We start from the raw sequence: 230,686 nt of genomic DNA on the forward strand, positions 1-230,686 counted from the left end.
ACGTGATTCGGGCTTCGACCGTCTGTAGGCTGTAAATCGGCCTTCTGCACCCAATCGTGGATTGCTTTCCGAGATCGCTCGACACCCAACTCTTCGAGAACCGAGACGGTACTCGATAGCGACAGCCCCGCTAATCAAGATAGTCCCCGTTGTGGTTACCCGACGGAGAATGTCGCTGTATGTCTCGTGTGGCGACTGCACTCATAAAGAACGCGTTGAACACGAGTTGGACGCCGAGGACGATTGCGGTGAATGCAACGACGTCGCCGGTAACCATCGGGAGTTGTGTAAACCCGGTTTGTGCCCATTGGATGATGAGCCAGCTGGCATATAGGGCGCCGCTGAGAAAGATTATGAGTCCAAGCGAGGCTATCCGTTCAAGCGACAGGTGCTCCATAATACCTTCTGTGATGGTGTCGGTCGGGCGTTTGATCGGGTCACTAGCGATCGTTGCAAACGTACCCATACTTCCGACTTGAAAGCCGACGAGGATCAATAGTGATCCGGCGATGGCAGTATGGATTCCGAATGTGGCACCACCAAGTGTGATGTCGGTGATAGCGAGCGTGAGGACGAGTATCCCGAGAAGACCCATAATTGTTCCAGGGATTGTGAATAGGTACCGTGGGGCATTTAATAGCATAAATCGGACGTGACGCCAGCCATCACGGAAGCTTTCGAGGGTTGCATCACCTTCACGTTCGTGGTAGGTGATCGGGATTTCTTCGATGGTCATATCACGAGCGCCGGCATCCATAATCATCTCGGAGGCGAATTCCATCCCGGTTGTTTCGAGGTTAAGTTCGTCAAGAACGTCAGCACGGAAGGCGCGGTAACCGGAGTGAGCGTCACTGACACCAGCGTCGTAGAAGGTGTTCAGAAATTTGGTGAGTAAAGGATTCCCGATGTACTGGTGGAGTGCCGGCATTGCGCCAGGTTTGATTTCGCCGTTGAGACGGCTACCCATAACGATGTCGGCGTCGCCGTTCACAACTGGATCTAATAATGTTGGGAATTGCTCAAAGTCGTAGGTCGTGTCTGCGTCGCCAATGACGATGTAGTCGCCCCGGCAGCGTTCGAATGCATACCGGTATGCGTAGCCGTAGCCGGGCTGGTCGGGTTCGACGACGATCGCGCCGAGTTCACGCGCTATCTCGGGTGTCCGGTCAGTTGAGTCGTCGCTGATGATAACTTCGGTGTGGTAGCCGGATGCTTGCACCGCGGTTCGGACGCGTTCAATGCATTCTCGAATCCCGGCTTCTTCGTTCATCGTCGGCATAACGATGCTGACTGTCGGTGAGATGTCACTGTCAGCATCGAGGAGGGGCCTACTATCAGTATCCTCTATCGGTTTATCCGTTGATGGCGCTATACTCCGCGGCTTGCTGTGTTCTTGAACTTTCGTTGATCCCATATGTGCCAACCCCACCCACGGGCGGCGGTTAGGTATTATTCGAAGGCGATCCGCTTCTTTCAACTGCGGGAATGTGCCGTATCAACCCCCACACTCGGATGATCACATCATTTCGGAGGTGAGTGATCTGTGTAATCAGCCCCACTCAAGTCATATCAATACAATAGACAATACAGCTATCACATAAAATTGTTTCTCTCACGAAGTCTTCTCATATATGATGTTTTTTCACCTCAGCGAGGGGTCAGCCGAGCAGACTGGAGAAGTTCACTGATTTCGAAGGATTCGAATGGAATCCAGCCCGACTAATCGTGATCCAGCAATCAGTCCGCTTAAGAGACTCATCGTCGCAGCCACGCCGATACCAAGTAGCAAGATTTGAGGGGAAATACGAACGACATTCTCGAACCCAGTGATGGTAGTAGCGAGGTGGTCAATGCCGTTTGCCATCGGTATGACCAAACCAAGGCTTACAACACAGCCAAGTATTCCGACGATGATCGCTTGAGTAATAACGACGCCAGTAACGGTGATACTAGAGTTTCCAAGTGCTTTTAATGCGGCATATTGGGGAAGTTGTTGGTAGACCATTGACAGTAGTATGTTGAGTGTCAATGTGAGTCCGGCGACTACTGCGAGGACGATGAGACTTGCACCGCCGGCCAGGACGACAGCTTGTCGTTCTAACGTTGCTTGAAACTGCTCCTGGTTTGTTCTAATCGTCAGTTCAGGATATGCAGTTTGCAAGTCTTGGGCAACGGCCTGTGGATTACTGTCGTTTGTCGTGGTGACTGCAACAATTGTCGCCGGATCGGTTCCGGTTTTCCCCGTTATTTCTTGCAGTTCACTGAGCGGCATCGTCACTGTCGGCGTACCGAGGAACTGATTGCCGGTGCTAGAGACACCGACGATCGTAAATTCATTATTGCGTGCTGATGTGATCGTGCCCCCGACGTGGATACGATCACCAACGTCGACGTCAAGGAGTGTTGCCGTGCGCTCGTCGATTAGGATTTCGTGAGTCATCGGGCCGTTATAGCTCCCGTTCGCGTAATGCGAATCTCCCTGAAACCCACGTCCTTCGGAAATCGAGACACCGGCACTGCTAGGGACACCCATTGAGGCGATCGTTTGGAACTCCTCACCATCCGAGCTCACATATACTGTTTGAAATAGGAGTGGACCGACAGTCCGGATTGAATCACGTTGCCGTAACTCATCGGCGAACGTGTGGGCATCGTAAATCGAGTTTTGTACTCCGCCAACCTGTGACGGCGTGAATTGAACGGACCCGCCAGTAATCCACAGATCCCGGCCGGCATTCTCAAACTTCTCTTGCCCGGTTTCGACGACGCCAAGCCCAGTCCCGGCAAGCAGCATCGTGGACAAGATCGCCAGTGTGACGCCGATCACCGCGAGGAGAGTACGTGTCCGATCGTGTCGTAACTGGGCGACGGCAACCGAAGCAATAGCCGTGAGGCGACTCACGAGGATCATTGCCGCATCACCTCAAGTGGTTCTGCTCGCCGCGAGAGCCAGATCGGGTATGGGGCGGCAACGATCCCGATGCACAGTGCGACGCTGAATCCATACCCGAAGAGAGCGGGATGCAGGACAGCAAGTGATGGGACGTCAAGCGTGGCGGCGACGGCAGCGTTCGTAATGAGGATTCCAGCGACTCCAAGCCCAACGCCGAGAAGCCCACCGAGGACAGCAAGACTCATCGTTTCCGTGACGACGAGCACAGCAAGCGATCGTTCAGAGTAGCCGAGTGCGGTCAACGTGGCTAACGCTGATCGATCGTGTGTGACTTCGAGTCCCATCATCGTCGCTGTGAACAGTACGCCAATGAGAACAGCGATGACCAGCGCTGCGACGGCCATTGCGACGGGTAAGCTTGAGGTTGAGACCTGTTGGGTTGCAATCCCAGTTCGTGTGACAACAGTCGTGTTCGGGTACAATGATGCTAACTCGTTGCGGACGCTGGGATCATTCGTGCTCACAAGAAGTTGGTCGGCGGCGTCATCGGTTGTGGAACCGCTCATTGCTTGGAGTTCACTGAGATGTACAAGTGCAATCGGGGCGACGCCGACACCAGTTTGAAATTCTTCGTCGGAGACAGACTGGACGTGAAGTGACTCTGGTGTCGATTCAACTGGTTCGATCGGATCAGCGGCTGATACGTTCAACACGTCTGCAGCCGCAGGATTGATCACTGCTTCACCAGTCCAGGTCCCGTTATAGGTGCCGTTTGCGAAGTACGGATCACCGGCTTGCAAGGCATCTGTTGGTTGCCCGGCAATGACTGGCTGGCTTGTTTCTGGAACGATAACGCCGATAAAGAGGACGTACTCCGGGTCGTTACGTGTGGATGACTGGACTGGAACAACCTGCAAGAGGACGGGCGTGGCATACTCAACCCGTGTATCAGACTGTAACCGGTCTGTCAACCTGTGCGTGTCTCCGAGTTGCGGGCCACCTGTTGACACCGCGATCGTGTTTAAATTCCCGCCTTCTGGAACGACCCAGTAATCAACGTCGTCGCTTTGCACGGCGTTTTGTGATGCCATCCCGAGTGCAACGCCTGATACAGTGATTAACAGCATAATAGCGACCGCAACGCCGGTAATACTTAACAGAAGTCTGTTGGAGCCACCGCCGGTTGCTTTCCCAAGTGTCCGTCGGAATCCGAGTCCCGCAATCGACACGGTGCGTCGACCGAGGGCACGAAGATTATGTAGTTTCATCGACCTTCTGACGATGACCGTCGCGCAGTCTGATCACACGGTCAACGCGGTCAAGCACTTGCGGGTCGTGTGAGGCAACGATAACGGCGCGATCAGTTGCGACGGCCGCGAGGACGTCAAGTACGCGCTTCCCTGTCGTGGTATCGAGTTCACCAGTTGGTTCATCTGCGATGACGAGGTCCGGATCGGTGGCGAGTGCCCGGGCGACGGCAACGCGTTGTTGTTCGCCACCGCTGAGTTCACCGGGTGTGTGGTGAACACGATCGTCCAGCCCGACGTTTGCGAGGAGCTCCGTAGCACGTTGTCGCCGTTGGCGTCGAGAGTAGCCGAGTTCAATAAGAGGCGTAGCCACGTTTGCACGTGCTGAAAGGGATGGGAGCAGATGGAAGTGCTGAAACACGATCCCGACGTGATCCAGTCGGAGTTTAGTGCGTTGGCGCGTTGAGAGAGTATTCGTCTGGCGGCCTGCAAGAGCGACGCTGCCGGTTGAAGGTGTATCGAGTGCGGCGAGTAGGTGCAGTAATGTTGATTTGCCGCTACCGCTTGGCCCGGCGAGCCCAACGAATTCACCACGGGTTACTGACAGCGAGATGTTAGAGAGAGCTGTGACTATCTCGGCACTCTGTGAGGATCGAGAGAACCATCCGCTGTGACTGCTCCCACGTGTGAAGTGACGGGAGACGTCGGTACACGTAACGACTGGGTCTACCTCAGTAGATGTGTTTGTGGATGATGAAGAGTGGTATATAGTCGACCGAGGAACCATTAGTTGGACACTCGACCATTCGACAAGATGCTATATAAAGAGTTGTGGATAGTGACTCGTTCGCAGGACGTGTTCACCGGGGGTAGCTGAGGATTTCAACAAAGCCAAGAAATTCGCCATTGACAGTACATAGTCGCGGATTTCGATGTCAAAAAACTGATTACACCCAGTGCTGTCGGTAGTTGTAACGAATGTTCAAGTGGGCACAGCGGCGAGCGCACGCCGCCTACGAACGACTTCTCAAACGCGAGATATCCGGCGTGCCAGCGCACGTCGCCGTCATTCAGGACGGCAATCGCCGGTACGCGAGCAAACAGGGCACGGGGCCTTCCGACGGTTACCAGGCAGGTGCGCAGACGACCGAAAAAATTCTAAATTGGTGCAAGGAGATGGGCGTCGAGGAGCTGACGCTGTACACCTTTTCAACCGAAAACTTCGATCGGCCCGACCACGAACGGGAGACAGTATTCGACCTGCTGGAGGAGAAGCTCTACGAGTTCGGCGACGATGACCGTGTCCACAACGGCAGGGTCTGCATCCGTGCCATCGGCGAGATCGAGCGACTCCCCGAACGGGTCCGCGAAGCGGTCGAATACGCCGAGCACCGGACCGCTCACTACGACGAGTTCACGCTCAATATCGCGCTGGCTTACGGCGGCCGGAACGAACTTCTTGGCGCGGCCCGCGAGGTGGTTCGCGCGGTCGAACGCGACGAGTTGGATCCCACGAACATCGACGTCTCGGAGATTGAGAGTCGCCTCTACGATCGCCCGCTGCGGGACGTTGACCTCATTATCCGGTCTGGCGGCGATGAACGCACCTCGAACTTCCTACCGTGGTACGCCAACGGTAACGAGGCGGCGGTCTTCTTCTGCACGCCCTACTGGCCAGAGTTCTCGCGGGTGGACTTCCTCCGGGCGATCCGGACCTACGAGTCCCGCGAGGAGTCGTGGCGGCGCACGAGGGCCAAACGTGCATTGACGCTAGTGAAGGCGCTAGGCGATGTGGAACTGACTGAGGCCCGCGCCACTGTCGAACGATTCCAAAATCGGATGCCAGAGGAGTCGAACGCCGACGAACTGACTATTGAGGAAATAAACATCACGGACGGTGCTACCGGGTTGAGAGGTAGAGAGGATTTACTCGAGAAGCGTTTCGATTGATTCAAGCAGTGCAGCGAGCTCCGTATCTGCGGGAAGATCATCTTGGTCTGTATAGACTGCTTGCTCAAAGGCTGTTGTCATCGTAAACAGGATTTCTGCTTCACTAGTGTCGAGATCATCGTGTATCGAGTTATACAGCTCCCAGTATGTGAGCGCAGAAGAGAGATCGTATGAGTCAAGGTAGTTCCAGCGAAGGGCGGCATACCCGAGTCGGATCGCAGCCTCGGTGTCATTCCGATCGAGGTGGTCCTGTGCCCGGTCGAGCAGTGCCGTAGGCGAAATCGCAGTAGTTTCCAACTGCTGTGGGGCAGATGTTTCGTCTGACTGGGTGGTCTCGCCAGATGTACGAGTGATCCCAGCAAACGTCTCTCGACGTCGCCAGACGACAACTGTCCCACCGATCAGAAGTACTACGCCGACACCGTATGCAGTGCGCCGCAACGAGGGAGAGGCCGGCGGTGAATACTCGAGAGTCGTGGTTGTCGAGGTGTTTTGAAGATTCAACCCGGTCGGTGTGAAAGAGGCGGTTATTGAGAGCTGCTGATCTGTGTTTGGCAGATTAAGCAGCGTCTCATCGCGCGGGACCTGAATGACCGTGGTAAACTCGCCAGTATCATTTGTTCGAACTGTCTGTGACTGTGTATCGGCGGCAGACACGTCGATTAGTCGGTTGGGTAGTTCCGTTCCGGTTTCGGTCAGCAATTGTCCTGTAATGGAGATCGTCGACTGATTCTGTTGTGTCGCAGTGAGAGTGAGTTGTGTTGCGGTCGGTGTGATTGTGATCGGTCGTTCGACTGTGGTTTGCTCAACAGCCATTGTAGCGTCTGCAACGGTAATCTCAATCGTTCGGGTCCCTGGTGGGAGTGTGTCAGGGAGTCGTATACGGTGTTTAAACTCACCGTTACGGTTCGTACGGGTTTGCGTGAACGACTGGGTGCCGATCGTGGTTTCAACCGGGACGGTGTGGAGACCAGTTTCGTTTGCGGTGACTTGTCCGTGAATCGTTACGATATCGTTGAACTGACCGCGTGTCCGGTTAACCGTCGTTGTCACCGTAGGTGTAGATGTGTTAATAGAGACTGCTGTTTGGTTCTGTGCTCCTTCATATGCAGAGACCGGATCAGGGCGATACTCTACAGTGAGAGTGTTAACTCCTGGCTCGGTTGTTATCGGTCGATACGTCGCTGTGAAATTCCCATCTGCTGTTGTTTCTGTCCGGATCGACTGCCCATCAAGCGTCACAATGATGGACTGATTTGAAATCCCAGTTTCGTTCGCCTGAAGTTGTCCGTGTACTTGGAGCGGATCTGCTGGTGAGGCGTGCGTTGACACAGAGGTGATCGTGAGATTTGTCTCGACGAATGTATCGTTTTGAACTGTTTCTTCTAATTGCGCCAGACGGGTTTGCGCGGTAGTGAGCTGCTCAAGTTCCTCTGTCGCGTTAATTGCCGTTGTATTATCAAGCTGCTCGTACTGTTCAATGAGTTCCGACGCCGTCTGATTCCCGGTTGCCGTCTGATTGAGTAATTCTCTCGCAAGTCGGCGAGCTTCAGTATCATTTCCAGTCGCACGAGCAGCTTGATACTGACTGTAGAGAGCACGTGAATTACGAGCTGCTTCAACGAGTTCTCGTTGTTGCTGAACCGTGAGATTGAGGTTCTCTGCAGTTTCAACAGACGCAGATGAGGAGTTAGCAGCCAGGTATTCATACTGCTTAACCAGCTGTGTCATATTTCCACGGAGTTCAGCTTCCGCAAGATCGAACTGTCGAGCTGAGGTTGCTTCCAGACTCGCTTCAAGCCGGGCACCGATCTCGACTTCAAATTGTGAAAGCACTACAGTTCGTGGTTCGTCAGATTCGGGGAGTTCCGGACCGATATGTCGAGTAGAATTGTTCGTCTCGTTTGATGACTCGGCCGCCGCATATACCGGGTTCTCACTACTTGTCGTGGCTGCGACTGGCTGCATCTGATCAGGTGTTGCAGAGACAAGAGGTGTCCCGCAAGTCACCAGCAGCAGTAGACAGATAATGAGTGGTCCAGGTCGAGTCGCAGCCATTCGTTAACTCTGAGATACAGGTCAACTGGCAAAACCGCTTCGACAGACGAATGTTCTATGAGCGAGCACTCAAAAGATATGAGTAGATAGGTGCCGAGGAGATGAGTAGACAGGGATGATCTCACCGTAACTCACGGGTGGACTATGAATATATTGGGTACTGAGTGGGATATCCCTCGTGTGATATTATGGTGTTTTATTATAGTTATTGCAGTCACACTGTCTCTTGCAGCACTGACATCAACGACTGCCTTCGGGGCGTATAATGCAGAATGGGATGGGACAAGTGAACTTCGCAACTCAGCAGCTGATTCAGCAAGTGCCACGCCGGTTCTCATTGATTCAACGGAGTACGATCAACTTGAGGGGAGTGGAACACTTGTCATTCTTCTAGCGCCGCAGACTGCATACTCGCCTGCGGAACAAGCCCGGGTAGACGCTTTCCTTGACCGTGGTGGGACCCTTCTTATTGCAGATGATCGGCGTGGAGAGACGAATCAACTCCTTGCGGAACTCGGTGTCTCGACACGAATTGATGGCCGGCAGCTCCGTGATCCAAACCAATTTCATCGGAATCCGGCACTACCAATTATAACAAACACATCGAACACATCAATCACGCAGGGCGTCGATCAATTCACGTTTAACCGAGGGAGTACGCTCACCACAGGAAACGCAACAGTACTAGCGTACTCCTCGGACTTCTCCTATCTCGATGAAAATGAAAACGAGCAGCGTGACCAAACCGAACCACTCCAGTCGTACCCAGTACTCACGACAGAACAGGTAGGTAATGGACGTGTGTTCGTGCTGAGTGATCCGAGTATCTTCATTAATCAAATGCTGGACCGTCCCGGGAACCGTAACCTGGCTAACGGACTAACATCATCCTACGATCGAGTCGTCCTTGATTCATCCCACGGCGGTAAAATTCCTCTCACGATACAGTTCTGGGTATGGCTCAAGCAAACTCCTTGGGCACAAGCAGTACTAGCAGGTCTCGGACCGCTTCTGCTTGGACTGGCAGTCCACCCTCGTGTTCGGTCAGTGATTACTATAGTGCGGGAGGAGTTCTTTGAAAGAGATACCTCGCTCGACGCAGTCACATTTGATGCCGAAGAGCGTACAGAATATCTCCGTCATCAGCATCCAGACTGGGATGCGACTCGTGTTGAACGAATCACAAAGAGTATGGAGCAACTCGACACAGACACAATATCTGATGACGATGAATAACGCGACCTCTCAACTGACGCCCGAAACGTTGTACGAGTCCCTCCAAGAGGAAGTTGGCCGTGTGATCGTCGGGAACGAGGAAGTCGTCGAACGGTTAACGCTTGCACTACTGACTGGTGGGCATGTGCTTTTCGAGGGTGTGCCTGGGATCTCGAAAACAGTTACAGCTGAATCATTTGCTCGTGCGAGCGGGCTGTCGTTTAACCGGATTCAAATGACGCCGGACATCTTACCTGCGGACATAACTGGTACAACGATTTACCGTGAGGCAACAGGTGAATTTGAAACGCAGCGAGGACCGGTGTTTGCGAACATTGTCGTTGCTGACGAGATCAACAGAGCAACCCCGAAAACGCAGAGTGCATTGCTAGAAGCGATGGCGGAGCAACAGGTGACAATTGAAGCTGACACTTTGGAACTTCCAGACCCATTCATAGTGATTGCCACTCAGAACCCCCTCGAAATGGAGGGAGTGTATGAACTCCCAGAGGCTCAACGGGATCGTTTCCAGTTCAAACTCCGGTTAGGATACCCATCGCGTGAGAACGAACAAGCGATTCTCGATCGGTTCGATAACGCCCCGGGTCTTGGACCGGAATCAATCGAGCAAGTGATCGATACAGACGATATTATTGCCGCACGCAATGACTGTCAAGCAGTTTTCGTCGCTGAACCGATAAAAGACTATATTTTGAATCTTGCCGAAGCTACACGTGAGAGCCCAGATACGGAAGTTGGGGCATCACCACGAGCAGCAATCGATCTTCAACGCGCTGCGAAGGCATCTGCTGCAGTGTCCGGCCGTGCTTATGTTCTGCCTGATGACGTCAAGCAGCTCGCTGTTGAGGTCTTAGCGCATCGGATCGTCCTGAGTACCGAGGCAGAACTCAGCGATCTCACTCAGTCCACCGTCATTGAGAACGTTCTTGATACGGTTGATGCGCCTAGTGAAGAGCTGATCGAAGACGAGAGATAAATCGCCTCGCACCGAATAGCAGAAACTATTATTTTTGTTCACTCGGAAATGGGGATGTGGTCGAGTGGTGTTAAGTTCCCCCGCCATCCATCCCATTGCTCGACCACTCCCCACTTTGAGAAATCTCTGTTGTGAGATCAGCAGGAAGTTGGGAACAGCGACGTGAGACTACTGTTTTGAGTTGTCGGGGTTGTCCCACCGACATTCGAGAATGACGTCTGTACCATCGGCATCGTACACTGTGATGCGTGCCGGTGTCCCGAGTGTGGTTGCGATTCCAACTCCAAAGAATGATGCTATCGGGTGGTCTATTCCATCAACATATTGGTAGGAACTGTCAGTTACTGCAATCACACTGTGGTGATCGTCTTCGACGGATGTCACGATCCGGTCCGCAATCTCAAATTGCTCAACAAGCGCATCGGCTAGCTGGGTGAATAGTTGTTCTGGTGAGTTCGTTTCGGAGGGAGTAAGATCGACTGCTGTTTGTAATTCCTCAAATAATGCAGCTCCCGTTGGATAGAGCGCAACACCACGCTGACTCGGATCATCGGTGACGACAAACATTTCATCGAGATCAGCATCTTCCGGTAGCGTATAGTCTTGATGCTGTGGGAGAAACAGTCGAGTATCCGACGGAGTTCGTTCCTCCCGCGGAACATAAATCTCGGTTCCGGCTAAATCAAGCGCTGAGATGAGTTCAGTGTAGTTTGTTTGTTGCGTGCGATATAACGCATCACCAGTTGTTGTCGTCACGAAATCAGCAGGTGTGAGATAATACGTGAGGACACCGGCAGTAATTGCAGTCCCCCCGAGAGCAATGAGTACTTGTTGTGCCGTTGCTACAGCGAAACTCCCGGCAACTGCAATTACCCCGACCGTTAGTAAGCCAAAAGCAGTCCGTCGATAGTTCGTCTGCTGTGACCGTGTATACTCTTCTCGGAGTCGTTGATTCTCCGCTTGCAATATTTCGAGTTTTCCATACAATTCTGCAATACTTTCCTCGTCAGTCGTTTCCTGATCCGTCGCAGTACTCCCTAGTTCGTCATCGGTACCTACAGCGCCGGTGTCGTTTGTACTCATAGCGTATCGGGATAGAACCCGTTGAACGGTAACCTGGATCCAGTCAATTGATAGTTTCTCATCATATGCTCATCGTTCGTGGGTATTTGTACGTACCTGTGTGGATACGGATACCTGTTGCCAGAATACCCCAGCAAGGTACAGGAGACAGATCCCCGCCACGATATGAATTGGTGGCCACGTGAGCCAACCGCCAATCACAGCGAGCGCAAGAAGCAGTGTAAGAAACACAGTCGAAATTCCAGAGACTGTACGCGTTTGCATAGTCGCCCAGCCTTCAAACACGATCGGGAGAGCGAAGAGAAGCTCCGTCACACCGAGTGCCCACAGCGTTTCAGGCGTGATCTGGAAACCGATCAACGCTAGGTTTCCACCAATCAGGACAGTGATTGCGGGAGCAAACACCCAGCAGCAAATCAAGCTCGCAGCAATGATTAACTCGATAACCCGTCCAGTCGTACTAAACCAGAGACATACGACTACACACCATCCAAGCTCATACCATTGCCATTCAGGTTCGACAGTGATTGCGCTATTCGGTCCCGCACGAAGACGATCCACCACGCGTTCACGAGTGTCCGCCACCCCTTGCTGTGTGTCTGTCATTCTGCCTGTGTCCGCTCGCTTGCAAGAACCGCTTGCAGTTTCTCTCCCGGAGCTATTTCAAAGGCGGTACTGTGTTCAATCTGCTCGACTTGCTGTCGGAACCGTTCAAATTCAGCGTACCGACTATAAATGGTCTCAATATCGGTGAGATCACTGGGTTCGAATAGGACACTTGGTGTGAGAAATGACAGTACTGTCGGGCTTTGTTGCCCAGCAAACTTGATCGTGTCATATAACTCCTCACGACGGCTGTCATCTGTGAGAATAGCGACGCGAACATCACGGCTGTGCTGATTCAGATACGTTTGTACCGTCTGCATAAGTGGATCGTGCTCAATTCGCTGGAAACGTTCCGACCGTGCAGTGATAAATGGGTATAATTGCTTACTGAACACCGACGTATCAGACTGCAGTCGTTCAGCAGATACTGTCGACGTCGCTACTGAACGCGAACGATAGGATGTGCTTTCAGTCGTACCGTTCGAGGTCATTCCTGATTCAATACGGTTGAGTCGATCGCGGATCCTGAGATACTGTTCTGGATCAGCACTTACCCGTGAAGATGCATCAACACCATCCGCAGTGATATGGTACAACCCGACTGGATCACCGTGGGTCTCAGCATCCGCAACGAGAAGAGCAGCAACGTGACGCAAGTACCCCAGCTGTGATTCGACACCCTCGGCACTGCTAGTAGCAACCCTGCCATCAAAGAAAATCATCAATGGGCGTGTTGTTTCAAGCTCAAATTCTCGAACGTATACCTCAGCAAGCCGTGCCGTTACTTTCCAGTTAATCCGTGACACCGGATCGCCCGGGGTATACGCACGCATCCCTGCAGGCACGATCCCTGACCCAGTATCTCCAGATCCATACTCACCGTATGTGACCGTGAATTGTTCTCCGGCTTGACCTACGTGGATCGAATCTGTATCACGCGGCGTCACCGTGACCGTTGTACCTGCTTGAAACGGGATTGTCATTTCGAAAAAACCATACGGACTGGTGACTGTTGCTGTCGCCGGGCCAATATCATAATTACCTGCAAATGGGAACCGAAGCTGACACTCCGTAGCTGCATTCAGTACCGTAGGCGGAAGCGATAGTTGTTCGTTAGCAGGTTGTCCGTCAGCCACGTCTGGATAATTCGGATCGATTGCGACCGTGATTGGAAGTGGCTGTGTCGTTACTGCCGCGACTGAAACCGTAAGGGGTTCGTCTGGATGAATCTTCGTCTGGGGTGTCTGGTATGAAACGGAGACTGCAGTTTCAACAGTTTGAACGTGGCGGCGAAAACTCCCCTCGAGAACCAGTAACCACCCGAGAATTCCGGCAGTCGTGACTAAGAATAGAACGTCTGTGAATACAAGAGTCAACAAGCTAAAAAAGACCACCAGTCCGAGGACCCACCAGTACCGCTCGGTTCGACGCACCGATGCCATCTACTTGCCCGGACACTCTCCCTCCCCTAAAGCATAGGGATTCCAAGAATATCGTATCGTATTGTGTGATTGGGAAGAAGCCGGACAGACTACTCAAAGCGCAACAAGAGGATTTTTATCAATTAGATATCTGTTTCCGTGTATGGAATATAGGGCGGTCCCTGCATTGGTGATCACGTGCTTGGTTGCCACTTCCCTCCTTCTCGGTGGAGTGACACACACCGCTAGCGCGGATTCAGAGTACGATATTACAATTGATGGTAGCGTAGATACTCCGACTCGTGAAATTGCTCTGGAAGGAGCAACATATGAAGTCTCAGCGATTGGGAAAGCAGCAATAGGATCGTCCGTCAATGTAAACGTTCAAGCACCAGCGCCGGATCAGGAATATCACGTTTATCTCTATAATTCTGACCGGCAGATCATTGATCAGAATCGTGGGAATGGAAGTGGCACGGCAACATTCGATCTCAGCGGACTGAGCGCCGGGACATACGTATTTGCAGTGCAAGAACGAGGCGCAACTCAAGTACTACATCCGCTTGTTATTGAGGGCTACGACACTTCAATTCAAGCTCCAGAATCAGCTTCCATCGGTGAGAACCTGACAGTTGAAGTTACTACCCAACAACTGCAATCAGATGTCGCTAAAGATAGTATTGACGTCGTAATTGCAAACGATAATCAACAAATCCGATCTACTTCAACCGGCACTAGCGGAACGCAGGACATATCGATCAATACAGAGAATCTGAATACAGGCTCATACGAAGTCTATGCGAATGTTCGCGGACAAAATGTGGTCTTTGACCAGAAAGAGATTCTAGGTATCAGTAACGGCCACTCAGTTGAACTTGAGGCTGCTGAAACGTCTACACCGTCATCTGGAGACGGTAGTAGCGGCGGTGGCGGGGGCGGCGGTGGGAGTGAAGCCTCTGCTACACCGACAGCAACAGAGGCGGTAGAAACACCGGAATCGACAGAGACAACGCCAACTGACGTTTCGTCCCCGTCTCATACTGAAACAGACTCGGCCCCTAGCACGGATACTAACTCGCCGTCCAACACAGCTACCGACGCAAATGATGAATCGGACACGACCACATCATCAGTCGACACACCTCACGATGAGACGACGGAAGCAGTAACTCCAAATGAAGTCTCAACATCAACCCCAGATACGAATACATCCATCCCTGGATTCTCGTTCATCACCGTGGGCGTTCTACTTGTCCTGACGACGATCTTCTTGAAATCTTCCCGATCGCGCTAGAGTATCATTTGAGTAAAATTTAACAAGTAGCGTATATCATAGCAATGTAATATGCGTCAACTGGGTACCATATTCATAGTGGTGTGCGTGGTTTTAAGTGTGGTAACCGCCGCACCCGCGTCAGCTGCGAGTTCGGATCCCTTACCGAACGATCAAGTTTTCGAAGCATCAGATCAAGTTAATGTATGGGAACGAGCTGTATTTCCACTTCGTGTAGATGGTGGAAATGCTGCAGAAACCGTTTCGAATCCATATTTATTTGCGAACACTGGATCCGACGAAACATCGCTTGCAAAAGATAATACAGTCGTATATAACCCCAATACGGAGATAACACTCACATACGACTCACTACGGGCACAAAGTGGGTCAATGGATGGAGAGGATGTCCAGATCGTCGCGGCACGAGTAACCGGCGATGGAAACGCTGAAGTCCCGAATACGTTCTCGGATGCTATTGATATGTTGACTACCGAGAACGCAAACCAGAATGCAACATATGAATTCGTCGAAAACGGGTCTCTCAATTCAAATGGATATCAAACCTTTAGTTACACGCCATCTCAGCCCGGCCACTACCTATTTTTCGCTATTACTAGTAACGGGAATGATGCGGTGAATATTGACTCCGGGGAGATCGAAGTTACCGATGAGATTACTGTGGTTGGTACTGATGCAGTTCCCGTACAGCGCGGAGAACCATCCGAGGTAACCCGAACCACAGATAGTCCGGCACCAGGAGACGATATTACATTCGATGTAGATGTTACTAATCAACTCGGGAGTACTGGTGTCACACACGTCTTAGCAGTCTATAAGCAGGACCAGTTAACCGAATCAAGACATACAGTTATCGTTGATCCGAATGAACTAGATAGGGATTTTGACATTCAGAAGGACAGTACATTTGAGCATTCGATAGCCACTGTCAGTGGGGTAGGCGATGTCGAAGAGGGAGCGACTATTAATGGTGTTGAGCTCGCTGACGGGCGTGTCTCGCGTGCAGTTGGATCTGGAGCAGTAATTGATTTCATCTCGGAAGAATTACAGCAAGATCCGCCGAATACGAGAAGTGTCTCGCCGAATTCAACGCTCAATGCATCGATTGATGCGGATGTTGCCGAATCGGGCGATCACACGCTAACAATCGAGACGAACGATAGTTGGGAGCAAGGCACCTACCAGTACGTCTACCTTAGTACGCTCGAAAACGACAAAAACGCGATCAGTACGGACAGTGGAACGTTCAGTATCCAAGAACCTGCTCCATACTTTGACGTTGCGATCACGGATACGAACGCACCAATCGAGGAAGGCGAAACCCTCTCCGTCAATGCCACGATCACCAATACGGGTGGGAGCGAAGATACCCAGCAGATCCAATTAAACAACTTCGATGGGGAAACCGTTGACTCAATTACTGACCCAGAATTGACACTTGGAGCTGGGGAGAGTTCAGAAGTAACACTCGAATGGAATACCGAAGACGGCGACGCTGCTACCGATAATATTAGCGTTCAAAGCGATAATACCACCGTGACCCAACAAATCGAGATCACTGCTGCAGGCGGTGGTGGCGGCGGTGGCGGCGGTGGGGGCGGCGGTGGCGGCGGTGCTCCCTCATTCGGCGATGAGGAAGAAGTACCGGAAACCGTACCTGATGATGTTGGAGTCGTTGCCTCAGAGAGAGCGCAAGTCGAAGTTGATGAAGAGACTGGTGAAACCGTCGCAACCACCCAAGAAACGTCTGTCCAAGAAATTCGGATTCAAAGCGATCAAGTTGAGGGTGACATCACCGTTACGGACCTCGAGAGTGAACCAGACGAAACCGGTCCGTCACCCGGTGCCTCCGTCTCAGTTACTCAGATTACGGTTCCGGATGAGGCCGCAAATACACCTGGAACGATCCGCGCCAGCGTACCGCAGTCGAGAGTCGAAGCCGTCAACGCTGAACCTGAAGATCTCCGTATGAATCGATTCGCGGACGGGGAATGGCAAGGTCTCACTACTGAAGTCGTCGATCAGACTGAAGATAGTATCATCCTTCGGGCAGAAACACCTGGATTCTCGTACTTCTCCGTAAGTGCCGTCGCTGAACCAACTGCATCCATCGAGCCATCCGCAACGACGATCGACGTCGGAGAATCCATCGACCTTGACGCCAGCGGATCCGACGACCGATACGGAGAAGTGGTCTCCTACGAGTGGTCCGTTGCTGGAGAAACACTGACCGGAGAAACGGTCTCAACGACGTTCGATGAACCAGGTGAGTACGATGTCGAACTGACTGTGACGAACGATGCTGGCGAAACGGATACTACCACGACATCGATTACGGTCAACGCCATTGAGACACCGGAGCAAACGGAGCCGTCGCCGACCGAGACTGAGGTGAGTCCGGAGCAAACTGAGGAAGGGATCCCTGGCTTCACCAGTGTAATTGCGGTTCTCGCACTGCTCAGCAGTGCACTACTCGCCCGCCGCTACTCAAGGTGACGTCTCCACCTTTATGAACGGTGGGTGACTCGTCTCCGAGACAGCAGTCAGAACGCGGTACGTTCTGACGGGGTGTTGAGACGCAGTTCAGCAGTTTCGAGACGGAGCCTCTGGCCTCAAGGAGCGAGGGCTTCTGACACGCAGTCGGAAGCACGACGCGAGTAGGCCGGAGAGAAAGCCGACATAGTGGGAAACAAGTAACGTGGCTGATGCTGACTGACTCGTCACCCGATATATTTTCAGGGATCCACCGTACCATTATTCAGTGATACGTCGCACAAGTCGCCGGTATCACGGGCTGCAGTAGCCCGGCCCTCGAATGGTGGGGACGCCGACCCCGAAGGTCGTTCCATACGGGCGATAACTGACGGCGAGTCCCACATCAAAGCCCCCATCACCAGAAATCTCCGATTTCTGGGTAGCAGTCAGAAGCTCCGCTTCTGACGACGCCCTCAACGAGCGAACCCGTCAGGGTGAGCGAAGTAGGGTGGGGTCGGTTACTCAAGGACTACTGCCTCGGGCGTGTGTGCGTCCGAGGCCGCGTCTGTGCACGAGCGCAGGTGTTCCTTGCGCTGTGCCTTCGCCTCGTCGCCATAATTGCCAACTACGAACGCGAAGACAATCCGGGAAGTACCGTGATCACAGTGTGAGAAGAGTTCTATGATATCCTCACTGAGGCTAGCTTCTAAGATTGGCTCATTACCTAATACTGCGAATCGGACTTGCCGACCGGGCAACCAGCTGGGTATTTTATATACTCCCAGATCAATACTATCGCTATAGCAGGCCAAAATCCGATATAGAAGGATCCAATCGCGGATCTCAGCGAGGCCGTCTGTGTGGAGCCTGTCGGCCTCTCGAGGCGATGACCTGGGTTCGAATCCCAGTCGGAGCATTCCATTCCCGATTCCGGTTCCAACGTTTGATAGTTGGCCGGCGGAGCGGTCTGCTGCCGGGGCTTCCCGTTAGCCGAGCAGGTACCGCATCCACGGGTATCGATCGATCAGCGTCTCGCCGCCGACGTCGTAGTTCTCGACGTACGCGTCGAGCCCGAGGATCCGTCCGGCACCGAAGGCGGCGACGGAGAGAAACACGAGCATATACGCGAAGTCGCCGTTGATGTAGCCGTGGGAGATCTCCCAGTTCCCGAGGTAGAACAGGAGCATCATAAACGCTCCCCAGAAGGCGGCAAGCCGGGTCAGGAGGCCGACGATCAGCCCGAGCCCGATCAGGACTTCACCCCAGGGAACGGCGACGTCCACGAACGCCACGAACGACGGCGAGTTCCCCATCGCGACAAACAGATCCGCGACCGGGCTCCCGTTCGACGGCGGCGCGTTCTGCAGGTAGCCGGCCGCGCCGAAGCTCCCGGAAAGCACCTTATCGACGCCGCTTTGGAGGAACGCGAGCCCCATCATCAATCGAAGCGCGAGGATGAACCAGACGCTTAACGTGTGTAACTGTCCCTGGGCGGTGAACCCGCCGATCGTGCTTTCGAGCGTGACCTCTCGTGATGCCATACGTGTACGATATCCCGATGACACCTTAAAATCACCCGCCGATAGTAAACTTGAAGAATATCCATATGATATACGCCTTGGATTCTATATAAATTGTTATTCCGCATTTACCAGATCATTCATAAATATATTCCAGTTATAAATCCGAAATATGGGTTCGTTGAAAGACCGGAGGTATGAGGCAGTACCGAAACCTCTCTGAGGGATTTCCGAGACGTCGGCGGTGCATCCACGACGACGTCGCCGAGTCGACGCCGGGGCAGGACGCGTCCTCACCACCAGCGGTTCTCGACGATCCGGTCGATCGCCTCCCGGAGCGTCGGCTCGTTGCGGGAGAACGTGAACCGGATCCAGTCGGCGTCGGCCTCGGGATCGGTGTAGAAGCTTCCGCCGGGGACCGCGGCAACGCCGGCCTCGCGGATCAGGCGGCGACAGAACTCGATGTCGGATTCGTCGGTCGGATACCGCGTCATCACGTAGTAGGCCCCGTCCGGGCGAACGGGATCGAGACCGGCGCGCTCGAGGCCCTCACACAGCAGGTCTCGGCGGCGTTCGTAGGAGTCGGAAAGCTCCGTGTAGTAGTCGTCGGAGAGCGACAGCGCCTCGACGCCGGCCCGTTGGAAGGGCGTCGGCGCACAGATGGTTGTGTAGTCGTGGACCTTCCGCAGCTCCGCGGAGAGGTACTCGGGGGCCAGACAGAACCCGACGCGCCAGCCCGTGACGCTGAACGTCTTCGACATTCCGGTACAGACGACGGTGCGGTCCGCCAGATCGCCGACCTCGACCGGACTGACGTAGTCGTCGGTGTAAACGATGTGTTCGTAGATCTCGTCCGTCAGAACGATCAGGTCGTGTTCGAAGACGATCTCCTCGATCCGCGCGAGTTCCTCCCGGGAGAAGACCTTCCCGGTCGGGTTCATCGGCGTGTTCAACACGAGCACGGTCGCGCGCTCGGCCGCAGCCTCGAGAGCGTCGAAATCGACCGTCAGATCGTCGGTGATGTCCAGCGGGATCGCCTCGGCGCCGGCGAACTGGCTCGCCGGGATGTAGCTCTCGTAGACCGGCTCGAAGTAGATCACGGCGTCGTCGCCGTCGACGAGCGAGAGCAGCGTCGACATCAACGCTTCGCTCGTCCCGGTGGTGATCGTCACCTCGGTCTCCGGGTCGTATCGAACGCCCTTCCAGTCGGCGTACCGGTCGGAGACGACCTCCCGAAGCTCCGGGAGTCCCCACGTGATCGTGTACTGGCTGTCGGTGTCGACCGCCTCCTTCGCCGCGGCCTTGATCGCGGGCGGGGTCTCGTCCTCGTCGGGGATGCCCTGCGAGAGGTTGATCGCGTCGTGGGCCAACGCCTCGCGAGTCATCTCCCGGATCACCGACTCGGCGACCGCGTCGGTGCGGTCGGTCCCGACGTCGACGTCGGGCGTCCGCCGGTCGGTCATACGGGACCCACCGCCCGGACGATGGCACCGGCTCGACTCGTGACCGATCGGTCGATCGCGGACCGATCGGCGAACCGTTCGGCGAACTGTTCAGCGGGTGATCCGGAACCGGCGGTGATCGCCGCCGGATCGAGCGGACGGGGTAGGTCGATTCGTGACATCGGTGGTGATCGGAGCGGCCGGCCGGTCCGACCGGTCGTGTTCGGGTACGGATACTCGGCGGGGACGGGTCAAAACGGTTGCGAGAGTCGAGCGATCGATGAACCACTGGTCCGAGCGGCGATCGGTTCGGCGAAACGCTATTGACCGGTGCGCGCGTCCGGACGGTAATGGCACGGCTCGAGCGGATCCGGGTGTTTCCGGTGAAGGGATTGGACGGGATCAACGTGGAGACCTCGGCGATCCGGGAGGGCGGCACGTTGGCGTACGACCGCGAGTTCGGGCTCGTCGACGAGGACGGCGAGGTCAGCAACGGAAAGGACTTCGAGACGATACACGATCTCCGGGCCGACTTCGACCCCGGAACGGGTGAGCTCCACGTCGAGGCGCCCGACGGCGACCGGCGGCGGTTCGCGCTCGACGAGGCGGACGAACGGTCGCGCGCGGGCGAGTGGTTCAGCAGCGTGTTCGACGCGGCGTTGACCCTGGAGCGGAACTCCTCGGTCGGGTTCGTCGACCGGCCGGACATGGGGCCATCGGTCATCAGTACGGAGACGCTGGAGACGGTCGCCGGCTGGTTCGACGACCTGACCGTCGAGGGGGCCCGCCGCCGGCTTCGGGCGAACGTCGAGGTGTCGGGCGTCGAGCCCTTCTGGGAGGACCGGTTCGTCGGCGACGACGCGCCGACGTTCACGGTCGGCGACCTCCGGTTCGAGGGCGTCACCCCGTGTGCGCGATGTGTGGTTCCCAGCCGGGACCCCGATACCGGGGAGCCGCTCCCGGAGTTCCGCACGCGATTCGTCGAGAAACGGCGCGAGACGTTCCCCGAGTGGGCCGACCCGGACGCGTTCGACCACCACTACACGCTGATGATCATCGCCAGGATCCCCGAGGGGAGCCGAGACGGGTCGATCAGCGTCGGGGACGAGGTCCGCGTCGTCGATCGGTGACCCGGGGGTCGACCGATCATCGTGCCGATCGTGGAGTCAGCAAGGTTGCAGACATAATTTCCGCTATCTGTGACGGCGTATGTGTGAGATATCGCTTGATACAGCCACCAAGGATCGGTTCTACGGCGGTTGAATCGTCCCCATCGGTGTCGTCGTACCCGCGAGAATCGCCGGCGGCGACGACCGAATGCCTGCGGGTCCCGAACCCGGGTGTATGAACGGACCGACGACATCGACGCGGCGCGGGTTCCTCTCGGCCGCCGGCGGATCGGCGGCGGTCGGGCTCGCCGGCTGTCTGGGCGGATCGGGGGGCGGGCTCGACGAGGTGACCGTGGCACATATGCCGATCTATCCGGACTTGCAGTGGTACGTGATGGAGGGTGAAGGGTTCCTCGCGGACGTGGACGCCGAGATCGTGGGCCAGGAGTTCACCGACGGCCCGGCCATCATTCAGGCGCTCGGCGGCGGCGACATCGACGTCGCGATGTTCGGCATCGTGCCGTCGATCATCGCGATCGATCGCGGACTGCCGGTGAAGGTGACGGCCGCCAACATCCACGAGATGCTGGGGATCATGGCCGACGAGGAGTTCCAGTCACTGTGGGAGGAACACGGCGCCGAGGCCTTTGCCGTCTGGGAGGAACAAACCGGATCCCCCTTCGAGTTCGGGACGTTCCCGCAGGGATCGACGCCGGACGTCTTCCTGCGCCACTGGCTCTCGGACGGGCTCGGACTCGATCCCGACTCGGACGTGACGATCACCGAGATCAACGGCGCGAGCGCGGTCTGGCAGGCGATCGCCAACGGAGAGGTCGACGGCACCTCGATCATGGAGCCGGTACCGACGATCGCCAGCGAGGAGGGGGCCGACGTCTCGCTGTTCAAGACCGCCGCCGAGATCATGCCCGGACAGCCGGGCGCGGTCGTGACGATGAGCGACACGGTTCGTGAAAGCGACCTCGCGGGACAGTTCCTCTCCGCGCACGTGCGGGCGACGGAGTTCATCCAGGAGAACCCAGACGAGACCGCCGGCCACGTCGAGGAGGGGATCGGAATGCCCGAGGACCGCGCACGAACGGCGCTGGAGTCGCCGCTGTCGAACTTCATCACCGATCCCCGCGAGATCGAAAGCGGGACCGAGGTGTTCGCCCGCTTCGCCGAGGCGAACGGCCAGACCGACGAGCAACGGACGATCGACGAGATATTCGACTACAGCGTCTACGAGGGACTGTAAGGGGGACGGACGAGGAATGGGAACCGATACGACATCGACGGCGGCCGAGACGGAGGCCACCGGCGACCGAGTCACGCCGAAGGGTGCCGCCGAGACGCCGGAATCCACCGATCGAATGGCCGTCCTCGAGCGGCTCACGTCGCGGCGTGCGCGCTACGGGACCGGCGGGATCGCGGCGTTCGTCATCGGCTGGTTCCTCGTCTCGTTGACCCAGCCGTCCTACGTCCTCCCGACACCGGCGGCGGTCGCGACGACGTTCATCGAGGAGGCCAGTTCGGGCGGTCTCCTCGTCGCGATCGGACAGAGCGTGCTCCACTGGATACCGGGAACCATCGTCGGGACGGCCCTCGGCGTGGCGTGTGGGGTCGTCGCCGGCTGGAACCCGACGATCGACGAGGTTACCTCCCCCGTGGTTCGCCTGTTGCGTCCGGTGCCGCCGCTGGCGCTCATCGGGTTCGCGATCGCCTGGTTCGGGATCAACCACGCCGGGGCGGCGTTCATCATCGCGATCGGCGCGTTCTGGATCAACTTCTATGCGGCCTACGGCGGCGTCGAGGGCGTCTCCGAGGATCTGGTCGACGTCGGCCGGTCGCTTGGCGTCGACGGCGATCGTGAACTCCTGCAGCACGTCGTTATTCCGGCGGCTTCCCCCGAGATACTCACCGGAATTCGCACCGGGATCGGTCGCTGTTGGATGCTGGTCGTCGCGGCCGAGATCTTCGGCGTTCCGGGGATCGGCCGCCGGATCCTCAGGGCCTCGAACAATCTGCAGGTCGACGTCGTGATCGCCTACATCCTCGTGTTGAGCCTGCTGTTCCTGATCGTCGACACCGCCTTCAGGGCGACGCAGCGTCGCCTGCTCGTCTGGCGGGGTGAGACGCGATGACCGGGCCGGATCCCGGAGAGGGATCGGCGGCGTCAGCCGACGACGGGTCGGCGGCGTTCCCCGAGAAGTCGCTGACCGCGGACGCCGCGTCCGTCTCCGGCGATCCGCGTGTAGAGGCGCGCGGCCTGAGCAAGCGCTACGACACGCCGAACGGGACGGTGCGCGCGCTCGAGGACGTCTCCTTCGAGGTCGCCGACGGCGAGTTCGTCTGCGTCATCGGTCCCTCCGGGAGCGGTAAAACCACGCTGTTCCGGCTGATCGCCGGGCTCGAGGAGCCGAGCGAGGGAGCCGTCTATCTCGGGGGCGACCGGGTCACGGATCCGGGACCCGATATGGGCGTCGTCTTCCAGGAGTATCACCTGTTCCCGTGGCGGACCGTCGCCGGAAACGTCCGGTTCGGCCTCGAACACACCGACGCGAGCGACGCTGAACGACGGGACCGCGTGCAGCGGATGATCGACCTCGTCGGACTCACGGGGTTCGAGGACAGCTATCCGACCGAGCTGAGCGGCGGGATGAAACAGCGTGTGGCGATCGCCCGCGCACTCGCGGTCGATCCCGACCTCCTGTTGCTGGATGAGCCCTTTGGGGCAGTCGACGCACAGACGAAGGAGATGCTCCAGCGCGAGCTGCTCGATATCTGGAGTGAGACCGGCAAGACGGCGCTGTTCATCACCCACGACGTCGCGGAGGCGGTGACGCTCGCCGACCGCGTACTCGTGTTGGGATCCGATCCGGGACACCTCCAGGACGTGATCCGGATCGACCTGGACCGACCGCGCGATCGGGGCGACCCGGAATTCGGGGAGTACATCTCGCTGCTTCGCCATCGGATCGGCGCTGACGGGGATCGGTGACCGATCGCCGTTCACCCCGTTCGCGCACCGTTCATCCCGTTCACTCCGGACACCCCGTTCATCCGTTGAACCGGATCTCGAACCGAACGCCGTCGAGGACCGCCGCGTCGTCGATCGTGATCGTCCAGCCGTGTGCGTCGACGATCTGCTCGACGCTCGCCATCCCCATTCCCGTCCCGTTCTCGTCGGTCTTCGTCGTGAACCCGGGTTCGAAGACGTCGTCACGATCCTCGGGCGGAATGCCCGGGCCCGAGTCCTCGAGAAAGAATCCGCGGGGTTCGGGAGCGGCGCCCACAGATGCGCCGTCATCGCCGGATGTGTCGGCCGACGCGTCCCCACCGGACAGCGCGCCGATCCGAACCCGAACGTCCGACCCCCCGTGTTCGACCGAGTTCCCGATCAGGTTCTGGAGCAGCCGGAGGAGCGCGTTCTCGTCGCCCACGACCCGAATCGCCTCGTCGACCACCGCGACGCGGTCGCCATCGATGCCCTCGATCGTTTCGGAGACGGTTCCGACGAGCGGCGCGAGGTCGACGGTCCCGGTCTCGGAGACGATCTCCCGGGACCGGAGCACCGACACGAGGTCCTCCCGAAGGTCGTCGACCCGGTCGAGCGCACGGACCGCCGCCTCGATGTGATCCGCGTCGCCGTCCTCAAGCGCGAGTTCCAACCGCCCGCGAACCGTCGAGATCGGCGTCTGCAGGTCGTGGGAAACGACGCTCGCGAGTTCCTCGAACTGTTCGGTCTGTCGCTCGAGGCGGCGTTCACGGTGTTTTCGCTCGGTCACGTCGCGGAACATCCACAGCCGACCGTAGTGAGTCCCGTCCTCGCCGGTGACGGGCGTCGTGTATCGGTCGTAGACTCGGCCGTCGGCGAGGTCGATCTCGTCCCGGCTGGTCGTCGTCGGGTCATCATACAGCCGATCGACGAGATCGCGAAACGCCTCGGGGTCGGCGACCTGTCGGGCGACCTGGTCGAGCACGACCGTATCGTCGCCGTCCTCGAGGACGTCGAGCGGGACGTCCCAGAGCTCCGCGAACCGGTCGTTGTACGAGACGATGCGGCGGTTCTCGTCGACGACGATGAGCCCGTCGAGGATGGCGTCCTGCTGGGCGTGAAGCAGCGAGCGTTGGAACTCGAGTTCCGCCTGCTGCTCGCGGCGGTCCCGGTTGCGGAGCGCGCGGTGAACGATCTCGGCGACGTCGGTCGCGAACTGGACCTCGTCGTCGGTCCACTCGCGTGTCTCCTCGCGTTCCTCGTGACAGACGACGCCGACGACCTCGCCCTCCGACCGCAGGGTGGCATCAAGCAACGCGGACACGTCGTTCGGGTCGAGATAGTCGTTCGTCAACCCCGACGTTCGGTCGTCCGCGCGGGCGTCGGTGGCAGCGATCGCGCGGTTGTCCTCGATGGCTGACACGTACTCGGCGTACTCCTCGGCGAGGAGTTCCTGCCCGTTCCGATGCGTATCGGCCTCGCGGTCGTAGTGGTCGACACACCGCAGGGCCGTCCCGTGTTGATCAAACAGCCACACGTTAGCAACAGGGACCTCGAGCACGTCGGTTGCGGTCTCGGTAACCTGGCGGATCGCGCGGTCGAACGATCCCGAGATCACCGCCTCGTGGGTCACCAGGTCCAGCAGCGCCTCCCGTTGTCGCTGTTGGCGTTGCCGGCGCCGTCGCTGCTCAGAGATGTCCTGTACCACACAGACGTGGCCGCCAGTGTCGAGTTGTGCGAGCGAGAGCCGCTCGGGGATCGTCGTTCCGTCGGCGTGACGGCCGTAACTCTGCCCGGTCCAGCGGCCCTCCTCGGCAAGCCGGGGAAGGATCTCCTCGTTGAACCGCTTCGTCTCCTCCTCGGGGTACAACATCTCCCAGTGCTCGCCGAGGAGGTCCGCCGGTTCGTAACCGTAGAGGTTCGCGTACGCCTCGTTCAGGTAGATGTAGTGGCCGTCCTCGTCGATGAGTCCGATCGCCTGTGTGGCGGTTTCGAGGGCCTGGTAGACGCGGTTCCGTTCGGCCTCGTAGCGGTACTGCTCGACGGCGTTGCCGATCCGGTTGGCGAGGAGTTCGTACTGTTCGGTGCCGCCCCGCTTCTGGAGGTAGTCGGTCGCGCCGGCGGCGATCGCCTCGCTTGCGACCTCCTCGGATCCCTTGCCCGTAAAGAGGATGAACGGGAGCGCCGGATACTCCTCCCGGACGGTCTCCAGGAACGCGATGCCGTTCATCCCGGGCATATCGTAGTCGCTAACGATACAGTCGATCCGGTCCGCCTCCGCGTCGAGTCGATCGCGGCCGGCGTCGACGCTGGTCTCGGAAACGACCGTTATCCGGTCGTTTACACGTTCCAGGAACGTGGCGACCAGCTCCCCGAACTCCGGCTGATCGTCGACGTGAAGCACCCGGATCCCGTCGGACATACCTGTTTCATCGTTCGCAGTGCGTAAAAATCGATCGGGGAACGGTCCGATCGGAACGTCGAGTAACGCGTCTCCGGATCAGCGCGTGTCGATGCCCAACACCGCGTAGAGTCCACACGTACTCAGGTAGCCCGTCGCAAGCAGGACGATCGCCGCGATCCCCAACACGAGCGCGACCACCGACGGTGCGGCGAGGGCGTTCGTGAGGATCGCCACCGAAACGATCCCGGCGACGGCACCGAGTCCGATCCGGATCGCCCGATCGATCTCACCGACGTTTGTGTCCATAGTCAGGGATACGACCCCGTTCGACTTTACTATTGTGCTGTTTCCACCAGATCACACACGTTGATTTCGGAGCACGAGCGCTGATTTCGGAGCACAGGAACGCACGTGTTCGGGGGTACATCCACCCGATCGAAATCGGGATGTGGCTGCCGACCGCACGACGAGATATGCCAACGAGATTCACTCCCGGACCCACGACGGTTCCGGAGGCGGTGCGGGACGCGATGGCCGCCGAACAGCCGAATCCCGACATCGAGGCCGCGTTCGCCGACCGGTACGCCGACGTGTGTGAAAAGCTCGCGACCGTCTACGGAACCGATCACGACGTCGTCGTGCCGGGCGGCGAGGGGATCCTGGGGCTCGAGGCGGCGATCGCGTCGCTCATGGCTCCCGGCGATCGCGTGCTGTGCGTCTCGAACGGGCTCTACGGCGACGGGTTCGCCGACTTCGTCGAGTCGTACGGCGGCGAAGCGATCGTCGTCTCCGCCCCCTATGACGAGGGATACGACCTGGCGGCAGTCGAGGAGGCGCTCGAGGCGGCCGCGGCGGAGGGAGATCCCATCGAGGTAGCTACGCTGGTCCACTGTGAGACGCCGACGGGGACGCTCAACGACATTGGGCCGGTCCTCGATCGCCTCGAGAACCATGACGTGGTCAGCGTCGTCGACGCCGTCTCCGCGCTCGGCGGCACGCCGGTCCCGACCGATCGGATCGACGTCTGTCTCGGAGCCTCCCAGAAGTGTTTCAGCGCACCACCCGGGCTCACGACGGCCGCGATCAGCGATCGCGCCTGGGACCGGATGGAGGAGCGTGACCCGGCGTCGTTGTACACGAACTTCCTGCCGTGGCGCGACGTCGACGAGGGGTTCCCGTACACCCACCTGAGCGCGAACGTCGCCGCGCTCGACGTCGCGCTCGACCTGATCCTCGATGAGGGACTCGACGACGTCTTCCAGCGCCACGAACGAGCCGCCGAACGCTGTCGAACGCGCGGACGCGAACGCGGCCTCGATCTCTATCCAGACCCCGAACGGGCCTCGCCGACCGTGACCGCGTTCCACCTGCCGGGCGAGGCGACGGCAGTCCGGGACCGTGTCGAGGCGGAACACGACATCGTGCTCGCCACCGGGCTCGGCGATCTGGCCGACGACATTCTGCGGATCGGCCATATGGGGTACAACGCGGACGTCGAGGCGGTCGATCGCGTAATGGACGCCGTGGGCGCCGTCGTGGAGTAGTCAGCGGTCGTCGAGGAACCGACGCGTCCGGGCGGCAACGACCGCACGGAATGCATCCAGATCGACCGGCCGTGGGTGCGCATACAACCGGTGGTGCTGCCGGCGGGCGACGTCCTCGAGGACGCGGTCGTAGAGGGCGTCGAAGGTGACCTCCCGATCCGTCTCCGCGAGCCGGGTCGCGATCGTCTCGAACCGCCGGTGGGTCACGAACCGGTCAACCGCGGCATCGGCGTCGAGACGGTCCGATACGGGACCACCGGGGGCGGAGTCGGAAACGGAATCGGGAGCGGACCCGGAGTCCGACCCCGTACGGAATTCGGGATGCTGAATCATACCGCGGTGGCCGGCTTTATCCAGTATCACGACCCCTTCCGCCGGTCCGTCGTAGTAGGCCGACCCGGGGATGGCGTACGAGTCGGGATCGAAATCGCGAGCTCGAACCTCACGATCGACGGCGTGGACGGCGTCGAGCCCGAGCTTCTCGAGGATCGTCTCGACCGAGTCGGGCGGAAGGAACCCGTCCGCCGCGGCGGACCACACGTCGAACCCGAGAAACGACGGCGTCCGGTCCCAGTCGTAGTCGATCGTGTGCCGGTGTGTCGCCTCACCGAAGAAGACCACGTCCTCGACGTCCGACGCCGCGTTTCGAAGCGCCTCCCGGTCGAGTCGCTCACGGACGTGCCGCACCGCGTGACGGTACGGCTCGGGGATCTCGGCGGGGTCCATATAGACCCGGTCCCGGTCACCGAACCGAATGACGCCGGTATCCCGGAGCTGAAACCGGAGGTGTGCGCCGTCGACCTTCTCGAGGATCCACAGGTGACCGTCCTGCAGGAGGGCGTCCGGCGCGTTCTCGACTCGCGGGAGGGATGGATAGGTGTGCATCGAGTGGATGAGACCGTGATCCGGACGGTGGTCGATGGTCGTCGACGGGAACGGACGGTGGTCGATGGTCGTCGCTGAGTGTCGGCGGGGATCCCCTGGGTCCGACCGTCTCAGATCCAGCCGTCCTCGACGAGGAGCTCCCCGTTGAGGATGGACGCGCCCGCGGCGCCGCGGATGGTGTTGTGCGCGAGACAGTTGTACTTCACGCCGTCGGTCGTCGTCTGAACCCCGCCGGCGACGATCCCCATCCCGTTCGCGTAGGTCCGATCGAGGCGGGGCTGTGGACGCTCGGGCTCCGAATCATCGAAGACCTTGATCAGCTGGTCCGGGGAGCTGTGGAGGTCAGCAGAGGGCTGATCGTGCATCGCCTCGCGAACCGCCTCGGCCGAAGGGTCCTCCGAGAGCTCGGCAAAGACGTTCTCGAGGTGGCCATCGAGCGTCGGGATCCGGTTACAGGAGGCGGAAACGTCGGCGCCGTGCAGCGAGAGTTCGGCGCCGTCGAAGGAGCCGAGCAGCTTCCGGGACTCGGTCTCCATCTTCTCCTCCTCGCCGCCGATGTGGGGGATCGCGTTGTCGATGATCTCCATCGAGGTGACGCCGGAGTAGCCGGCGCCGGAGACGGCCTGCAGCGTCGCGATGTGTGCACGTTCGAGTCCGAAGCGGTCGAGGGCCGCGAGGGTCGGGACCATCGTGATCGTCGAGCAGTTTGGGTTCTTCACGAGCGCGCCGTCCCAGCCGCGCTCGTCGCGCTGGACGTCGATCAGTCCGAGGTGGTCCGGGTTGATCTCGGGGATCGTCAGGGGGACGTCCTCGGCCATTCGGTCGTTCGAGGAGTTCGAAGAGACGACGTAGCCGGCCTCGAGGAACGGCGGCTCGACCGCCGCGGCGACGTCGGAGGGCAGCGACGAGAAGAGCAGGTCGACATCGTCGGGCACCGCTGACGGGTCGGTTTCGACGACCTCCATCTCGGCGACGTCGTCGGGGATTGGTGTGTCAACACGCCACTTGGCGGCTTCGCGGTACGTCTTCCCGGCGCTGGCCTCGCTCGCGGTGACCGCGGCGAGTTCGAAGGTCGGGTGGTCGTCGAGCAGTTGGATGAATCGCTGTCCGACGGCGCCGGTGGCGCCGAGAATGCCGACTCGTACAGTCATTGCTGGGTGTGGGTCGTTCCCGCATAAGTGCGTTCGGATTCGTGGTGACGGTTCGGATCGACGGGTGCCGTTCGAAGCCGAGACGATGGATCATCGGGATATTCGATCTGTGGCCGGGTTCATCCCTCGTTGGTCAGCCGGAGTCGTCCATCCGTTGGTCGGAGCGCTGCAGTCCGCTGGGGCACTGCCGTCTGCTGGATCGATGCAGCCAATTGGGTGGTACAGCCTGTCGGGGTGGTACAGCCTGTCGGGTGATGGATGGCTGTGTCGGACAGATGGTGGTTCGACCGTGGCCGAATCGCCGATCTGGATAGGTTTTTAAGTACTTCCCGGTCGAATCGATCGGAATATGGTTGAATTCGGTGCCGCATCACTGATCCCACCCGTACTCGCGATCGCCTTGGCGATCGTGACTCGCAAGGCGGTACTGTCGCTGTTCTTGGGCATCTGGTCCGGGGGCGTGATTCAGGCCGGGGGACCGACCCTCCTCGGGGACCCCGTCGGGTGGGTCTCCGGGGTCGTCGCGGCCGGGTTCGGCTTCTTCCCGGCGTTCGACTGGATCATCGCGGCGATCGCCGGGGAGTTCCACGCGACGATCATCGTCTTCACGCTGCTTTTGGGATCGGGCGTGGCGATGGTCTGGAACCTCGGGGGGTCGTACGCGATCCGGGACTGGGCCCTCAAACGGCTCACGACCCAGCGAAAGGCCGGCGTCTCGATCGCCGTCCTCGGCGTGATCCTCTTTTTCGACGACTACGCCAACACCGCGATCGTCGGGAGTTCGATGAAAGACGTGTCGGATCGGTTGCGGATCTCCCGGGAGAAACTCTCCTATCTCGTCGACTCGACGGCGGCGCCGGTCGCGACGCTGGGGATCTCCTCGTGGGTCGCCTTTCAGCTATCGCTCATCAGTGACGGCTACGAGGCCGCGGGCGTGAGCGACCATCCCCCGGTGTTCGAGGTGTTCGTGAACTCGATCCCGTTCAACATGTACGCGATCCTCGCGATCGTGATGGTGTTCGTCATCGTCCTCTCGGGACGGGACTACGGCGAGATGCTCACCGCCGAACACCGGTCGTGGTCCACCGGGAAGGTCAACCGCGAGGAGGCGCGGCCGATGCAGGACGTCGCCGCCGAACTGGGCGATCCGTCCGCGGCGAACCCGCGACTCATCAACTTCTTCGGTCCCGTCGCGGTGCTCATCGTCGTCACGCTCATCGGCGCGTTGTGGACCGGCGGGTTCACGCTCGGCGGGTTCCTTGCGGACCCGACCGGGGCCCTCTGGGACGGCGTCACCAATGCCGCCTACGACAAGGCGCTGTTGTACGGATCCTTCGCGATGGTCGTCACCGGGTTCGTCCTCGGGAAGGTGTACGGGATCTTCGGGCTCGGCGAGGCCACGGACACGACGATCGACGGGTTCGGCATCATGTTGACCGCGGTCTCCATCCTCTCGCTCGCGTGGGGGATCGGCGAGGTGGTGAGCGCGCTCGGCACCGGCGAGTACGTCGCCGGCGTCGCCGAGGGCGTGGTGAACCCGGCCATCCTGCCCGCGCTCGTGCTGGTCATCGCGGCGTTCATGGCCTTCTCGACGGGGACCTCCTGGGGAACGATGGGCATTCTCACGCCGATCGTCATTCCCGTCGCGTGGTCGATCACCGGCGGCGGCGCCGCGGGCCACACCCTCGTCGCCGTGATGGTCGGAACGATCTTCTCCGGATCGATCTTCGGCGACCACACCTCGCCGATCTCCGATACGACCGTTCTCTCCGCGACGTTCACCGGTGCCGACCTCATCGACCACGTCCGGACGCAGCTGTACTACGCCGGAACCGTCGGGATCGTGGCGATCGTCCTCCTGCTCGTGTGGGGATACGTCGGCATCTCGCCGCTCGTGCTGCTCCCGATCGGCGCGGTCGTCCTCGTGGGTCTCGTCTACGGGCTCTCAGAGTTCGATGCACGTCGTCGCGGCATCTCGCCGATCGCCGCGAACACGCCACGCGAGGACGTTGAGGAAATGGATGCAGACGCGGACGCCGGAGCGGAGTGAACGGTCGGCGGAGACCAAACCGTTGGAGCGCTCGGGATATGGGGGGTCGGACGGCTTAAGGGCGTGTGGTCGTTATGAGGCGTACGCGCCTTCAGTCCCCGCCGGAGTATTCCCGACTGGGAGCGATGACCGAGCGGCGAACCCGGGCGCGGTACATCCCCGTCCGAGCGCGTTCGATCGCGTTCGGACCGTCCGCCGGAACGTCTCCGGCCGCCCGGCACGAGGGTTTCCCGGTCGACACGGCACGCCGCCGGAGATGAGACCGGTCGTTAGTGTTCCGGGCGAACATCCTTTCGATTGTATCGGTTCCAGGCTGAACTGATGTGCAGTAGTCCACCGAGAATCGCTCATTCGGAGAGGGAAAACGATAGGATGGTCGGATGTGAACCCCCGATAATGACCGACTCACTTTGGTATCCGTCGGTCGAAGACGTACTCGACATCCACGAAGATATTGTCTCAGAGTACTCAGACACCAACTCAGGCGTCCAGAGTCGCGGAGATATTGAATTCGCACTGGAGTACGTCAGCGAGGGGAGCTTCGGGTCAGTTCCGGAGACAATTCACGAGAAGGCGTTTCATCTGCTTCGGCTCCTCGTCGCCAACCACCCGTTCGTGGACGGTAACAAGCGCACCGCACTCAACACGACAACGGTGTTCTATCTACTCAACGGTCGCCAGTTCGAATACGACAACGAAATCAGAGGAATACTGGCGAAGTTCGGCACCGACGAGAAGGCTGTCGATGAGGACGACGTACTCGAATATCTCCGAGCGCACACGTCCGAAGTCGATTTGAACGAAGTGGTCAAGCGATGGCGAGGCGACCTCGTTGAGTATGGACTTGAGCAGCTGTCCGATGAATCATCGGACCCGAACGATTAACCGGATTCGTGGTCAAGAGCGAGATATGGCGACGGAAGAGAAGACAGGCGAACGAACACCACTCGACGACGTGATGGATGACATTCGTCGAAAACTCGTGTTGCGCGTCGCCAAGGCTGATCGGGACGAACATCGTGATATTTACGATGCCCTCGAAAACGAATAGCGTTCGTACGTCCGTCCCTTCTTGATTTGCAGAAACGTGAGTTTCACTTCCACCGAGCCTACTAGTAGTTTTTCGCCCGGTAGTGTTCCGGGCGTACATCTCGAACTACTGTAGATACGTCTCCAGCGCGGTAACGACATCCCTTACGAACTCGTCAGTGACACGTCCCTGCCACGCAACCAGGTCTTCGATACGGGGTGAATGAACCGCCCACGGAGAAATAAACGACTGTTGCGGTACGCCACCAACCGTCCATACATCCGGTCCCAATTCGATTGAGTCCTCATATTCCTTCGTCGAGATGGCGACCGCGACGAATTGTTCGTCACTGAACGGATGCAAATCGTTGTTGACGATTAGCCACGGTCGTTGGTTATCGTCGCCCAGTTTGAATGGGTCCACGCTTCGAACCACGTCACCTTGCTCCGGCTGCATTTATTTGTCTCGCTCGCTGGGATGGGGTTCGTCGGGGGCAACGGCGTCCCACTCGTCCGGATTGATCCCCTCGTCTTCCCCATCCAGCCGTTCCGTGATGGCGTGAAGATCATAGGCGTCCCTCACCCGATCTAGATCCTCTGCTATCGCCCAGTACTCTCCTTTGTGTCTGATGAGGTTACGCTGCTTCAGTCGAGAGAGTGCAGTTCCGACTGTGTTCGGATCTTCGTTGATTCCGGTCGCAATCTCGGAACGAGTGAATGCGTTGTCTCTGTTCGTGTACAAATAGGTGAGCACCTGCTCGGGAACGCTCGGGCCGTTGGGCAGCGCACCAATTTCGAACTCTTCGATACGTACTGGCATACACTGTACTTAGTGTACTGACGTAAAGAATGTACTGCTGTACTGGATCTGTCGTCGTGGCCGAATTCGACCGTAAAGAGTCGCGTTTCACTTCCACCGAGCCTACTAGTAGAAACTCGCCCGGTAGTGTTCCGGGCGTACATTTCACATATTCTATGAAAGTAGTCTCTATAGCCAGTTCCGACTCACGTATTCGAGCGCCACCTCGGACTGGTCTATGTACTCTGAGAGTTCGTGTACGATGTCTCCTACCTCTTGGGCCGAAAGTGTCTGGTCCTTCTGGAAGAGAACGCCAGCAGTATCTCCAATATCCAGCTGGGTAAAGAAGTCGTCATCTTGGGTGAGAATGAGGCGGTTTGTCTCGCGTCCGTACGCAGCGATCAACCCATCGCCAGCACCAAGGCCGAGTTCTTCGACATCTCCGATCCATTCGACATCGTGACCGAGTTTCCGCAGGTAGTTGATCGTCGCCTGCTCGACGTTTTCGTCAGCGAGGATACGATACCCCATTAGTCACGTACATCGTCAGGATCGGTCGTCAAGTGGTCGTGTTTCTCGATTGCGGATTGCTGCTGGCGTTCGATCGTACGCATCTCTTCGGGATGGTCGTGATAGTACGTGAGCGCCCGATAGACATCGGCCACGTCTAAATCGTGGCGATCAGCGACCGTCCTCGGATCAAGCCCCCGTTCTTCGACCTGTTCTTTGATGAACTGAACAGTAATCCGGCGGCCTTCGAGATGTGGCTCGTCGTGGAGTTCCCGCACGATACGTCTCGTTACTTGGCTCATATCGCACGCTACGCCGCCATCGTACTTGAACGTCTGGACTGGATTTCTGCCCCGATTTCACGTTCACTGAGCCTACTAGTAGAAACTCGCCCGGTAGTGTTCCGGGCGTACATCGACCTTTTGCGGGGCTCGCTCCGCTCGCTATGTGACCGCGAACACGGGCCAGATTGTGGCCAGGGCGCACAGGTGTGCCCACGCAGCGGATTATGTGGATTCGTCGGCGAGCCACCGCTGTAGCTCGGCTTCTTTCTCGTCGTAGACGCTCTCCGGGTGCCGGTCTTTTCCCTGACGTACGATGGCTTTGGTTTCCTTGAACAGCTGTTCGCAAAGCGATTCCAACTTCTCAGAATCGGGTCGGGAATTGTCGTTCATTATCGGAAAGTTACTCCGTTCGGATCGGGACAGTTTCTGATAGAGCCCCCGGCTGAGCGGCTCGTAGAGATTGGCGACCCGCTTCCAGTCTGCCGTTTCTTCCAATGACCGCTGTCGGAATTCTTCGTCGCTACAGACCTTCTCGGCGAAGTCCCATATGTACGCCTCAGTTTGCTCGTCGAAGTAGAACCACCGGTTTATCAGCCAGTCGTCGGTATCGACTGGCTTGACGATCAGCAAATGATCGCTACCAACCGGTCCACCCGTGTCAAACACTAACGTCGCCTTACACCCGCTTATCGTTCGCTCATCTATCGTTTCACGCACAGAGGTGTTCCCCGCGCTATCACCCAAATACGTCCGGAATAACGGTTGCTCACGCCGACTCGATCAACGAAAGGCTACCCTTTCGTCGATACACTACCAGTATGTTTTTTTGCGAGAGTGGCAGCAATGTGTGAGGGTATCATAGAATACCTCACAGAATATTGTTTTCACTATTTTCTATCCGAATCACCAGGTACAACCAACCTGCTTAGCGACCGGACGATTCAACCAGATATCAATGAAACAATCACCGTGAGAATGTTTCTATGATAGACTCTCTGAATTGAAACTATTATTACACTCCCCAGATTCTATAGTTATGTGTATTGGCGACAGACGTTATTGAGTTCCCTGTTTGCAGTTGTTGTCGGCTATCTCGTCTCTACTCAACAGGGAAATCTCTTCGTCGGGATCGGTAGTGGGGTTGCAGTCTATATCGCTCTCAGAGTGATGATTGCAACCTTCTTCAGGACACGGTATTGGCTCTCGCGGGGGGGCCACAAGAGCCAATCCCGGAGTTGTCCAAACTGTGGGCAGTATATCCGACGGCAGTCTGGTAATTGGATACTTCGCTGTAAACGGTGTGGATGGACAGCTGGCTTTCCTATTCTCAGATGGTTCTACCACAGCGTTCCGGTAGTACAATTCCGACGTAGTCTCGGTGGGAAACGCCTCCTTCTCCTTGTTCTTGGACTTGTTTTGATGGTAAGCGCCCCCACAATGGGTACCTTCAATTTTGACACCGATCTTGGTGGACCAACTGATACTGATGGGGACGGGTCGACGGATGAAGTCGATCTTGGTGGACCAACTGATACTGATGGGGACGGATTGACGGATGAAGTCGAATCTACGGGGAATGTTGACGGGTATCCCCTGCCGGAGGCTGACCAAGACCACAAAGACCTCTATATCCGGGTGTACGTCGGTAATGGGATCGAACCTTTGACAGATCAAGAGAAGGCTGATCTCCGAGAAATTTGGGCGGATATGCCAGTGTCGAACCAAAACGATGCAGAGGGAATTGACCTACATATTACTCAGGTACAACTCTCACAGACAATCACGGCTAAGCTCAGTAACGAGTCGTTGCGAGATCAAGAAGAGCAAATCTACAAACAGCGGGTTCCAGAGACTGCACAATGTTCTGTTTATGCTGTGGTATTGGTAGACGCCACTGGTGACCCAGTGATTAGTGGCCGGGGCGCTTCCCCAGGATACGTCTCAATTGTGGACGGACACGCGACTCAACGGTACAATACCGAATATACCGTCCGGACAACGATAATCACACATGAGCTACTACACAACGTCGTTGGCAGATTCGAGGACGGGTCATATCATACATCGGAAGGGTGGCTGACCAGGACTCCAGGAGAACACGGAACACAATTCTATATGAGTGATAAGACAGCTTCACACCTTTCCGAAAACGGATTTTCCGAATCGGAATACTTTGAGAATGAAGTTTGTGGTTGAATGATCATTCCCGACACAGTACTAATCAATCCGCTAATATTCTAAATACACCGTCACACCGAGTGCTACCCAGCCCAGACCAAATGGGACGAAGAGTGTGTTTGTACTGACGACGATCCGTCCGAGTGCGATTGGAAGGTCAAAAACGAGGTTGCTCACGATCACACCCAGTGGGAGAATTGGTGCAAGAAGGAGCAGCCACGCCGTCGCAGCGGGACAGTTCTCAATCCGGCGAAGTGCAAAACCGATGCAGCCTGCTCCGACGACAGTGAACACCAATCCAGAGACGGTGGCCATCGAAAGGACGAGCTCTGCGGGATCCGCTCCAGATGCGGGAACCGATCGGAACCCACTCGCAACGAACAGCACACCACGTCGAATCAGTAATCCAGTGATGAGAAGCATCCCCACCGCAGTCATCCCGACGGCGGCGCGACCGAACCGGCTGAACTGCTCTTTGAACGTCGTGTAGACGCCGACTAGACTCACGAGCAACAGGACCCATCCAGCGAGTGACCTCACGTCAAAGACGCTCGTGGCGTACGGTCGCGTTCCCAGAACGGCAGTCCGTATCCACGGGATTCCGAGTACACCAATTGTGCCGATTACGCCAGTGATCCCACTCCACGGAAGCCATCGATGAACCCGGTCAGCAGTCTGTTGTTGCGGGAGTAGCAGCAACGTGTCGGTATGTCCGAGGGAGAAACCCGGCGGATCGAACACGAACTGATGCGCGAGCCCACACCCGTGGCCGCCGAATCGGCGTCCGTCAGGTGTACGCCCTTGTCGAAGGACGCGGTGAATAACGAAGCAGATGTCCTTCCGTACGCCCGAGACCACGAATTGATCGTCGTGACGAGCGACCTGAAAGACTTCGATGGGTTACTTCCGATTCTATCGTCTATGTTCGTAGAACTATCAGACTAAAAACACCGTGAAAATTGTATCCGACCACGCCTTTATTGGAGTGTATCTCTTTTTCGCGGACACACGTGAACGACCGCCCAATCGTCGCTGATTCGTTGTTCGTCTCGGAGTTCGATGTTGCGGGATCGGGTGCCCGGAAGTGCCGTGCAGGCGTCGAGACACGGTAATGGGGAAACAACTGGAACGTGACCTCGGTCTCCCGGCGGTGACGGCCATCAGTATCGGCGCGATGGTCGGGAGCGGCATCTTCATTCTGCCGGGATTGGCGATGGAGATGGCCGGACCAGCGGTCGTGTTCGCATATGCTCTCGCCGGCGTGTTGGTGTTGCCGGCGGCGCTGAGCAAGTCCGAGATGGCGACGGCGATGCCCGAAGCCGGCGGGACCTACCTCTACATCGAACGGGCGATGGGTCCCCTGTTCGGGACGATCGCCGGCGTCGGAACGTGGTTCTCGCTGACGTTCAAAGGGGCGCTCGCGCTCGTCGGCGGCGCGCCGTATCTGGTGTTGTTGTTCGACCTGCCGGTGACCCCCGTCGCGCTGGCGGTGGCGGCCCTGCTGATCGTCTTGAACGTCGTCGGCGCGAAACAGACCGGTCGGATGCAGGTCGCCATCGTCGCGGTGATGCTGGCCGTGATGGTCTGGTTCATCGTCGTCGGCGCGCCAAGCGTTGATGGTGCACGCTTCGAGGGATTCTTCGGAAGCGGGTTCGAGGGAATCATCAGCGCGACCGGGTTCGTGTTCGTCTCGTACGCCGGCGTCACCAAGATCGCCAGCGTCGCCGAGGAGGTGGAGAACCCGGATCGGAACCTCCCGTTGGGGATTCTCGGATCGCTGGTCATCACTGCGGGCATCTACGTCGCCATCGTGACCGTGATGGTCGGCGTGGCGGATGCGGCCGCGCTCACGAACACGGAGACGCCGATGCAGGTGGCAGCAAGCAACGCGCTGCCGGCGATCGGCGTTGCGGCCGTCGTCGTCGCGGCGCTGCTCGCGTTGATCAGTACCGCCAACGCGGGTATTCTCTCCTCGTCTCGATACCCGTTCGCGATGAGTCGCGACGGACTTGCTCCGGACCTGTTTGCGGACGTCAGCGACCGGTTCGAGACGCCGATCAACGCGATCACGATCACCGGCGGGGTGTTGCTCGTTCTCATCGCGTTCGTGCCCATCGACGACATCGCCAAGCTCGCCAGCGCGTTTAAGATCCTGGTGTTCGTCCTGATCAACGTCGCGCTGATCGCCTTCCGACAGGGGTCGATCGAGGCGTACGATCCCAGCTTCGAGTCGCCGCTGTATCCCGTTCCCCAGCTCGTCGGCATCGTGGGGGGAATCGTGCTCCTGCGGTACATCGGATTCGTTCCGCTGGTCGGAGCCATCGTCATCACCGTCGGATCCGTGGCGTGGTACTACCTCTTCGTCGTCCGCCGCGGGGGCGTCGCCCGCGAGGGCGCGATGACGGACGCCCTTCGTCGGAGCGTCGGCCGGGACGTCGTCGAGAAGACGGCCTCGGAGGTCGAGACCGACGGCGACGAGGTTCTCGTGGCCGTGACTGAGCGGACGCCGCCGGCGGTCGAACGATCCCTGATCGATCTGGCGGTGGACGTGGCACGAACCCGAGAGGGCGGCGTCCGCGTCGCCCGGTTCGATACGGTCCCCGATCAGACGCCGCTTCCGCAGTCGGCCTCGACGCTCACGGAGGCCGACCAGGCGTTCGAGGCCAGAATGGCCGACCGGGCAACCGATTCGAGGATCCCGATCCGGTACGGCGAGGTTGTCAGCCACGACACGCGGCACGCCATCGTCAACTACGCCGATCACATCGGTGCCGATACGCTGCTCATCGAACGCTCGGCCGGCGTGGAAACGCTGTTGGGAAGCGATGCGCAGTGGATCGAGGACCACGCACCCTGTGACGTCGTCGAGGTCTCGAACCTCGATCACGGCTCGATCACACACGTCGGGGTCGTCACCGACGGGGGCCCGTTCGATCCCGCGAAGGTCGCGATCGCGGACGCGCTTGCTACGGCGGTCGGCGCGACCGTCGCGTTCTACCTCCCCATCGGCGACGAACATCCCGTGAGTCGGCGAAATACCACCGACGACTACCTCTCCGAACTCGTCGCGCTCTGTGCGGCACCGGTCGAAACCCATATCGTCGAATCGGGCGTCGACGAGGCGGTCGAACGGGCGGCGACCGACTCCGACGTCCTGGTCGTCAGCGGGATCCAGCGCGATCTCACTGACCGGCTCCTCGGCCACGGGCAGGATCCGGTCACGGCCGGAACGGAACACGGGACGCTGGTCGTCTACGGGGCGAGCCAACCGGGTTGGATCCGCCGAGCGATCGAGCGGCGGCTGTTCTAGCCGCAATTCTCGACGGCGTGTCCGTCGGCGGCGCGTCTGTCGGAACCGAGAGTGATCCGTGGACCTTCATACCTTCCCGTCGAACGGGTGGAGTATGGTGTTGCGTACGCGACGAACGGCGTTTTATCTCGGGTTGGTGGTGGCGACGACCGTCCTGTTTACCCTCGTGTACAACACCGGGATGGCGGTCTGGGAGGGGCGTCCCCAGCCCCTGTATCGATCGCTCGAAGTGGTCGTGCAGAGCTTCACGACGACCGGATACGGGGAGGACGCGGGCTGGCAGTCGCCGCAGATGAACGCGGTCGTTATCACGATGCAGCTGGCCGGAATCGGGCTGATCCTGACGGGCGTCGACGTCTTCGCGGTGCCGTGGCTGCGGGAGGCTGTGACGCCGAGTCCGCCCGAGTCGATCGACGTCGGGCCCGGCCACGTGGTGATCTGTGCGTATACGCCGCGAACGGAGGCGTTCATCACTGAACTCAAGGCTCGCGAGCGCGCGTACGCACTCGTCGAACCCGACGCGGAGACGGCACGCGAACTTCACGACGAGGGCTACCGAGTGGTTCACGGCGATCCGGAATCGACGGCGGCGCTCGAGAACGTGCGGGTCGGGACCGCACGGACGGTCGTCGCGGATTCGACTGACGACGCGAACGCCAGCATCGTGCTCGCGGCCCGCGACGCGAACCCGGACGTCCGCGCGATAACGCTCGTGACCGATACCGATCTGGCTCGGTATCACCGCGCTGCCGGCGCGGACGAGGTGCTCTCACCGCGACAGCTTCTGGGCCGAAGCCTGATCGGCGAGATTCCGACCGCGGTCGCGACCGACGTCGACGACGGCGTGACGCTTGGTGAGGATTTCCAACTCGTGGAGATGGCCATCGCCGAGGACAGCACCGTCTCTGGGCGACGGTTCGATGAGATACACGTTCGCGAGCGGTTCGGCGTGAACGTGATCGGGGTGTGGACCAACGGGGACTTTCAGACGCCGGTCGACCCGAGCGCTCGGCTCGATGCGGGAACGCGGGTGCTCGTCGTCGGCGATCCGGAACGGATCGAGACGTTTCGCGAGGCGACCGAGGCGACGGTTCGAACCTTCCCCTCCCAGCGAATCGTCCTCGCCGGGTACGGCGATTCGGGGCGGGCGGCCTACGAGGCACTCGCGCGAACGCGGTCCCGCGTGACGGTTCTCGATGTCGTCGCGGCCGGAAGAAGCGGCCGGATCGCGAGCACGGGAGACGGTGGAGGACCGTCCTCCCGGGATGAGGGGGACGAGTCCGTTGGTGGGTTGGATCCCGAGATGGACATGCTCGATTCACGACCGGACGTGTCGTCACCCTGGGGGAATGATGGACCGACCGGGGAAGCCGACGCACCGGGATCGGGGGTGGATGAGGCGGCCGACGTGGTGGACGTCGTTGGGGACGCACGGGACCCGGCGGTCCTCGATGCGGCCGGGATCACGGAGGCGTCGGTGTTGGTCCTCACGATCGGCAACGATACGACGACGATTTTCACGACGCTGATCGCTCGAGAGCTGAATCCCGATCTCGACATCGTGGCCCGAGCCAACGACGACGCGAACGTGGAGAAGCTGTATCGGGCGGGTGCCGATTACGTCCAGTCCTTGACGACCATCAGCGGTCGGATGTTGGTCTCCACGGTGTTCGAGAACGAGGAGGTTCTCGCCTACGACAAGCGGATCAACGTGGTGCGGCTCCCCGCCGGCTCGCTCGCGGGATCGACGATCGCGGGCGCGGACGTCCGGGGACAAACCGGCTGTACGATCGTCGCCGTCGAGCGTGGTGGATCGACGATACACGGGTTCGATCCCCACACGTTCGAGGTTGGAGACGATGACGAGTTGGTCATCGTCGGGACCGACGACGACGTGAAGCGGTTCGAGCGCGAGTTCGGAAAGTGAGTCGGGATTGGGGAGTGAATCGGTGGTGGGGGTGTAGAGAGAGAGTACATTTCGTGTGCTTTTGGCTGAGGGGGTGGGGGTGGGTTGAAATGGGGTGTTCGAGAAGTGAGGATCGAGAAGGGATCCGCGAGAGTCGTGGTGAGAAGAACGCCACGTTCGCGGGAGTGAGAGAGTACGTTTCGTGTGCTTTTCGGAGATACGTGTTGGTGGCGGTGAGGAGCGATCGGGGGTTGTCACGCGGTCTCACCCGGAAAGAACCGGTGTCACGGCGATCTGTCGGCGACTGTCACCAAGCAGACGAAACAAACGAAGGCAGGTTTTAAGTACGTAAGAGTGGTGCGGTCGACTATGCACCAGCACCGCCGCGACGATCGAGATGCGGAACCGGAGACGGGGAGAGTACGGGTCTGACCGATGGGCGGGCCGTTCAGCGATCTCACGGAGACGATCTTCGCCGACAAGTCGGTGCTCAACGAGAGCTATCAGCCGGAGGAGATCCTCGAACGTGACGAGGAGATCGACTCGTTCAGTCACGCGCTGCAGGACGTGTTGTTCGGTCGCGAACCGGAGAACGTCTTTCTGTATGGAAAGGCCGGACTCGGGAAGACGGCGGTGACGAAGTACATGATGGACGAGTTGCAGTCCGAAGTCGCCGTTCGCGAGGAGGCGAACGACCTCCACGTGCATCAGGTCAACTGCAACGGCAAGACGCTGTTTATGGTCGTCCGTCGGCTGGTCAACGACCTGCTTCCGGACGACGCGAGCGAGTTCCCGAAACGCGGGCTGGGAACCGGCGACGCCTTCGACGAACTCTATGCCCAGCTGGATAGACTCGGCGGCACCCACCTCATCGTCTTCGACGAGATCGACCACCTCGACGACGTGAACACGTTGTTGTACGAGCTGCCGCGGGCACGATCGAACGGCCATCTCACCGACTCGCTCGTCGGTATCATCGGCATCAGCAACAACTACACGTTCCGCCAGTCGCTGTCGGCGAAGGTCAAGGACACGCTGATGGAGACGGAGATCTCCTTCAGCCCGTACGACGCCGGCGAGTTACGACGGATCCTCCACGATCGCGCCGATCGCGCCTTCATCGACGGCGCGTGTGACGACTCCGCGATCGCCAAGGCCGCCGCACTGTCGGCGCAGGACATGGGGAACGCTCGCCAGGCGATCGACCTGCTTCGGGTCGGTGCCGAAGTCGCCGAGCGTGACGGCGACAACGTCGTCTCCGACGACCACATCGAGGAGGCACGGACGCTCGTTCAGCGCGGACGCCTCCGGAACAAGATACGCGATCAGACCGAACACGCCCAGTACATCCTCGAGACGATCGCGAAACTCGACAAGCGCGGCGACGTTCCCGCACGGTCAAAGACCATCCAGGACGGGTACGAACGGGTCGCCGAGGCGTATGGCGCCTCTCCGCTGACCACGTTGAAGAGCATCCAGGACCACCTGTCGGATCTCCATATGCTCGGGTTCCTCCTCCGCCACGAACGGAACTATGGATTGAAGGGCGGCCAATACTACGAATACGAACTCGATCTCGATCCCGACATCGTTCTCGAAACACGTGAGGAAATAATCGACGCGGCCGATTGAGCCATCAAACGACGATAACTGCTCACACAAATAATCGTATCTATATAACATATAATTTATTTGTATATATATAAAATATAAATAATAAGTTGTTTCACATCATTTATATTATAATGTGAATAAGTACATTTAAATTAATATAAATGTTTTGGTGGAGGAGATATTTAGTGCGTTTGGATAGATACCGGGTGAGGACCGGATCTCTGCCACCCCACCAACTCGATCGAAAGCACACGAAACGTACTCTCTCACCCACTTCGGTGGTCCCCTACCGCTTCCGTCATCATCCGTCCTTATCTCACCCTACTTCACCCCCACCCACCCCACCCCATCCCACCCCACCCCTCCCGCTCAGCCAAAAGCACACGAAACGTACTCTCTCTCTCTTCATAGTCACAGTCGAACGCCGAGCCGATCGACCCCCCGAGATCGCTCAATCCGCCGACGTCGACGACGTCGACGCCCCGACCTCCTCGTCGGTGAGGTAACACTGTGGATCCGGCGCGAACAGGTCCTTGTGAACCGTCATCGCCCGCAACCGCGACCCGCCACGGCACACGTCCTGATACTGACACTCGCTACACCGACCGCGTAAGCGATCCTCCCGATTTCGAAGCGCGTTCAAAAGCGGGTTCACCTCGTCACGCCAGATCGCGCCGAAGGGTCGATCGCGGACGTTCCCCGGGCTGTACCCCTGCCAGAACTGCGTGAGGTGGACGTTTCCGACGGGATCGACGTCGGCGATCCGCTCGCCGGCAGGGTCGCCGCCGTTTCGCTCGAGGGCCGTCCGGATCCGGTCGGCCGTCTCCGGTCCGAGTTCACGCCGTGCGTACTCGACGAGGTAGCCGGCGTCGGCGTAGTTGCCCACGAGCAGCGTCTCGATCTCCTCGCCGGCGGCGTGATACTCGCGGGTGAGGTCACACAGCCGCCGGACAGCGTCCCGTTTCTCCGCCGGCGAGAGGTCGGCATCGACGATCTCCTTGCCGCGACCGCCGTAATCGAGGTGGTAAAAGCAGAACCGGTCCACCCCGACGTCGGTCAGCAGGTCGATCACGCCCTCGAGGTCCGCCGCGTTCCGGTCGGTGATCGTGTACCGGAGCCCCGTCTTGAGTCCGACCTCGAGACATGCCTCTATCCCCCGGATCGCGGCGTCGAAGGCACCCTCCTTCCCGCGGAACGCGTCGTTCCGCTCGGGGAGCCCGTCGACGGACACGCCGGCGTACTGCAGACCGGCATCCTTCAACTCGGCCGCCGCCGCCTCGGTCAACAGCGTTCCGTTCGTCGACAGGACCGGTCGGATCCCGGCGTCGACGGCGTGCGCCACCAGCTCGGGCAGGTCCTCACGCACCAGGGGCTCGCCGCCCGAGAACAGCACGACCGGCACGCCGAAGTCGGCGAGCTGATCGAGCAGCGCCTTCCCCTCCGCCGTCGACAGCTCGCCGGGCACACCCTCGGTGTCCGCGGCGGCGTAACAGTGGTCACAGTAGAGGTTACACCGCTTCGTCGTGTTCCAGACGACGACCGGCCGTTGCTGTTTGCGCTCGGTGATCTGCTCGACGCTCGAGTCCGCCGCGGCGTCGTACCGCAGCCCGTCGCTTTCGGCGTCGAGGCCACACAGCAGCTTGCTGATCGAGATCATTCCGACGAGACCCCCGACAGCGACGATGCATCCGATCCAGATGACGTCTCCGACGTTGACGACGATACCGTCGATTCCCACTGGTTCCGCGGTACGCCCTCCGTCTCCTCGTACACCCGTGGTTCGATCGCCTCCTCTCCATCACCCTCGTCACCGCCAGCGTCGCCGTCGGTCGCCTCGTCACCGCCAGCGTCGCCGTCGGTCGCCTCGTCACCGCCAGCGTCGCCGTCGGTCGCCTCGTCACCGCCAGCGTCGCCTGCCGCTCCATCGTCCACGTCGTCCTCGTACGCCTCACCGAGCGTCGACGTCGAGTACCGATAGGTTTCGTCCGCGGGCGTCACCCAGACGTCGCGTGCGTACCACGCGAACAGTTTGCCGGCCTCCTCGTGAGCGACGTCGGGGGTCGGCGCGGCGATCGTGCCGACGTGTGTCATCTGGCCGTCGACGTCTTCACGAACGAACACCTCCCACCGCGGGTCGGCCGTCGAGCGCGGGCTCCCCTCGGTGGATCGCGTCGCGGTTTCGACCGCGTTGTCGGACATACCGGACGCTTGGGTCGGATCGATAAACCACCGTCCGACCGTTATCAGCGCGTGGGAACCCCACACGAACGCGTTCGGTCGAGGGTCCAAGCCGGTCGGGGCGCTATCTGGGCCGAGTGATGTTCGACCACATCGACACCGACCGGCGACCGGTCGTGCTCATCTGGGAGGTGACGCAGGCGTGTGAACTTGCCTGTCGGCACTGCCGGGCGAACGCCCAACCCGCCCGCCATCCCGACGAGCTCACCACGGCGGAGGGAAAGCGCCTGCTCGAGGACGCCGCCGAATTCGGCGAGAACCAGCTCGTCGTGCTCTCGGGCGGCGATCCGCTGACGCGTCCGGACCTCCTCGAGTTGGTGGAGCACGGGGACGATTTGGGGCTCCGAATGACGATCACGCCGAGCGGAACCCGGTCGCTGTCGCCCGACCGCGTCGCCGACCTCGCGGACGCCGGGGTTCGACGGATGGCGCTCAGCCTCGACGGCGCCACCGCGGTGACCCACGACGCCTTCCGCGGCGAGGAGAGTTTCGCCGACACGATCGCCGCGGCGGCGGCGACCGCCGACGAGGAGCTTCCCCTCCAAATAAACACCACCGTCTGTGCCGACACGGTCGAGGAACTCCCCGCGATCCGCGACCGCGTCCGGGACCTCGGCGCCGTCCTCTGGAGCGTCTTCTTCCTCGTCCCGGTCGGTCGGGGCCGCGTCCTCGATCCGATTGCCCCGGACCGCGCCGAAGCCGTGATGGAGTGGCTCCAGACGGTCTCCGAGAGCGAACCATTCGGCGTCAAGACCACCGAGGCCCCCTTCTACCGCCGCGTCGGACTCCAACTGGCGGTCGACACCGACGAAGCGAACGCCGACGAAGCGAACGCCGAGGCGTCCTCCCGACGTACCGGCATCACGGCCGGTCGCGGGTTCGCGTTCGTGAGTCACACCGGCGAGGTGTTCCCCTCGGGCTTCCTCCCCGAGTCCGCCGGGAACGTCCGTGACCGGTCGGTCGTCGACGTCTACCGGAACGCGGACCTCTTCGAGAACCTCCGGGATCCGGACGCCTACCGCGGCAAGTGTGGCGCCTGCGAGTTCCGACACGTCTGTGGCGGGAGCCGATCACGTGCGTACGCGACCACCGGCGATCCCCTCGCAAGCGATCCCCTCTGTCCGTACGTCCCCGAGGGGTACGATGGGCCACTGCCGGAGACGATCGCGACCCCGTCCGATCCGTCTGATCCATCCGATCCGTCCGACTCCGAGTCCGCATCCGGTTCCGCCCGGTCCGACTGACGCGTTCGCCATCGCCCGCTTCGACTGAGGCGTTCCGTCGATCACTTCGGATTCCGCCGTGAGGTCACTCCGAGTCGACGAATCGGAGCCGGTACGTGAAGTACTCGCCGTCGTACCGGAGGTGTCGTCGTTTGGAGGGATCGACGCCGGCGTCCTTCCGGACGTTCCCATCGAGATACGCTCGCCGGTGAAGCGCGCGAAGCACCGCCTCGTACGCCGACGAGTACGGATGCGACTCCCCGTATCTGCCGTGTCTCGCCTCCAGGATCACGTTGCGCGCGTCGTTGGAGAGGTCCTCCCGCGAGACGACCGCATCCAGGTGGACGCCGCGAAGGACGGCCTCGATGCCCTCAGGTGACTCGGCGACCGGTTCCGCCCGTGCCCGGTATACCGGTTCATGAAACCGTTCGCGGGAGACCGAGACCGAATACCCGCGGTCTTGATAGCTGACTCGGTCGGGGCCGTCGGCCGCCAGCAGTCGGCTCGCCGCGATGGCGTCCTCGCTCCGGTAGACGTAGCCACCTCGCCGTACCAGTCCCCACGGCACGCCGCCGCGATTCCCGCGAGCACGGGCGGCCATCCAGGCGATCTCCACGGCACGCTGGTCGCCGGGGGGCAGGCGCTCCGCCGAGGCCGGATCGCCGACAGCTTCCGTCGTGCTGTCCTCGCCGGACGAACCGATCTCTCCCGCCGCGTCGGCGTCGACTGCGAACAGCCGGAGTACGGGGTGCGTCGAGACCGATTCGTCGACGACGATCGAATCGAGGCGATAGTACGTGCCGTCCCGTTCGGCGTAGACGGGATCCTCGGGAGTCGAGTGAAACGGCGGCCGCCCGGTCACCGTATACGCCTCTCCGGCGAGAGCAGCGTCGAACGCTGCCTCGTCGACGTCGTCACGCGTCTCCGAAAGGTCGCGCACGTGGCTCTCGCGGAGCGTCGATCCACGGTCTGACAGCGTCAGCTCGAGCCGTCGGTCGCCCGTCCCCGAACCCGTTCCAGCCCCGAATCCACCGTCATCACCGCCGCCGATGCCCGGAACGCGATCGAGGCACCCGCTCGTTGCCACGAGCGTCGAGAGTCCGGCCACGGCGGCCATGTACGTGCGTCTGTTCACGACGGACGATCGTCGTCCGGGCTAATACGTGTTGCAGAAGCACAAAGGAACGTTTGAGCGATCGGGTGGACGGTGGGTCGCCGGGAAATCGATCGCTCGGAGCGAGGGATCCGGGTACTCGGGACGAGCCGGAACGAGCGAAGACGGACGGGAATCGGAACGGTCCGGAACGAGCGAAGACGGACGGGAATCGGAACGGTCCGGAACGAGCGAAGACGGACGGGAATCGGAACGGTCCGGAACGAGCGAAGACGGACGGGAATCGGAACGGTCAGGGACGGCCGACCTCACGTGTGTCAGCCTCCCGGCTTACGGGTCCGGGTTGAAGATCTCGGGCTCCTCCTCGCCCTCGACCTGGATGACCCCGAGCATCCCCTTGCGGGCGACCCGTGAGAGCGCGTGGTCGACCAGCTTGATCGGGCCGGGGACCGGCGTGTCGATCTCGGCCGCCGCGACCGTCCCCGGTGCGACCGGGGCCGTCTCGACGTACCGATCCGGGTCCGAGACCAGGTCGCCGTCGCGGTAGAACGTCTCCCAGACGTTCCCGATCCCGTGCCAGGAGCTCATCAGGTTCGGACCGCCCACGGAGTGGAAGATCCGGACGCGCTCGCCCTTCTGGACCGTGACCGGCCCGTATCCGTCGCCGGTGAAGGCGTACGCTTCGCCGTTCAGACAGACGTAGGTGGGCTCCTCGGCGGCCATTGCGTCCATATCGAACGCGTGGTGGCCCTTCTCGCCGGTGTCTCCGGTCGTGTAAAGCTCGTGCTGGCCGAAGTAGAGCTCGCGGTCGACCTCCGGCAGGCCGTCCTCGGGCTCGACGAGGATCGCGCCGAACATCCCGGCGCTGATGTGGTGGTCCATATTCGGGACCGCACAGTGGTAGATGAACACGCCGGGGTAGGTCGCCTTGAACTGGATCTCGGCGCTTTCACCGGGCGCGATCGTCGTGTCGTCGGCGCCGCCGCCCGGTCCGTAGACCGCGTGGAAGTCGATGTTGTGCGGGAGGCTGTTCCCCTCGTCGCTCGTCAACCGCAGCGTCACGGTGTCGCCGCGCCGCACGCGGACCATCGGTCCCGGGACGCGGTCGTTGAACGTCATATAGTCGAACGTGACGCCCGGCTCGATCTCCGCGACACGCTCCGTCGTCTCGAGTTCGATCTCGTGGTGGCGCGGCTCGGTCCAGTCGACCGGGTCCGGAACGTCGGTCGGATCCGCCGCGATCCGGTCGAGATCGACGGACTTGGCCGGATCGAGGCCGCCGTCCGCCGCCTCCGTCGTCGTTTGGGCCTGGGCCCCCGCATCCGCACGGGGGGCACCGAGACAGCCCGCGGTCAACACCGCTGCACCGGCACCGGCCGCCTTCATGAACGTCCGCCGTGGGATACTGTGTGATTGGGACATTGGGGTTCCCTCCATTTGAGCATATGTGGAGTATATACTTCAAAGAGTACTGGAGTTCCAATATTTTGGCGACGGTGATCGAACATGTAGGTACCATACTATATAAACGCCCCTCGAGGTCAACGTACCCGGACTCTCAACGTGGCCTCGCGACACGATCCGACGCACCAGGTCGCCGGTCAGAACTCGATCGTCACGTCGTCGTCAGGACTCGATCGTCACGTCGTCGTCAGGACTCGATCGTCACGTCACCGATCTCGAAGCGGGCGCCCCCATCGGCGCCGTCAGTTATTCCGAGCGCCCACCCGTGGGCGTCGACGATCTCCGAGACGATCGCGAGTCCGAAGCCGATGCCGTCGTCGTCGGTCGTGTACGCCCACTCGGTAACGACGTCGCGTTCCGACGCCGGGATCCCGGGGCCGTCGTCGGCCACGAAGAAGCCCTCGTTGTCGGAAAGATCACCGACGGTGACGGTGACGCCGTCATCCTGGTGCTCGATCGGACCCCGGTGAGCCTGCGGGTGGGAGCTCGTGGAGCCGTGCTCAACGGCATCCTCGCGAGCGTGCGAGCGGGGGTTCGTCGAACCGTGTTCGGCGACGTCCTCACGAGCGTGCGAGGGAGGGTTCGTTGAGCCGTGCTCAACGGCATTCGCGAAGAGGTTCTCGAGGAGCTGTCGGAGCTTCACTGGGTCGGCGCGGATCCGACGTGCGGTCTCGACGCGTAACTCCGCATCTCCGGTCTCGATCATCCCCCAACTGTTCACGGCGGCCTCGGCCAGACTCACCGACTGCACGTCGACGGCGGATCGTCCCTCACGGGCGACCGTCAACAGGTCGTCGATGAGGTCCTCCATCCGCGTCACCGCCCGTTCACACCGGTCGATGTGGACCGGATCGCCGGTTTCAGCGGCCAGATCAAGGGATCCGCCGATGATCGACAGCGGATTCCGAAGGTCGTGGCTGACGATGCTGGCGAACTCCTCGAGCCGGTCGGCCTGCGCGGCGACCTGTCGTTCCCGCCGTTTGCGCTCCGAGACGTCCCAGGCGACGCCGATCATCCGGTCCGGTCGTCCGTCGGAGTCGTATTCGACCGTTCCTTCGTCGGCGATCCAGCGATCCTCGTCCGCCGCCAGTCGGAACTCCGCGGCGTACGTGCCCGTTTCCGTCAGGGCGGTCTCGATCGCGGCGGCAACCTCGTCCCGGTCCGCCGGGTGAACGATCGAGAGGAAGTCGTCCCGGTTTTCGTTCGGTTGATCGTAGATCGTCCGCGCGGACGGGTAATACGTCAGTACGTCATCGTCGACGTCCCACACCCACGTCGTCGAGTCCGTCGCCTCGAGGGCGAACTCCATATGCTCGACCGCGAGCGCGAGCTCCCGTTCGCGCTCGGTCTCGTACGCGTTCGTGGGATCCATCACCGCTGATACGCTCGATGACTGGATAGGCATATCGATCGCGGGAAGCGGAGAGATCGGCCGATCCGTCATCGCCCCGAGCGCGGGGCACGATCGTTCGGTACGGAATCACCACCGAAATCGCCCAGCAGGCCGACCACGGCTCCATCCCCCGGTTAACCCGATTTAATCGGGCTTAATCGTCGATAAATCGTGCCGAAACCGGATCGACGGTCGTCCATTTATATACCCTTCCCCGACCATCCGTCGAACGCAATGAACCGACCCGCAACACTGTTGATCGCGATCGCACTCGTCGTCTCGGTCGTGGGGGCTGCCCCCGCGGCAGCGGCCGGCGTCGAGGGCGATGCGAGCCCGAACGCGAACGCGATCGACGCACCGCTCGACGACGATCGAACGCAGGTGGAAACGGATACGAACACGACTGACGACACCAACACGACTGACGACACCAACACCACCGACGACACCAACACCACCGACGATACGGCGAACGAGACCGACTCCACCGCCGACAACGAGTCGGACGAGGACGACGTGAGTCCGGGCGCACGACTCTCGGGCGTCGTCGGCGTGCAGGAAGCCGAGATCGACGGTGAGGTCGAGCAACGAGCGCTCGGCCTCCGCATCGCCAGCGCGGTCTCGAACGGCTCGAAGGCGAACCTCGTCGCGTCGGAGTACGAGAACTCGTCCGAACGCATCGACGCGCTCGAGACGCGACAGGCGGAGCTCGAGGCACAGTACGAGAACGGCACGATCTCGACGGGTGAATACCGGTCGCGAACGGCCCGGATAGCCGCCGAACTCCGAACGCTTGAACGAACGTCGAACCAGACCGCCGAGGTCGCTTCGGGACTCCCGGCCGGCCTCCTCGAGGAACGGGGCATCAACGCGTCCGCGATCGAGGAGCTTCGACGAAACGCGAGCCAGCTCCGCGGCAACGCCTCGGCCGTCGCCGGTGACATCGCCGGACCGCCCGAGGACGTGGGTCGTCCCGCACACGCGGGCGGTCCTGACGATGACGCCGATGACGCGGGCGGTCCCGATCGCGACGACGTCGGTCCGGATGCCGATACCGGTCGCCCGGACGACGTAGGGCAACCCAGTGATGCAGACGGGAGCGAGGACGCCGATCGACCAGACGACGCGGGCGGACCCGATGACGCCGGCCGTCCCGACGACGCCGGACAGGCCGGCGGTCCCGATCGCGAGGACGACCAGAGCGCAACCGAACAGCCCGAGGACACCGAGACCGACGACTCGGGAACGGATGACACGGAAACCGACGACGGATCCGCAAGCACGGACGACGCTAACGGGTCCACCGACGCCGACACCGACGCTGACGCTGATGCCGACGGAGACGACTCCACGAACGGCGGCTCCGGCGGAAACGCGGGACAAGGCGGTTCCTCCCAGGGTGGATCCTCCCAAGCAGGGAGTGCCGGTAGCAACCGATGACGGATACGTGGACAGCCACATCTGGCTCCCGAACGCGCCTCCGTGGGGGGATCCTCGCGCTCCTCGTCGTCTGTAGCCTCTTAGTCGGAGCATCCGGACCTGCCGCGGCCGCCGACCACACCGGGTCCGAGTCGGCGTTCATCGTCGATCTCGAGGACGATGGGGACGCGACGGTGACGCTGCGTCTGACGTACGACCTCGATGACGACGCGGAACGATCCGCGTTCGCGTCGCTTCGAAACGACTCGACGACACGGGCCGACCTCCGTGACCGGTTCGCCTCACGGATGCGGTCGGTCGCGAACGACACGGCCGCAACGGTCGAGCGCGACCAGTCGATCGACGCCTCGTCGATCGACATCACTACGACGTCCGGGACTAACGCGGACGCCACGGCGGCCGACGGCGACACGAACGGAACCGGCGTCGCGGCCCTGTCGGTCCGCTGGGCCGGGCTCGCTGCGACGAACGAGGGGACGCTGACGCTCACCGAGCCGTTCGCGAGCGGCTTCACGACCGACCACCGGTTCGTCGTGACGGGCCCCGACGGATACGCGGCGACCGCCGTGACGCCCGACGGAAGCACCGTCGAGAACGAGACCTACGTCTGGGACGGCGGCACGAACCTCGAGGGATTCGAGATGGTTCTCGAACCGACCGACGGGTCGGACGCCGACACGACGGCCGACGAGGTGACCGACGATGACGCCACCGTCGGCTCGGCTCCCGGATTCGGGACCGGCGCCGCCGTCGCCGCCCTGGCGGCGCTCACGGTCGTGCTCCGCGCCCGTCGCGCACGCGATCAAAAATAGGAATATCTGCCGTTTTTCGAAGGCGTCACCGAGTCATCAGCTATGGGATACAGGGTTTCATACGGCGTTCCGTTCACGTCGTTCCGTATGGAGACGAATCGGTTCGTCGAATGCCCCCCGATCGGCGTCTATCGAACGACCGTGGACGGGCTGATCCTCGACGCGAACGCGGCGTTCACAACCCTCCTAGGCGCCGATGCCGCAGCGGACGTGATCGGGTCGAAGATAACGACCCACGTGGTGCACGTTTCCGGATCAAACTTCGACGCGCCGATTGATGGAGGTTCTCGTAGCCACCCGTGTGTGGTGATTTTTGGCTTGGGTACGTCTCTCAGTCCGGTGTTCGGACCCGATGAACGTCTACGATGATCCCTCCGAATCCATCGGCCGATCCCACGAGCCGCGATCGATCGACGGTCCCGTTCCCCGGGTATTTTGCGGTCAGGTCGTGTATCGGACCCATCACGATGTCACAGAACGCTGCCCCGAGCGACACGATGGCGGAACGGAGTGCGGGCTCGACCTGGAAGCAACGGGTGCTGCTCGAGACGGACCGGCGCATAGTCGCGACGGGATTGATGGGGGCGGTGTTTCTCGCGATCCTGACCGCAAACGCCGCGACGCCGACGCCGTTCCGCACCGTGATGCAGTCGACCGACGTCATCCACACGCTGTTTCAGGGATTGACGACGGCGCTCATCACCGGCGTCACCCTGGTCGTGTCGATCAACTCGCTCGTCTTGTCCCAGGAACTCGGTGCGGTCGATGACCAGCGTGAGCGTCTCGACGGCGCGTTGTCGTTCCGAGAATCAGTCGCGGACGTCATCGACGAGCCGGTGAGCCCCGCGGATCCCGGATCGTTCATCGCGGCGCTCGTCGACGCGTGTGCGAACCGGGCGACCGCGTTCCAGGCGGCCATCGACCGCTCATCGGGGGACATCCACGGCGACGGTGCTCCATCAACCGACGCCGACGACCCGTCCGGAGACGCTGACGACCTGTCCGGAGACGTCGACGACTTTGTCACCGAACTCACACGCCACGCGGAGCGTGTGCGCACCGATCTCACGGACGCCCAGTTCGGAACCTACGCCGTGATCGGCCCCGCATTGGACTTCAACTACTCCTGGAAGGTGTTTCAGGCGCGCCGGATCGGGGCCGTCCACGCGGACGAAATCTCCGAGTCGGCTCGGGAGACACACGAGGACCTCATCGACGCTCTCGAGGGGTTCGGACTGGCTCGCGAGCACTTCAAGACGCTCTACTTCCAGTGGGAACTGATCGCGCTCTCGCGGGCGATGCTGTACACTGCGGTTCCCGCGCTGATCGTGACGATCTCGATGTTGCTCTTCTTCGATACCGCCGTCGCCCAGGGATCGATATTCGGCGTCGACGTTCTCGTGGTGGCGGTGGCTGCGGCGACGACGATCGCCGTCACGCCGTTTCTCCTGCTCGTCTCCTTCCTCCTCCGGATCGCGACGATGGCCCAACGCACGCTCGCGATCGGGCCGTTCGTGCTCCGCCGATCGAGCCGGACGACCGCAGTGGACGGGGACGAGTGAGAACCGTTTTCACGACGATCGCGGCGTGTCCAACATCTCCGATCCTCCCGACCCCCGTCGGCAGTACCCCGGTTCAGGCCGATTCGACGGCGTCGAGAACCGCCTCGTAGTCGGGCTCGTTCGTCGGATCGTCGGCAACCCAGTCGTAGACGACCGTGCCGTCGGCGTCGAGGACGTAGACGGCCCGGTTCGCGATTCCGTGCAGGCCGAGATCAGCGATGTCGATCGTCAGGTCGTAGGCGTCGATCGCGTCGCCGGCCATATCGCTCACGAGGTCGAACGCGATGCCGTGTTCCTCGCGGAAGGCTCCGAGCGAGAACGGCGAATCGGCGCTGAGACCGAGGACGGTCGCCCCGGCGTCCTCGAAGTCGTCGAGTCGCTCCTGGAAGGCGATCATCTCGTTCGTACACGGGGGCGTGAACGCGCCCGGGAAGAACGCCAGTACGACCGGGCCGTCCCCGAGGACGTCATCGAGCGCGAACGGTTCGTGGTCGCTCGTGCCGATCGTCGCGGTGAAACGCGGTGCGGAGTCTCCTGTCGAAACCATCGCCTCAACGTACGGCCTCCGGTCGTATAAAGGTCGACACGAGAATGTTCCCGTCAGTGGCCCCGACCGCTCGCGCGAGCCGGACGACGTGGCCCCGCTTACGCCGGCGCCGGCTTCGTGAACGCCGGGCGATCGCCGCCCTCGAACTCCTTGACGATCCGCTCCTCGGCGCGGTGGAGGATCTCACAGCACGTCGACTTCGCGAGCCCGAGTTCGTCGGCGAGTTCGCCCTGGGTACATCCCCGCGGCGAGTCGTAGTAGCCCAGATCGATCGCCGTCTCGACGACCTCGCTTTGCCGGTCCGTCAGCACGCGATCGAACCGGGGACTGTCCCAGACGTGCTCGACGATGAACCGCACCTCCGACCGGTCCAGCTCGTCGGCGAGCGAGGAGAGCCGGTTCCGGGTCGTCGTCAGCTCCCAATCGACCTCGCCGTCGACGATCTCGAAGGGCATCTCGACCGGGACGCCGGTCCGGTCGAGGATGCGCAACAGCAGCGGCTCGTCGGTCTCGAACTGAACGAGTGCACGGTCAGTGCCACGCTGAAAGATCTCGAGCTCGTGGACGGCGTCGTACGCCCGCATTCGATCGAGAACGCGATCGGGTTCGGGAGCCAGGATCTCGACGAACCCGACGCCGACGCCGTCACACGACTGCGCCGACCGCACGCGAACGGTCGTCTCGGGAAACTCTCGGGAGAGCTCGCCGATCCAGACGCGTTCGGGTACCGACAGGGTGAGTGATACTGAAACCATTTAGGTACCCCTAAACGACGGACCACCCTGAATGCACGCACGAACACGTTCGGATCGGCCGTCGTTCGGATCGCTCACTCGCCCCAGATCGCGGTGACGACGACGCCGTCGACGTCCTCGCCGTCGATCCGTATCGAGCCGCCCGCCTCGGCCGCATCGATCGTCTCGTACCGGTATCCACGGTCCTCGAGCTTCGGATAGAGGTGTTGAGGCGCGCGGTCGTTGTACTGAACCAGGACGACGTCGTCGTCGATCGCCACGAGCCGCTCGAGAGTGTCCTTCAGGGGTCGTGGCGGGGGGAGATCGCGTGCGTCCAGCGTCTCCACCGGCCGATCGGTCGGCGCGTCCGTCGTCGAGAGCACGATCTGTGCCTCCATACACGCCTATCGGTGCCCGATGGCCCTCCCGGTTTCCCCGAAAGTGTTCGGTCAGGGTGGGGAGCAATGATCGATCCCATAGGTCCTTCAGTCTGCACGCCGGACCCACGAACGATGCGATCAGTCACGCTCACGCGGTCGTTCGACGCGGATCCGGGGTCGATCGCCGACGCGATGACCGACGTGGAGCCGTTCATAGCTGCGGCGGGGTTCGACGAGGTGTCGGTGGACGGGGACCGGATCGCGGTGGCCAACCGGGTCGGGATCGCGACGATCGAGTTGACGCTCGAACGGACGGACGAGTTGGGGGACGGTATGGCCGACGACGATCCCCCGTACGTCCTCGAGTACGTGCAGCGTGAGGGGATCTTCGAGGCGATGACGACGACCTACACTGTCACGCCGACCGCTGCCGGAAGCGAGGTCACGGCGACCACCGAGTTCGCGCTCGACGTGGCGATCGTCGGCGACGTCCTCGACGCGACGGTCATCAAGCGGCAACGGCGCCGCGAACTGAACGCGCAGTTCGACTGGCTGGAGACGCAGGGAGTGCAGGGGACGTGACGAACGTGTTCGGCTCGGAGTTTATCCGTTCATAGCCCCGATTTCGAGGTGAATGACGAACACCACTCACGACGCCGACCACGACACCGACCACGATCACGACGCGGTTCCCGTAACCGACCACGTCCACCACAACTCCTGGTCGGCCAACCTCGAACGGGCCGAACACGCGGACTCCCGGGACCTCGTCGTCGACCAGGCGATCGACGCGATCGAACACACCGCGGCTGGCAACCACGTCAACCTCGTCACGCACGGCGACCACGGCCACCCCGCCGAGTACCTCTTCGACGAGCTCGAGGCGGCCTTCGACGGGAGGGATCTCGCGTGGGAGTACATCGAACAGTGTGGCTGTGGCGGACACGTCGTCCGCGTGCAGGTCCCTGCCGGCGCCAACCACGCCTAGACCACCGGAACGGGATATCGATCGACTCACGATGACCGAGACACCACCCGAGGGCGACGCGAGCGCCGACCTCGTGTCGCATCCCGTTCCCGACGCAGTCCTCGAAGCCGTCGGCGGGTCGGGGGAGCAGTCCGCCGATCCGACCGCGGGGTGGACGCTCCGGATCACGACGCCGGCGGACGCCGGGGAGTCCGTACCCCTCACACACGATGACCTGACGGGTCTCCCTCAGGAAACCTTCACCGGCGACTTCTCGTGTCTCGAGGGCTGGACCGCGACCGATCTGACCTGGCGCGGCGTTCGAGTGGACCGACTCCTGGAGGCGACCGTCGGCGGCGTCGACGGCGCGGACCACGCGCTCGTCCGCGCGATGGACGGGGAATACGCCTGCGCGTTCCCGATCGACCGGTTGACCGAGGCGGTACTCGCGCTCGAACTCGACGGCGACCCGCTTCCGGTCGAACACGGCGGTCCCGCGCGGCTGGTCCCGCCCGGCGAGGACGCCGACTGTTGGCGCAGCGTCAAGTGGGTCGCGTCGATCGAGCTGACGGCGGACCGGCCGACCGAGGCCGACACGGCCCGGGAGATCGCGCTCTCGCGGATCGATGACTGACGCGCTCTTGCGGATCGACGGCTAACGCGAGTCGATCCGGTTCGCCGTCGCCACGCCGGCGCCGGACTCGACGACGGCGAACCGGGCGAACATATCCGGGAGCAGCCATAGGCCCGACGCGCCCCGATCGACGCGTATGGCCGGCTTCCCCTCACCGTTCGGCGGCGATGACGACGATCTCTTCGACGACGAGGACGCGTTCGTCCCGGACCACGTCCCGAAACCCGGGACGTTCCTCCAGGGACACGACGTGTTGACCGACGACGAGCACGTCGCGTTCCATCGGATCACCCACGACTGCTTCGAGGAGCGGAAAGTCTACGATATGACCTTCAACTACAACCTCGCGCGGTTGAACCTCGACACGCGCCATACGGGCGCGGGTTACCGGTACGCCGAGGAGGCCGACGATCCCGACGTCCTCCGCGCGGAGTTCACCCCGACGACGCCGTTCTGTCCGCAGACGCACACCCTGACGATGGGCTCGTTCCGCGCCTGGAACGGGCTGAGCGATCGACACGACTACGACCTCGTGCGCGTGCGCGCCGACCGGATGCACCACCAGAGCGAGGCGATCAACGACCAATTGGCCGAGCTCGAAGAGCGATACCTCGAGACGGGCGACGAAACCGTGGTCCCCGAGGCGGCCGACGAGATCGGATCGAACCCGATGGAGCGGTCGATGCAGCAGGAGGGCCCGAGTCGCGGGTCGGCCGGGAACTCCGAAGCGCCCTTCTGAGGCAGGGGTCACCCCTCCGAACGACGCGTTCCGAACAGGATCGCCCGGACCGAGTGCGGACTGTGGGTACGCAGCACGGAGACGACGTTGAGGCAGAACACGACGACGCCGACGAGGATCGCCGCGCCGCCCAGGCCGGCACCGGTCGTGACGAGGCGAGCGACGTCGACGCCACTTCCGATCCCGATCCCGGCCCCGAGCGCCGACTCGGGGAGGGTCGCAAGCAGGTCCGAGACGACGAGCAGCAGCGTGCCGCCGAGGAAGCACGCGAAGTCGATCCGAGCCAGCCGGTCGCTGTAGAGGTCGTCGATCATCGGGACGTCCTCGAAGCCGAGCCGGTCGCTGTAGCGGTGCACCCAGACGATGAAGGGGACGACGTGATAGACGGTCCCGAGCACGACGAACCCGATCACGCCCAGCCCGAGGAGGTGAACCGTTCCCGGCGCGCCGAACCGCGTCTCGGCCGCAAGCGGCGCCCGCAGCCACCGCGGCAGCGTGAGCAGGGCCCACAGCGCCATCGCCGGCGCGAGCACGGCGTACCGCGAGAGCATCGGCGTCCAGGGGACCTGGGCCTCGAACAGCCGTCGGGCGAGGATCACGCTCATCGCGAGCACGCCGGCGATCACGAGCCCGCCGCCGACGACGCCGAGGAGTCGCCCGCCCGCGATGTCCGGGCCGAGGAGCCGCCCGCTCGCGAGCGCGATCACGCCGACGGGATATCCCACCGACACGATCCGCCGCAGGGGATGGTCGATCCCGTGGAGGTCGGTCTGGGTGAACATCGTCGCGAGCTGGAAGAGCGCGCCGAGGACGGTCGTGAGTATCGCGCCGAAGACCGCAAGGGTCGCGTGTGCCCCGACCAGGTCGGCCCGGTCGATCGGCGTCGCGCGGAGGATCGGGACGACGAGATCGACCGCCAACACGAGCCCCGCCGCCGTCAACAGGAGGAAGAACCCGACCGCGATCAGGAAGTGCCGCTCGGTCACGTCGAGCGTCGCAAGCTGGCCGACGCCCCGGATCGTCGCGGCGATGTTGTACGCGAAAACCCAGAACCCGACGACCATCAGCGCCCCGAAGACGGGAATGAGCGCCAGCCGGCCGGCCAGCAGCCCACCCACGAACCCCACGAGACCGACCGCGACGAGCTGTAGCTGTCGGGTCGCGAGTCGCCGCGAGTAAAGCTCGACCCCGGACCAGACCGGCACGAACTGCGTCATCGCGCCCATGATCGTCACGCAGACCCATCCCGCAAGCAGGAGGTGGACGTGTGCGAGCGACGACAAGCCGGGCGCCGTGATGGGCCCGATCCCCCCGAGGACCGAGACGCCCCCGACGACGCCGCCGGCGAGCAGGAATCCCAATGCGACCAGGAAGTGCCGCAGCGGCACCGTCATCGGTGGCTGCTGCTCGGTGTCCACGGTTCCGGGAACGACGCTCATGGATCGACGAACGGGACCGCGTCACCTCGGCCTGTTCGCGAACATATTCGACCGGTTGTCGGCCGATCACCGTCAGCAGATGCAGGGCTTTTGCCGTCGACGACCGAGACGGGACGTATGGGCGACTCATCGCGATCGATGCGGCTGACCGTGCTCGGGTCCGGAAGCGCGATGGCGGTCCCCGACCGCGCACAGACGGGACTCCTCCTGGAGACCGGCAACCGGGCGCTGCTCGTGGACTGTGGAAGCGGCGTTCTCGGGCGGCTCGCGGGAACCGACGTCGGGTACGAGGGCGTCGGCACCGTCCTGTTGACACACCACCACCTCGATCACGTCTCGGACCTGCTCGCGCTGCTCAAGGCGCGCTGGCTCGCCGACGAGGACCACCTTGAGGTCCTCGGCCCGCCGGGCACGAAGTCGCTGCTCGACGGGCTCCTCGACGTCCACGACTACCTCGACGGGCGCGTCGACCTGGGGGTTCGGGAGGTGACCGCCGGTGACGAGTTCTCGGCCGGCGGATTCGACGTGACCGCAACCGAAACCCGCCACTCGATGCCCGGCCACGCGTACCGGTTCGCGCCGACTGACTCCGCAGTTACCGCTCGGAACGGCCCGGTGGCGTTCTCGGGAGATACGGAGGCGTTCGCCGGGGTCGCACGCTTCGCCGACGGCGCCACGGTCCTCCTCCACGACTGCTCGTTCACCGACGACGTCGACGACGAGACCGGGAACCATCCGACGCCGACCCGGCTCGGGGAGACGCTCGCCGACGTCGACGTCGGCCGACTCTATCTCACACACCTCTATCCGCAGACGCGCGGCCACGAGGACGAGATGACCGCCGCCGTCGCCGCAGCCGGGTTCGACGGCGCGGTCGAAACCGCCCGTGACGGCCTTCGACTCGACGTTCCGGTGGAGGCGGCTGGCGACGCGGCTGGTGGCACGGACGGCGACGCCGACGGCGACGCGAACGGCAGCTCGAAGTGAGAAGCCGGTGTAACCACGAACGGTTACTGAACCGCGGTTTCGACCCCGATATTTAAGCACGTATGGCGGCACCGATCGTGTATGGACGAACCGCTCTCGGACGATTTCGGACGGGAGGTCACCGGCGTCCGGATCTCGTTGACGGACCGGTGTAACTTCGACTGCGTCTACTGCCACAACGAGGGCCTCGGCGACACGCGCGGACCGATGGAACCGAGCGAGAACGAGATGAGTGCCGACGAGATCGTCCGGTTCCTGGAGGTCGTGGAGGGATACGGCGTCGACTCGGTGAAGTTCACCGGCGGCGAGCCGATGCTCCGGGAGGACCTCGAGGAGATCATCCGCCGGACGCCCGACTCGATGGAGGTCTCGATGACGACGAACGGGACGTTCCTGCCGGGTCGTGCCGAGGACCTGAACGCGGCCGGCCTCGATCGGGTCAACGTCTCCCAGGATGCCCTCGATCCGGAGGCGTTCGCGGCGATCACCGAATCCGGCGCCTACGAGCGCGTGATCGAGGGCGTCGAGGCGGCCCTCGATGCCGGACTCGCGCCGGTGAAGCTCAACATGGTCGTCTTCGAGCACACGGCCGGCTACGTCGAGGGAATGGTCGACCACGTCGCGAAAAACGACGGACTCCAGCTCCAGCTCATCGAGTATATGCCCGAGCTGACCGGCAAGCCGGAGTGGAACATCGACATCGGCCGCGTCCATGACTGGCTGGCCGACATTGCCGACCGCGTCGAGCACCGCGAGATGCACGACCGCAAGCGCTACTTCATCAGCGACGACGGGACCGTACCCGAGGTCGATCTCGCGGACGACGCCGTGGACTCGGACCACCCGGACGCCGATGGCGTCGGGATGGTCGAGATCGTCGACCCCGTCGAGAACGAGACGTTCTGTGCCAACTGCGGTCGCGTCCGTGTCACCCACGAGGGGTACCTCAAGGGCTGTCTCAACCGGAACGACGACCTCCGTTCGATGGGCGAGATGACTCGCGAGGAGATCGCCGAAACGTTCGAGGCGGTCGTCGCGAACCGGGTGCCCTACTACGGCGAATACCTGATCGAGGGCGAGGACGGCGAGTACGAGTTCAACGAGAAGTACCTGTCGCCGGCGTCGGCGGCCGACTGAACGACGCGCCGTCGATCTGGTACGATCCCGCGGTCACCCGTCGATCGGTGCGATCCCGAGCAGATCGAGCAGCCCGCGGAGAGTGAGTCCGACCACGAGTAGCCCGCCGGCGAGGAGGAACGGCGCCGAGAGGCCCATCGCGACGTCGTAGCCGACGACGAGCCGGCTCAGACCGCGGATAACGAACGAGACGACGATCAACGCCACCGCGATCAGCGCGAGCCAGACGAAGCGGCTCGGCGTCAGCCACGATCCGGTTCGGTCGCTGATATCCGCATCCGTCGTCGCCGCTTCGTCGGTCATTCCTCACTCCTCGGGCGCGAACTCGACGAGCGTCAGATCGCGGTCGAGCATACAGTAGTCGTGTGGCGGCTCGCCGAGCACCTGTTGGATCGTTCGTTCCTCCTCGAACTCGACCCCGTCCGGCACGCAGTATTGGTGGCTCGGACAGTCGGTGTGCGGGCAGTCACCGGCCAGCGAGGCGCGGCTGCCGGCGTAGGCCTGCTTGGAGAGGACGGTCGCGGGAACCGAAGCGGGCTCGACCTCGACCGCGCGAACGCCGTCGTCGTGGACGGCACACTCGAGCGTCTGCGCGTTCTCGCGGACGTCGGTGATCCGGTAACGGGTCCCCTCCGAGAGGTTGAGACACTGGTCCCGGTAGGGACAGCCCTCGCAGTCGGCTGATTCGCCGCGGTAGACGAACTCCCGGCCGACGTCGGCGAGCCGCGTTCCGACGAGCGTGACGGTCGACATGGTACGGGAAAGGGGCTCCGGCGCGTTAAGCCTCCCGACTGGGTCACCCGGAGATCGTGCCGATCCATCGGCTCGAAAGCCACATACGGCCGCCGAGCGAACCGACACGCAATGACCACCGACGCGGTGACGGGGGGGTCCGAAATCGCGGACGTCGCCGAGCTTGCCTGCCGGCTCCGCGCCGAAGCGATCCGGAGCAACGAGCGGCGTGGGCTCGTGATCGCTGGCGACCGTGATGCCGGGATCGACGCCGCCTACACCGCCGTCGACGCGATCGAGGACGACACCGCGCCCGCCGACCGGGCGACCCTCGCGGACCACGACGACCTGGCGGGGAACGGGACGCGAGCCGCAGCGACCGACGACGCCGGCCTCGACGTCTCCATCGTCTCCACACGTGAGGGGTTCCGGTTCGACCGCGTGGCGCCGGTCCACGCCGACGACCTGCTCGGGACCACGCGCGACGTGGTGATCCTCGACTGTCACGACCGGTTTCGGCCGAACGCGCTCGGCCAGGTCGTCGGCGCCGTCGACGGCGGCGGCCTCCTCGTGCTCGTGACGCCGGCGCTTGCGGACTGGCCCGCGATCCGGGACGGCTTCGACGAGGGACTCGCGGTCCCGCCGTTCGACATCGACGACGTCACCGGCCGGTTCCGCGAGCGACTCGTCTCGACGATCCGGGACCACGAGGGGATCGCGATCGTCGAGGCAACCGCAGCGGACCACGAGACCGATGGCGGGGATGGCCCCGTCATCCGGAAACCGGGACTCACCGATCCACCGGATCGGACCGATCCCCCCGATCGAACCGTTCCCCCCAATCAAACCGACCCGCGATCGCGAGCCGGAGCGCACCCACAGGACGGACCACACCCACACGCCGCTCCCGGCGGCGCCGCGTTTCCCGACGCGGTCTACGAGGCCTGTCGAACGCGGGACCAGGTCCGCGCGGTCAGTGCGTTCGAGTCGCTTCGCGACCCCGACCGTGCGGCGGTCGTCGTCGAATCCGATCGGGGGCGCGGCAAGTCGAGCGCGGCGGGGTTGGCCGCGGCAGCGTTCGCGCTGGAGGGAGTCGACGTCCGCGTGACCGCGCCGTCGATGGACGCCGTCGACGCGCTCTTCGACCGGGTTCGAGAGGTGCTCTCGGCGCGGAACGCGATCCGGGCCGTCGGAACCGTTCCCGACACCGGAACCGCATCCGAATCCGGAACCACATCCGAGCCCGGAATCGCATCCGAGCCCGGAATCGCATCCGAGCCCGGAACCGACGGCCGCCGGATCGAAACCGGATCCGGCGGGTCGGTCGAGTACGTCTCGCCGACCGTCGCCGCGGAGCGTGCCGGCGGCGACGGGGGCGCCGACGTCCGCATCGTCGACGAGGCCGCGGCGCTCCCGGTCGCGACGTTGCAGGCGTTTCTCGCGGCCGAGTCGGTCGCGTTCTGCACCACGATCCACGGCTACGAGGGCGCTGGACGTGGGTTCTCGGTTCGGTTCCTGGACCGACTCCGGGCCGACGCGAGCGAAACCGGCCGGACGGTGCGGGAGATCCGACTTGACCAGCCGATCCGGTACGCGCGCGACGATCCGATCGAGCGCTGGACGTTTCACGCGCTGTTGCTCGATGCCACCCCGGTCGTCCCGGAGGCGGTCGACGACGTGTGGGCCGACCGGTCCCCCACAGGCGGGGACGCCGAGTCGAACCCGGCGGTCACCTATCGGCGGCTGTCCACGGACGACCTGCTCGCGGACGAGCGACTGCTGGCCGAGGCGTTCGGGCTGCTCGTGTTCGCACACTACCGGACCGAGCCGAACGACCTGGCGCGACTGCTCGACGCGCCGAACCTCTCGGTGCGCGCGCTGACGGCGCGGGGACACGTGGTCGCCGTCGCACTCGTCGCTCGGGAGGGGGGGCTCTCAGCGGACCGACGGGCGGGGATGTACGAGGGCGACCGCGTCCGGGGGAACATGGTCCCCGACGTGCTCACGAGTCAGCTTCGCGACGAGGCCGCCGGAACGCCGGTCGGGATCCGCACGATGCGGATCGCGACCCACCCCGCCCTCCGACGGCGAGGACTCGGAAGCCACCTCCTCGACCGGATCCACGACGAGTTTGCGGGGGGTGACGGCGACGTCCGAAAGCGCGTCGACGGCGACGACCACGGCGATACCGACGATGAGGACGACGGCGGCGTCGACGACCACGGTCCTGGGATCGACTACTTCAGCGTCAGCTTCGGCGCGACGCCGGATCTCGTCCGGTTCTGGCAGCGGGCGGGGTACGGAACGGTCCACGTTTCAACGACGCGAAACGATGCGTCCGGGGAGCGATCGGCGGTGCTGATCCGACCCGTAACCGACGCGGGGATGCGACTCCGTGACCGACACGCGACCGCGCTCCGTGATCGACTGCGGGACGGACTCTCGGACGCTCTTCGCGATCTTGACCCCGACGTGGCCGCAGCGACGATCGCGGCGTGTCCCGTCGACGGCGGCGCGTGGCTGTCGCTTTCGGACCGGGACTGGCGGGCGCTCGTCGCGGCCGCGGACGGTCCCGGTGGCTACGAGGTGGTTCCGGGGGCGGCCCGGGATCTCGCGTTCGCCGCCCTGCTCGACCGGGACACGCCTGCGGATGGGAACACCCACGGCGACGAGGACCACGACCTCACGGACCGGGAGGTTCGGCTGCTGATCCGGGCGGTGCTTCAGAGCCATCCTCGTGCGGACGTCGCCGCCGATCTCGGCTACGAATCGACGAGACAGTGTCTGCGTGCGTTGGGATCGGCGATCGGGACGTTGCTTGACGACTACGGCGGCGCCGTCGTGGACGAGGAGCGGAAACGGTTCGAGACGTGAGACTCCTCGGTGCGTTCGGATCGGCCTTCCGATCATCCTCCCGATCGGTCCATCGATCGCTCCACCGATCGCTCCACCGATGGACCTCCTCCGGTCCGGAGTCGCTGCCGCGAGCCGGACACTTATCCGATCGGTCGCGGAACGAAGGCGTATGTCCGAACCAGACGTCGTCGTGCTTCGGCAGAAGCTCCACGGACAGGACGGGTCCGACTATGCCGAGGTCCTTCGGGACCGCCTCCCCGATCGGGAGATCGGCCATCCGGACACGCCCGCCGAGCAACGCGAACAGCTGCGAACGGCTCGCGTTGCGACCGGGTTCGAGCTCGACCGCGAAGCGATCGCGGCCGCCGAGAACCTGGAGCTGTTCGCCGGGGTCTACGCCGGGACGGGCCACCTCGACCTCGAGGCGTTCGAGGACCACGGCGTCGCAGTCACGAACGCCTCGGGCGTCCACGGGCCGAACATCGCCGAGTACGTGATCGGCAGTCTGATCGCACACGCGAGGCAGTTCCCGACGGCGTGGGACAACGCCGACCGCGGCGTCTGGCAGGCGCAGCCGGTCCTCGAACTGCACGGATCGACGGTGGCGATCGTCGGTCTCGGCGCGATCGGTACGGCGATCGCCGAGCGGCTCGATGCCTTCGGCGTTGACACCGTCGGCGTCCGGTATACGCCCGAAAAGGGCGGGCCAACCGACGAGGTGTACGGGTTCGAGGACGTCCACACCGCCGTCGCGGCGGCCGACCACCTGGTGCTTGCGTGTCCGCTCACCGAGACGACCGCGGAGCTCGTCGACGACGAGCTGTTGACGACGATGCCGACACACGGGATCCTCGTCAACATCGCGCGTGGGAAGGTCGTCGAGACGGACGCCTTGCTCGAGTCGCTCCAGCACGGCGAGATCCGCGCCGCGGCGCTCGACGTGACCGACCCGGAGCCGCTCCCGAGCGACCATCCCCTCTGGGATCTCGACAACGTGACGATCACGCCCCACAACGCGGGCAACACGCCGAACTACTTCGACCGCTGTGCGGACCTCCTGATCGAGAACCTCGATCGACTCGACGCGGGCGCGGATCTCACGAACCAGGTCGTCTAGGGCCACTCGCCAGACTGCTCCGGATCACCCACCAGACCGTCTCCGGATCAGTCCCACCAGCTAGGGGAACTCGCCGTCGACGACGGTGTTCTCAAGCGTGCCGACGCCCTCGTAGGTGATCGAGACCGTGTCGCCGGACTCGATCAGGCCGGGGTTCGCCGGACTGCCGAACGCGACGCAGTCGCCCGGTCGCAGCGTGAACCGCTCGGAGAGGTGGGCGACGATCTCGAAGGGATCGAACAGCATCTGCGCCGTCGTCGCCGACTGGCGCCGTTCGCCGGAGACGATCGTCTCCATCTCGACGTCGGTCGGGTCGTCGAGGTCGGTCTCGATCCACGGACCCAGCGGCGCGGACCCGTCGAAGGCCTTTCGCGCCGTCCGTCCGACCTGGTCGAGCGCGTCGACGTCGTTGAGGATCGTGTAGCCACGGACGACGTCGGGGACGTCGGCAGGATCGAGGCCACGACACCGCCGGCCGATGACCGCGACGAGCTCGCCGGCATAGGTGAGTTCGTCCGTCCACGCGGGCTCGGGGATCGCCTCACCGTGGGCGATCAGGCTCGTCGGCGGCTTGATGAAGAAATCCGGCGCCGCCGGCCGCTCGTAGTCCATCTGGTCGATCGTCTCCGCGTAGTTTCGGCCCACACAATAGAGGGCCGTTGGATCACACGGCGGGAGCAGTCGTCCGTCGACGCCGACCTCGTAGGTCCCGTCGGCGGCGTGTATCGTCCCGTTCTCGTACCGTCCCGAAACCGGTCCCTCCGGCGTGAGAATGCGTGCCTGGCGCATACCGAACCTCGTGCAGATCGGTATTTAAACGCGACGAGCGAGGACACTCCCCGTCGATCGAGGCCATCGTGTTCCTCCCGCGACGTTCTTCGGGACGATCGACGGCCTGCGGGAGGTTCGCTTCCCCTCCGGTTACGGCACGGAGGACGTCATTTATCCGCGAGTCGGCCGGGCGTCCACTCGCCGTCGAAGGCCTCGTGAGTGAACGGCGTGGCGTCTTCACCCGCGTAGGTGGCCACGAGCTGGCCGTCGCCCTCGAGGTAGTACTTGTAGGTCGTCAATCCCGCCAGCCCGACCGGGCCACGAGCGTGGATCTTCCCCGTCGAGATGCCGACCTCCGCGCCGAGACCGTAGCGATAGCCGTCGGCAAAGCGCGTCGAGGCGTTGTGGAAGACGCTCGCGGCGTCGATGCCGGTCATAAACAGCTCGGCGGTCTCGGCGTCTTCGGCGACGATCGACTCGGTGTGCTTCGAGCCGTGGGCGTTGACGTGTTCGACGGCCTCGTACACGTCCGAGACGATCTTGATCGACAGTTCGAGGTCCCCGTACTCGCTGTCCCAATCGTCGTCGGTCGCTTCGCCCACGTCGACGATTTCGCGAGTCACCTCGTCCCCGCGGAGCTCGACGCCGGCAGCCTCGTAGCGCTCGACCATAGGCGGTAGGAACGTCTCGGCGATGCGTTCGTTGACCAGCAGCGTCTCGACGGCGTTGCAGACTGCCGGATACTGGACCTTGGCGTCGAAGGCGATCTCCTCGGCCTGTTCGAGATCGGCGCTCTCGTCGACGTAGACGTGGCAAACCCCTTCCGTATGACCCAGTACGGGAATTTGGGTGTTGTTCTGGATGTAGGAGACGAACTCCGAGGAGCCACGGGGCATCAGCAGATCCACTTCGTCGTCCATCTCCAGCAGGCGGTCGACCTCCTCGTGCGCTTCGATGAGCTGGACCCAGCCGTCGGGCAGCTCGGCGGTCGCCTCGCGGATGATCTCATAGAGGACGCGGTTGGACTCGCTCGCTTCACTGCCGCCTTTGAGGATGACGGCGTTGCCGGATTTGAGTGCGAGGGCAGCGATCTGGACCAGTGCGTCCGGCCGCGACTCAAAGATGGTGCCGACGACGCCGATCGGGACGGCGACCTTGTACAGTTCGAGATCCTCGTCCAGTTCCCGGGCCTCCAGCGTCTCGCCGAGCGGATCGTCCTGTTCCGCGACGCTCTCGACCATCTCGGCGATGCTCTCCAGTTTCGCGTCGTCGAGTTTCAGCCGGTCGACGAGCGCCTGGGTGTACTCGCCCCGTTTGAGCATGGCCTCCGCCTCCTCCACGTCGATCGCGTTGGCCTCGCGGATCTCCGTCTCGTGGCCGCGGATGGCGTCAGCGATCGATTCGAGCGCCGCGTTGCGCGTCGCTTCGTCAACGTTTGCCAACTGCAGCGCGGCGTGCTGTGCGTCGGTCACCTGGGATTCCGTGTCGTACTCAGTCATCTGTGGCTCCGGTTATCGGGATGAATAGCGTTCCCACCGGTTTGGCAGTAGCGATCCGTTCCAGCACGTCCCGGTCCGCCGAGTTCGCGATGATCGCGGGCGTGCCGTGCTCGCTCACGTCGCGTGCGCCCTCGACTTTGGTCAGGATGCCGCCGAATTCGTCGGTCGTGCTGTCGTCGACGAACGACTGGACGGCGTCGTAGTTCGTGCCGACTGCCTCGATCAGTTCCGCATCGTCGTCGTCCTTCGGATTGCCGGTGTAGACGCCACCGACGTCGGTCAGGGTCACCAGCAGATCGACGTCGACGCCGATAGCGACCGATGCCGAGAGCATATCGTTGTCGCCGATCTGGATCTCCTCGGTCGCGATCGCGTCATTCTCGTTGATGATCGGTACGATTCCCCAGTCGAACAGCGTCTCGATGGTGTTACGAACGTTCGTGAACCGCTCGGGGTTGGCCAGATCGTGCTCGGTCAGTAGAATCTGTGCGACCGTCTGGTCGTAGCGGTCGAAACTCTGTGTGTAGTGGCGCATCAGGTGGCTCTGTCCGACGGTCGACAGCGCCTGGCTCTCCTCGACCGTCTCGGTCACCTCGTCGATCAGCCCTTTGCCGGCACCGACTGCGCCGGACGAAACCAACAGGACGTCCTTCCCACGCTCCCGGAGGGCCATGATGTCGCTGACGAGTTTGTCGAGTTTCACGCGATCGAGTCGGGAGTCCGCGTCAGTCAGGGAGTTCGTCCCCGCCTTAACGATCACACGCTGGGCGGCGGCGGCCTGATCGCGTGCCTGCTCGACGGTCTCTTCGTCGATGGGCTCGATCACCGACTGATCACTCATCGCCGAACTCCTCGGCGAGTTCGCGGGACCGCTTCTCGGCCGCTTCGACGGCGTCGACGACCGCCGCATCGGCATCGCTGTCCCAGAGCACCTCCATCCCCTCGATGGTCGTCCCGTTGGGCGAGCAGACGGCGTCGATGAGCTCCGAGACGCTGCGATCGTCCCGGAGGACCGTCTCGGCCGCGCCTTTGAACGTCTGGGCGGCCAGCGTCTCGGCCTGCTCGGGATCAAGGCCGCCGTTGACGCCGGCCTCCTTCATGGCGTCGATGAGGTAGAAGACGAAGGCCGGGCCGCTGCCGTTGACTGCCGTCGCCACGTCCATCAGCTCCTCGTCTATCTCGACGAACTCGCCGACTGCATCGAGCAGGTCCCGGACGTCGTCGTCGATCCCCTCGTGGGTGGCTGCGGCGGCCATATCGCCGGTCTCCGCCGCCAGGTTCGGCATAATCCGGACGACCGTCGCGTCCGTCTCGCCGGCGACGAACGACCGCGGGACGCCCGCCGCGATGGTGACGAGCGACTGGTCCGGCCGGAGATCGAGATCCGAGAGCACTGCGGAGACTGCCTTCGGTTTGACCGCCAGAACGACGATCTCGGCCTCCCGGGCCGCGTCGATGTCGTCGGTCGTCCTGTCCGCGTCGTCGGCGACTGACGCCAGCGCCTCGGGATCGAGGTCGATAGCTGTCACTTCGTAGGCTCCGGTCCGGGTGAGTCCCTTCACGAACGCTCCACCCATATTCCCGCAGCCGATAACGCTCACGTGTATCATCCTATTTAGACAGAGGGGGATTGAGGTACATACCAACTACGGCTTCGTTCGAGCGACGGCCTGTCGGGGGCGCCCTTCGTTCCACTACGGAGAAACTCCCATCGTATCTTCGGCTACGATGAGTTACTATCGCCGTATCTGGTTTATGGCGGTCCTCGATCCTCGCCGCCAATCGATCGTGTGGCCGACTACCGATCGAGTCTGGAGAGTCGGTGCTCGACGACCGACGGGGGCCAGGGTGAGGTGATCGTCTCGCGCTCGCGGCCGAACGTTTCGACCGATCGATGGACCCCTCGCCCGCTCGACTGCCGTTCGAAGAGGAAGGCGTACGTCGCGACCTGCAGCTCGTACCGTTTGCGCGTGTCGGAAGTCAGCGCCGCCAGCGAGATCTTCAGATCGGCCACGTGTCGTTCCCCGGCCGGCGTCTCGACGACGACGTCCGCGGTCCCGTGGATCTCGACCTCAACGTCGCCGATCGTGGCGAGTCCGTCGACCGGCTGCTCGACCCTGACCGTCTCGGCGTCCCCGATCAGGGCCCAGAGATCGGACGCCACGAAATCGTCGAGCACCGCCCGATCGAGGAACCCGAACAGGGCATCGCGCTCGTCCGCGCCGACGTGCGGTGCCGTCTCGGTGAGCGTCTCGTCGAATATCTCCCGCACGATCGCGTCCCGTTCCCGGATCGTCGTGCCGGAGACGCTTCGATCGATGAGCGTCGTCAACACGTCGTGCAGACACCTGCCGACGTCGCCCGGGCCGAGTCGATCGAACGGGAGCGGATGGTCAGCCGGAACGTCGTTCGCCGCCGTGTGCAGGGCGTTGCCGAGCAGATGGGGAATCACGTACTCGTCGGGGCGTTCGGTCAGCGGATGGAGGGTGCTCGGGCGGAGGAACCGCGGCAGCCACGGCTCCAACGTCGCGGTTCGGGGCGGCGTCACGGCGACATCGGCGTCGGCTCGCGTCGGCGTTCCGTCCGGCGTCCACCGAGCGCCCAGCGCGACGTCGTTGACGCCGATGTCGATCGGAGCCGTTCCACTCGCGGAGTCAAGCGTATACGTCCCGGTCCGTTCCGTGGAGAACCCGAGCTGCTGCCGGATCGTGTCGAGCCACCGGTCGCGTGGTCGAGGGTCGTACGGCACCGTTCCTGGAAGCGGTACGACGAGGTGATCTCTGGTGCGCGTGAGGGCGACGTACAGCAATCGCCACTCCTCGGCGCGGTCGTTCGCGGCGACCCGCCGAAGTCGATCGGGCCCGACGAGCAGGTCGGCGCCGGCTTCGTTGATTGAGACGTCAACGACGTCATCCCGCCAGCGTGCCGTCATCCACCGCAGACCGACGTCCGGGTCCCGGGTGTCGGACGGGTCGTAGATGCCGTTTCGGTACCCCGGCAGCGACACGTCGATCGAGACGTCGACGTTCGTCGGCGGGGCAAGGGCTGCACGCGTTCCCTGCGTCACGGATCGGTTCGATCGGACGCCGTTCCGACTGATCTCGAACCCGGGATTGGCGAGCACGACGACGTCGGCTTCGTCGCCTTTCGCGTCGTGGATCGTGCGGAATTCGACGTCGTGATCGGCGCCGGTAACGCTCGGCTGGGACGGGCCGAGACGCGGGCTGTCGCGGAAGGGATCGACGAGATCCGTGAGCTCCCGGGGCGGGAGGTGGTCGTCCGCCTCCCACTGCGCGATCGTCGCCGTGAGGGCGTCGAGGTTCGCAACCCGTTGTGCGGCGTCACGATCGGGGGCCAGATCGGCCGGGTCCGCCCGGAGTCCCAGCGCCTCGATGACGTCCTCCACGTACGTCGATGCCGGCCGGGAGAGGACGGCGTCACGACGACGTCGAAGCGTCGCAAGCCCCTCGAGAAGGTGTCCCTGTGCCGTCGAGAGATCGCACGCATCGAGCACGTGGCCGAGGGCGCCGTCGTGGGCGTCGACGGCATCAGCAAGCGTCCGGTCATCGATCGGGTCCTCGGTGAGGAGACGGCGCGTCCGTGCCGGATCTGCAGGCGCGATCAGCCACTCACAGACGGCGAGCACCGCGTCGACGGCGTCACACGCGAACAGGTTCCGGCTCGCGTTCCGCACGCGGAGCCCCGCCTCGGCGAACGCCTCCTCGTACGCCTCCATCCTCGACGACCACCTGAACAGCACGTCGATGTCGAGCGGCTCGCCGTCGCCGTCCGTGAACGTGCCGTCGCCGAGCCCCTTCGAGACCAGCGTCGCGACCGCCTCGGCCTCGCCGCGCCCCTCGACCGGGCGACACCACGTGTACGAGTCCGGATCCGAATGCATCGGATCGAACGCCGCGATGTGAACGTTGGTCCCGGCGGTCGGCTCCCGGAACGCGTCGAGTCCGGGATACGTCACGTCCAGATCGCCGATATCTCCGCGATCCGGATCCGTGAGCACCGGGTCGGCGATCGCGGAGATCGCGGCGGCGACGTCGGGACGACATCGGTACGTCGTCGTCGCCGTCCAGTGTTCGTGCGTGTCCCACTCGACCCCGAGATATCGGCCGTCCCGGATCGCGGACTCGAACAGCTCGGGGTCGGCGTTTCGCCACCGGTAGATGCTCTGCAGCAGGTCGCCCGAACAGAACACCCGCGTCTCCGTCGTCACGAGATGTGCAAGCGCCGCGTGCTGGATCGCGGACACGTCCTGTGCCTCGTCGATGATTAGGCTCCGCATCCGCGTTCGGTACCGCTCGCGAACCCGGACCCGATTCTCGTCGTTCTCATCCCCGATCCGTCCCTCGAAGTACGCGTCGATCAGGGCGGCCACGTCCGTATGCGACACCACACCTCGATCGCGGATGGCGTCCCGGTATGCCTCACGGTACCCCGACAGCACGGCACAGAAGTCGTCGACACGGTCGACCCACTCCTCGTGAAGCCGTGCGTCGGCGGCGACGACGTGCCGGCGATCCGCGTCCGTTGGTGCCGCATCGCCAGCACCCTCATCGACGCCATCCATGTCCGCATCTGGATCTACATCTGGATCTACATCTGAACCTACATCGACATCGCCGCCGACGAATCGGCGGATCGCGTCGAGAACGTCGTCACCCGACGCCGGCTGCCCTCCGGGATACACGCTCTCGATCGTCCGTTCCAACTCCCGTCGTACGTCGGCGGTGGAGAGCCGCCTGTCCCGACAGTACGCGACGGCGGTTTCCAGCAGGTCGGCAACGCCGTCTCGGTATTCCTCGTCCGGATACGCCGCCTCCAGCCTGGAGAGGCGGTCCGTAAGCGCCGGATCGCGCCGGACCGTCTCATAACACGCGGTGTGCACCCGTCGCAATCGGGCCTCGGATCCGACTGCCGGCATCCCCTCGAAGCCGACGTCGTGGGCGATCTCCTCGAAAACGGTCCGCAGGACGCCGTCGATCGTTCCGGCGAAGGAGGCTCGTTGCACCCGTTGCGCCAGGTACTCGAGTTCGCGATCCGAGATCCGGTCGGCGGCCGGGACGAGCTCGTGGTCGACGATCGTCCGGAGGCGATCGCGGATCGCCGGGACGATGTCGGCCGCCTCCCCACGGGTGAAGGACACGACCGCGACGTGCTGTTCGGGCGTGCGATCCCCGTTCACGTACCGGGTGAGAAGCTCCTCAGCGGCGAGGTGATACGCGACGACGGATTTGCCCGACCCGGGAACGCAATCGAGCGTGAAGAGACCTGCATCGTGGGCGACGTACGCGTCCCGGATCGCGCGCTGTGCGCCCCGCAGTCGGATCGGCTCGTCGGTCATCGATCGCCTCCACTTCGGGTCACGGTCATCGATCGCCTCCGTCCTCACGACGACCCTCGGCCGTCGCTCCTCGATCCTCGACGATCTCTCGGAGCGGCTCCGGAAGCCTTCGATCCGGACTCACCAGTCGATGCAGTGCGTCGTCGTCGACCGCGGTCGGGTCGAGCTGGTCGAGGAGCGGCGACCGGCGGCGCGGGTCGCCGTCCATCGTCTCGGTGTGTCGCGTCAGGACCAGCCCGCGGCCGGCTGCCCGGCAGGCGTCGTCGAACTGGTCGCGGTCGCGCCCGTCCGTCCACGCGGTTCGCGGGGCGAGCGTGCTCGTGCCCTCGGCGCCCGCGAGAACCGCCTCCTGTAGCTCCGGCGGGATCGGGCTCTCGCTCGTCCGCGGCCACTCGCCGTCGACGAGGCCGACCACGACCACGTACGGGACGTCGAGCAGCCAGACGTCGTTCGCCTCGAGCACGTCGACGGCACGTGCGTTCGAGTGTTCGCGGCGTCCGGGACGCTGCGTGGCGATCAGCCGGGCGAGGTCCGCGACGTCATCCCACGACTGCGTGAGCGTTCCCTCCGCGATCCGGTCCGCGTATTTATACGGGAGCTGCCGAACGAGTGCTTCGAGGCGGACCACGGCACGGGCATCACGCTCCGTCTCGATGAGTGCCGGTGAATCACGCGCCTTCGTGGCGGGAAGCCCCGCCCGCTCGTAGGCGTCGACGACGTCGCCGAACACGGCCCCGACGGCGTCCGGCGACGGGGCCGGACGCGACCGCATCCACTCGACGTACGTCCGGATCCGGTCGTCGACGGAGGGCGTCTCCGAGAGCGTCTCGGCCCACTCGTCGATCGTCCGCCGGTCCGCCGGAAGCGCCACGAGCCCGTTCCGGATCGTCCGCGGGTCGAGCGGCCACGCCGTGCTCGAGTCGGCCCGGATCTCGTCCGAGTCCGCGGCCGAAGCCGGGTGGGAGATGTCCGGCGGACACCATCCGTGTTCGAGCGGGCGGCAGAGCGCCTCCGCGTCGAGGTCGGTTGCGGCGAGGACCTTACACACGGCTTCGAGGAGTGCGAACGGCGTGGTTCGAGTCACACGCAGCTGCGTCCAGAAGACCGGTGTGGCGCCGTACTGTACCGCGGCGCGGTACAGCGGTTCCTCGTACTCGTCGAGATCGCGTGCGACGACGGCGACGTCACGCACGCCGACACCCGCACCCCGGAGGGCGGCCACGGTGGCCATCGCGCTTCGGGCTTCCGCCCTTCGCGTCGTTGTCACCAACTCCACGGCGGGGACGTCGGCGCCGGGAAGCGGGTCCGCGAGCGCGAGGCGATCGGCCGACGTCACGGCTCGAACACCACCGCTCCGGGCGCGTCGACGTCGAACAGATCCGGCAATCGCCGGGCGAGGTACGGCCCGGTGCCACGACGGAGATGGAGGTGTGTCTCCACCGACGCCCGATCCAGCAGTACGTGGAGGAGGTCGACGTACACCGCCGACACGCTACTCACGCCGACGAACGAGACGCACGTCACGTCGGGGAACGCGCTCCGCCAGGCCGTCCCGTCCGTGTCCCGAAGCGTTCTGATCGCCCGTCGAACGAGCGCGACGTCGGAGACGTGTGAATCGGTCCGTTCCCGAAGGCTCCGCTCGATGTCGACGGCGGCGTCGATGCGTTCGCGCGCGTCGGCGTCGATGGGGGCGTCGATCGTCCCCGCGGCGTCACGGAGGCGCCGAAGACGTGCGGGGTGAAAGCCGGTCACGTTCTCGATCTCCGTTCGGAGCTGCTCGATGGCCCGTGGCTCCTCGGGGGCTCCCGGACCGATCGACGATCCGGATCCGTCGGTGTGAATGGACCGAACCATCGAGAGCCGGTCGATGCGGTCGATGCAGTCAGTGGACGGTCCCAAGCCGTCGGCGTGGCCGAGGAGCCGCACGCCGACGTCGGCCGGATCCGCGAACTCGATCCCGTCCTTCGGCGCGTGTGCCTCCCGCAGCCGTCGCTGCACGTTTCGTCGATGGAGTTCGACCGGCGTGAGGACCAGCTCGGTCCCCGGCGACCCGTCACGGAGCCGCTCCAGGAGCGACTCCTCGTCTCCCACGTGGAGGGTGAGATCGGCCGGGAGTCGTGCGTGTGGGATGGACATCGTCAGGTACCGCGTATCGTCGTCAGTTACCGCGTCGTATCGTCAGTGATCCGGGCGTCGTCGTGGCCTGCAGGTCACCGACCCGCGTTACGTGCAGGTCCCGCCTCCTCGTACATCAACCATTGGTGTGCTGGCCGATGACTCCCCGGATCGGGACACGTCACCGATCGGAGACGGAACACGTCGACGACGGAACCTGGATGCACGTATGAACGAGGTACTGCTATATCTTTTCGAGTATCGTTGCCGTCCTTTTTCGAACGTCCGTCATCCGTTCGTTATCACTCGCCGTCTCCGACGTGCTCGGCGGTGGAGGGATCGAGAACGGTCGCCGTCGCCTATCGGTCCCGACTCACTCCGACGGGGGCGTCGCCGCCGCCGCCTCGCCGTCGTCCCGCTGTGTCGCGACCGCCGCGCGCTGCAGGTCGTCGATCCGGGGGACGTCGGTGACGTTCGAGAGGACGACGAGCGCTTCGAGCGTGGACGACCGATCGCGGGGGTCGTCGCCGGCCAGGATCTCGACGGTGTCGGCCTCCTCCTCGAGCCACTGGCGAGCGCTCTCGAACCCGCGCCGGGAGAACGCCGACGGCGGCCCGGACAACACGACCAGCGCCCGTTCCGCGCTGGCGACGTCGCAGGGAACCGTCAACCGCGACGTGGTCGCCTGCTGGACGAGCGAGTTGACCTTCGCGGCGTCGGTCGTCCGGTCGGCCGGCTCGTCGGGATCGTACCCGAACCACGACAGCAGGCGGGCGAACAGCCCCGCCCCCCCCGACACCACGTCGGTCGTGGCGTGGCCGATCGAGACGATCCCGCCCGGCTCGAGGGTCCGAACCACGTCGCTCGAGTCGACCGCGTTCTCGGCGATCGTGTTCGAGTCGCGTTCGCCGGCGGCGAACAGGGTACAGATACGCCGTGCGAGCGCCCGCGTCGCGTCCTCGCCGTTCTCGGCCTCCGGTTTGAGCCAGGCGTCGTGATCGAAGGTGATCGTGCTTGCCGCCGCCGGAACGATGGTCCGGATCGCGCGGGCGGCGTTGAGCGCCGCCGCGTCACCGTCCTCGTCGGCCGGCAGAACGCCGAGCGCGTATACCGGTTCGTCGTAGGTCGCCTGCAGTTCCTCGACGAGCACCGACCCGGCCCCGCTGCCGGTCGCGCTTCCGAGTCCCGCGGCGACGAGGACGCCGTCGGCGTCGTAGACGTCGATCGCATCCAGCGCACGGCGTATCTCCGGCAGATCGCCCCGCGTCACCTCGGCGGCGATGTCGGGACCGCCATCGACGCCGTCGACCGTGACCTGCGGATGGGTGTCGCCGATCAGGACGCGCCGGTCCTCGGGAACCGTCTCGACGTCGTCGGTCGGCGACCGGGAGATGTCACAGACGATCGCGTTCCCGCCGGTGAACGTGCGGCCGGTTTCGGCCTCGATCTCCCGGATGCAGTCGACGACCCGACTCCCGGTGGCGCCGACGCCGACGAGTGCGAGCTCCATCGGTTAGACGACGGGGTCGAGGTCGTTGTTCTCGTCGGTGATCAGGTCGTTGATCTCCTCCTCGCGGACGGCCTCCTGCTCGGCGATCTTCTCCTGGGCGTCGACCGCCTGGTTCTGGATCTCGTTGATCCGCGGGGTCTCCGTGACGTTCGAGAGGAGCACCGCCGCCGCGAGCTGGGGGGATTTCCCTCGCGGATCGTCGCCGACGAGCACCTCGACGGTGTCCGCTTCCTGTTCGAGCCACTGGCGCGCGCTCTCGATACCCTTCCGGGAGAACTCGCTTGGCGGCCCCGAGAGGACGACGAGCGCGCGGTCGGCGCTCGAGATCTCGGCGGGCACCGTGAGCCGGGAGTTGACCGCCCGGCGGACGAGCCCCTGGATCTTCGTCGCCTTGCTGCCCTCGTCCGCCGACTCCGCCCGGTCGGTGCTCCAGCGGTCGAGCAGGCCGCCGGTGGCGGCGTCGTTGTCCACCTCGGTGGCGGCGTAGCCGATCGTCGAGACGCCGCCGGTGTCGAGCGTCCGGATGATGTCGCTTGAGTCCATCGCGTTCTCGGCGACCTCGGAGTCGTCCGTCTCGCCGGCCGCAAGCAGGGTCACGAGCCGGGCCGCGAGCTCGCGGTTCATCTGCTCGTATCCCTCCTCGATCGTCTGTTCGCGGGCGCGCCAAGCGTCGTTGTCGAAGCCGATGAAGTTGTCGACCTTGGTGACGAACGACTGCAGCGACCGGGCCGCGTTCAGCGCCGGGCGGCCGCCCTCGTACTTGCCGGGCAGCACGCCGAGCCCGTAGACCGGCTCGTCGTACATCTCCTGGAGGGTGTCGATCACGACCGGACCGCCGCCGCTGCCCGATCCGCCGCCGAGTCCCGCGACGACGAGGAGGGCGTCGACCTCGTGGATCTCGACGTCGTCGAACGCGCGGCGGATCTCCTCGATGTCGGCCTTCGCGACCTCGGCGCCGACCTCGACGTCGCCGCCGACGCCGTGACCCTTGGCTTTCTGGTTCGTGTCGCCGATGAGGACGCGCCGGTCCTCGGGGATGTAATCCGGCTTCGCGAGGTCCGTCCGCGCGGTGTTGATCGCGTGGACGTGCTGACAGAGGTTCCGATCGGTTTGGGATTCGAACTCGAGCATCCGGTCGACGATCTTGCTCCCGGCGTTCCCGACGCCGATCGTGGCGAGCTTCATACCCCCCGTTCACGCTCCAGGGGTTTTAAAGCCGATGTAATTTACATTTGATATGTTTGGTGACGAAACGATCGATCGATCCGGCGTCAAGTCGCCGCCCCGGCTGGTGAGGTTCCGGTAGACCCTCGGGAGCGTCCCCAACTCGGGAGCGACGGTACAGCTCGTTCCGGGGGTTGCGGTTCACACGCCGGGACCGGTACAACTACTGACTGCATATTGATACATTTGGGCGACACGAGCGAATGATCAGCCGCGCTCCCGTCGGAACCCCTTTGGGGGCGGCTGTCCGACTCTCGCGGTATGATCGACGAGACCGTCGCGGAGATCCGGGCGATGCAGACCCACAGCTCCTCGGTCGCCGCGGTGAAGGCCACCGAGGCGCTCGCGGACCTCATCGACCGGGAATATTCGTCCCTCGAGGAGTTCGAGCGGGACCTCGAACACAACGCCGGCGTCCTCCGCCGGTCCGACACCTCCCACGCCGCCCTCCACAACGCGGTCCGGGACGTGGAACGCGCCGTCGTCGGCGAGGCGGACTCGATCCCCGAGGCGAAACACCGCCTGGAGGCCGCAATCGACGACGCCGTCGAGGCGGTCAGGACCGGCAAGCGCCGAGCCGCGGAACACGCCGCCGCGACCATCGCGGACGGCGAGACGCTTCTCACCCACGACTACTCCTCGACGGTGCTCGAGGCGATCGAGAACGCGACGGCGGAGGGCGCACATCTCTCCGCGTACGTGACCGAAGCGCGCCCGCGGTACCTCGGTCGGAAGTCGGCGCGCGAGCTGTCGGCGAATCCACGCGTCGACACGACGATGGTGGTCGACAGCGCGATGGGCCACGCGCTCCGGCAGTGCGACCGCGTCCTGCTGGGAATGACCTGCATCACGGACGGCACCTACTACAACCGGATCGGCACCTTCCCGCTCGTGACCACCGCCGCCGAACTCGGCGTCCCGGTGACCGTCGTCGGGTCGAGCGCGAAGCTGATCGAGTCGTTCCACTTCGAGAACGACTTCCGTGATTCCGTCGAGGTGTCGCGTGAGCCGATGGCGGACGTGACGATCGAGAACCCGGCATATGACGCCACGCCGGTCGAGGCCGTCGATCGGGTCATCACCGACGAGGGTGACGTTCCGGTCGACTCACTGACCACGTCGTAGGAGAAACGGAACCGCCACGACACGACGGGGAAACACCCACGAGGATCGCCCTCGTGGGTGGGATATGGCTAGCCCCGACGACGGCTTCACCGCCCAGATCCTGTTGTACGACGGCTTCGACGAACTCGACGCGATCGGTCCCTACGAAGCACTCGCGATCGCCGGCGAGATCCTGGCGGACGCCGATCCGGCGGACTCACCCGACGCCCACGCGCCGTCGGCACTCACCGTCGAGTACGTCACGCTCGAACCGCGCGAGCGCGTAGTCGCGAGCCACGGCACACGCATCGAGCCGGACGGCGTGCTTGCGGTCCCCTCGGAGGGCGAATCGGCGGCGTCGAATCCGGATCTCCTCGTCATTCCGGGCGGCGGCTGGACCGCACGCGATCCGGACGCGAGTGCGTGGGCGGAGGCCCAACGCGGCGCGATCCCCGACGCGCTCGCCGCGATCGCCGGAACGAGCGTACGGCTCGCGTCGGTGTGTACCGGCACGATGCTGCTCGCGACGGCGGGGATCACGGACGGCCGGCGGGCCGTCACGCACGCGAGCGCGCTTGAGGATCTTCGTGAATCGGGCGCGACGGTGGTCGACGCCCGGGTCGTCGACGACGGCGACGTCGTGAGCGCCGGCGGGATCACCTCCGGAATCGACCTGGGGATCTACCTCGTCCGGGACGTTCTCGGAGGGACGATCGCCGACCGGGTGGCGACGCGGCTCGAGTACACGCCCCAGGGAACCGTGGCCGGTCGGGACGAATCCGACTGACGACGGTCGGCGGGGAAACGGCTTGACGACGGTCGGCGGGGAAACGGCTTGACGACGGTCGGCGGGGAAACGGCTTGACGACGGTCGGCGGGGAAACGGCTTGACGACGGTCGGCGGGGAAACGGCTTGACGACGGTCGGCGGGGAAACGGCTTGACGACGGTCGGCGGGGAAACGGCTTGACGACGGTCGGCGGGGAAACGGCTTGACGACGGTCGGCGGAGGTAGTACGATCGCGGCCGCAGGGTGTGACACACGACGGGAATTCGCTTCGCGGGAAACGATCGATCCCGTCACGGGCGGCCGATTCCGTATGAATGGCAGTACATTTAGTATGCTACAGATACGTTCACGGACTGATGCCGCTTCGCCCAGCCGACACCGACCTGCTCGGGGAGATCGCCATCTCCATCGCGCGGGAGAACTACGGCTTTCTCTACGTCGACCGCGTGACCGAGGAGATCCGGGACCGATACGAGTCCGCGGACACCGGGCTGACGAAGGCGAGCAGCCTGAGTCGCTCGGAGATCAAGGAGTCGCTCCAGGAGATCGCCGGGCAGGAACACGAGGACTTCCGGCGGATCCGGTCGGGCGTCTACTACTATGACCTGTTCTCGACCGGTCACGACAATCGGGTCCCGAACCGACTCAAGGACCTGTTTCTGTCGACCCAACAGGTCGTCACCGCCGAACAGATACGCAACGAGTTCAACCTCGCCGTCGACGACGTGGAGTTCTTCGTCGACAAGCTGGTCTCGAACGACATGCTCTTCCGGATCGCGGCGGGCTCGCGGGAGTACTACTCGGTCGGGTCGTTGCTGAAGGAGCAGACGGGACAGAACCGGCTCGAGGACGAACTCAGGGAGCAGTCGCGCGGCAGCGAACCGCTGGGCATCCTGTCGCACGACGAGCTCGAGCAGATCATCTCGGTCAACGCGACCACCGACGTCATCCGATATCTGGAGGGTCAGCTCGGATTCCTTGCCGATCTCGACGGCGAATATCTGGTGTGGGGCGCCCTCGAGGACTACGGCCGGTGGATGGCCGAGGAGATCGCCGACGACGTGGTCGCGGAGTTCGACGACGTCGGTCACGCGATGCCCACAAGCGAGTACCGCGAGGTCGTCACCGCCCGGATCGAGGGGCGGACGGACATCCTCGAGAACGTCAGCCGGGCTGAACGCGACGACGTGATCGACGCGGTCGAGGAGGGCCTCCAGGCGGTCGTCGACGTCGACGTCGACGGCCGGATCGCGGTGCACCGCGAACCACTCGTCGAGGAGATCGACGCCCACGCTGAGAAGATCGTCTCGCCGCTGCTTGCCGACACCGCCGCCGCGACCCCCTCGGTGATGAAGGAGGAAGCCGAAGCCGAGATCGAGGGGCTCCGGCTCGCCGACAGCGAGGAGGCGAACCGCTACCTGAGAGAACAGGTCCGCGAGCGGGCCGACGCCAAGATCGAGGAGGCCTTTTAACCAATGCGAACCAGATTCAGCGACTTCACGACCAACGAACAGAACGGAACGACCTTCGTCACGGCGGTTCCCCAAAGCAGCGCGGACGAGCCCGTCCGTTTCGACGCGAGCATCGCCGATCAGGGTTCCGACGACGACCCGCAGGCCAACTGGGAGGAGATAATCGCCACGCTCGCCCAGGGACACCTCGGTAACGAACTGCTGATCGAGGGGGGACGCGGCGTGATGGACAAGGAGGTCGCCATCGAGGCGCTCGTCGAGTCGGACGCCGAACACGTCCGGAACGAGCACGCCGCCCACGCCGTCCTCGAGTACCTCGACGACCAGGACATCGTCTCCATCGACGGCGAGGAGGTCGTCGTGTTGCTCTCCTACGAGCAGATCCGTGAGGAGGGATCGAGCTCGATGCTCAACAACTGGGCGGCGACCCTCGACGCCTGCGTCGAGCGGATCGACTCCGCGATCGAGCGGGTCAAACAGAACCAGGAGACGCTCCAACAGCACTTCGAGGACCTCTCGGACACCCAGAACCTCGAGCAGGAGTACGCCCAGAAGGCCGACGAGCTGAAACAGGAGATGAAGGGGCTGCTGGCCGGGCGGATGCCCTCCGAACTCGCCGACGACGAGAAACGGCGGTTCGAGATGCTCCGCAAGCGGTACCACCGCTACGAGATGTTCGAGGAGAAGGCCGCCTCGCCGGTCGCGGAGACGCAAGGACCGGAGATCCTCGGGGCCGTCGTCGAGGACATGGAGAACATCAAGCTGCTGTTGATGGACCAAAGCCAGGAGTTCCGCAAGCTGGCGCTCTCGGAGAACTTCACCGAAAGCGGCGCGCTCCAGGACCTCGAGAACCTCGAGAGCTTCGTCGCGGAGTTCGGCGACGTCACCGAGCCGAGCGAGCAGATGGAGGAGAAATCCGACGACGAGTTCGTCGAGGATCTGTTCGATATGCGCGAATCGACGACCACCGAGGAGGTCCAACAGCTTGACGAAGACGCGACGCTCGAGACGACACGGTAAGGCGGGATGTTCGCTGCATCGTTCCTCGGGACCTTGCGGCACGCACGGAACCGGACCACGGCGGAGCTGCGGAAGCGGCGGTATGACGACGCCGACGACGAGGCCTGGCGCGTCGTCGAGGACGCCCTGGATGCGGTCTGTGACCTCGTCGAGCTGAGCCTCCATGGCGTTCCGCTGCCGCCGGCCGCCGCAACCGGCGGGACTGCCTCACGGGACGCCGACGAGGCGATCGCGGCGCTCCTCGACCGGCGCTTCGAACGCGATCCCTGGAGCGACGGGGATCCCCCGCGGCCACCGACTGCCGCGGTCGAGACCGAGGACGAGAACGGTGACGAGGCTGAGGACGTTGATGAGGGCGAGGACGGTGACGGCACCGAGGACGGTGACGAGGCCGGGAGCGACCGTGAGGACCTGGCTCCCGACCGGATCGAAACGGTGGCGGGGACGACGATCGTGCCGCTATCGAGGACCGGCCCGCGGGCGGCGAACTGGGACGTCCTCTTCGATCGGCTGGTCACCCACGCGATCGCGGTGACGACCGAGTGTCGAAAGCTGGCCGGCAGACAACGCATCGACGGCGCCACCGACCTGGCGGCCGCCTGGGAGGGCGTCGCGGACCTGCTCGGCGATCTCGCGTCGTTCATCGCGTTCGTCCGCCGGGCGGCCGCCTGGACGAACGACCCGGACCCGGAGACGATCGACCGCTCGGAGGCCGCGTTCTCGGCCGCCCGGGCGTTGACCGACGAGACGACGACCACGACATGACACGGAACAATCTCAACCCGATCAAGACCGACGATCAACCGACGTCGCACATCCGCGTCGGGGCGAGCAAGGTCGGCGCCGACGCCGAGCTCGTCGAGGTCATCCACAACGACCGGAGCGCGTACTTCCGCGTCGAGACCGAGGACGACCAGATCGTGAGCAACATCGGCAACAAAGCCTACATCAACGCCAACGTCGAGCACCTCTTCGGCGGGATCGACTTCTCGGGCGGGGACAAGTTCGTCGTGGACGGCAACGCGAGCCTCGCGTCGGTTCCCGCGGCGGACTCGGCGACCATCCACCCGAAGACGGTCGCGCCGGACGTCCTCGAGGAGTACCTCCGGTCGGCGGAGTACCTCCTCCACCGGATCGAGGAGGTCGCCGAGATCCGGGGATCGCTCGTCCGGTTCACCGTCTCCGAGGCCGACCCCGGCGCCTACTCGACGCTCCGGATCACGGAGGACACCGACCTGGAGTTCGTCGACGAACCCGCGGAGCCGCCCCAACAGCCGGCCGGCGCGCGCGGCGGCGCGGGGCAACGCGGCGGTCCGGGCGCCCCCGGTGGACCGGGTGGCGGTGCGGGCGCCCCCGGCGGTGGCGGCGAGCGACCGGACGAGGGGACGACCGTTTCCATCGAGCCGACCGTCCCGACCGTGAACCTGGAGGAGGACGTCGCCGGCCTCGAGTCGGTTAAGGAAACGGCACGAATGCTGCTTGCCCTCTTCGACACCGAGGTGCGCGACCGGATCGTCGAGATGTACGGCGAGGAGTTCGCCGAGCGCGGCGGCAGCATGTTGTTGTACGGTCCGCCGGGCTGCGGCAAGACGCACGTCTCGGAGGCGATCGCCCACGAGGCCAAACACGAAACCGGGATCGAGGACCAGTACGGCGAGGTGGTCTTTCTAGAGATCCGCGGCAGCGACATCCAGTCGAAATACGCCGGCGAGGCCGAAAAGAACGTGAGCGCCGTCTTCTCACAGGCCCACCGGATAGCGAAGGAGGAGGGGTTCGCGGTCCTCTTTTTCGACGAGATCGAGACGCTCATCCCCGACCGCAGTGACGACAACCTCCAGCGACACGAACGCGCGTTGACGAACGCGTTCCTCCAGGAGATGAACGACGTCGAGGACAACCTGCTCGTGATCGGCGCGACGAACATGCCCTTCACGATCGACCCGGCGGCGACCCGGCGGTTCCCGATCCAGCAGTTCATCGAACAGCCGGACGAGCGCGTGATGTCGGAGGTCTGGCGCACCCAGCTCGCCTCGCTGCGGAACACCGACGACATCGACTTCGAGCGGCTCGGCGAGGCGTCCGTCGGCTACACCCCGGCGGAGGTGGCCGACCGCATTCTCGGGAGCGACCTCCAGCGTGAGCTCATCCGCAGCGTGATCGAGGGCGATCCCCAGGAGGTGACCACCGAGTACCTCCTCGACCGTCTCGAGGGGACCGAGCCGAAGACGGTCAGGCAGTACGTCTCGAGCGTCCGTGAGCAGCTCGACGACTTGGAGGGCTATCCGGAGATGCGCGATTACGTCCACGAACAGGCCGACGAGCTCGGGATCGACCTGCAGGGTGGTCCCGGCGCCGGCGGCGGCGCGCTCTCCTCGCTGCTTGCCGACCAGGACGGGGGTACAGGCGAGGACGAGGGAGGGAGCGCGGCCGTGGGATCCGATGGTGGTGATGCCGAACCCGGTGACGGGTCAGCCGGGGATGGTGCGATCGGGGCCGAATCGGCCGAATCGGCCGGAGCGGGGTCACCCAGCCCGACCGGAGATGGTCCGGTCAGCAACGCGGGCACGGGCACGACCGATCGGGGTGACGAGTGATGCCGGCCGGGACGGCCGAGTACGTCCGGACGTCCTCCTTCGAGGTCGGCGAACTCGACGCGTGGGCGGTCTCCGGCGATCGCGTCTGCATCCTCGCCAACGGGACGGAGGTGTACGTCGTCGGCGAGGAGCGCGATCAGATAACTCTTCCCGAACCCGCCGAAAGCGTCGCGTTGAGCGACCACCTCTACGCCGTCACCGACGACGGCGTCGACGCCTACAGCCTGTCGGGGACGCGACTGTGGCGGGTCTCGCTCCCGGAGGCGGTCCGCGTGGCTGCTCCCGGGGAAAGCGGGTTCGCGGTCGTCGTGACTGAGGACGACGAGCTGGTCGGCCTGGACGCGACGAGCGGCCAGGAGCGGTTCCGCGTCGACCGTCCCCACTCGGACGTCTCGGCGACGCCGGCGGTCGTCTGCACCGACGACGCGCTCGTGTTGGCCGCGTGGTCGTTTCTGTCGGTGTTGGGGCCGACCGGGGAGAGCCGGCTGCAGGAGCGCGTCGATGGCGCGATAAGCGACCTCGGGGTCGTCGGCGACACGATCGTCTGCGTGATGAAGGACGCCCGCTGTGTCGGGATCGACATCGAGACCGGCGAGCGGAAGTGGAGCCACGACTGGCAGGTCGATCGGATCGATCCCTTCGGTCGCGAGGAGATCATCCTCCGGACCGAGGGGGAAATCCGCGCGATCGACGCCGAGGGCGAGTGGACGCCGCTCGGACTCGATGACGGCCTCCCGGTGACCGCCGCCGGCGGCGAGCCGGTCTGTGTGATCGTCGACACGGTCGCGAACGTCTACCGCCGCCTCTCCGGGGAGTGGACGCTTGATGCGACCCTGCTGTCGGAGTCGCTGACCGCCGGTGCCGAGGCGATCCACGCGGAGCTGCACAACGTCGGCGACACTGCCGCCTCCGCCACGATCGCGATCGAACTGTCCGGCGCCCGGTGTTCGGATCCGACCCACCGGGTGACGCTCCTCGAGGACGACTCCGAGCGGGTCCGATTTCCGCTGTCGTCGATCGACGAGGAGACGGTTGATCTCACGATCACGGCGGACGAGGAGGTGATCCTCGAGGAGCGACTCCCGGTCACGGGCGGCAGCGAGTCGATCGACGTGACCGTCGAGCCGACGCGATTGACCCCGGAGGGACTCCGCGTGTCGGTGACGCTCGCGAACGAGACGAGCGTTCCCGTCGAGGACGTTCGGATCAACCCGATGGGCGAGCGCGTCGACCGGATCGACCCGAACGACGCCGTCACGCGCACCCTCGAGGCGCCGGCGGACGGAACGCTCACGATCGCCGATGCGACCGGCATCCGACGGACCGTCGACGTCCCCCGCCCGGAGGATCCGCTCTCAGCCAGCGGGTCCGTCGAGGAGGACGTCCTCGCGGTGCGGGTTCGCAACGACTCGCGGGCGACGGTCGTCGACGAGCTGACGATCGACGGCGACGCGCTTCCGACGTCGATCACGCGGACCTTCGAGGGCGCTCCCGAGAGCGTGCTGGAGCTGGTCGCCCCGCCCGTCGAGGACGGGACGAGCACGGTGTCGGTGGCCGGGCACTTCCTCGACGCCGACGTCGACCTCGAGATCCCGGAGTCGGCGGTCCTGAACGCCGCCACCGGAACGCACGCGCCACCGGCAGCCGCTCCCGACGGGAGTGCTCCCGGCGGAACGCCCGGAGGCCACAGCGCCGGCGGCGCCGGCGGCGCTCACGGCGACGCCGGGCCCGGAACCGGCGACCTCGAACTGGAACGCCGGATCGATCCCCTGCCGCCGATCGTGGGCGATCTCTGCATCGAGCATATCGACGTCGAGAACGTCGGCCACGGTCCCGAATCGGTCACCGTGACTACGCCCGACGCCGCGCCGGTGACGGAGACGATCCGTCCCGGGGAGTTCCGCACGTTCACCCGACTCCACGCCTTTACCGGCGTGGGCGACGACGTCGTCCCGCCGGTGGCCGTCGAAAGCGGCGGCGTCGAACGGACGGCGGGGGAGCTCGATACCGAACTCGAGATCCCGGAGTTGTACTGCCGGGGACTGCTGCTCCCCGACCGTGACGGGTACACCCTCGAGGTGACGGCGGTCAACACCGCCGAGAGCCGGCTCCGCGTGCGCGATCTCGAGCTCGAGCTCTACGAGTTCCGTGAACCGCCCGCGGAGATCCACGTCCCGCCCTACGAGGAGGTGACGGCGACCTACCGGGTCGATGGTCCCGACCCGAGCACCGTCGGCGGCTACGATACCGTGCGCTACGTCGCCGACGGGTCGGTCGCGCCCGCCCGCGACCTGGAGGTGCTCGTCGAGGCTCCGGTGGACGGGCCGGACGGGCTCGCCACGCTCACGGTCGCCGTCGATCCGGAGACGGCGCTCGATGCCGACGGCGGGACGGTCGCGATCGCCGTCGAAAACGACGGCGGGGCCACGGTGACCGACCTGTCGATCGCCGCCCGCGGCGATCAGGTCCGGACGATCCTCTATGAGGCCGACGACGTTCCCGAGCTCGGTCCCGGCGAGACCCACGTCCACTACGTCGACATCGAGACCGCCGAGGACGGGCTCGACGTGGCGCTCGACGTCGCCGGAACCGTCGGCGGCGCCGACCACGAGGAGACGATGTCGGTGGTCGGATCGCCGGAATCGGTCTCGATCGACCGCGAGACGGGCCGGAGCGGACCGGACCACTCCCCGCGCGTCTCGACCGACTTCGCGGTCGAGTAGGGATCCTGCACCGATCGCCGGCTTTCTTCCCCCGTTTCCGGTGCCGTGAGGAACCGGGATGTTCGGAATCTCATATCGATGTCAACCACCACAACACATATTATGATGTGGTGGATAACAACAGACGTCGATGGAACCCGATGGCGACGTGCGCGTGTTGGAAGACACGGAACGGCGCTTTGCGGACGGCACCGTTCTCCGTGTCCGCGTGCTGGCTGTGCCGGAGTCGGGGAAGTTTCCGGACGGCGTCAAGTACCGTCTTCATTACGGAACCGAAGACGGCGAGACTCTGATCCGGTACGACAACTCCCACGGAGTGCACGAACGACACACGCCCGATGGGCTCGACGACGACTACGGCTTCCCCGGCTACGACGCCGTCCAAGAGCGCTTCTGGGTCGCGGTCGAACGGTTGCACGCGGAGGGAAGCCACCACAGGACAACAGCAAACTATGACACCGAACACGCTCATCGTGACGGTTGAATCGATCGGCACCGTCCAGCAGCGCACTACCGAGGCGTTCCGGCAGGCGCTTGCTGGCGACGGCCCCGAGGAAGACGCTCCACACCGGCTGAGCTTCGAAACCACCGACCAGCTGGCGCAGGTCTTCACGCCGCGCGCGATCGACCTCCTTCAGGCGATCGCGCAAGCGGAGCCCGCGAGCATCCGCGAGGCCGCCCGGCTGGTCGGTCGGGACGTCAAGCAGGTCTCGGAGAACCTCGAACGGCTCGAAGCATACGACGTCGTGGAGTTCGTTGCGGAGGGGCGAGCGAAGCGCCCCGTCGTCCCCTACGACGAGATCGACATTCGGCTTCCGCTTCGGGGGACTGCGGAACGGGACGTTGCCCCGGCGTAGATGCAGTCGCTGCACACTATCTGACCGTCGGTGCTGGCGAAGAGACCGGTCGAGCGATCCGGCGGGGTGGATCAGTCTCCATGCCGGATGTGCTCCGTACCGGCACTCGATGGAGCGGTCGTCCGACCGATTTCGGCGATCGAGTGATCGGGGAGTTCGCGGTCGAACAACCGACGTCGATAGCCACCCCGTCCGTCCACGAGGACGGAGAACTGCGAAGAAGCGGACGCCCGTCCGGTTGCGAGCGGTTCGAACACACTCCACCGGTGAATACCGACGGGCAACCATCCGCGGGGATGTTCGGCCGACAGTATCAGTACTCGATCGCGCCGGCGTACCGGTCCAACAGGATGACGATCGCGCCGCCGAGGACGGCCGCGAGGCCGAACCGCGGCGCGACGGCGCTCCAGGAGGACCCCGACTCCTCGAGGACGCGTCCCACCTCGACGATCGGCGCGCGCAGCGCGCCGACGATCAGGCTGACGAGGAACGCGACGGTGGCGGCCCGGTTGGCCGCGAGCGCGCGGCGGACCGCATGCGCGACCGTGAACAGGCCGAGGACCCCGCCGCCACAGAAGACGACGACCGGCGGGGCGGCCTCGACCAGCGCGTCCGTCCCCGCCCCGGAGACCGCGCCGATGACGGCGTCCGTGAACGTCGAGAGGGCGTCGGTCATCCGTTCGTACTGGCCGAGGATCACGAGCACGAGCGACCCCGAGACGCCGGGCATCACCATCGCGCTCACGGCGAGCGCGCCCGCGAGGAAGACGACCGCGAGCCCGTCGCCGAGCGCGCCCGCGGCGTACCCCGAGACGAGGAAGGCCACGAGGAAGCCGGCGACTGCGGCGCCCTTCCGACCGGGCGTCGAGAGGTCGACCTCGTGGCGGAGGACGACGGCGGAGGCGGCGATCAGCCCGAAGAAGAACCCGAAGGTGGCGACCGGCGCGGCCTCGAGTAGGTGCTCGACGACGCGCAGGACGGTCACGATCGCGGTCCCGATGCCCGCCCCGAGCACGAGGAGGAACGGGCCGTCCATCTCCAGGAACGCCGCGCGGGCGTCCGGGAGGTTCGCCGGGCGCACGCCTGCGAGGACGCGCCGGGCGCGGTCGGGATCGATCGCGGTCACCGCGGCGATGAGCCGCTCGTAGATGCCCGTGATCAGCGCGAGCGTGCCGCCCGAGACGCCGGGGACCGCGTCCGCACACCCCATCGCGACCCCGCGCAGGTAGACGCCGAGCCACTCGGGGGCGTCGACCATCTAGGATGCGGCGGGCACGGGAGCGGCGGTCGACTCCCCGAGTGCGGCCGGGGCGACCCGGGAGGTCGTCGCGTTCCCGTCGTCGGTCGTGGCGCCGCCGTCGTCGGTGGTTCCGTCGGTCGTGGCGTCGCCGTCGTCGGTGGTCACGTTCTCGGTGGTGTTCCCGTCGGTCGTGTTTTCGTCGGTCGTGTTTTCGTCGGTAGCGTTCTCGTCGGTGGCGTTCTCGTCGTCCTCGAGCAGCGATTCCTCCTCGAGTTCGACCGTCGAGACTGCGTCGTTCTCGCCGACGACCTGGCCCTCGGTCACGGTGGCGTTGCCGGTAGCGTAGGTGAGGCTGCCGTTGCTCGCGGTCGGCGCGGTGCCGATCTGGTAGGGACCGGTCGCGCGGACGCTCACGTTGGTGTAGCCGTTCTCGGGGCCGTACTCGTCGTAGCCGGTCGTCGAGTAGGGGACGTGGAACGAGAACTCGCCGTTCTCGTCGGCGGTGGCGAACTGCCGGTAGACGAACGTCTCGTTGGAGTTCGGATAGGTCATCTCGACGGCCGCCTCGACCTCCTGGCCGGGCTCGGCGCCGGAGCCCTCGATGGTCGCGCCGGGGACCTTCTCGAAGGTCTTCACCCAGTTGGCCTGGGTGTCACGCAGCTGTGCGTTGAAGTACTGGCCGGCGTCCGACTCGGTCGCGTGGACCAGCCGGTACTGTTCGAGGGCGTCGACGCGCTCAGTTGGGACCGACCCGATGCCGCCGATCTGCGCGGTACCGCTTTGGTTCTCGACGAACGACTCCGCCTGGGACATCGAGTTGAAGGCCTGCGCGAACCGCTCGCCCTCGGTCTGCGGGACCGTCCGGACCGTGGTCTGCGATCCGTCGGCGGTCTGGACCGGCGTCTGGTCCCAGTTGAGCACGACCGGCTCGGGGTCCTTGGCGCTGCCGTGGTACTCGTAGAGCCGGACCATCAGGCTCTCGTAGTAGCGCTGCTCGCGCACCTGCGTGGCGACGCTGAGGCCGCCCTGCTGGTTCTGCTGGTAGATGGCCCCGAGGAAGTCGCTTTGCGTCTCGTTCCCGTCGTCGTAGAAGGTGACGGGCGCGGTGAACTTCGACTGCGGGTGGACCATCTGCCAGTCGACCATCACGTAGCGGGTGTGCTCGCCCTCCGTGCTCTGGCCCGCGAGGACGTCCTGCGCGCGCTCCTCGCTGGGCGCGAGCAGGAAGTTCGCGGCCCGGCCGGCGTTCTGCTGGAAGGGGTTCGCGTTGGGGATGCGCTCGGCCCGGGTGGTGATCCAGTGGCCGTAGTCCCACCACGACTGGACGCCGTAGGCGCCCTCGGGGTACTCGAAGTCGCCGTCTTCGGGGCGCTCGTAGGTGCCCTGGTACTCCATCGCGTTGTCGTGGCCCTCGAGCTCGCCGGGATGGGGCGTCTCCTCGTTCATCCACTGGAGGCTCTCGTCCCACTCGACGACGCTGCCGGGGCCGGTGTTCGCGCCGGCGGCCCACACCGGGGTGGCGGTCGCGACGAGCGGCGCGAACAGCACGAGCACGACCGCGCCGAGGATCATCACCTGCCACCCTTGGACGTCGTCGACGACCGCGGTCACGGACTTGCCGCGGACGTCGAGAGCGTCGATCGCGAGCTGGAACGTGTAGCCCGCGCCGACCGCGACGACGACCGCGAGGTAGTAGTTGAACCGGCCCTGGGTGAACGCCATCGCGAGGATGAACAGGCCCCAGACGACGAAGTAGAGCTCGCGGGCGGCGTAGCGTTCGAGGTAGGTCGCGCCCACGAGGAACGCGGTGGCGATCGCCATCCCGACGACCTGCCAGGAGAGCCCGACGAGGCCGCCGATCGCGTCGTAGGCGCTCGGGGCCACGTAGACGCTGCCGATGAGGACCGCGGCGGCGACGACGTAGCCCGTCTCGCGTGTATCGTCGCTGCGGATCAGCGGGCGCGCCAGGACGTAGAGGATCGCGGCCAGCGCGAAGAAGAACGCGAAGCCGTATTGGGAGATCACGAAGGGCGCGAACTCCGACTGCATCAACGGCGGCTGTGCCTCGCCGATGGTCCGGGTCGCGGCGGCGGTCGAGAAGGCGATGGTTCGCAGGAGGTTGTTCGCGATCGTTCCCCAGGCGGAGGGGACCGCGACCGCGAGGACGCCCACCGAGGCGACGATCAGGCCGCCGACCGCGGCGGGGTACGTCCGGACGTCCAGATCGCGGTCGTCCCACTGGCGCGCGAGGAACGCGAGGAACGCGCAGCCGACCGCGACACCGAGCGGAAGGACGACCTGTAACAGGGAGTACGCAGTCGTATTGAAGGTGAACTCGTTCAGCGGGATGATCATCAACAGGCCGGCAACACCCATCGAGACCGCGCCGACGAAGGCGATCGGCTCGGGGCTATCCTCGTGAACCACGTCGCTCGTGATCTTGATCACGAGGAAGATCCCGGTGAACCCGACCAGCATCACGCCGGGCTGCCAGGTGGCCATATATAAGGCGATCGCGAGGCCGGCCGCGGCCGCGTAGCCGATGGGTTTCTTGAGTGCGTTCCAGTCCTGGTCAACGACGAGTTCCCAGACGGGCTTCTCGCGTTCGGCGACGTCGAGCGCGAGGAAGACCGCGAGGACGGCCAGCGTGGAGAAGAGGACTTCGCCGGCGTGGTGGTCCGGGAAGCCGACCAGCGTCTGACTGAAGAAGGTGCCGGGGATGAGTCCGAGGATCGCCACCGCAATGACGGCGGAGAGGCGGTCGACGAACCGGCGCGCGATGAAGTAGGTCGGGATCGCGACCGCGGTGCCGACGATCGGCGCGATCACGAGCATCGCGCGCAGCAGGCCTTCCTCGCCGCCGCCGGTGATCGGCGTGGCGACGACGGAAAAGACGGCGATGATGTGGTCCCAGAGGGTGCCGAAGTGGCCCGGATCCGTGCCGAACGGGAATCCCGACCACGCCTCAAAGGGCATCGTGTTCGGCCAGTGTTCGAGGAGGTAGGACGTCTCCCGGAAGTGATACCAGGCGTCATTCCCGCGGAAGTACACCTGTCCGTCGACGATGAAGTTGCCGTACGCGCGGAGGCGCGAGTACAGCATCACCGCGAGGACCGCGACGATCGCGGGGACGTGGTACCACCGTTCGAGGAGGTCGAGAACGGAGGCGCCCGCGCGATCGCCAGGGTCAGTCTGATCGCTCATTGTCAGTGACGAGTCCCAAAATCCGCATAAGCCTTGTCATATCCCGATCGGAACGGGACGGAAGGTCTAAACGGGGACGTTTCCGTATGTCCGGTGTGAAGGTCTCGGTCATCCTCTGTACATACACGCTGGATATGTACGACCACTTCGCGGAGGCCGCGGACAGCGTGCTCTCGCAGACGCACGACGACGTGGAACTGGTGGTAGTCGTGGATGGGACTCCGGCGGTGTACGACCGCGTCGTCGAGGAGTACGGCGACCGCGAGAACGTCGTGATAGAGTGTAACGACGAGAACGTGGGACTGCTGGAGAGCCGGAACCGCGGCGCGGAGATCGCGTCGGGCGACGTGGTCACGTTCATCGACGACGACGCAGTCGCCGACGAGGAATGGGTCGAGCGGCTGGTCCACGCCTACGAGGAGAAGGACGCCATCGCGGCGGGCGGGAAGATGGTTCCTGAATGGGTCGCCGGGAAGCCGTCGTTCCTCCCCGAGGAGTTCTACTGGCTGGTGGGTGTTACACATCGCGGGTTTGCGGATGGACCCGGGGAAGTACGAAACACGTTCGGATCGAACATCTCGTTCCGGCGTGACGTGTTTCTGGAACTCGACGGGTTCGACATCGATATCGGCGGTCGGAAAGGTGATAAGAATCTGCAGGGCGGGGAGACCGAGTTATGCGCGCGAATGCGGGAAGAATACGGGCAGGGGGTATGGTACGACCCGGAGGCGGAAGTTGCACATAAGGTGTTCGAGTACCGGACAAGATTCTTCTGGTTGCTCGATCGAGCATTCTGGCAAGGATACTCGAAACGAGTAATGGAGTCATTCGTTGATAATGACGGGAGAGAAGAAAGTGATTATCTCAAGCGACTCGTAACAAACTTTGTGCCCGACCGTTTCCAATCTATATTCCGGAATTTGTCACTTTCCGATGTGAGTAAACTTCTCTCGATCTTCGTCTTTACTGGCTCTGTCGTAGTTGGATATTTTTACGCACATATACGATTAATAAGTGATTCATCTTCGTAATGAACCAATCTATTATAAACGACACAGCCAGGGAATTATCGTAATACAGAACATTCTGTACATAAGATTATATAATGAACAAATTCAATCGGAAAAATCAATGTCCTCTGAACAAGATCTCTGTATAGTCAGTCATCCTCTCGGCAACGGAGGTGGTACAGCACTCAAGTCGCTTCTTCGAGTTATTAAACCAAACGCGGATCCGTCGGTCGTTGTCCTCGGTGAGTATACTCCGGAGAACGACGGAATCGAACTAACCTCTGTCGGATCAGAGTATGGAAACCAGGGTATCATCTCAACAGTCTGTATCTTTCTTCTAAATCAAATCCGATTAGCGCGTCATCTTGCTTCCCGTCCCGAAGAAACGGTGTTGTTTTTCGGAGCAACGACATACCTGCTTCCGATTCTCGTTGCAAGGGCCGTAGGAAAGACTGTCGCAGTTGAACCTCGAGGTCATCTAGCCCGATCTCTGTATTTCGAGTTTCGAGATCGGCTACCAGATCCCATCGCAAGAGCGCTATCGGCAATGGTCTACATCCTTGATCGAACCGGAATGGTGATCGCGAATTATGTTATCACGCTTTCACCAGGTATGGCCTCTGACCTTGGGCTTGATCCAACGTCTCCAACTGTCTTGCCAAATGGTGCGTGGGATGTCGACCACAAGAAGTTCTCAATCGTTAATCCGCCTGCGAAACGCGAGAGAACGATCGCCTTTATTGGGCGATTTGAGCCCGAAAAAGGGATCGACAGAATGGTTACGATCACAGATGCAATCTCCTCAGAGACGACGGTCCGGTTCATTGGTGATGGATCCGGTCGGGAGCTTATTGAGCGTGAGCTTCACGAACCGATCAACACAGGACAGGTAATAATTGATGGCTGGGTTGACCACGATGAACTTCCGAATTTGCTTAATCAGTGCCGCCTGCTGGTAGTACCGTCGCGAACCGAGGGGTTACCAACGACAATCTTAGAGGCATTCGCGTGTGGTGTATCCGCAGCCGCAACACCGGTTGCTGGTATCCCTGACATCGTCCACGATGAAGAAACTGGGATCCACATCAACTCTGATACGCCTGAAAGAACAGCAGAACGGATCGATCAACTACTAGAGAGTGAATATATCGAATTAGGCAAAAGCGGACGTGATCTAGTTGAGTCAGAATATACCTTTCAGCAAGCCGTGGATCGGTATGAGAAAATTATCGAAACAATCTGTACGTAGGAGCAAAATAAGTTGAATATGGAGATCAAAATAGACGACGAGACGGAGGCGATCTTTCAAGAGCGAGCAAAACACTCGGAATATGAGTCAGCTGCTGAGTACGCAGCAATGGTATTGGAAGTCGTTGCTGAAGAATTAGCTGATGAGGAAACACCCAATGAAGAGATGCGAGATCGGCTTTCGGATCTTGGTTATCTTTAATTATTACTCGAACTGGTTTTCCCGAATGATACGTCGGATCCGTTCCCGCTCCGAAATTCGAGCGTTCATTTCCCGATAACTCACCGGTTGTTCACTCGCAGCCACATCTGAAGCAAATACCTCAGTAGCGACCTCTCCATCGAGATCACGGGGCAAGTCGTAACCCCGAAGATGGAGAATGGTAGGTGCGAGGTCAAGAATTGATAGTGGTTCTACCTCTCCTTCATCGAAGCTCGGTCCAGTGGCGGCGAATAATCCTTCCTGCTTGTTCTCAGCCGCCCAGCCATCATCCCGTGGTTCAGTGAATACTGTTTGCCGGCCAATGCTTCCTTTGATATGTATCCCTGGTGCTTGGTCCAGTACAAGGTCGGGACCGTCAGAAACGTATGACCCGGAATACACCTCCTCGGCTCTGTACACGTCACGAACAACTGACTCACCCGTTGGTGTTGTCAATTTACGGAGTTTAGTGATCAATTCCTTGCGAATACGTTCATACTTCTCGTTGTTCTCATCAACCGTCAGATATACTGGGCCTTGCCCACTTGCAAGTACGGTTGAGTGCTCCCAGTCAACGTTTGAGGTCTTGCTTTCGTGAATAAGTTCGCCGCTCTTGTCGGGAATAACGTTAAGGAGTTGCTGCGGAGCTAGACGCTTCGCGATATCTTGGAGACCGAAGGCTGAGATAATACGAAGTAGTCGATCTCGGTTGATTCCAATGCGGTGCATAAAACGAGCGGCCTTAGTATCAAGAGTTAAATAGTTCTCATTTTCAAGCCAGGTATTAACGTGAAAAACCCAGTTAATCGCGTTCGACCCGTGATCACTCATAAGGATTACGTCATACCCCTCATCAAGGAAGGTTCCTAGGTGTTCATCGATCACCTTCCATCCTCTGAGCGTGTACTCATCATCCCAAAAATAGTGCTGGAGGGAATTGATATAGAAAGTCGTCACTTGGAGGAACGTCAGGTCATATTCATAGAATAGATCACGGGCGACGGTAAAGCGTTGGTCAATGGCGTCAATGATTTCTTCGGCCGCGACATCAGGTGTCGCACGCAGTTCATTCTTGATCGTTACACGATAGTCGTATTTATCGCGGAGTTGTTGCTCAAGTTCCGGTGGATGGGCAAATCCTGCATTCGCGCCATCAGGTGCCCCCGCAATCAAGAACGGATCAACCTCTTTCGGTGGATACGTAGTTGGGACACCGATTACTCCCGGTCGATCGTCCTCCTGAAGAAGTTCCCAGAATTCCGGTTGTTGATTCTTTCGATCCTGTGGGTAAAAGACTCGTCGTTCATCCACGTCAATATTTTCCCACCAAAAAATGCCAAACTTACCTGGATTCTTTCCCGTAGCGTACGCTTTCCAATTTGGAGATGTGACTGGTGGAAGTACTGAATGAAGATCACCGTGTACCCCCGATTCAATCGCGTGTTTGATGTTTGGAAGCTTTCCCTCTTTGATCCAGGGGTTCAAGAGTTCAAAGTGGGCACCGTCTAATCCGAAGACAATGGTGGCCGGGCGAGAGTCAGTCATCATCTTCAATTTGTGTGAGCGACAAATATATTTTCTCACAGCGATTCGAAGTTATATCACCAGATGGCAGCTACGATTACCATCAGTCTTGAAGTTGAACTCGGCTGGGGTTTCCACGACCTCTCCGATCCTGGTGCTGTTCGTGAATTGAGTTCTGACGGAACAACTGAACGCGAGGCGATGACTTGGCTGCTCGATAAGTGTGAACAGTATGACATTCCGATCACCTTCGATATTGTCGGACATCTTCTACTTGATTCATGTTCCGGAAACCATCCGGGACCACATCCTGAAAGCTGGTTTGATCGCGATCCTGGAACCGATCTGTCGGCGGATCCTCTATTCTATGCACCAAAACTTGCCAAATCGATCAGGAATTCGGAGGTTAACCATGAACTGGCAACTCATACATTTAGTCACGTACTCTGTGATGAGGTTCGCCCAGAAGTAGTAACATGGGAACTCAACAAAGTGGACCAACTTCACGATGATCCTGTGAAATCATTTGTTCCTCCAAGACATCGATCCCCGCCACGGTCGGTCCTAACTGACCATAACATCAAGACATTACGGAAATCGTCCGAAAATGAACCACCCACTCATCCAGTTCGACGTTTTTTCTGGATGCTCACGCACGAATATGAACAGTCACAATTGTATACTGCAGATGGGCTGAGGATTACGTCGACGGATAGATTAATGACGCTCTCCTCAAATACACTCTCTCGAGGAGTATCACCTCCGCATCCCGCTTTTCAAATAATTCCGGAGCAGATCCGATCGCGCTGTCATCGTTCACGGTTACTCAGATCAGTCGAAACCGCCATAGCGGAGGACGGACATCTTCACCTTTGGAGTCACTTGTATAACCTCGCAAATGAAACGCAGCAAGGTCCGATCGAAGTGCTGTTCAAACGTCTTTCTGAGTATATATCAAAAGGATTAGTAGTCATCAAGACAATGGAATCACTCGCAAAAACGTAGGTTTATAATTTATCAATACATAACTTCAAATACATTTATTTCATATTCTATTTACTCTTTAGCGAGCGCTCAACGATTGTATCAGCAAATCCTTTCCAGGTGTGATTCCTCAGTACATATTCTCGCCCACGTTGACCCATTGCCTCTAATTCAGAGTCATCGAGTTCAGCTAACATTTCAATAGCTGTCGCAATATTCTCGGATGATACGGAGTCGACCAACTGGCCAATGTCTCGATCAGCTACAAACGTCATATCATCCACATTCTGAACTATTAATGGACGTTCACAGGCAAGATACTCAAAACACTTGATCGGTGTCGCTGACCCTTGGTGACTTACGCCGTACATCACATCACACGCAGATATGTATCGATACACCTCATCGTGCGGTACGTATCCAGTAAAATGTATACGGTCGATAATCCCGAGATCTTGGGCTGTCGAACGAAAGTCACCTAATCTAGGGCCGTCGCCTACTACGAGAATCTCAACATCGCATCTTCCAAGATCATTGACTGCCTCAAACAGTTCGGGGAGCGCGTGGTATGATTTCATGGTTCCAACAAATCCCACGACAAATGATGATTCACCAAGATCTGTATTGATCTCTTTCCTTGTACCCATCTTCGAAATAGGTCGGAATCGATCCGTATTCACGGCATTAAAAAGAACCACCGCTCCTTTCTGGTCGGAGCTTCTCAGTTGGTCTGTGTCCTGTTTAATCTCCTCACTCGCAGTGTAGACTTGGTCGGCAATTCGGACGTTATACTGATATACTCTCGTGAGGAGTGAACTAAACCGCAGCGTCTTGTAGTGATATCCTCGAGACAAGAGAACGTACGGAACATTCCGTCGAGAAGCAAAAAATGCTGGAGCGATGAGAAGTGGTGCCATTCTGGCGATAATCAGATCCGGGTCAATATCGTCCAAGGTAGCTCTCAATGCTTGAGATAGTCGAAGAAACGACAGTACGTGACGCACTCCATCGATGTTAATATCGGTCGAAGTGAAATGAATAAAATCATCGACAGCCTCCGCTAAGTCAGTAGCGTATTGTTTACTCGGCTCTGGACAAAGAACGGTTGTTTCGATGTCGGTATGATCACAGAGAGCAATAGCGATCTCCTTCGTTGCGACGTTGTGGCCCTCGGTTCCAGCCAGATCTGCTTTGGTAATAAACAGAACCCTTGCCTCGTCATAATTTGCTCGGTCACTCATTAATTAGAGATACCCCATATTCGACAATTGCTCCTGTGTCTCGTCATCTACGTCAATTCGATTGAGTTTTCCGAGTTTTTCTAAGCGATCCTCCGAAAAGTCAGCGACAGATTGTGGAGCCTCTTCGAATGCTGTGACTTCTCCATCACGCTCTGCGAAGCGCGTTCCGTCCGACTCACAGATCATCCTCCATTCATCCTCGTACGCTGCTACGGAATCTCGAACGACGCGTTGTGCAGCTGTATCCCGGTCCACGTTTGGGTGTTGCTCGTAGAAAGATTCATCGCCGAGTGCCGGGTATTCACATACGACACGAGGCGAACCCAACGCGGACGCGTCAATATTGTTGACTCCATTATTAGACTGGCTGACCTCAAGAACAACATCGTATATATCAGCTAGGGAGAACAATCCTTCAATAGAACTGGAGTCTAAGTTCGGATTGGAAATAACTAACGGAACACGACAGAGATCATCGCTCAGCGAAGCTTCGTGTCCGAATCGACGGTGTCCATAACGATCTTCATCACCGATATTCTCCCCGTGGTCCGATGTAACGATAACGAGCGTATCATCTCTGATATTATTTTTTTCAAGAGCGTCTAATAGTCGGCCAAGGTGACGATCAACCGACTCAACTTCACCCGCATACAGTTGTTGAAGAATCTCAATGTCGTCGTCGTCAACATCCCCATCTTCAACGCGGCGGATAAACTCCCACGGGTCCGCGATCTCGTCATTCAGCCGCTTTAATTCTAAATCATCAAGTGATTCGTCCAAATATTTTCGCTGCAGATCCTCCGGTGGAGCGTATGGCCGATGAGTATCCATATAGTTCGCAAAAATAAAAAACGGTTCGTCGGCAGCGGTTCCACGTTCAATGTAGTTGGTGATGGCCGTCGTGTTCCTCTCGGGTGTGTACGTTTCCTCTATTTCGTTACGGAATACGCTGTGTGGGACCTTCTGTAGCGGGGGAAATACCTCACGTGAAACGTGATTGAGAACGACAGAGACGAGGTTCGCGAGGCTCTTTACGGGATAACGGTGTGACAGTGAACGACGGAGGTAGTCAGTAAGAAGCGTGGATTTCGGATCGCCGTCATTGAGTTGACTTCGCAGGTTACTATAAACATCAAGACCTTCGACATAGGGTTCTGGACCCCGCGTTGATCGGAAATCATCGAAGGCCTCATCGAATCCCCACAGTGGGCTTGCAAATCCGTTTCCGGAGGCCCCGTAGCACAAGTAGCCCTCGTCTGATAATTCTTCGACAAGGTCGGTTGGAATGTTGGACTGACTCGGCTGCGTCACTCCGTGTTTATGCGGCGGTTCTCCAGTAAATAATGAAGCGTGAGATGGGAGTGACCACGTTGCTGGGGCGATAGCATTCTTGAACCAAACGTTGGATTGGCCCAACTCAACGAGATTTGGTGCGTACTCTTGCGCGTAATCAAGTCTACACGCATCCCACACTATGAAGAGGATATTGGGCTTTGTCCCCGAGACCATACGCGATTTCCAGCACAAGGGCGAATAACTGTTGTGATGACCTCGTAAGCTATATTGGTCCGACGACACCACTTCATCTGGATGAGCGAACAACTGGAACGAGTCCCGTTCACGGACATCCATATGGACGATTCGACGAAGGATGCCGTGACCGACGCCTTAGAGAGCGGGAGGTACGTCAAGGGACCTCAGGTCGAACGCTTCGAAGACGAGTTTGCCGAGGCGTGCGGTACGAAGCACGCGGTCGGCCTCAACAGCGGAACGTCCGCCAACCTCCTCGGTCTCAAATCGATCGGCGTGGGTGATGACGACGACGTGTTCGTCCCCGCCCACACCTACTTCGCCTCTGCGAGTCCGATCCTGTCGCTTGGGGCAAACCCCGTCTTCGTCGACGTGCGTTCCGACACCTACACGATCGATCCTGACGACCTCGCTGCAAAGGTCGCCAAGTCTGATGCTGCGAAGGCGGTGATCCCGGTCCACATCTATGGACAGATGGCCGAGATGGAACGTATCAGTAAGATCGCCGAGGAAAACGGTCTCCGCGTCGTCTCCGACGCCTGCCAAGCCCATCTCGCGGAACGTGACGGGAAGAAAGCCGGCAGCATCGCGGACGTTGGAACTTTCTCGTTTTACCCATCGAAGAATATGACCGTCGCAGGCGATGGCGGGATGCTCGTCACTGACGACGATGAGATCGCTCAGCGCGCTCGTGCGTTCCGCAACCACGGTCGAGACGAAGACGGAGTACACCGACACTTGGGGCTTAATCACCGGTTAAGTGAGACACTCGCTGCGGTCGGCAGAGAGCAATTAAAACACGTCGACGAGTGGAACGATGGGCGGCGGCGGGCAGCAGAAACGTACGCCGACCGGCTCGACGACATCGACGAGGTGATCGTTCCAGCCGAAGACGAGGCAAACGAGCACGTGTATCACCTCTACGTCGTCCAGGTCCCGGACCGAGATGGGCTGCGTGAGTTCCTCGATGACCACAGTATTGACACCGGGATTCACTACTCGACGCCGGCGCACGAGCACCCGGCAGTGACCGAGCGAGTGGGTGAAACCACCGTAGAGTTCGCAGAGGAGCTGTGCGATCGGATCGTATCACTACCGATGCATCCCCGTATCACCGACGAAGAGGTAGAGTACGTCTGCGATCGAATCGAGGCGTACTACGAATGAAGTACGGCGTGATCGGGACGGGCTATTGGGGATCGAACCACGCCCGCGTAGCGAGCGAACTCGCTGAAGAGGGTGTGATCGATTCGGTCGTGCTCTGTGACATCGACGAGGATCGGGTGGCAGACCTCGCGTCGTCGTACGGTGTAGAGTACACGACCGACTATGAAGAGTTGGGTTCGATCGGTGTCGATGCGGCGACGGTCGCGACTCCTTCACCGACCCATCACGAGATCGCTACGCGACTCCTGAGCGACGGGGTCGACTGTCTCGTGGAGAAGCCACTCGCACTCGACGCTGAGGACGCGTGGTCGATGGTGGAGACAGCTAGGGAAGAGGACGCGGTGTTGGGTGTTGGACACATTTTCCGATTTCATCCCGCGTTGAGTGAGCTGAAACGCCGGATCGATCGCGGCGAGCTCGGGCAGATCAAGTACCTCAACACGACTCGGTTCTCGTTCCGCGTTCCGCGGGCGACGGCTGGCGCCCTCTACTCACTCGGCGTCCACGACATCGATATTTCCAATTATCTCCTCGACGAGAAGCCGGAGTCCGTCTACTGTAACCTCGACAGCTTCGTCCGGGAGGATGTCGACGAGACGGCAACAATCGTCCTCGAGTACGACGGCGCCACGAGCGTGATCAACGAGTCGTGGCAGGTTCCGGTCCACGGAAAGAGACGGGACTTGGCCGTCGTTGGGACCGAGAAGTCGGCGTACGTGGACTATCTACAGGACAACGTCGTCGAGCTGTACGATAGCCGTGTGACCAACGAAGGCGGCGACCTCCGCGCACGGAGCGAGGGGAAGCAGGTCTACGAGACAGACAACGCCGAGCCGCTGAAGGTCGAAGTCTCCGAGTTCGTTGAGGCGTCGCGCTCTGGTGGATCATTCAACGCGTCCGGAACGGTCGGTGCGGAGACGGTTGATCTCCTACAACTGTGTGAGGAGTCGGCAATGAAGGGAAATACGATTCGGCTAGATTGAGTTATTCATCCGCGTACCCGATGATCTCTGCGGGATTTCCGACAACAATCGCATTTTCCGGCACGTCTTCGACAACAACTGCACCTGCACCTACAATTGCATTTCTACCGATCTCAACTGGAAGTATCGTTGCATTAGTTCCGATTGAAGCCCCTTCTCGGACGATTGTCTCTTTCCATTCATCACTAGGAGGGTATAGATCGTTCACAAATTTTGCTCCATGGCTTACGAAGACATCGTTTTCAATAGTTACCAGTGAGCAGATAAATGCGTGAGATTGTATCCGGCACCGATCCCCAATTTTGGCTCCCTCTTGGATTTCTACGAGGGATCCAATCATACAATTATTACCGATAGTCGCACCGTATACATTCACAAACCGCCATATATGAGTGTTTTTTCCAACTTCAGAGTTATGTATAACCGAAAATTCTTCTATTTCAACACCTGATTTGATATCACAATCCGTGATGATCGATTTACTAGCCATTGACTATTCTAACTGAGATGGAGATATTTGGTGTTAACTATATTATTTCCAACAGTACATCAATCATTAAACGAAACATGCCTGTATCCCTGTAGGCTTCACAATAATTCTCATAATGACAAGAAGGCTTCAGCAGAGCCTCTCTTTCGAAATTCCAGGCGGTTTCTCATTTTCACGCTCAATCAGAGATGGTCATCTGGACACTACCTCTCTCGACCTAACGATACAAATAAGGGCAACGGCGGCCTTCAAAATGAGAGACGACGTTGATATGAACGATATTCTATTTCTTACCACAGGGACGAGTGTCTTCACGACGAAGGACCGTGAGATGCTGGAGGAACGTTACAATGTGACTACCGTAGAGATGAACATTCGAAAAGAACCCACCGATTTCATAACCCTCGTGCAGGAAATCCGGCGACACGATCTCTTGTTTGGCTGGTTTGCCTCTCCCACCGTCAGCATCGCTACCCTCATAGCATCTTTCCTAAACACCTCCAGCATAATCATCACCGGAGGGTTCGATGTAGCCCGAGTACCCGAAATTGAGTACGGCCTTACGCTCGATTCAAAATACTATCACCTTACGAGAGCGGCTCTCACGGCAGCCAACAAGGTCCTCGCTGTCTCTGAGAGTAATAAAACCGAGGCGCTCGAGATTGCACCCACTGCACATATCGAGACCGTCTATGTCGGCGCGGTCGACACTGAGACGTTCGTCCCCGGCACCGATTCAGATGAAAATCTTGTACTCACTGTCGGAGCTGTCAAAACCCAAAACCTAGTAAAGAAAGGACTGAAGCCGTTCGCAGAAGCTAGCAAGTTGTTACCGGACAAAGAGTTCGTTATTCTCGGGGATCACGCTGACGAGGAAGCGGTCTCAAAACTTCGCGCCTCCGGCGGAGACAACCTTTCACTCCCCGGGTACGCTTCGTTCGACGACCTCGTCAAGTACTACCAGCGAGCCGGAATCTACGTCCAAGCGTCGCGCCACGAATCATTTGGGATATCACTCGCCGAGGCGATGGCCTGTGAATGTGTGCCTGTCGCGTCTCGACACGGGTCGTTGCCTGAAGTCGTCGGCGAGACAGGGGTCTACGTCGATCCGGTCACTCCTAAAGGACTCAAGACCGGAATTATAGACGCCACTGAGCTCCCCGGAACGCCGGCAAGGCAGCGGGTACTTGAGAAGTTTAGGAAGGCTCAGAGACGTGACGCACTATATAGTCACGTTGATGATGTCTTGGAGCGATCCAGAACATATCGTGGGTGAGTAGATATGCGAGTCGGACAGACCTCGTTCATCGTTTTCATCTCAAAGCTCCTCGGATCCGTCCTCGGGTTCCTCGCGACGCTGACGTTCGCTCGAATCCTCGGTGCCGATGTCATTGGATACTACTCCATCGCACTCGCAGTCATAGCATGGCTCAAGCTAGGCGGCGATCTCGGAGTCTCACAGGCTGTCTCGAAACGGATTAGTGAAGCCGATGACCCCGACGAGTACTACACTGCTGGCCTGATCACGATTGGTGCGTTTGTCGTCGCAATTTCGCTCGTCGTCCTTATCCTCCGGGACGCCATTGACAGCTACATCGGTGTTCATGTCTGGCACTTCGTTATCCCACTTGCTGTGACCGGACTCCTCATCACACTTGCTACCTCAACGCTGAACGGAGAACGGAAAGTCCACATCTCCGGGCTTCTCACCCCGGTGAACCTTACTATTACGAGCATCACGCAGATCGCGCTCGTCCTTGCTGGCTTCAAGCTCACCGGGATGCTCTTCGGATACCTTGTCGGCGAGTTCCTCATCGGAATCACCGCAATAGCTATTGTTTCTTCGAGCATTCGGCTCCCTGAGAAGCAACACTTCAAGCGACTCTACGACTTCGCAAAGTACTCTTGGCTCGGTAGTCTCAAACTCCGGTCGTTCAACGATATCGATGTCCTCGTGCTCGGCGCGCTCGTCTCTCCATCGCTCGTCGGCGTCTACACCGTCGCTTGGAGCCTCTCGAAGTTCCTCACGCTCTTCGGCGGCGCTGTCCGGAGCGCCATGTTTCCCGAAGTCAGCCATGCCGATGCCAGCGGCGACAGCGACCGCATCAAAAACCTCACTGAGGACTCTCTATCTTTCATCGGACTCATCGCCATCCCTGGGCTGTTCGGCGGGGTCATCCTCGGCGACCGCCTGCTCCGAATCTACGGTGACGAATTCACCCAGGGCACCACCGTCCTCGGAATTTTGATACTCGCGACGCTCATTTACAGCTATCAGCAGCAGATGCTTGGCATCATTAAGGGAATCGACCGTCCGAAGATCGCATTCAAAATCAACGCTGTCTTCATCGTCTTGAATTTCACTCTCAACGTCTTGTTGGTCCTTTGGATAGGATGGGTCGGCGCCGCACTCGCCACCGCGGTCTCCGCGTTTTTCGCCGCCGTGCTTGCCTATCGCGCTCTCAAGCGCCTCGTTGAGTTTGACTCCCCGATCCGGGAGCCCGCGTATCAGGTGTTCGCCGCCTGCGTGATGGCCGTCGTCGTCTACGCCGCTCGCAGCACGATCGAAGCGTCCACGCTACCAAAATATAATGCGGTGCTCGTCGTGGTTCTGGTTGGTTTCGGCGCTACCGTCTACTTTACCGTGTTAATCGGAGTTTCGGGTCAGTTTCGTGACCTCCTGTCGAGTAACGCACCGATCACGCTTCCGTTCTAACCAGTCCGCAAGCAAGAATCACCCGATGTACCCAAGGTCCTCAAGGTTTGACTCAATATCTTCCGATAACTCCGGTCCCGCCCCATCGTCGCCACCGATGGTGCTCGTTTCGAAGCCTGCAATGAGGCGCTCTATCTCCGCTCGGACATCGTCGATAGGTGCTGTTCCGTTCTCAACGAAGTTTTCGATGCTATCGTAGCCGTAGTACTCCGGGAACGCGATGCCGCGGCGCCACTTGAGGTACGCGTCGAGGACAGCCTGTGTCGATGCCCACTCTTGGAGCGCCTCACGGTTCTTCGAGGGAAACGTGATTCCGTGTGATTCGGTAAGGATACCGGTATCTGGAGCACGGCCCGCGACATTGTCGTCGAGGAGGTTACGGCCGCGGGAGTCGCTAGCGTCGAGGCCAGCGAGCTCGAGGACGGTGCAGTGGACATCGAGGAGACTAACGAGACTATCGTTAGTCGTCGTAGTGATTTCACCGCCGTAGACTGTGAGCGGGACGTGTGTTAACTCGGGATAAACGCCGAAGCCGTGGCCAAGGTGGCCGTGCTCGCCGAGGAGTTCGCCATGGTCGGAGAGCGTGATTATGTAGTCGTAATCTTTGCGGAGTTCATCGAAAATAGTGTGATAGATATCGGAGAGATATCGGGCGGCGTTCCCGTACCGCGTCCGGATTGCTTCAACGTCGATGTCTCTGTCTGTGTCGAGCGACCCCACGGGGTTTTCCGGGAACAGGATGGCGTCGTCAGGTACTTCTTTGTACTCTTCTGGGATCTGGTAGGGCGTGTGCGCCTCCATCAAGTTCAGGTAGAGAAACTCCTCTGAGGCGGCGTCTAGGCTCTGGAGGCTATCGAGGATGCTTTGCGCACCCATGTCGCTGCCTCGGTCGCTGCCTGCATTGAACTTTAGATTGTAGCCGTATTTGAGCGACTCAAGCGTGTTACAGTCAGCGGTGAGGCACTTCCAGACGCCGAGTGGGTATCGCCACGGTGCCTCATGCGGCTGGTGTTCCCGAATGAACGAGGACCAGTTGAAGAGATCTGGATCTTGGCTGTGCCGCATCTTCTCGTTCTGGTAGCCAAGGCGCTCAAGGTGGTCAAACCCGCGATCGAACCCGAACGCGTCTCCCACAACGGTGTTGCAGGTGTAGCCTCTCGTCGTGTAGCCGACATCCTGAAGACGTTCGGCAAGTGCCGGAGTTTCACAGTCAAACTCGGGCTGTTCAGCATGTACGTCGACTTCGCTGGGATAGCGCCCGGTATAGAGCGAGGCATGGGCGGGAAGCGTCCAATGGCTTGGACTCCAAGTGTTCTCGAATCGAGTGCCGGGGAGCCACTCGAAGTGCTCCTCGAAAGCGTCGTACCGGAGCGTGTCAAGCACGACAACGGCGATATTTGGCGAATCACTCGGCATTAACTCTTTTCCGCCACTCCATAGTTATAGCTTCATTGGTCACGTTACTAGGTGTTTCTGTAGATTGTTGACGAAGACACCGGCGGGTCTTGATCCCATAAATTGTGGTGGTGTTTGTTCTCGCTCGTTGCCAAGATGAAGCTGGTTACCATGGAGTGCAGCGATCTCAGCGGGCCGTTGGTGTTTCCATCCGTGAGATCGGCCAGCAGTTCGGTTCAGAGATGTTCATAACCGTTGTTGTTGAGTCCTTTCGCCGGTTCCTCGAAGGCGCTGACCTCGGCTCGAGAATCTTTGCGACGGTACTCCGGGTGGTGGCCGTCGGTGCCAGTGTCTACTTCTCGACGCTGCTCGCGGTCTCTCCGAATTCCCGCAGGACGATCTTAGACAACCTGCCAGATGAGGTACCGCTGTAACGTATCCGATAACTTTTCACCGATAATTACATTTATTCAGCCATGCAATCGGTGATCCTCGCGGCCGGAAAGGGAACTCGTCTGGAACCCCTGACCGACGACAAGCCGAAACCGCTTGTCGAAGTGGACGGGCGACCGATCCTCGAAGACGTCTTCGACAACCTCATTGAAATCGGCGTCGACGAGTTCGTCGTCGTCGTCGGCTATCAGAAACAGCGAATCATCGAACGGTACGGTGATGAGTATCGCGACGTGCCGATCACTTACGCACACCAGCGCGAACAGAACGGCCTCGCACACGCGCTTCTCCAAGCGGAGCCGCACGTCGAGGGTGACTTCGTGCTCATGCTTGGGGACAACATTTTCCGAGCCAACCTCGGCGACGTGGTGAACCGACAAGGCGAAGAGCGGGCGGACGCTGCGTTTCTCGTCGAGGAGGTCCCCCACGAGGAGGCGTCACGCTATGGCGTGTGTGACACAAACGGATATGGCGAGATCCACGCGTCGTCGAGAAGCCTGACGACCCGCCTTGGAATCTGACGATGACCGGCTTCTATACGTTCACACTGCCATCTTTCACGTGCCATCTTGTGCAGCCGAGCGATCGCGGCGAGTACGAGTTCACTGACGCTATCAACCTGCTCATATAGTCTGGTCGAACGATTGACGCCATTCCTATCGAAGGATGGAGGCTGACATCGGATATTCGGAAGATCGTAAGGATACCAAGCGTCGCCGGGGTGAGACTGCCGCAACCGACGCCGACGAGGAAGAAGCAGTCGCGGACTCTTGATCCTCCTGGAGGACGATCGGACATAAAGTCAGGCCACAGGAGGATCAAGAGTCCGCAGGGCTCGCACAGCGCTCGCCGGACGAGAGCACGTAGAGGCCGGGTCGATCCTCTCCACGAACCCCGAAGTCATTGAATCTCAGACGCCGTCACTGTCCGCTTCGTTGGCCACACCTCCCGAATTGAACCAGCCGCAGCGCATCGCCTCCGTTTCAGCCTCCGACAAGGGAACCGACGACTCCCGAAACGAGTCGATCACCGTCTCGCGGGATTCGGATGCCTCATCGATGAGCCGCGTCAGAAGCTCCTGCTGGGTGACCGTCTTACCCGTTCGAAGCCGGATCGCCGCCTGCAGCTCCGCTAGCTGAGACTTCGCATCGTCGTGCACCGTTACTTCCGTCGTCATACGTTCACATAGTATCCACACTACGGTGAATGTTTCCACGGACGGGAATCGTCACGCGTACCACGATCGAGGTTTCTTCCATCCCGTCCACGTTCCACTCCAACGGAACAGACCTTTTACCCGCCACGCTCACCCCACGGGTATGACGCGGTCTCGCCTTCGCGACCTCCCGGGGCAGGCACGCCGGCGGGTGCTGTCGGACCTCCGCGAGGATCCGTACCTCCCGTACGTGCTCCTGCTGGCGGTCGTCCTCTGCGGGTTCTGGATCTGGCATCGGGCGCCCAACTTCGCCACGCGCGACGAGAAGAGCCGGATCCTCGACGTCCTCGTCGCCTACGGGCGCGTGCTCGAGGATCCGAGCCTGGCGGCGCTGCGCGAGGGCGTGACCTGGAGCCGGGTGCCCTTCGGCGCGACGTTCTACCTCTTCGGGCTCGCGCTGCTGCCGGTGATCCTCGTGGCGGCGGTCCTCGGCGAGCTGGAGGCGATCGCCGCGCTCGGGGTCCCGAGCTACGAGTTCGGCTTCTACGCCGCCTGGCAGTCGGTGCCGGCGTGGATCTGGACGTGGTCGATCGTCCTCGTCAGGCTGGCGAACGTGGCGTTCGCGGTCGGCTGCGTCTACCTGACCTACCGGATCGGCGCCGCCGCGGTCGACCGCCGGACCGGCGACATCGCGGCGCTGTTGCTCACGCTCACGTTCGGCTTCCTCACGATCGCCCACGAGGGCGGGGAGGACATGCCGGCGACGTTCTTCGTCCTGCTCGCACTCTACCTGGCGCTGCGGTACGTCCAGATCGGCGACGAGACGCTGATCCTGGTCGCGGGCGCCGCCGGGGGGATCGCGATCGCGTTCAAGCTCACCGCCGTGCCGGTGGTGCCCCTCGTCGGGCTCGCGTTCCCGCTGCGCGCGCGCCGGGGCGACCGCTCCTGGCACGCCGCCCTTGCCGCCCTCGCGAAGCCCGGACCGCTACGGACGATCGTCGCCAGCGCCCTCGCCGGATTGCTGTGCATCGTCCTCGGCTTCCCGACAGCGCTCGTCGGGGCGCCCGACCTCGTCCTCGAGCGCGTCTTCGTCGACCCGGTCGCCCGCGCCACCCACACCACCGGTCCGGACGCGCCGGTCTGGTGGTGGTTCCTCCGCGGCTACCTCAGCGCGCTCTCGATACCGCTCCTCGTGGCGGGGATCGGCGGCGTTCTCGCGAGCGCGTCCGCGATCGTACTCGGGATCGTGCCCGGACTCCGGGACCAGTCCGAGGGACGTGATGGGGCGGATGAGGGGACCGTCCTCGTGCTGGCGCTGCTGGGAACGTACCTCCTGCTGTTCTCGCAGTGGCACGACTTCCGGGTGCATCACCTGCTGCCGACGTTCCCGCTCGTCGCGCTGCTGCTTGCCGACCGGCTGACCGCCCTCGAAGCGAGCCGACCGGCGATCGCCCGACCACTGATGGCGATCCTGCTCGTGACCGCGGGCAGCTACGCGGTCGTCGGCGTCGGCGGCTACGCCGATATGCCCCGCGACCAAGCCGAGGACTGGCTCCTGGAGAACGCGGAGCCGGACGCGACCGTCGAAACCTACCGCGTGGACTTCCAGGACACCGCGATCCCCTACGAGCTGTCGGCCAGTCCGGTCGCCCAGCCCGAGGGGATCGGCACCGATCCGTGTCCGGACTACGTCCAGCTGGGCTACCGCGACCTGCTGTACCTCGTCGACGGCACCTACTACCGGAACGGCGCGCGCCAGCACCGGTACATCCGGTCGCTGCTCGAGGCGGAGCACAACTACGAGATCGCCGCGGAGTTCGGCCCGCGGCCGCCGAACTACGTCCCCGACCGCGCAGAGCCGGGTTCAGCCCGGGACCTGCTCCGCTACGGCGTTGTCCCACAGACGGACCAGTACGCCGACGAGCAGGAGCTTGCGGCCAACCAGTACACCATCGTCCTCGAGCGGACCGGGTCGTGTCCGGCCGACCGGGACCCGCCGTTCTAGCCGCGGTGCGGTCGTGATCTCGTTTCAGTCGTGGTGCGTCCGTGATCGTTCTTTTATCGGCCAACCGCGGCACGCCGGTTATTCTCCCGGAAGAGTGATGTCTCGGGGCTTGACCCCGAGGCAATTCACACACCGTGGTCACGGAACCGTTGCAGGGCAACTTCGATAGGAAGCTCGTCAAAATCATCGTCAGCCCCGGCGACGAGCGTCGCGTCACGTTCGTGGGCGAGCGCAACAGCGTATGCATCGGCAAGTGAGATGCGCCCATCGGCTTTCACTTCTGCTGCCAGTCGCCAGTCAGCCGATTCAAGCGCCAATCCCTGCCGTTCAAGCGCACGAATGTCTCGGTCAGCTTCCCGCAGCGAGGCGTCCGTCGGACCGTCATCAACGCCTTCGAACCGAGCAACGAGATAGAATACTTCACTCGCATTGGTCTCGGTAAGGAATCCGCCAGCGTCGCCGGTGAAGACCTCGTCGAGACGTTCAGCGACGGCTTCGTGGCCGGGTTCGTTGTACAGGAAGGCGATGATTGCTTCAGTATCGAAGACGTATCCGCCGCTCATACGTCCTCGGACGGGCGTAGTCGTTCAACTCGCTCCTCTTCGTTGCGTTTTTCTTCGTCCTTCAGCTCACGAACCCGCTCCAGCACGTCACCGCGTTCGTGCTCGCCAGCGTGGATTCCATGGAGCTCATCCGGCGACGGAACCGGCTCGATGATGATACGGCCCTGCTCCTCGTAGACGAACACCTCGCCCGGCGTCTCAATCCCGAACTTCTCTCGCAGCACCTTCGGGATCGTGGCCTGTCCCTTCTGAGACACGCGTACTACTCTTGGTTCATTTGTACTACTTGCCATCGATAGTAGTACCTATAAATCTCTGTATTACTAAAGCTACCGCAGTCAAACGATTTGCGGCTTTATATACTGCTCCACTGTATCAGTAGCGCGGGAGTGACTCTCAGAAGAGTCCCCGGTGCTGAGGCGCCAGACCGTATACGATGTGGTGTTTGGTTGGGCAGCCAGTCAAGAGTAAACATCGGCTCGCGGCGCGTCGCTCCATCCACATCACTCCTCGCCCGGCGCCGGCGTCGGTCCCAACCCGACCGCGGGGTACCACCCTGCCAGCGCGGGCAGGTAGACGCCGAGCGCGCGGTCGAGGAGCACGACCGGGACGGCGACCGCCTCGGGCACGCCGAACGCGACGAGGACCACGGTCGTGGTTGCCTCAGTGACGCCGATCCCGCCGGGCGTCAGGGGGAGCAGCGTCACGCTGTAGGCGGCGACCAGATAGAGGGGTAACAGCGCCGCCGGCTCGAAGCCGGCTCCGAGCGCGGCCAGCGCGACGAGCACGCGCCCGCCGGGCGCCACGACGGTGAAGAGGGTCCAGCCCGCGGCGTAGCGCGCCCACACGCTCGGGTCGGCAGCCAGATCCCGGAAGGAGGCGCTCGACTCGGCCGCGAAATCACGCACGCCGTCCACCCGCGCCGCGATCGCCGGTCCAACTCGGGGGATCCGGGTGGCGAGTCCCTCCAGCATCGACACGAGACGATCGAGCAGCGTCAGGTTCGTTCCGGCGAGCAGGACCGCTCCGCCGGCGGCGAGGTAGAGCCCGGTCGAGATCGCCAGCAGGAGGACGATCCCGGTCGGCAGCCGCGAATATCCAGCCAGCAGTCCGATGGCAGCGACGATCCCGTACAGCACCGCGTAGGCTCCGGTGTGGACCCCGGAGACCGACGTGGCGTCGGCGTAGTTCAACCCGGTTCGGCTCCGGATCACGAACGGCGCGGCCACCCGCCCCGAGAGCCGCGAGGGCAGCAGCTGGTTCAGGAAGTAGACCGTCAGGTCGACGCTGGCGGCGGCGCGGATCGACCGGATCCCCGCCCGCGCCAACAGCACGTGCCAGGAGTAGAACCGCCCGAGAAGCCCCGCGACCGACAGCGCCAGCAGCGCCGCGACCGTGCGTGCGTCCAACCGCCCGAGCGTCGCGAGCGTCTCGCCGACCGGCACCTGCGTCAGCACCCACGCGAGCGCCGCGAGGCCGAGTCCGTACTGCAGCGCCGCCACCGCCACGTCCCGCGGCGTGCGGCGAGGCACGCTAGGCTCCCTCCGGGGTGTCCACGAGCCCCGCGTCCGCGAGCACCTGCCGGACGCTCGTGAAGGTGAACGACGTCGCGAGGATCCGCTCGACGGCGCGGCGCATCCAGTCGCCGGTCCGGACGTACACGCGCCGGGGGACGCCCTCGAGTTCGGGGAGGTCGACGAACTCCCACGGGTGGACGTACAGCACGGGCGTGATCCCGCGGCGGGCGAGCAGCCGCATCCCGAGGATCGTGTATCGCGGACCGAACAGCCGGAGCCACGTCCCGGTCAGCGGGAGTCGGAGTCCGGGCATCACGGCGGTCGGGGCCACGGCAAGGTCCGACGGCGCTTCGGGATCGAACGCGGTCGCCGGGCCGGGGCGCTGGCGGTCGTGATCGCCGCCGTACCACCCCGGGATCCGGCGACACGGGACGACGCTGGCGTCGTAGGCGTAGCCAGCCTCGGCCACCATCGAGAAGTGGTCCGGTCCGACGTCGAACGCCGGCGCGCGGAAGCCGTCCACCGGCTCCTCCGTGACGTCGATCAGGAGCTCCCGGGACTCCCGCAGCTCACGCCGGCGCTCGTCGGGATCGAGATCGGTGAGGAGTCGATGGGTGTGGGTGTGGGACCCGATCTCGTGGCCCGCCGCGGCGAACGCTCGGACCGCGTCGGGGTGCTCCGCGGCGACCTCCGAGACGACGAAGGCGGTCGCGGTCGCGTCGTGTTCCGCCAACGTCTCGCGGAGAAAGCGTGCGCCGTCGAGCCCGACGCCCGACGCCTCCGCCTCGCTGGTCCCGTCGTCGTCGGCGCCCCGATACGCCGGCGTGTGCTCGAACAGCTCGAAATCGACCGAGAGGACTGCCCGATCACTCATCGGTTCGATCCTCAAACTCGCGGTCCCCGGACTCGTGAGTCTCACTCCTCCGCTCCGCGAGCTCGCGGTCCTCGAACGTGCGGTCTTCGAGTTCGCGGTCGAGCAGGCTGAGCCGCTCGTTCAGCCTGGAGACGCGGTCGGACAGCCGCCCGATGCGGTTCAGCAGGTACGTCACCAGCACGAACAGGGTGAGGTTCGAGATGACGAGGATCGCCCGTGCACGCAGCTCGAGCCCGAGCACCCGGGCGACCAGGTCGAACGCGCCGGGAAAGAGGGCGACGAAGACGAGGCCGAACCCGACCGCCGTGGTGAGCAGGAACGCCGCGACCGACTCGCGGCCGGTCCGAACCAGGTGCACGCCGGTCCCGACGAAGAGGAGTCCGACGAGCAGCGCGACGACGTTGACGATCGTATAGTCAGCCATAGTTGGTCTGGGTGTGGGTTGCGGTGGTGGATGTCGGTAGTTGGTCCGGGTGTGGGTTGCGGTAGTGGATGTCGGTAGTTGGTCTGGGTGGTGAGTCTCGCTATCTGAACAGGAGCACGCGCAGCACGACGTCGGTCATCCGGAGCGGATACAGGAGGAACGTCTCGAACGTGAACTGTGAATCGCCCGTCTCGCGAGTGGGCATCGCCACGGAGACCTCCGTGATCCGCTGGCCGCTTCGGGCCGCCTCCAGCGTCTGTTCGACCGCCCAATGCCTGTCCGAGCGGTGGAGGATATCGGCCAGCGCGTCGACCCGGTACACCCGGAAGCCGCTCGTCACGTCGGTGATGTCGACGCCGCCGAGCGCGTTGACGACCGTGGTGAAGAAGCTGATCCCCAGCTTGCGCACGAACCCGTACTCCTCGAAGCTCTCGTTGAGGTATCGGCTGGCGATGACCATATCGGCGTCCGCGGCCGCCTCGAGCAGCCGCGGGATCTGCGCGGGATCGTGTTGGCCGTCCGCGTCGATCTGCACGACGAGATCGTAGTCGTTCCGGATCGCGTATCGGTAGCCGGTCCTGACCGCGCCGCCGACGCCCGTGTTGAACACGTGCTCGATGACGGTGGCGCCGTGGTCGGTCGCGACGTCGGGAGTGCCGTCGCTGGAGCCGTCGTCGACGACGACGACCTCGTCGACGTGTTCGCGTGTCCCCTCGATGACCGGGCCGATGGTCTCGGCCTCGTTGTACGCGGGCAGGACGGCTACCGTTCGCACTGGTGGAGGGAATCGCCGGGCCGCACTTAGGGATATCGCTCCCCGGTCGGTCCGGTCGGTCCGGTCGATTCGGTCGGTTCGCGGACTCCACGTGATACCACCGGACGTCATCCCCCCGCAACGACGACGAAAGCGACTTGGGGGTCGATCGAGTGAGCGGATCCATGAGCAGGACGGTCGTGGTCGGGCTCGACGGCGCCAGCTGGGATCTCCTCGACCCATGGATCGAAAACGGGGAGCTGCCCAACCTCGCTGCGCTCCGCGCGGCAAGCGCCTACGCCGAGACGGAGAGCTGTCTCCCGCCGGTTACCTTCCCGAACTGGAAGTGTTACTCCTCGGGGAAGAACCCCGGCAAGTTCGGCGTCTTCTGGTTCGAGCGGGTGAACCTCGAGGCGGGCACGATCGACGTCACGAACGGCGGCGACTTCGAGACGCCGGAGCTGTGGGACTACCTCAACGACGCGGGCAAGCGCGCCGGCGTTGTCAACATGCCGACGATGTACCCGCCCCGCGACATCGACGGCCCCATCGTCGCCGGCGGTCCCGACGCCGTCGAGGGGGAGTACCGGTCGATCGACGGCGGCTACGCCACGCCCGCGGGGCTCGCGGAGGAGCTCGAGGAGCGGTTCGACTACCGCGTTCACCCCGATCCACTCCTCTCCTCGAACGAGGAGCGGGGCGCCGAGGTCGAGGCGATCCTCGAGCTGCTCGAGCTGCGGTTCGAGGTCGCGCTGACGCTGCTCGAGGAGGAGGATCTGGAGTTCGTCCACGTCACGCTGTTTTACCTCAACGTGCTGCAGCACTTCTTCTGGAACGACGAGCCGACCCGGCGCGCGTACGGCATCATCGACGAGTGGGTCGGCCGGATCGCCGGGATGGACGACACGAACCTCGTGTTGATGTCCGACCACGGCTGCGGGCCGACCACCACCGAGTTCTACATCAACGAGTGGCTCGCCGAGAACGGCTACCAGGCTCGCGAGCGCACCGTCGACGGCGCGTTCCAGCGTATCGGGCTCGACCGCGAGCACGTCCTCGCGGTCGCCAAGCGGCTGGGCGCGGTTGACCTGCTCGCGTCCGTCGTTCCCGAACGGATCCAGAAGCTCGTGCCGCAAAGCGCCGGACTCAAGCGCGACCGGAAGCTCGACGCGGTCGACCTCGCGGAGACGCGTGCGCTCGCCAGCGGGCAGGGACCGATCTATCTGAACCCGGCGTTCGACCGCGAATCGGTTCGCGAGGACTTGATCGCCGATCTCCGAACTGTCACCGACGAATACGGCCCCATCTTCGACGGCGTGCACCGCGCCGAGGACGTCTACGACGGCCCCTTCCTGGGGGCCCCGAGTGCCCCGGACGTCGTCGTCGACCAGCGTGACGGCGTCCACGTCAACGACGGCATTGGCGGCGGCACCGTCCGCTCCGGGCCGGACCGCTGGCGAGCCGAGAACACGCGCAACGGGATCTTCCTCGCGTCCGGCCCCGACTTCGAGGCGGCCGGGGAGCTCGACCGCATCAGCATCCTCGATATGGCGCCGACGCTTTTGACCGCCGCCGGCTGTGCGGTGCCCTCGGATATGGACGGCGATCCCCTGCCGATCGTGGCCGGCGACCCCGAGCCGGCGACCCGCGAGCCGATCGCGTGGGACCGGGGCGACGAGGATGACGTCACCGACGGCGTCGAGGAACGGCTCACGCAGCTCGGTTATATGGAGTGACCGTCAGGCGGAACCGGGAGATTCACGCGTTCGTTTCGGTTATCAAACCGGACAGCCAAAGTTGGTTTATAAGGAACCCGACGCTACCTATCGGTATTGATCGTTCGAAATCGGATGGGAGCTGCAGACTCCAGGTCGACTATCGACCGATTCGATCTTTGAGGCGTGAGGCGGCCAAAACCACTGAGTATGAGAGACACCGAAAGACACAGTATCCTGTGTTCACATAGTTTTCTGTATGCCGACTATCACGGTCAACGTGGATGACGACCTGAAAGAGCGTATGGAAAAGCACCCCGAAATCAACTGGAGTGAAGTCACGCGACAGGCCATCCAAGAGAAGATCGAGGCGCTCGAAGTGATGGACGAACTCACCAGTGAGAGTAACCTCACCGAAAGTGACGTACAGGAGATCGCCAACAAAATCAACGAGAGTGGACGGACGCGCGTTGATGAGGAATCAGCGTGAATCCGACGGATGAAGTTGGTTCTCGACGCTAACATCGTCATCTCTGCACTCATCGCTGATTCAAAAACTCGAGAGCTCATCGTCACGCTCGAACCCACCCTTTTGACACCGGCGTTTGTCCACGACGAAATCGGGAACTACGAGGGCCTGATCGTCGAGAAGTCAGGGATGGAACCGGCCAGAGTGGCACAGTTCATCGATCTTCTGTTCCAATACATTGAGGTTACCTCCGCCAGCGAGTTCTATCCAGCTATCGAGAGTGCGGACGAAGCAGTCGGTGACACTGATCCGGATGATGTGCTCTATCTGGCGTGTGCGATTGCCTGTGATGCGGCCATCTGGAGTGATGACTCGGACTTCGACGAACAGGATCTGGTTGAGACGTACTCGACGAGCGACGTGATCGACTCGTTCGACACACTCTGATTCAATGTGTGACTAATTTTCTTGGTAGTCGGCGTGGTCTTCGTAGCCGCGTTTCAGTCACTCGAACTCCTCACCGGCGCTTATTCGTTTCGAGAAGCAGCTACTCCACGGTCACGCTCTTCGCGAGGTTTCGCGGCTTGTCGATCGCCCGACTCTTCTCGTTGGCCACGTGGTAGGCGAACAGCTGGAAGTAGACGTTCGCCACGAGCGGCTCCAACAGGCCCACGTCCGGCACCTCGAAGGCGACGTCGAGCGTTCCGAACTCCCGGTCGGCCGAGACGCAGCCGATGGCGTCCGCGCCGCGCGTCTGTGCCTCGGTCACGTTGGTCATCGTCTCGGCGGGCGAACCGCCCTCGGTCAGGACCGCGAGGACCGGCGTCCGGTCGGTGACGAGCGCCAGCGGGCCGTGTTTCAGCTCGCCGGCCGGGAACCCCTCGGCGTGGTCGTAGGCGATCTCCTTGAGCTTCAATGCGCCCTCGAGCGCGACGGGCACGCCCAGATCGCGGCCGAGGAAGAAGAAGGCGTCCTCGTCGCGGTACTGCTCGGCCGCCGCGACCACGTCGGCTTCGGCGTCGAGCGCCTGCTGGACGGCCCCCGGCAGGCCGCGGAGGTTCTCCAGCACCGAGCGTGCACGCGAGGCCGACAGCGTCCCGCGCTCGCGGCCGAGTGCGACCGCAAGCAGTGCCAGCGTCGTCACCTGCGAGGCGAACGTCTTCGTCGCGGCGACGCCGATCTCCGGGCCGGCCCTGATGAAGACCGCGTCGTCGACCGCGCGCGTGACGCTGCTGCCGAGCGTGTTGGTGACCGCGAGCGTCCGCGCGCCCGCGGAGTCCGCCCGGCGGATCGCTCCCAGCGTGTCGGCCGTCTCCCCGCTCTGGGTAACCGCGATCGTCAGCGTCCGGTCGGGATCCCGTCCGGCCCCGAACGCGTACTCGCTGGCGATCTCGACGGTGGTCCGCACGTCCGCGAAGGATTCGATCAGCCGCGCCGCATACCGGCCCGCATAGTAGGAGGTTCCGCAGGCGACGATCTGCACCTCCTCGATCCGTTCAAGCAACGCCTCGGGGAACGAGACGTCCAGATCGACGCGGGCTCGATCGACGTCCACGCGCCCTGACAGCGTCTGCCGAAGCGCCGTCGGCTGCTCGTGGATCTCCTTGCGCATATAGTGCTCGTAGCCGGCCTTCTCCGCGGCGTCGGCCTCCCACTCGACCGTCTCGACCGATCGGTCGACCGGCCGGCGGGAGAGGAACGCATTAGCGTCGGACGACGCGGAGGAGTCCGGTACCGATGCGTCCGACGCCGCGTCGTCCGACGGCGCGAACACCTCGACGTCGCCGTCGGCCGAGAGGTCGACCACGTCGCCGTCCTCGAGGTAGGTCACCTCGCGGGTGTGCTCGAGGAACGCGGTCACGTCGCTGGCGAGAAAGGCGGCGTCCTCGCCGTGGCCGACCACCAGCGGGCTCCCGTCACGGGCGGCGACGATCCGGTTCTCGCCGGCGTGGATGGCACAGACCGCGTAGCTTCCCTCGAGACGGTCGACGACGCGCTCGACCGCGGTTCGAAGGTCGACCGCGTCCCCGCCGGCCGTCTCCGACAACTCGGATTCGAGGAGGTGCGGAACGACCTCGGTGTCGGTCTCGCTCGTGAACTCGTGGTCACCGAGCTCCGCCTTCAGCGCCTCGTGGTTCTCGATGATCCCGTTGTGGACGACCGCGATCGACTCCGCGCAGTCGACGTGCGGGTGCGCGTTCGCGTCGGTGGGCGGACCGTGCGTGCTCCAGCGCGTGTGACCGATCCCGCAGGTCGCGTCCGGCGCGTCGGGGACGGTTAGGTTCGAGACCTCGCCGGAGCGCTTGGCGACGGTGAGGCCGCCGTCAGCGGCGACGTCACCGGTCGCACGTGCACCGTTCACGAGCGCGATCCCCGCGGAGTCGTAGCCGCGGTACTCCAGGTTCTCGAGCCCCTGGTACACGATCGGGGCCGCCGCCTCGTCGCCCACGTAGCCGATGATCCCACACATCGTTATCCCCTCCGAACGACCGCGTCGGGCTCGATCGTGCCGCTCACCACGGCGCCGGGGTCGACGCGCGAGACGTCGCCGAGGACCGTCCCTGGAACGAGCGTCGCGCCGCCGCCGACGGTCGCGTTGTCGCCGACGACGCCGCCGAGACGGACGTCCGGGTGGACCTCATCGTCGACGACCACGGTCGACCGCCCGCCGGCGATCGTGGCGTTGGCGCCCACACGAGCGTTTCCGGCGACGACCGCGTCACGCACCACCGCGCCGGCCTCGATGACCGCATCGGGGAAGACGACCGAGCCCTCCACGACCGCGTTCGGGCCGACCGTTGCGTTCTCGCCCAGCGCGCTCCCGCCGCCGACCACCGCGTTCGCGCCGAGACGGACGTCGTCGCCAACGACCACGTCGTCGGCGATCTCGGGGGCGGAATCGGCGTCGCTTCCGGCGTCCGCTTCCTCATCGGCTCCCACGAGGGAGGCGTTGACCCGAAGCAGGTCCCAGAGGTACGAGACGTCGAGCCACTGCCCGCGGTAGCCGATCGCCGTGATCGGGTTCTCGTCGGCGATCCGGTCGAGTGTGTCGGTGAGCGCGAGCTCGCCCGTGGGCGAGGTCTCCCGGATCGCGTCGAAGACGGCCGCCGTGAAGCCGTAAACGCCCGCGTTGATCCGGCTCGTGCTCACGGGGGCCTCGGGCTTCTCGGCGATGCCGGTGACGCGGTCCTCGCCGTCGAGGGTGACGACCCCGTACTCGCGGGGATGGTCGACGTCGGTGACGGCCATCACGGGCGCGTCCCCGGCCAGCGTCGCCTCACGAACGCGACGAACGAGGTCGGCATCGACGATCCGGTCGCCGTTCAACACGACGAACCGGTCCCCGACGGCGGGCTCGGCCTGCAGGAGGGCGTGGCCGGTTCCGAGCTGGTTGGCCTGTTCGACGTACTCGACGTCCACGTCCCAGTCGTCGCCGTCGCCGAAGTGGTTCCGGATGCGTTCCTGGCGGTACCCCACCACCAGCACGATCCGGTCGATGCCGGCCTCGCGGATCGCCTCGATAACGTACTCGAGGATCGGCCGGGTGGCCACGGGCAGCATCGGCTTCGGCCGCCGGTTCGTGAGCGGCTCCAGGCGCCGCCCCTCGCCGGCCGCCAACACCACGGCGGTCACGGGGTCGTCGGTCATACCGGAGGGAGACGACCGTCCGGCATAAATCCTCACCACTCGGACGCCCTCGCCGCTTGCGCCACGCATCCCCTCACTTCTCGCCGGTCACCGTCCGCCGGGAGCTACCGCCGATCCCGAGTGACCGTCTCGCCGGGATCGGTCGTCTCCTCGACGCCGAGCACGACGCCGGCGTTCAGGTTCGTGTCGATCCCGGTCTTGACGCCCTCGCCGAGGACGACGCCGAGTTTCCGTCGGCCGGTGTCGACGCGTTCGCCCTTGACGGTCATCCGAACCGTCGCGTCGTCGTGACGCAGATTCGCGACGACCGTCCCGGCCCCGAAGTTCACCTCACGGTCGATCACAGAGTCGCCGACGTACGAGAGGTGGCCGATGGCGGCGTCGTCCATCACGACGGAGTTCTTCACCTCGACCGCGTGGCCGATCCTGACGTCGGGGCCGATCACGGTCGATCCGCGGACGTAGGCGTTCGGCCCGACCTCGGCGTCGGACCGGACGATCGCCGGTCCCTCGATCGTCACGCCGGAGCGGACGCGGGCGCCCTTCTCGACCAGTACCGCTCCGTCGAGGGTCGCGTCGTCGGCAACGTCTCCGGCTCGCGGATCGACGCCATCCGTGGCGTCGATTCGGTCCGACAGGTCCTCGAGAACCGCCTCGGTGGCCTCGAGCAGCTCCCAGGGGCGCCCGACGTCGAGCCACCGCCCGTCGTACTCGACGACCGAGATCTCGGTCCCGCGGTCGAGCAGGATCTCCAGCGTCTCGGTCAGCTCGAACTCGCCGCGCTCGCTCTCGCCGGTCGCCTCGAGCGCGTCGAAGGCGTCCGCCTCGAAGGCGTAACAGCCCACGTTCGCCAGGTTCGTCGGGGGGTCGGCCGGCTTCTCGACGATCGTCTCGAGGGTCGGGTGCTCGGCTCCGGTGCTCTCGTGGGTCGCCGCGTCGTCGGGTGCCGCGTCGTCGGTCGCTCCACCGTCGTCCGCCAACGAGACCACGCCGTACGACCGTGGGTCCTCGACCTCGGTGACCGCGATCGCGGTCCCGTCCGCCTCGGCCAGCGATCGGGGAAGCGACTCCTCGATCACCACGTCGCCGTTGACGACGAGGAAGTCGTCATCGACGATCTCCTTCGCCTGCAGGACCGCGTGTGCGGTGCCCGCCGGGTCGGCCTGCTCGACGTAGTTGACGGGCGCGCCCGCGTAGCTGTCGCCGATCGCATCCTCGATGGCCGCTCCGCGGTAGCCGGTCACGATCACGAACTCGTCGACGACCGGCAGACAGGCGTCCAACACGCCCGCAAGCAGCGACCGATCGCCGACCGGGAGCAAGGGCTTCGGACGCCGATCAGTCAGTGGTCGCATTCGAGTCCCGCGGCCGGCCGCAAGCACGACGCCGTACATACTCGACTGCGAGAACGGGGCCAGGTTTAGTCGCTGCGATGGCGCGATCGGATCGGGGCCGAGCATATATATACGGTGACGCGCATATATTCTTGTATGAACTCGGATCCCGATCGGTATGGACCGCCAACGGAGGATTTCTCCGACTCCGTGGCCGATCGGCTCTCGGAGGCGCCCACTGACGAACGCGTCCATCGCGTCGCGCTCGCGTTGACCGAGCCGACGGGCGTCAGCGAGGTCGCGGAGCGGGCCGACTGTTCGCCGAACGCAGCCCGGCGCCACCTCGCGCGGCTCGCGGACATCGGCGTCCTCGAACGCGTGACGAGCGATCCAGACACGTTCGAACGAAACGAATCGTACTTCGAGTGGCGTCGCCTCAACCGGTTGGCCTCGCTCCCCGAGGGAGAACGCGATCGTCGTCTCCGCGAGTTGCTCTCGGAGGACGCGGCGTACCGCGATCGGTATGCCGTCGAGCGGCCGTCGGCGGTCGATCCGCTATCGGTCGCGGGCGACGACGACCACGGTGACGCCGAGCAGGTCTGGCTCGACTGCCGAAACTGGGAGGCGATCCGAGAGGAGATCTCCGACCTCCGCCGCGTCCGACGGAGCGACTCGATCGTCGACGAGGCCGTCTGACGGTGGTCGAGACGGACTCCAGCGGGACGCATACTCGAGACCCGAACCGGGCGGTACTCCGTGAATTGGCCTCACTACTGGCGTCCGAGGACTGGATCGACGAGATCTCGGTCTTTCCGGCGACGCATCCGGAGTCGATCGTGATCTCGCTCGAGGCGACCCACTATCCACCCGATCGCGTCGCGGAGGCGTACGTCGAGATCCAGTCGTACACTAACGGTGATTTTCACGTGAGCTACGTCGAGGATCACCACGGAGTCGAGTGGTGTTGTCGGTGGGATCGGCACCGAAGCGAGGAATACACACGGGATCACTTCCACGCGCCACCATCGGCGACGCACGACGCCGGCACCAACCGGGAATATCCAGCGGACCTCCTCACGACGGTCGGGAACGTGGTTGTATCGTGGATATACGACCGGATCGGGGACGTGTGGGATGAAATCGACTAATCCGGTGAACGGTGCCGTTTCCCGGCGCCGAGAAGCCTACATATAGCGCCCCCGAGGCAGTTCACATATAGCCGAGGTCGCGCAGGCGCTCCATCAGGTCCTCCTTGTCCTGGGCGCGCCCCGCGCGCTCGGTCGTGTTCTCCAGGTCCTGCAGCCAGGCGGGCTCGCCGGTGGTCTTCTCGGTGGAGACCTCGCTGCCAAGCGACCGGAAGCCGGCGAAGTACTTCGGCGAGATCGGCACGTCGTCCTGCTCGATCCCGTCCGGAAGGTCCGCGGCGGACTCGGGCACGTAGCCGTCCTCGGGGTAGCCCTCGACGGAGTCCGGAACGACGTAGTACCAGAAGGCGTCCCAGACGTCGCGTTCGGCGAACTGCAGGATGGGTTGGATCCGGTCGTGGGGCGGGTAGATGTCCGGGTCGTGGCGCGGCGAGAAGAACGTCTCGTCGGCGCGGGCCTCCTGTTCGTCCCAGCGGACGCCGGAGATGACGCCGTCGATGCCGTGCTCCTCGAGGGCGTTGTTGAGCGCGACCGTCTTCAGCAGGTGGTTGCCGACGTAGGTGTCGAGCAGGAACGGGAACTCCTCGTCCTCGTACTCGAGGATGTCCCGGACGTGGTGCTGGTTCTGCTCGTCGAGCGCGTCGATCGGGATGTCGTCGCCGGGTTCGAGATCGTTTGCGTCGACGTACTCGCCGACGTCCTCGTTGCGTGCGTAGACGACGTCGATGTCCCACTCGTCGGCCCAGTGTTCGACGAAGTCGGTGATCTCGTCGAAATGCTGGTAGTGGTCGATGAAGACCGCCGTCGGCTTGTCGTATCCGTACTCCTCGGCGACCTCGTTGATGAAGTAGAGCGTGAGCGTGGAGTCCTTCCCGCCGGTCCACATCACGGCCGGGTTCTCGTACTGCTCGAGCCCTCGTTTGGTCACCTCGATCGCCTTCTCGATCTTGTGTTGCAGGGACGGGTAGTCATCGGGCGACTCCCCCTCGCCGTCATCGTACTCGACGTCGACGTACTCCGGAAACTCCGACGACATACCGGAACGGTACCAGCGGGGACGTATCAGGCTTTCTACCTGGTTTCGCGGCTCCGATACCACAGATCCTATATGGGAAAACGCGTGACTGCCGGTTCCTCGGTCGCCGGGCTGGACGGGTTCCGTCGCCCCGATCGAACGCCGATCGGGAGGGAATCCGGCTGAAACGTGTCGTGGCTGCACGACGCACCCGAAGCCGCGCGCTCGGGCGTGTCCGACCGTCCGGCAGAATTCGTCGCGTATCCGAAGGGCTAACCCCGATGCGGTCCCGTTGGCCGATATGGGCCTGTTCGACAAGCTGCGCGGCGGCTCCGACGATCGCGTCGTCTTCCTCGGGATCGACGGGGTCCCCTACGAACTGATCACGGACCACCCGGACGTCTTCGAGAACCTCCACGCGATCGCCGAGGAGGGCACCTCGGGGCGGATCGAGAGCATCGTCCCGCCCGAGTCGAGCGCCTGCTGGCCGAGCCTCACGACCGGCCAGAATCCCGGAAAAACCGGCGTCTACGGGTTCCAGGACCGCGAACGCGGCTCCTACGACACCTACGTCCCGATGGGGAGCCACGTCGAGGCGACCCGGCTGTGGGATCTGGTGACCGAGGACGGCCGGGACGCGACCGTCCTGAACGTGCCCGTGACGTTCCCGCCCTCGAGCCGGATCCAGCGGCAGGTCTCGGGCTTCCTCTCGCCGTCGATCGAGAAGGCCGCAAGCGATGACGAGGTCCGCCAAACGCTCGAGCGGTACGACTACGCGATCGACGCCGACGCGAAGCTCGGCCACGACGAGGACAAGACCGCCTTCATCGAGAACGCCCACGAGACGCTCGAAGGCCGGCGGAAGGTCTTCGAACACTACATCGAGGCGGACGACTGGGACCTCTTCTTCGGGGTCTTTATGACGCCCGACCGAGTCAACCACTTCCTGTTCGGCGACTACGCGACCGACGGCGAGTACGCCGCGGAGTTCCTCGAGTTCTATCGCGAGCTCGACGCCGCGATCGGCGCGATCCGCGACCGACTCGACGACGACACGGAGCTCGTGGTCGCCTCCGACCACGGCTTCACCCGTGAGGAGTACGAGGTCGACATCAACCGATGGCTCGAGGAGGCGGGCTGGCTCTCGTATGCGGCCGATGCCGACGACCCGGACGGACTCGAGGACATCGCGGACGACGCACGAGCCTACTCGCTCATTCCCGGTCGCCTGTTCCTCAACCTCGAGGGACGCGAACCCCGCGGGAGCGTCGCCGAGGCCGACTACGAGGACGTCCGTGACGAGCTGATCGCCGACCTCGAGTCCCTGGCGGCCCCCGACGGCCGGGCCGTCTGCGACCGGATCGTGAAGGGCGAGGACGCCTTCTCGGGCGACCACACCGACATCGCGCCCGATCTCGTGGTCATCCCCACTGACGGATTCGATTTAAAAGCCGGCTTCGGGACCGACAAGGAGGTCTTCAGCGAGGGGCCTCGCAACGGGATGCACAAGTTCGGCAACGCCAGCCTGTTCACGACCGACGCTGACGTGGCGGTCGGCGACGACGTGAACCTCTTCGACGTCGCCCCGACCATCCTCGACCAGCTCGACGTCGACGCGGACCGGTCGGCCTTCGACGGCGAGTCGCTGCGCGCGGACTGATCGGCGACCGGGCCGTCGTTCCGGGAGATCGTTTCAGGCGGCCGTTTCAGTCGGCGATTTCGGGCGGCACGACGCCACGTTCCGTGACAACAATTAACGCCCAGGAGCACCGACCGTCGATCGATGGTTGATCCTGATTCGGAGGAGGACCCCCACGAGGAGGCGGACCACCTCCGTGACGTGCCCGTCGACGCCGGCTGTACCGAGATCTGGGATCACCTGTCCGGAACTCGCGAGAAGGCGTCCGGCTCAAACGCCGACTCGGATCCGGATCGCGAACCGGTCGACGTCGACTAGGTGGCGCGTGATCGAACCGCACGGTGATTCGCACGGCGATTCACGACCGTCTTCATCATCGTCGACCCTTCCGTTGGCCGGTCACCACGTCAGGCCTTCATAAGTGAGGCCCTCGCGGCGCTCGACGATTCGGCGGCCGTCGATGACGACCGGATCGGCCATCGCGTCGAACTCCTCGTCGAGTGCCGCGAACTCGTCCCAGTCGGTGACGACGACTGCGGCCGCGGCACCCTCGAGGGCCGTGGCGGCGTCGGGGGCGTATTCGAGGTCGGGGAACCGCTCGCGCATAGTCTCGGTCGCGACCGGGTCGTAGCCGACGACGTCGGCGCCGCGCTCGTGGAGTCCGTCGATCACCGGGATCGCCCGCGAGTTGCGGACGTCGTCCGTCCCAGGTTTAAAAGCGAGGCCGAGAACCGCCACGCGCTCGCCCGCGACGTCGGCGTGGCGATCGAGCAACTCGAGCAGTCGCTGGGGCTGGCCGTCGTTCACTTCGACGGCAGCATTTAAGAGGGCGGGATCGTAGCCTGCCTCCCGGGATGCCGCCCGGAGCGCGTCCACGTCCTTGGGGAAGCAGCTCCCGCCCCAACCGACTCCGGAGCGGAGGAACTGCTCGGAGATGCGGTCGTCGAGCCCGATCGCGTCCATCACCTCGTAGGCGTCGAGTCCGAACTCCTTACACGCGTTCCCCAGATCGTTGACTAGCGAGATCTTCGCCGACAGAAACGCGTTGTTCGCATACTTGATCATCATCGCCGTCTCCGGATCCGTCCGCACGACTGGCACGTCCGTTTCCTTTAAAAGCGTCTCATACAGCTCTTCGAGACGGTCGAGCGCCCACGACGACTCGGTCCCGAAAACGAGCTTATCCGGATCACGGAAATCCGAGACCGCGGTGCCTTCCCGGAGGAACTCCGGGTTCGTCGCGAGCTCCGCGCGAGGCACCGCCCCGTCGGCTCCGGTCGCGGTTCCGGCACCTGAAGCCAACGCCGCTCGAAGCTCGGCCAATGCCGGGGGCGTAACCGTACTCTTCACGACGACGAGGTGTGGAGCGGCATCGTCCGCGGCCGCGATATCTGCGCCCGCCCCGTCTCCGATCGCGCCACCGTCTCCGCTCGCGCCATCATCGCCGCCTGCTGCGATCGCTTCACCGGTCATCTCGGTCGCGGCCGCCAGGGCAGTCAGATCGAGCGAGCCGTCGGAATTCGAGGGGGTCTGGACCGCGAGGAAGGTCAGATCGGAGTCCGGGATCGCGCCGTAGTCGGTCGTCGCCGTGAGTCGGTCGCCGGCGTGTTCGGCGATCAGATCCTCGAGTCCGGGCTCGTGGATCGGCGCCTCGCCGGCGTTCAGCGTGGCGACGACGTCCTCGTCGATGTCGATCGCGGTGACCGTGTGGCCGAGGTCGGCCAGCGAGGCGGCGAGCGTCGTGCCCACGTAGCCGCTGCCGACGACGGTGACGTGCATACCCGCTGAAGAGCGGTCGCGAGTCAAGAGTCTTCCGTCGCCGGGGGATCCGTGGTCGACGCTGGGTGCGTTCGCGGCCGGCGTCGGGTGCGTTCGCGGTCGGCGCCAAGTACTTCGTGGTCGACGTCGAGCGGTCACTCGGTTTGCTCCGGCGCCCGACCCACGAAGATATTTAAGCGGATGGGCCGGATCCTCGGCGTATGAAGGCAGTCGTACTCGCGGCCGGCCAGGGGACGCGATTGCGTCCGCTGACCGACGACAAACCGAAGGGGATGGTCGAGGTGGCCGGGGTTCCCATCCTGACGCATTGTTTCGACCGACTCATCGAGCTGGGTGCCGACGAGCTCGTGGTCGTGGTCGGGTATAAAAAGGAGGTCATCATCGACCACTACGGCGATGCTTATGAGGGCGTCCCGATCACCTACGCCCACCAGCGCGAGGCGAAGGGACTCGCGCACGCGCTGCTCACCGTCGAGGAGCACATCGACGACGACTTTATGCTCATCCTCGGCGACAACGTCTTCGACGCGAACCTCGAGGACGTCGTCCGCCGCCAACGCGAGGATCGCGCCGATGCGGCCTTTCTGGTCGAGGAAGTCCCCTGGGAGGACGCGTCCCGGTACGGAGTTTGTGACACGAACCAGTACGGCGAGATCACCGACGTGATCGAGAAACCCGACGACCCGCCGAGCAACCTCGTGATGACCGGCTTTTACACGTTCACGCCCGCGATCTTCCACGCCTGTCATCTCACCCAACCCTCCGACCGCGGCGAGTACGAACTCTCTGACGCGATCGACCTGCTGATCCAGTCCGGCCGCACGATCGACGCGATCGGCCTGGACGGCTGGCGGATCGACGTCGGCTACCCCGAAGACCGCGACGAGGCCGAACGCCGACTCACCACCGACGACGACGCGGGATCCGAGACGGAAACGGGCGAGGAAACCGACGAGACGCCGGTCGACGCGGACGGAACGGCAACGACGTAGGGCGCCGAAGCCCCAAACGCGATCGGCGGTCCGTCGCGAGGACTCACTCCGGCTGATACGGATTGATCGCGGTCTCGAGGCGGTAGACGTCCTCCGCAACGTCAAAGCCGTCGTCGAACGCGTAGAGGTATCCGTTCCCGGCGGATGCGAGCCGGAATGTTCGCTTGGTTCCCCGAAACCGTGCTTTCCGAATCGACACGCTCACTGCTCATAGTCGCGAGTATGCCGTCACCGTTCATAAATTGTAGTGTGCGCCCACACTAGAATGGCTGGACAATGAACGGACGCACCGTCTCTCGCACGGCGATCGGAACGTCCCCGGACCGCTAGTCGAGCCGTCCCCGAACCGTTACTCGAGCCGCCGCCGGATGCTCTCGGCGTGTGCCTCGAGCCCCTCCGCCTCGGCGAGCGTCGTGATCGTGTCCGACAGGTCCGCGAGCGCCTCGCGGTCGAGCCGCTGCACGGTCGAGGACCGGAGGAACGTCTCCGTCGAGAGACCGCCGTAGCGCTTCGCGCCGCCGTTCGTTGGGAGCACGTGGTTCGGGCCCGCGGCGTAATCGCCCGCTGCGACCGGCGAGTACGGGCCGAGGAACGCCGAGCCGACGTTCGTGATCCGGTCGAGAAGCGCCTCGTCGTCGTCGGCCTGGATCGACAGGTGCTCGGCGGCGTACTCCTCGGCGAACAGCACCGCCTCGGACATCGAGCGGGCGAGAAGGACACCCGACGCGTCGGCCGCGAGGGCCTCACGGATCGTCTCCTCACGGTCGCGACCCTCGATCCCGTCGACCACCGCGTCGACGATCGCCGCCGCGGTGCCTTCGTCGTCCGTCACCGCGACGACGGAGGCGTTCGGGTCGTGTTCCGCCTGCGCGAGCAGATCTGCGGCGACGTATTCGGGATCCGCAGTCGCGTCCGCGAGCACGAGGATCTCGCTCGGCCCGGCGAGGAAGTCGATCTCGACGTCGCCACGCACCTCGGCCTTCGCAGCCGTCACCCAGCGGTTGCCGGGGCCGACCACGGTCTGGACGCCCGTTACGGTCTCGGTGCCGTACGCGAGCGCGGCGATCGCCTGCGCGCCACCGACCTGATAGACCGCGTCCGCGCCGGCCTCGTGGATGGCCGCAAGCGTGACCGGGTTGATCTCGTCCGCCGGCGGGGTCGCCACTGCGACGTGGTCGACGCCGGCAACTCTGGCGGGAACGATGCCCATGATCGCGCTTGAGGGGTACGCCGCGGTACCGCCGGGGACGTAGACGCCCGCGCGCTCGATCGGACGGAACCGGCGGCCGAGCTCGCGTCCGTCGACGGTCTCGCGGTAGTCCTCCGGGACCTGCTGCTCGTGGAAGGCCCGGACGTTCGCGGCCGCCTCGCGGATCGCGTCGAGGCGGGGATCGTCGGCGTCCGCGAACTCGGCGTGTGCCCGTTCGGCCGCGTCGGTGACGTCGATGTTGCCGACCGAGACGTCGTCGAACGCCTCGGCGAACTCCCGGATGGCGACGTCGCCCTCGGTTCGAACGCGGTCGACGATGTCGCGGACGTCATCGCGGACCGCCCCGATCCCGGCGTCGCGCTGGAAGAACGCGCGCCGGTGGTCGGGCGAGAGGTCGGCGATCGACCGGACGTCAAGGAGTGATTCCTCGGTCATCGGTTCCGCCCGATCATCGGTTTCTCCCAGTCATCGGTATCGCTCCGTGCGTGCAGTCATACCCCGAACTGGGCGATGCGCCGAAAAAGGCGTTCCGGATGTCGGGGTCCGCGTTCGTGGGGGGCGTTCGTGGAGGGCGTTCGTGGGCGGTTCCGAACCCGACCGTCCGTCGCCAACCCTTAACACGATCCGTGCCGGAACGACGGTAATGGCCGATTCCTCCTCGACGCCGACCCCGGCGGCGGTTCTCGACGGGCGCGTGAGCAAACCCGAGGCGGCGGTGTTCGTCTCGGGCGTCGCGAGTATGGGCCTGGAGATCCTCGCGGGCCGGATCGTCGCGCCGCAGTTCGGGAGCAGCATCTACACGTGGGGGACGATCATCGGCGTCTTCCTCGCCGCGTTGAGCGCCGGCTACCACCGCGGGGGAAAACTCGCGACCGAGGAGGCGACCGAGCGACGGCTGGCCAGGCTCCTGTTGGGGACGGCGGTCTGGGTCGCGCTGCTCGTGTTCGCCGGCGACCTGCTGTTGCGGTCGACGGTGGCGTTCCCCCTGCCGAGCCGGGTCGCGTCCCTGCCGGCGGTCGTCCTGCTGTTCGGGCCACCGACGTACCTGCTCGGGTTCATCAGCCCCTACGGGGCGGAGCTCTCCCGGAAGGAGGGGCTCGGCCGGGCCTCGGGCCACGTCTACGCGGTCGGGACGATCGGCAGCATCGTCGGCGCGTTCGGGACGACCTACTTCCTGATCCCGGGCCTCGGCGTCGACGCGATCGGGCTCGTCTTCGGGCTGCTGCTCGTCGCCACCGCCGCGTTCCTCCTGTTTCCGTCCCCCTCCCGAGACTCGATCCTTGCGGTCGTCGGCGTCCTCGTCGTCCTCGTGGCGGCGTTCTCGAGCGGCGCGGCCGGGGTCGCCCCGGAGGGACAGGTCGTCTACCAGACCCAGACGCCCTACCAGCAGCTCGAGGTGATCGACAGCGGCGATACGCGAACCCTCTACCTCGACGGGCAGCGCCACAGCGCGATGGACCTGTCGAACCCCGACCGACACGTCTTCTCCTACACGCGATACTTCCACCTGCCGTACCTCTTCGCCGACGATCCCGACGACATCGATCGCGTCCTGTTCATCGGCGGGGGCGGGTTCACCGGCCCGAAGCGGTTCGTCGAGGAGTACGACGCCACCGTCGACGTCGTCGAGATCGACCCCGAGGTGATCGACGTCGCGAAGCAGTACTTCGACGTCGAGGAGTCGGAGCAGCTGCGGATCCACAACGACGACGGTCGACGATACCTCCGCAACACGAACGAGACCTACGACCTGATCGTTCTGGACGCCTACAAGAAGGACAAGGTCCCCTTCCAGCTCACCACGAAGGAGTTCATGGAGCTGTCGAATGACCGCCTCAGCGATGACGGGATGGTCTTCGCGAACGTCATCTCCGCGCCGAGCGGCCCGGCCTCGCGCTTTTACCGCGCGGAATACGCCACGATGAACGCGGTCTATCCCACCGTCTACTCGTTCCCGACCGCCGGCGGCGGCGTCATCCAGAACATCGAGATGGTCGCGACAAAGAACGCCACGGTCGTGACCGAGGAAACCCTCCGGGAACGCAACGAGCGCCGCGACATCGGGATCGATCTGTCCGCGGAGATCGGTGACTATCGCACCGAGGAGAACGTCGGCGACGCGCCGGTCCTTCGGGACGACTACGCACCCGTGGACAGCCTACTCGACCCGATGGTCGGCCAGCGGTACGTGATCGACGAGGCGGGATCGGTCGAGAACGCCTCGGCGGGGAGCGAGGGCGACGGTGGCGATCCCGAGGACGGTGGAGCTCCCGAGAACGGTGGCGATCGACAGCGCGTCTCACCGGTACGCCTCGAGTCCGGGCCGGCCGAACCTGCACTTCCCCTCGCCGATTAAAACCGGAGCCACAGCCCCCGCGAACCGGATCCGGAACGCTTGACCCGCCGCCGTTCGAACGGTCGCCGTGAGTCGCCGTCGCCTGCTGGGATCGCTTTGCGGGCTCGTCTTCTTTCTCAACCTCGCGAGAGTCGTTTTCGCGCCGCTTTTGAACGTCTTCATCTCCGAGTTCGGCATCGGCGAGGCGACCGCGGGCCTGATCGTGACGCTCACGTGGCTCGGGAGTGCATCGCTCCGGCTTCCGGCCGGGTGGCTCCTCACGCGCGTCCCGCGACATCATCTCGTCCTCGTCTCGGGGGGCATTCTCGCGGCATCGGCGGCGCTCACCGGCGCGGCCGTGACCGTCCCGCAGCTGATGGTCGGGTCCTTCTGTATGGGAGCCGCTTCCGGGGCGTACTTCGTCGCGGCGAATCCGCTTTTAAGCGAACTGTTCCCGAGTCGGGTCGGTCGCGTGATCGGGATCCACGGCGGGGCGACCCAGCTGGCCGCCGTGGCGGCGGCACCCCTCGTCGCCGTCTGGGTGGGGATCGACTGGCGGTACGCGATCTGGACGATCGCCGTCGGCGCCGCCGTGGTCACGGTGTATACCGCGATCCAGGCTCGCGCGACCGAGCTGCCCGACGCGGGCGCGGCGGACCGGTCGCTCATCGCGGGTGCGCGCTCAGAGTGGCGGATCATCCTCGCCGCGTTGGGGCTTGCCGGCGCCGCCGTCTTCGTCTGGCAGGGCGTGTTCAACTTCTACGAGCTGTATATGCGGTCCCGCGGCCTGTCCCCGGCGGCAGCGTCCGCGATGCTGACGATCGTCTTCGCGGCCGGCGTCCCCGCCTTCGTCGTCGCCGGCGAAGTGGTCGACCGCCTGCCGTCGGTCCCGGTGCTGCTGGGCATCGGCGGCGCCTTCGCGGCGAGCCTCCTGGTGCTGGTCGCCGTCGACGGCCTCGTCGCGCTCGCGGTGATCTCCGCCGTCATCGGGTTCGTCATCCATGCCATCTTCCCGGCGACGGACGCCTACATCCTGACCGCGCTGCCGGATTCGACCCGCGGAAGCGCCTACGCCGTCTTCAGCGCCGTCTGGATGCTGTCGCAGTCGGTCGGGTCGGCGGTTCTCGGAACCCTGATAGAACGCGGCTACACCTACGACGCGGTGTTCGTGACGGCCGCGATCGGCCTCCTCGTGACCCTGTCCGTGTTCGCCGGCCTCGAACGGGCCGGGCGACTTCCGGCCTGACTCGAGGTCCCCTCGGCTTCGTCACTCCCACCGCTCGATCTTCTCAACCATATATAATCACATAAAATAAATAACATTGAATTTATATGTTGTCGCATAGCGGACATAGCCATGAGTTCGGAAACATCCGGGCAACTGAACGAGTATCAACAGTATGAGCGACAGAAAGTGGCTGCACGCGGGAAGAACACCACGACGCTGGTCGCACTCGTGTACCCGCCGGCAGCATACTATCTGGTCGGCAAGACGGGGATTGCGGCTCTGTGCTTCTTTACCGCTCATTTCGGACTGCTTGCACATATCGTGGCTCCGTTTCACGTTCGACGTGTCATCACGAACTCCCGCAGGCAAGTCGGTGGAACGTACTCATCCGACGGCAGCCCGCTGCTGATCGTTGTCGGCGTACTCCTCTCGGTGGGGTTCCTCCTCGTGGTAGTTTTCATCGCGTCGATCTTCCTCGGCATCGGTCTGTGAGAACGGTATGGTATCCGACTCCGGGTCGAACGTGCCGACGGAACGAAGCGTTGCGTGAGAACGACTCGAAGGAGCGGCCGTAAACGGACCGGGCGGCTTCCATCCTGATCCGGAGATCTACTTCCCACGGGGGGCTCGTCTCGATTCGACCGTTTCACTTCGATCCCGCGTGGATCGAAGATAAATTCGATATATCTCGAACGTCCTAAACCTATATTAAGATAGGGCGGATACGATGCACTATGACCAACGACGCATCGAACGCCGGGAGCGAGCCATTGGACCGCCACACGACGGGGGAGGACCGGGTTCGAATGGTCGCTCGCCAGCTCTCGGAACCGCGAACGGCGAACTGGATCGCCGAGGAAGCGGGCTGGTCACACGAACCGACGAAGCGCGTTCTAGAGCGGCTCATTGACGACGGAATCCTGCATCGCGATGACGATGGGGCTCACACCACGTACTATCCCGATTACCGTCGCCAGGCGATGCAGGAGGCAATGCGTCTTCGGGACGGCGAGCACACCGTGGAGGAACTCACGGATCGGCTCGCCGAAATGAACGCACGGATCCGAAGTTGGCAGAACGAATTCGACGTCGACTCGCCGAACCAACTCCGCGGGACGCTCGCCGACGAAACCCTCGAGACGGACGAGGCGGACCGTCGGAGAGAGATCGCACGCGAGTGGGAACGACTCCAGCGCCGGATCCGAATCGTCGGGTTCGCCGTGCGGGAGTGGGACTTCCTCGCTCCGACGACGGAGCCTGCGGAGGCGAACGGCTAACGGATGTCGGTGCCACATCCGGGTGGTGACCCGAACGCGGCGTTATATTCCCAACTGAAGCGGGACGTTCTCGACCGCGTTCCGCAGATCACGGCGGTGGAGTACGTCCCCGACGACATCGAGGCGACACGGCTGCGGGCGGTCTTCGATCCGGATCGCCTTGCCCCGCCAACGGGCCCCGAGTCTCCGAAATTGATCGTCAAATGGTATCGGCAGGAACCGGACGACTGGTTCCGCATCAACTACACCGACCCGAATGCGGATTTCCACGCCGGGTGGCATCAGGACGAGGATCACCCCGATCTCGGGCGGGCACATTTCCAGTACTCGCTCATCGATGAAACGGGTCGATGGGGCATCACGTTCCAACACGAAACGCCCTCCCTGATCCTCTGGGAGATCGTCGACGATCTGATCGAGAACGTCCGTCCGACATACCAGTACGAGAACGGAAACTCCTAACTCTCCGGAAGGTGCGCCACGCTCACGACGGTCACGCTCAAGGGCGTCCCGCGCGAAGCACGCGCAGGATGGAGTTCGAACTGCTCGGCTGGCCAGACGAGGACCCGACGCTCCGGCTCGACTACCGGGCGTTCAGCTACGCCGGCAAGTTCGCGACTTCGGGGACCGGCGTCGCCGTGCTCCGAGCGGAGACGCCGGATGCGGTCGCCCCGGATTGGGAGCCCGATCCGTCGCGTCCCGACCCGGCCCCGCGGCCGGATGCCGACGCCGAAACGGCCTCCCTCGCTGACGACGTCGTCGCCGCAGTCGCGTTCAACCGGGACCGGACGGACCCGAGCACCCTGTGGATCCGGTACGTCTCGGTACACACGGCGCGGCGAGGCGAGGGGCTTGGCCCGCGTCTCGTCGCCGATCTGGTGCGGTGCGTTCGTGATCGACGGGGCCGAGAGGGGAGCGCCGCGAACCGGACCGACGCCGTCGATCGGATCCGGATCGGCGTGAACAACCCGTTCGCCTACGAGGCGCTTTATAAGGTCGGCTTCGCGTTCACCGGCCGGGAGACCGGGGTCGCGGAGCTGGTTCTCGAACGGCCGGTCGACGCGCCGGCCGCCCTCGACGCCGAGACGTATCGATCGGGGTTGGACGTCTATCGTGAGCGTGATCGTGGGGAGCCGGAGGCGTCGTTCCTCGCGGACCGGCGTGGCGGCGATCCGCCGCCGCTGGTCGAGGGGGCTTTTTAAGACGTCGCGCCGACGAACTCCGAACGATGGGAAACGCCGACCTGCGTTCGCTGGCGTCGATCCGCGACGTCGCGTTCGCGGACATCGAAGGGAGCGTCGTCGCGGTGGACGCGCACAACTGGCTGTACCGGTACCTGACGACGACGGTCAAGTGGACGCGTGACAACGTCTACACGACCGCCGAGGGAACCGAGGTCGCCAACCTCGTGGGGATCGTGCAGGGGCTTCCGAAGTTCTTCGAACACGACCTCGTCCCCGTCTTCGTCTTCGACGGCGAGGTGACCGAGTTCAAAAGTCGGGAGATCGCCGACCGGCGCGAGAAGCGGGAGGCGGCCGAGGAGCGCCTCGCCGAGGCCGAAGAGCGCGGTGACGCCGTCGAGGCCGCGCGGCTGGAGGCGCGCACCCAGCGGTTGACCGACATCATTCAGGAGACGACGCGGGGCCTGCTCGACCGCCTCGACGTGCCCGTCATCGAGGCGCCCGCGGAGGGCGAGGCGCAGTGTGCCCACATGAACGCGGTCGGCGACGTCGACTACGCGGGCAGCGAGGACTACGACACGCTGCTGTTCGGCGCCCCCGCAACGCTCCGGCAGCTCACCAGCAAGGGGGATCCGGAGCTGATGGAGCTGGAGGCGACGCTTGAGGAGCTGGGACTGATGCGCGAGGGGCTCGTCGACGTGGCGATGCTCTGTGGCACCGACTTCAACGAGGGGATCGCGGGTATCGGTCCTAAGACGGCCGTCTCGGAGATCGAGGAGCACGGCGACCTCTGGGGCGTCCTGGAGGCGCGTGGGGAGAGCATTCCCGACGCGGTGGCGATCCGGTCCCTCTTTCTCGACCCGCCGGTCCGCGAGGACTACGCGATCGACACGACCCTCGATCCCGACCTCGAGGCGGCCCGCCGGTACGTGACCGAGGAGTGGGAGGTCGACCCGGCCGAGGTCGAACGCGGATTCGAACGCATCGAGGAGTCGATCGCCCAGACCGGTCTCGACCGGTGGACGTGACGGGCAGCTCGTGCCGCCGGTGAAACCGTTAATCCGGATTAAAACACACGCTACAGCGGTTGAATCGCCGTAATTCGGCTAAAAACGGGTTCACGACTGCCACCCCTCATTATCCCCCGACCAGTACCCCGAGTTGCAATGTTCGAAACCGACCCGATGCTGCTTGTGACCTGGGGTACCGACCTGGCGGACACGATCGCGCTCGCCGGACCGCCGGCCGACCTGCCGGGTGCAGTGCCCGATTTCGTGGGCGAGATCCACGACGCCATTCGGTCGTTCGGCGGCGGTGAAGGCGGGCTCGGCGAGACGATCTCCGAGCTGACGCCCGGCGGCGAGAGCGGTGCGGGCGCTGAAAACGCCGGTGCCGGCGGAGCCGGCTCTGCCGGCGCTGATACCGCGGGCGACGCCACCGACACCACTGCGGGCGTCGATAGCTAACCACAGCGTGGCATCGACGGCAACCGCGGACTTCGTGACATCGTTATCGGACGGGCCCTGATCGCGGATCCGGGGCGACAAACCGCGACTGCGGCGGTCGATCGCAACCGTTCTACGCACACCGTTCCAACGGGGAGCCGTGACCACGTGGATCGAGAACCCGACCGGCGGGCGCGCTCGCGGCCCGCGCGGGCTGGCGCGGGCGTGGAGCGAGGTCCTCCGCCGACCGGGGCGGTTCTTCCGGAACGGGGTGAGTCCCGGCGACCAAGCGCCCGGATTGACGTTCGCGATGGCCGTCGCGGTGGCGTTCACGGCGGGCTGGTTCCTGGCCGATCCGGCCGTTATCCCCGCGATCGCGGGGACGGGTGCGCTCTCTACCGGTGCCTCAGCAGCGGTGGCTCTCGTTCTCGTCGGAGTGTTGGCCGCGCCGGTCGGGCTCCACCTGACGGCGGTCGCGGGGGTGATCGCGGTTATCGTCGCGAGCCTGCGACGGACGGAAACGGGATCGATCGGGACGGCCGACCGGGGTGGCGTGAGCGAGACTGTTCAGGTCGTCGCGTACGCGTCGGCGCCGTTCGCGATCGCCGGCCCGCCCATCCCGGCGCTCAGGATCGCGTGTGCGATCTACGCCACGGGATTGCTCGTGATCGGGTTTCGAAGGATTCACGATCTCTCCTGGCCCCGTACCGTCATCGCGATCCTGCCGCCGGCGGTCATCGGGTTCGGATTCGGGTATCGATCACTGTTCGCGTTCCGAGCACTGGTAGGGGGGTAGCTGCCGATTCGGGCGGTTCGTCCGTCGTCCCGGGCGATTGACCGCGGTTCCCACGCCGGATGGCTTTCGACAACCGTTTTAGGCGGGAGGATTTTTATCACATCAAATGGGATCCTGTATCATCTGCGGCGCCTCCGTGGACGGTCGCATCTGCGACTCCCACGAGGAGGACGTCGTGTTCGACTTTCGCGGGAACGCCCCGGACGAACTCGTTTCGAATCGATTCTACCGCGGCACCGTCGACGGCTACGCCGACTTCGGCGTCTTCGTCGATCTCGCGCCCGGCGTCACTGGACTGTTGCACCGCTCCGAGCTCGATCAGCGGCTCGAATCCCTCGAGTGGGAGCCCGGCGACGCCGTCTTCGTCCAGGTGAAGAACGTCCGCGACAACGGCAACGTCGACTTGGGATGGTCGATCCGCCAGTCGATTCGGGAGTTCCGCGGCACGCTCGTCCAGGAGGACGGGACGTCGCGACTGCCCGATGACGACGACTCGGATGGAGATGACGCTGGCGATTCGAACGGAGACGACGCTGGCGATTCGGACGGAGACGACGTCGAGGACACCACGGACGAAATCGACGAGACGGGCGAGGCCAACGAAGACGACACGGACGAAGCCCACGCGGACGCCGGTGCGGTAGGCGAGGGAAACGGGCGCAGCGGTGACGTCGCGGCGGCCGAAACGGAAACCGACGCGGCCGAGAACTCGGCGATGAGTGAGATCGACGCCGCAGAGGACCCGACCGCGAATGAGGAGACGGCGGGGACGGAAACGTCCGGGGCCGACGAGACGGTCGAAACGGAAGCAACGACCGGTGAGAAGCCGACGGCTGACGGCGATCAAACCGATGACGAACCCGCACCCACTGCCGACTACGACCGCGTGCGGGTCGAGACGCTCACCGATCGCGTCTCGGAATCGGTTCGGATCGAGGGCGAGGTCGTGAGCGTTCGCCAGACCGGCGGGCCGACGGTCTTTGAGGTCCGTGACGAAACCGGCGTGGTCGACGTCGCCGCCTTCGTCGAGGCCGGCGTTCGTGCGTATCCGGGCGTCGAACTCGGCGACATCGTCCGGATCGACGGGGAGGTCGAACGCCGCCGAGAGGAGATCCAACTCGAGACCGAGGGACTGGCGGTCCTTGAGGGCGCGGACGCGGAAGCAGTCGAGCGACGGCTTGCCGAGGCCCTCTCCGACCGGGCCCGTCCGGACGAACTCGACGCGTTGGTCGCGGACGAGGCCGTCACGGCGCTTTCCGAGGACGTCCTCGACGCGGCGGAGGCGATCCGCCGGGCCGTCCTCGAGTCCCGGCCGATCGTGGTTCGCCACCCCGCCACGGCCGACGGCTACGTCGCCGGCGCGGCGATCGAGCGTGCGGCCCTGCCGCTCATCCGGGAGGAACACGCGAAACGCGACGCCGTCTACCACTACTTCACCCGGCGTCCGCTCGAAGGGTCCGTCTACGAGATGGACGACGCGACCACGGACGTTACCCGAATGCTGCAGGATCGCGACCGACACGACGAGAAGCTCCCCCTGTTCGTGCTCGTCGGCACCGGATCGACCGTCGAGTCGGCCGACGGGATCGGGCTACTCGACGTCTACGACGCCGCGTCGGTCGTCATCGACGCCGCGGTCGCGGACCCCGAAACCCGCGAGTCGGTCGACACGCTCGTTTCGCCGGAGCTTGCCGACGTCGACGGCGATGTCGACCTCTCGACCGGGGCGCTTTCGGCCTCGCTGGCCGCGACCGTCAACGGCGACGTCCACGACGACCTCCGCCACCTCCCGGCCGTGAGCTACTGGGACGGGACGCCGGCGGCGTACGCCGACCTCGCCGCCGATGCCGGCTACGACGCCGACCGCGTCGCCGAGCTTCGGGAGGCGATCGCGCTTGAGGCGTACTACCAGTCCTACGAGGACAAACGCGAACTCGTCGAGGACCTGCTGTTCGACGACGCCGGCGACCTGGCGGTCCACGTTTCCGAGCAGTTCCGCGAGAAGCTCGAGACCGAACTGGCCACCGCGCGGGAGAACCTCCACACCGAGGACGTCGACGGCGTCCGGTTCACCGTCCTCGACACCGACGCCTACACCCACCGCTACGACTTCCCGCCGACCGCGCTGCTGATCGAGACGCTTCACCGGCGGACGCACGAGTCCGACGAGGTGTCGGTCACGCTCGGCATCGGGACCGACGAACTCTACCTCCGGTCGACCGCCGACAGCTCGGTTCGCGAGATCGCCGCCGCGGCCGCCGAGATCGCCCCCGACGCGGATATCTCGACGGCAAGCGTCCGCGACGGCACGATCGAGTTCCTGTCGGGCGAGCGCGACGCCGTCGAGGACGCCGTGATCGCCGCGGTCGCGGACCTCGTCTCGGCCTGAAGACATCGTCTCAGTTTCGAAGACCTCATCTCGGTCCCGAACCGCCGGAGCGACACCCTTAACCACGAATCCCGTCGATCCACGCACAATGAGTACCGACGCCCCGAGCGAGGGATCCGCCGACGCCCCCGAGGCGTTCGTCGCCGCCTGCGAGGAGTTGGCCGAGCGGATCGTCGCCGGCGAGATTGACCGGGACGACCTCGAGTCAGCCAAACTCGACGTCTGCTCGACCCACTCCTCGCCGAAGGTGCCGAAGAACACCGACATCCTCGATCACGCCCCCGAGGACGCCCGCGAGGAGGTCGAACGGGTCGTGCGCCGCAAGCCGGTGCGGACCGCCTCCGGCGTCTCCCCGGTCGCGATCATGACCTCGCCGGAGCTGTGTCCCCACGGGAAATGTCTCTACTGTCCGGGCGGGCCGGCCTCGGAGTTCTCCTCCGCGCAGTCGTATACGGGCCACGAGCCGGCCGCCGCGCGCGGCGAGCAGAACGAGTACGACCCCTACGGGCAGGTCACGCTCCGGCTCGAGCAGCTCCGGGCGATCGGTCACCCGGTCGACAAGGTCGAACTCATCCTGATGGGCGGGACGATGACGGCCCGCTCACACGACTACCAGGAGTGGTTCGTCAAGCGCGCCCTCGAGGCGATGAACGATTACGACCTCGAGTCCGACCCGGAGCCGGCCGAGGACGAGTCGTTCGCGCAGGACCCCGACGAGCACGAGTTCCGGTACCTCGAGGACGTGATCGCCGAGAACGAGACGAACGAGATCCGCAACATCGGGACCACCTTCGAAACGAAGCCCGACTGGTGTGATCCCGAGCAGATCGACCGGATGCTCGATCTCGGCGGCACGAAGGTCGAGGTCGGCGTCCAGACGACCTACGAGCGGATCAACCGCGAGATGCACCGCGGCCACGGCACCCAGGCCTCGAAGGATGCCAACCGACGGCTGCGCGACGCCGGCTTCAAGGTCGGCTTCCACATGATGCCCGGCCAGCCCGGGATGACCCGGGAGATGTGTCTCGAGGACTTCCGGCAGCTCTTCGAGAATCCCGACTGGCAACCTGACTACCTGAAGATCTACCCGACGCTCGTGGTTCGGGGCACCCGGGTGTACGACAGCTGGTACAACGACGAGTACGAGCCCCTCGACAACGAGGCGGCCGCGGACCTGATCGCCGAGATGATGGGCGAGATCCCCGAGTACACCCGGCTTCAGCGCGTCCAACGGGACATCCCAGCCGACTTCATCGATGCGGGCGTCTGGAAGTCGAACCTCCGGCAGCTCGCCGAGCAGCGGGCCGCGGAGACGGGCATCGAGATCCGCGACGTCCGGTCGCGGGAGGTGGGGATGAACGACGCCGATCCCGATCCGGACGCGATCGAGTTGTCGACGACGACCTACGAGGTCGCCGGCGGGACCGAGCACTTCATCGCGTTCGAGGATCCGGTTCGTGACCTCCTCGTGGGATTCTGTCGGCTCCGATTCCCCTCCTACGCGGCCGGCCAGCCCGGCACGCCGGGCACGGAGACCGATCCGGTCCGGCGCGAGCTGGCGGACGCGGCGATCGTCCGGGAGCTCCACGTCTACGGCAGCGAGGCGGCGATCGGCGAGGACGCCGGCGCGGGCGGCAGCGACTGGCAGCACAAGGGGTACGGGCGTCGGCTCATCGACCACGCCGAGGAGTTGGCGCACGATGCCGGCTTCCGGAAGATCGCGGTCATCTCCGGGATCGGCGCCCGACAGTATTACCGCGACAAACTCGGCTATCACCAGGACGGCCCCTACGTCTCGAAGCGGCTGTAGCCGGAAGCGCGATCGCGTGAGGGAAAGGCACAAGCGCAGGGCGGTCCGTAATCCGATATGGCATCCACAACGCAGACCCCCGTCGCCGACGTGATGACGGCACCGCTCGAGACGATCGCCGCGGACGCGACCGTACGGGAGGCCGCCGAACGGATGCGCAAGCGAGACATCAATGCACTGTTCGTTCCCGGCGTCGATGCCGGGATCGTCACCACCACGGACGTCGTCGCGGCCGTCGCTGAGGGGGCCGATCTCGATGAGACGACGGTCGGCGACGTGATGACGGCGCCGGTCGAGCGGATCACGACCGCCGAGGACCTGTCGGAGGCGGCCGCGATGATGACCACCTTCGGGATCAAGCATCTGCCGGTGATCGACGACGATGGCGACTACGTCGGGATGGTCTCCACCACAGATCTGACGACCCAGCTCGCGTGAGGCGGCCCGGAACGACACGCCTTTTCCGCGGCCGCGTGTGGGACCGGTATGGAACCGAAACGTGAACTGTCGAGCATCGACCTGCGCGCGCTCGTCACCGAACTCGGGCGGTACACGGGCGCGAAGGTCGACAAGGCCTACCTCTATCCCGAGAGCCTCCTCCGATTGAAGCTCCGCGACTTCGACCACGGTCGCGTCGAGCTGCTGATCGAGGTCGACGAGTGCAAGCGGGCACACGTCGCGGACGCCGAGCACGTGCCGGACGCGCCGGGGCGCCCGCCGAACTTCGCGAAGATGCTGCGGAACCGGCTCTCGGGGGCCGACTTCGTCGGGGTCGAACAGTACGAGTTCGACCGGATACTCACCTTCGAGTTCGAGCGCGGCGACGAGGACACCCGGATCGTCGCGGAGCTGTTCGGGCAGGGGAACATCGCGGTGCTCGATGAGACGGGCGAGGTCGTCCAGGCGCTCTCGACGGTCCGTCTGAAGTCCCGAACCGTCGCGCCCGGTGCACAGTACGAGTATCCGTCCTCGCGACTCAACCCGCTTGAGATCCCCCTCGAGACCTTCTCGCGGCGGATGGACGAGTCGGACACCGACGTGGTGCGCACCCTGGCGACGCAGCTGAACCTCGGCGGGCTCTACGCCGAGGAGGTCTGTTCGCGGGCGGGCGTCGAGAAGACGCTCGACATCGCCGACGCCGACGAGTCGACCTACCGCGACCTCCACGACGCGATCGCCCGGATCGACGAGCGCCTTCGGTCCGGCGAGTTCGACCCCCGCGTCTACGAGGAGGACGGCCGCGTCGTCGACGTGACCCCGTTCCCGCTCGCCGAACGGGAGGACCTGCCGAGCGAGTCCTTCGACTCCTTCAACGCCGCCCTCGACGACTACTTCTACCGGTTCGATCGTGACGGCGGAGGCGGCGGCAAGGACGGCGGAACCGGCGCGGCGGAGCCCGAAAAGCCCGACTTCGAGGCGGAGATCGCCAAACAGAAGCGCATCATCGAACAGCAGGAGAACGCGATCGAGGGCTTCGAGGAGCAGGCCGAGGCCGAACGAGAGCGCGCGGAGCTGCTGTACGCGAACTACGACCTCGTCGACGAAGTGCTCTCGACGGTGCAGTCCGCCCGCGAGGAGGGGCTGAGCTGGGACGCGATCGGGGAAACGCTCGCGGACGGTGCCGAGCGAGACATTCCGGCCGCTGAGGCGGTCGAGGACGTCGACGGCAGCGAGGGGACCGTGACGATCCGACTGGACGACACCACGGTCGAGCTCGACGCGACCGCGGGCGTCGAGGTGAACGCCGACCGGCTCTACCAGGAGGCCAAGCGGATCGAGGGGAAGAAGGCCGGCGCACAGGAAGCCATCGAGTCGACCCGCGAGGAACTGGAATCGGTTCGCGAGCGCCAGGCCAAGTGGGAGGCATCCGACGGCGCCCCGACCGACGCGGACGCGGCGGGGGAGGACGGTCCGGAGGGCGACGGCGACGCGAGCGACGCCGAGGACGCCGACCGCGAGATCGACTGGCTGTCCCGCTCGTCGATCCCCATCCGGACGACCGACGACTGGTACGAGCGGTTCCGGTGGTTCCGGACGTCGGACGACTTCCTCGTGATCGGCGGGCGCAACGCCGATCAGAACGAGGAACTCGTGAAGAAGTATATGGACAAACACGACCGCTTCTTCCACACGCAGGCACACGGCGGGCCGGTGACCCTTTTGAAGGCGTCCGGTCCCTCCGAGTCCTCGGAGCCGGTCGACTTCCCCGACGCGAGCCTGGAGGAGGCGGCGCAGTTTGCGGTCTCGTACTCCTCGGACTGGAAGGACGGCCGCGGCGCCGGCGACGCATATATGGTCGAGCCGGACCAGGTCTCGAAGACGCCCGAGAGCGGCGAGTACCTCGAGAAAGGCGGGTTCGCGATTCGCGGCGACCGGACCTACTTCGAGGACGTTCCCTCCCGGGTCGCGGTCGGCGTGCAGTGTGAACCCGTGACGCAGGTGATCGGCGGACCGCCGTCGGCGATCCGCGACCGCGTGGCGACGAGCGTCGATCTGGAGCCGGGGATGTACGCCCAGAACGACGCCGCAATGATGGTCTACCGGGAGTTCAAGGACCGGTTTGCCGACCAGTCGTTCGTTCGGAAAGTCGCCAGCGCGGACCTGATCCAGGAGTTCCTCCCGCCCGGCGGCTCGGAGCTCATCGAGTGAGCGGCGGACCCGGAATTCGGGATTCGGAATCCGGGATCCGAACGCGGGATCCGAATGTGGAACCGGTCGACCGATCGGGACGACGACCGATCGAGACGACCGCCGACCGAAACGGCGGCAAACGCCGACGGAAAGGGCAAGAGTCACACGGCCGCCCGATCAGGATCCGGTATGAGCGACGAGACCGATCACGAGGACGCCGACGGCGCCGCGAGCGGCGATCGGATGACCGATGGAGGATCGACCGAGGGCGACCGAGCCGACCGCCGGTTCGAGACGCGCGCGATCCACGCGGGCCAGGAGCCCGATCCGGAGACCGGCGCGCTGATGACGCCCATTCACGCCAACTCCACGTATAAACAGGACGCGCCCGGGGAACACCGAGGCTACGAGTACTCCCGTACCGGGAACCCGACCCGGACCGACCTCGAAGCGAACCTGGCCGACCTCGAGTCGGGAACCCACGCGCGGTGTTTCGCATCGGGAATGGCGGCGATCAACACCGTCCTCAACCTGCTCGAGTCCGGCGACCACGTCGTCGCCGGCGACGACGTCTACGGCGGGACCCACCGCATTCTCACGCAGGTGTACGAGCAGTACGACGTCGAGACCACGTTCGTGGACACGACCGACCACGAGGCGGTCGCGGACGCGATGCGCCCGGAGACGGAGCTCGTGTGGGTCGAGACGCCGACGAATCCCCTGATGAACGTCAACGACATCGCGGCCCTGTCCGAGATCGCCCACGAGGGCGACGCGCTGTGTGCGGTCGATAACACCTTCGCGACGCCGTATCTTCAGCGCCCCCTCGAACTGGGCGCGGACATCGTCTCGCAATCGCTGACGAAATACCTCGGCGGCCACTCCGACACGATCGGCGGCGCGCTCATCGTTGACGGGAAGGGACTCGACGAGAAGCTCGGATTCTATCAGAATTCGGTGGGCGCGACCCCCGGTCCCTTCGACAGCTTCCTCGTGCTCCGCGGGATCAAGACGCTCCCGGTCCGGATGGACCGGCACTGCGGGAACGCCGCCGAACTCGCCCGGTGGCTCGACGACCACGAGGCCGTCGAGCGGGTGTATTACCCCGGCCTCGAGAGCCACCCGCAACACGAGCTCGCAAGCGAGCAGATGGACGACTTCGGCGGAATGCTCTCCTTCGAGCTCGACGGCAGCCTCGAACAGGGCTCGACGGTCGTCGCCGAGACCGACGTGTTCACGCTCGCGGAGTCGCTCGGCGGCGTCGAGAGCCTGATCGAACAGCCCGCCGCCATGACCCACGCCGCGATCCCCCGCGAGGAGCGGATCGCGGCCGGGCTCTCGGACGGCCTCATCCGCGTCTCCGTCGGGATCGAACACGTCGACGATATGAAGGCGGATCTCCAGCAGGCGTTCGACGCCGCCTTCTAAGCTGCGTCGTCGTCCGCGGCGATCTCCGCGAAGAGGTCCTCGACGCGACCGGCGATCTCCTCGCGGATCTCCCGGACTCGATCGAGGTCCTCCCCGTCGGGATCCAGCAGAGCCCAGTCGCGAACGTCGACGTTCGCGTCCGCGCCGAGCTCGCCGACGTCGAGCGTCGAACAGCCCATCGTGGCGACGTAGTCGCAGGAGCGCAGCTCCTCGATCGTGATCGCGGTCGGCGTCCGGTTCGAGAGGTCGATCCCGACCTCGGCCATCACCTCGACGACCTCCTCGTGGACGTGGTCGGCGGGCTGGGTACCGCCGGTGGCGATCTCGACGCGGTCCGTCAGTCCGCGGCGTTCGCGTTCGCGCTCCGCGACGGCGGTCGCCATCTGGGACCGGCCGGCGTTCCGGACGCACATAAACGCGATGCGGACGGGATCGTCGTCCGCGTCGTTCGAGCAAGTTGCGTCGGTGGAATCGACGGTGCGGTCGGTTGCAGTACGGTCGGTTGCAGTACGGTCGGTTGCGTTGGGTTCGGGTGGCATAGTGGATGATCCGGGGTACCGTTCGCGTCCGCTAGTCGTCCGTCGGCGACGTCTCCAGGCTGCCGGCGTCGAAGCCGTCCCAGTCGAACCGGCGCCGGAAGAACAGCGCCACGTTCACCAGTGCCAGCAGGACGGGGACCTCGATCAGGGGGCCGACGACGGTCGCGAAGGCGACGCCGGAACCGACGCCGAAGACGGCGACCGCGACGGCGATCGCGAGCTCGAAGTTGTTCGAGGCGGCGGTGAAGCCGATCGCGGTCGTCGTCGAGTAGTCGGCGCCGATCCCCCGGCCCATCCCGAAGCTCACGAGGAACATCACGACGAAGTAGATCGTCAGGGGAACGGCGATCAGCAGTACGTCGCCCGGCGCGGCGAGGATGGCGCCGCCCTGGGTCGCGAACATCACGACGATCGTGAACAGCAGCGCGACGAGGGTGAGCGGGTCGATCGCGGGGACGACGGTCTCCTCGTACCACTCGGTCCCCTTGTGGCGTGTGCCGACGAAGCGGGTCAGGAAGCCGACGAGGAACGGGATCCCGAGGAAGACGACGATCGCACGAAACACCTGCATCGGCGTCACGTCGAAGGTCGTGATGCCGGCGACGAGCGACTCCAGGCCCAAAATCGACGGGAGCACCAGCGCGAAGAACCAGACGTACACGCCGTAGGTGAGGATCTGAAAGAGGCTGTTGAACGCCACCAGGCCGGTGACGTACTCGGTCGATCCGTCCGCGAGTTCGTTCCAGACGAGGACCATCGCGATACATCTGGCCATCCCAATGAACACGAGTCCGAGGAAGAACTCCGGGCGCGCCGGGAGGCCGGGGACGACGCCGCCGAAGAAGACGACCGCGAGCCCGACCATCAGCGTCGGCCCGATCAGCCAGTTCTGGACCAAGCTGAGGCCGAGCACGCGCCAGTTGCTGAAGACGGTGGGCAGCCGCGAGTAGTCGGCCTTCGCCAACGGCGGGTACATCATCAGGATCAGCCCGATCTCGACGAGGTGAAGGTCCCGAATCGGCTGCGTGACCCAGGGTGCGACGGAGCCGAGCCCGACGCCGACCGCCATCGCGCCGAGGATCCAGACGGTGAGGTACTTGTCGAGGACATCCATCGATCGCGGGTCCCCGCAGTCCGGACAGCCACAGTTCGGGCCGTGCTCGTGGTCGACGTTACTCACCGACGCTCACGCTCCCTTCGAGAACGGTCACGAGCGCCACCGCGCGGTTGGTGGCTCGGTACTTCTTCCAGCGCCCGTCCTTTCGCCCCTCGACGACCCCGGCGTCGGCGAGCGTCGAGAGGGCGTGGCTGAGCCCGCTCTCGCTCACGTCGACGACGGCGTGAAGCTCACAGACGCACAGTTCCTCCTCGGCCGCCACCAGGACACGAGTGAGGGTGTACCGCGTCTCCGAGGCAAGCGCCGAGAGCACGTCCTGTTCCGCCTCGACGCGGTCGCTGCCGAGCGCGGCCTCAAGCGTGCCGAGCTCCGCCAGACGTCGATCGACGTCCTCGCTGCGGCACTCCTCGAGTTCGTCCTCGAGATACCGTTGGAGTCGTTGTGTCGCGTGCGCCATCGGCAGTTGATTGAATACTTGTTCAAGTAACTGTTTCGGTCGTTGGATATAGAGGGGATCCAAGCGGTATGTAGACAAACACGGAGAATTCGGCACTGTTCGGGTTTATAGAGCCCAAATACGGATCAGTAGTCGATCTCTCGACTGACACGTGTCCGATACGTACGGAGTGTGATCGGTTATTCGAAGCGAAGTAGTTGAATAGATCCTAAAACGAATCGGATCCGGGCTGCGTCACACTCGGTTCTCGCGGCCGGGATCGACGTCGATCGCGTCGACGGGACAGACGTCGACACAGAGCATACAGTCGATGCACTGCTCCTCGTCGGTCGGGTTCGCCTTGCGCTCGCTCTCGGGGTGACCCGGGGTGTCGACCCAGTCGAAGACGTCGACGGGGCAGTCCTCGAGACACGCGCCGTCGGCCAGACAGATGTCGAAATCGACAGCGACGTGCGTCCCCCGGATCCCCAGCTCCTCGGGCGGGTCGGTCGGCCCCCACACGGTGACCTCGTGTTCCTCGCCCACGTCCTCGCGGTTGGTTTCGAAGTTCGGATCGATACCCATCGGTATCCGAACGAAGTGGGCCTCGACATATAAACGGCCGGGGGACGGGACGCTCACACGAGCGCCAGGGTTTTTATCGTCGACGCCGAACGTCTTCGTATGAGTACCGAGACGGCCGACGGCGACGGTGACGCGGGCGCCGAGTCCACGGTCGTAGTGACCCCGAGCGCAGCCGAACAGGCGCTCGAGTTGATGCGCCAGGAGGGGATGGATACCGACATCAGCGGACTGCGGTTGTTCGTCCAGCAGGGCGGCTGTGCGGGGCTCTCCTACGGGATGCGGTTCGACACGGAACCGGAGGACGACGACGCCGTGGTCGAGCGACACGGGCTGCGCGTCTTCGTCGATCCCGCAAGCGAGGACTACATCGGCGGCAGCACCCTCGACTACGAGGACGGCCTCCAGGCCGCCGGCTTCCACGTGGAGAACCCCAACGTCGTCTCCGAGTGCGGCTGCGGGGAGTCGTTCCGGACGTAGTCCGAGACGCCACCGTTTATACCGTCGCTCGAGTACCGCACCGTATGGAGCGAGACGCCGTGACGTCGCCCGACGGCGATCGGGTCTACGTCGACCGAAGCGCCGGCGACCGTGGGAGCGAGGGGCCCTTTTACATCGTCTACGCCGACAAGCGCGGCGAAACGCGGTGGGGATTCCTGTGCGGGAACTGTGAGAGCCTCGACACCGCGATGGACACGATGGGACGGATCGAGTGTACCGAATGCGGTAATATGCGAAAGCCCGAGGAGTGGGACGCCGCCCACGAGTGATGCCGAGAGGTGACGCCGCTCACGAGTGACGCCGAGAGGTGACGCCGCTCACGAGTGACGCCGAGAGGTGACGCCGCTCACGAGTGACGCCGAGAGGTGACGCTCCGATGAATGACGGCCACCGTGCGTGACGGCGATCGACGATCGGCTCGGCACAACCGGGCCTACACACTTTTAATACGCCTCGCCGATCTTGTCCAGTTAATGACGAATTTCGACCTCGATACCGACATCGGATCCGGCTTCGGCCTCGATGACGGCCTCGACGTCTCGATCGTGGCGTGGGGGATCGCCGGGGTCCCGCTGCTCGTGACCTTCGTCCAGACGGTCCTGTCGCTGCTCGATCTGACCGCCGAAACGCTCGGTCTCCGTGGCGTGCTCGATCCGATCTACTCGATCGACGTCGTCTTCCAGGCAGCGGAGGTGTTCAAGGACCAACCATCGCTGGTCGCGGCGCTGTTCGTTCTCATCACGATCGCGTGGATCGTCCAGGGCGCCGCGATGATCGCCCTCGACCATCGCGACCTCGCGTTCGGCGCCGCCGGGCTCGCGTCGATCCTCTATCTCGTACTGTTCTTCGGCGTCTACTCCCCGCTTTTCGGGTCGGGAATCGCCGCCGGCCAGCTCGTCGTCTTCTTCGCGGTCCCCGTGCTCGCCACCGCTCTGGTCGTCTCCGCGGCGTGGATACACGACTGGTCCGAGGAAGTCCTCGCGGAGACGTCCGGCCGGCTCGGCGAGCTGGAGGCACGCATCGGCGACGCCCGGGAGCGCTTCGAGACGGCCTTCGAGGAGCGGGTCGGGTCGCTCGACGACCTCGAGCCGGTGGCACCCACCGGAGTCGGCGAGGCCGAATCAGCCGCCGACCGCTTCCACGAGCGGTGTGACGATCTCCGCGCGGAGATCGACCGCATCCAGCGGATCGAGGACCCCGACCGGCGCCGGGAGGAGGTCTCGAACCTCGAGTCGCGTGTCGACTCCCTCGATCCCGAGTCGGCCGTCGATCGGATCGCCGACGACCTTCGACAGCGTGTCGTCTCCGGCGTTCGAACCGAATTCGGCGACATCACGGTCCGGTCGCGATACGGGGGCGCGTACACCCTCGCGAACCTCCCGTCCCGATATCGCGAGGTGTCGTTGCCTCCGGACGGCGCCGCCGTCAGAACGGCGGATATCGATACGGTCCTCCAGGAGCGACTCGAGACCGGCACACCCCTTCCGGACGTGGGCGAGGCCATCGGGGCGGCGGCCGACCACCTCGATCGCGTCGAGTCACACCTCACGGACCACGAGGAGCGGGCCGATGCGACGATCGAACGCGTCCGGTCGCGGCTCGAGACCGTCGACGAGCAGCTCGACCGGCTCCCCGAGTCGGTCCGATCGAGCGCACGCGACGTGTTGGTCGAGAACCGCGAGGAGTCGATCACCGGCCGCACCGCGATCGAGCGGACGCTCGGCGACGCGACCGACGCGTTGCACGACTGCGCGTTCGACGAGTGCGAGCGACTGCTGGAGCAGGCGGACGCGGAAAGCGAACGACTCGTCGCGGCCGCGGAGTTCTTCCGAGCGCTCGACGGACGGGTCCAGCACGGCGGGTCGAGCGTCGACGTACCCGCGGCGGTGGACTCGGCAGCCGTCGAGGCGGTCGCCGAGGCGATGGGGGAGACCCACGATCGGTCGGTCAGCGTGACGGACGGCCGGGTCCGGATCGGCGACGGCGACGACGAGACGGACGCCGGGTCCGCGTTCGGACGGGGGAGCACCCGCGATACGACCCGCGACACCGGTGCCGATCGCGAGGAGAGCCGACACGCCGACGGTCCCGAGTCGACCGTCGACGACGGGATCTCGGGCGGAGTCGGGAGTGACGCGGATGTGGATGCGTCATCCACCAAACGGCCCGAGGAGGTCCTCGACGCCGCGTTGTACTTCCTGCGGGAGCTCGAGGAACACGCACGCGCGACCGACGGCGATCGGGTGCAGTACCAGATCGACGACCTCCCGACGACGATCGCGGAGCCGGACATGCTCGAGAACGTCGAACGGTTCCTGCGCAACCAATCCGACCTGATAACCGAGGTGGAACTGCAGGATCCCGACCCGCCCGCGTTTTTCGAGGTCGTCGTCGCCGACGAGCATCAGGCGACCGACGCGATCCGGACGGCCCGTGACCGGTACACGGAGCGATACGGGTGATCGATGGGCGGAGCCGGCTGATGGCTGGGATCGACCGATGGCTGGGGCCAACCGATGGGCGGAGCTCGTCGGTCGCGATGACGTGACTCGACCGTTCCCCTACACTTAAGCTATCGTCCTGACAGGTATACGGTATACTCGCTTATGCGCTGTAAGATCTGCTCACTCCCCGACTCACAGTGGGAGGATGACGACCTTGACGACCACCTCCTCGCGGCACACCGGGACGAACAGCCTGCGATCCGCGCGGTCTATACCGACCGATACGATCGCCTCTTCGAGGACGGCGACCCGCTCGTCGATCCCGAGGCGGAGGCGGACGCCGACGACCCCTCGGACGGAGAACGCCGAGCCGACATCCCCGGCACGTCGTCGGACCCGCCCGCCGAGGACGACCCGGATCCGCCGAGCGACGCCGAGTTCGACGTCGACTTCGAGGACAGCTACGGGAAGAAGTGGTTCATGATCGGCGTCGGCGGCGCCGGGAACAACATCCTCGATGCGGTCCTGCTCCGACGGGACACGCTGCGACGAAACAACGAGAACCGCGCGCTCATCTGGGAGGGCGGGCTGGCGGGCTACGGCATCCTCAACACCAACATCGCCGAGCTCGAACAGACCTACTACGCCCAGGAGGAGCGCGGCTACTCACGCCAGCAGCTGATGATGAACGCGATCATCGGCCAGGGTGCCCACGGCTACCAGGGAATGGGCCGTCGATGGGACCACGGCAAGAAGGTGATGGAGCGGGACTTCGAGGACGGCCGGAACCCCTTCCGTGAACGGTGGGATATGGACCCCCAGACGCTCCAGGACGCACAGGCGATCATGTTCGTTCACAGCGTCACGAAGGGGACCGGGTGCGGGTCGACGCCGGTGTTGGCCCGGAAGATCCGCGAGGAGGTGCTCAACGACGATTACGTCATCTCGAAGGCGTTGCTCTCGTCGGTCGTGATCCCCTCCGAGGGCGGGAACAACGGTATGTCCGGCGGGAAGGCGCGCGTGAACGGCGTGGTCGGGCTGGCCAGAATGTCGGCCGCCGTCGACGCGATCGTCCCCTTCGATAACGAGCGCCTGGAGGCGGCGGGGGCGGACATCACCCCGCGGATCGACGGGCTTCGGGAGTACAATCCGCCCCATTACGCCGACCTCAATCGACCGCTCGTGGCGTTCCTGGAGGCGTTCACGATGTCCTCGACGCCGCAATTCGTCAAACAGGACGCCTCGATGGCGATCCACGGCGACGTCTTCGACGTCGCCGACAGCTTCCGTCCGGTCGAGGACAAGTATCCGCTCGACCTCGACGCCGACCACCGGCCGGCGGTGATCCTTGCTCCGGTACTCGGTCGCGCACGCGGGGAGACGATCAACCGATCGCAACTCGAGACGCTCGTCTCGAACGCCCTGTATCAGAACCGGCTCGCGAAGTTCGACCCCGAGACGGCCTGGGGCGGCACCTTCCTCCTGTATGGTCCGGAACGGAAGATGGAGGAGGTTTCCCGGCTCGTCTCCGATGGCGTTGCGCGGGACATCCTCGCCAGCGAGGACTTCCTCGATGCGGCCAACCAGCCGGGGACCGAGTCGATCGACATCCACGTCGAGCAGCTCGTCACCCCGGACCTCGACGACGTCTACCTGTGGGGAACGCTATGGAACCCGCGGATGCCCTCGCTCGAGCGGATGTACGACCACGCAAAGAACATCAAGGAGGGGAACAGCCAGCAGGCGGAGAACCTTCGTGCGGTCTGGCAGGACGTCGAGCCGCTGTTCTCCTGTCTGGGCCGGGAGAACATGGCCTGAGAACGATGCCCGTGAATACCCTACCGACGGTCTTTTTGGGCCTGTTCGACCGGTCGAGCGACGACGGCGACGACATCGACCGGATCGCGAGCCGGCTCGGCGCCTCGGCATCGGCGGCCGACGTCGAACGGCGGCTCGACACGTTGGGGCGGTCGATGGATCGGCTCGTCTCCGCCGCCGACCTGCCCGAGTCGGCCGGACCGTCGCCGGATTCCGACCCGGTCGAGAAGGCCGAATCGCTACGCCGGGCGGTTGAAACCGACCGCATCCGGATCGAGGGGTCCGCCCCCGGCCGCGGGAACGATGGACGCAGCGAACGCGCCGGCACCGGCGGACGCGGCAGTACCGGCGGTCGCGATCGGGCGGCGGCCGAGGCCGAAACGGTTCGGCAGGCCGCGCGGAGCGTTTCCCGGGAGGTTCGCCCCAGCGCATCGGTGTCGAGCCGGCTGCTCGATCAGCTGTCCGGCTCGCGACGGGCCACCGAGGAGCAGGTCGAGGAGACCCTCCGTACGGCCCTCGAGCACCTGGACGCCCACGAGCGGGCGATGGACGTCGTCGACCGGACGGACGGGGTCGAGGACGTCGCCGAACTCGCCGAACGACGCCGGGACGCGTCGAGGCGGAACCGACGGGAGGAGAACGGCCGCGACCGGCTCCAGGAGGCGGTCACGGAGCTGCTTGCGGCGGTCGACGTCAAGGTGGACGACGACGAGACGCTCGACCGCCGCGTTCGGGAGGCGACCCGAAAGGTGCGCGAGCGGGAGTCGACGCCGAGTCGAGGGTCGACGCCGAGTCGGGGGGAGGGACCGGGGTGGGAAGAGGGACCGAGTCGGGGGACGGGACCGATCGAGGGAGACGGACGGCGGGACGACCGATCCCGCGGTGGGACGGCTTTGGGCTCGACGGACGACTCGGAGAGCGTTCGAACCGCGGTCAGACGCGCTCGGGAGTCGACGGCGCCGCGGTCACGGGAGGCGCGCACCCTCTTCGAGGCGCTCGAGGCGGGGCGCGTCGAGCCGACGACCGACGCGCTCGAGACCGCCGCGACGCGGCTCGACGAGCTGGCGACCGCACGAAGCCTGCTCGACAGCGTCGACCCCGGAGACGTCTCCACGCTTGCGGGGACGATCGACGACCGGCTGGCCGATCACGAGGGGCCGATCGTCGACCGGCTGGCCGACCGCGTCGAGGAGCTGGACTCACGGATCGACCGGATCGACGAGACCAACCGCGTCCTCCTGGTCGCGGCTCACGAGGAGTTGACCTTCTACGACCGACAGCTCCTGGGCGCACTGGAGGCGACGACCGGCTCCGGCGCGGAAGCGGATACGGAGGCGGTCCACGATCGTGTGGCCTCGCTTCGCGAGCGTCGCGAGACGATCGAGACGGCGTACGTCGAGGAACGATCGGATCACAACCACAGCATCCCGCTGTACTTCCTCTCGATCGCTGACACGTATCTCGAGGAGGCGACCGAACGACTGAACGCCGGAGAGCCGGCCCGTGCCGACGGAATCTGTACGGTGACGGAGGCCGTCATCGACCACATCGAGGGGCTCTACGAGCAGAACCAGTACAGCGTGATGTTGCGGAGTCTCCGTGGGTAGGCGTCGGCGCTCCGACGTTCACGGCGGGCCGACCGGTGGGACGCTGGGCCGGGATCGAAACGGACGGACGCTGGAGGGATCCGTCACCCCGACAGAACCTGTCACCGCTCGGTCACTCGGAAGATATATGTGGGAGTTGCCAGACGTATTATCTGACTTTCGGGTATGGTGTATCTATTCGTGGGTACGGGACAGGCGGGCAGCGCTCTGGTGGACGAGGTGTTCGCCCACGAGGGCATCCGCATCGAAGCGGCACCGCTGGCGTTGAACTCGACGGTGCGCGATCTCGAGAACCTCTCGCACATCGATGACGACGAGTGGATCGGCGTCTCGGAGACCGACGGGCTCGTTCCCGGAACCCAGGCGGGGTTCGAGGAGGTCGTTACCGGTGGGTTCGGGCGGCGACCGCGACGCGCGAACGACGTGATGGAACGGCACGGCCAGCAGCTCGTTCCGATGCTCGAGAACCGGTTCGGCGAGGACGGGAACGTTCCCTTCGCGTTCGTCTTCCTCGGCCTCGGCGGCGGAACTGGGTGTGGGATCGCCCCACACGTCGTGGACGCGATCCGCCGATACGCGGCCGGCGACGTCAAGGTGATCGCCGTCGCCGTCCTGCCGAACACACAGGAGTCGGTTCACGTCGACGCCTCCGAGGACGACGAGACGGTGAGCGCCGGCCGACAGGCCTCGAACGCGGTCTACGGGCTCGATCGACTCGAGGAGACCGTCGACGGGATCATGTTGGTCGACAACCAACGGCTTGGCTATGAGGACGCCGCCGAGGGACGCTTCGCCGAGTACAACGAGTACGTCGCCGGGTCGGTCGTCGACCTGGTCTCGGGGCCGGTCGTTGAGCGGATCGACCCCGGGGAGTACGACGAGATCGACGCGCCGATCATCGACATCCAGGACATCGTCACCTCGTTGTCGTTCGGTGCCGGCCCCGACGGTGAACCGGGGTACGGGACGATCGGCCGGTCGATCGAGATGACGAAATCGCTGCCGGGATACTTCCTCCCGCTCATCGGCGACCAACAGGTCGACGCCGCCGAACTCGCGTATCTCGCACAGGCCAAACAGAGCGTCGACGACGTCTCCTTCGGGGACGCGAAGAAGGCGATCGGCCACGTCCGCGCGCCGCGGCAGTACATCGCCGACCCCGAGTACCAGATCGAGATCTCGGAGGTCCGCCGCCGGCTGAACGAGCACTGTTCGGAGGTGAACCTCGGAATGGTGCCGACGAGCCGCAACCTCGTCTCGTGTACGACGGTGTACACGTTCGAGCGAACCGACCTCAACCGAATACGGGAGATCGAGGAGATCGCCGAAACGTATGAAGCGGCCTGACGCTCCCGCCCATCGGATCGCCATCGGCGTCGCCCTCGTCAGCGCCGCCGTCGTCGCGATCCTGCTGTTCGTTCCGATCACGGCCGGGAGTGACCCGGCCTCACGACTGGCGGCGGCGAGGGCTGCCGTCGCGCTGACGGAGCAGTTGCCGCTACTGGTCGGCGTCGGCGCCGGATTCGGACTCGCCGCCGGGTCCGTGATCGGCGCGCTTCGTGCCTACGATCAGGAGGTGACGGATCGATGACGCCGGGACGATCGCGGGTCCTCACCGGCCTCGTCGCCTGCTGGCTCGTCGTGGCGGTGGCCGTCGGCGGCGTCGCCTCGGGTGCCGCAGCCGCCGGCTACCAGGACGCGAACGCGGCGTGTTCGAGCGAGGCGGCAAGCAGTCAGTTCTCGCTGCTGCTCCTGCTCGAGAACGGGGACGTGTTCGGTCCGGGGACGGAGGGAGCCGTCGAACTCTATCCGGACACGGAGGCGCGACTCGTCTTCTGCGACGAGACCACGGCCCAACCACCCGACAGCGCCTGGAATCTCGCCGACACGGACTTCCTGGAGCGGGGTGACGGCGGGGACAGCTACTACACCGTTCGGACGGCCGACGTCGACGTCGAGACCGACCTTACGACTGCGATCGCGGGGAACAACCCGGAAGCGGCCGGCCCGACGCTACGGATCGTGACCGCGAGCGAGTCGACGCTGTCGTACCTCGAGGACCCGGTGACGATCCGGTACGCCGGCGGGACGGGTGATTCGTCCGGTCCGGTGGCGGATGAGCTGGCCGCGTACAACCGGTCGCTGACGGTGGTCGCGGAGAACCGATCCACCCTCGAACGCGCGGCGAACTCCTCCGCGCCGCTGAGCGCCGACGTCACTGCCACGGAGCTCGCCACCACGCGGAGCCGGCTCAACGAGACCGGGGAAACGCTCTCGGTCGCGCTCTTCGCCTCCGCTCGAAACGGAACGCCCGGAGCGGCTGACGGATACCTGGCCCACCAGGACCACCACGACCGGGCGCTTGTGGCGTTCGAGGAGTCGGTGGATGCGTATCTGGCTGCTGCCGCCGCCGAAGCGCGGACGGCCCGACTGACCGCCATCGGGGTCCTCCTCGGTTCGTTCGTGGTCTTCGGCGGCATCGGCGGCGGCATCGGAAGCTGGATAGCCAGCCGCGACCTCCAGTCGATCCGCCGGGAACGTCGCCGCCGCAGCAACGTGGGATACGGCTGGGGCGACCTGAAGAAGGCGTTCGCGATCGCCGTCCTCGGCGTGATCGCGGGACTCCTCTCGTCGATCCTCCTCGGATCGACGCTCCTCGAGGTGCTCTTATGAAGAACAACGTTCGATACACGCTACAGATCGGTGGCATCGTGTTGGTGACGACGATCCTCGGGTTGGGGATCTTCTGGTATTTCGGCTCGCAAACCGGCTTTTATGCCCTGATCGTCGGGATCCCGGCGGTCGTGATCGGCGCCGCCGTCGTCTACGCGCGGCAGTCACAGCCGACCGGCGGCGGCGGGACGACGCAGTACTTCGAGGGGAAGGCTCAACGCGTCGGCGAGGACGTCCGAACCCTGCTTCGGGACTACGAGCAGCTCGCCGGAGAGCTGTCGACGTGGGACACCGACCCGATCGAGGAGGACGTCTCCTACCTGCTTGACGAGCTCGCGGAGGCGGGCGTCGAGTTCGACCGGGCGACGAACCGGTTCGAGGTGACCGGAACCGGCGACGTCCGCGATCTCGAGCGGATCGAGGGGCGCGTCTCCGAACTGCGCTCGGAGATCGCGGACTCGGCACGCACGCACGTCGGCGGAACGCTCGACGACTGCGTGGACGCACAGCGCCGCCTCCAGGACGCCGGATTGATCGACCGCGTCGAGGAGCCCCAGTCCCCCGACGGGGAGTCGTTCACGGCGCTGCTCGATGCGCTCGACGGCGCCGAGGCGGCGATGGACGCGGCGATCGACGACGCGGCCGCCGAGCTTGACGCGATCGCCGAGGCGACCGACGCCCCCCTCGACCCGATCGATCGGGGTGTCGGCCGGGCCGATGACGCCCTCGAGGCGGGCGAGTACCACGCCGTGGCCGATGCGCTGCTCGATGCGCGTGATGCGCTCGAACAGGACCTCTCGACGGACTTCGAGAGCGAGCGGTCGGGCCTCGAATCGTTCGTCGACACCGCCGGGTCGTCGGTCGTGACCGACTACGTCTCGCCGGCCCTTCTCGACGATCTCGAGGACGTCCACGAGGAGCTCGAAACGGTCGACTCCGCGCTCGATATGGCGCGCATCCGTGAACTCACCGCCGACACACGCTCGATCTGCACCGAGATGATCGACACGATGAGCACGGAACTGGACGACCATCTGCGAACCCTTGCGGACGCGGACGTCCCCGACGACTACTACGAGTACCAGTCGGCGGCCGACGAGTCGTACGTAAGCGATCTGCGGGCCGCGGACGACCTCGATGCGTACCGGTCGATCTGGCTCAACGCCGCCGGCGAGCTCTCGGCGGCGATCGACGCCGTCGAGGACGAGGCGGCCGTCGCGGAGGCGTACGGAACCGTCGAGGACAACATCACGGAGACGCTGCGTGCCACCGGCCGCGTCGGGGCGTCCGACGTCCCCGTCAAACAGGCGGCCGCGTTCTTCGAGTTGTACGCGGATCTCCACGAGAACGCCACGTACGATCCCTCGGCGCCGGCGCTCGTGGCCGAGGACTTCGGCGAAGCCTACGACGTCACCGTCCAGGCCGGCTTCGACGAGGGAGGGCCGGAACGACGGATCGACGTCTCCCTCGTCGGTGGATCCCTCGAGGAATCACGGACGATCGAGACCCACCTGCTCGACGTCGTCACCTTCGAGGAGGTTCCCTACGGGGAGTACGACCTCACGGTGACGACCGACGAGGAGGGGTACGGGACCGTCGAGCGCGAGGTCGTCGTCGACGACGACCTGGAGCTGGAGGCGACGATCGCCGAGGTCGCGCTCCGCGAGGAGGTCTGTTCGGGGATCGAGGACGACGCTCGTGACGCACTCCCGGACGCCAGGGACCTGTTCGAGTCGGAGTTCAACGAGACGGAGTACCTCTCGACGGCGATGGACTTCCCGATGAGCGACGACTTCCTGCCGTGTCTGCTCGCGCTGTGGGCCGAGGAGGAGGGACTGACCGCCACGCGCGTCGACGGCGACGTCCTGGTCTACGACGGCGAGCAGTTCGGAAACCGGCTCGCGAACATCGTCCGACACAACCTCTCGGAGGGGGAGTCGATCCCGTATACACAGATTCGCAACCGGTATCTCGCGGTGCCGGCCTCGGACGACCTGATCGTCGACACCCTCCAGGAATCGCCGGTCGCGTCGGCAATCGAGTGTGATGAAACCGAAGTGACGAAGCTATCCTAACTCCACCATCGAACATGTCCCACACCCAACGAACCGACACGTACACGCGCTGGGCAGTCATCGCATCCGGCGAGGGAGGCGGTCGCATCGCCTCACAGTTCTTCAGCCGCCGGGAGAACCCCGGCGTCGAGGACCGGATCCTCGTCATGAACACGAACCGGACGGACATCCGGAACACGATCGACCGCCTCGAGAACACCCTCGGCGACTCGGATTCGCTCGGCGACCACGCGATGGTCTTCGGCAGCGACGAAGGGGCCGGCAACGTCTTCGCCGACGGCGAGCGGCTCGCCGAGGAGAGCATCGACGAGATCATTCGCTCGATCCGCGGCGTGGTGCCGACCGCGGACGCGTTCATGCATATGGCGACGCTCGGCGGCGGCACCGGAAACGGGTCGATCCCCTACACGATCCGAACGTTCAAAAACGGGAGCGACAGCGATGCCTACGAGCCCTGGATGGAGGACGTCATCCACGCGGCGATCGGCGTGTGGCCCTACGAGGACGAACCGCCCCAACAACAGTTCAACGCGGTCTGTGGGCTCTCCCGCCTCCTGCGAATGCCGGACGGGACACAGAACGCGGACATGGTCCTCCTCGGCGCGAACACCCACATCGCCCAGATGGGCAACGGCGACGATGATCCACACGGCCATCCGAACGACATCGTCAACGAGCGGCTGATCGAGGCGTTCGACCTGATGATCAGCGCGGGCCGGGAGACCCAGGGCGTGATCGACGTCCAGGACTACGTGAGCGTTCCCTCACAGATCGGCGCGTACCACTTCACGCCGGCCATCGCGACGGACATGAACGCGAACGTCTACGACCTCGAGTACATGTTCGAGAAGGCCGCGGAGAACGCCTTCGTCCCGATGGACGTCTCGACGACGAAGACGGCGTTTGCGATCGTCCGGGCGCCCCGTGGGCTGGCCAGCGACGAGGAGTTCAGCGAGAACGCGGTCAACTCCGCCTTCGAGTCCTGGAAGCGGGATCGGGGGATCGACGCGCCGGGGATGTCGACGGTCTCCATCACCGACGGCGCCCGCGACAAGGTCGACGTCTTGTTGCTGCTGGGCGGCTTCGATCTCGAGCCGCTGTTGGACCGCTCCTGGGACGCCTTCGAGACGCACAAGACGCGGCTCGAACGCGGCCGCCGGCTCGGCAACGCGTCGATCGCCGCCGACCAGATGACCCGGATCGAAGAGAACCTCGACGAGTACATCAGGTTCCTGGAGGAGTGAATGAGCCGGACCCGGACACGCATCGACGCGGTCGCGTTCACTCTCCTGCTGCTGGTCGCGCTCTCGGTCGCGCCGGTCGCGGGGGCCGCCCTCGATGCGGGCGGTAGCGACGCCGCCGGCGGCGCGGATGGCGGATCCGCCGTCGACGCACGCGGGAGTATGGCCGTCGACGATCGAACGCCGACGACGGCGACGGCGATCGATCTCGGTGCCGCCGGATCGGCGGCACGGAACGTCGAGACGAACAGCACGGCACGGAACTCGAACCTCTCGTTCACACTCGATGGACCGACGCTCGAGATCGAGGTCTCCACCGACGCCTTCGAGAGCGAGAACGAGACCGGGATCGACGTCGTCGTCGCGGATGAGGACCCCTACGAGAACCTCGACGGGTCCGAGTCGAACGGCACCTACATCTACGAGGTCGATCTCACCCAAGGGTCCTTCGACGACCTCTCGGACGCGACGGTGACGGTCTCGCGGACCAGTGACGGGGAATCACTCGGCGATGGAACGGGCACATTGTGGTACGTCGACCTCACGGGCGACGGCGCCACTTTCGACGGCCAGAACCAGCTCACCGTGCCGATCGAGCAGTCGATCGGGCTGCAGGGGAACCTGCGGTTCACGCTCTCGGCAGGCGGTGAGGAGGCCGATGTCTACGCCGAACGGATCGATCCAGCAAGTGATGCTGACCCCGATCGGCTCCGGTTCGTCCGCAGCTCCGGGTTCGAGACCCTGATCGGAACGGGCGAGGACATCGAGATCGGGGCCGCGGACCACGAAGATGCCCCGCGTGTCGGATCTCCGACGACGATCGCGGTGGACGACATCACGAACAATCCGCAGGTACGTCTCGACGCCGGTGACGTGGTCGTCGCCCATCCGCAGATCGCCAACGGGAGCGAGTACGTGGTCACGATCGAGGGAACGATCGGTGACCGGTCCCCGATCACGACGCGAAGCATTACCGCCGAGGCCGGCGGTGAACTCCGGTTTTCCTCCGAGGGCCTGGTGCTCGGCGCGCCCGGATCCGAAGTGGAAGTCGAGATACAGGGAGCCGGCGGAACGGTCGGATCGGGGACGACCACGATCTCGGGGTCGGTCCTCGAGGCGAGAGTGACGAACGCCTCCACCGTCGTCGTCGATGGGCTAAGCGACACGGTCGCGCTCGACACGAATGACGACGAGAACGCCACGCCGACCGTCGACGTCTACGTCTCCTGGGAGAACCGGTCGGGCGAGCCGCGCCTCCTCGAGGACGTTCCGGTCGACGTCGACAACGAAACGCTCGTCGTCCCCGAGACCGGCTACCGGCTCACCGGAACGGGACATACCCTGTTGATCGTCACTGAGGAGGACGAGACCGCCGTCGCCTCGATCGTCGACGGATCAGCGGACGAGGACACCGGCGTCGAACCCCTGACCGGCGGCATCGGCGGCGCGGGCGGGATCGTGGGGATCGTCGGTACCGTCATCGGATCGACGATCGGGCAGGCCATTCTCGGGTTCCTCCTCGTGGTCGTCATCGGCGGGATCGGGGTCTTCAAACTGACCTCCTCGGGCGGATCGGACGGTCCCGGTGGATCCGGCGGCCGCGGTCAATCGGGAGCCGGCGGCGGAATGGGCATCCAGACCGTCGACGTCGATCTCGTCGACGCGAGCGGCGACCCCGTCGACACGACGCGAACCGTCGTCTTCGAGCCGACCGGCGGGATGGCGAACACGATGAACCCGCAACAGAAACGGGTTGCCGGGAGCGGGGAGGTGGACGTTCCGGAGCAACAGTACTACGTGCGCGTCGAGGGGAGCGACACGGGTACGACGCTCCCGCGCGGCCAGGAGTCGATCCGGGTCCAGGTGCCGCCCCAGCAGGGGACGGTCACCGTGCATAGCGCCCGCGACGAGGACGAACGCATCGCGGGCGCGGAGATCCGGTGCCGGGCGCCGGAGGACGTCATCACCACCGACGTGGACGGCGACGACCTGCGGACCGACGGCGACGGGACGACGACCCTCGAGCTGCCGCCGTCGGTCGACCCTGAGTCCGTGACGCTGGAGGTCGAACACGATCGCTACGAGTCAACCGAGTCGGGACTCCAGCAGTCGATCGGGTTGGAGCCGAAGACGGGGACGATCGTCGTCGAGACGGGCATCGACGGGCAGTCGGCGGGCAACGTTCCCGTGTCGGTTCAACCGGTCGGGGAGTTCCCGCGCGCCAACGACGGCGGCACGGAGGCGCGAAGCGACGACGATGGGTCGGTGACGATCGACGACCTCGTGATCGGGGAGTACCGGGTCACGGCGTCGTTCGACTCGGACGCGATCGTCGACGTGGACGAGGAGACCGTCGAGGTGGTGGCGGACGAGCAGCGCCGCGTCTCGATCGACGGCGCGTTCGACTTCGATCTCGCGCCGTATCAAGCGCGGATCGACGAGCTCAACGAGGAGATCGCCGACCTCACCCGGTCGAACCGCGACGGCGCGATCCCGTATTACTACGGAAGCGTGCTCACCGCGGCGCTGGATCTCCTCGCGACGTTCCCCGACCAAGGACTGCTGTTCGTCGAACACGGCGTCGATCCCGACGAGGTGACCGAGGCCGTCCTTGCGGCGGTCGCGGACGCGATCGAGTACACCCGCGACGCGATGACGACGAAACAGAACGTCGACCTGTTCGGCGCGTGTTCCTCCCTGCGCAACGAGCGCGTCCGCTGGGAGGGCGATCCCGCGGTCCTGACGACGTCCGGAGACGATCGGCGATCCGGGGGATCCGGGCAGCGGTCCTCGTCCGGGCGCCGGGGTGGAGGCCGGTCCGACGATCGACGAGGGCGTTCCGGCGGGGGAACGGGCGCCTCCCGCGGGAGCGACCAGCGGACGGCGATGCTCGAGGAGCTGGTCACGGTAGTGGCGGCCGATCGGGCCGACCACCGTGGGCGGACGGCCGACCGGCTCGAGGAGACCGAGGCGGTCCTGAGCGAGCGGCGCGGGGAGGTCTCGACGGTCTCGCCGGTCCGAGAGCAGTACGACCGGATCAAGGACCATCTGTCGAGTACGCCCGGCGACACCCGGACCGAAACGCGGGTCCAGTTCGTGGTGTCGGCGTGGATGCTCGACGCCGTGCAACGCGTGTTCGATCACCCCGAACTCGTGGACCGACTGGAGGAGACGGTGTTCTAATATGGTGACGCGACGATCCCTCATCGTTATCGGCGTATCGCTGCTTGCGTTGTCCTCGCTCGCGGTCACGGGGGCCTCGGCGGACCACGGGTCCGCAGGCGAGTATCTCACGCAACTGAACGACCTCCGGAACGCGGAGGCACTGACCGAATACACCGAACTCGACCTGGCACGGAGCCAGGCGGTCGTCGAGTTACAGACGGCCGCGGAGTTCGATTCGTCGATGGATACGAGGATGCATCACCTTCTGAACGCGATCCTCGCGTTCCAAGAGGCGTACGCGGACGCCGATGAGAACCCGATCGAGAGCGTCGACCACGCCACGGAAGCGCAGTCACACCTGAACCAGCTCTTGGACGCCGGTGGGGAGGAGTACGCCGGTCTGGGGACGGTCGCGCTCGAACGGTTCTACGCGACCCAGGGAGAAACTCTCTACGAGCAGGCGCAGGCGGCCGAATCGACCCCACGGCGGCTCGAGCTCCTCAACGCGTCGGTTCGCGCCTTCGACGGCGCCGGGGAGTCGGAACGGTTCGCCGACGCCCAGCTGGAACGCGACCAGCTCCTCGCGGAGTACGAGAGCGACATGAACCGTCACGACGAGCTCGTCGGCGACGCGAACACCTACCTCGAGGGCTGTGGCGCGGCCTGTGAGGGCCCGACCGACTACGTCCTCTCCGGTCCCTTCGGCGCGATCTCCGAGTACACGGCGGCGATGAGCGCCCACGGAGACGCCACCGAGGCCGCCGCGATCGCCGATGAACACGGACTCGACGGGGACACGAGCGAGGCCGCGGCGATCGAGAGTCGGGCCTTCACCGCGATGGTGTCCACGGGCGTCGCAAGCGCCATCCTCGCGTTCCTGTATGCCGGCGTCTTCATCGCCGTCGCCGCCGGCGTGATCTGGCGGCTATCGATCTGGGCACGCGACCTCCACACGAGCGCCCTCGACGATATCGTGACCCCCCTGGAGGTGGACGATGCCTGAGGCGATCGGGGTGCGACGGCTCGCGGTGATGGCCGTTGCCCTGTCGGTGCTCGTCGGGCTCTCGATGCCCGTCGGGGCGGCCTCCGGCAGCGTCACGATCGACGCGGCGATCGACAGCGGGTCGGAATCGACGACGATGCAGTTCACGTTCACGGCCCCACAGAACGGGACGATCACGAGTGCGGATGAGCCGTCGACCGGCGACGTCTCATTCACGTTCGACGATCGGCTCCCGATGACCGTGCAGGCGGGCCAGACCTACCGCGTCTCCTACAGAGCGACTGCCGACCAGAGCGCGTCCGAGGGGACGTACAGCGAATCCGCCAGCCTATACTACGACGACGGCAGCACCGCGACGACGGAGTCCCTAGATCTAACCGTTGACGAGGCGGAACCTCGGTTCGGGAGCGTTCAGGTCGACGATGCGCCCGTCGAGGTCGTCTTCACGAGTAGCGGTTCACAGACCCAGAGCGTGTCGCTTGACGTCCCGAACACCGGGAACGGCGCGATGGTCCCGGAGGACGTCGCGTTCGACACGCCACAAGGGATCTCCGTGAGCGCCGACCGAATGCCGTCGCGGATCGACGGCAACCGGGAGGGAACGATCGACCTCCAGGTGACCGTCGATCGGGATGCGCCGACGGGGACGACACGGGTGTCCGGCACGGTGCAGGACAACCTCGGCACGTCCGGCGGCGACTTCAGCTTCGACGTCGACGTGAGCACGCCGCCGGTCGCGGGCGTCGCGGGCAGCACGGTCGACGTCGGCGACGTGCTGGTGGGGTCGAGTTCGACGGCGGAGTTCCGGGTCACCGAACAGGGCGGGTTCACCGGCCTCGACGGCCTCGAGGTGTCGGGCGGGTCGGATGCGGACGGATCCATCGCCTTCGACACCAGCGGCTTCTCGACGAGCGCCGGCGGGTCGGACACGGCCGCGGTTCGGATCACCGCGGATTCGGACGCCCGACAACACGAGACGCTCCGGTTCACGACGGACATCTCGGGGACGGATCCCGACAGCCCGGCCACGTCCGTCACCTTCGAGGCACGGGTGATCTATCCGGCGACGCTCGCGGACGTGCGCGTTCCGATGCGCACCTTCGAGTTCGACGAGCCGCGCACGGTCTCCACCCAGCAGACCGACGCGACCGTCGAGTTCGAGAACGGCGGCGACCTCGAGATGGACGTCCAGTCGGTTGACGCGTCGGTGAGCGACTCGCGGATCGAGGCGAGCGTGACCGACGTCCCGGGCGCCGTTCCGGGCGGCGGAACCGGGGAGGCGACGGTGCAACTGGCCGCCGATCCGGACACGCCGGAGGGGACCTACACCCTCCAGGTGCGGGTCGATGCCGGCGACGCGGGCACCGAGACGATCACGCGCGAGATCGAGGTCCAACACGGTACCGACCTCGCGGTCGGCGAGTCGAACGTCGCCTTCGGCGAGGTGACGATCACCGAACAGCGGACGCGGACGATCGACGTCGGCGAGGCGCTCGGGTACAACGACCTCTCGAACGTCGAACTCGAGCGGGTCTCCGGGCCCGACCGATGGCTGACGGTGAACCAGGAGCCGCCCAGCGACATCGACGCCGGCGAGACGGGACCGCTCGTCTATAGCCTCCAGTTCGACACCGATGCCGAGGCGTATCAGGAGTACACCTGGCGCTATCGCGTCTCCGCGGACGGCATCGAGGCGGAGACCATCGAGGTGACGGCGGTCGCCAGACTTCTCTCGCCGGAGGCGATCATCGGCGACCTCGGGGAGCAGGCGAGCGCTGGCGGGTGGCAGGCGACGACCGCGGAGTCGACGACCGGGGCACTGCGGTCGATGGAGACCCGTCTCCAGGAAGGCGAATCCTTCTCGAACGGGGACATCCAGCGGACGCTGACGGTCGGGCAAAGCACCGTCGTGCTGATCGACTCCGTCGAATCGGCCCAACAGTTCCAGTCGGAGGGCAACTACGAGGCCGCCCAGCGTGAGGTGATAAGCGCGATCATCGCCCGGAACATGGTCGCCCAGTACGCCTCGAACATCGAGGACCAGGAGACGTCGGACGCGCTCGAGACGTCGGTGTCGGCCACCGAGGACCCGGTCGCGTCGATCGTCGACGAACAGCGGTCCCACTACGAATCAGTGCTCGAGGACGGGGAGGCAACCGCGCTCGAACGACACTTCGCGAGCGACAACCTGGCCGAGCTGGCCAGACAGCGCGGCAACGGCGACCAGGCAGACGAGTACGAATCGACCGCCGAATCGAGCTTCGCGGAGTATCAGCAGCAGGTTTCGACCGGCGTCGACCATCGAACGACGGCGATGAACGACCACCGGGCCTTCGCCGACAACGCCACGCTGACGGTTCTGGGCCAGCCGCTTGTGTTGAACCCGGCACGGATCGACGAGGTCACCGCGCACGCGGCGAGCGTTTCCGGAGACCTCGAAGCGGCCGAATCCGCGTTCCGCGAGGCCGGCGCGACCGGCGAGGCGGAGGCGGTCGCGGGGACGCGCAACGAAATCGGGACCGAGTTGGCGATCCTCCGGTACTCGTTGTACGGCGCGACCCTGCTGTTCGCGGTGGTGTTCCTCCTGTTCGTGGTTCGGGAGGTTCTCAACGCGCGGACCTTCGTTCAGGAGTCCCAGGAGGCGACGGCGGGCGACTTCCTGCTGTAGCGGTCGATCCGCCGTTTCACCCCGATCGTCGCCGCGAGCGACGGGAATTTGTACGCGCGAGCCGGATCCATCCGTACGCGACGGGACGAATGGTCACGCAACGACGCGTTTGGGTATACAAAGCGCTGACGCGGCTTCTCGGGGTCGGTATCTGCGGCGTCGGCATCGTCGTGATGATGTCCTGGCCCGTCCAGGGAGTAGTGTGTGCGTCCGTCGGCGTGGTCTGTGCGGTGCGGCCGTACATCTTCGCGGAGCTGTTGGAATGGCTCGACGTCATCGAGGACGCGACGTGAGGAACCGGTCCCGTCAGGTCCACCCGGTGGAGACACGTTTTTTGCGGTGCGCGTCCCTCGTGCAGGTATGTCCGCGCTTCGAACCCCGAACGAACGAGTCTGTGAGAACTGCGGCCGAATCGAACGGTGGGACGACGATCGTGAGAGCTGGCGCGTCGAGGAGGCCGGCGACACCTTCTGCATCCACGAATGGGACATCAACGGCGACTTCCTCCCGTTCGACGATGAGGCCGACCACACGGCGGACGCCGGCGACGCCGCCGATCGCCGCGACTGAGACGGCAACCGTACGCCGATCCTCCACGTGACCGTGCCGCGGGACCACGCCAAGCGGATCGCCGAGACCGTGGTGGCAGAACGGCTCGCTGCCTGCGTCAACCGCGTGCCGTGCCGGTCGACGTACCGATGGGACGGCGACGTCGTCACCGATGAGGAGACGCCCGACGTCGACGGCCGGGTGGGCGACGACGAGGGGCCGTACGCCGTCGCCGTACCGGCCAGTTCCGTCCCATACGAAACGACGAGAAACCCTTTTCCCCGCTCAGCGGCGAGTATGAGGTAAGAATGACGCCCAACGACGACACATCTCCGGCTGACGACGGGACGGACTCGACCGACGATGACGCGGTCCAGACCGACGAGGAGACGGATACCGCACCGGGAGAGAGGACCCGCGAGGAGATCCGCAAGACGCGTGAGAAACTCGGCGAGGGTGCCGACAAGGCGGTTCAGGAGTTCGACGAGGGTATCGTCGACCTGCTGTCGTGGGTGCTCGACACCGAAACGCGCGCCCGCATCTACGTGTACCTCAGGGAGCATCCCCGAAGTACCAGCGACGAGATCGCCGACGGGACGGGGCTGTACCCGAGCACCGTTCGGGAGGCGGTGGCCGAGCTCCACGAGGAGGAGACCGTCACGAGGGAGAAGCGCGAAAGCGACGGCGCCGGCAACAACCCCTACGAGTACGAGGCGATCGCCCCGAGCGATCTCGTCCGCGGCGTCGCCGGGCAGGTGCAATCGGAGCTGAACACCGTCTTCAACCTCGATCGACGTCTCGGTGGCGACTCGAGCGACGATCGGAGCGAGCCGGTCCGGATCTCCGTCGAGAGCGGTGACGACGGTGAGACGGGGGCGGAAGCCGAGGGCGACGACGAAGCCGCCGATGACGTCGACGACGACACCACTGCCACGGGAGACACCGACGGGACGTAAGCGAGGCGCGCCGGCGGGACGCCGCCGACGGTTCGGGACCTTTTAAGGTGCGCCGACGCGACGGGCGGGTATGGACGTCGCGCTAGGTGGCACGTTCGATCCGATCCACGACGGCCACCGGAAGCTGTTCGAGCGTGCTTTCGAACTCGGCGACGTGACGGTCGGCTTGACGAGCGACGAGCTCGCGCCGAAGACGCGTCACGTCGAGCGGTACGTACGCCCCTTCGAGGAGCGAAAACGCGATCTCGAGGCCGAACTCGCGCCGCTGGCTGTAGAACACGGGCGCGAGTACACGATTCGAACGCTCACCGAACCGACCGGGATCGCCGTCGAACCGCAGTTCGACGCGCTGATCGTCTCCCCGGAGACGAAGGACGGCGGCGAGCGAATCAACGAGATACGCCGCGAGGCCGGCCACGATCCTCTCGACGTCGTCGTCGTCGATCACGTGCCCGCCGAGGACGGCGAGCGGATCTCCTCGACCCGGATCGTGAAAGGCGAGATCGACGAACACGGCGCCCTCACGCCCGACCGCGAGGGTCGTGAGGCGACGCGGCCGGAGTGATCCACCCGCCGTCGAGCAACCGGCGATCGGATCCGCCATCGGATACGCACCGACCGGACCACTCCCAGCCCATCACCAGCTCGGCGGTGTGAACCCCGCTTCCTCGAGGACGTCCTTCCAGTGTGTGTGAACGCTGAGCCGCGTCACCGACATGGCGTCGGCGACTGCCGACTGGGGACGTTCCTGCCCGTGGATCAGCGCCGCGGCGTAGAGACTGGCCGCGGCGACCGTCGCCTTGGAGCGGTCGGCATCGGGGACGTTCGACAAGAAGAGGTCAACCGCCGTCGATCGAACGTCGTCGCCGAGGTCGAGTGTCGCACACGCCTCGTCGATCCGGTCGATCCACTCCTCGTTGGCGACGTGGTCGCTCGCTCGATACATACCTCCCCCTAGCGGGGTCGGGTATATAAATAGTTCCGCGGTTCGACAGGTACTTGGGGAGCCTGCGAGTACCTCACGGTGCGCGTGGGTAGCCAAGCACGGAAACGGCGTAGCGCTTAGGACGCTATCCCGTAGGGGTCCGCCGGTTCAAATCCGGTCCCACGCACTGAGCGAACGGAGTGAGCGAGGGAGTCGGAGCGGAGTTGAACCCTGCCACGAGCGAGCGAACGCGAGCGAAGTGGCTCCGGTTCAAATCCGGTCCCGCGCATTCTACTGCGAGCACCATTCCGAGCAGCAGGTGAGACCCAAGGATTCGAATCAGGGAGCAGCTCTGCTGCGACCGTGGTTCGAATCCGGTCCCGCGCATATCGCCCGTTCGGTCGGGAGTCCATCGTTGAGTGCAGCAGGGGTTCGTCCACCGACGGACGACCGCAGGAACCCTTTTACTGGTCAGTGCCGAAACACGACCGACTGATGACTGCTGCGCAAACTCTGCCGGCCACATCGTTCGAGAGGCGTCAGTGAACGGCGTCGTCTTCTGGCTGCTGATCGTGCTGGCGACGGTGGTCAGCCTCGGCACGGCGTGGACGCTCGGCGCCAACAGCAACTCGCCACCGTTTGCTCCCGCGATCGGGGCCAACGCCATCTCGACGATGAAGGCGGCCTTCGCCATCGGCATCCTCGCCGCGCTCGGCGCGCTCACGCAGGGTGGAAGCATCTCCGAGACGGTCGGGTCCGGCCTCGTCGACGGCGTCGCCATCACGTCCCTTGCGGCGACGGTCGGGCTCCTGACCGCGACCGGATTTATGGCCTTCGGCATCTACAGCGGCTACCCGGTCCCCGCGGCGTTCGCGACCACTGGTGCGATGATCGGCGTCGGGCTGTCACTGGGTGGGTCGCCGGCGATGACCACCTACAGACAGATCGCCACCTTCTGGGTCCTGGTGCCGCCCGTCTCCGGCGGCTTGGCCTACGCCACGGCCACGCTGTTGCGCCACGACGACGTTCCGGAGACGCTGAGCATCCCGTTTCTGGCTGCGCTGGTCGGTGCCATCGTCGCGAACGTCCGGCTGAGCATCCTCCCCTCGCCGACGGGAGCCGAACGGGGCTCGCTGGCCGGTCTCGCCTCGGGCGTGGTCTCGACGCCCACCGTGGCCGGCGTGGACGCCGCGACGATCATCGCGACCCTCGTCGCGGCGGCGGTGAGTTTCCGGCTCATCCGCCGACGGACGGTCGCCTCCGTCGACCGCGGCATCAAGACCTTCCTCATCGTGCTGGGAAGCATCGTCGCCTTCTCCAGCGGCGGCAGTCAGGTCGGTCTCGCCACCGGTCCTTTGGAGAACCTCTACGGAGTCGAACTCGGCCTACCGAGCATCGTTCTGCTCGCGCTGGGGGCAGTGGGCATCCTCGGCGGTGCCTGGATGGGCTCGCCCCGACTGCTCCAGGCCACCTCCCGGGAGTACGCCCAACTCGGCGTCCGCCGCTCCATCGCGGCGCTGGTCCCCGGCTTCATCATCGCGCAGGCGGCCATCCTGCTTGGCATCCCCATCTCCTTCAACAACATCATCCTCTCGGGCATCATCGGCGGCGGCCTCGCGGGCGGCTCAGCGGGCGTCTCTCGGAGCAAGATCGCCACGACGCTCGTGTTCTGGGTGCTGACGCTCGCCGGATCGATCGCCATCGGGTACGGGATCTACCGGCTGGCAGCACCGATCCTAGCGCAATGACATCCTCCCCGGCGTGAACGCCGGGGTAGTTCAGCGGACGACGGTCACCGTCACCGGCGCCTCCGCAACGACCGTGGTGGCGACCGTGCCCAGGAGACGCGAGGCGATGCCGGTGGTCCCTCCGTGTCCCCCCATAACGACGTGGTCCACGTCACCGTCCTCAACGTAGGCAATGATGGTCTCGGCCGGCTCGCCCTCCTCGACGACCGTCTCGACCTCGCTAGCCGTGTCGGCCTCGCTGGCCGTCTCCCTGGCTGCTTCGAGCAGTGCCGTGGCCCGCTCGCGGGCGGTCTCGCGTCGTTGCTCCTCCCGCTCGATGACGCCGCTTTCGCTCATCCCGGTGCTAACGGGCGTGGCCACGCTCAAGACCGTCGTCCGACAGTCGAACACGTCGAGCGCGTGAGCCAGCGCCGCCTCGGCCAGCGGCGACCCGTCAAGCGGGACGAGCACGTGACTGGGCTCCATACACCACGTCGGTGGGCGTGGCACATGAATGGGCGGGATCGACACCGCACGACGCTCGGCAGGTCCCGAAACCCCGTTCCCGCCAGGCGTCATATCTATCGGTTATTCTTGAGTGGGTGTTGATGTTTTATAGTTATCGCGCTCGTATCGGGGATCGATGAGCGAATCCGCACAGCAGCACACGTACACGGTCGATGCACACGGCGAAAGCGCGACGCGAACCGCCGTCGAGACGCGCGGCTTCGAGTTCGTCGTCGACGAGCCCGAGGCACTCGGCGGAACGGACGCCGGCCCGAACCCGGTCGAGTACCTCCTCGGATCGTGGGCGGGCTGTCTCAACGTCGTCGCCCACATCGTCGCGGACGACTACGACATCGAGATCGAGTCGCTTGAGATCTCCCTGGAGGGCGATCTCGACCCCCGAAAGCTCCAAGGCGTCTCCGACGACGCACGAGCCGGCTACCAGGAGATCCGCGTGGCGATCGACGCGGAGACGGACGCGGACGACGAACGGCTTCAGGCGTGGCTCGAGGACGTCGAGCAGCGGTGCCCGGTCGGCGACAACCTGCAGCACGCGACCCCGACCGAGATCGAACTCGTCGGCGAGTCGGTGTCGGTGACCTCGGAGTAGAAAGCGTCACGGTGACGTCTCGGTGACCGGACGTCCCGACGCGCCGCTCAGCGCCGTCGAAGCTTCAGGTCCGCACACAGCGCGTCGATCCCCTCCGTCTCGTGGATCCGTCGCTGTCGCTCGGTGCCGCTTTCGCCGTCGAGGACCTCCCGGATCCCGGTGACGTCGAGCCGGTTGCACTCACGATCGACGACCTCCGCGAGGGAAACGACGCCCTCACCGTCGGGGGTGATGAAGGACGCGCCGTGGCCGTGTCGGAGCGCACGCCACTTGTTCTCGTCGAGGATCTCCCGGCGGGTGTCGGACCCCGATTCACCGTCGGCGTAGCGCTCCGCCAGGTCGACGACGAGCGCGTGGACGTATTCGGCGAACGCCAACGTCACGTCGGGATCGCGCTGGCCGTCGGGTGCACGAACCTCGACGGTGCCGTGTTGTGTGTGCGGGCGGATGTCGAACCAGAGTTCGCCCCGGTCCTCGATCGAGCCGTGTTCGACCATTCGGCGTTCGTACCGCTGGAACGCCTCGAAGTCCTCGAACCGGGAGGGCATCCCGGTGTTCGGGAGGTTCTCGAATATCTTCGCCCGGGCGGAGGCGAGCCCGGTGTCGAAGCCGTTCCAGAACGGGGAGTTCGCCGAGAGCGCGAGCAGGACGGGCATATACCATCGCAGTTCGTTGGCGATCCAGACGGCGGCATCGGCGTCGTCGACGCCCACGTGGACGTGGACGCCGGCGGTCGTGTTTCGGTGTTGGGGATACTGGATCCGATCGAGCTGCGAGCGATAGCGGGGCTTTTGGGCGTGGTCGAGCTCGCGCCAGCGCGCCTCCGGGTGGAGTCCGGCGCCGGCGATCCGGTAGCCCTGCGACTCCGCGTGGTCGATCAGCGCGTTTCGAACCTCGATGAGGGCGTCGCGAGCGTTCGCGGGATCGTCGATGCGTGGCGTCTGCACCTCGATCGTGCAGGCGAACAGCTCGTGGTCGACGGCGCCCGCGATCGGGTCCGGTGGGTCGGGCCCGTAGACGAGGTCCCCGATCCCGGAGGTCGGGCGGCCGGCCTCGTCGACGATGAAGAACTCCTCCTCGATGCCGAGCGTGCCCATCCGGTCGAACGCGTCCCGCGAACCGAGTTCCATCGATCACCCCTTATTCGTGGGACACTATATAAGGTCGGAAGGCGGATGGCGGCCACGAATCCGCGAGGATTTTCGTCCGACGGCGAGTCACCGCGGCGTCGCGATGACCGCGAGATGGTCCTCGTGATACGGCTCGAGGCGCCGGCGATCGAGCACCTCGTAGGCGTCGCCGAGCCGATCGACCGCCCGGTCGAAGACGGCCTCGGGGTCCGCAGTCACGTCCTCGCTGCGTGCCTTGATCGCTGCCACCAGCCGGCCGTCGTCGGCCAGAAACTGCGCGTTGCGAACGGCCACGTCGGCCTGCCCCCTGGTCGCGACGTCCTGAACGATCGCGTCGAGGTCGGACTCGACCACGTGGGCGTACGTCTCTGGCGACCGGGCGTCCTTCAACAGCGGGAAGAGCCGGTCGCGGGACTGCGCGACGTCCAGCAGGTCGCGGGTGGGCCGCGGCGCGAACTCGACCGCGTAGGTCGGGCCCGCGAAGTCCGCGACGTGGCTGACGGTCGTTCCCGCGGCCGCACCGAGATAGAGGACGCGATCGCCGCCCGCAAGCCCGGTTTCCATCCCGTGCTCGAACATCGCACCCAGTTTCGACCGCGACGCGTTCCAGGCGCGCCAGTCGCCGTCTGTCGGCTCGCCGTAGACTGGCTCGCCGCGCGTCGCGAGGGTCTCCTCCCCGGCGACGGTGCGTCGCTCGACGCCCACGGGGAGGGGCGACCCGGCGCTCATCGGTCGCCCTCCGCGCCGTCCTCGTCGTCCTCGGCCCGTGCCCGGATCGTCGCGATGCGGTCGCGGAGGTCCTCGTGGACCCCCTCGCGGTGATCGCCGCTATAGTGGTCGATCCGCGCGGCGATCGTCAACTTGCCGGCGAGTGCCCGCGCCGCGGAGCCGCGGTCGGCGGGGCGGGTCTCGCGGACGTACTCGTGGGTGAAGATGATGCCGTGTTTCGGCGACGGCGCGTGCCCCTCGAGGTGCGCGAACAGCGCGTCCTCCGCGCCGAGGACCTGCACCGTTCCCGAGGGCTTCTTCGCGAGCGCCTCGAGGCCGCCCGCGAGCGCGATCAGGCGACTCGCCAGCACCGGACCGGCCATCGCCGCGAGGTTCGGCGCCACGGCCGGCGCCGTCCGCTCGATGAACTCGCGTATCGCCTCGGCCTCGTCGGCGAGATCGACCACCCGAGTCGCCAGCGAGACCGCCCGGCGCTCCGCCGCCGTGTTCGGCTCGTACGTCGCGACCTCGCGCGCGCCCTCGATGCCGGCGTCGACGTCCGCGAACAGGCCCCCGGCCCACTCGGCGGCGCGCTCAGCGAGCTCGTTCGCGGTGCGTTCACAGTCGTCCAGCGATCGGATCGCGTGCACGAGTTGTCGGTCGTCGGCGCGTTCGTGCTCGGCGACCGCCGTCCGCGTCGCGTCGAGGGTGGCCTTGTGAAGCCGGTCGTAGTAGTCGTCGACGTCGGCCGCGAACCCCGATTCGACGGCGATCTCGGGCCAGTGTCGGGGCTGATCGGTGGTCCCCTCGGCGATCGCCGCCGTCGCCGAGTCGGCGTCGTCCGGGAGAATGTCGGCGAACCAGCCCGCGTGGGCGGGATCGTGGTTGGTCATACCGCCGATTGGACCCGACACGGTATATGTATTCTCGAAGCCGACGCCCCGGCGACCCGAATGGGGTATGGATAACTGCGTGCCCGACGGACTCCCGATCGATGCCCGGCGGCACCTATACGCTCGTCCTGGCGGTACCGACGTCTCTCACGATCGAGGTCGGCGCGCTCGGCGATCACGACCTCCCGGCAGGCGGATACGCCTATACGGGCAGCGCGCTCGGAAGCGGCGGGTTCGCCCGCGTGGACCGGCACCGGGACATCGCCGCGGGCGAGCGCGACACGCGTCACTGGCACATTGACTATCTGCTCGGACACCCGGCGGTCCGGATCGCCGACGTCGTCCGGACCGGTGGTCTGGACGTGGAGTGTGCGATCGCCGACCGGCTCGGGAACGGACCGGTCCCGGGATTCGGGGCCTCCGACTGCGACTGCGAGAGCCACTTGGCGCGGCGTGACGCCGTCGACACGATGGTGGCCGCGGTCGAGGACGCGCACGACCGGCTGGCTGCGAAGCGGTCGGAGTGAGGCGATCCGGCTGCGGCGATCGGTCCGCGAAGCGCTAGGGCTCGTTCTCGAGGGCGACGTCGAGCAGCTCCTGGCCGCGATCGGAGGAGACGGTCACCTCGGGGACGGCCACGGGGTTTCGGTCCTCGTCGATCGCGACGAAGACCATGTATGACTCGGCTGTAAGCTTCTCCTCGCCGCTTTCGGGGTCCTCACGGAAGACGCGCGTCCGGATCCGGATGCTCGTCTCCCCGGTCTCGTAGACGTAGGATTTCACGACCGCGATGGCGCCGATCGGTAGGGGACGCCTGAAGTTGACTTCGTCGAGGCGAGCGGTGACACAGGTCTCACCGCAAAACCGCATCGAGCACATCGCACCCAGCTCGTCCATCCACTTGAGCACGTGCCCGCCGTGGGCGGTATCGAGGTTGTTCGCCTGGTCGGGCTGAACGAACCACCGGTTTTCGAGATACGTGTCCAGCAGGTCTGGCATACCCTGACGCACACCCCCGAGCCGGTTGAAACGTTCGGATCGCCGGACGGCATGCGGGATCGCCGGACGCTACGTCGGACCGTCGTCCTCGTCGGGATCCTCGGTCCATTCGGCCGGCAGATCGGCGTCGTCCGCGTCAGTCGATCGCGGCTCGTCCTCGCTCTCGTGCTCGCCCTCTCCGGTATCCATCGCGGAGTCCCGGTCCGTTGCCGACTCCCGGTCCGCGAACGGGTCGCGGTCGTCGATCGACCCGTGTTCGGTGAAGGGGTCGGCGTCAGCGATCGAATCGCGGTTCCCGACGGGTTCCGGGTCTCCACCCTCGGCGGCCGGTTCGACGTCGAACCCGAACTCCGACGGCGGCCGACCGGCCTCGTCAATGACCGCGTCGGCGACGAGGATCGGACACTCGACGCGAACGCCGACCGCGAGCGCGTCCGAGGGTCGGGCGTCGAAGACGAACCGTTCCGCCTCGCCGTCGTCGTACCGTTCGACGTCGACCTTCGCGTAGAAGGTGCCCTCGCTCAGGTCGTCGATCCGCACGCGGTCGATCGCGCCGCCGAACTCGGTGAGCACGCTCACGAGCAGATCGTGGGAGAGCGGCCGTTCGAAGGGTTCACCCTCGAGGGTCATCCCGATCGACGTGGCCTGGTCGGGCGTGACGAAAACGGGGAGGATCTCCCCGCGTGCCGCGAGGAGGACTGCCGGGATCTCCTCGCCGCCGGCGCCGGTCCCGGCACCGATCGCGACGATCTCTGCCTGGTGGTCCATACGGGACGTAGGTCCCCCGACGGTTTGTACCTACCCCTGGCTCGTGGACCCGGATCGGCCGGCTAGTCGTCGAAGTAGCCCAGGTTGTAGTGCCAGTAGGCCCACGTGAGCGTGAACACGAGCGCCGCGCCGAGGAAGAAGACGACGCCGGGTTCGAGCAACGAGACGGCGTGTTCGGCGGCCGCCTCAGCGCGTTCGGCGGCGGCCCCGTCGAACATCACCTCGACGACGTCGCCGCCGCCCGTCCCACCGTCGGTCGTCGTCATCGGGCCGCCGGTCGCCTCCGCTTCGGGGGCCTCGGTCTGCATCACGCCCGCATCGCCGCCGTTCGTGGACTCGACGCCGACATCCCCGCCGTCCCCGCCGTTCCCGGAATCGGTGACGGTGTAGCCGTCGGTTCCCGCACTGCCGGTCGGGACCGTGACCGCCAACAGTCGCTGGACGGCCAGCGCCGACAGCCCGAGGATCCCGTACCCCCCGAGCAGGCGCTTGAGCGCGGTCTTGATCCCGTCGCTGTGGCGCGACTCGCCCGCGAACAGCACGAGCGGGTCGCTCGTCGGGGCATAGACGTTCATCTCGCGGCCCTTCTCCGAGTAGACCGTGTCGGCGACCTCGACCAGGTCCGCATCCGAGAGGTTCCCGAGGTGGTACTGGACGTTCTGAAGGGACGTGTCGGTGGCCTCGGCGAGTTCGGAGGTCGTCGCGGGCTCCTCGTGAAGGGTGGAGAGCAGCGATCGGGCGGTTTCGGAGGACAGCGCCGCGAACAGCTCGTCGGCGTGCTCGTCGTCGACGTCGACGACCCGCGGCTCCTGGTCGCCGAGGGAGACGTCGGGAGGGGAGGGCAGCAGCCGGGACATACCCGACACTCATACAGCGGCCTACAAATCCCTTGTGTCAACCGACGGGGGACGTGGCACCGCGGATGTGAGAGACAACGTGAGAGACAACGTGAGAGACAACGTGAGAGACAACGTGAGAGACAACGTGAGATACAACGTATATATGCCCCCGAGCCACACGTGTGCGTAATGAACGGCAACCGGTTCGGTCGCCTCTTTCAGGTGACCACCTACGGCGAGAGTCACGGCGAGGCGATGGGCGTCACGGTTTCGGGGTGCCCGGCCGGCGTCGAGCTCGACGAGGACCTGATCCAGCGCGACCTCGATCGGCGCAAGCCCGGCCAGTCGATGATCACCACCTCCCGCGGGGAGCCCGACGAGGTGACGATTAACTCCGGCGTCCAGGACGGCTACACCACGGGAACGCCGATCGGAATGGTCATCCAGAACAAGGATGCCCGCTCGGGCAAGTACGAACCGTACGTCACCGCGCCGCGTCCTTCACACGGCGATTACACCTACTCGGCGAAGTTCGGGACGCGCAACTGGGGCGGCGGCGGGCGCTCCTCGGCCCGTGAGACGGTGAACTGGGTCGCCGCTGGTGCCGTCGCGAAGGCGGTCCTCGACGCCTCCGAGCACGACGTCGAAATAAAGGCCCACGTCAACCGCATCGACGACATCGAGGCCCCCGAGGTCCCCTTCGAGGGAATCCTTGAACGGTCCGAGGAGAACGACGTCCGGTGTGCGGACCCCGAGACCGCCGACCGGATGCAGGAGCGCATCGAGGCCTACCAGGACGAGGGCGACTCGATCGGCGGGTCGATCTACTTCGAGGCACGCGGCGTGCCCCGTGGACTCGGTGCCCCCAGATTCGACGGCGTCCCGTCCCGACTGGGGCAGGCGATGATGTCGATCCCCGCGACCACCGCCTTCGAGTTCGGGCTGGGAACCGACGCGACCGAGGTGACCGGCAAGGAACGAAACGAGGACTGGGAGTTCGACGAGGGCGACCACCCCGAGACGGTCAGCGAGCCCGGCGATCCGGTTCCGGTCGGCAACGACCACGGCGGCCTGCAGGGCGGGATCACGACCGGCGAGCCGATCTACGGCGAGGTGACCTGGCACGCGCCGACCTCGATCCCCAAACGGCAGCGCACCGCGGACTGGGAGACCGGCGAGGAGAAGGAGATCCAGGTCGTCGGCCGCCACGACCCCGTCCTCCCGCCGCGAGCCGTGCCCGTCGTCGAGGCGATGCTGTACGTCACCGTCCTCGACTTCATGCTGCTCGGCGGCCGAATCAACCCCGACCGCGTCGACGACCAACCCGGGGAATACGACACCGAGTATCACCCGAGCAGTCCCCGAAACCAGGAGTAGTCCCGAAACGAGGCGATCACGGAACGAACGGTCCCCGGAACGGGAAGCTGCAGCCCAGGCTTCACCGATCGGTTCGATCCGTCTCGACCGATCCGGAGTCTTCGTCGCCGACCGGCTCCGAGTCCCCGTCGCCGACCGGCTCGGAATCCGTCTCGTCAACCGGCTCCGGATCGGCCGGCTCGAACCCGGCACGATCGAACTCCCCGGACGGGATCTCCGGATCGACGCCCTCCTCGATCAGGCGCTCGCGTGCGGCTTCCCGATCGACCGTTCCCGAGACGGTTCGCGGCACCTCCTCGACGTAGGCGATCGTCCGTGGCATCTTGAACCCGGACAGACGCTCGCGAGCGTACTTGAGGAGGGCTCGCTCGTCGATCGGCGGGGCGCGTTCCGAGCCCGTTTCGGCGGGTGTGTCGGTTTCGGCGGGCACGTCCGAATCGTCCGTGGGTGCGTTGCCGTCGATTTCGGGATCGTCCCCGCCGGACCCGGCTGCCCGCTCGCCCGCCATCCCCGCGTCGTCGGCCGATTCGACCGGATCCGTGGGACGCTCGGCGTCGGCATCGGTATCGGCGTTCTCGACGCGGGAATCCTCGTCAGCTCCGTCCGCGTCGTTCGTCCGATCACGATCGGCTGCCCCGTCCGCCACGCCACCCGGCTCGGTCCCAGCTGACCCGGGAACCGGATTCGTTTCGTCTCCCGCGTGGTCATCGTCAGTAGCGGCGTCCTCCACGTCCGCGGGAACGAGCAGTGCGCCGACGCGTTCGCCCCACGTCTCGTCGGGGAGCCCGAGCACGGTCGCCGCACGGACGGCATCATGATCGGCGAGGACGCCGGCGACGTCGCCGGGATCGACGTTCTCCCCGCCGGTGACGATCCGGTCGTCGAGCCGGTTGATCACGTGGACGTTGCCGTCCTCGTCGATCCGCCCGACGTCACCGGTGTGAAGCCCGTGTTCGTCGACTGCGTCAGCGGTCGCATCCGGGTCGCCGTAGTAGCCCGGCGAGACGGTCGGCCCGGCGACGACGAGCTCGCCGGTCTCGCCGCGATCAACGGGCTCCCCCTCGTCGTCGACGACGGTGAGGTCGGTCCAGAAGACCGGCCGTCCCACGGTTCCCGGGTTCGCGAAGGCTTCCTCCGGCGTGGCCGTCGCGATCTGGGACGCCGTCTCGGTCATCCCGTAGGTCGGGTACACCGGGATCGAGTAGTTCTCACAGCGCTCGATCAGGCCCTCGGAGGCGGGCGCGCCGCCGAGCAGGACCGTCCGCAGCGAGTCCGACAGGGTGCCGCGACGTTCGAGCATTCGGGTGAGCATCGTCGGGACGAGCGAGACGCCGGTGACGTCGTACCGGTCGATGTCGTCGGCGGCCTCGCCCGGATCGAAGTCCTCACGAAGCACGATGGTCGTCCCCGAGAGGACCGATCGATAGATGGGCGAGAGCCCGCCAGCGTGGTGCAGCGGCAGCGTCACGAGCCACCGGTCGTCGGGGTGAACGCCGAGCCGGAACCCGGAGGCGATCGCCGAGAAGAGGACGTTGCCGGCGGTGAGCTCGACCGCCTTCGGCCGGCCGCTCGTTCCGGAGGTGAACAGCACACAGAGCCGATCCGCCGGCTCCCACGACGGGGTCGGGACCGATTCCGGATCGGGGTCGTGAAGCGCGGTAACGCTCCCGGAGGATTCGTCCGAACTCACCGAACCACCCGAGTTCACAGCGTCTCCCGAGTCCTCCGAATCCTCTGCCACTGAGTCTCCCGAGTCCCCCGAGTTCCCCGTGCCGCCCGGGGTGTCCACGGAGAGGATCGGTATTCCGGACCCCGAGGCACCCTCTATCGCGGTCCGTTCGGTCTCGGCGCCGCAGACGAGCACGTCGACGTCCGCCCGGTCAAGGCGGACGCCGATCTCACGCGGAGTGAGCTCGTGGCCGATCGGCACGAGCGTGGCCCCGAGCCGCATCGCGGCGTGGACGAGGCCGACGTACCCGACCCGCGGCGAGAGATGCACGCCGAGGTGCGTCCCGGGAGTCACGCCGTGGGCGGCCAGCCGGCCCGCAGTCTCCTCAACGAGCCGGCCGAGGTCCGCGTAGGTCCAGGCCTCGCCGTCCGCCGCCCGCACGAGCGCGGTCGCGTTCGGCGCGGCGACGACGCGGTGGGAGAGCCAATCGCGCATACGCCGGGTATGTGACGGAGTCGACTATTGTCTTGTGATCACACCGGCAGTCGATCGGCATCGACAAGCGAAACGCCGCGATCGGTGCTGCGGAACGACGACGTCGACGGTCCCTCCTCTACGGTCACTCGTCGTTTTCTCGGACGGTCAACACCGGCACGTCAGCGGTGCGCACGACTCGTTCGGTCACCGACCCGAGGAGGTATCGGTCGAGTCCCTGTCGGCCGTGGGTTCCCATCACGATCAGGTCGATCGCGTTGTCGTCGACGTACTCGGAGATCGTTCGATACGCAGTCCCGTTGACGACGCTCGTCACGGCCTCGACGCCCGCATCGGCCGCGGCCTCGGCGACACGGTCGGTCGCCTCTTCGCCCTCCGACTCCAGGGCTCCGACGACGATCTCCGACCCCGCCTCAAGCGTCGAATAGGCGGAGCCGTCGACGACGTACAGTGCGTGGATTCGTGCATCGTACTGCTTCGCGAGGTCGATCGCGTGGTCGATCGCCGCGTCGGCTGCCGGGCTTCCGTCGGTCGGAACGAGGATCTGATCGTACATTCCGATCGATGATACGGGAAGGTCCGTGTAAAAACTCCCCCTTGCGACGATCGTCAACCGGGCGCGACGATCACCACGATCATCAACCGGATTCGGTCATCGCCGCAACGGCCTCGTCGATCGATCCGTGATCGCGGCAGGTGCGGGCGATCTCGTGGAGGGAGTACGTGTTCTCGATCGACCGGTCGAGACAGTCCGCGTAGGTCGCGATCCATTCGTTCAGCACGCTCTCGAGCAGCGATCGTTCGACCGGTGACAGGGTCACGCCGTCACGGCGCGCGCGGGCGTACACGACGACGATCGGACGGATCCCGTCGTCGATCGCGGTGGCGGCGGCGTCGTCAGTCGGATCGAACCGCTCGTGGCGACGGCGCGCACGCTCGACGACGCTCGCGACCGCCTCCCAATACGCCGAACGCGTCCCGCCGCACATACCCCGAAACGGGTCGGGCAGAGCTTATAAATCATCCGCCGATCTGCGGAGCGTCAGCTCCCCGCGAGCCCGAAGCGCCCCGTCGACGGTCGCGTCCTCGTGGACGTCGATGTCCCGCGCCGAGACGTCGCCGCGGACGTGGGCGCCGGCGGCGATCGTTGCCGTTCCGCCGCGGGTCGTCACGTCGCCGTGGATCGTCGTGTCCGAACCGACGTCGATGTCCCCTCGGGCACGAAGGGAACCGAAGACCGTGTTCCCGGTCCCGACCACCATCGACTCCGCCCGGACGTTGCCGTGGAGTCGACAGTCGTCGCCGATCGTCGCCGGCGTCGAGACGCGCCAGGCGTCGTCGGAGACGGTCGCACCGCGGGGAACCACGAGCGGATCCTCGCCGTTCCCGTCCCCGTCCCCACCCTCGGAGAGCGCGGCCGCGAGCTCGTCGGCCGCCTCGCGATCGCCGGCGCGCAGCAGCTGTGAAAGGACGATGAAGTAGAAGACGAGGGTTGGAACCGGGTTTCGGATGACGATCCAGCCGTTCGCGTCGAATCCCTCCTCGACGTCGACGTCATCGCCGATGTCCAGGTCGCCGGAGACCATCAGCCGACCGGCGATGTGAACGCGCTCGCCGAGATACGCGTCCTCCCCGACCAGCACGTTGCCGTCGACGTCACAGAGCATATCGAGTCGGCAATCGCCCGCCGCCTCGATGTCACCCGCGACGGTCACGCGCTCGCCGGCTGCGACGGTTCGACCGCGGATCCCGAGTTCGACGGTCGACTGCCCGCCGATCAGGACGTCCCCGTCGGTCACGATGTCGTGTTCCTCGACCGTCGTCCCGTCCGGGACGGCGAGCTCGTCGAGCGGGTCCGGTCCCAGTGACACGTCCGGCTACAGACCGCGCGACGGTATAAGTTGAACGGGGCGTCCGACGATCGGCTGACGCCGCGACGCCGAGCCACGAGACGCGTTGATGAGGGGCGGCTCCCCGGCGACCGATCACCAGTCGTACGTACCGCCGCCAAACACTAAGGTCGAGTGTCCCGTGATCACATACAGTATGGTTTTCGCCAGGACGGCGACCGGGTTCCGGGCCGACGTCGGCGCGCTCGCCTCCCAGATCCACCCCGTGTTTATGCTGCCGCCGATCGCGGCGTCGTTGTTCGGCGCGATCGTCGCCGGCGCACCGTCGATCCCGGCGGGTGCCGTCCACGCGCTTGCGGCCTTCTTCGCCGTCTACACGGCCCACGTGAAGGACGGGTACGTCGATTTCCACCTGCGCGGCGAGGACGACGACCACCCGATGACCGCTGACGGCTGTCGGATCGCGCTCCTCGGGGCGAGTGGCGGATTTGTCATCTGTTTACTCGGCGTCGGCGCCCTCGCCGGTTCGACGGCGGCCGCGCTCACCTTCCCGATGTGGGTCATCGGCTATCTGCACGCGCCGCAGCTCGATACGACTCCCCTCGGCTCGACGATGGGGTATCCGACCGGGATCGCGGTCGCGATGGTCGGCGGCCACGTCGTGCAGACCGGTGTCGTCCCGGCTGGTGTCGCCCAGGCTGGCACCATCGGGACACCCGGCGACCCGACGACGATCCTCGCGTTCGCGGCCGTCTTCCTCGTCGTCCTGACGGGCGTGAAGGTCGTCGACGACGAATCGGACCACGCCTACGACGCGAGCATCGACAAGCGGACCGTCGCGGTCCTGATCGGCCCGGAGCGGGCCCGCCGGCTCGCCTACGGGCTCTTCGGGCTCGGCGGGACGATGGTGCTGTGGGGGACCGTCTCCGGGGTGTTTCCGGCGTCCGCGCCCGTGGCCGTGGCGGTCTTCGCGACGGTCGCGATGGTTGCCTACCGGGCACCGTCGACGCTGGCGACGATGCTGCTGATCCGCGGGACGTATCTGTTCCTTGCGCTGTTGGTCGTCGCGACGTGGTACCGGCCCCTGGATCCGGTCGGGCTGCCGGACGTCACGGCGCTTGGACCGGTCACCTATCTGGCCACCGAGGTCCTCTTCGGGACGGTCGCAGTCGCGTTGTTGTACCGGGCGAACGCACTCCGACGGGCCGCGGTCACGATCGCCGCGATCTACCCGGTTGCGTACGTCTGGGACTGGTACACCCTCGAGGTCGACGTCTTCGCGATCGTGACCCGGACCGGCATCGACCTGTTCGGGATCCCGATCGAGGAGCACGTCTTCATGGTCGTCGTCCCCGCGTTCGTCCTCGGCGTCCACGAGACGATCCAGTCGATGGACGCCGGGGCCGGATCGTAAGGTCGTTGTCCCGCGCGCTCGGGGTATCGGTATGGTACCGCCGCTCGTCCTCGACATCGACGGGACGCTGACCACGGCCGACCACCGGATCGACCCCCGGGCCTTCGAGCTGCTGCCGAGCTGGGAGGCGCCGGTCGTCTTCGCGACCGGGAAGGCGTTCCCGTATCCGGTCGCGCTCGCGCACTTTCTGGGCCTCCCGGAACACGTGATCGCGGAGAACGGCGGCGTCGTCTACGCCGACGGCGAGACCCGGTTCACGGGCGATCCCGACGCCTGCTGGGCGGTCGCCGAGGAGTTCATCGAGCGCGGCGGCGATCTGGGGTGGGGCGGCCGAACGACGGTCAACCGGTGGCGCGAGACCGAGGTCGCGATCTCGATGGACGCCGACGAGGACCTGCTTCGATCGATCGCCGCCGACCACGACCAGACCGTGATCGACACGGGCTACGCCTATCACGTCACGTCGCCGGGCGTCTCGAAGGGCGACGCCTTCGAGGAACTCTGCGAGCTGCTCGAGTACGACCCCGACGCGTTCGTCGCGATCGGCGACAGCGAGAACGACGCCTCGACGTTCACGGTCGCCGGCGAGTCGTACGCTGTGGCCAACGCGGACGACGTCGCGCGCGAGGCCGCGGACACGGTGCTCGCGGACGCCTATATGGACGGGACTGCGGGCGTGCTCGAGGCGCTGATCGCGGCGGACAGGTGACGTCATAGGACCGGATACCGTCGGCTCGGTTCCCGTCGGCTCGATACCGCTGAACCCGAATCAGCCGTCGTCGGCCTCGCCGCGTGCCGCCTCGAAGGTCGCGAGGGCGTCCTCCCGGCGCTCGGCGTGGTCGACGATCGGTGCCGGATACGCGGGCGCGACCGCCTCGCGCCGATCCGGATCGAGCTCGTGCCAGTCGTGGATCAGGTCGGGATCGACGCCGCGGAGTTCGGGAACGTGGGTCGTGATGTACCCGGCGTCGGGGTCGTAGCGTTCGCCCTGCGTCATCGGGTTGAAGATCCGGAAGTAGGGCTGCGCGTCGGTCCCGGTGGAGGCGGCCCACTGCCAGCCGCCGACGTCGTTGGCGGTGTCGTGGTCGCGGAGGTGTTCGCGGAAGTGGGCGTACCCCTCGCGCCAATCGACGAGCAGGTCCTTCGTGAGGAAGGAGGCGACGATCATCCGCACCCGGTTGTGCATATCCGCCTCCGTGCGGAGTTGCCGCATCCCGGCGTCGACGATGGGGTATCCGGTCTCGCCACGTTTCCAGGCAGCCAGCGTGTCGGGGTCATCGCGCCAGTCGATCGGGTGCTCGTAGCTCTTGTAGTTCCGCGAGACCGTCCCGGGGTTGTGAAACAGGACCTGCAGGTAGAACTCCCGCCAGGCGAGCTGGCTCCGGAACTCCCTGACGCTCGAGACCGGGTCGACCTCCTCGGAATCCGCGTCCCCACCTTCGAGGTCGGCGACTGCGTCGTCGGCGTCGCCGGCCGCCGCGCGTTCCATCGCGTCCTCGGTGGCGGCGTACACCTCGCGGGGACCGATCGTCCCGAACGAGAGGTCCTGTGAGAGGTCGGACGTGGCCGACGCCGCGGGAACGTCGCGAAGCGCCTCATAGCGAAAGATGTCGGCCTCGACGAACGACGACAGCCGATCACGTGCGCCGGCGGTGCCGGCCGAGATCGGGTCCGCCTCCGGCTCGGCAAACCCGAGGTCCGCGATCGTGGGGAGCGTTCCGACGGAGATCGTCGTATCGTCCGCATCCAGGTCCGCCGCGATATCGTCGACGACCGCCCGAAGTCGCTCCGCGTCGAGGAGGTCCCCCGACGACGGCGTCGACGCGGGCGGAGCCTTGTCCCGGTCGCGCCACTTCTTCCAGTAGTAGGTGAACACGGAGTACGGGTCCCCCTTGTTGGTCCGTATCGAATCGGGATCGTGGAGAACGGCGTCGTGGTGCGTCTCGACGTCGGGCGACTCAGCCCCGAGCGACGCTGCGAGAGACTCCTCGACCCGGGCGTCGCGCTCGCGCGCCAGCCCGGAATAGCCCCGGTTCCAGACCGCCCGATCGGCACCGAGGGCGGCCGCGAGCTGCGGGATGATCTCGGCCGGGTCACCCCGACCGACGATCAGGTCGCTCCCACGCTCCCGGTAGGCGTCCCGCAACTCGGCAAGGGACGCGAGCAGGTATCGGACGCGGGGCGGGCCGGCATACTCGAGGACGGCGTCGTCGAGGACGAAACACGGGACGATCGGTCCGTGGTCGGCGGCCGCCGACAGACCGACGTTGTCCGCGACCCGGAGGTCACGCCGGTGCCAGAACAGATCCATACGCCGGCCACGGACGCGACGCCCCTGAAGGTTTGCCCGTGCTGAAGGTTTGCCCGTGCGGTGGAGACGGCACCCAACGGGAACCAAGCATCCACGGGGACCGGAGACCGCGACTCGGGATGACGCGGTTTTAATAGATCGACGCCGCTTGTCGAGACAACGCTCGTCGACCGGTCGGACCGCCGCGGCGTGTCCGCCGGTCGACGTCGAACCGACCTCGATCCACCATGCAACAGTACCTCGATCTCGTCGACGAGACCCTCTCGGAGGGCGTTTATAAGCCGAACCGCACGGGCGTGGACACGATCGCGAACTTCAGCGGCGGGTACACCGTCGATCTGGCGGAGGGGTTCCCGCTGTTGACCACCAAGAAGCTGGACGGCTACCGATGGAACTCGCTCATCCACGAGGTCCTCTGGTACCTCTCGGGTGAGGAACACGTCCGAAACCTTCGAGAACACACCGCGATCTGGGACGCCTGGGCCGACGAGGAGGGGCGGCTCGACACGGCCTACGGACGGTTCTGGCGGCGTTATCCGGTTCCCGAGGACGGGCTAGCGGGCGAGAGTTGGCCCGAGGACGCACACCGGTGGGTGACCGTCGAGGAGGACGTCGACGGGACCCGTCACCGGACGTTCGACCAGATCCAGTACGTCCTCGACACCCTCGAGGAGAACCCGCACTCCCGCCGAATGGTCGTGAACGCCTGGCACCCCGCCAACGCGGCCGTCTCGACGCTGCCGCCGTGTCACTACACGTTCGTCGTGAACGTCCAGGGCGGCCGGCTCAACCTCCATCTCACCCAGCGGTCCGGCGACATCGCGCTCGGCGTCCCGTTCAACATCGCCGCCTACTCGTTGCTGGCGACGGCGATCGCTCAGCGGACGGGCTTCGAGGTCGGGGAGTTCGGCCACAGCATCGTCGACGCGCACGTCTACTGCGGGGAGGGCGATCGCGGCGCGTGGTACGCGGACAACCTCGACCGGCTGCAGGACCGGCTCGCGGACGTCGGGACGACCGACGACTACCGTGAGGTGAAGCGATGGCTCGAGGGAGTCGCACCCGACGAACCCGCCGAGAAGGAGGGCTACGACCACGTTCCGGGCCTCCTCGAACAACTCTCCCGGGAGCCGCGGTCGCGGCCACGCATCGAGATCGCCGACAAGCCGCTCGACGAACTCGCCTTCGACGACGTCGAGCTTCACGACTACGACTCCGCGGACGGGATCACGTTCGCGGTCGCGGAATGAGCGACCGACCCAACGCCGACGCGACGACTGACGGACCCGACGTCGACGTTCCCGACGACCTCACGATCTCCCTCATCGCCGCGGTGGCCGAGAACGGCATCATCGGCGATTCCGGCGGGATGCCCTGGCACTATCCGGCAGATCTTGAGCACTTTAAAAGGACGACGACGGGGCATCCCGTAACCCTCGGCCGGCGGACCTACGAGAGCATCGCGGCCCAACTCGGAGGACCGCTTCCCGACCGGGTCAACGTCGTCCTCTCGCGGTCGGATCTCGATCTTCCGGACGGCGCCGTCGGCGCCGACGGGGTTCAGGACGCGCTCGACCGTGCCGCCGCGGCTGCCGCCGACCTGGGCGTCGAAACCGTCTACGTCGCCGGTGGCGCGACGATCTACGAGGCATTCCTCCCGCTGGCGGACGAGCTAGTGCTCACGGAGATCAACGAGTCCTACGCGGGTGACACGCACTTCCCGGAGTGGGACCCCGATGAGTGGACGGAAACGGACCGTGACGAGCGCGACGAGCTCACGTTCCGGACGTACCGTCGCCGGTGAGCCGAGTCCAGCACGGACCACGAACGCCCGCCGAACTCCCCCACCTCAGATCGGGCGTACAGTCGTAGGGGGCTCCGACAGCCTTCCTGTGCTTATTTATGCCACGACTCGATAGCGTGCCGTGATGACCCCGCTTGAGCTGTCGCTCCGACTGATCGCCGGCGTATTACTCATCCTGACGAACGGCTTCTTCGTCGCGATCGAGTTTGCGCTGACCCGGGCGCGACAGTTCAGCGAGCAGGAGTTCATCGATGGCACCCCGGCCCTCGAACGGGCCTGGGAGATGACGAACAACTTGGAGATCTATCTCACGACGTGTCAAGTCGGGATTACCGCGTCCAGCATCGCAGTCGGGATCGTCGCTGAACCGGCACTAGCTGCGCTGTTCGAGCCGTATTTTGCGACGACCCCGCTTGCGTCGATCGGTGCGGGGGCCATAATCGCATTCGGAATCATCAATCTCCTGCATCTCACCCACGGCGAACAGACGCCGACCTACCTCGGCGTTGAGCGATCCCGGCTGGTGTGCCGGTACGGAGCGACGCCGCTGTACTGGTTCAACCGGCTCATCTCCCCGCTCATTACGCTCGGTGACTGGATCGCCAAAGCCACGCTCAAGCTGTTCGGGATCGAGATGACTGGGGCGTGGCTGGAAACCGAAGAGGAAATCCTCGAATCACGAGCCCAACTCCGAAACCAGTTGCACTCGCTTCTAGAGGAGGGCGAACTCCCGGAGGAGCGCCGCGACGAGGTCCTCGCGGCGCTCGATATCGACGAGCTCGCGGTCAGCGAGATACTGGTCCCGGCGAACGACATTATTGCCCTCTCAACCACCCGCACAGTCGAGGACAACTTCGACCACATCCGAAACACGCCTCACACCCGATTTCCGCTGGTGGGTGAGGAGCTGACGACGTTTCACGGGGTCGTGTACGCACCGTCGATCATCGACCACTACGAAGATCTCATAGACGGAACCATCTCCTTCACCGAGATCGCAGCACCCCCAATGACGCTCGCGGCAGAGACGAACGTCAGCGACGCGTTCGATCAGTTCCAAACCGAGGATCAGGAGCTCGCACTCGTCCTCGAGGACGGTGCAGTCGTGGGGCTCCTCACGGCGACGGATGCCCTCGAAGCGGTGATGGGCGAACTCGAGGACCCGCTCGACCGACAGTCGTCGACCTGAATCAGCACCGACGTATCCACCCACTGCAGCGATACCGACCACGATCACGGCTATTGAACTCGAAGTCGTCGAGGCCGAGCGTCGAGTGTGTCCACTTCGTGTTGGCGACAGTGCATCCCAATAGGGAGGGTTTTTCCCCGCCGAGACGCTATCGAGAGGTAATGATCGACGACGGAGTGCAGCGACGAGGTGGGCACCGATGAGGGGTAACGACCAGCAGGCGTACGACCGCGGAACCTCGCTGTTCTCCCCGGACGGTCGGATCTACCAGGTCGAGTACGCCCGCGAGGCGGTCTCGCGCGGCGCGCCGAGCGTGGGTATCCGCACCGCCGAGGGGATCGTTCTGGCCGCGATGAGCCGGACCTCCTCGCCGCTGATGGAGGCCGAAAGCATCGAGAAGCTCCACAAGCTCGATGACCACGTCGCGACGGCCTCCGCCGGCCACGTCGCCGACGCACGCAAGCTCATCGACCTGGCGCGTCAACAGACCCAGGTCAACCAGCTGCGGTACGGCGAGCCGGTCGGCATCGAGACGCTGACGAAACACGTCACCGACCACATCCAGGAGAACACCCAACTCGGGGGCACGCGCCCGTACGGCGCCGCGCTGCTCATCGGCGGGATCGAGAACGGCGAGCCGCGCCTGTTCGGCGCCGATCCCTCCGGAACCCCCCACGAGTGGAAGGCGACCGTGATCGGCGACGGCCGCGAGGAGATCCAGTCGACGCTCGAGGAGAACTGGACCGACTCGCTGACCCTCGAGGACGGCATCGAACTCGCGGTCACGGCGCTCGGCGAGTACGCCGACGACCTGACGGCGGCCGACCTCTCGATCGCGACCATCACCGAGGCGGACGGCTACCGGGTCGTGTCCGAGGAGGACATCGCGGACGTCGTGCCGGACCTGCCGGCCGACGCGGACGCCGTCGACGACGAGGAGGAGACGGCGGACGAGACGGATCCCGACGGCGCGGGCGACACCGGGACTGAAGAGGACGCCGACGACGAACCAACGGACGACGACGAACCGACGAACGACGAGTAGCCCGGACCATCGCCGGACGGTCCCGAAGATCGGAGAGGGCCGACTGCGGGACGCAAGCGCTTTTACTCGCGGGCGAGCCCTTCCGAACGAATGCGGCGATCAGTCGCGATCGGCATCGGCTGCTGTTTCGTCCTGCTCGTTGCGGGACTCACCGGAGCTATCGCTCCAACGGCTGCCGAGGGAGGCACGCCCGCCGCCGGTGGAGACGTAACCGCCGCCGCCGTCGTGGGAGGGACCGATCCCACGGGGACGACGGCGATCGGGCCGACACCCCACGATCCGCAGATCGATTCGGGCGGGTTCGAGCGGAGCGTCTTCGAGATAACGGTTCACCGTGACGGGCGCGGCGTGTGGACGCTGCGGTACGAACGCGTGCTCGAATCCGCGGACGAACGGGATTCCTTCGAGACGTTCGCGGAACGGTTTCGCACGGATGAGACCGATCTCTACCGAAACTTCCGAGCCGATGCGACCGGGCTCGTTGACGCCGGCCAGAACGCGACCGACCGGGAGATGGCCGCCGACGGATTCAGCCGTGACGCGTTCGTCCGGTCGACGATCGGCAACGACATCGGCGTCGTCGAGTTGCGGTTCACCTGGCACGGGTTCGGCGTGGTCGGGGACGGAACGGTCACCGTCGGCGACGTCTTCGAGGGCGGCTTCTACGTCGGCCCCGATCAGGAGCTCGTCTTCAAGCCGGGCGACTCGACCGCCTTTCAATCCGTCGAGCCACCTGGGACACGGTCGAACCCCGATGCGTTGACCGACAGCGTGTCCGTCACCTGGGAGGGTGAGCGCCAGTTCACCGATCGACGGCCGTGGGCGGTCTTCGCGGCCGAGAACGCGACCGATTCCGGCGAGGGGACGGCGTCCGGCGGAAGCGACGCCCCCGACTCCCCGACGATCGGAACCGAGCGGTCGAGAAACGACTCGGGATCCGGAACCGGATCGGAGGGCGGGATGACGACTGGGCCGGCCGGCGGACCCGAGGAGATGGACGACGGCGGCACCGGATGGGTGCCGATCGTGGCGGCTCTCGGCGTCGTCGGACTGCTCCTCGGCGTCGTCATCCGACGCCGTCTCCACGACGACCCGTCCGGCACACCGGCGACGACCCCGTCGGTGACCGACCGGAACGTGGGCGGCAAGGGTCCAGCCACAACCCGGACTGCCGACGGCCTCGAGGACCCCGACCATATCGGCGGGCCGGACGATACGACCGCCGATCCGGACGGGGACACTGCCGATCCGAACGGGGACACTGCCGATCCGAACCGACGATCCCACGCGCGGGAGACGACCGCCGGTGGGTCACCGGCACCCGAAGCCGAAGCCGACGACCACGATGTTCCGACCGAGACGGACGCGGAGCCGGCCGCGACGACGCCATCGATCCCCGACGAGGAGCTCCTCTCCGACGACGATCGAGTCATCCGGATCCTTCGGGAGCACGGCGGCCGGATCAAACAATCCCGGATCGTCGACCGAACGGAGTGGTCCAAATCGAAGGTAAGCGTGCTTCTCTCCGAGATGACCGACGAGGGAACCGTCTCGAAGCTTCGGGTCGGTCGCGAGAACGTCGTCAGCCTCGAGGGTCACGAACCCGACATCGCGGGGTCACCGTTCGACGATGACGGTGCGGAGACATCGACCGACGAGTCGGCGTCCGAGGAGGGGACAGACGACGGGGAATCGAACGCCGACGGGAAGTGACCACGGCCCCATCGATCCCCGAACCCTGTCCCCAGGCCCCACACCACGCGTCGTCTCGCGCCGCTTTTAGGCCCCGAGCGTCCATCGCGGATAATGAGTTATCGGATCGGTCTGGTCGGCAAGCCCTCGGTGGGCAAATCGACCTTCTTCAATGCGGCGACGATGAACGACGTTCCCGAGGGTGCCTACCCGTTCACGACGATCGACCCGAGCGTGGGCGAGGCGTACGTCAGGGTGCCGTGTGCGGCGCCGGAGTTCGATGAGACCTGTACGCCGAACGTCGGCGTCTGTCGGTCGGGAACGCGCTTCGTCCCGATCCGGCTCGTCGACGTCGCCGGGCTCGTTCCGGGCGCACACGAGGGGCGCGGCCTCGGGAACCAGTTCCTCACCGATCTGAACGAGACGGACGTGCTGGTCCACGTCGTCGACTTCTCAGGGACGACCGACATCGAGGGCGAGGCGACCGAGGGACACGACCCCCGCGAGGACATCGACTTCCTCGAGGAGGAGCTCGACCAGTGGTACCTCGACGTCCTCGAGAAGGGGATCGACAAGTACGAGACACGGTACCACGGTTCGGAGGCGGCGATCGAGGTCGAACTCGCAGAGCAGCTCTCCGCGTTCGGGATCACGAAGGACGGGGTCAAGCAGGTGATACTTGCCGAGGGACTCGAACTCGACCCCGAGACGTGGGACGACGCCGACCGTGAGGAGCTCGCGCGGGAGATCCGCAAGCGGACCAAGCCGATGATCGTCGCGGCCAACAAGATGGACACGCCGGCGGCACAGGACAACTGGGAGGCGATCACGACCGATCCCGACTACGACCACCTCACGTTCGTCTCGACGAGCGCTCACGCGGAGAAGGCGCTCAAGAACGCCGACGAGTCCGGCGCGATCGACTACACCGCGGGCGACGACGGCTTCGAGGTGCTCGCGGACCTCGACGACGAGCAGGCCGCCGGCCTCGACCGGATCGCGGAGTTCCTCGATGAATACGGCGGTACCGGCGTTCAGACGTCGCTCGAGGCCGCGGTCTTCAACGTGCTCGGCTGCATCGCGGTCTTCCCCGGTTCGGCGAACGGGCCGACCGACGAGAAGGGCGTCTTCCGGGACTGCTTCATCCTCCCGGAGGGGTCGACGACGGAGGACTTCGCCTTCCACATCCACTCGGACATCGGCGAGGGACTTCTTCACGGGCTCGACTGTCGGGCGGACAGACAGGTATCGAAGGATCACGAACTCGAACATCGCGACGTGATCGAGCTGGTCTCCACGAAGCAGGCCGCACCGTAGGTCCTGAAGACCCCGAGACCCTGAAGACCCCGAAGACGGTCCCGGGAAGTTCTTAACCGGCGGGGACGAAGCCGGCGGCGTGCAACCGGTCGAACGGTCCACGGTCGAAGGCGTCGATTACGGCTGGGTGATGCAGACGACGTTCGTCGTCACGATCCTCGTCGGCGCCCCGATCGTCGCGCTGGCGTCCACGCAGGTCGCGCTTCCGACGTGGGGCGCCCGCGTCGCCTTCGCGATCCGCGTCGGCGCACCAGTCTGGTTCGTGACAGCGATCGCCGTCTACACGTACGCGAAACGGACGAAGGCCGGCGACGTCGTCGACGCTGACTGATCGGCGTCGATGTCGTTTGGGAGCCAAACGATTTCGACGATCGTCGACCTACACTTCCACGATGAACCGATAGAATGAGGTGTCGGCTGGGGAAATGGCCGGACAAGGATGTTCGACAGGGTTCTCGTGGCGAACCGCGGAGAGATCGCGGTTCGGGTGATGCGCGCGTGCGAGGAGCTGGGGATCGAGACCGTCGCGGTCTACAGCGAGGCCGACGCCGACGCCGGCCACGTCCGGTACGCCGACGTCGCCTACACCGTCGGGCCCGCGCGGGCGGCCGACTCCTACCTCGATCAGGAGGCGATCCTCGAGGCGGCTCGCGCGGCCGACGCGGACGCGATCCACCCAGGATACGGCTTTCTCGCGGAGAACGCGGCCTTCGCCGAGCGCGTCGAGGCGGCCGACGGGATCACGTGGATCGGCCCGTCGGCGGCCGCGATGGAACGCCTCGGGGAGAAGACCCAGGCCCGTCGCGTGATGCAGACGGCCGACGTACCGATCGTCCCCGGAACCACCGAACCGATCGCGGACGCGGACGCGGTTCGTGCGTTCGGTGAGGAGCACGGCTACCCCGTTGCGGTCAAGGCCGAGGGCGGCGGCGGCGGACGCGGGATGAAGGTCGTCGAGAGCGCCGACGAGGCCGACGACCAGCTGGAGTCGGCAAAACGGGAGGGTGAAGCCTACTTCTCGAACGACTCCGTCTACCTCGAGCGATATCTCGACTCCCCACGACACGTCGAGGTACAGATCATCGCCGACGGCGACGGAACCGTGGTCCATCTCGGCGAGCGGGACTGCTCGCTCCAGCGCCGCCACCAGAAGGTGGTCGAGGAGGGGCCCTCCCCCGCGCTCTCGCCTGCACTCCGGGCCGACATCGCCGAGGCGGCGCGACGCGGCGTCGCCGCCGCTGACTACACCAACGCGGGGACCGTCGAGTTCCTCGTCGAGGAGAATCCCGACCGCGACCCCGACGAGCCGCTCGGACCCGACACCGACTTCTACTTCCTCGAGGTGAACACCCGGATCCAGGTCGAACACACCGTGACCGAGGCGCTCACCGGGGTCGACATCGTGGCCGAGCAGATCCGCGTCGCGGCCGGCGAGGGCCTCTCGATCGACCAGGACGACGTCGACCTCGACGGCCACGCGATCGAGTTCCGGATCAACGCGGAGAACGCCGCCGACGAGTTCGCGCCGGCCAGCGGCGGTCGGCTCGAAACCTACGACCCGCCCGGCGGGATCGGCGTCCGCGTCGACGACGCGCTCAGGCAGGGTGACGAACTCGTCACCGACTACGACTCGATGGTGGCGAAGCTGATCGTCTGGGGGTCCGACCGTGAGGAGTGTCTCGATCGGTCGCGACGCGCGCTCGCCGAATACGACGTCGAGGGCGTCACCACGATCATCCCGTTCCATCGGCTGATGGTCGAGGACGACCGCTTTCGCGACGGGACTCACACCACGACCTACCTCGACGAGTCCCTCGATCCCGACCGGATCGACGCGGCCCAGGACCGCTGGGGCGATGGGACGCCGGTCGAGGACGCGGACGCGGACACGACACCCGATGCGGACGACGTCGAGACCAGCGAGCGCGAGTTTACCGTCGAGGTGAACGGCAAACGCTTCGAGGTCGCCCTCGAGGAGCGGGATGCCCCCGCCATCCCCGCGATCGAGGACCTCGCGGACGCCGGCGCGACCGCATCCGGTGGCCGAACCGGCGCCGGCGGACCCGGTCGCCCGCCCCACGTCGGCCCCAGTGACGCCGATGGCTCGTCCGGGGCCGGCGGCGACACCGGAACGACGGACGACGCGGTCGAGGGTGTCGAGGGCGGCGAGGCGATCGACGCCGAGATGCAGGGAACGATCCTCTCGGTCGATGTGACCGAGGGCGATGCGGTTGCCGCCGGCGAGGTCGTCTGCGTGCTGGAGGCGATGAAGATGGAGAACGACGTCGTCGCCGAGCGCGGCGGCACGGTCGCGAGCGTGCACGTCACCGAGGGGGACAGCGTCGATATGGGCGACCCCCTCGTCGTGCTCGAGTGAGACGCCGGCGAGGGCGTCGACGCCACTCCGACTCCACCCCCGGCCACGTCCCTGCTCGGTCCCCTACTCGACCCCGGACCGATCGCCGGTGAGCCGGTCGAGTTCGGTGAGGTACTCCTCACGGGGGACCTGGTACGGCTCGTGGTAGTCGACCGCGCCGTCGGCGAACCCCGCCGCGAGGTCGACGAGCGCGTCGACGGCCGCCTCGCGATCGTCGTACGTCTCGGCGGTGACCTCGACCTCCGGCTCGAGGAACAACACGATGTGCCACTCGTCGGTCTGGTACTGGCCCGCTCCGGGACGGGGGTCGCGCGAGCCGTTGGTCAGGTAGATCGTCGGCAGACACGCGGCCGGAAAGTCGTCCTCGGTGAACACGTCGGGCCGAAACGCGACGATCGCGCGCCCGTTCGGCTCCTCGTTCCAGACGCGCCAGCCATCGGGGAGATCGGGAAGACTCATACTGCCCGTTGATCGCGAACGGTTGAAAGCCCCGCGTTCGCCAGAGTACGTCCGTCGCGATCGGTCACCGACGCGAACGCCCGGCACCGGCCGGTCATCGATCCACACCGATCCGAGCCGGGTCGACGATCCCCCGATCGGCTAGCGCCAGGGCGCCAAGCCCGATCGTCACGAGCAGGAACGCGAGCAGCGACAGCCGAGGGATCGTGAAGACGCCGAGCCCACGCCACTGGACCGCGGTACAGGCCCCGTCGAGCCCACAGGTCGCACTCGGAGCCAGCTGGAGCCAGACGTGGGACGCCGACACGCCGATCCCGAGGACGGCGATCGGAAGGGTGGTCCGCCACGTTCCGACCCGACCCTCGAGGGTGCCGACGCCGAGGATCACGACGAGCGGATACATCAGGATCCGCTGGTACCAACAGAGTTCGCAGGGCACGAGTCCCAGTCCCTCGCTGAACCAGAGGCTGCCGGTCGTGGCGACCACGGCTACGATCGCACAGCCGCCGAGGACGGAGCGGGTGCGCATATCCACGATCGAACCGGCGTCGGCATAAAGGATCCAGAACGCCGCCGCCGACCGTCGCGATCTCCACAGAAGAATGCTCGGTCAGGGATTTGAACCCTGGTCGTCGGCTCGAAAGGCCAACATGATTGGCCGGACTACACCAACCGAGCGTCGGCATTCGGAGGGAATGGCGGGACCCTAATAAATCCCTTCAATCGCGTTCGCCGTGTGGGTTGGACACAGCCCTTCGACGACGCCCTCACGACGCCGACGGCCCGGAACGATTCCGGCGGCGCTCGTCACTTGCCCTCGAACTCGGGTTCCTCGTCGCTCATAAAGGCGGTCATTCCGGTCATCACGTCCTCCGTGCTCATCAGCTGGCCGAACGCCTGTGCCTCGACGGCCAGTCCGGCCTCGGCGTCGGTGCGTCCCGCGTGGATCGCTCGCTTCGTGTACCGCTGTGCGATCGGCGGGCCGGCGGCGAGGTCGGCGGCGAACGCGATCGATCGGTCCTCGAAGTCACCGGGGTCGACGACCTCGTTGAGGAAGCCGTATTCCGCCATCGTCTCGGCGTCGTATCGGTCGGCCGTGAGTATGATCTCCTTCGCCCGCCCCTCACCGACGATCCGGGGGAGTCGCTGGGTTCCACCCCATCCGGGCATAATCCCGAGGTTGTGCTCGGTCTGCCCGAACTCCGACCCCGCCGACGCGATCCGGATGTCCGCGGTGGCTGCCAGCTCCATCCCGCCGCCGAGACAGTACCCGTCGATCCCGGCCACGACCGGCATATCGATCCGCTCGAGTCGACCGAAGACTTCCTGACCCCGCTTCGAGAGTTCCGTGATCTCGATCGGGTCAGCCCCGCCCGCGGCGATGCTCTGGACGTCCGCGCCGGCCGAGAAGGCCCGATCGCCGGCACCGGTAACGAGGACGGCGCGTGCGTCATCGTTCGCGGCCAACTCATCGATCGCGGCGTCGAACTCGGTCAGCAGGTCCTCGGTGATCGTGTTCATCCGGTGGGGACGGTCGATCGTGACTCGGCCGACGCCCTCGTCGGTGACGCGAACGTCGAGCGTCTCGTAGTTCGTCCCCGGATCGGGATCGGCCGCGTCATCCGAGTTCGCGTAAAAACCCCCTCGATCGGCGGTCTCGATCAACTCGTCGGTCGGCCGGTATCGGTCGGCGCCCGTCTTCTCGTACCGATCTCGCAGGACTTCGAGCACCATCCCGATACCTGCCTCGTCGGCCAGCCGTGCCGGTCCCTGGGGAAAGCCGGCCCCGAGCGTGACCGCTTCATCGATCGCCTCGACATCGGCGACGTCGCGTTCGATCAGCCCGGCAACCTCGTTGGCCATCACCGCAAGCAGCCGGTGACGGATCGTGTCGTCACCGGCGTCGGCGGGGATCGTGGCACCGTCGTTCTCGTAGTCGTAGAAGCCGACGTCCGACTTCCTGCCGAGTTCGTCGGCCTCGACCCGCTCGACGATCAGCGGAGACGGCCGATACGCGTCGCCAAGTTCCTCCTGGAGGTATTTGAGAACGTGATAGGCGACGTCGATGCCGATCCGATCCGCGAGCTCGAAGGGCCCCATCGGAAGCCCGATGTCGAACGTCGCCGTCGAATCGACCGCCGCCATCGTCGCGTCGCCGTCGTTGACGATCCACGCGGCCTCGTTCAACAGCGGCACGAGGACCCGGTTCACGATGAATCCGGGACTGTCCTTGCGAACGCGGACCGGCGTCTTCCCGAACGACTCCGCGAGTCCCTCGATCAGTTCGAGAACGTCCGGATCCGTGTGTGCGCCGGCGATCACCTCGACGAGTTCCATCCGAACGGGCGGGTTGAAGAAGTGCATCCCGCAGAACCGCGCCGGTCGGTCGGTCAGTTCCGAGAGATCGGTGATCGAAATGCTGGAGGTGTTCGACGCGAAGACGGCGTCCTCGGGCGCGTATCGTTCGACCTCCGTGTAGACGTCCGTTTTGATCTCCAGCGTCTCGGGCACCGCCTCGATCACGACGTCGGCGTCTTCGACGGCCGCCTCCACGTCGACGAGCGGCGTGACCCGGTCGAGCGCCGCCTCGGCCTCGGCGTCGGTGAGACGGTCCTTCTCGGCCAACTTCCCGAGCGACCACTCGATGCGCTCGTAGCCGTTGTGAACGAACTCCTCGGTGATGTCCCGCATCCGGACCTCGTAGCCGGCCAGCGCGGCCAGCTCGGCGATCCCGTGCCCCATATTCCCCGCACCGAGAACCGTCACCTGATCGACGTCGGCGAGTCGCATACTCGGTCGGTCGCTCCGTGCTCGGTTCAACGTTTTCCCTCGACGGGCGACGGCAGCGAGGCACGGACGAAACCGTGATGCGCGCCGAGCGACTACCACGCGCTTGTGAATTCGGATCCACTTCCGTCGGCGGTGGAGGAGACGCTCCGGGCGGACCCGGTCGTGAGCCAGCTCATCGATCGCCACGGGCCGTTACACGTTACGCCCGCCGAGGAGCCGTTTCGGCGGCTCTGTACATCGATCATCAACCAACAGCTCTCGACGGCCTCCGCCGACGCCATTCGAACACGGACGTTCGACGTGCTCGGGGGTGCCGTCACGCCGGAGACGGTGCTGGCGGGTGACGAGGAATCGCTCCGAGAGGCGGGGCTGAGCGCGACGAAGGTCGAGTACCTCCGGTCGGCGGCCGAGGCGTTTCGTGATCGCGATCTCACGCCGTCAGGGCTCGCGGACGCGACTGACGAGGATGCGATCGCCGAGCTCACCCGGATCCGCGGAGTCGGGGACTGGACCGCGCGGATGTACTGCATCTTCGTGCTCGGGCGCGAGGACGTGCTGCCGCTCGGGGACCTCGCCGTGCGGAAGGGGATCGAGCAGCTGTATGCGGACGGTGACGACCTCTCGCGAGGGGAGATGCGGGAGATCGCGGAGCCGTGGCGACCCTACCGGAGCTACGGGACGCGATACGTCTGGGCATCCTACGAACGGTGAAGCGAACAGCCGGTATCGGGGGTCTGGACGTCGCCGGGCCAGAGATCACACGCGACGCCGGACCAGGAACCACACGCGACGGGGATACCGGACACCCGCGATCCGTCGCGCGACGACGGCTAGGTCACGCGGCGGCGTGTGTCGTGATCGGGTATATACCTACGTCCCAGCGACGGTTCGAACGGTCGCGTTACGTGAGGGGACGGGGCGAACGCGAACGTCGAGTCACTCCTCGAGGAGCTCGGGATCCTCGGCGTCGGATCGGTCGTCGTCGACGCGCTTGCGGACGTCGACCCGGTAGTGTTCGAGGATGTCGCGACCGAGCAGCAGCGGGTACTCCATATGGCCGCGATCCTCGACGCTTGCCGTGACGGTGTGCTGGGTGCCGCCGATCCCGATCACCAGATCGACGACCGGGCGCGCCTTGCCGGATTTGTTGCTGCCGGATTTGACCCGCGTCATACTCTTTATCGGGCCGGCGCCGATCTCGGCGGCCAGCGAGGTGTCGATGCTCGTTCGGGTGGCGCCGGTGTCGGACTTGGCGAGCGCCTGGACGGATCCCGACGTCCCCGTGGCGACGACCTCCTCGATGTAGCCGATGATCGGCGTGTCCTCGAAGAGGGATTTCGACACCGGCGGTGCACACGAGGGACGGGAATCGTCGAGGGTGCCGGCGAGCATCTCGACTCGGTCCTCGTCGACGGTGCCGCCGACCTTCTCGATCGCAAGTTTGGCGATGTGGGGGGCCGGCGAGACGCCGGTCGCTTCGAACAGTCCTTTGAATCCGGCGGTCGGATTCACTTCGAGGACGTACCAGCCGTCGTATCCCTCGATGAGGTCGACGCCGGCGTAATCGAGCCCCATCACCTCGGAGGCATAGAGGGCCATCTCGGCGGCTTCATCGGGCATATCATCGAGTGCGTTCTCGACGTCGCCGCCGAGGGCGACGTTCGTTCGCCAGTCGCCCTCCGGGGCGTACCGGTACATCGCGCCGACGATCTCGTCGCCGACGACGTAGACGCGGAGGTCACGATGGTCCTCGTCGTCGCGCTCGATCAGGCGTTGGAGGAACGCCTGCCGGTTTCCGACCTTGGGGTTGACCGGTTCGGTCAGGTCTACCTTCCAGGTGCCGCCGCCGTGAGTGCCGATCGCGGTCTTGTAGACGCCGACGTCGCCGAACCGCTCGCGGCCCTGGTTGAGCCGTTCGTTCGAGAGCGCGAGCAGGGCGTCCGGAACCGGCACGTTCCAGTCGGCGAGCGTCGCCGCGGCCGCGAACTTGTGTATCGCGGCGAGGACGGCATCGGGCTCGTTCAGCATCGGCCGGATGCGCTCGAAGGTGGTCGCAAGCCCCAGGTGTTCGGCGGGCTGATCGGTGTTCGAGAGCAACAGCCGGTTGAGGACCACGTCGACGTCGGGCTCGATGCTGACGTGCCCGTCGGTGACCTCGATCGCGGTGTTCTCCTTGCGCAGCCAGAACGGCTCGTGGCCGAGGTCCTCGATGGCGTTCAGGATCGCCTTCGTCTCCTTGCTGTTGTGTAACGACAATACCCCGACGCGAGCGGTGTCCCCGGTCATCGATCGATTGGTCGGCGGGATCCGGGTAAAAACATCCGGTATCAATCGTGATATCGGAGTGGTCGCGAAGGCGGAGTATCGTGGCGATTCGTCGCATCGCACCATCGAGGCGCCCGCAAAACGTGCTCTCGAAACGTTCTGGGGGACGTCGAGAACGGGGTCGGCACGATGACGTCTCCACGACGGCATATATATACCGCCGCCGGCGCTCGGGGACGTATGAGCGACGACGAAGCCTTCACCTATAACGGGGGGCGAGTCGGGTCTGGCGAGCGGCAGAACATCCGGTACGGGATCAGCGAAACCTATCTCGGGGACCCCGTCCGCATCCCCGTCACCATCATCAACGGTGCGGATCCCGGCCCGACGGCGTTCCTGTCGGCTGCGGCCCACGGTGACGAGCTCAACGGCATTGAGGTCGTCCGCGAGGTCGCAAACGAGTGGGACCTCTCGGAGTTGGCCGGCACGCTCGTGTGTCTCCCGGTGTTGAACGTCCCCGGGTTCCTCGCCCAACAGCGGTATCTCCCGGTCTACGACCGCGACCTCAACCGGTCGTTCCCGGGCAAGGAGGGATCGACGAGCTCGAAGCGGATGGCCCACCGTATCTTCACGAACTTCATCGAGCCCTGCGATATCGGGCTCGATTTTCACACCTCGACCCGCGGACGGACGAACATGCTTCACGTGCGCGCGGACATGGCCGATCCGGACGTCCACCGACTCGCGCTGTCGTTCGGATCGAACGTCGTGATCGACAGTGAGGGCCCGAGCGGGACGCTCCGCGGAGAATCGACCGCTGCCGGGATCCCGACGATCACGATCGAGATGGGGGAGGCGCATCGGTTCCAGCGGGGCTTGATCGACGAGGCGCTCGCGGGCGTCGATTCGACGTTCGCCGAGTACGGCCTCCGTGAACGGTCCGCGGTTCGCTGGCCGGGCTGGCGCACGATCATCTCGGGGTCAGACGAGAAGACCTGGATACGAGCTGACGACGGGGGGATCGTGGATATGCACTACGAGCGCGGATCGTTGGTCCACGAGGGGGACCGGATCGCGACGATCACCAACCCGTTCAAGGATGACGACGCCACCGTCGAGGCGCCGTTCACGGGGCTGCTCGTCGGGATCCTCGAAAACCCCGTCGTGTATCCCGGAAACCCGCTGTGTCATCTCGTCGAACTCGATGCCGGCGTCCGCCGGGTTATCAAACGAGAGCAGTCGGTCGCGGACGGGGCATCATCGTGAGACGATCGTCCCTCGCCGTGCGCCGATCGACGGCCCCCGCGATCGCCGCATCCACCCCCCGACGCGGGATTTATACGCTCCGATGACGTACCGCGGATCAATGGCAGACAGCGAGGACGTGGACCCGACTCCCGTCCCGCGACCCGAGGAACTCGAGACGTTCTTTCACCTAGTGGAGGTCCGCCGTGACGGTGAGACGATCCGGTACGTCGGCGAATCACTCGTTCCGGAGCGTGCGTTCCTCGATCGCGTCGCGCCGGCGTTCTACGAGGCGGGCTACGAGATCGACATCCGGCAGGTGGAGGGCGGTCACGTCCTCCTCGCGCGGCCGATCGGAACCCGTCCGGACGGGATCCCGTGGACCAACCTCGGACTCCTGATCGCGACGGTCCTCACGACGCTGTTCGTCGGTGCCTACGGGTGGTATTACGTCCCGCTGTCGACGATCCGGTCGGATCCCCTCACGGTCCTGCAAGCCTGGCCGTTCACCGCGGCGGTGCTCGGTGTGTTGTTGACCCACGAGCTCGGCCACTACGCCGCCGGTCGGTATTACGACGTCAACGTCTCGTTGCCGTACGTGATCCCCTTCGTCTTCCCGTTCGGAACGCTCGGCGCGATCATCCGGATGAAGGGGCGGATCCCCTCCCGGCGGGTGCTCTTCGACATCGGGGCCGCCGGGCCGATCGCGGGCCTGCTCGCGACCGTCGTGGTGACCGCGATCGGGTTGTCGCTCGATCCGATCACCGTTCCGGAGTACGTGCTCCAGCGGTCCGGTGAGGTCATCGTGTTCAACGACCCGCCGTTGCTCTCGTGGATCGCTGACGCAATCGGCCGACCGACCGGGTACGAGGACCCGACGAAGGCGGTGCATCCGGTCGTGATCGGCGGCTGGGTCGGGATGTTCTTCACGCTGTTGAACCTGCTTCCCGTCGGTCAGCTCGACGGCGGCCATATGGCCCGGGCGATGCTCGGCGAGCGCCAGGAAACGGTCGCTGCCCTGGTTCCCGGCGCGTTGTTCTCGATCGCGGCATACCTCTACCTCGTCCTCGACTACGGGATCAACGAATCCGTGGGACTGTGGGCCTTCTGGGGACTGTTCGCCACCGCGATCGCCTTCTCGGGACCGGCGACGCCGCTCGACGAATCGGAACTCGGCTGGCCCCGACTGCTCGTCGGAATCGTGACCTTCCTCGTCGGCGCGACCTGTTTTATGCTCGTGCCGGTCCAGATAGTCGCGGCCTGAGAGCGTCAGAGGGGGCTAGTCGCTACGCTCGCTCGTCGCCGTGGGTATAGCCGCGGTCCGGAAGCGGGTCGCCGTCGACGGAGACGCCACGATCGGCCGGAACGACGGAGCCGATCCGCGTGAGGTCGACCGGACAGCGATCGATGGCGGTCTCGAGGGCCGTCTCGGGGATCGTACAGACGAGTTCGAAGTCCTCGCCGAACCGTGTCCCCGCCCGCCAGCGGTCCTCTGGCGTGTCCGTGACGTCGTCGACCGCGGGATCGATCGGCACGGCCGGTCGGTCGATCTCGACGCCGACGTCGCTTGCGGCCGCGAGCTGATGGAGGGATCGAGCCAACCCGTCCGAGGAATCCATCATCGCCGTCGCGTGAGCGGTGAGGGTGCGGCCGGCTTCGACCCGCGGCGGAAACCGGAACAGTTCGTTCGCGCGTTCGAGGCGCTCTTCGGCCTCGAACAGTTCGAGTGCGGCGGCGCTCCGGCCGAGCGTTCCGGTGACACACACCGTCTCTCCGGGGCGAGCGCCGGACCGTCGGACCGGCGCGTCGGTCTCGCCGATCGCGGTCGTCGCGGTCGTGAACTCGGTGTGCTGATCGAGATCCCCACCGACGTATCGCGCACCGACCGATTCACAGACATCCACTGCGCCGTCGATGAATGCCTCGAACGTCGCCGGATCGAACTCGACGTCGGCGTAGACGGCCACCGCGGCGGTCGCGTCCGCACCCATCGCCGCGACGTCGGAGAGAGACGCCCCGACTGCCCGCCAGCCCGCCGTGTACCGGGTCGTTCCCGCCGGAAAATCGGTCCGGTCGTGGAGCATATCCGTCGTTATCACGGTTGACCCAACGACGGCAGCGTCGTCGCCAGCGTCCGGCAGGCTCGCCGCGATCCGGGACAGCGCCTCGCGTTCGTCCATCGGGTTTCCCTCCGGTTCCGCCGTTTAAAAAGGTTCGACGGCGTCGACGGCATACCGCTCCGTCTCGATCGATGACGTGAGTGTCCCGGTGGCCGGAACCGGGAGTGAAACCGCTTCACACGGCGGCTTCTCGAGACGATGCCTTTAACCCTAACAGGGAAGAATCACTCCCCAATGGTAAGTCTCTACGACGTCCCGGCGGACGCCCTCATCGAGGAGGCGGCCGACCGACTCGCGGACCGCATCGACGAGCCCGAGTGGGTTCAGTTCACGAAGACCGGCGCCGACCGCGAGCTGCCCCCCGAGCAGGAGGACTTCTGGTTCGTCCGCTCGGCGAGCCTGCTCCGCAAGGTGGCGACGAACGAGCCGATCGGTCTCGAACGCCTCGCGACCGAATACGGCGGCAAAAAGCGCGGATCGAACCGCTACGTGGTCTCCCCCGGTGCACACACCGGCGGCTCCCGAAAGATCATCCGCACCTCGTTGCAGGCTCTGGAGGAGGAGGGACTCGTCGAAACCGCCCAGGGCGAGGGTCGCCGCGTCACCGACGAGGGCCACACCTTCCTCAACGAGGTCGCCGAGTCGGTCTTCGAGGACCTCGACCGCCCCGAACTCGAGCGATACGCCTAACTCCGTGCTATGAACGTCGGAAAGGTACTCGAAGGGGAGGCGCTCACGCCGCGACAGATGGGGATCATCTGTGTCGTCTGGCTCGCGATCGTCATCGTGACCGCGGTCGGGCTGGCCTTCTTCGTCTGATCGGACGGCTGGCCGACACGGCGGACACGATCGGATCGACGCGGTCGGCAACCACGTATTCTCACCGCTGCCGGATCGATCGGTCACGGTCCCTGTGTACTCGATCGTCGTCGACGTCGCAAAAAAACGGAGCGCCAAAGAGGAACGGTCCCGATAGTCGCACCACCGACTCTGAGCCGGGGTCACCCGGTCAGAACGTCTCGAGGTACCGGTCCTCTTCCCACTGGGAGACCTGCGTCAGGTATTCGCTGAACTCCTGATTCTTCGCCTCGGGGAACTTCTCGGCGGTATGGGGTCCGAGCGCGTCGAGGACGACGTCGTCGTCCTCCAGCGCTTCGACGGCCCGTCCGAGGTTCGGCGGGAGCGTCTCGATCCCGTACTCCTCGCGCTTCTGTTCGTCGAACTCGTAGATGTCCTCACGGACCGGGTCGCCGGGGTCGGCGTCGTTTTTGATCCCGTCGAGCCCGGACGCGATGAGCGTCGCGAGCGCGAGGTAGGGGTTACACGACGGATCGGGACTGCGAACCTCGAAACGCGCGGAGACGCCGGCGGCGTCCGGAACGCGGATCAGCGCCGAACGGTTCGTGTCCGACCAGGCGACGTAGATCGGCGCCTCGTAGCCGGGGACGAGCCGCTTGTAGGAGTTCACGGTCGGGTTCGTCACGGCCGTGAACGCGGGGGCGTGGTTCAGGAGTCCGCCCATAAACTGGTAGGCCGTCTCGCTCAGATTGAACTCGTCGGCGTCGTCCGCGAAGGCGTTGTTGCCGTCCTCGTCGAACAGCGAGATGTGGGTGTGCATCCCGGAGCCGTTGATCTCCGCGATGGGCTTCGGCATGAAGGTCGCGTGCAGGTCGTGCTGTTCGGCGACCGCACGGACGACTGCGCGGAACGTGACGATGTTGTCCGCCGTCGAGAGCGCGTCGTCGTACTTGAAGTTGATCTCGTGTTGTCCCTCGGCGACCTCGTGGTGGCTCGCCTCGATCTCGAAGCCCATCTTCTCGAGGGTGAAGATGATCTCCTTGCGGACGTCGGAGGCAAGGTCCTTGGGTGCGAGGTCGAAGTAGCCGCCGTTGTCGTGGGGGATCGTCGTCGCGTTCCCCTCGTCGTCCTTCTCGAACAGGAAGAACTCCGGCTCGGGGCCGATGGAAACGGAATATCCCATCTCTTCGGCCTCCGCAAGGACCGACTTGAGAACCTGCCGCGGTCCGCCGATGAAGGGCTCGCCATCGGTATCGACGATGTCGCAGACGAGCCGGGCGGCGCCGCCGTCGCCATCGTTGCGCCAGGGGAGCACCGCGAACGTCTCCGGATCGGGAATGAGCCGCATATCGGACTCCTGGATCCGGACGAAGCCCTCGATCGAGGAGCCATCGAAGTAGATCCCCTCGGTCAGCGCCTTCTCGGCCTGATGGGCCGGGATGGAGACGTTCTTGACGACGCCGAGGATGTCGGTGAACTGGAGCCGGAGGAAGTCGATGTCCTCCTCGTCGATGCGGTCGAGGACTGCCTGGTCGTCGGCGGAGAGGCCGCCGTCGGGCGTAGTGTGTTCGTCCGTCATTTTCTGGACACCCCAACCGAATATCCCTAGTATAAAGGTCTTGTCGATTGGTGCATAACCCGCCGACCCGCGATCGGAATTGGATATTCGTAAAGTTCTAATCCCCCTAGGACGTGATACGGTGTAATGACGTACGAAAACCTCGATGCCAAGCTGATAAACGCACTCTTGGGCAACGGTCGGGCAAGCCTGCGAAGCCTCGGCGAGGATCTCGACGTGTCCGTCACGACCGTCTCGAACCACCTCAACGACCTCGAGGACGAGGGCGTCATCGACGGCTACACGCCGATCGTCGATTACGGAAACCTCGGCTACGACGTCACCGCGATCGTGCAGCTCAAGGTCGAAGGGGATGCGCTTCCGGAGATCACCGAGCGACTGCGAGCGGAGAAACGGATGATCTCCGTCTATGAGGTCACCGGCGACTACGACGTCATCGCGGTCGGTAAGTTTGAGGACACCGACGGGATGAACGATCAGATCAAGTCGCTGCTCACGGACGCGGACATCCGCGAGTCGAACACGTCCGTCGTGTTGAACGCGGTGACCGAGAACGAACAGTTCGAGCTCAAGCTGAACGACTGAACGACTGGCTAGTGAACTACGCTACCGCGTCGTCGTCGGGAACGTCATCACCGGCATCCTCGGGAGCAGCATCGTCGACGCCGTCGAAATCGTCCTCGAAGACGAACGTTCCGTTCCGCTGAATCACCTCGCCGTCGACCTCGAGGGTCGAATCTTCGCTCATATCGACGATCATATCGACGTGTTCGGCGGACTCGTTGACCTCGTTCCCCTCGCCGACGCAGTCGTCGTAGGCCGACCCGACCGCCATATGGACGGTGTCGCCCATCTTCTCGTCGAAGAGCATATTGTACGTGAACCGATCGATCTGTCGGTTCATCCCGATCCCGAGCTCGCCGAGCCGCCGCGACCCCTCGTCGGTCTCGAGGATCGCGGTCAGCAGGTCCTCGTTGCGCCCCGCCGAGTGGTCGACGACGCGGCCGTCCTCGAAGGTGAGCCGGACGTCCTCGATCTCGCGGCCGTACCGGTACAGCGGGAGGTCGAAGTGGACGTGGCCGTCGACGCCATCGGGGACGGGTGCTGTGAAGACCTCCCCGCCGGGGAGGTTCGCCTCGCCGTAGTCGTTGAGTGCGGTGTTTCCGGCGATCGATAGCGTGATGTCCGTCTCCTCGCCCGACCGGATCCGTACCGTCTCGGCGTCGTCGAGGATCTCGACGAGATTCGACTGGAACTCGCGCTGGGCCGCCCAGTCGAGCGAGACGGCGTCGTAGACGAAGTTCTGGTACCCCTCCGTGCTCATTCCGGCGAGTTGGGCGTGTCCCGAGGTCGGCACCTGCGTGAGACACCACGTCTTCGAGAGCCGCTCCTCCTTGATCGCCTTCCGGGCGCGGTTGTAGGCCGCGTTGGTCTCGGGGTCGACGTCGGCGCCTTCGGTGACGTTGGCACCGCCACGGGCGATGATGAAGACGTCCGTCTCCTCGTACATCGCGAGTTCGTGGGCCGCTTCCTCGAACCCGTCGGCCGCGCGCTTGAACGCGCGGCTGAACCGCTCGGCGTTCGAGATCCAGACCGGCTGTGCGCCGCGGTCCCCGCACAGTTCGGCCAACGCGACCGCGAGGTCCTCGGCCTCGGGCGGCAGCTGGATCACGACGGTGTCGCCCGACTCGATCCCCGTTGAGTGGTCGACGATCGTCTCGGCGTGTTCGCGGATCCGTGGGTCCATACCCCCGATGGCGGCTCCGATCGAATACCGGTTTCGGGTCGGTCCACCTCACTCGGCCGATTCCGGATCGTGGCTCGATAGCTCCGCGGGGAGGTCGCTCGCCTCGCCGCGGGAGAGATGGTCCCGCAGCCGGCGCGCGACGGCACGGGCCTCGACGACCTCGACCTCGGCGACGGCACGGACCAGCGCGGCGGCGCGGTCGGTTCGCGCCCGCTGCCAGGACTCCTCGCGCGATTCGTAGGTGCGAACCGCCCGCAGGAAGTCGACGCGGGAGAACTCGGGCCAGTAGGGGGCACAAAAGTAGACCGCGGCCTCGTTGCCGTTGGCGTGCCACGGCAGGAAGTTCGAGGTTCGTTCGTCACCGCCGGTCCGAACGATCAGATCGACGTCGCGGACCGGTTCGCGGTAGAGCCGGGATTCGACCTCCCGGACGTCCACCTCATCGGGGGCAAGCGACCCGCTTGCGACGTCGGTGGCGACGTCCCGGGCCGCCGTGAGCAGCTCGTTGCGGCCGCCGTAGGCGATGGCGACGTTGAGCCGGAAGCCGTCGTTGGTGGCCGTCCGGCGCTCGGCGTACTCGACCGCGCGTCTGACGCGGGTCGGGAGGCGGTCGACGGCGCCGATCGCGTGAATGCGGACGCCCTCCTCGTGAACCCGATCGGCGTCGGCGAACTCCCGGAGCTTCTCGGCCAACAGGTCGAACAACGGTTCGAGCTCCTCGTCCGGGCGGTCGAAGTTCTCCGTGGAGAACGCATAGAGTGTGAGCTCCTCGATCCCGAGGTCGCCACACCACTCCAGCACCTGTTCGGTCGTCGAGGCGCCCGCGCGGTGGCCCTCGGGGGCGTCGGCCCCGTGTTCGCGGGCGTATCGGCGGTTTCCGTCCTGGATGATCGCGACGTGTGTCGGGGTGTCGCCGATCTCGCGGCGGAGCAGCCGCTCGTAGGTCCCCTCGATCCACGATCGGGCTCGCTGCAGCACGTTCGAGACAACACGTCCGGGTGATATGTGTCTTTTGAGTGACGTGCGCGCGAACACTTAACAGACCGGAGACGAACGGATCAAGTATGTCCGATGTCCTCTCAGACGAGGAAGTCGAGCGGGGTCTCCCGGATGGATGGGAACGCGACGGCGACGAGATCGTCCGCGTCTATGAGTTCGACGACTATCTCGACGGGATTTCCTTCGTCGCCAACGTCGGCGAAGTCGCCGAGGAGGAGTTCCATCACCCGGAGATCCGGATCGGCTACGGGGAGGTCGAGGTCCGGTTTACCACCCACGAAGCCGACGGGATCACCGACAGCGATCTCCGACTCGCCGACCTCGTGAACGACGAGTACTGAGCGCCTGGCGAATGGCCGATCGTGATCACGGGACGGGTCCCACCGACGAGACTCGCGCCGCGTACGTCTTCGGCGTCACGTTACAGTTCGATCCGCCCGCAGCGACCGTCTCGCCCGACCGGATCGAGACGATCGTCCGGATCCCTGCACCCGATCCGGGACGCGAGGGATGGCTCCTGTTTCGCGATCGGCTCTGGCACGGCGAGGTAAGCGACCCCGAACGGTTTCGCCGTCCCCTCCGGGAGCGGCTCGGGCTCGAGGATGCGCCCGGGATCGAGATCGTCGACGCCTCCTTTCGCGAGCTCCGGACGGACGCGTCGTACCTGCGTGACCTGCGGGACGCCGTCGAGTCGGACCCGACTCCGTTCGCGGACGACGATCCGGACGCCGTCCTGCACGCGTACCTCGGGTCCTCGATCCACGTCCGTGAGTGATCCTCGATCCGCGTACGTGAGTGATCGTCCCCAATCCGATGCGCGGGCCATCCGCGACGGGCGTGATGATCCGGCCACCCCGTGGGTCCGTCACCAACGTGTCATCGATCCGGTCTCACCACAATACTGATACCGACTCGCGTCGATCGCCTACCCGGTCCCTCCATGAACCTCCAGATCGACGGCAGCAAGGTCCTCTACGCGCTCGGCGTGCTCTTCGCGCTCGGCGCGTTCGCCTACTTCGTCCGCGACGTGGTGTTCGGACTCTCGATCACGGTGAAGGCCGTCCTCCTGTTCCTCGCGTTCCTCGCGTTCCTGCTCGTGGGGCTGTGGATCGACCGTGACGCGCTCGACGTGGTCGCGTACGCGATCGCGTCGCTGGCGTACGTCGTCTGGGTTGCGTACCTGGTCAGCCGGTACGACCTCGCCGAGACCGGCGTGTTTCTCCTGCTTGCCGTCTCGGCCGGCCTGTTCGTCGCGCTCGGGTACGTGGTGCGACAGGAGCCCGACGTGGTCTCGACCCGAACGGTCCGATACGGACTGGTCGGCGTGCTCGCCGTCGCCGTCCTGTTCGTCGGGGCGGACGTGGCCACCGCCGGCGTCACCGCCGACGCGACCCTCGACGGGGAGGCGACGCTCACCGTTCCCCCGGATGCGACCGAGGCCGAGCCGGATGCGATCGTTCCGGCCACCGGCCAGGTCGGGACGATGACCGTTCACAACGATGGGCCGTTCACCCGACCGGTCGATCTCCCGTCGCTGCAGGGCTGTGTCGTCGGCGTCGACGAGTCCGATGGGGTTCTCGCGACCGACCGGGGCGCCGGAGTGCGGTACGAACCACGGAGCTACCAGCGGTCGGACCGGCTCGCCGGCGGCGGGGAGCGGACCCACGCCATCACCGCCGAGCTGCCGGTTCGCGCGAACGCGACCCGGTCCGGATCCGTCACGATCACCGTCGAGCGCGCCGAGGGATGCGACGTCTCCCGGTCGGAGCCGACGCTCCTCGTGGTCGTCGGCGGGGACGCCACCGGCAGCACGCCGCCGGTCGCCGTCGACTGACCGCTATCGGAGTTCCCGCACCGCCGCGAGCAGGACGGCAAGCGCGGAATCGACGCTCTTGTGTTTCACCGCGGTCCGGTCGCCGTCGAATCGAAACCGGACCGCCTCGACGAACGACTCCTCGGTCCCCCACTCGGCGGCATAGGCGACGCCGACGTAGACGAGTCCGACCGGCTTGCCGTCCCGGCCGCCGCCGGGCCCGGCGATCCCGGTGGCCGAGAGCCCCCACGTGGTGTCGGCCCGATCGCGTGTCCCGCGCGCCATCGCCTCGGCGACCGGTCTGCTGACCGCGCCGTGGGCGTCGAGCGCCTCCCGCGGGACCGCCAGCTCCTGGCGTTTGGCGTCGTACGCGTAGGTCACGAACCCGCGGTCGAAGTAGTCGCTCGATCCGGGAACGTCCGTGATCGTCGATCCGATCAGACCGCCGGTCAACGACTCCGCGGTGGCCAGCGTGTCTTCCCGTTCCCGAAGCAGCTCGCCCACGATGGCCTCGATCGGGTCCTCGCCGGTCCATCGACCATCGACGAGCGCGTCCGGGAGTTCGCGGTCGGTCGGCGCGTCGGCGTCCATACCCCTGCTCGCTCGCGATCGACCTTAAACCTCGGCGCTAGAACTGTGGGCCCAGCCCGGAAAGCGCGCCACCGTTCGCGATGGCGTCGTCGAGTTCGACCGTCGCGCGCCCGAGGTCGGCCAGCCGATCACGGACCCCGTCGTCGGCGATCGCGTATCCGTCGTCATCGGTCGATTCGAAGTGGTCATCGTTCGCGTAGACGCTTCCGCCGACCGTGTGGGCGCCGAAGAAGCCGAATATCGGGCGCAGCTCCTGGTCGATCGCGAGGTAGTGGTGGTTCGTCGCACCGGTCGCGACGAGCGCGACCGCGGCGTCCTCGAAGGGGGCGACATCGGCCTGCCACATCCCGCGGGGAACCATATCGAACAGGTTCTTGAGCGCGCCGGAGAGGGACCCACGATAGATCGGCGTGCCGACGACGTAGGCGTCGGCCTCGACGATCGCCTCGAGGGCCGCAGCGGTGTCGCCCTCGTAGGCATCGAGCGTCCGCCCGTCGGCGGTGACGAGGTCGTGGTCGGCGAGCCGGAGCGTCTCGGTCGTGATGCCCTCCCGATCCGCGGCGGCCGCGAGCGCGGCGTCGACCGCAGTCGCGGTCTTGGAGGGGTCCGAGACGCTCCCGACGATCCCGAGAACGGTTCGGTTCGCCGTCATCTATCGGGCGACCTCCGCGCCGCCGATCGACTCGACGTCCTCGTCGATCACGTCGTCGACGTCGGTCGGGTCAAGGGGGTCGGCCTCGCGGACCGCGGGGATTATCTCCTCGCCGAACTGCTCGAGTTCGGTGTCGTAGTGGAGGAAGCCGGCGAGGACGATGTCGATCCCGATCGCGTCCAGCTTCCGGATGCGCTCGACGATCTGTTCGTCCGTGCCGATGAGTCCGGTCTTGAAGCCGTCGTTGTACTGGACCAGGTCCTCGAAGTCGGAGTCGTCCCACATCCCTTCGCCCTCGGCGGAGGACTGGCCAGCCTGCTTGACCTGCTCGCGGAAGGCCTCGACGGCCTCGTCGGTCGCGTTCTCGATGATCCCCTCGAGCGTCTCCTTGGCTTCCGCCTCGGTGTCGCGCTGGATGACGAAGCCGTTGGCGGCGAACCGCGGCGGCTCCGTGCCGAACTCCTCGGCGTAGGACTCGACATCCTCGATGATCCCGCGGATCTTCTCGAGGCTGCCGCCGTTGATGAACAGCACGTCGGCCTGCCGGGCCGCCATCTTCCGCGCGGCCTTCGAGTTCCCGCCCTGGAAGACCTGCGGGTACGGATCCTGGACCGGCTTCGGCTGCATCGGGGCGCCGTCGAAGCCGTCGATGTCCCTCCCGATCGTGTAGAATCGGCCGTCGTAGGTGGCGTACTCCTCGGTCCACAGCGCCTTCAGGACCTCGATGAACTCCTCCGAGCGCGCGTACCGTTCGTCGTGAGCAAGCCACGGCTGTCCGAACCCGGTGAACTCGCCTTTGAACCAGCCGCTGACGACGTTGATGGAGAACCGGCCGTTGCTGATCCGGTCCGCCGTCGCGATGAAGTTCGCGAGCGGGCCGGGTTCCCAGAGGCCGGGGTGGACGGCGCCGATGACGTGGAGGTCCTCGGTCTGTGCGGCCAAGGCGTTGGCAACCGATAGTGCCTCGAGCTGTCTGTCCGCGCCGTAGCTTCCGAAGAACCGTGCCTGCGCGAGCGCGTACTCGAACCCGACGTCCTCGGCCGTCCGCGCGAGGTCCAGGTTGTACTCGTAGGTCCAATCCGTATCCATCTCCCAGTCGGAGACGACGAGGCCCCCGCTGACGTTCGGCACCCAGTAGGCGAACTCCGTGTCCATAACGGGTGTTAATATATATGCGACCGACTTATGCAGGTGGTTTATGGCGATTCCTGTCCCTGCTCGATCAAACCGGCAAGACGTGTCAGTGTCCCGGACGCGATCCGGAACCGGCGATCGACGGGTAAAAACCGATCACGACCGTATGCATCCCCAGTGCAGGTCGAATGTCGATTCTTCGGACCGTTCCGGGAGGAGGTCGGCGAGCGGTCGGTCGAGATCACGACCGACGCGGAGACGTACGGCGACCTCCTTGCGGAGCTGGAGGACCGGTATCCCGGACTGTCCGGACGGCTGATCGCCGACGGATCGTTGGTCGGCGAGATCGCGGTCACCCGTAACCGGAAGAACATCCGGCACCTCGAGGGACCCGACACGCGGCTGACCGACGGTGACGTGGTCCGACTTACGCCGTCGGTCTACGGCGGGTGTGTGAACGCCGATCCGGATCGGCAATTCCTTCCGGTATCGGGTGCTCGCCGCGACATCGTGTGACTCCCGTCGGTCGGATCCAACGATCGGATCCAACGATCGGGTCCATCGATCGGACTCATCGGGCGCTTTTTGTCCACTGACCGCCTACCACACGTATGCGCCGCCATATCGAACTTCTCGTCGGACTGGTCGGACTGGTCGAACTCCTGTGTCCCCGGACCGTGGTCGCCGTGGCGACCCGGCTGGCGTATCGGACGCCGGAGGACCTCGAGGTCCGGGAGTGGGTCTACACCGCCGCGCGGCTGGAGGGCGCCGTCCTCGTGCTGCTCGGACTCGTCGGCCTGTATACGACCGCCGGATCCACGGGATCGGCGGCGACCGACGCCGCCGACGCAAACCCCGGAACCGCCGCGCGCGACAACGCGTAACCGTCTCGTCTACGGTCAGTTTCGCTCGCAAGCAGCTGGCCACCGGCCCGCGTCTGCGTCGAGGTCTCCCGGCTTCCGGACGACGTCGACGTCGAGATGGACGCCGTCGCGTCGCTCGGGTGACCACTCGGCTGGGGGGAGCATCTGGGGCTGGATCGACTGCGCACCGTTAAGTAGTTCCACGGCCAATCGCTGTCAGATCGATGTCTCACGACGTACGCAACCGTCTGTCGGGGATCCGGCGGGCACTGCATCGCCATCCTGAGCCGGGGTGGCGGGAGTTGCAAACGACCGAACGGGTCGTCGAGGAGATCGAACGGATCGGCGTCGACGAACTCGCGATCGGTCGCGACGCGCTCGCGAGCGATCACCGGATGGCGGTTCCCGACGACGAGGAACTCGCGGCGTGGCTCGATCGGGCTCGCGAGGCCGACGTCCGTGAGGACGTCCTCGAGAAGACGGCGGCGGGCCACACCGGCTGTGTCGCCGTTCTCGAGTGCGGTGAGGGGCCCACGGTCGGCCTGCGGGTCGACCTCGATGCGGTCTCGATGACTGAATCCGACGAGCCGGGTCACGGTCCCGCGGACGAGGGGTTCCGGTCGGAGCACGAGGGATATATGCACGCCTGCGGGCACGACGCACACCCGACGATCGCCCTCGGCGTGCTCGAGGGGATCAAACACGGCGACTTCTCGGGGACGTTCAAGGTGTTCTTCCAGCCGGCCGAGGAGATCTCCGGCGGCGGCAAGCCCCTCGTCGAGGGCGGCTACGTCGACGACGTCGACTACCTGCTCGCGATGCACGTCGGCCTCGGGAACCCGACCGGAACGATCGTCTCCGGGGTGCGAAAGCCTCTCGCGATGGCGCACCTGACGGCGACCTTCGAGGGGGCAAGCGCCCACGCGGGGACGGCGCCGAACGCCGGCGCGAACGCGATGCAGGCGGTCGCGACCGCGATCCAGAACGCGTACGCGATCCCGCGTCACGCCGACGGAATGACCCGGGTGAACCTCGGCCGGATCGAGGGCGGCACGGCGAGCAACGTCATCGCCGAGGAGATCACCATCGACGGCGAGGTCCGCGGGGAGACGACCGCGCTGATGGAGTACACGCGGACCGAACTCGAGCGCGTGCTCTATGCGGCCGCAGAGATGCACGACTGTGACGTGACGTTGCGGGTCATCAGCGAGTCCCCCCGCATCGACAGCGATCCCGAGTTGCGGGACCTTATCGGGGCGGTAGCACGCGGGATCACGAGCGTCGATACGGTCGTTCCCGAGCGGGAGTTCGGGGGGAGCGAGGACGTGACCTACCTGATGGAGCGGGTGCAGGCGAACGGCGGGCTCGCCGCCTACCTGCTCGTGGGCACCGACCATCCGACGGACCACCACACGCCGACCTTCGACGTCGACGAGCGCAGCCTCGACATCGGCGTCGAGGTGATCGCGGAGGCCGCCTCCGAGATCGCTCGACGACGGCCGTGACCGCGATCGGCGGATCGAAGTCCGGGACGGATCACCGATGGCAGCTATCCGACGGCCGATCTCGGCGATGTCGGCGGAACGAGGGTGGTGATCCCAAAGAAACGAGGGTCAGACCCCAAAGGATTAATCCGCACCCTCCACGTACCCCGGGTATGAGCGAGGACGTACCGGAGTCGCTGCGGACGGCAGCCGACGCTGACCGCCCGCGCGGGATCTTGACCCCGTCGGACCGCGATTTCCTCCTCGGTCGCAAGACCGACTACACCGAACACTCCAAGAAGCAAAAGCGCAACCGCATCCGGCGTCGGATTCGAAACGCGGTGATCGACTTTTCGATCCTCTTTGAACACCTCGAACAGCGCGACCGCGAGACGGTCTTCGATCCCAAAGACGAGGATCGGGAGGCGTTCACACAGGGGGTCATCGACATGCTCGCGTTCCTTCATCTCGGCTCGATGGGCTATCACACGCCGTTCAAGGAGATGCTCGCCGAGGGCGTCGGCAAAGCCGAACAGCGGCTCGCCGGGTCGGATTTCCGGATGGTCAACGTGGAGTTCAACGTCGACCCCGTGGGCCAGATCGACGTCGACGAGGTGATCGAGAAGATCGAAAACGACGAGTTCGCCCAGCTGACCGACGAGGAGCTGCGAGCGTTCGTCCGGCTGCTCTCGATGTCCGAGGAGTTCTCACCGAGCGAGACCCGCGAGACGATCAAGGACAACGTCGGCGACTTCGTCCGGAAGGTCAACGAGAGCGAGGCCGAACGCGAGCGCGCCGTCGAGGAACTGACGAACCAGCCCTGATCGTCGAGCCGTTCCGCCCGTCCGAATCGTTCTCACCCGTGTCCTGAGCCAGCGCGTCGCACTGTTCAAGCGTCGACTACCCGTCACCGAACGGGGGTGATCCGGTTCCGATCCGTGAGAGTGTATACATAATTCGTGGATGGCACTAACGAATATGGGGAAACGTTTATGTGATAAACATCCTATGAGTTGGGTATGCCATCACTCGACACGATGGATGAACGGGGGCGAACACGGCGTATCGATCCGTCGTCTCACGGGACCGAACGGCCCACGCGGTTCGGTGGCGGGGGTGGTCGGCGATGAGCGACGTCGACGGAACCGGCGAACCCGACGGCGCGATCGGTCGGTTCCGCGAGGAGCTCGATCCGGTCGTGTTCCTGTTCGGTGCCGGGTTGACGCTCGGATTGATCCTGTTGTACTTCTTCGATCCGAACCTCGTGCAACGGGGCATCGCGGCCGGAGAAACGGTGATGTACTCGTATCTCAACTGGGCGCTTTTGGCCATCGTCTTCCTCGTCGTTACCTTCCTCGTATACCTGATCCTCGGGCCGTGGGGGCGGCTCCGATTCGGCGAGGAACCGCCGGAGTACAGCTTCTTCTCCTTTTTCGCGATGTTGTATTCGGCCGGCTTCGCCGCCGGCGTCGTCTTCTGGGGACCGACCGAGGCCCTGTTCTACTACGCGGACCCCTCGCCGCTGTTCGACGTGGAGGGTGGCACCGCGGAGGCGATGACGATCGCCGTCCAGCAGACGCTGTTCCACTGGGCGATCCCCCAGCTTGCGGTCTTCACGATTATGGGGATCGGGATCGGCTACTACGCGTACAACTACGAGGACGTGCCGCTGCGTGTCTCCTCGGCCCTGACGCCGCTTTTGGGCCGGGAGAACCTCGACGGTCCGATCGCGAAGGTCGTCGACGTGATGGCGGTCTTCGCGACGATCGGCGGCGTGGCGACCTCGCTCGGGTTCATCGGCAGCCAGTTCATCGAGGGGCTCCGCTACCAATGGGGGATCGATCTGGGGACGACTGGGATCATCCTCGTGGTGACCGCGATGACGCTCGCGTTCACGGTCTCGATGGTTCTCGGGGTCGATCGGGGCATCCGTCGGCTCTCGAACTTCAACATGATCCTGTTCGTGATCCTGATGGTCGCGACGCTGATCGTGGGTCCGACGGCGTTCCTCGTGTTGATGGGCACGCAGGCGCTCGGCGGAATGTTCAACGACTTCGTCGCGATGAGCCTGTTCACCGGCGCGGGCACCGACGGCGGGACCACATGGATGAACACCTGGACGGTCTTCTACTGGGCGTGGGCGCTCTCGTGGTCCCCGTTCGCCGGTCTGTTCATCGCGCGGATCTCGAAGGGTCGGACCGTCCGTGAGGTGGCCTTCACCGGCATCGCCGCGACCTCGGCGGCGTCGATCCCGTGGTTCATCTTCGTCGGCGGCACCGCGGTCTGGAGCCACCACAACGGGATCGCCGACTTCGGCGCGGTCATCGCGGGTGAGGCCGGCGCCGAGGTCTCCGGGTTCATCCTCTTCGAGACGTTCCCGCTCGGGACCGTCTTCATCCTCGCGTTCATGATCCTGGTGACGACCTTCTTCATCACCTCCGCGGACTCCTCGACGCTTGCCGTCTCGATGATGACGACCGGCGGTAAGGCCCAACCCTCGAACATCAACCGGGTCTTCTGGGGCGTCCTCCTCGGAATGATGGCAGCGATCCTGATGACGCTGGGCGGCGTGAACGCGCTGCAGTCGGCGGCGATCATCACCGGCACTCCGTTCGCGTTCGTCTGTCTGTTCACGATGATCGGCCTCATCCGGGAGTTCGTCTCCGACGGCAGCCGGGTGCTGTTGCAGGAGGACTCCTGGCTGTTCGGTTCCGGTCCGAAGGATGAACCCTCGGCGGCTGAGCTGAGCGATGACGACTGAGGACAGGTAGTCGTCGTCGGTCGCCGGCGACCATACCGCCGGCGTCGACGACTGCGGGCCGTCGATGTCGATACGCCGTTCGATCGATACTAACATTTAATGTACGCTGTATACACTATTTGTGTATGGATAGGGATACTGCCGAACCCGACGCGGACGCGCTGCCGGGGCCGAACGCCGAGCGCTGGGTGAATTTCCACGGGGAGCACGCGGCACCGAGCGAGTATTCCCACGAGTTCGTCTGGGACGTCACCGCGGAGGCCGACGGACCGTTCGTGACCGACGTCGACGGAAACGTCCTGCTGGATTTCACCTGTCACATCGGGGCTGCGCCGCTGGGGTACAACAACGAGAAGGTGCTCGGCAAGCTCCGGGAGTTCGACCTCGTCGAGCCGATGAAGATCGCCGGCCAGGACATGTACTTCGGGTCGGGGCCCGACCCCGAGGACGCGCCAATCCCCGGGTCGAGCCACCTGATGGCGAAGTTGACGGAGGTCTCGAGCCAGTACGGGATGGACACGGTCTTCCTTTCGAACTCGGGCGCCGAGGCGGTCGAGAACGCGATGAAGATCACCCACGACGCGACCCCGGCCGCCAAATACGGCTACGCCTTCACCGGCAGCTTCCACGGGCGGACGCTCGGGACGCTCTCCGTCACCCGGTCCAAGGACGTCTACACCCGCCACTATCCGGAGATCGCCGGCATCCGGACGGTCCCGTTCTGTGCCGACCGCGACTGCTCGCCGGCAACCTGTGAGTGTGGGTTCTTCACCGGTGATGGCGCGGAGTCACAGCTTCGGAACGCGCTCGCGCCGGAGGGCGGCCACGTCGATCCCGCCGAGATCGCGTTCCTGATGCTTGAACCGATCCAGGGCGTCGGCGGCTATCGGTTCCCCAGCGAGGCGTTTATGGCGGAGGTCGGCGCCGTTAGCGACGAGTACGACATCCCGCTCGTCGTCGACGAGATCCAGTCGGGGATCGGGCGGACCGGCGAGATGTGGGCCATCGACCACTATCCGGTCGAACCCGACGTCATCGCGAGCGCGAAGGCGCTGCGCGTGGGCGCGACGATCTCCCGGTCGGACGTCTTCCCGAGCGAGAAGAACCGCCTCGGATCCACCTTCGGCGGCGGCGACGTGCTCGCCTCGATGATGGGCACCTTCACCCTGGAGGCGATCGCGGACCACGACCTGCTCGCGAACGCGACCGACCGCGGCCGACAGGCGACGGAGCTGCTTGGGGACGGTGCACCCGAAACCGTCGTTGACGTCCGCGGCAAGGGTCTGATGCTCGCGGTGGAGTTCGACACCGCCGACCGCCGCGACGCCGTCGTCGCCGAGGCGCTCGAACGCGGCCTGCTCACGCTCGGCTGCGGGAAGAAGACGATCCGGCTGCTCCCCCCGCTGGACGCGACCGAACGCGAGATCGAACTCGGCGTCTCCATCTTCCTCGACGCCGTCGAAGCCGCAGGAACGACCGCCGCTGCCGCGTAAGGGATCGTTCGCGGACGACGGCAGAAGGTGGCGTTCGTCGGCGAACGGCCGTGATTTATAAGATGATCTACCTTTCTTCGGCGTCCATTTATAAGTCGATCGGCGTTCGGAGTTGGGTTTCAGGTGGTGCGAATCGCGGGAGACCGCAACGGCGTCGGGCCGTCGTTAAGCCGGTCTCCAACGAGCCGAACCGTAACTCATCTGCCCCGTGGCCTCACGCGACCTGCTCGCTGTTCCGGAACGTGACCGTCGTGTCGTCCGACTCCACGGTCGTTTGGATCGTGATCCAGCCGTCGTTCCGATCGACCTTTCGTGCTCCCTGGAACGAGAGCTCGACGCGCTCGGTCGTCGTGTGGGACGCGCCGGCCTCGAGCGTGCCGACGTCAACGGTCCCCTCCCAGACGACGTCGTCCGTGTCGGTGTTGTTCTCGCCGGCGAAGATCCGGATGTACGTGGTGATGCCGGTCGCGGTTTCGTCCTGCTCGTTATACAGCGTCGCGGTGACGTCCCGACAGGTCGTCCCACACTCCTCGGTCTCGTCGATCGTGAACGAGAACGGCTCCGTGTCGGGGGCCGACGTCGTCGTCGACCCGTCGTTACTCCCGGATTCCTCCGCGGAGGACTCCGCGGTGGAAGGCTCCTCCGTGGGGAACTCCTCGATGGACTCGCCCGAATCACCACCGGGGGCGGGGCCGACGCCGGTATACGCCATCGCTCCGACGGCGAGGGCCAGAGCGAGCACGACGAGTCCGACGGCGATGCCGTGTTTTCGGTTCATTTTGGGCTCACGCTCCGGGTTCTATTCGGCCTCGTAGTCGACGGTGATCCCGTCGGGAACGGGCTGGAGGAGGTACTCGCCGGTTCGGCCACGGCGGACCGGGGTGAAGTCGGCGGTGAAGACCGTGCGGGTGTCCGCTCGGATCTCGAACTCCTCGTTGAAGGTGAGCGGCGCCTCGCCCGGAACCTCGACGGTGGCCGAATCGCCCCCCTCGAGCGTCGCGTCGACGCCATCGGTGTCCAGCTGGATGTACTCGTAGGTCGCGACGTCGAGTTCGCGCTCGTCGACCAACTGTGTGTTGTCATTCTGCAAGTCGACGAGATCAGCTTCCTGCGGCTCCTCGAACTCGTAGTACTCGCGGCCGGACTCCTCGTCCGCGTCGTCCGATTCCTCGGATTCGGTGTCCTCTGTTCCGGCGTCCTCTGTTCCGGCGTCCTCCGTTCCGGCGGTTTCAGTTCCGGCGTCACTGGGGCCGAGCCACATCCCGACGATGGTAACGACGCAGGACTCGAAGTCCGCGATGTCGCCCGGCTGGTCGGTGACCTGCGCCGCGAGCGTCCCCGTTTCGCCACCGCCGCCGCCGAGACAGCCCGCGAATCCGATCGTTCCGGCCGTCGCCGCGCCCGTGAGATACGTCCGTCTGTTCATTGGTAACTCAGTCATAGTATGTTCTGTGGTTATCTTATATGAGGGGATGAAGCGCTATGCCGTCTCCTCGGCGTCGTCACCTTCGTCGCTCTCGGTGGCGTCGTCAGCGTTCCCGTCGGCCGCATCGTCACCCGACAGCAGGTCACTCAACGAGTCGCCGAGCCCGTCGATCGATCCGTTTCGGAACGAATCGATGGTGTCGTGGATCTCACCCACCCGGTCGGGAACCTGTTCGGGCAGGCCGCCGCTCGGCCCGACGCCGTCGGCGTTATCAGCGCGTTCGTCGGCGTTCCCCGCACGTTCGTCAGCGTTCCCTGCGCGTTCGTCAGCGTTCCCCACGCGCTCGTCGGTCACGTTCTCACCGTCGTCGTCGCGTTCCTCAGCGTCGGCCGCCGTCTCGTTCTCGTCGCCTGCCGTCTCGGTCGGCGTGGCAGCGTCAGCTGCCGTCCCGTTCGATGCGTTGGTCGCGTGCTGATCCGCCGCGTCGGCCGGATTGGCGGCACCGACCGCCGCCACGCCGCCGATCAGGAACATCGCTGCGATCGCGATCGTGATGGGTCGTTTCACGTTCATTGCACTCGCCGCTCGGACGGCCACCCAGATAAGGAGGTGAAGACGTGAACCCGATTTTAGGCGGTTGCGGGACCTTTTATGCCGAATTAAGCCGGATAAAAACGAATGAACTGGCGCCATCTCGGCCGCCCCGGTTGTCGACGGTCTGCCGAGCGACTGGGCCGTTGCGCGCGCGCCCAGCCTTCGATCCACCCGGGGTCACTGCCCCCAGAAGTCCGTACAGGAAACCAGCTCCGCCACCGCCTGTGGTTCCGGTCGAACGCCTTCCGGCCCGACGACGACGGTCGCGAGCGGGTCGCGGTGCTCCTCCTCGCGCCACGTGATCGGCCCGGAGACCGACCCTGCCTCGACCGTCGCCCGATACTCCCCGAGCCGCCGGTCGAACTCGCCGAGCGTCGGCTGCTCGTCGGGGGAGATCGACCGGCTCGCCTCGAGGACCACCTCGTCGGTCGGTCGGTACGTGACCTGCACGTCGACCGAGACCGACTCGTCAAACCGGTTCTCGACCGAGAGCGGATGCGGACCCATCGAGGGGGTCGCCTCGGCCAGCGTCAGTCGCGTGGTCGAGTTCCGGTCGTCGATCGTGGCTCGGTAGTACGCGTCGTCGTTTCCACCCCCGGCCTCCAGGTACGACGCCTCGGGATCGAGCACGTGCGGGAGGACGAGCTCGCCGTCGGTTTCGTACGCGCCCTCCGCGAGCGCGGTCTCGACCTCCCGACGCGCCGGCTCCGGGAGCTCCCCGATTCCGATCACCAGGCGGGGACACCGGTCGTACGTGTCGGGATCCGGTTGATCGTCGGGAGTCCCGGATGCGGTGGAGGTTCCGGATGCGGTGGATGTTCCGGTTTCCGGATCGGTCGTATCCGGGTCCGACGTTTCCGACCCGCCGGTTTCCGGCCCGGCGAGACAGCCACCGAACCCGCCCGAAAGCGCGATCGTCGCAGCCGCGAGCACCGATCGTCGGCGCATAGGTCGTGTCGTTGATCGACCGATAAGGTCTTTCTGGCCGGTCGTACTCGCCAGAACGCTGAGCTGCGAACCGGGCGCGGCTCCGGGATCGCGGCTCTCGGCTAACGAACCTCGGCTAACGGCTCTCGGCTAGCGTCCCTCGGCTAACGGCTCCCGACTAACGGCTCGCGGTCAACCAGCGACTCGTCCGCCACCTCGACCGCCTCCAGGGCGGCGAGCTCGTCGAAAACCTCCCGTAGGTGTTCGGGGCCGCTCCCCTCGATGCCGACCGTCACGGGAACGCGGTTGGGGTGGTCGCCCGCGCTCCGGTCGTCGCGTTCGAGGCCGTCGAGCTCGGCGCCGTGAGACTCGATCGTCTCGGCGACGTCGGCGATCGTGGTGGGCCAGCCGTCGACGTGGAGGCGCGCCTCGGCGTAGCGCCCCAGCTCGATCAGTCCGGTGCGCGTCAGTTCGGCGTGTTCGGTGAGGTTGACGTTCCCGCCCGAGACCACCGCCGCGACGTGCTCGTCGGTCACGTCGAGGGCATCGGAGAGCAGCGCGGCGACCGGGGCGGCGCCGGCCGCCTCCGCGACCGTCTTGGCGCGCTCGGCCAGCAGGGTGACGGCGACGGCGATCTCGTCGTCGGAGACGGCGACCACGCCGTCGACGCGGTCCCGGAGCACGGCCCACGTCTTCTCGAGGAGCCGGGTATCGGCGATCCCCTCCGCGACCGTATCCACGTCCGGCAGCTCGTGGATCTCGTCGCGCTCGAGGGAGGGCTTGGCGTGGAGCGCCCCCTCCGGCTGGACGCCGATCACGCGGACGTCGTCGTCGAGGGCCGCCGGCAGCGCGGTGGTGATCCCGGAGATCAGCCCGCCGCCGCCGATGGAGACGAGGACAGTGTCGACGTCGGGCATCTGCTCGGCGATCTCCAGGCCGACCGTGCCCTGCCCGGCCATTATCGCGGCGTCGTCGAAGGGATGGACGAAGGTGCGGCCGGTCTCCTCGGCACGCTCGAGCGCGTGCTCGTAGGAGCGCTCGTAGATGTCGCCCTCGATGATCACCGTCGCGCCGTATCCCCGTGTCGCCTCGATCTTGGAGGCGGGCGTCACCTCCGGGACGACGATCTCCGCGTCGATCCCCAGCAGGTCACCCGCGAGCGCGACGCCCTGCGCGTGGTTGCCCGCGCTGGCGGCGATGACGCCCGCCTCGCGCTCGTCGGGCGACAGCTGGGCCATCGCGTTGTACGCGCCGCGGATCTTGAACGACCCCGTCCGCTGGGTGTTCTCGAGTTTGACTCCGACCGACGCGGCGCCGCTGGCATCGGCGAGCGTGGTCGAACCGTCGAGCGGCGTCCGATGCACCACGTCGGCGATCCGGTCGTGAGCTGCACGGATATCCCCTGCCGTGAGGACGTCCCTTGCCGTGAGGACGTCCGCAGTGGTGGCGTCGTCCGCGGCGGTGGGGCCGTCCGTGGCGGGTGTCACTCCCTCGTCGGTCATCGATCGCCCTCGCCGGCGAACGCGTCCTCGACGCCGCGGATCGCCTCGGTCAGCACGTCGGTTCCGATCCGGAGGCTGCGCTCGTCAATGTCGAAGGTCGGCGTGTGGTGGCCCGTCGGATGGTCCGTCCCGACGATCAGGTAGGACGCGAGCCCGCCGTGTTCCTGCACCCGCTTCATCAGGAACGTTGCGTCCTCGCTCGCGCCGAAGTCGGCGGTGGGGACGACCTCGGTGACGCCGTCGATCCCGTCGGCCACGTTCGCGACGTGGTCGACGAGCGCCGGGTCGCTGTCGGCCCGTGGCGACTCGCTTCTCACGTCGATGTCGACCGAACAGCCGTGCATCGAGGCGGCGCTTCTGAGGGTCCGTTTCAGCCGGCCCTTCATGTATTCCATCAGTTCCGTCGTCTCCCCGCGCGCTTCGGCCTCGAGGTGTGCGCGATCCGCGATGACGTTGCTCGCCGTGCCCGACTCCGCCCGGCCGATGTTCACTCGAGTCATTCCGTCGGCGTGGCGAGGGATCGCGTACGCGTTCTCGATCGCGGCCCCGAGCGCCTGCATCGCGTTGTCGCCCTCGTTCGGCGTCTTGCCGGCGTGCGTCGAGGTCCCCTCGATCATGGCGTCGACGTGGCACATCGCCAGCGGGCGCTCGATCCCGGCGACCACGCGCCCGGTCGGGTGGTCCAGCCCGACGTGGACCGCAAAGAGGTACTCGAGGTCCTCGATGTAGCGGCTCTGAGCCATCGGGTGGCCGCCGCCGCCGGCCTCCTCGGCCGGCTGGAAGAAGACGACGAGCCGGCCCGAGAAGTCGCTCGCCTTGATGGCCTCGATCGTCGAGAGGCCCCAGGTCATGTGCGCGTCGTGCCCGCAGGCGTGCATCGTCCCGTCGATCTCCGACCGGAACCCCTTCTCGGCGGGAGCGTGATCCGGATCGTCGGATTCGGTGATGAACAGGCCGTCGATGTCGACCCGGAGGCCGACCGCGGGCCCGTCCCCACACTCGAGGACGGCGATACAGCCCGTGATGCCGCCGGCGGTCTTCTCGAGGATCTCCTCGTCGGCGCCGCGCTCCCGGGCGCGGTCGGCCCACTCCGCGATCGAGGCCTCCTCGGGCACGGCCATCCTGTCGGCGGGGTCGTAGGCGTCGCGACCGATCGCGAGCTCGTCGACGCCGATCTCGCGGAGCTCCTCGACGAGCCGGTGGGTCGTGTAGAACTCCCGCCAGGCGGGTTCCGGATGGCGGTGGAACCAGCGGCGCAGCGAGACGAGTTCGTCGATGGCGTCGGTGGCGTCGGTGGACATGGGTGAGTCTACCACGTGAATGAACTTAATAATACACAATTCCCGTTGACGGAGAATACATAAAAGGATAAGTCGACCCCCACGGGATCGATACGTACCCGACCCGAATCCAGTATGACCGAGGAACCAGATGTCGTCGTCCTCCGCGAGGGGACCGAAGGACTGTCAATGGAATCGTACGCCGAAACGATCCGCGAACGCCTGCCCGAGCGCACGGTCGCGCTCGCGCGAACGCCGGCCGAAGAGCGGGAGCTGATCACGCAGGCACGCGTCGTCACGGGGATCTCGATCGACGAGGACCTGCTCGAACGGGCCGACCGGCTGGAGCTGTTCGCGTGCACGTTCGCCGGCACCGACCACGTTCCGATGGCCGCCCTCGCCGAACACGGCGTGGCGGTGACGAACGCCGGCGGGATCCACGCGCCCGGCATCGCCGAGCAGGCGATCGCCAACATGCTC

General features: G+C 64.7%; 211 protein-coding genes, 2 tRNA genes and 8 pseudogenes (2 of these 221 only partly in view). 123 read left to right on the top strand and 98 right to left on the bottom strand.

From position 1 onward, the window contains the following. The 5 genes and pseudogenes from BLW38_RS05695 to BLW38_RS05715 form a co-directional block, all read right to left on the bottom strand. Positions 1–134, bottom strand: a pseudogene (locus BLW38_RS05695) (IS6 family transposase); its annotated part reaches 394 nt to the left of the window's first position; the annotation flags it as partial. Continuing rightward, complete coding sequence (locus tag BLW38_RS05700; RefSeq protein WP_143040807.1) at positions 131–1,414, bottom strand: glycosyltransferase; 1,284 nt, start codon at positions 1,412–1,414, stop codon at positions 131–133. The gene BLW38_RS05700 and the pseudogene BLW38_RS05695, both read right to left, overlap by 4 nt. A gap of 267 nt (positions 1,415–1,681) precedes the next feature. Further along, positions 1,682–2,911 carry an ABC transporter permease gene (locus tag BLW38_RS05705; RefSeq protein WP_092815828.1) on the bottom strand — a complete coding sequence of 410 codons (1,230 nt, stop codon included), beginning with the start codon at positions 2,909–2,911 and terminating at the stop codon, positions 1,682–1,684. Continuing rightward, positions 2,908–3,984 carry an FtsX-like permease family protein gene (locus tag BLW38_RS05710; RefSeq protein WP_245710081.1) on the bottom strand — a complete coding sequence of 359 codons (1,077 nt, stop codon included), beginning with the start codon at positions 3,982–3,984 and terminating at the stop codon, positions 2,908–2,910. Before BLW38_RS05710 ends, BLW38_RS05705 begins: the two co-directional genes overlap by 4 nt. A 163-nt stretch (positions 3,985–4,147) precedes the next feature. Then, positions 4,148–4,927 carry an ABC transporter ATP-binding protein gene (locus tag BLW38_RS05715; RefSeq protein WP_092815834.1) on the bottom strand — a complete coding sequence of 260 codons (780 nt, stop codon included), beginning with the start codon at positions 4,925–4,927 and terminating at the stop codon, positions 4,148–4,150. A gap of 191 nt (positions 4,928–5,118) precedes the next feature. Here BLW38_RS05715 and uppS (BLW38_RS05720) point away from each other — a divergent pair, with 191 nt between their 5' ends. Beyond that, positions 5,119–6,090 carry a polyprenyl diphosphate synthase gene (uppS, locus tag BLW38_RS05720; RefSeq protein WP_092734248.1) on the top strand — a complete coding sequence of 324 codons (972 nt, stop codon included), beginning with the start codon at positions 5,119–5,121 and terminating at the stop codon, positions 6,088–6,090. Here the strand turns inward: uppS (BLW38_RS05720) and BLW38_RS15700 are convergent. Next, complete coding sequence (locus BLW38_RS15700; RefSeq protein WP_143040808.1) at positions 6,067–8,148, bottom strand: hypothetical protein; 2,082 nt, start codon at positions 8,146–8,148, stop codon at positions 6,067–6,069. The two genes, uppS (BLW38_RS05720) and BLW38_RS15700, sit on opposite strands and share 24 nt — an antisense overlap. Positions 8,149–8,301: 153 nt before the next feature. Between BLW38_RS15700 and BLW38_RS15705 the strand changes: the two genes are divergently transcribed. Then, positions 8,302–9,384 carry a DUF4350 domain-containing protein gene (locus tag BLW38_RS15705; RefSeq protein WP_177167444.1) on the top strand — a complete coding sequence of 361 codons (1,083 nt, stop codon included), beginning with the start codon at positions 8,302–8,304 and terminating at the stop codon, positions 9,382–9,384. Beyond that, on the top strand, positions 9,371–10,360 hold the full coding sequence (locus BLW38_RS05730; RefSeq protein ID WP_092816429.1) for an AAA family ATPase: 990 nt from the start codon (positions 9,371–9,373) through the stop codon (positions 10,358–10,360). The genes BLW38_RS15705 and BLW38_RS05730 overlap by 14 nt, the downstream gene beginning before the upstream one ends. Before the next feature lie 168 nt (positions 10,361–10,528). Here BLW38_RS05730 and BLW38_RS15710 read toward each other — a convergent pair whose 3' ends face one another. The 3 genes from BLW38_RS15710 to BLW38_RS05740 form a co-directional block, all read right to left on the bottom strand. Beyond that, a complete protein-coding gene (locus BLW38_RS15710) occupies positions 10,529–11,443 on the bottom strand; it encodes a hypothetical protein (RefSeq protein WP_143040810.1) in 915 nt (304 codons plus the stop codon). 69 nt (positions 11,444–11,512) lie between these two features. Continuing rightward, entirely contained in the window at positions 11,513–12,049 is a 537-nt protein-coding gene (locus BLW38_RS15715) for a hypothetical protein (protein WP_143040811.1), read from the bottom strand. Continuing rightward, entirely contained in the window at positions 12,046–13,491 is a 1,446-nt protein-coding gene (locus BLW38_RS05740) for a DUF58 domain-containing protein (protein ID WP_092734257.1), read from the bottom strand. Before BLW38_RS05740 ends, BLW38_RS15715 begins: the two co-directional genes overlap by 4 nt. A gap of 142 nt (positions 13,492–13,633) precedes the next feature. Between BLW38_RS05740 and BLW38_RS15720 the strand changes: the two genes are divergently transcribed. From BLW38_RS15720 to BLW38_RS15725, 3 genes and pseudogenes are all read left to right on the top strand, one after another. Beyond that, positions 13,634–14,764 (top strand): hypothetical protein, encoded by a 1,131-nt coding sequence (locus BLW38_RS15720; RefSeq protein WP_143040812.1) that lies wholly within the window; start codon positions 13,634–13,636, stop codon positions 14,762–14,764. Between the two features lie 99 nt (positions 14,765–14,863). Next, positions 14,864–17,260 carry a PGF-pre-PGF domain-containing protein gene (locus BLW38_RS05745; protein ID WP_143040813.1) on the top strand — a complete coding sequence of 799 codons (2,397 nt, stop codon included), beginning with the start codon at positions 14,864–14,866 and terminating at the stop codon, positions 17,258–17,260. A gap of 500 nt (positions 17,261–17,760) precedes the next feature. Continuing rightward, a pseudogene (locus BLW38_RS15725) lies at positions 17,761–17,910 on the top strand (IS5/IS1182 family transposase); the annotation flags it as partial. A gap of 315 nt (positions 17,911–18,225) precedes the next feature. Here the strand turns inward: BLW38_RS15725 and BLW38_RS05760 are convergent. The 3 genes from BLW38_RS05760 to BLW38_RS16415 form a co-directional block, all read right to left on the bottom strand. Then, positions 18,226–18,780: a DoxX family protein gene (locus tag BLW38_RS05760; RefSeq protein WP_092815843.1), complete on the bottom strand. Its 555-nt coding sequence runs from the start codon at positions 18,778–18,780 to the stop codon at positions 18,226–18,228. Positions 18,781–19,052: 272 nt separating this feature from the next. Further along, a complete protein-coding gene (locus tag BLW38_RS05765; protein ID WP_092815846.1) occupies positions 19,053–20,222 on the bottom strand; it encodes a pyridoxal phosphate-dependent aminotransferase in 1,170 nt (389 codons plus the stop codon). Then, on the bottom strand, positions 20,219–20,383 hold the full coding sequence (locus BLW38_RS16415; protein ID WP_218143033.1) for a hypothetical protein: 165 nt from the start codon (positions 20,381–20,383) through the stop codon (positions 20,219–20,221). The genes BLW38_RS05765 and BLW38_RS16415 overlap by 4 nt, the downstream gene beginning before the upstream one ends. A 168-nt stretch (positions 20,384–20,551) precedes the next feature. Here BLW38_RS16415 and BLW38_RS05770 point away from each other — a divergent pair, with 168 nt between their 5' ends. The 4 genes from BLW38_RS05770 to BLW38_RS05785 all read left to right on the top strand — a co-directional run bounded on the left by BLW38_RS05770 (position 20,552) and on the right by BLW38_RS05785 (position 24,308). Further along, entirely contained in the window at positions 20,552–21,331 is a 780-nt protein-coding gene (locus tag BLW38_RS05770; protein ID WP_092815849.1) for an MOSC domain-containing protein, read from the top strand. A gap of 214 nt (positions 21,332–21,545) precedes the next feature. Continuing rightward, the gene (locus BLW38_RS05775; RefSeq protein ID WP_092815852.1) at positions 21,546–22,565 is read left to right on the top strand and encodes an ABC transporter substrate-binding protein; all 1,020 of its coding nucleotides are present in this window, start codon (positions 21,546–21,548) and stop codon (positions 22,563–22,565) included. 115 nt (positions 22,566–22,680) lie between these two features. After that, positions 22,681–23,451 carry an ABC transporter permease gene (locus BLW38_RS05780; RefSeq protein WP_092816431.1) on the top strand — a complete coding sequence of 257 codons (771 nt, stop codon included), beginning with the start codon at positions 22,681–22,683 and terminating at the stop codon, positions 23,449–23,451. After that, positions 23,448–24,308 carry an ABC transporter ATP-binding protein gene (locus BLW38_RS05785; protein ID WP_092815855.1) on the top strand — a complete coding sequence of 287 codons (861 nt, stop codon included), beginning with the start codon at positions 23,448–23,450 and terminating at the stop codon, positions 24,306–24,308. Before BLW38_RS05780 ends, BLW38_RS05785 begins: the two co-directional genes overlap by 4 nt. A gap of 58 nt (positions 24,309–24,366) precedes the next feature. Here the strand turns inward: BLW38_RS05785 and BLW38_RS05790 are convergent, their stop codons facing one another. Then, the gene (locus BLW38_RS05790; protein ID WP_092815858.1) at positions 24,367–26,727 is read right to left on the bottom strand and encodes a PAS domain S-box protein; all 2,361 of its coding nucleotides are present in this window, start codon (positions 26,725–26,727) and stop codon (positions 24,367–24,369) included. 78 nt (positions 26,728–26,805) lie between these two features. Continuing rightward, positions 26,806–27,015: a YgaP family membrane protein gene (locus BLW38_RS05795; RefSeq protein WP_092815861.1), complete on the bottom strand. Its 210-nt coding sequence runs from the start codon at positions 27,013–27,015 to the stop codon at positions 26,806–26,808. Between the two features lie 167 nt (positions 27,016–27,182). On the opposite strand from BLW38_RS05795, the gene BLW38_RS05800 reads away from it, so the two are divergent. Continuing rightward, on the top strand, positions 27,183–28,253 hold the full coding sequence (locus BLW38_RS05800; protein ID WP_092816433.1) for a pyridoxal-phosphate-dependent aminotransferase family protein: 1,071 nt from the start codon (positions 27,183–27,185) through the stop codon (positions 28,251–28,253). Here the strand turns inward: BLW38_RS05800 and BLW38_RS05805 are convergent, their stop codons facing one another. Together BLW38_RS05805 and asd are read right to left on the bottom strand one after the other, a co-directional pair. Then, on the bottom strand, positions 28,254–29,138 hold the full coding sequence (locus BLW38_RS05805; protein ID WP_092815864.1) for an RNA ligase family protein: 885 nt from the start codon (positions 29,136–29,138) through the stop codon (positions 28,254–28,256). It lies immediately after the preceding gene. A gap of 110 nt (positions 29,139–29,248) precedes the next feature. After that, positions 29,249–30,289 (bottom strand): aspartate-semialdehyde dehydrogenase, encoded by a 1,041-nt coding sequence (asd, locus tag BLW38_RS05810; protein ID WP_092815867.1) that lies wholly within the window; start codon positions 30,287–30,289, stop codon positions 29,249–29,251. A 349-nt stretch (positions 30,290–30,638) separates the two neighbouring features. Between asd and BLW38_RS05815 the strand changes: the two genes are divergently transcribed. The 3 genes from BLW38_RS05815 (at position 30,639) to BLW38_RS16180 (ending at position 33,390) form a co-directional block, all read left to right on the top strand. Continuing rightward, on the top strand, positions 30,639–32,339 hold the full coding sequence (locus tag BLW38_RS05815) for a Na+/H+ antiporter NhaC family protein (protein WP_092815870.1): 1,701 nt from the start codon (positions 30,639–30,641) through the stop codon (positions 32,337–32,339). A gap of 396 nt (positions 32,340–32,735) precedes the next feature. After that, on the top strand, positions 32,736–33,224 hold the full coding sequence (locus BLW38_RS05825; protein WP_092815876.1) for a type II toxin-antitoxin system death-on-curing family toxin: 489 nt from the start codon (positions 32,736–32,738) through the stop codon (positions 33,222–33,224). Between the two features lie 25 nt (positions 33,225–33,249). Beyond that, positions 33,250–33,390 (top strand): hypothetical protein, encoded by a 141-nt coding sequence (locus BLW38_RS16180; RefSeq protein ID WP_177167445.1) that lies wholly within the window; start codon positions 33,250–33,252, stop codon positions 33,388–33,390. A gap of 105 nt (positions 33,391–33,495) precedes the next feature. Here the strand turns inward: BLW38_RS16180 and BLW38_RS05830 are convergent, their stop codons facing one another. The 5 genes from BLW38_RS05830 to BLW38_RS05850 form a co-directional block, all read right to left on the bottom strand. Further along, positions 33,496–33,825, bottom strand: coding sequence for a hypothetical protein (locus BLW38_RS05830; protein WP_092815879.1), 330 nt, complete (start codon positions 33,823–33,825; stop codon positions 33,496–33,498). Continuing rightward, a complete protein-coding gene (locus tag BLW38_RS05835; RefSeq protein WP_092815883.1) occupies positions 33,826–34,188 on the bottom strand; it encodes a hypothetical protein in 363 nt (120 codons plus the stop codon). 168 nt (positions 34,189–34,356) lie between these two features. After that, the gene (locus BLW38_RS05840; protein ID WP_092815886.1) at positions 34,357–34,698 is read right to left on the bottom strand and encodes a DUF5615 family PIN-like protein; all 342 of its coding nucleotides are present in this window, start codon (positions 34,696–34,698) and stop codon (positions 34,357–34,359) included. Next, positions 34,698–34,979 carry a DUF433 domain-containing protein gene (locus BLW38_RS05845; RefSeq protein ID WP_092815889.1) on the bottom strand — a complete coding sequence of 94 codons (282 nt, stop codon included), beginning with the start codon at positions 34,977–34,979 and terminating at the stop codon, positions 34,698–34,700. The genes BLW38_RS05840 and BLW38_RS05845 overlap by 1 nt, the downstream gene beginning before the upstream one ends. A 204-nt stretch (positions 34,980–35,183) precedes the next feature. Beyond that, positions 35,184–35,678 (bottom strand): hypothetical protein, encoded by a 495-nt coding sequence (locus tag BLW38_RS05850; RefSeq protein WP_092815892.1) that lies wholly within the window; start codon positions 35,676–35,678, stop codon positions 35,184–35,186. A 702-nt stretch (positions 35,679–36,380) separates the two neighbouring features. Here BLW38_RS05850 and BLW38_RS15730 point away from each other — a divergent pair. Then, positions 36,381–37,157, top strand: a complete 777-nt coding sequence (locus tag BLW38_RS15730) for a hypothetical protein (RefSeq protein WP_143040814.1) — start codon at positions 36,381–36,383, stop codon at positions 37,155–37,157. 33 nt (positions 37,158–37,190) lie between these two features. Here the strand turns inward: BLW38_RS15730 and BLW38_RS05855 are convergent, their stop codons facing one another. Continuing rightward, positions 37,191–37,838: a hypothetical protein gene (locus BLW38_RS05855; RefSeq protein ID WP_143040815.1), complete on the bottom strand. Its 648-nt coding sequence runs from the start codon at positions 37,836–37,838 to the stop codon at positions 37,191–37,193. 9 nt (positions 37,839–37,847) lie between these two features. Between BLW38_RS05855 and BLW38_RS05860 the strand changes: the two genes are divergently transcribed. The 4 genes from BLW38_RS05860 (at position 37,848) to BLW38_RS05875 (ending at position 43,987) form a co-directional block, all read left to right on the top strand. Then, positions 37,848–38,084 carry a hypothetical protein gene (locus BLW38_RS05860; protein ID WP_143040816.1) on the top strand — a complete coding sequence of 79 codons (237 nt, stop codon included), beginning with the start codon at positions 37,848–37,850 and terminating at the stop codon, positions 38,082–38,084. 166 nt (positions 38,085–38,250) lie between these two features. Next, on the top strand, positions 38,251–40,449 hold the full coding sequence (locus BLW38_RS05865) for an amino acid transporter (protein WP_092815902.1): 2,199 nt from the start codon (positions 38,251–38,253) through the stop codon (positions 40,447–40,449). A gap of 94 nt (positions 40,450–40,543) precedes the next feature. Beyond that, positions 40,544–42,376 (top strand): potassium channel family protein, encoded by a 1,833-nt coding sequence (locus BLW38_RS05870; RefSeq protein ID WP_092815905.1) that lies wholly within the window; start codon positions 40,544–40,546, stop codon positions 42,374–42,376. A gap of 414 nt (positions 42,377–42,790) precedes the next feature. Further along, positions 42,791–43,987 carry a Cdc6/Cdc18 family protein gene (locus BLW38_RS05875; RefSeq protein ID WP_092815908.1) on the top strand — a complete coding sequence of 399 codons (1,197 nt, stop codon included), beginning with the start codon at positions 42,791–42,793 and terminating at the stop codon, positions 43,985–43,987. 433 nt (positions 43,988–44,420) lie between these two features. Here BLW38_RS05875 and BLW38_RS05880 read toward each other — a convergent pair whose 3' ends face one another. Next, entirely contained in the window at positions 44,421–45,626 is a 1,206-nt protein-coding gene (locus tag BLW38_RS05880) for a TIGR04347 family pseudo-SAM/SPASM protein (protein ID WP_092815911.1), read from the bottom strand. After that, the gene (locus tag BLW38_RS16735) at positions 45,623–46,168 is read right to left on the bottom strand and encodes an Htur_1727 family rSAM-partnered candidate RiPP (RefSeq protein ID WP_092815914.1); all 546 of its coding nucleotides are present in this window, start codon (positions 46,166–46,168) and stop codon (positions 45,623–45,625) included. The genes BLW38_RS05880 and BLW38_RS16735 overlap by 4 nt, the downstream gene beginning before the upstream one ends. 119 nt (positions 46,169–46,287) lie before the next feature. Here BLW38_RS16735 and BLW38_RS05890 point away from each other — a divergent pair, with 119 nt between their 5' ends. Further along, positions 46,288–47,451 carry a TIGR04053 family radical SAM/SPASM domain-containing protein gene (locus tag BLW38_RS05890; RefSeq protein ID WP_092815917.1) on the top strand — a complete coding sequence of 388 codons (1,164 nt, stop codon included), beginning with the start codon at positions 46,288–46,290 and terminating at the stop codon, positions 47,449–47,451. Between the two features lie 64 nt (positions 47,452–47,515). On the opposite strand, the gene BLW38_RS05895 is transcribed toward BLW38_RS05890, so the two are convergent. From BLW38_RS05895 to BLW38_RS05910, 3 genes are all read right to left on the bottom strand, one after another. Beyond that, on the bottom strand, positions 47,516–48,565 hold the full coding sequence (locus BLW38_RS05895; protein WP_245710083.1) for a hypothetical protein: 1,050 nt from the start codon (positions 48,563–48,565) through the stop codon (positions 47,516–47,518). Between the two features lie 309 nt (positions 48,566–48,874). After that, on the bottom strand, positions 48,875–49,966 hold the full coding sequence (gene nirK, locus BLW38_RS05905; RefSeq protein ID WP_092815927.1) for a copper-containing nitrite reductase: 1,092 nt from the start codon (positions 49,964–49,966) through the stop codon (positions 48,875–48,877). Between the two features lie 229 nt (positions 49,967–50,195). Then, positions 50,196–51,380, bottom strand: coding sequence for a PAS domain-containing sensor histidine kinase (locus tag BLW38_RS05910; protein WP_177167446.1), 1,185 nt, complete (start codon positions 51,378–51,380; stop codon positions 50,196–50,198). Positions 51,381–51,635: 255 nt separating this feature from the next. Here BLW38_RS05910 and BLW38_RS05915 point away from each other — a divergent pair, with 255 nt between their 5' ends. The 4 genes from BLW38_RS05915 (at position 51,636) to BLW38_RS05925 (ending at position 55,215) form a co-directional block, all read left to right on the top strand. Continuing rightward, positions 51,636–52,841, top strand: coding sequence for a DUF7096 domain-containing protein (locus BLW38_RS05915; protein WP_092815933.1), 1,206 nt, complete (start codon positions 51,636–51,638; stop codon positions 52,839–52,841). Further along, positions 52,838–53,653 carry a DUF7345 domain-containing protein gene (locus tag BLW38_RS05920; protein ID WP_092815936.1) on the top strand — a complete coding sequence of 272 codons (816 nt, stop codon included), beginning with the start codon at positions 52,838–52,840 and terminating at the stop codon, positions 53,651–53,653. The genes BLW38_RS05915 and BLW38_RS05920 overlap by 4 nt, the downstream gene beginning before the upstream one ends. A gap of 42 nt (positions 53,654–53,695) precedes the next feature. Next, positions 53,696–54,022, top strand: coding sequence for a hypothetical protein (locus tag BLW38_RS15740; protein WP_177167447.1), 327 nt, complete (start codon positions 53,696–53,698; stop codon positions 54,020–54,022). A gap of 98 nt (positions 54,023–54,120) precedes the next feature. Beyond that, complete coding sequence (locus BLW38_RS05925; protein WP_092815938.1) at positions 54,121–55,215, top strand: hypothetical protein; 1,095 nt, start codon at positions 54,121–54,123, stop codon at positions 55,213–55,215. A gap of 73 nt (positions 55,216–55,288) precedes the next feature. Here the strand turns inward: BLW38_RS05925 and BLW38_RS05930 are convergent, their stop codons facing one another. The 3 genes from BLW38_RS05930 to BLW38_RS05940 all read right to left on the bottom strand — a co-directional run bounded on the left by BLW38_RS05930 (position 55,289) and on the right by BLW38_RS05940 (position 56,894). Continuing rightward, the gene (locus BLW38_RS05930) at positions 55,289–55,762 is read right to left on the bottom strand and encodes a redoxin domain-containing protein (protein ID WP_092815941.1); all 474 of its coding nucleotides are present in this window, start codon (positions 55,760–55,762) and stop codon (positions 55,289–55,291) included. A 98-nt stretch (positions 55,763–55,860) separates the two neighbouring features. Further along, the gene (locus BLW38_RS05935; protein ID WP_092815944.1) at positions 55,861–56,517 is read right to left on the bottom strand and encodes a helix-turn-helix domain-containing protein; all 657 of its coding nucleotides are present in this window, start codon (positions 56,515–56,517) and stop codon (positions 55,861–55,863) included. A 74-nt stretch (positions 56,518–56,591) separates the two neighbouring features. Next, positions 56,592–56,894, bottom strand: a complete 303-nt coding sequence (locus tag BLW38_RS05940; protein WP_092815947.1) for a DUF2249 domain-containing protein — start codon at positions 56,892–56,894, stop codon at positions 56,592–56,594. Positions 56,895–57,008: 114 nt separating this feature from the next. On the opposite strand from BLW38_RS05940, the gene BLW38_RS05945 reads away from it, so the two are divergent. The 4 genes from BLW38_RS05945 to BLW38_RS05960 all read left to right on the top strand — a co-directional run bounded on the left by BLW38_RS05945 (position 57,009) and on the right by BLW38_RS05960 (position 59,216). Beyond that, complete coding sequence (locus BLW38_RS05945) at positions 57,009–57,458, top strand: hypothetical protein (protein WP_092815951.1); 450 nt, start codon at positions 57,009–57,011, stop codon at positions 57,456–57,458. Between the two features lie 52 nt (positions 57,459–57,510). Further along, on the top strand, positions 57,511–57,864 hold the full coding sequence (locus BLW38_RS05950; RefSeq protein ID WP_092815954.1) for a CGCGG family putative rSAM-modified RiPP protein: 354 nt from the start codon (positions 57,511–57,513) through the stop codon (positions 57,862–57,864). Positions 57,865–57,895: 31 nt separating this feature from the next. Continuing rightward, entirely contained in the window at positions 57,896–58,477 is a 582-nt protein-coding gene (locus BLW38_RS05955; protein WP_092815958.1) for a molybdopterin-dependent oxidoreductase, read from the top strand. Between the two features lie 136 nt (positions 58,478–58,613). Beyond that, entirely contained in the window at positions 58,614–59,216 is a 603-nt protein-coding gene (locus tag BLW38_RS05960; RefSeq protein WP_092815961.1) for a hypothetical protein, read from the top strand. An 8-nt stretch (positions 59,217–59,224) separates the two neighbouring features. On the opposite strand, the gene BLW38_RS05965 is transcribed toward BLW38_RS05960, so the two are convergent. Beyond that, entirely contained in the window at positions 59,225–60,655 is a 1,431-nt protein-coding gene (locus BLW38_RS05965) for a hypothetical protein (protein WP_092815964.1), read from the bottom strand. 138 nt (positions 60,656–60,793) lie between these two features. Between BLW38_RS05965 and BLW38_RS05970 the strand changes: the two genes are divergently transcribed. Beyond that, on the top strand, positions 60,794–61,642 hold the full coding sequence (locus BLW38_RS05970; protein WP_092816435.1) for an MBL fold metallo-hydrolase: 849 nt from the start codon (positions 60,794–60,796) through the stop codon (positions 61,640–61,642). An 81-nt stretch (positions 61,643–61,723) separates the two neighbouring features. Further along, the gene (moaA, locus tag BLW38_RS05975; protein WP_092815967.1) at positions 61,724–62,779 is read left to right on the top strand and encodes a GTP 3',8-cyclase MoaA; all 1,056 of its coding nucleotides are present in this window, start codon (positions 61,724–61,726) and stop codon (positions 62,777–62,779) included. 33 nt (positions 62,780–62,812) lie between these two features. On the opposite strand, the gene BLW38_RS05980 is transcribed toward moaA, so the two are convergent. Then, positions 62,813–63,082: a hypothetical protein gene (locus tag BLW38_RS05980; RefSeq protein ID WP_245710086.1), complete on the bottom strand. Its 270-nt coding sequence runs from the start codon at positions 63,080–63,082 to the stop codon at positions 62,813–62,815. A 3-nt stretch (positions 63,083–63,085) separates the two neighbouring features. Beyond that, positions 63,086–63,532, bottom strand: a complete 447-nt coding sequence (locus tag BLW38_RS05985; RefSeq protein WP_092815970.1) for a UPF0179 family protein — start codon at positions 63,530–63,532, stop codon at positions 63,086–63,088. 111 nt (positions 63,533–63,643) lie between these two features. Between BLW38_RS05985 and BLW38_RS05990 the strand changes: the two genes are divergently transcribed. Both BLW38_RS05990 and BLW38_RS05995 read left to right on the top strand, forming a co-directional pair. Further along, entirely contained in the window at positions 63,644–66,385 is a 2,742-nt protein-coding gene (locus tag BLW38_RS05990; RefSeq protein ID WP_092815973.1) for a GNAT family N-acetyltransferase, read from the top strand. A 151-nt stretch (positions 66,386–66,536) separates the two neighbouring features. Then, entirely contained in the window at positions 66,537–67,484 is a 948-nt protein-coding gene (locus BLW38_RS05995; protein ID WP_092816439.1) for a D-2-hydroxyacid dehydrogenase, read from the top strand. 60 nt (positions 67,485–67,544) lie between these two features. Here BLW38_RS05995 and BLW38_RS06000 read toward each other — a convergent pair whose 3' ends face one another. From BLW38_RS06000 to BLW38_RS06040, 9 genes are all read right to left on the bottom strand, one after another. Further along, a complete protein-coding gene (locus BLW38_RS06000; RefSeq protein WP_092815976.1) occupies positions 67,545–68,273 on the bottom strand; it encodes a fumarylacetoacetate hydrolase family protein in 729 nt (242 codons plus the stop codon). Between the two features lie 149 nt (positions 68,274–68,422). Next, entirely contained in the window at positions 68,423–69,754 is a 1,332-nt protein-coding gene (locus BLW38_RS06005; protein WP_092815978.1) for a glutamate-5-semialdehyde dehydrogenase, read from the bottom strand. Next, entirely contained in the window at positions 69,747–70,595 is an 849-nt protein-coding gene (proB, locus tag BLW38_RS06010; RefSeq protein WP_092815980.1) for a glutamate 5-kinase, read from the bottom strand. Before proB ends, BLW38_RS06005 begins: the two co-directional genes overlap by 8 nt. After that, on the bottom strand, positions 70,588–71,364 hold the full coding sequence (gene proC, locus BLW38_RS06015; RefSeq protein ID WP_092815982.1) for a pyrroline-5-carboxylate reductase: 777 nt from the start codon (positions 71,362–71,364) through the stop codon (positions 70,588–70,590). Before proC ends, proB begins: the two co-directional genes overlap by 8 nt. A 188-nt stretch (positions 71,365–71,552) precedes the next feature. Further along, complete coding sequence (locus tag BLW38_RS06020) at positions 71,553–75,110, bottom strand: UvrD-helicase domain-containing protein (protein ID WP_092815984.1); 3,558 nt, start codon at positions 75,108–75,110, stop codon at positions 71,553–71,555. A 25-nt stretch (positions 75,111–75,135) separates the two neighbouring features. Continuing rightward, positions 75,136–76,446, bottom strand: a complete 1,311-nt coding sequence (locus BLW38_RS06025; protein WP_092815986.1) for a PD-(D/E)XK nuclease family protein — start codon at positions 76,444–76,446, stop codon at positions 75,136–75,138. After that, positions 76,443–77,246, bottom strand: coding sequence for a hypothetical protein (locus tag BLW38_RS06030; protein WP_092815988.1), 804 nt, complete (start codon positions 77,244–77,246; stop codon positions 76,443–76,445). Before BLW38_RS06030 ends, BLW38_RS06025 begins: the two co-directional genes overlap by 4 nt. 352 nt (positions 77,247–77,598) lie before the next feature. Beyond that, positions 77,599–78,735: a tubulin/FtsZ family protein gene (locus BLW38_RS06035; protein WP_092815991.1), complete on the bottom strand. Its 1,137-nt coding sequence runs from the start codon at positions 78,733–78,735 to the stop codon at positions 77,599–77,601. 3 nt (positions 78,736–78,738) lie between these two features. Then, positions 78,739–79,920 carry a tubulin/FtsZ family protein gene (locus BLW38_RS06040; RefSeq protein ID WP_092815993.1) on the bottom strand — a complete coding sequence of 394 codons (1,182 nt, stop codon included), beginning with the start codon at positions 79,918–79,920 and terminating at the stop codon, positions 78,739–78,741. Positions 79,921–80,220: 300 nt separating this feature from the next. On the opposite strand from BLW38_RS06040, the gene BLW38_RS06045 reads away from it, so the two are divergent. From BLW38_RS06045 to BLW38_RS06085, 9 genes are all read left to right on the top strand, one after another. Further along, entirely contained in the window at positions 80,221–81,084 is an 864-nt protein-coding gene (locus BLW38_RS06045; protein WP_092815995.1) for a translation initiation factor eIF-2B, read from the top strand. 64 nt (positions 81,085–81,148) lie between these two features. After that, positions 81,149–81,850, top strand: a complete 702-nt coding sequence (locus BLW38_RS06050; protein ID WP_092815997.1) for a DJ-1/PfpI family protein — start codon at positions 81,149–81,151, stop codon at positions 81,848–81,850. Positions 81,851–82,208: 358 nt separating this feature from the next. Next, a complete protein-coding gene (locus BLW38_RS06055; RefSeq protein ID WP_092816000.1) occupies positions 82,209–83,324 on the top strand; it encodes a hypothetical protein in 1,116 nt (371 codons plus the stop codon). Positions 83,325–83,327: 3 nt separating this feature from the next. Continuing rightward, a complete protein-coding gene (locus BLW38_RS06060; protein WP_092816002.1) occupies positions 83,328–84,344 on the top strand; it encodes a hypothetical protein in 1,017 nt (338 codons plus the stop codon). Between the two features lie 6 nt (positions 84,345–84,350). Continuing rightward, complete coding sequence (locus tag BLW38_RS06065) at positions 84,351–85,109, top strand: hypothetical protein (RefSeq protein WP_092816005.1); 759 nt, start codon at positions 84,351–84,353, stop codon at positions 85,107–85,109. Next, positions 85,106–86,938: an ATP-binding protein gene (locus BLW38_RS06070; RefSeq protein ID WP_092816007.1), complete on the top strand. Its 1,833-nt coding sequence runs from the start codon at positions 85,106–85,108 to the stop codon at positions 86,936–86,938. The genes BLW38_RS06065 and BLW38_RS06070 overlap by 4 nt, the downstream gene beginning before the upstream one ends. After that, the gene (locus BLW38_RS06075) at positions 86,938–89,661 is read left to right on the top strand and encodes an outer membrane protein assembly factor BamB family protein (protein WP_092816009.1); all 2,724 of its coding nucleotides are present in this window, start codon (positions 86,938–86,940) and stop codon (positions 89,659–89,661) included. The genes BLW38_RS06070 and BLW38_RS06075 overlap by 1 nt, the downstream gene beginning before the upstream one ends. Before the next feature lie 130 nt (positions 89,662–89,791). Further along, complete coding sequence (locus BLW38_RS06080; protein WP_218143034.1) at positions 89,792–90,145, top strand: toxin-antitoxin system TumE family protein; 354 nt, start codon at positions 89,792–89,794, stop codon at positions 90,143–90,145. Beyond that, positions 90,114–90,518, top strand: coding sequence for an HVO_A0114 family putative DNA-binding protein (locus BLW38_RS06085; RefSeq protein WP_092816011.1), 405 nt, complete (start codon positions 90,114–90,116; stop codon positions 90,516–90,518). Before BLW38_RS06080 ends, BLW38_RS06085 begins: the two co-directional genes overlap by 32 nt. Before the next feature lie 313 nt (positions 90,519–90,831). Here the strand turns inward: BLW38_RS06085 and BLW38_RS06095 are convergent, their stop codons facing one another. Together BLW38_RS06095 and BLW38_RS06100 are read right to left on the bottom strand one after the other, a co-directional pair. After that, entirely contained in the window at positions 90,832–91,776 is a 945-nt protein-coding gene (locus tag BLW38_RS06095) for a DUF368 domain-containing protein (RefSeq protein WP_092816015.1), read from the bottom strand. Beyond that, positions 91,777–94,962, bottom strand: coding sequence for an oligosaccharyl transferase, archaeosortase A system-associated (locus tag BLW38_RS06100; protein WP_092816017.1), 3,186 nt, complete (start codon positions 94,960–94,962; stop codon positions 91,777–91,779). 95 nt (positions 94,963–95,057) lie between these two features. Here BLW38_RS06100 and aglG point away from each other — a divergent pair, with 95 nt between their 5' ends. From aglG to BLW38_RS06115, 3 genes are all read left to right on the top strand, one after another. After that, positions 95,058–95,993 (top strand): glucosyl-dolichyl phosphate glucuronosyltransferase, encoded by a 936-nt coding sequence (gene aglG, locus BLW38_RS06105; protein ID WP_092816441.1) that lies wholly within the window; start codon positions 95,058–95,060, stop codon positions 95,991–95,993. Positions 95,994–96,519: 526 nt separating this feature from the next. Next, a complete protein-coding gene (locus BLW38_RS16185; RefSeq protein ID WP_177167448.1) occupies positions 96,520–97,221 on the top strand; it encodes a glycosyltransferase family 4 protein in 702 nt (233 codons plus the stop codon). 18 nt (positions 97,222–97,239) lie between these two features. After that, positions 97,240–97,422 carry a hypothetical protein gene (locus tag BLW38_RS06115; protein ID WP_092816021.1) on the top strand — a complete coding sequence of 61 codons (183 nt, stop codon included), beginning with the start codon at positions 97,240–97,242 and terminating at the stop codon, positions 97,420–97,422. Positions 97,423–97,425: 3 nt separating this feature from the next. On the opposite strand, the gene BLW38_RS06120 is transcribed toward BLW38_RS06115, so the two are convergent. Further along, positions 97,426–98,967 carry an alkaline phosphatase family protein gene (locus BLW38_RS06120; protein WP_177167449.1) on the bottom strand — a complete coding sequence of 514 codons (1,542 nt, stop codon included), beginning with the start codon at positions 98,965–98,967 and terminating at the stop codon, positions 97,426–97,428. 63 nt (positions 98,968–99,030) lie between these two features. On the opposite strand from BLW38_RS06120, the gene BLW38_RS15745 reads away from it, so the two are divergent. Next, positions 99,031–99,951 carry a polysaccharide deacetylase family protein gene (locus tag BLW38_RS15745; protein WP_143040820.1) on the top strand — a complete coding sequence of 307 codons (921 nt, stop codon included), beginning with the start codon at positions 99,031–99,033 and terminating at the stop codon, positions 99,949–99,951. A gap of 47 nt (positions 99,952–99,998) precedes the next feature. On the opposite strand, the gene BLW38_RS06130 is transcribed toward BLW38_RS15745, so the two are convergent. Both BLW38_RS06130 and BLW38_RS06135 read right to left on the bottom strand, forming a co-directional pair. After that, the gene (locus tag BLW38_RS06130; protein ID WP_092816027.1) at positions 99,999–101,171 is read right to left on the bottom strand and encodes a glycosyltransferase; all 1,173 of its coding nucleotides are present in this window, start codon (positions 101,169–101,171) and stop codon (positions 99,999–100,001) included. A gap of 3 nt (positions 101,172–101,174) precedes the next feature. Further along, positions 101,175–102,680, bottom strand: coding sequence for a sulfatase (locus tag BLW38_RS06135; protein WP_177167450.1), 1,506 nt, complete (start codon positions 102,678–102,680; stop codon positions 101,175–101,177). Between the two features lie 123 nt (positions 102,681–102,803). On the opposite strand from BLW38_RS06135, the gene BLW38_RS06140 reads away from it, so the two are divergent. Both BLW38_RS06140 and BLW38_RS06145 read left to right on the top strand, forming a co-directional pair. Further along, a complete protein-coding gene (locus BLW38_RS06140; protein WP_177167451.1) occupies positions 102,804–103,868 on the top strand; it encodes a DegT/DnrJ/EryC1/StrS family aminotransferase in 1,065 nt (354 codons plus the stop codon). Further along, the gene (locus tag BLW38_RS06145) at positions 103,865–104,851 is read left to right on the top strand and encodes a Gfo/Idh/MocA family protein (RefSeq protein ID WP_092816031.1); all 987 of its coding nucleotides are present in this window, start codon (positions 103,865–103,867) and stop codon (positions 104,849–104,851) included. The genes BLW38_RS06140 and BLW38_RS06145 overlap by 4 nt, the downstream gene beginning before the upstream one ends. A gap of 1 nt (position 104,852) precedes the next feature. Here BLW38_RS06145 and BLW38_RS06150 read toward each other — a convergent pair whose 3' ends face one another. Then, entirely contained in the window at positions 104,853–105,341 is a 489-nt protein-coding gene (locus tag BLW38_RS06150; protein WP_092816033.1) for an acyltransferase, read from the bottom strand. 253 nt (positions 105,342–105,594) lie between these two features. Here BLW38_RS06150 and BLW38_RS06155 point away from each other — a divergent pair, with 253 nt between their 5' ends. Continuing rightward, complete coding sequence (locus tag BLW38_RS06155; protein WP_177167452.1) at positions 105,595–106,617, top strand: glycosyltransferase family 4 protein; 1,023 nt, start codon at positions 105,595–105,597, stop codon at positions 106,615–106,617. Between the two features lie 6 nt (positions 106,618–106,623). Further along, on the top strand, positions 106,624–108,057 hold the full coding sequence (locus BLW38_RS06160) for a flippase (RefSeq protein ID WP_092816036.1): 1,434 nt from the start codon (positions 106,624–106,626) through the stop codon (positions 108,055–108,057). An 18-nt stretch (positions 108,058–108,075) separates the two neighbouring features. Here BLW38_RS06160 and BLW38_RS06165 read toward each other — a convergent pair whose 3' ends face one another. Further along, positions 108,076–109,473, bottom strand: coding sequence for a sulfatase-like hydrolase/transferase (locus BLW38_RS06165; protein WP_092816038.1), 1,398 nt, complete (start codon positions 109,471–109,473; stop codon positions 108,076–108,078). 155 nt (positions 109,474–109,628) lie between these two features. On the opposite strand from BLW38_RS06165, the gene BLW38_RS06170 reads away from it, so the two are divergent. Beyond that, positions 109,629–109,886 (top strand): hypothetical protein, encoded by a 258-nt coding sequence (locus BLW38_RS06170; protein WP_143040821.1) that lies wholly within the window; start codon positions 109,629–109,631, stop codon positions 109,884–109,886. Positions 109,887–109,928: 42 nt separating this feature from the next. Beyond that, a pseudogene (locus BLW38_RS06175) lies at positions 109,929–110,679 on the top strand (sugar phosphate nucleotidyltransferase). A gap of 136 nt (positions 110,680–110,815) precedes the next feature. Here BLW38_RS06175 and BLW38_RS06180 read toward each other — a convergent pair. Continuing rightward, positions 110,816–111,082 (bottom strand): hypothetical protein, encoded by a 267-nt coding sequence (locus BLW38_RS06180; protein ID WP_092816042.1) that lies wholly within the window; start codon positions 111,080–111,082, stop codon positions 110,816–110,818. A gap of 142 nt (positions 111,083–111,224) precedes the next feature. Between BLW38_RS06180 and BLW38_RS06185 the strand changes: the two genes are divergently transcribed. After that, the gene (locus BLW38_RS06185; RefSeq protein ID WP_092816045.1) at positions 111,225–113,066 is read left to right on the top strand and encodes a glycosyltransferase family 39 protein; all 1,842 of its coding nucleotides are present in this window, start codon (positions 111,225–111,227) and stop codon (positions 113,064–113,066) included. A 125-nt stretch (positions 113,067–113,191) separates the two neighbouring features. Here BLW38_RS06185 and BLW38_RS06190 read toward each other — a convergent pair whose 3' ends face one another. The 6 genes from BLW38_RS06190 to BLW38_RS06215 all read right to left on the bottom strand — a co-directional run bounded on the left by BLW38_RS06190 (position 113,192) and on the right by BLW38_RS06215 (position 117,219). Next, the gene (locus BLW38_RS06190) at positions 113,192–113,629 is read right to left on the bottom strand and encodes a PIN domain-containing protein (protein ID WP_092816047.1); all 438 of its coding nucleotides are present in this window, start codon (positions 113,627–113,629) and stop codon (positions 113,192–113,194) included. Continuing rightward, entirely contained in the window at positions 113,626–113,922 is a 297-nt protein-coding gene (locus BLW38_RS06195) for an AbrB/MazE/SpoVT family DNA-binding domain-containing protein (RefSeq protein ID WP_092816049.1), read from the bottom strand. Before BLW38_RS06195 ends, BLW38_RS06190 begins: the two co-directional genes overlap by 4 nt. A 210-nt stretch (positions 113,923–114,132) precedes the next feature. Then, positions 114,133–115,161, bottom strand: a complete 1,029-nt coding sequence (locus tag BLW38_RS06200; protein ID WP_092816051.1) for a lysylphosphatidylglycerol synthase transmembrane domain-containing protein — start codon at positions 115,159–115,161, stop codon at positions 114,133–114,135. A gap of 1 nt (position 115,162) precedes the next feature. After that, on the bottom strand, positions 115,163–116,020 hold the full coding sequence (locus BLW38_RS06205) for a polysaccharide deacetylase family protein (protein ID WP_092816053.1): 858 nt from the start codon (positions 116,018–116,020) through the stop codon (positions 115,163–115,165). Then, entirely contained in the window at positions 116,013–116,444 is a 432-nt protein-coding gene (locus BLW38_RS06210; protein WP_092816055.1) for a DUF2304 domain-containing protein, read from the bottom strand. Before BLW38_RS06210 ends, BLW38_RS06205 begins: the two co-directional genes overlap by 8 nt. A 100-nt stretch (positions 116,445–116,544) precedes the next feature. Next, on the bottom strand, positions 116,545–117,219 hold the full coding sequence (locus BLW38_RS06215) for a glycosyltransferase family 2 protein (RefSeq protein WP_092816445.1): 675 nt from the start codon (positions 117,217–117,219) through the stop codon (positions 116,545–116,547). A 164-nt stretch (positions 117,220–117,383) separates the two neighbouring features. Between BLW38_RS06215 and BLW38_RS06220 the strand changes: the two genes are divergently transcribed. From BLW38_RS06220 to BLW38_RS06230, 3 genes are all read left to right on the top strand, one after another. Further along, positions 117,384–118,934 (top strand): alkaline phosphatase family protein, encoded by a 1,551-nt coding sequence (locus tag BLW38_RS06220; RefSeq protein ID WP_092816057.1) that lies wholly within the window; start codon positions 117,384–117,386, stop codon positions 118,932–118,934. A 238-nt stretch (positions 118,935–119,172) separates the two neighbouring features. Then, a complete protein-coding gene (locus tag BLW38_RS06225; RefSeq protein ID WP_092816059.1) occupies positions 119,173–119,403 on the top strand; it encodes a hypothetical protein in 231 nt (76 codons plus the stop codon). A gap of 9 nt (positions 119,404–119,412) precedes the next feature. After that, positions 119,413–119,829, top strand: coding sequence for a PIN domain-containing protein (locus BLW38_RS06230; protein WP_092816061.1), 417 nt, complete (start codon positions 119,413–119,415; stop codon positions 119,827–119,829). Positions 119,830–119,929: 100 nt separating this feature from the next. Here the strand turns inward: BLW38_RS06230 and glmS are convergent, their stop codons facing one another. The 3 genes from glmS to glmU all read right to left on the bottom strand — a co-directional run bounded on the left by glmS (position 119,930) and on the right by glmU (position 124,424). After that, complete coding sequence (gene glmS, locus BLW38_RS06235) at positions 119,930–121,852, bottom strand: glutamine--fructose-6-phosphate transaminase (isomerizing) (RefSeq protein ID WP_092816063.1); 1,923 nt, start codon at positions 121,850–121,852, stop codon at positions 119,930–119,932. Between the two features lie 2 nt (positions 121,853–121,854). Next, entirely contained in the window at positions 121,855–123,030 is a 1,176-nt protein-coding gene (locus BLW38_RS06240; RefSeq protein WP_092816065.1) for a sugar phosphate nucleotidyltransferase, read from the bottom strand. 104 nt (positions 123,031–123,134) lie between these two features. After that, a complete protein-coding gene (gene glmU / locus BLW38_RS06245) occupies positions 123,135–124,424 on the bottom strand; it encodes a bifunctional sugar-1-phosphate nucleotidylyltransferase/acetyltransferase (RefSeq protein WP_092816447.1) in 1,290 nt (429 codons plus the stop codon). Between the two features lie 96 nt (positions 124,425–124,520). Between glmU and BLW38_RS06250 the strand changes: the two genes are divergently transcribed. Together BLW38_RS06250 and BLW38_RS06255 are read left to right on the top strand one after the other, a co-directional pair. Then, positions 124,521–125,060, top strand: coding sequence for a DUF7342 family protein (locus tag BLW38_RS06250; protein WP_092816067.1), 540 nt, complete (start codon positions 124,521–124,523; stop codon positions 125,058–125,060). Between the two features lie 2 nt (positions 125,061–125,062). After that, on the top strand, positions 125,063–125,512 hold the full coding sequence (locus BLW38_RS06255) for a hypothetical protein (RefSeq protein ID WP_092816069.1): 450 nt from the start codon (positions 125,063–125,065) through the stop codon (positions 125,510–125,512). 61 nt (positions 125,513–125,573) lie between these two features. Here BLW38_RS06255 and BLW38_RS06260 read toward each other — a convergent pair whose 3' ends face one another. Then, on the bottom strand, positions 125,574–126,545 hold the full coding sequence (locus tag BLW38_RS06260; protein ID WP_092816071.1) for a phosphoadenosine phosphosulfate reductase family protein: 972 nt from the start codon (positions 126,543–126,545) through the stop codon (positions 125,574–125,576). A gap of 280 nt (positions 126,546–126,825) precedes the next feature. Between BLW38_RS06260 and BLW38_RS06265 the strand changes: the two genes are divergently transcribed. Together BLW38_RS06265 and BLW38_RS16190 are read left to right on the top strand one after the other, a co-directional pair. Further along, positions 126,826–128,184, top strand: coding sequence for an alkaline phosphatase family protein (locus BLW38_RS06265; protein ID WP_092816073.1), 1,359 nt, complete (start codon positions 126,826–126,828; stop codon positions 128,182–128,184). Positions 128,185–128,307: 123 nt separating this feature from the next. Then, a complete protein-coding gene (locus tag BLW38_RS16190) occupies positions 128,308–128,481 on the top strand; it encodes a hypothetical protein (RefSeq protein ID WP_177167453.1) in 174 nt (57 codons plus the stop codon). A gap of 81 nt (positions 128,482–128,562) precedes the next feature. Here BLW38_RS16190 and aglM read toward each other — a convergent pair whose 3' ends face one another. Beyond that, entirely contained in the window at positions 128,563–129,942 is a 1,380-nt protein-coding gene (gene aglM, locus BLW38_RS06270; RefSeq protein WP_092816075.1) for a UDP-glucose 6-dehydrogenase AglM, read from the bottom strand. Positions 129,943–130,142: 200 nt separating this feature from the next. Between aglM and aglF the strand changes: the two genes are divergently transcribed. Then, positions 130,143–130,934, top strand: coding sequence for a UTP--glucose-1-phosphate uridylyltransferase AglF (gene aglF / locus BLW38_RS06275; protein WP_092816077.1), 792 nt, complete (start codon positions 130,143–130,145; stop codon positions 130,932–130,934). A gap of 134 nt (positions 130,935–131,068) precedes the next feature. Here aglF and BLW38_RS06285 read toward each other — a convergent pair. Then, a pseudogene (locus tag BLW38_RS06285) lies at positions 131,069–131,146 on the bottom strand (AbrB/MazE/SpoVT family DNA-binding domain-containing protein); the annotation flags it as partial. A 137-nt stretch (positions 131,147–131,283) separates the two neighbouring features. After that, positions 131,284–132,579, bottom strand: coding sequence for a histidinol dehydrogenase (gene hisD / locus BLW38_RS06290; RefSeq protein WP_092816079.1), 1,296 nt, complete (start codon positions 132,577–132,579; stop codon positions 131,284–131,286). 208 nt (positions 132,580–132,787) lie between these two features. Between hisD and BLW38_RS06295 the strand changes: the two genes are divergently transcribed. The 14 genes from BLW38_RS06295 (at position 132,788) to BLW38_RS06360 (ending at position 148,664) form a co-directional block, all read left to right on the top strand. Next, entirely contained in the window at positions 132,788–134,500 is a 1,713-nt protein-coding gene (locus tag BLW38_RS06295) for a spermidine synthase (RefSeq protein ID WP_092816081.1), read from the top strand. 67 nt (positions 134,501–134,567) lie between these two features. Further along, on the top strand, positions 134,568–135,725 hold the full coding sequence (locus tag BLW38_RS06300) for an MFS transporter (RefSeq protein WP_092816083.1): 1,158 nt from the start codon (positions 134,568–134,570) through the stop codon (positions 135,723–135,725). A gap of 111 nt (positions 135,726–135,836) precedes the next feature. Continuing rightward, a complete protein-coding gene (locus tag BLW38_RS06305; RefSeq protein ID WP_092816085.1) occupies positions 135,837–136,199 on the top strand; it encodes a hypothetical protein in 363 nt (120 codons plus the stop codon). A 242-nt stretch (positions 136,200–136,441) separates the two neighbouring features. Next, positions 136,442–136,984 carry a DUF7342 family protein gene (locus BLW38_RS06310; RefSeq protein ID WP_092816087.1) on the top strand — a complete coding sequence of 181 codons (543 nt, stop codon included), beginning with the start codon at positions 136,442–136,444 and terminating at the stop codon, positions 136,982–136,984. A 3-nt stretch (positions 136,985–136,987) separates the two neighbouring features. Further along, the gene (locus tag BLW38_RS06315) at positions 136,988–137,446 is read left to right on the top strand and encodes a hypothetical protein (RefSeq protein WP_092816089.1); all 459 of its coding nucleotides are present in this window, start codon (positions 136,988–136,990) and stop codon (positions 137,444–137,446) included. 68 nt (positions 137,447–137,514) lie between these two features. Next, positions 137,515–138,186: a GNAT family N-acetyltransferase gene (locus BLW38_RS06320; protein WP_092816091.1), complete on the top strand. Its 672-nt coding sequence runs from the start codon at positions 137,515–137,517 to the stop codon at positions 138,184–138,186. Between the two features lie 26 nt (positions 138,187–138,212). Next, entirely contained in the window at positions 138,213–139,193 is a 981-nt protein-coding gene (gene fen / locus BLW38_RS06325) for a flap endonuclease-1 (RefSeq protein WP_092816093.1), read from the top strand. 138 nt (positions 139,194–139,331) lie between these two features. Next, positions 139,332–139,631, top strand: coding sequence for a hypothetical protein (locus BLW38_RS06330; protein ID WP_092816095.1), 300 nt, complete (start codon positions 139,332–139,334; stop codon positions 139,629–139,631). A 139-nt stretch (positions 139,632–139,770) separates the two neighbouring features. Then, a complete protein-coding gene (locus BLW38_RS06335) occupies positions 139,771–140,406 on the top strand; it encodes a YIP1 family protein (RefSeq protein WP_092816097.1) in 636 nt (211 codons plus the stop codon). A gap of 106 nt (positions 140,407–140,512) precedes the next feature. Then, positions 140,513–142,795, top strand: coding sequence for a DHH family phosphoesterase (locus BLW38_RS06340; protein WP_092816099.1), 2,283 nt, complete (start codon positions 140,513–140,515; stop codon positions 142,793–142,795). An 88-nt stretch (positions 142,796–142,883) separates the two neighbouring features. Next, positions 142,884–144,605, top strand: a complete 1,722-nt coding sequence (locus BLW38_RS06345) for a tRNA uridine(34) 5-carboxymethylaminomethyl modification radical SAM/GNAT enzyme Elp3 (RefSeq protein ID WP_092816101.1) — start codon at positions 142,884–142,886, stop codon at positions 144,603–144,605. A 57-nt stretch (positions 144,606–144,662) separates the two neighbouring features. Beyond that, positions 144,663–145,043, top strand: coding sequence for a CBS domain-containing protein (locus tag BLW38_RS06350; protein ID WP_092816103.1), 381 nt, complete (start codon positions 144,663–144,665; stop codon positions 145,041–145,043). Between the two features lie 48 nt (positions 145,044–145,091). Next, positions 145,092–147,254 carry a ribosome rescue protein RqcH gene (rqcH, locus tag BLW38_RS06355; RefSeq protein ID WP_092816105.1) on the top strand — a complete coding sequence of 721 codons (2,163 nt, stop codon included), beginning with the start codon at positions 145,092–145,094 and terminating at the stop codon, positions 147,252–147,254. Between the two features lie 171 nt (positions 147,255–147,425). After that, positions 147,426–148,664 carry a cystathionine gamma-synthase gene (locus BLW38_RS06360; protein WP_177167454.1) on the top strand — a complete coding sequence of 413 codons (1,239 nt, stop codon included), beginning with the start codon at positions 147,426–147,428 and terminating at the stop codon, positions 148,662–148,664. On the opposite strand, the gene BLW38_RS06365 is transcribed toward BLW38_RS06360, so the two are convergent. From BLW38_RS06365 to BLW38_RS06380, 4 genes are all read right to left on the bottom strand, one after another. Next, positions 148,661–149,077, bottom strand: a complete 417-nt coding sequence (locus BLW38_RS06365) for an arsenate-mycothiol transferase ArsC (protein ID WP_245710092.1) — start codon at positions 149,075–149,077, stop codon at positions 148,661–148,663. The genes BLW38_RS06360 and BLW38_RS06365 overlap by 4 nt on opposite strands. Positions 149,078–149,234: 157 nt before the next feature. Further along, on the bottom strand, positions 149,235–150,383 hold the full coding sequence (gene arsB / locus BLW38_RS06370; RefSeq protein ID WP_092816109.1) for an ACR3 family arsenite efflux transporter: 1,149 nt from the start codon (positions 150,381–150,383) through the stop codon (positions 149,235–149,237). After that, positions 150,376–150,777 (bottom strand): ArsR/SmtB family transcription factor, encoded by a 402-nt coding sequence (locus tag BLW38_RS06375; RefSeq protein ID WP_092816111.1) that lies wholly within the window; start codon positions 150,775–150,777, stop codon positions 150,376–150,378. Before BLW38_RS06375 ends, arsB begins: the two co-directional genes overlap by 8 nt. Before the next feature lie 234 nt (positions 150,778–151,011). Beyond that, positions 151,012–151,341: a 4Fe-4S dicluster domain-containing protein gene (locus BLW38_RS06380; RefSeq protein WP_021074781.1), complete on the bottom strand. Its 330-nt coding sequence runs from the start codon at positions 151,339–151,341 to the stop codon at positions 151,012–151,014. 99 nt (positions 151,342–151,440) lie between these two features. On the opposite strand from BLW38_RS06380, the gene BLW38_RS06385 reads away from it, so the two are divergent. The 18 genes from BLW38_RS06385 to BLW38_RS06470 all read left to right on the top strand — a co-directional run bounded on the left by BLW38_RS06385 (position 151,441) and on the right by BLW38_RS06470 (position 172,603). Then, entirely contained in the window at positions 151,441–151,818 is a 378-nt protein-coding gene (locus tag BLW38_RS06385) for a HesB/IscA family protein (protein ID WP_092816113.1), read from the top strand. A gap of 44 nt (positions 151,819–151,862) precedes the next feature. Further along, entirely contained in the window at positions 151,863–152,108 is a 246-nt protein-coding gene (locus BLW38_RS06390; RefSeq protein ID WP_092816115.1) for a DUF5816 domain-containing protein, read from the top strand. A gap of 204 nt (positions 152,109–152,312) precedes the next feature. Further along, positions 152,313–154,301, top strand: coding sequence for a hypothetical protein (locus tag BLW38_RS06395; RefSeq protein WP_218143035.1), 1,989 nt, complete (start codon positions 152,313–152,315; stop codon positions 154,299–154,301). 144 nt (positions 154,302–154,445) lie between these two features. Then, a complete protein-coding gene (locus BLW38_RS06400) occupies positions 154,446–156,101 on the top strand; it encodes an FtsZ/tubulin family protein (protein WP_092816117.1) in 1,656 nt (551 codons plus the stop codon). 5 nt (positions 156,102–156,106) lie between these two features. Next, entirely contained in the window at positions 156,107–157,708 is a 1,602-nt protein-coding gene (locus BLW38_RS06405; protein WP_143040822.1) for a coiled-coil domain-containing protein, read from the top strand. Positions 157,709–157,873: 165 nt separating this feature from the next. Beyond that, a complete protein-coding gene (locus BLW38_RS06410) occupies positions 157,874–159,055 on the top strand; it encodes an FtsZ/tubulin family protein (protein WP_092816121.1) in 1,182 nt (393 codons plus the stop codon). After that, complete coding sequence (locus tag BLW38_RS06415) at positions 159,042–159,299, top strand: hypothetical protein (RefSeq protein ID WP_092816123.1); 258 nt, start codon at positions 159,042–159,044, stop codon at positions 159,297–159,299. Before BLW38_RS06410 ends, BLW38_RS06415 begins: the two co-directional genes overlap by 14 nt. Beyond that, positions 159,296–160,381 carry a hypothetical protein gene (locus BLW38_RS06420; protein WP_092816125.1) on the top strand — a complete coding sequence of 362 codons (1,086 nt, stop codon included), beginning with the start codon at positions 159,296–159,298 and terminating at the stop codon, positions 160,379–160,381. Before BLW38_RS06415 ends, BLW38_RS06420 begins: the two co-directional genes overlap by 4 nt. Then, positions 160,378–162,456 carry a hypothetical protein gene (locus tag BLW38_RS06425; protein ID WP_092816127.1) on the top strand — a complete coding sequence of 693 codons (2,079 nt, stop codon included), beginning with the start codon at positions 160,378–160,380 and terminating at the stop codon, positions 162,454–162,456. The genes BLW38_RS06420 and BLW38_RS06425 overlap by 4 nt, the downstream gene beginning before the upstream one ends. Positions 162,457–162,470: 14 nt before the next feature. Beyond that, positions 162,471–163,700 (top strand): FtsZ/tubulin family protein, encoded by a 1,230-nt coding sequence (locus BLW38_RS06430; protein WP_092816129.1) that lies wholly within the window; start codon positions 162,471–162,473, stop codon positions 163,698–163,700. Further along, positions 163,701–166,880 (top strand): hypothetical protein, encoded by a 3,180-nt coding sequence (locus BLW38_RS06435; protein ID WP_092816131.1) that lies wholly within the window; start codon positions 163,701–163,703, stop codon positions 166,878–166,880. 1 nt (position 166,881) lies between these two features. Continuing rightward, complete coding sequence (locus BLW38_RS06440; protein WP_092816134.1) at positions 166,882–167,865, top strand: hypothetical protein; 984 nt, start codon at positions 166,882–166,884, stop codon at positions 167,863–167,865. Then, positions 167,858–170,533, top strand: a complete 2,676-nt coding sequence (locus BLW38_RS06445) for a COG1361 family protein (RefSeq protein ID WP_092816136.1) — start codon at positions 167,858–167,860, stop codon at positions 170,531–170,533. Before BLW38_RS06440 ends, BLW38_RS06445 begins: the two co-directional genes overlap by 8 nt. Before the next feature lie 89 nt (positions 170,534–170,622). After that, positions 170,623–170,826, top strand: coding sequence for a hypothetical protein (locus tag BLW38_RS06450; protein WP_092816138.1), 204 nt, complete (start codon positions 170,623–170,625; stop codon positions 170,824–170,826). A gap of 67 nt (positions 170,827–170,893) precedes the next feature. Beyond that, entirely contained in the window at positions 170,894–171,103 is a 210-nt protein-coding gene (locus BLW38_RS06455) for an HEWD family protein (protein ID WP_092816140.1), read from the top strand. A 33-nt stretch (positions 171,104–171,136) separates the two neighbouring features. Then, complete coding sequence (cutA, locus tag BLW38_RS06460) at positions 171,137–171,388, top strand: divalent cation tolerance protein CutA (protein WP_281241162.1); 252 nt, start codon at positions 171,137–171,139, stop codon at positions 171,386–171,388. Between the two features lie 2 nt (positions 171,389–171,390). Beyond that, entirely contained in the window at positions 171,391–172,038 is a 648-nt protein-coding gene (locus BLW38_RS06465; protein WP_092816144.1) for a winged helix-turn-helix domain-containing protein, read from the top strand. A gap of 70 nt (positions 172,039–172,108) precedes the next feature. Beyond that, entirely contained in the window at positions 172,109–172,603 is a 495-nt protein-coding gene (locus BLW38_RS06470) for a phosphopantetheine adenylyltransferase (protein ID WP_092816146.1), read from the top strand. 72 nt (positions 172,604–172,675) lie between these two features. On the opposite strand, the gene BLW38_RS06475 is transcribed toward BLW38_RS06470, so the two are convergent. Then, positions 172,676–172,984 carry a cyclin gene (locus tag BLW38_RS06475; RefSeq protein ID WP_092816148.1) on the bottom strand — a complete coding sequence of 103 codons (309 nt, stop codon included), beginning with the start codon at positions 172,982–172,984 and terminating at the stop codon, positions 172,676–172,678. 82 nt (positions 172,985–173,066) lie between these two features. Here BLW38_RS06475 and BLW38_RS06480 point away from each other — a divergent pair. Together BLW38_RS06480 and BLW38_RS06485 are read left to right on the top strand one after the other, a co-directional pair. Then, a tRNA-Leu gene (locus tag BLW38_RS06480) sits at positions 173,067–173,150 on the top strand. A gap of 355 nt (positions 173,151–173,505) precedes the next feature. Next, complete coding sequence (locus tag BLW38_RS06485) at positions 173,506–174,711, top strand: inorganic phosphate transporter (protein WP_092816150.1); 1,206 nt, start codon at positions 173,506–173,508, stop codon at positions 174,709–174,711. Between the two features lie 30 nt (positions 174,712–174,741). Here BLW38_RS06485 and BLW38_RS06490 read toward each other — a convergent pair whose 3' ends face one another. Beyond that, a complete protein-coding gene (locus tag BLW38_RS06490; RefSeq protein WP_092816153.1) occupies positions 174,742–175,176 on the bottom strand; it encodes a universal stress protein in 435 nt (144 codons plus the stop codon). A gap of 157 nt (positions 175,177–175,333) precedes the next feature. Between BLW38_RS06490 and BLW38_RS06495 the strand changes: the two genes are divergently transcribed. Further along, positions 175,334–175,807, top strand: coding sequence for an OsmC family protein (locus BLW38_RS06495; protein WP_092816155.1), 474 nt, complete (start codon positions 175,334–175,336; stop codon positions 175,805–175,807). A gap of 47 nt (positions 175,808–175,854) precedes the next feature. Here the strand turns inward: BLW38_RS06495 and BLW38_RS06500 are convergent, their stop codons facing one another. The 3 genes from BLW38_RS06500 to BLW38_RS06510 form a co-directional block, all read right to left on the bottom strand. Further along, positions 175,855–176,937: a glutamate--cysteine ligase gene (locus BLW38_RS06500; RefSeq protein WP_092816158.1), complete on the bottom strand. Its 1,083-nt coding sequence runs from the start codon at positions 176,935–176,937 to the stop codon at positions 175,855–175,857. Between the two features lie 87 nt (positions 176,938–177,024). Next, the gene (locus tag BLW38_RS06505; protein WP_092816160.1) at positions 177,025–177,666 is read right to left on the bottom strand and encodes a fibrillarin-like rRNA/tRNA 2'-O-methyltransferase; all 642 of its coding nucleotides are present in this window, start codon (positions 177,664–177,666) and stop codon (positions 177,025–177,027) included. Beyond that, positions 177,663–178,538: an NOP5/NOP56 family protein gene (locus tag BLW38_RS06510; RefSeq protein WP_092816162.1), complete on the bottom strand. Its 876-nt coding sequence runs from the start codon at positions 178,536–178,538 to the stop codon at positions 177,663–177,665. The genes BLW38_RS06505 and BLW38_RS06510 overlap by 4 nt, the downstream gene beginning before the upstream one ends. A 101-nt stretch (positions 178,539–178,639) precedes the next feature. Here BLW38_RS06510 and BLW38_RS06515 point away from each other — a divergent pair, with 101 nt between their 5' ends. Further along, positions 178,640–179,065 carry a GIY-YIG nuclease family protein gene (locus BLW38_RS06515; protein ID WP_092816164.1) on the top strand — a complete coding sequence of 142 codons (426 nt, stop codon included), beginning with the start codon at positions 178,640–178,642 and terminating at the stop codon, positions 179,063–179,065. Positions 179,066–179,099: 34 nt separating this feature from the next. On the opposite strand, the gene BLW38_RS06520 is transcribed toward BLW38_RS06515, so the two are convergent. From BLW38_RS06520 to BLW38_RS06530, 3 genes and pseudogenes are all read right to left on the bottom strand, one after another. Next, on the bottom strand, positions 179,100–179,537 hold the full coding sequence (locus BLW38_RS06520; protein WP_092816166.1) for an acyl-CoA thioesterase: 438 nt from the start codon (positions 179,535–179,537) through the stop codon (positions 179,100–179,102). A gap of 327 nt (positions 179,538–179,864) precedes the next feature. Then, a pseudogene (locus tag BLW38_RS16480) lies at positions 179,865–180,305 on the bottom strand (bifunctional nuclease family protein); the annotation flags it as partial. A 62-nt stretch (positions 180,306–180,367) separates the two neighbouring features. Beyond that, entirely contained in the window at positions 180,368–181,162 is a 795-nt protein-coding gene (locus BLW38_RS06530; RefSeq protein WP_092816170.1) for an ArsR/SmtB family transcription factor, read from the bottom strand. A 171-nt stretch (positions 181,163–181,333) separates the two neighbouring features. Between BLW38_RS06530 and aroC the strand changes: the two genes are divergently transcribed. Continuing rightward, a complete protein-coding gene (gene aroC, locus BLW38_RS06535) occupies positions 181,334–182,521 on the top strand; it encodes a chorismate synthase (protein ID WP_092816172.1) in 1,188 nt (395 codons plus the stop codon). A 61-nt stretch (positions 182,522–182,582) separates the two neighbouring features. On the opposite strand, the gene BLW38_RS06540 is transcribed toward aroC, so the two are convergent. The 4 genes and pseudogenes from BLW38_RS06540 to BLW38_RS06555 form a co-directional block, all read right to left on the bottom strand. Then, positions 182,583–184,685, bottom strand: coding sequence for a class I adenylate-forming enzyme family protein (locus BLW38_RS06540; RefSeq protein WP_092816174.1), 2,103 nt, complete (start codon positions 184,683–184,685; stop codon positions 182,583–182,585). A 124-nt stretch (positions 184,686–184,809) separates the two neighbouring features. Further along, positions 184,810–185,241 carry a universal stress protein gene (locus tag BLW38_RS06545; RefSeq protein ID WP_092816176.1) on the bottom strand — a complete coding sequence of 144 codons (432 nt, stop codon included), beginning with the start codon at positions 185,239–185,241 and terminating at the stop codon, positions 184,810–184,812. A gap of 82 nt (positions 185,242–185,323) precedes the next feature. Beyond that, entirely contained in the window at positions 185,324–185,674 is a 351-nt protein-coding gene (locus tag BLW38_RS06550; protein ID WP_092816178.1) for a hypothetical protein, read from the bottom strand. Between the two features lie 48 nt (positions 185,675–185,722). Beyond that, positions 185,723–186,556, bottom strand: a pseudogene (locus BLW38_RS06555) (hypothetical protein); the annotation flags it as partial. Between the two features lie 175 nt (positions 186,557–186,731). Here BLW38_RS06555 and BLW38_RS06560 point away from each other — a divergent pair. Together BLW38_RS06560 and BLW38_RS06565 are read left to right on the top strand one after the other, a co-directional pair. Next, positions 186,732–187,949: a lycopene cyclase domain-containing protein gene (locus BLW38_RS06560; protein ID WP_092816182.1), complete on the top strand. Its 1,218-nt coding sequence runs from the start codon at positions 186,732–186,734 to the stop codon at positions 187,947–187,949. A gap of 31 nt (positions 187,950–187,980) precedes the next feature. Further along, positions 187,981–188,658, top strand: coding sequence for a phosphoglycolate phosphatase (locus BLW38_RS06565; protein WP_092816184.1), 678 nt, complete (start codon positions 187,981–187,983; stop codon positions 188,656–188,658). Positions 188,659–188,718: 60 nt separating this feature from the next. On the opposite strand, the gene BLW38_RS06570 is transcribed toward BLW38_RS06565, so the two are convergent. Continuing rightward, entirely contained in the window at positions 188,719–190,260 is a 1,542-nt protein-coding gene (locus BLW38_RS06570; RefSeq protein WP_092816186.1) for a cryptochrome/photolyase family protein, read from the bottom strand. A 227-nt stretch (positions 190,261–190,487) separates the two neighbouring features. Here BLW38_RS06570 and thyA point away from each other — a divergent pair, with 227 nt between their 5' ends. The 8 genes from thyA to BLW38_RS06610 all read left to right on the top strand — a co-directional run bounded on the left by thyA (position 190,488) and on the right by BLW38_RS06610 (position 199,684). Next, positions 190,488–191,510, top strand: a complete 1,023-nt coding sequence (thyA, locus tag BLW38_RS06575) for a thymidylate synthase (RefSeq protein ID WP_092816188.1) — start codon at positions 190,488–190,490, stop codon at positions 191,508–191,510. After that, complete coding sequence (locus tag BLW38_RS06580; protein WP_092816190.1) at positions 191,507–192,064, top strand: dihydrofolate reductase; 558 nt, start codon at positions 191,507–191,509, stop codon at positions 192,062–192,064. The genes thyA and BLW38_RS06580 overlap by 4 nt, the downstream gene beginning before the upstream one ends. Before the next feature lie 124 nt (positions 192,065–192,188). Continuing rightward, positions 192,189–193,253 (top strand): CNNM domain-containing protein, encoded by a 1,065-nt coding sequence (locus BLW38_RS06585; protein WP_092816192.1) that lies wholly within the window; start codon positions 192,189–192,191, stop codon positions 193,251–193,253. A gap of 199 nt (positions 193,254–193,452) precedes the next feature. Beyond that, positions 193,453–194,298: an archaeal proteasome endopeptidase complex subunit alpha gene (gene psmA, locus BLW38_RS06590; protein WP_092816194.1), complete on the top strand. Its 846-nt coding sequence runs from the start codon at positions 193,453–193,455 to the stop codon at positions 194,296–194,298. Between the two features lie 90 nt (positions 194,299–194,388). Next, positions 194,389–196,011 (top strand): helix-turn-helix transcriptional regulator, encoded by a 1,623-nt coding sequence (locus BLW38_RS06595; RefSeq protein ID WP_092816196.1) that lies wholly within the window; start codon positions 194,389–194,391, stop codon positions 196,009–196,011. Positions 196,012–196,104: 93 nt separating this feature from the next. Further along, positions 196,105–197,307: a redox-regulated ATPase YchF gene (locus BLW38_RS06600; RefSeq protein ID WP_092816197.1), complete on the top strand. Its 1,203-nt coding sequence runs from the start codon at positions 196,105–196,107 to the stop codon at positions 197,305–197,307. 79 nt (positions 197,308–197,386) lie between these two features. Next, positions 197,387–197,638: a DUF5822 domain-containing protein gene (locus BLW38_RS06605; protein ID WP_092816199.1), complete on the top strand. Its 252-nt coding sequence runs from the start codon at positions 197,387–197,389 to the stop codon at positions 197,636–197,638. 108 nt (positions 197,639–197,746) lie between these two features. After that, complete coding sequence (locus BLW38_RS06610) at positions 197,747–199,684, top strand: acetyl-CoA carboxylase biotin carboxylase subunit (protein WP_092816201.1); 1,938 nt, start codon at positions 197,747–197,749, stop codon at positions 199,682–199,684. Positions 199,685–199,747: 63 nt separating this feature from the next. Here BLW38_RS06610 and BLW38_RS06615 read toward each other — a convergent pair whose 3' ends face one another. The 4 genes from BLW38_RS06615 to BLW38_RS06630 all read right to left on the bottom strand — a co-directional run bounded on the left by BLW38_RS06615 (position 199,748) and on the right by BLW38_RS06630 (position 202,933). Beyond that, positions 199,748–200,143: a DUF5820 family protein gene (locus BLW38_RS06615; protein ID WP_092816203.1), complete on the bottom strand. Its 396-nt coding sequence runs from the start codon at positions 200,141–200,143 to the stop codon at positions 199,748–199,750. A 94-nt stretch (positions 200,144–200,237) separates the two neighbouring features. Beyond that, the gene (locus BLW38_RS06620) at positions 200,238–200,672 is read right to left on the bottom strand and encodes a disulfide bond formation protein B (RefSeq protein WP_092816205.1); all 435 of its coding nucleotides are present in this window, start codon (positions 200,670–200,672) and stop codon (positions 200,238–200,240) included. A gap of 74 nt (positions 200,673–200,746) precedes the next feature. After that, positions 200,747–200,821, bottom strand: a tRNA-Glu gene (locus BLW38_RS06625). 129 nt (positions 200,822–200,950) lie between these two features. Further along, positions 200,951–202,933, bottom strand: coding sequence for a 3-hydroxyacyl-CoA dehydrogenase/enoyl-CoA hydratase family protein (locus tag BLW38_RS06630; RefSeq protein WP_092816207.1), 1,983 nt, complete (start codon positions 202,931–202,933; stop codon positions 200,951–200,953). Between the two features lie 105 nt (positions 202,934–203,038). Here BLW38_RS06630 and BLW38_RS06635 point away from each other — a divergent pair, with 105 nt between their 5' ends. Continuing rightward, positions 203,039–203,644, top strand: a complete 606-nt coding sequence (locus BLW38_RS06635; RefSeq protein ID WP_245710089.1) for a DNA-3-methyladenine glycosylase family protein — start codon at positions 203,039–203,041, stop codon at positions 203,642–203,644. A gap of 225 nt (positions 203,645–203,869) precedes the next feature. Here the strand turns inward: BLW38_RS06635 and BLW38_RS06640 are convergent, their stop codons facing one another. Beyond that, positions 203,870–205,219 (bottom strand): RimK family alpha-L-glutamate ligase, encoded by a 1,350-nt coding sequence (locus BLW38_RS06640; RefSeq protein ID WP_092816209.1) that lies wholly within the window; start codon positions 205,217–205,219, stop codon positions 203,870–203,872. Positions 205,220–205,438: 219 nt separating this feature from the next. On the opposite strand from BLW38_RS06640, the gene BLW38_RS06645 reads away from it, so the two are divergent. Then, positions 205,439–206,464, top strand: a complete 1,026-nt coding sequence (locus BLW38_RS06645; protein WP_092816211.1) for a succinylglutamate desuccinylase/aspartoacylase family protein — start codon at positions 205,439–205,441, stop codon at positions 206,462–206,464. Positions 206,465–206,564: 100 nt separating this feature from the next. Beyond that, positions 206,565–207,707, top strand: coding sequence for a site-2 protease family protein (locus BLW38_RS06650; protein WP_092816213.1), 1,143 nt, complete (start codon positions 206,565–206,567; stop codon positions 207,705–207,707). Between the two features lie 22 nt (positions 207,708–207,729). Here the strand turns inward: BLW38_RS06650 and thiL are convergent, their stop codons facing one another. Continuing rightward, positions 207,730–208,623: a thiamine-phosphate kinase gene (gene thiL, locus BLW38_RS06655; protein WP_092816215.1), complete on the bottom strand. Its 894-nt coding sequence runs from the start codon at positions 208,621–208,623 to the stop codon at positions 207,730–207,732. 174 nt (positions 208,624–208,797) lie between these two features. On the opposite strand from thiL, the gene BLW38_RS06660 reads away from it, so the two are divergent. Beyond that, the gene (locus tag BLW38_RS06660) at positions 208,798–209,253 is read left to right on the top strand and encodes a 30S ribosomal protein S19e (protein ID WP_092816217.1); all 456 of its coding nucleotides are present in this window, start codon (positions 208,798–208,800) and stop codon (positions 209,251–209,253) included. Between the two features lie 319 nt (positions 209,254–209,572). Here BLW38_RS06660 and glnA read toward each other — a convergent pair whose 3' ends face one another. Then, positions 209,573–210,940: a type I glutamate--ammonia ligase gene (gene glnA / locus BLW38_RS06665; RefSeq protein ID WP_092816219.1), complete on the bottom strand. Its 1,368-nt coding sequence runs from the start codon at positions 210,938–210,940 to the stop codon at positions 209,573–209,575. A 126-nt stretch (positions 210,941–211,066) separates the two neighbouring features. On the opposite strand from glnA, the gene lrp reads away from it, so the two are divergent. Beyond that, positions 211,067–211,525, top strand: coding sequence for an HTH-type transcriptional regulator Lrp (lrp, locus tag BLW38_RS06670; RefSeq protein WP_092816221.1), 459 nt, complete (start codon positions 211,067–211,069; stop codon positions 211,523–211,525). An 85-nt stretch (positions 211,526–211,610) separates the two neighbouring features. On the opposite strand, the pseudogene BLW38_RS06675 reads toward lrp, so the two are convergent. Further along, positions 211,611–212,687: pseudogene (locus BLW38_RS06675) on the bottom strand (aminopeptidase); the annotation flags it as partial. 48 nt (positions 212,688–212,735) lie between these two features. Further along, a complete protein-coding gene (gene uppS / locus BLW38_RS06680; RefSeq protein ID WP_092816225.1) occupies positions 212,736–213,665 on the bottom strand; it encodes a polyprenyl diphosphate synthase in 930 nt (309 codons plus the stop codon). Positions 213,666–213,751: 86 nt separating this feature from the next. On the opposite strand from uppS (BLW38_RS06680), the gene BLW38_RS06685 reads away from it, so the two are divergent. From BLW38_RS06685 to BLW38_RS06695, 3 genes are all read left to right on the top strand, one after another. Beyond that, positions 213,752–214,027, top strand: a complete 276-nt coding sequence (locus tag BLW38_RS06685) for a 4a-hydroxytetrahydrobiopterin dehydratase (protein ID WP_092816227.1) — start codon at positions 213,752–213,754, stop codon at positions 214,025–214,027. 11 nt (positions 214,028–214,038) lie between these two features. Beyond that, positions 214,039–214,461 (top strand): LWR-salt protein, encoded by a 423-nt coding sequence (gene lwrS / locus BLW38_RS06690; RefSeq protein ID WP_092816229.1) that lies wholly within the window; start codon positions 214,039–214,041, stop codon positions 214,459–214,461. Positions 214,462–214,626: 165 nt separating this feature from the next. Beyond that, on the top strand, positions 214,627–215,520 hold the full coding sequence (locus tag BLW38_RS06695) for a hypothetical protein (RefSeq protein WP_092816231.1): 894 nt from the start codon (positions 214,627–214,629) through the stop codon (positions 215,518–215,520). 3 nt (positions 215,521–215,523) lie between these two features. Here BLW38_RS06695 and BLW38_RS06700 read toward each other — a convergent pair whose 3' ends face one another. From BLW38_RS06700 to sfnG, 3 genes are read right to left on the bottom strand one after another with little or no spacing between them, the layout of a single operon-like run. Then, positions 215,524–216,090, bottom strand: a complete 567-nt coding sequence (locus BLW38_RS06700; RefSeq protein ID WP_092816233.1) for a CinA family protein — start codon at positions 216,088–216,090, stop codon at positions 215,524–215,526. Positions 216,091–216,127: 37 nt separating this feature from the next. After that, complete coding sequence (locus BLW38_RS06705; RefSeq protein WP_092816235.1) at positions 216,128–216,742, bottom strand: NADPH-dependent FMN reductase; 615 nt, start codon at positions 216,740–216,742, stop codon at positions 216,128–216,130. Continuing rightward, positions 216,743–217,897 (bottom strand): dimethylsulfone monooxygenase SfnG, encoded by a 1,155-nt coding sequence (gene sfnG / locus BLW38_RS06710; RefSeq protein ID WP_092816237.1) that lies wholly within the window; start codon positions 217,895–217,897, stop codon positions 216,743–216,745. 156 nt (positions 217,898–218,053) lie between these two features. Between sfnG and BLW38_RS06715 the strand changes: the two genes are divergently transcribed. The 7 genes and pseudogenes from BLW38_RS06715 to BLW38_RS06745 all read left to right on the top strand — a co-directional run bounded on the left by BLW38_RS06715 (position 218,054) and on the right by BLW38_RS06745 (position 224,477). After that, complete coding sequence (locus tag BLW38_RS06715; protein ID WP_092816239.1) at positions 218,054–218,392, top strand: ubiquitin-like small modifier protein 1; 339 nt, start codon at positions 218,054–218,056, stop codon at positions 218,390–218,392. Positions 218,393–218,487: 95 nt separating this feature from the next. Then, positions 218,488–218,760, top strand: a complete 273-nt coding sequence (locus tag BLW38_RS06720) for a hypothetical protein (protein ID WP_245710090.1) — start codon at positions 218,488–218,490, stop codon at positions 218,758–218,760. Positions 218,761–218,799: 39 nt separating this feature from the next. Then, positions 218,800–218,883: pseudogene (locus BLW38_RS16810) on the top strand (RidA family protein); the annotation flags it as partial. A gap of 80 nt (positions 218,884–218,963) precedes the next feature. After that, positions 218,964–220,244 (top strand): amidohydrolase, encoded by a 1,281-nt coding sequence (locus tag BLW38_RS06730; RefSeq protein WP_092816241.1) that lies wholly within the window; start codon positions 218,964–218,966, stop codon positions 220,242–220,244. A 152-nt stretch (positions 220,245–220,396) separates the two neighbouring features. Then, positions 220,397–221,047: a hypothetical protein gene (locus BLW38_RS06735; protein WP_092816243.1), complete on the top strand. Its 651-nt coding sequence runs from the start codon at positions 220,397–220,399 to the stop codon at positions 221,045–221,047. 302 nt (positions 221,048–221,349) lie between these two features. Further along, positions 221,350–222,984, top strand: a complete 1,635-nt coding sequence (locus BLW38_RS06740) for a BCCT family transporter (RefSeq protein WP_092816245.1) — start codon at positions 221,350–221,352, stop codon at positions 222,982–222,984. Between the two features lie 125 nt (positions 222,985–223,109). Continuing rightward, a complete protein-coding gene (locus tag BLW38_RS06745) occupies positions 223,110–224,477 on the top strand; it encodes an aminotransferase class III-fold pyridoxal phosphate-dependent enzyme (protein ID WP_092816247.1) in 1,368 nt (455 codons plus the stop codon). 214 nt (positions 224,478–224,691) lie between these two features. Here BLW38_RS06745 and BLW38_RS06750 read toward each other — a convergent pair whose 3' ends face one another. From BLW38_RS06750 to BLW38_RS06775, 6 genes are all read right to left on the bottom strand, one after another. Beyond that, on the bottom strand, positions 224,692–225,255 hold the full coding sequence (locus tag BLW38_RS06750) for a hypothetical protein (RefSeq protein ID WP_092816249.1): 564 nt from the start codon (positions 225,253–225,255) through the stop codon (positions 224,692–224,694). 21 nt (positions 225,256–225,276) lie between these two features. Continuing rightward, positions 225,277–225,918: a DUF4382 domain-containing protein gene (locus tag BLW38_RS06755; protein WP_092816251.1), complete on the bottom strand. Its 642-nt coding sequence runs from the start codon at positions 225,916–225,918 to the stop codon at positions 225,277–225,279. A gap of 39 nt (positions 225,919–225,957) precedes the next feature. Beyond that, the gene (locus tag BLW38_RS06760) at positions 225,958–226,476 is read right to left on the bottom strand and encodes a hypothetical protein (protein ID WP_092816253.1); all 519 of its coding nucleotides are present in this window, start codon (positions 226,474–226,476) and stop codon (positions 225,958–225,960) included. A gap of 198 nt (positions 226,477–226,674) precedes the next feature. Next, complete coding sequence (locus BLW38_RS06765) at positions 226,675–227,445, bottom strand: hypothetical protein (RefSeq protein ID WP_092816255.1); 771 nt, start codon at positions 227,443–227,445, stop codon at positions 226,675–226,677. Between the two features lie 143 nt (positions 227,446–227,588). Further along, positions 227,589–228,926, bottom strand: a complete 1,338-nt coding sequence (ilvA, locus tag BLW38_RS06770; protein WP_092816257.1) for a threonine ammonia-lyase — start codon at positions 228,924–228,926, stop codon at positions 227,589–227,591. Then, positions 228,923–230,227: an amidohydrolase gene (locus tag BLW38_RS06775; RefSeq protein ID WP_092816259.1), complete on the bottom strand. Its 1,305-nt coding sequence runs from the start codon at positions 230,225–230,227 to the stop codon at positions 228,923–228,925. Before BLW38_RS06775 ends, ilvA begins: the two co-directional genes overlap by 4 nt. Positions 230,228–230,341: 114 nt before the next feature. On the opposite strand from BLW38_RS06775, the gene BLW38_RS06780 reads away from it, so the two are divergent. Continuing rightward, positions 230,342–230,686 carry the 5' end (the start) of an NAD(P)-dependent oxidoreductase gene (locus tag BLW38_RS06780; RefSeq protein ID WP_092816261.1) on the top strand. It continues 627 nt past the right edge of the window, so only the first 345 of its 972 coding nucleotides appear in the window; its start codon is at positions 230,342–230,344; its stop codon lies off the right edge, out of view.

This window comes from Halopenitus malekzadehii, assembly GCF_900108505.1.
GTDB classification, from domain to species: domain Archaea; phylum Halobacteriota; class Halobacteria; order Halobacteriales; family Haloferacaceae; genus Halopenitus; species Halopenitus malekzadehii.

Coding starts and splice junctions, on each gene's coding strand:
- BLW38_RS06045 (WP_092815995.1), top strand. CDS start 80,221: ATGATCGACGAGACCGTCGCGGAGATCCGGGCGATGCAGACCCACAGC.
- BLW38_RS06055 (WP_092816000.1), top strand. CDS start 82,209: ATGCCGCTTCGCCCAGCCGACACCGACCTGCTCGGGGAGATCGCCATC.
- BLW38_RS06390 (WP_092816115.1), top strand. CDS start 151,863: ATGGAGCGAGACGCCGTGACGTCGCCCGACGGCGATCGGGTCTACGTC.
- BLW38_RS05945 (WP_092815951.1), top strand. CDS start 57,009: ATGCGATCAGTCACGCTCACGCGGTCGTTCGACGCGGATCCGGGGTCG.
- BLW38_RS06350 (WP_092816103.1), top strand. CDS start 144,663: ATGGCATCCACAACGCAGACCCCCGTCGCCGACGTGATGACGGCACCG.
- BLW38_RS05965 (WP_092815964.1), bottom strand. CDS start 60,655: ATGAGCGTCGTTCCCGGAACCGTGGACACCGAGCAGCAGCCACCGATG.
- BLW38_RS06755 (WP_092816251.1), bottom strand. CDS start 225,918: ATGACTGAGTTACCAATGAACAGACGGACGTATCTCACGGGCGCGGCG.
- BLW38_RS06615 (WP_092816203.1), bottom strand. CDS start 200,143: ATGAGTCTTCCCGATCTCCCCGATGGCTGGCGCGTCTGGAACGAGGAG.
- BLW38_RS06510 (WP_092816162.1), bottom strand. CDS start 178,538: ATGACCAACCACGATCCCGCCCACGCGGGCTGGTTCGCCGACATTCTC.
- moaA (WP_092815967.1), top strand. CDS start 61,724: ATGGACGAACCGCTCTCGGACGATTTCGGACGGGAGGTCACCGGCGTC.
- sfnG (WP_092816237.1), bottom strand. CDS start 217,897: ATGGACACGGAGTTCGCCTACTGGGTGCCGAACGTCAGCGGGGGCCTC.
- BLW38_RS05870 (WP_092815905.1), top strand. CDS start 40,544: ATGGTGTTGCGTACGCGACGAACGGCGTTTTATCTCGGGTTGGTGGTG.
- BLW38_RS16415 (WP_218143033.1), bottom strand. CDS start 20,383: ATGTCACGAATCGACCTACCCCGTCCGCTCGATCCGGCGGCGATCACC.
- BLW38_RS05970 (WP_092816435.1), top strand. CDS start 60,794: ATGCGGCTGACCGTGCTCGGGTCCGGAAGCGCGATGGCGGTCCCCGAC.
- BLW38_RS05740 (WP_092734257.1), bottom strand. CDS start 13,491: ATGGCATCGGTGCGTCGAACCGAGCGGTACTGGTGGGTCCTCGGACTG.
- BLW38_RS06570 (WP_092816186.1), bottom strand. CDS start 190,260: ATGGATCTGTTCTGGCACCGGCGTGACCTCCGGGTCGCGGACAACGTC.
- BLW38_RS06130 (WP_092816027.1), bottom strand. CDS start 101,171: ATGAGTGACCGAGCAAATTATGACGAGGCAAGGGTTCTGTTTATTACC.
- BLW38_RS06360 (WP_177167454.1), top strand. CDS start 147,426: ATGAGCGACGAGACCGATCACGAGGACGCCGACGGCGCCGCGAGCGGC.
- BLW38_RS05770 (WP_092815849.1), top strand. CDS start 20,552: ATGGCACGGCTCGAGCGGATCCGGGTGTTTCCGGTGAAGGGATTGGAC.
- BLW38_RS05865 (WP_092815902.1), top strand. CDS start 38,251: ATGGGGAAACAACTGGAACGTGACCTCGGTCTCCCGGCGGTGACGGCC.
- BLW38_RS06310 (WP_092816087.1), top strand. CDS start 136,442: ATGACCAACGACGCATCGAACGCCGGGAGCGAGCCATTGGACCGCCAC.
- BLW38_RS06195 (WP_092816049.1), bottom strand. CDS start 113,922: ATGGCAAGTAGTACAAATGAACCAAGAGTAGTACGCGTGTCTCAGAAG.
- BLW38_RS06155 (WP_177167452.1), top strand. CDS start 105,595: ATGAGAGACGACGTTGATATGAACGATATTCTATTTCTTACCACAGGG.
- BLW38_RS05800 (WP_092816433.1), top strand. CDS start 27,183: ATGCCAACGAGATTCACTCCCGGACCCACGACGGTTCCGGAGGCGGTG.
- BLW38_RS06185 (WP_092816045.1), top strand. CDS start 111,225: ATGACGCGGTCTCGCCTTCGCGACCTCCCGGGGCAGGCACGCCGGCGG.
- BLW38_RS06430 (WP_092816129.1), top strand. CDS start 162,471: ATGTCCCACACCCAACGAACCGACACGTACACGCGCTGGGCAGTCATC.
- BLW38_RS06645 (WP_092816211.1), top strand. CDS start 205,439: ATGAGCGACGACGAAGCCTTCACCTATAACGGGGGGCGAGTCGGGTCT.
- BLW38_RS06050 (WP_092815997.1), top strand. CDS start 81,149: ATGGCTAGCCCCGACGACGGCTTCACCGCCCAGATCCTGTTGTACGAC.
- BLW38_RS06580 (WP_092816190.1), top strand. CDS start 191,507: ATGAGCGACCGACCCAACGCCGACGCGACGACTGACGGACCCGACGTC.
- BLW38_RS06405 (WP_143040822.1), top strand. CDS start 156,107: ATGCCCGTGAATACCCTACCGACGGTCTTTTTGGGCCTGTTCGACCGG.
- BLW38_RS06610 (WP_092816201.1), top strand. CDS start 197,747: ATGTTCGACAGGGTTCTCGTGGCGAACCGCGGAGAGATCGCGGTTCGG.
- ilvA (WP_092816257.1), bottom strand. CDS start 228,926: ATGACCGACGAGGGAGTGACACCCGCCACGGACGGCCCCACCGCCGCG.
- BLW38_RS06775 (WP_092816259.1), bottom strand. CDS start 230,227: ATGTCCACCGACGCCACCGACGCCATCGACGAACTCGTCTCGCTGCGC.
- BLW38_RS06180 (WP_092816042.1), bottom strand. CDS start 111,082: ATGACGACGGAAGTAACGGTGCACGACGATGCGAAGTCTCAGCTAGCG.
- BLW38_RS06385 (WP_092816113.1), top strand. CDS start 151,441: ATGAGTACCGAGACGGCCGACGGCGACGGTGACGCGGGCGCCGAGTCC.
- BLW38_RS05785 (WP_092815855.1), top strand. CDS start 23,448: ATGACCGGGCCGGATCCCGGAGAGGGATCGGCGGCGTCAGCCGACGAC.
- BLW38_RS05980 (WP_245710086.1), bottom strand. CDS start 63,082: ATGACCGACGAAGCGGCGACGACGGATGCGGATATCAGCGACCGAACC.
- BLW38_RS05990 (WP_092815973.1), top strand. CDS start 63,644: ATGACCACCGACGCGGTGACGGGGGGGTCCGAAATCGCGGACGTCGCC.
- BLW38_RS05910 (WP_177167446.1), bottom strand. CDS start 51,380: ATGGATCCCACGAACGCGTACGAGACCGAGCGCGAACGGGAGCTCGCG.
- BLW38_RS05825 (WP_092815876.1), top strand. CDS start 32,736: ATGACCGACTCACTTTGGTATCCGTCGGTCGAAGACGTACTCGACATC.
- BLW38_RS06695 (WP_092816231.1), top strand. CDS start 214,627: ATGAACCTCCAGATCGACGGCAGCAAGGTCCTCTACGCGCTCGGCGTG.
- BLW38_RS06345 (WP_092816101.1), top strand. CDS start 142,884: ATGAGTACCGACGCCCCGAGCGAGGGATCCGCCGACGCCCCCGAGGCG.
- aglM (WP_092816075.1), bottom strand. CDS start 129,942: ATGCACGTCACCGTCGTCGGCAGCGGCTACGTGGGCACGACGCTCGCC.
- BLW38_RS06515 (WP_092816164.1), top strand. CDS start 178,640: ATGCCCGGCGGCACCTATACGCTCGTCCTGGCGGTACCGACGTCTCTC.
- BLW38_RS06395 (WP_218143035.1), top strand. CDS start 152,313: ATGACGAATTTCGACCTCGATACCGACATCGGATCCGGCTTCGGCCTC.
- BLW38_RS06225 (WP_092816059.1), top strand. CDS start 119,173: ATGCCGACTATCACGGTCAACGTGGATGACGACCTGAAAGAGCGTATG.
- BLW38_RS06435 (WP_092816131.1), top strand. CDS start 163,701: ATGAGCCGGACCCGGACACGCATCGACGCGGTCGCGTTCACTCTCCTG.
- BLW38_RS05710 (WP_245710081.1), bottom strand. CDS start 3,984: ATGGCATCACAAAACGCCGTGCAAAGCGACGACGTTGATTACTGGGTC.
- BLW38_RS06265 (WP_092816073.1), top strand. CDS start 126,826: ATGGGCCTGTTCGACAAGCTGCGCGGCGGCTCCGACGATCGCGTCGTC.
- BLW38_RS06085 (WP_092816011.1), top strand. CDS start 90,114: ATGACACCGAACACGCTCATCGTGACGGTTGAATCGATCGGCACCGTC.
- BLW38_RS05795 (WP_092815861.1), bottom strand. CDS start 27,015: ATGGACACAAACGTCGGTGAGATCGATCGGGCGATCCGGATCGGACTC.
- BLW38_RS16180 (WP_177167445.1), top strand. CDS start 33,250: ATGGCGACGGAAGAGAAGACAGGCGAACGAACACCACTCGACGACGTG.
- BLW38_RS06340 (WP_092816099.1), top strand. CDS start 140,513: ATGGGATCCTGTATCATCTGCGGCGCCTCCGTGGACGGTCGCATCTGC.
- BLW38_RS06040 (WP_092815993.1), bottom strand. CDS start 79,920: ATGAAGCTCGCCACGATCGGCGTCGGGAACGCCGGGAGCAAGATCGTC.
- BLW38_RS06320 (WP_092816091.1), top strand. CDS start 137,515: ATGGAGTTCGAACTGCTCGGCTGGCCAGACGAGGACCCGACGCTCCGG.
- BLW38_RS06365 (WP_245710092.1), bottom strand. CDS start 149,077: ATGTGCGTCCGGAACGCCGGCCGGTCCCAGATGGCGACCGCCGTCGCG.
- BLW38_RS05925 (WP_092815938.1), top strand. CDS start 54,121: ATGTCACAGAACGCTGCCCCGAGCGACACGATGGCGGAACGGAGTGCG.
- BLW38_RS06520 (WP_092816166.1), bottom strand. CDS start 179,537: ATGCCAGACCTGCTGGACACGTATCTCGAAAACCGGTGGTTCGTTCAG.
- proB (WP_092815980.1), bottom strand. CDS start 70,595: ATGAGTGATCAGTCGGTGATCGAGCCCATCGACGAAGAGACCGTCGAG.
- BLW38_RS06210 (WP_092816055.1), bottom strand. CDS start 116,444: ATGGCTGACTATACGATCGTCAACGTCGTCGCGCTGCTCGTCGGACTC.
- BLW38_RS05955 (WP_092815958.1), top strand. CDS start 57,896: ATGACCGAGACACCACCCGAGGGCGACGCGAGCGCCGACCTCGTGTCG.
- BLW38_RS05860 (WP_143040816.1), top strand. CDS start 37,848: ATGTCCGAGGGAGAAACCCGGCGGATCGAACACGAACTGATGCGCGAG.
- BLW38_RS06330 (WP_092816095.1), top strand. CDS start 139,332: ATGTTCGAAACCGACCCGATGCTGCTTGTGACCTGGGGTACCGACCTG.
- BLW38_RS05790 (WP_092815858.1), bottom strand. CDS start 26,727: ATGTCCGACGGGATCCGGGTGCTTCACGTCGACGATCAGCCGGAGTTC.
- BLW38_RS06440 (WP_092816134.1), top strand. CDS start 166,882: ATGGTGACGCGACGATCCCTCATCGTTATCGGCGTATCGCTGCTTGCG.
- BLW38_RS06685 (WP_092816227.1), top strand. CDS start 213,752: ATGTCCGATGTCCTCTCAGACGAGGAAGTCGAGCGGGGTCTCCCGGAT.
- BLW38_RS06705 (WP_092816235.1), bottom strand. CDS start 216,742: ATGACGGCGAACCGAACCGTTCTCGGGATCGTCGGGAGCGTCTCGGAC.
- BLW38_RS06415 (WP_092816123.1), top strand. CDS start 159,042: ATGAAGCGGCCTGACGCTCCCGCCCATCGGATCGCCATCGGCGTCGCC.
- BLW38_RS06315 (WP_092816089.1), top strand. CDS start 136,988: ATGTCGGTGCCACATCCGGGTGGTGACCCGAACGCGGCGTTATATTCC.
- BLW38_RS06220 (WP_092816057.1), top strand. CDS start 117,384: ATGAGCAGGACGGTCGTGGTCGGGCTCGACGGCGCCAGCTGGGATCTC.
- BLW38_RS06490 (WP_092816153.1), bottom strand. CDS start 175,176: ATGGAGCCCAGTCACGTGCTCGTCCCGCTTGACGGGTCGCCGCTGGCC.
- BLW38_RS05840 (WP_092815886.1), bottom strand. CDS start 34,698: ATGGGGTATCGTATCCTCGCTGACGAAAACGTCGAGCAGGCGACGATC.
- BLW38_RS06005 (WP_092815978.1), bottom strand. CDS start 69,754: ATGACTGAGTACGACACGGAATCCCAGGTGACCGACGCACAGCACGCC.
- BLW38_RS06080 (WP_218143034.1), top strand. CDS start 89,792: ATGGAACCCGATGGCGACGTGCGCGTGTTGGAAGACACGGAACGGCGC.
- BLW38_RS15740 (WP_177167447.1), top strand. CDS start 53,696: ATGGGATACAGGGTTTCATACGGCGTTCCGTTCACGTCGTTCCGTATG.
- BLW38_RS06240 (WP_092816065.1), bottom strand. CDS start 123,030: ATGACCGACGACCCCGTGACCGCCGTGGTGTTGGCGGCCGGCGAGGGG.
- BLW38_RS15745 (WP_143040820.1), top strand. CDS start 99,031: ATGGCAGCTACGATTACCATCAGTCTTGAAGTTGAACTCGGCTGGGGT.
- BLW38_RS06410 (WP_092816121.1), top strand. CDS start 157,874: ATGGTGTATCTATTCGTGGGTACGGGACAGGCGGGCAGCGCTCTGGTG.
- rqcH (WP_092816105.1), top strand. CDS start 145,092: ATGGAACCGAAACGTGAACTGTCGAGCATCGACCTGCGCGCGCTCGTC.
- BLW38_RS06190 (WP_092816047.1), bottom strand. CDS start 113,629: ATGAGCGGCGGATACGTCTTCGATACTGAAGCAATCATCGCCTTCCTG.
- BLW38_RS06620 (WP_092816205.1), bottom strand. CDS start 200,672: ATGCGCACCCGCTCCGTCCTCGGCGGCTGTGCGATCGTAGCCGTGGTC.
- BLW38_RS05700 (WP_143040807.1), bottom strand. CDS start 1,414: ATGGGATCAACGAAAGTTCAAGAACACAGCAAGCCGCGGAGTATAGCG.
- BLW38_RS06095 (WP_092816015.1), bottom strand. CDS start 91,776: ATGGTCGACGCCCCCGAGTGGCTCGGCGTCTACCTGCGCGGGGTCGCG.
- BLW38_RS06540 (WP_092816174.1), bottom strand. CDS start 184,685: ATGCGCGATTGGCTCTCCCACCGCGTCGTCGCCGCGCCGAACGCGACC.
- BLW38_RS06495 (WP_092816155.1), top strand. CDS start 175,334: ATGAGCGAATCCGCACAGCAGCACACGTACACGGTCGATGCACACGGC.
- hisD (WP_092816079.1), bottom strand. CDS start 132,579: ATGACCGAGGAATCACTCCTTGACGTCCGGTCGATCGCCGACCTCTCG.
- BLW38_RS05890 (WP_092815917.1), top strand. CDS start 46,288: ATGTTCGACCACATCGACACCGACCGGCGACCGGTCGTGCTCATCTGG.
- BLW38_RS05830 (WP_092815879.1), bottom strand. CDS start 33,825: ATGCAGCCGGAGCAAGGTGACGTGGTTCGAAGCGTGGACCCATTCAAA.
- BLW38_RS06765 (WP_092816255.1), bottom strand. CDS start 227,445: ATGCGCCGACGATCGGTGCTCGCGGCTGCGACGATCGCGCTTTCGGGC.
- psmA (WP_092816194.1), top strand. CDS start 193,453: ATGAGGGGTAACGACCAGCAGGCGTACGACCGCGGAACCTCGCTGTTC.
- BLW38_RS06000 (WP_092815976.1), bottom strand. CDS start 68,273: ATGCGCCAGGCACGCATTCTCACGCCGGAGGGACCGGTTTCGGGACGG.
- BLW38_RS05995 (WP_092816439.1), top strand. CDS start 66,537: ATGTCCGAACCAGACGTCGTCGTGCTTCGGCAGAAGCTCCACGGACAG.
- BLW38_RS15730 (WP_143040814.1), top strand. CDS start 36,381: ATGGTAAGCGCCCCCACAATGGGTACCTTCAATTTTGACACCGATCTT.
- BLW38_RS06450 (WP_092816138.1), top strand. CDS start 170,623: ATGGTCACGCAACGACGCGTTTGGGTATACAAAGCGCTGACGCGGCTT.
- BLW38_RS05845 (WP_092815889.1), bottom strand. CDS start 34,979: ATGAGCCAAGTAACGAGACGTATCGTGCGGGAACTCCACGACGAGCCA.
- BLW38_RS06735 (WP_092816243.1), top strand. CDS start 220,397: ATGAGCGAGGACGTACCGGAGTCGCTGCGGACGGCAGCCGACGCTGAC.
- BLW38_RS06400 (WP_092816117.1), top strand. CDS start 154,446: ATGCGCTGTAAGATCTGCTCACTCCCCGACTCACAGTGGGAGGATGAC.
- BLW38_RS06470 (WP_092816146.1), top strand. CDS start 172,109: ATGGACGTCGCGCTAGGTGGCACGTTCGATCCGATCCACGACGGCCAC.
- BLW38_RS06455 (WP_092816140.1), top strand. CDS start 170,894: ATGTCCGCGCTTCGAACCCCGAACGAACGAGTCTGTGAGAACTGCGGC.
- BLW38_RS06075 (WP_092816009.1), top strand. CDS start 86,938: ATGCCGGCCGGGACGGCCGAGTACGTCCGGACGTCCTCCTTCGAGGTC.
- BLW38_RS06600 (WP_092816197.1), top strand. CDS start 196,105: ATGAGTTATCGGATCGGTCTGGTCGGCAAGCCCTCGGTGGGCAAATCG.
- glmS (WP_092816063.1), bottom strand. CDS start 121,852: ATGTGTGGGATCATCGGCTACGTGGGCGACGAGGCGGCGGCCCCGATC.
- fen (WP_092816093.1), top strand. CDS start 138,213: ATGGGAAACGCCGACCTGCGTTCGCTGGCGTCGATCCGCGACGTCGCG.
- BLW38_RS06230 (WP_092816061.1), top strand. CDS start 119,413: ATGAAGTTGGTTCTCGACGCTAACATCGTCATCTCTGCACTCATCGCT.
- BLW38_RS06595 (WP_092816196.1), top strand. CDS start 194,389: ATGCGGCGATCAGTCGCGATCGGCATCGGCTGCTGTTTCGTCCTGCTC.
- BLW38_RS06065 (WP_092816005.1), top strand. CDS start 84,351: ATGTTCGCTGCATCGTTCCTCGGGACCTTGCGGCACGCACGGAACCGG.
- thyA (WP_092816188.1), top strand. CDS start 190,488: ATGCAACAGTACCTCGATCTCGTCGACGAGACCCTCTCGGAGGGCGTT.
- BLW38_RS06020 (WP_092815984.1), bottom strand. CDS start 75,110: ATGACCGACGAGCCGATCCGACTGCGGGGCGCACAGCGCGCGATCCGG.
- BLW38_RS06720 (WP_245710090.1), top strand. CDS start 218,488: ATGCGCCGCCATATCGAACTTCTCGTCGGACTGGTCGGACTGGTCGAA.
- thiL (WP_092816215.1), bottom strand. CDS start 208,623: ATGGACGAACGCGAGGCGCTGTCCCGGATCGCGGCGAGCCTGCCGGAC.
- BLW38_RS05960 (WP_092815961.1), top strand. CDS start 58,614: ATGGCCGGCTTCCCCTCACCGTTCGGCGGCGATGACGACGATCTCTTC.
- BLW38_RS05705 (WP_092815828.1), bottom strand. CDS start 2,911: ATGATCCTCGTGAGTCGCCTCACGGCTATTGCTTCGGTTGCCGTCGCC.
- BLW38_RS06150 (WP_092816033.1), bottom strand. CDS start 105,341: ATGGCTAGTAAATCGATCATCACGGATTGTGATATCAAATCAGGTGTT.
- BLW38_RS05780 (WP_092816431.1), top strand. CDS start 22,681: ATGGCCGTCCTCGAGCGGCTCACGTCGCGGCGTGCGCGCTACGGGACC.
- glmU (WP_092816447.1), bottom strand. CDS start 124,424: ATGTACGGCGTCGTGCTTGCGGCCGGCCGCGGGACTCGAATGCGACCA.
- BLW38_RS06565 (WP_092816184.1), top strand. CDS start 187,981: ATGGTACCGCCGCTCGTCCTCGACATCGACGGGACGCTGACCACGGCC.
- BLW38_RS06740 (WP_092816245.1), top strand. CDS start 221,350: ATGAGCGACGTCGACGGAACCGGCGAACCCGACGGCGCGATCGGTCGG.
- BLW38_RS16185 (WP_177167448.1), top strand. CDS start 96,520: ATGGTCTACATCCTTGATCGAACCGGAATGGTGATCGCGAATTATGTT.
- BLW38_RS06380 (WP_021074781.1), bottom strand. CDS start 151,341: ATGGGTATCGATCCGAACTTCGAAACCAACCGCGAGGACGTGGGCGAG.
- BLW38_RS06630 (WP_092816207.1), bottom strand. CDS start 202,933: ATGCGACTCGCCGACGTCGATCAGGTGACGGTTCTCGGTGCGGGGAAT.
- BLW38_RS06100 (WP_092816017.1), bottom strand. CDS start 94,962: ATGAGCGATCAGACTGACCCTGGCGATCGCGCGGGCGCCTCCGTTCTC.
- BLW38_RS06070 (WP_092816007.1), top strand. CDS start 85,106: ATGACACGGAACAATCTCAACCCGATCAAGACCGACGATCAACCGACG.
- aglF (WP_092816077.1), top strand. CDS start 130,143: ATGAAGGCAGTCGTACTCGCGGCCGGCCAGGGGACGCGATTGCGTCCG.
- BLW38_RS05815 (WP_092815870.1), top strand. CDS start 30,639: ATGGTTGAATTCGGTGCCGCATCACTGATCCCACCCGTACTCGCGATC.
- BLW38_RS05935 (WP_092815944.1), bottom strand. CDS start 56,517: ATGGTTTCAGTATCACTCACCCTGTCGGTACCCGAACGCGTCTGGATC.
- BLW38_RS05985 (WP_092815970.1), bottom strand. CDS start 63,532: ATGTCGACCGTCACGCTCGTCGGAACGCGGCTCGCCGACGTCGGCCGG.
- BLW38_RS06115 (WP_092816021.1), top strand. CDS start 97,240: ATGGAGATCAAAATAGACGACGAGACGGAGGCGATCTTTCAAGAGCGA.
- BLW38_RS05930 (WP_092815941.1), bottom strand. CDS start 55,762: ATGGTTTCGACAGGAGACTCCGCACCGCGTTTCACCGCGACGATCGGC.
- BLW38_RS06500 (WP_092816158.1), bottom strand. CDS start 176,937: ATGGAACTCGGTTCGCGGGACGCGTTCGACCGGATGGGCACGCTCGGC.
- BLW38_RS05775 (WP_092815852.1), top strand. CDS start 21,546: ATGAACGGACCGACGACATCGACGCGGCGCGGGTTCCTCTCGGCCGCC.
- BLW38_RS06295 (WP_092816081.1), top strand. CDS start 132,788: ATGGCCGATTCCTCCTCGACGCCGACCCCGGCGGCGGTTCTCGACGGG.
- BLW38_RS06165 (WP_092816038.1), bottom strand. CDS start 109,473: ATGCCGAGTGATTCGCCAAATATCGCCGTTGTCGTGCTTGACACGCTC.
- nirK (WP_092815927.1), bottom strand. CDS start 49,966: ATGTCCCAATCACACAGTATCCCACGGCGGACGTTCATGAAGGCGGCC.
- BLW38_RS05730 (WP_092816429.1), top strand. CDS start 9,371: ATGACGATGAATAACGCGACCTCTCAACTGACGCCCGAAACGTTGTAC.
- BLW38_RS05760 (WP_092815843.1), bottom strand. CDS start 18,780: ATGGCATCACGAGAGGTCACGCTCGAAAGCACGATCGGCGGGTTCACC.
- BLW38_RS06145 (WP_092816031.1), top strand. CDS start 103,865: ATGAAGTACGGCGTGATCGGGACGGGCTATTGGGGATCGAACCACGCC.
- BLW38_RS05950 (WP_092815954.1), top strand. CDS start 57,511: ATGACGAACACCACTCACGACGCCGACCACGACACCGACCACGATCAC.
- BLW38_RS06660 (WP_092816217.1), top strand. CDS start 208,798: ATGGTAAGTCTCTACGACGTCCCGGCGGACGCCCTCATCGAGGAGGCG.
- BLW38_RS06205 (WP_092816053.1), bottom strand. CDS start 116,020: ATGAGTGATCGGGCAGTCCTCTCGGTCGATTTCGAGCTGTTCGAGCAC.
- BLW38_RS06250 (WP_092816067.1), top strand. CDS start 124,521: ATGAACTCGGATCCCGATCGGTATGGACCGCCAACGGAGGATTTCTCC.
- BLW38_RS05835 (WP_092815883.1), bottom strand. CDS start 34,188: ATGCCAGTACGTATCGAAGAGTTCGAAATTGGTGCGCTGCCCAACGGC.
- BLW38_RS06730 (WP_092816241.1), top strand. CDS start 218,964: ATGTCTCACGACGTACGCAACCGTCTGTCGGGGATCCGGCGGGCACTG.
- BLW38_RS06445 (WP_092816136.1), top strand. CDS start 167,858: ATGCCTGAGGCGATCGGGGTGCGACGGCTCGCGGTGATGGCCGTTGCC.
- BLW38_RS06425 (WP_092816127.1), top strand. CDS start 160,378: ATGAAGAACAACGTTCGATACACGCTACAGATCGGTGGCATCGTGTTG.
- BLW38_RS16190 (WP_177167453.1), top strand. CDS start 128,308: ATGGTTGATCCTGATTCGGAGGAGGACCCCCACGAGGAGGCGGACCAC.
- BLW38_RS06545 (WP_092816176.1), bottom strand. CDS start 185,241: ATGTACGATCAGATCCTCGTTCCGACCGACGGAAGCCCGGCAGCCGAC.
- BLW38_RS06035 (WP_092815991.1), bottom strand. CDS start 78,735: ATGGAGCTCGCACTCGTCGGCGTCGGCGCCACCGGGAGTCGGGTCGTC.
- BLW38_RS05940 (WP_092815947.1), bottom strand. CDS start 56,894: ATGGAGGCACAGATCGTGCTCTCGACGACGGACGCGCCGACCGATCGG.
- BLW38_RS06140 (WP_177167451.1), top strand. CDS start 102,804: ATGGACGATTCGACGAAGGATGCCGTGACCGACGCCTTAGAGAGCGGG.
- BLW38_RS06640 (WP_092816209.1), bottom strand. CDS start 205,219: ATGACCGGGGACACCGCTCGCGTCGGGGTATTGTCGTTACACAACAGC.
- BLW38_RS06650 (WP_092816213.1), top strand. CDS start 206,565: ATGGCAGACAGCGAGGACGTGGACCCGACTCCCGTCCCGCGACCCGAG.
- BLW38_RS06505 (WP_092816160.1), bottom strand. CDS start 177,666: ATGAGCGCCGGGTCGCCCCTCCCCGTGGGCGTCGAGCGACGCACCGTC.
- BLW38_RS06475 (WP_092816148.1), bottom strand. CDS start 172,984: ATGTATCGAGCGAGCGACCACGTCGCCAACGAGGAGTGGATCGACCGG.
- BLW38_RS06375 (WP_092816111.1), bottom strand. CDS start 150,777: ATGGCGCACGCGACACAACGACTCCAACGGTATCTCGAGGACGAACTC.
- BLW38_RS06260 (WP_092816071.1), bottom strand. CDS start 126,545: ATGTCGTCGGAGTTTCCGGAGTACGTCGACGTCGAGTACGATGACGGC.
- BLW38_RS15710 (WP_143040810.1), bottom strand. CDS start 11,443: ATGAGTACAAACGACACCGGCGCTGTAGGTACCGATGACGAACTAGGG.
- BLW38_RS06305 (WP_092816085.1), top strand. CDS start 135,837: ATGAGTTCGGAAACATCCGGGCAACTGAACGAGTATCAACAGTATGAG.
- BLW38_RS06760 (WP_092816253.1), bottom strand. CDS start 226,476: ATGAACGTGAAACGACCCATCACGATCGCGATCGCAGCGATGTTCCTG.
- BLW38_RS06060 (WP_092816002.1), top strand. CDS start 83,328: ATGCGAACCAGATTCAGCGACTTCACGACCAACGAACAGAACGGAACG.
- BLW38_RS15720 (WP_143040812.1), top strand. CDS start 13,634: ATGGAATATAGGGCGGTCCCTGCATTGGTGATCACGTGCTTGGTTGCC.
- BLW38_RS06530 (WP_092816170.1), bottom strand. CDS start 181,162: ATGTCCCGGCTGCTGCCCTCCCCTCCCGACGTCTCCCTCGGCGACCAG.
- BLW38_RS06160 (WP_092816036.1), top strand. CDS start 106,624: ATGCGAGTCGGACAGACCTCGTTCATCGTTTTCATCTCAAAGCTCCTC.
- BLW38_RS06135 (WP_177167450.1), bottom strand. CDS start 102,680: ATGGTCTCGGGGACAAAGCCCAATATCCTCTTCATAGTGTGGGATGCG.
- BLW38_RS05805 (WP_092815864.1), bottom strand. CDS start 29,138: ATGCACACCTATCCATCCCTCCCGCGAGTCGAGAACGCGCCGGACGCC.
- uppS (WP_092734248.1), top strand. CDS start 5,119: ATGTTCAAGTGGGCACAGCGGCGAGCGCACGCCGCCTACGAACGACTT.
- aroC (WP_092816172.1), top strand. CDS start 181,334: ATGAACGGCAACCGGTTCGGTCGCCTCTTTCAGGTGACCACCTACGGC.
- BLW38_RS05915 (WP_092815933.1), top strand. CDS start 51,636: ATGAACCGACCCGCAACACTGTTGATCGCGATCGCACTCGTCGTCTCG.
- glnA (WP_092816219.1), bottom strand. CDS start 210,940: ATGACGGACGAACACACTACGCCCGACGGCGGCCTCTCCGCCGACGAC.
- BLW38_RS06745 (WP_092816247.1), top strand. CDS start 223,110: ATGGATAGGGATACTGCCGAACCCGACGCGGACGCGCTGCCGGGGCCG.
- BLW38_RS06560 (WP_092816182.1), top strand. CDS start 186,732: ATGGTTTTCGCCAGGACGGCGACCGGGTTCCGGGCCGACGTCGGCGCG.
- BLW38_RS15700 (WP_143040808.1), bottom strand. CDS start 8,148: ATGGCTGCGACTCGACCTGGACCACTCATTATCTGTCTACTGCTGCTG.
- BLW38_RS05880 (WP_092815911.1), bottom strand. CDS start 45,626: ATGATCTCGATCAGCAAGCTGCTGTGTGGCCTCGACGCCGAAAGCGAC.
- BLW38_RS06750 (WP_092816249.1), bottom strand. CDS start 225,255: ATGAACCGAAAACACGGCATCGCCGTCGGACTCGTCGTGCTCGCTCTG.
- BLW38_RS05765 (WP_092815846.1), bottom strand. CDS start 20,222: ATGACCGACCGGCGGACGCCCGACGTCGACGTCGGGACCGACCGCACC.
- BLW38_RS06120 (WP_177167449.1), bottom strand. CDS start 98,967: ATGACTGACTCTCGCCCGGCCACCATTGTCTTCGGATTAGACGGTGCC.
- BLW38_RS06585 (WP_092816192.1), top strand. CDS start 192,189: ATGACCCCGCTTGAGCTGTCGCTCCGACTGATCGCCGGCGTATTACTC.
- BLW38_RS05715 (WP_092815834.1), bottom strand. CDS start 4,927: ATGGTTCCTCGGTCGACTATATACCACTCTTCATCATCCACAAACACA.
- BLW38_RS15715 (WP_143040811.1), bottom strand. CDS start 12,049: ATGACAGACACACAGCAAGGGGTGGCGGACACTCGTGAACGCGTGGTG.
- lrp (WP_092816221.1), top strand. CDS start 211,067: ATGACGTACGAAAACCTCGATGCCAAGCTGATAAACGCACTCTTGGGC.
- BLW38_RS05875 (WP_092815908.1), top strand. CDS start 42,791: ATGGGCGGGCCGTTCAGCGATCTCACGGAGACGATCTTCGCCGACAAG.
- BLW38_RS05920 (WP_092815936.1), top strand. CDS start 52,838: ATGACGGATACGTGGACAGCCACATCTGGCTCCCGAACGCGCCTCCGT.
- lwrS (WP_092816229.1), top strand. CDS start 214,039: ATGGCCGATCGTGATCACGGGACGGGTCCCACCGACGAGACTCGCGCC.
- BLW38_RS06550 (WP_092816178.1), bottom strand. CDS start 185,674: ATGTGCGGCGGGACGCGTTCGGCGTATTGGGAGGCGGTCGCGAGCGTC.
- proC (WP_092815982.1), bottom strand. CDS start 71,364: ATGATACACGTGAGCGTTATCGGCTGCGGGAATATGGGTGGAGCGTTC.
- BLW38_RS06420 (WP_092816125.1), top strand. CDS start 159,296: ATGACGCCGGGACGATCGCGGGTCCTCACCGGCCTCGTCGCCTGCTGG.
- BLW38_RS16735 (WP_092815914.1), bottom strand. CDS start 46,168: ATGTCCGACAACGCGGTCGAAACCGCGACGCGATCCACCGAGGGGAGC.
- BLW38_RS06700 (WP_092816233.1), bottom strand. CDS start 216,090: ATGGACGCCGACGCGCCGACCGACCGCGAACTCCCGGACGCGCTCGTC.
- BLW38_RS06030 (WP_092815988.1), bottom strand. CDS start 77,246: ATGTCCATCCCACACGCACGACTCCCGGCCGATCTCACCCTCCACGTG.
- asd (WP_092815867.1), bottom strand. CDS start 30,289: ATGACTGTACGAGTCGGCATTCTCGGCGCCACCGGCGCCGTCGGACAG.
- BLW38_RS06465 (WP_092816144.1), top strand. CDS start 171,391: ATGACGCCCAACGACGACACATCTCCGGCTGACGACGGGACGGACTCG.